Source organism: Mesorhizobium sp. IMUNJ 23232, from assembly GCF_044326205.1.
Classification (GTDB): domain Bacteria; phylum Pseudomonadota; class Alphaproteobacteria; order Rhizobiales; family Rhizobiaceae; genus Kumtagia.
This window is the reverse complement of the sequence record NZ_JBIRCY010000008.1, coordinates 1-190,864: the sequence shown is the minus strand read 5'-3', so window position 1 is coordinate 190,864 and position 190,864 is coordinate 1. Positions and strand designations below refer to the sequence as shown.

Genomic DNA, 190,864 nt, shown 5'->3' with positions numbered 1-190,864 from the left:
CCCGCGCCAGCACGCCGCAACCCACCCCGCAATAGGGGCAGGTGGTCCTCACCTCGCGTGCATCCTGCATTCCTCAAGCCGCCTTCAGCGCCACAGCGTCGAGTGCTATGAACAGGCGGCCGCCCTCAACCTTGACCGGGATCGTCCTGACCGCGCCCTCGTCCGCACCTTGCGCCTTGCCGGTTTCCAGCGAGAACACCCAGTTGTGCAGCGGGCAGGTGACCGCAGCGCCATGGATGATGCCCTGGCTGAGCGGCCCGCCTTTGTGTGGGCAGTGGTCCTCGATGGCGAAGACACGGTCTTCCGCCGTGCGGAAAACGCCGATCTTGCCTTGCGGGGTGTCGACGCAGCGCGCGCCGCGCTGCGGGATGTCGGCGAGCATGCCGATGGGTGTCCAGTTCATCGCGTTCATTTCACGGGTTCCGAACTTGAGGGAGACCGGCAGGTGTTTTCGATCCCGCTTGCCGCGCGCCAGAATGTTGTGTACAATTGTGTAGTCGATTGGAACGTAGCCTGTGCCCGGAAAAAGCAACCGGACTCCGAGGGAAATCGCGGCAAGGTTGCGGCGCGAAGGCTGGACGGTGAAACGCAAAGGCCCAGGCGATCACGTTCAATACGTCCATCCCGAGAAACCGGGAAAAGTTACGCTCGATATGGGCGCCGATCCGATTCCCACCGGCACCCTGCGATCCATCTACCGGCAGGCCGGCTGGCAGTGGTGATCGCCAAGCATAAGGAGACAGGAAACGATGCCGCTTGCCTATGCCCTGGTCCACGAGGAAGACGGCGTCTTCGGTATTTCCTTCCCCGACTTTCCCGGTTGCATATCGACGGGCAGGACCGAAGAGGAAGTGTTGCGCAAGGGCGCGGAGGCCCTCACGTTTCATGTCGCCGGAATGGTCGAGGACGGCGACCCGCTGCCGGTGCCGCGCAGCCTGGCGGAGTTGCGAGCCGATGCCGGATTTCAGGACGCCGCCGCGGGCGCGATCCTGACATTGGTTTCGGTCGATCTTCCCGGCCGCGCCGTGCGCCTCAACATTTCGATGGATGAAACGCTGCTCGACGCGGTGGATCGCGCCGCTGCGGCGGCCGGTCAGTCGCGGTCGGCCTTCCTTGCCGAAGCCGCCCGCCGGCGCCTGAAGGATGCCGCCTGACTTCATTCAGCAGCCTGCGCGAAACCGACCGCCGCGAGCGGCTGGAACTCGTGCTTGTCCTTGCCGGAGACGCGCTCCGACCAGGGATCGACCTGCGCGAACTTTTGGGAAAACACGAAGCGTTCGTAGTAGGCTTTCCGCTTCTCGAGATCATCGAGGACCTGGCGCTTGATCTCCGCGATGCCGATACGCTTGGCCCATTTGTAGATGCGCTCGAGATAGCGCGCCTGCTCACGGTACATCTGTGTCAGCGCGACGATGACCTCCAGCGCCTCGTCTTCGCTCCTGACTAGGCCGAGCACCTCGGTGCCCTTGATGTCGAGGCCGGCGGCGCCGGCGAAATGGATCTCGTAGCCTGAATCGACACAGATCACGCCGACGTCCTTGCAGGTGGCCTCGGCGCAGTTGCGCGGACAGCCCGACACCGCCATCTTGACCTTGGCCGGCGTCCACGAGCCCCACATGAATTTTTCGATGCGGATGCCCAGCCCGGTCGAATCCTGCGTGCCGAACCGGCACCAATCGGTGCCGACGCAGGTTTTTACCGTGCGCAGGCCCTTGGCATAGGCCTGGCCCGAGACGAAGCCGGCCTTGCCGAGATCGGCCCAGACCGCCGGCAGATCCTGCTTGCGGATGCCCAGCATGTCGATGCGCTGTCCGCCGGTGACCTTCACCGCCGGGATCGCGAACTTGTCGACGACGTCGGCGATGGCGCGCAGTTCCTTCGACGAGGTCATGCCGCCCCACATGCGCGGCACCACCGAATAGGTGCCATCCTTCTGGATGTTGGCGTGGACGCGCTCGTTGATGAAGCGCGACTGGTAGTCGTCGGCATATTCATCCGGCCAGTCGCAGACGAGGTAGTAGTTGAGCGCCGGCCGGCATTTTGCGCAGCCGCAGGAGGTCTTCCACTGAAGCTCCTGCATGATTGCGGGAATGGTCTTCAGCCCCTTGGCCTTGATCAGCCGGCGCACATCGTCGTGCCCGAGCGTCGTACAGGAACACATAGGCTGGACAGCGGCAGGATTGTAGCTGTCGCCGAGCGTCAGCTTCAGCAGTTGCTCGACCAGCCCCGTGCAGGAGCCGCACGAGGCGGACGCCTTGGTGTGGGCACGCACATCATCGAGGCCGGTCAGCCCCTTGCCGGTGATCGCCCCGGTGATCTTGCCCTTGCAGACGCCGTTGCAGCCGCAGATTTCCGCATCATCCGCCAGTGCCGCAACGGCCGCCATAGGGTCCAGCGGGGACCCTCCCTGATACGCCTGGCCGAAGATCAGCGTATCGCGCATCTCCGAAATGTCGGTCTGTTTTTTCTTCAGATCGTTGAACCAGGCGCCGTCGCCGGTCTCGCCATAGAGCACCGTGCCGATGACGCGGTTGTCCTTCAGCACCAGCCGCTTGTAGATGCCGGAGGCTGCATCGCGCAGAACGATCTCTTCGCGGTCGTCGCCGTCGGCGAAATCGCCCAGCGAATAGAGGTCGATGCCGGTGACCTTGAGCTTGGTCGGCGTGTCCATGTGGACGAAGCCCGCCGCGCCGTCGCCGGCAAGCCGCGACGCGGCCACCCGCGCCATCTCGTAGAGCGGCGCCACAAGCCCGTAGACATTGCCGCCGACCTCGGCGCATTCGCCGAGCGCAAAAATATCCGGATCGGAGGTGCGCATGCCGGCATCGACGACGATGCCGCGATTGACTTCCAGCCCGGCATCTTTCGCGAGCGCGGCGCTCGGCCGGATGCCGACGGCCATGACGACGAGATCGGCCGGTATGACCGTTCCGTCAGCCAGTTCGATACCCTGGACCTTGCCGTCGCCGACGATGGCCTTTGTGTTGGCCTTGGTCACCACCTTGATGCCGCGCGCCTCCACCGCCTTTTGCAGCAGGTAGCCGGCGGTCGGATCGAGCTGACGCTCCATCAGCGTCGGCATGACATGCAGCACGGTCACGTCCATGTCGCGCATGCGCAGGCCGGCCGCAGCTTCGAGCCCGAGCAGGCCACCGCCGATGACGACCGCCTTGGCCCGCGACTGCGCCGCGAGCAACATGGCGTTGACGTCGTCGAGGTCGCGATAGGTCAGGACACCCGGAAGATCCTTGCCCGGCACCGGGATGATGAACGGCACAGAACCGGTGGCGATCACCAGCCGGTCGTAGCTCTCGGTCACGCCATGGTCGGAGGTCACCGTCTTCGCCTCGCGATCGATCGAGACGATCCTGTGACCCTTGTAGAGCGTGATGCCGTGCTTGATGTACCAGCCATCGCCATGGATGACGATCTCCTCGAAATCCTTCTCGCCGGAGAGCACCGGCGACAGCATGATGCGGTCGTAGTTGACGCGCGGCTCGGCGTTGAAAATGGTGACCTGGTAGCGGCCGGGCGCGGCGTCCAGCAGATGCTCCAGCATCCTGCCGGGCGCCATGCCGTTGCCGATGATGACGAGTTTCTCGGTCATGTCGCGGCCTCCCGGTTCACTCGGCCGCCGCGACGAGTGCCGGCTCGCGCGCCATCGAGGCGTCGCGGTTCATCCGCAGGATTGCCGCGTGCATCCAGGCGAGGCACGCCGCGACGACCACGAACAGCAGCATGAAGCAGCTCGACCAGACGCCGGTCAGATCGTTCAGCGCACCGAAGGCAATCGGCAGCACGAAGCCACCAAGGCCGCCGATCATGCCGACGAGGCCACCGACAGCGCCGACACTCTGCGGGTAGTAGACAGGGATGTGTTTGTAGACGGCGGCCTTGCCGATCGCCATGAAGAAGCCCAGCACGAAGGCAATCGCGATGAAAGCCAGCCAGCCGATTTCGAAGTGGAAGGCGATCGGGCCGTTGATGCCGCGCACCGTATAGTCGGTCGTCGGCAGCGCCAGCACCGCGCAGCACACGGCCGACACGACGAAGGTCCAGTAGAGCACGGTGCGCGCGCCGAGGCGGTCGGACAGCACGCCGCCATAGGCCCGGAAGATCGAGGCCGGGATCGAATAGGCCGCGCCGATCATGCCGGCGGTGGCGATGTCGAATCCGTAGACGCCGATCAGGTATCGCGGCAGCCACAGCGCCAGAGCCACAAAGCCTCCGAAGACGAAGAAGTAGTAGAGGCCGAAGCGCCAGACGCGCACATCCTTCAACGGCTGGAACTCCGCCCAAAAGCTGCGCGGCTGGCCGGCACCGGACAGGCGGCGCTGCTTGATGACGGGGTCGTCCTCTGTGCCGAACCAGAAGATGAAGGCCATGAAGGCGAGCACACACGCCCAGATCACGGCAACGCTCTGCCAACCTGCGGCCAACAGGACGAAAGGCGCCAAAAACTTCGTCACCGCCGCGCCGACATTGCCGACGCCGAATATACCGAGCGCGGTGCCCTGCTTCCCTGCCGGGAAGAAACGCGACACATAGGCGACACCGACGGCGAACGAGCCTCCAGCGAGACCGACGCCGAGCGCGGCGAACAGCATCTGCGTGTAGGTATGCGCGAAGGCGAGCAGGAATGTCGCGATGGCCGCGGCCAGCATCGTTGCAGTGTAAACGAGCCTGCCGCCGAAACGGTCGGTCCACACGCCGAGCACGATGCGCACCAGCGAGCCGGTGAGGATCGGCGTTCCGACCAGCAGGCCGAACTGCGTTTCGCTGAGGCCGAGTTCCTGCTTGATGCGCACGCCGATGATGGAAAAGATCGTCCACACCGCGAAGCAGACGGTGAAGGCGATGGTGGACATGGCAAGCGCGCGAGTCGAGGCTTTGTCCTGGCTTGGCGCGGCTGGGAAGCTTTCTGTCATTGTCGGCTCCGTTGAGCGGCATGGACTGCGCCAAGCCGGGATGGATCGCGAAAACAAAAAAGCCGCCGGCCAAGTCCTTGCGTCCGGAAATCCGGCATCGCATTTCGACTTGAGCGGCAGCTTTGCCTGGAAGGCGCCCGCCATTGGACGCCGATGTCATTGGCCCGAGGGCCTCGCAATTATCGAAGCACGAACCGTGCCAATTTGAAAAATAAGAGAAAAGTTATTTTATTTCAAACGCTTATAAAACATACCGATCGGGCGGGATTCGGACAGCCGGTCAAACGATAGTCAATCGCCCGCCATATTGCCCATTTATTGTGCGATGCACAAATACGATCACTCGATGATCACGCTACGTCGAGGCGGCGTTGCGCGGCGATATAGGCGTCGAGTCGGTCGGGATCGAACAGGCTTCCGTCGAAGAACCCGTCCGGCCCGAGCGTCAGGCTGGCGCCGGCCGAACCGACGGGTGTTTCCGCCTTCAGCGCGCCCTCCACCTTGGCGTTGGCGCCGGGCAGCGGCACGCCGAGCGGCCTGAGCGCCGCGCGATAGAGGTCCGGCCGGTATGTCTCGCGTGCGATCGCCGCGTTTGCGGCATTGTGCTCGACCTGCCCCCAGCGCGCCATCTGGCTGTAGAACCACAGCGCGTGGCTTTTCCACGGAAAGGTTGCCGCTTTGGCCAGAGGTACAAAAAAGTCCGCGACGCCGACCGTGCTTTCGGGACCGGTGCGGAGCCGGCCCGACAGCGCCGGCAGCATCCAGTCGGCCGGCCGCCCGACATAGGCGGGCGACGCCAGCATGCCGGCCAGTTCGGCGTGGTTGTCGGGATCGGCGCACCATTGCGCGGCGCGGTAAAGCGCGCGCAGCAGTGCTGCCAGCGCCTCCGGCCTGGCCTCCGCCCAAGATTGCGCGACGCCCAGCACCTTTTCAGGGCTTGAGCGCCATATCGCCGCCTTGACCGTGGCGATACGTCCGTGGCCGAGGGCGACGGCAGCCGTGTTCCACGGCTCGCCGACGCAATAGCCGTCGATCGCCCCGGAGCCTAGCGCGTCCGCCATTAGCGGCGGCGGCACGATGACGATGTCGATGTCGCGCTCAGGGTCCACCGCGCAGGCGGCCAGCCAGTACCGAAGCTCGTAGTTGTGGCCCGAATGCGGATGCACGACCGCGAAGCGCAGAGGCGGCCGGCCGGCGCGCGCCCGTTCCGCGACCACCTTCTTCAGCGCGGCGCCGACCTCGCGTGGGGCGAGATCGCCGGTCGCGCCATGCGCGGCCAGCGCCTGCCAAAGCGGATTGGACACCGTCACCGCGTTGCCGCCCAGCCCAAGCGCCATCGGCGCCACGGTGCGCGCGGCGAGTGGCGTCAGCCCGAGATTGCAGGCGATCGGCATCGGCGCCAGCATGTGCGCCACTTGGAAATGGCCGACCGCCAGCCGGTCGCGGATGTTCGCCCAGGATGTCTCGCGCGCCAGGGTCAGGTCCACGCCCTCTTGCGCCGCGAATCCCGCCTCCTTCGCCGCGACCAGCAGGGCGCTGTCCAACAGCGGCAGGAACCCGGCGGTGATCTGGTGCGGCGCGTCGGTGCTCATGCGTCGTCTCCCGGGCCGAGCAGGCCGGCGGCCAGGATCAGGCTGCGCGCCACCTCGCCGATCCTGCGGTTCTGGTTCATGGCGGTCTTGCGCAGCAGCGCGTAGGCTTCCGCCTCCTGCAGTCCCCGCGATTTCATCAGGATGCCCTTGGCCTTCTCGACCGCCTTGCGGTCCTCGAGTTCGCTGCGCGCCTCCTCCAGTTCACGCGACAGCCGCGAAAAAGCATTGAAGCGGCTGATCGCCAGGTCGAGGATCGGCTTCACCCGTTCGCGCTTCAGCCCGTCGACGATATAGGCCGACACGCCGGCGTCTATCGCCGCCTCGATGGAAGCGCTGTCGGAACGGTCGACGAACATGGCAATGGGACGTTTCACCGCGCGAGACAGTTGGAACATGTTCTCCAGCATGTCGCGATTGGGGTTCTCCAGGTCGATGACGATGACGTCGGGATTGATCTCGGCGATGCGCCGCGCGATGCCGGCAACGTCATGCACCAGCGTCACCCGGTCATGGCCGGCCTCGCGCAGCCCCGCCTCGATGATCGCGGCGCGGATGCGGTTCTCGTCGATGACCAGTATGGCAAGGGATGCTGGAGCCATGCCGCATTTTGCGCGCCGCCGGCTATTGTGCAATGCGGCATTTGCGATGCCGGCCCGGAAGGCACGGGGCCGGCATCAGTTCCCATGGCCAAGCCGAGAGACGCTAGGCGAAAATCTCCGCGAGTTCCTTCACGTCCGTGCCTTCCTTGACGTAGCGCAGTTCGACATAGCTAACTGCGCTGGCGATCGACGCCACCATGGTCGATATCGTCGACGCCAGCGCCAGCAACGCAGCCCCGATCACATCTCCCACCAAGGGGATCACCGCCCCAGCCGCAAGTTCGAGCACCATTTGCAGTACGATAAGCGCCACATACAATATCACGAAAAAGCCGAGTAACGCCCAGCGGTTTCCCTTCGTCAAATTCGCGCTTCGCGACAGGCTGTCATTCACTCCTAGCCGTTCCTGAACCAGCACGGGCACTGCGACCGCCCAGCGCAGGAATAAGATGATACCGGGCACGAGAAGCAGCATCGAGGCAAGACCGATCCCGATGCCGACCACCAACGACAGCCCTATCACCGGCAGCAAGACGGCGATCGCCCTGTTTAGACTGTCCGCGAACGACGGTTGCTGGCCGTTCAAATCTTCGATCGTAGCCCGCACAAGCGCAGCCTGGAGCAAAGATCCGAATATGAAGTAGACCAGGATGCCGCCAATCCCCGAGGTGACTGAAGACCATCCGAACGCCGCTCCCGCTTCTGGCGCCAATGCGGCCGCAACCTGGCTTTGCGTCCAGAGCTGAAAAAGGAATGTTGGAATACCGGAAAAAATCGCCGCCAGCCCGATGCAGAGCCCGAGATTGCGGCCGAGCACGCTGAACGTATCGCCAAACACCCGGCCGATGCGAAAACTCGCCGGCCGGTCGTAACTTGCCATGGTCATGTCGCCCTCTCTGGCTCGCAGCAACCATCCCCACTGCGTTTCCACGCAAGGTTGCCAATCTTGCCGCGCTTCGTCCAGTCTTGCTTGCATTTTTCAGACAAGATTGTCAGTGATTGCCGGGGTCGCGCGGAGCACGCATGGACGAAACCGACGCAGTGTTGGACGGGACGGCCGAACGACTGGCCGAGGCCCATCGCCGGTTGATCGCCGACGATTCGATCCAGTTCGACCTGCCCGCCTATGTGCCGCCAAAACCGCCCGAATGGCTGCAGCCGCTGGCCGATCTCTTCCGATGGCTGGCACCCTACTTCATCTACATGTTCTGGACCGCCGTCATCGCCGGCGCGGCGGTCATCCTGCTTCTGATCGTCCTCGAACTCCGGGGCGTCGCCTGGCGCTTCCCCTGGCAGCGCGACGCTGTCGAGGCCGAAGCTGAGGAAACCTGGCGCCCGGACGCGGCGAAGGCGCAGATCCTGCTTTCCGAGGCCGACGCGCTGGCCGAGCGCGGGCAATATGACGAGGCGGTGCATCTTCTTCTGCGCCGCAGCGTCGAGGACATTTCCGACCGCCTGCCGGATTTCCTGCGGCCATCGCTGACGGCCCGCGACATAGCTGGCGCGGCGTCGCTGCCGGCGCGGGCGCGCGGCGCGTTCTCGCAGATCGCCCAGATCGTCGAGGCGGCGCTGTTCGCGAAAAAACCGGTCGGCGCCGAGGGTTGGCGGGAAGCGCGCGGCGCCTATGAGCGCTTCGCCTTCAGGGATGCCTGGGCGTGAGCCTCGAGGCCACTTCCCCAGCAACCGGCGCACCGTTCAACCGGCGAACCGTGTTCTGGGGCGTGCTCGCCAGCCTGCTGGCCGCAGCCGGCTTCGTGCTCCTCTCCACCTATGCCCCCGACTTCCGCCTTGGGCAGCAGGGCGGCTCCTCCGCTCTGTCGAAAAGCGGCGCCGGCTTCGCCGGCCTCGTCGATCTGATGACGCTGATGGACGACGAGCCCGAGACGGCGCGAAGCGTGGACGATCTCTATTCGGACAGCCTGGTCATCGTGACGATCTCGCCGCAAAGCGACCCAGAAGCCTTGAAGGAAATCCTCGACGCGCGCTCGGGAAGCGAGACGCTGTTCGTCCTGCCGAAATGGAGCACCGCGCCTTTGCCGAGCCATGAAGGCTGGGAGATGCAGTTTGGACGGCTGTCGGCAGGCAGCGTCGACCAGTGGCTCGTTCGTTTCGTGGAAACCAAGATCGGTACGGAGAAGGCGACGGTCGATCGCCTCGCCGCCGCGAACGGCCGGTTCGCCGCCCCTGCCCCCAAGGATTTGCAGTGGGCAGCAGCAGCAGACGACGCCCTGATCTCGGCCGGCCCGGGCAAGGGCGTCCTGATCAAGGCCAAGGACGAGCCGTTTTTCGTGCTGACAGACCCGGATCTGCTCGACAATGCGGCGCTGAAGGATCCGGACCGCGCGGCGGCGGCGATCGGCCTGATCGACATGGTCAGGCCCAACAGTGACCCTGTCATCTTCGACCTCACGCTGCATGGCGCTAACCGCAAGCATGACCTTCTCAAGCTGCTGATCGAGCCACCCTTCCTCGCCTTGACGCTGTCGATCCTCGCCGCCTCGGCGCTGGCCGTCCTGCACGGTCTCGGGCGTTTCGGGCCGGCTGCGCCGGAAACGCGGGCGATCCCCTTCGGCAAGAAGGCGCTGGTCGAGACCACCGCGACGCTGATGCGCCGGGCCGGACGGCTGGACGGGCTCGGCGGACGTTATGCGGCGCAGATGCGCCAGCGTGCCGGCCTGCTTCTCGGCGCCCCGCACGGAATGCAGGGCGACGCGCTCGACCAATGGCATGCGGCCCGCGACAAGGACGGCGGGGACGGCTATGCAGAGCGGGCGAAAGCAGTGCGTGGCGCCACGAACGAACCGGACCTGACGGCGGCGGCGCGAGGGCTCCATCAATGGATATCGAGGAATTTGCGTGAACGTCGATGATGTGAAGACTGTCGCCGCCGGCATCAGGGCGGAGGTCGCCAAGGCGATCACCGGCCAGGCCGACACGATCGACCTGATGCTGACCGCGCTGTTCGCCGGCGGCCACATATTGCTCGAAGGCCCGCCCGGCACCGCCAAGACGATGATCGCCCGCTGCTTCGCCCAGGCGCTCGGCGTCACCTATGGCCGCATCCAGTTTACGCCCGACCTGATGCCGGGCGACATCGTCGGCTCCAACATCTACAATTTCCAGACCGGGCAGTTCACGCTGACCCGCGGCCCGATCTTCTGCGACCTGCTGCTGGCCGACGAGATCAACCGCACCCCGCCGAAGACCCAGGCCGCACTTCTGGAGGCCATGCAGGAGAACGCCGTCACCTTCGACGGCACCACGCACTCGCTGGGCGCCAACTTCATGGTCGTCGCCACCCAGAACCCGATCGAGCACCAGGGCGTCTATCCGCTGCCCGAGGCGCAGCTCGATCGCTTCCTGTTCAAGCACCGTGTCGCCTACCCGAGCATCGAGGAAGAACGCGCCATCATCGCCCATCACGGCGGCGGCGGCTCGCACAAGGTCGAGAGTTTCGACATCGCGCCGCAACTCGACGGCGAACACCTGCAAGCCGCGATCGCCACGGTCGGTTCGGTGACGCTGGTCGACGAGGTCATCGGCTACATCGCAAAGCTGGTGCGCGCCACCCGCGACAGCGCGGAGCTGGAAGTCGGCGCCAGCCCGCGTGCCGGTGTGATGCTGGCGCGGGCCGCCCGCGCCCGCGCCGCGCTCGATGGACGCAACTACGTCATCCCCGATGACGTCAAGACGCTGGCCGTGCCGGCGTTGCGTCATCGCGTCGTGCTGTCGCCCGCCGCGCAGATCGACGGCCGCGAGGTCGAGCAAATCGTCGCCGACCTGGTCGACGTCACGGAGGCGCCGCGTTGATCTACCCGAGCGGCCGGTCGGTCTGGGCGGCCGCCCTCGGCGCGGTGCCGGCCTTTCTCGTGGCGCTGGCGCTGCCATCGGTCTGGTATCTCGGACTGCTCTGGATCTGCCTGCTGCTCGCCTTCCTGCTGGTCGACGCCACGGCCGGCCCGGGCCGCGCCTCGCTGGAGGCCAATCTGAAATCGACCCCGCAGGTGGGCATTGGCGGCCGCTTTCCGGTGTTCATCAGCGCCCGCTTTGCCAGTGGTGCACCCGCGAAGATCGAGGCTCGGCTGGCGCACGACACGCGGCTCGAACCGATCGGCGAGGCGGGCGGCACGCTCCGCCCCACGCCCGAGGGCGGCGCGCTGGAGCTGCATTTCCATGCGTTGCGGCGCGGCATAGCGAGCCTCGACCGTCTGTGGCTGCGCTGGCCCGGTCCGTTCGGGCTGGTGTGGAAGCAGGTCGCCCTGCCGATGGACAACAAGGTCGCGATATTGCCCAACATCGGCGGCGTCCGCGACGAAGCGATCCGGCTGCTGCAGCGCGAGGCGCTTGCCGACGGACAGGAACAGCGCCGCGCCGGCCAGGGCCGCGAATTCGAATCGCTGAAGGACTACCAGCCCGGCATGGGCCGCCGCATGATCGACTGGAAGCGCAGCGCCCGCCACGGCAAGCTGGTCGCCCGCGAGTTCCGCGTCGAGCAGAACAACAACATCGTGCTCGCCATCGACAGCGGCCGGCTGATGTGCGAGCCGATCGACGGCGTGGCGAAACTCGACCGCGCGGTGACGGCGGCGCTGCTCACCGCCTTCGTCGCCCTGAAGGGCGGCGACATGGTCGGCCTGTTCAGCTTCGACGCGCGGCCCCGCATCGTCGGCAAGGCGGTGCGCGGCTCGACCGGTTTTTCGTTGATCCAGAAACGCGCCGCCGAGATCGACTATTCCAACGAGGAGACCAATTTTACCCTGGCGCTGACCACGCTGTCGGCCCAGCTCGACCGGCGCTCGCTGGTCATCATCTTCACCGACTTCGTCGACCCGATCAGCGCCGAGCTGATGCTGCGCACGGTCGGGCGGCTGACTGAACGGCATATGGTGCTGTTCATGCTGATGAAGGACGAGGAACTGGAAACGCTCTCCGACACGCAGCCGGAAAAAGCCGAGGACGTGGCGCGCTCGGTCATTGCCGGCGGGCTTCTGCGCGAGCGCGAGGTGGTCATCGCCAAGCTGAGGCGCCTCGGCGCCCATGTCGTCGAGGCCGATCACCGCCGGCTCGGCCCCGCGCTGGTCCAGCACTATCTCGACCTGAAGCAGGAGGATGTGCTGTGAACGCCCCCGTCTCAGCCGACGGCGTGCGCCAGTCGCTGGCCAGCTTCCGCTCCGACCGCGAGGCCGACTGGAAGGCGTTCGACGACCTGCTGACGCGCGCCGAGAAACGCTCGCCCAAATCGCTGACGGACGAGGAGCTGCTGTCGCTGCCCATACTCTACCGTTCGACACTGTCGTCGCTGTCGGTGGCGCGCGCCACCTCGCTCGACAATGCGCTGATCGGTTATCTCGAATCGCTCTGCCTGCGCGGCTATTTTTATCTCTACGGCGCGCGGCGCGGCCTGATCGAGCGCATCGCCGCCTTCTTCATCCATGACTGGCCCGAAGCGATACGCGATCTCTGGCGCGAAACGCTGGTCTCGGTCGGCCTGATGCTGGTCGGCGCGGTGGCGGCATTCCGGCTGGTCGCCTCCGACAAGACCTGGTTCGACGCCATCATTCCCGCCGAGCTTGCCGGCGGCCGCGGCCCCGACGCCTCGGTCGACTGGCTGCGGAGCGGCCTCTACGACAGCGGCGACGGCTATCTCTCGACCTTTGCCGCCTATCTTTTCACCCACAATGTCCAGGTCTCGATCCTCGCCTTCGCGCTCGGCTTCGCTCTCTCCGTGCCGACAGTGCTGCTCATCCTGATGAACGGCTGCATCCTCGGCGCGATGTTCCAGGTTTACTGGTCGAAGGGCCTCGGCTTCGAGCTCGGCGGCTGGCTGGTGATCCATGGCAGCACCGAGCTCTTCGCCATTGCGATCGCCGGCGCGGCGGGAATGCGCATCGGCACCCGCATCGCCTTTCCCGGTGAACTGACTCGCATGAAGGCCGCCGCCAAGGCGGGCCGCGTGGCGGCGAGCGCCATGGTCGGCGTGGCCATCATGCTGCTGGCCGCCGGCCTGCTCGAAGGCTTCGGCCGCCAGACCATCACCAGCGATCTGGCCCGCTACGCGATCGGCGGCGGGTTCCTGGCACTGTGGATCGTCTATTTCTACCTGATCCGGGCGGACCGAGATGGCGAAGCTTAGGCGCCGGGAGGCAGTATCCCGCGTCCGGCCGCTGGTCACGCCGGAAGGCGTGGACCTGCGCGTGACGCTGGCCGACGCCGGCACCCGCGCCAGCGCTTTCCTGCTCGATGCCGTGATGATCATGCTGGCCGGCCTGATCATCACCATCGTTGCCTTCATGGGCCTCGGCGGGCTGGGCTTCGACAGATCCGAGCCGGTCGTCGTCGTCTGGATCGTGCTGATCTTCTTCCTGCGCAACGCCTATTTCCTCGCCTTCGAGGCGGGCCGCGGCGCACGCACGCTGGGCAAGCGCATCATGGGTATCCGCGTCGCCTCGCGCGACGGCTCGGGCCTCGCCATCGACCAGGTCATCGCCCGCAACCTGATGCGCGAGATCGAAGTGTTTTTGCCGCTCTCCATGCTGGTGGCGCAGGCCGGCAGCGGCCTTGCCGATACGCTGACGACGGTGTTCGGCCTGGGCTGGGCGCTGATTTTTGCGCTTTTCCCGCTGTTCAACCGCGACCGCCTGCGCATCGGCGACCTGCTCGCCGGAACCTGGGTGGTGGAGGCGCCGAAACGTGTGCTGGTCGACGACCTGACGAAACATACGGATTTCGCCGCGAGCACCTACCGCTTCACCCCGGCGCAACTCGACGTCTACGGCATTGCCGAATTGCACAAGCTTGAGGAGATTCTGCGCGGCGACAACGACTCGGCACTCGAAACGGTCGCGAGGGCGATCGGCGAAAAGATCGGCATGCCCTATCGCGGCTACCGCGCCCGCCCCTTCCTCACCGCCTATTACACCGAGCTGCGCGCGCATCTGGAACGAAAACTGCTGCTGGGAAAGCGCCGCGCCAGCAAGCATGATGCCTGATACCAGCGGCGGTTAACCTTGACAGCCATTGGCACCGGAATGCCAGCACCCCTACCGCCAAGCGCACTAGGCGATGGCGTTCGAACCGTCAACAAGTCAACCCTGCATGCCGCCCGACGGTCACGATGTATCGATGCGCCCCGCCGCCCCGCAAGCCATTGCGCGCGGTGCTTTCATTGCGTGATCCCGCCACCCCGTCACCGCCCCGCTTTGCGCAAGACGCCCGTCCAGCCCGCTGCGAAACAGCCGCCGCCCAGCAAGAGCCTGCAAGCCGCCGAAGACGAAGGCCAGCGCCCGGAAACAGCGGGCGAGCCGCAAAGCCTCGGCGCAGCCATCGGCATCAACCCCGCCGGACACGGCCGGCGGCAAGGCAAGCGCGCCGCCGGCCTGCCCGACAGCAAACGCCCGCGCGACGGCCTCGGCCGGCCGCAGCAGCGAAAGCACCGGAACGCGAATCCAGAGCGGCAGGACGCACAGGAACTCGGCCAGAACGGCGAGCCTGAGCAGCAGCACTGCGATGCCCTTCAGCGTCTCCTGCTCATTTTCGCGTTCCGCGCGGTCCATTCCAGCCTCCGTTCGAGGCACACAATAGCAGAGATGCGGAAACGATCAAGGAAATTTTTCCTATTCTTTCTCCGAAGTCGCGTCGTGTCGGCTTTGAAGACCCGGCAATGGCCGACACCGGCGGCGGTCAAATTCAAATGCATTGCCTGATGCAGTCCGCGCCGCCGTCCCGTCTATGGCACCAGCACCAGTGAACCGGTGGTTACCCGCGCCTCGAGGTCGCGATGCGCGTCGGCGGCGCGCTCCAGCGGATAACGCGTCGGCGGGGCGAGCGACACGATGCCGGCGCGCAACGCGGCGAAGAAGCGTGTCACATGCGGGCCGAGCCGTTCCGGCGTGTCGGTGTAGTGCCCGTAATTGGGCCGCGACACGGTGACCGATTTCGACGCGAAGCGGCCGATGTCCCAGTCGCCTACCGGACCCGACGCCTGGCCGAAGCTGACCAGATGGCCGCGCACGGCAAGCGCCGCCAACGAACCTGCAAACGTATCCTTTCCGACCGCGTCGTAGACGACGTCGGCGCCGCGCCCGCCGGTGATGCGCATCACCTCTTCGGCGAAATGCCCGTCACGGCCGTAGGAAAGTACATGCCGGGCGCCCAGCTTCTCGACCGCGCGAGCCTTGGTCTCGCTGGAGGTTGTGGCGATCACGACGCCGCCAAGATTTTTTGCCCACTGCACCAGCAACTGGCCGACGCCGCCCGCCGCCGCATGCACCAGCACGACGTGGCCTGGCCGGACGGCAAACACGTCATGCAGCAGGAAGCTGGCGGTGACACCCTTGAGCAGCCCAGCCGCCGCCAGATCGTCGGGAATATCGTCGGAGAGTTTTACCAGCATCTCCGCCGGCCGGTTGGTGCGTTCCGAATAGGCGCCGAGCGGCGGCCCGGCATAGGCGACCCGGTCGCCGACGGCGAGGTCTTCCACACCCGGCCCCAGCGCCTCGACCAATCCAGCCGCTTCCATGCCCGGCACGCCGGGCGGCTTCAGAAGATCGAAAAACCCGGTACGGCAATAGATGTCGATGAAGTTGACGCCGATCGCGGTGTGGCGCACCTGCGCCTCGCCCGGACCTGGCGGCGGCAACGGCACTTCGCGCAATTGCAGCACCTCCGGCCCGCCATGCCGCTCGACGACGATGGCGCGGGTGCGGTCCTGGGTCGCTCCTTGCGGCTCGATACCCCCACCCCTAACCCCTCCCCACAAGGGGGAGGGGGATTCGTCGACTGCAGCGCCAAAACGAACAACGTCTCCGGTTCGAGCGACGGAAGCGCCGAACGCGCGCCCCTCCCCCTTGTGGGGAGGGGTTGAGGGTGGGGATATGAAGGCGCCGCCTTGCGTTGGAATCGCCTTCTGGTCCTGACTGAAGGAAAATGCCTGTGGCGCGTGTCTTGCCCCTGCATCGCCAGCCGGAGCAGATTGAGACAAAGTCCCGAAGGCGGGAGGCCGACCAATCAGCCGTCTTATCGCCTCAAACCCTGCCCGATAGATTCCGTCCGTCACCAGCCGCACCAGTTCCTCACGACGCTCCGCCGGCGGATGGAACTCGGATGACCACTCCCAAAAGGTCCGATCCCGATCCGTCACCGGCTTCAGCGCGACGGTCGCCACATAACCCATCAGCGGCAGCGGTGCTTCCAGCAGGCAGTAGGTCAGCCGCCGGTCGCGGTCGGACAGCGACAGAAGCTGCTCGCGCAGTTCGCCACCATCCTTCAGCCGGAATCGCCGCACGGCGCCGACCGCATCGACCGGCTCGCCGCCCTCGATGGCGCTAGACGCGATGGCAGGATGCCAGCGGTCGTGCCCATTGAAATCGCGCAGCAAGCGCCAGACCTCGTCGACCGGCGCGTCGATGATGGTGCTCTGCCGGACTTTCACCATGCGGCGCTAGCGGAAACGCTGCTTCAAGGCAGTGAAGGCGGTCTGGAAAACGCCCTGCCCGATTTGCTGGACGAGCGCGGCCTCTCGCTCCGGCGGACACTCGAACTCCGCCTGCCATGAGGCAAAGGTGACGTTGCCGTCGGTCACCGGCGTCAGCGCCAGCGTGGCGATATAATCCGACACGCCCATCGGGCTTTCGAGGATCGTGTAGGTGCAACTGAGGTCGTAGTCCGACAGCGCCAGCAGCCTTTCGCGGATGCGCCCGCCGTCCTTGAGGGTAAAATTGCGGATGCAGCCGATCTGGTCGGCCTTCGCACCCTGCTCGATGCGGCTCTCGGCAACGAACGGCGTCCAGGACGGCAGGCCGTTGAAGTCGCGCACGATGCGCCAGACCTCGGCGGCGGGGGCGGCGATAACGGAGGAGATGTAGACTTTGGGCATTAGGCGGACTTCGAGATGCGGAAAAGTATGGAGCGTCGGCGTTCCTTCGCACCCCCCTCTGTCCTGTCGGACATCTCCCCCGCAAGGGGGGAGATTGGCAGCTTCGGCCTCGCTGCCTCTCTTACAACGTTGACGGTTGGCGAAAGCAGGGATGAAGGCCAATCTCCCCCCTTGCGGGGGAGATGTCCGACAGGACAGAGGGGGGTGCGCAAGCGCACGATCCTGCACGACCGACCCCGCTCAGTGATCCCGGTCGTCATCATCGTCCTTCGCCGTCGTCTTCTTGCCGTTGCCCTTCTTGTCACGCGTCAGGCTGGAAATGTCCTTGGCGTCGCGCAGCACGTCGGTCATACGCCCCAGCGAGCCGCCCTCGATGCCGATCTCCTTCATCAGATTGTCGATCATCGGCGCCTGCACGCGGTAGCGCAGCGCGGAATCGATCACCTCGTCGGTGACGTTGCGGCCCGAGCCGCCGCCCGCGCCGCCGGTGACACCGTCCACATGCAAAATCTTGATGCCCTCGATCTTCTCCATCGGCTTGACGCTCTCGCGAATGATGCCTTCGAGCTTGTCGATGATTTTTCCGCGCGTGCGGCTGGCGCGCGCCGGCTCGGACAACATGTTCTCCGCCTCGTTGAGCTGGCGCTGCCCGGCTGCGTCGACCTCGTAGCGCTGCGCGGCGGCAAGGGCGGCGATCTTCTCCGCCTCGGCATTGGCTTCAGCGGCGATCTTCTGTGCTTCCGCCAGGCTCCGCGCCGCCCGCATCTCGGCCTCGGCCGCGGCGGTAATGCGCAACGCCTCGCGCTCGGCCTCGCGGCTGGCGCCGATCAGGTCGGTCAGCTTGCGGCGCTCGGCGATTTCGCGCTCGCGCGCCGTCAGCGCCTGCTCCTCCGCCTGGATCGCCTTGGCGCGCACGGCCTCGGACGCCGCGATGGCCGACGAGCGCTCCTGCGTCTTCTTGGCGATGTCGATCGCCTTCTGGATTTCGGCGATCTCGACATTCTGGTCGCGGGCAATCGCCAGTTGCCTCAACTCACGCTGGCTGATGAGTTTTGCTTCCTCGATGCCGCGCTCGGTGGTGATGCGGGCGCGCTCCACCTCTTCCGCCGAGGCGATCTCGGCCTCCTCGAATGCCTGCCGCTTGGCAATCTGCAGCGCCTCCAGATGCCGCTCGCGCGCGATCCGCACCTCGTCGAGCGCCCGGTCCTGGGCGATCCGTTCCGCCTCGGTGGCCTGGTTGGCGACGATCTCGGCGCGCCGCTTCTCGGCTTCCGCCTTGGTTACCTCCAAAGCCTTGGCAGCCAATGCGATCTGCCGTTCCAGCTCGACGATTTCCAGCGCCTTCTTCCGCTCGATCTCAAGCCGGCTCTGCGCCTGCTCGCGCTCAATCCGCGCCGTCTCCAGCGACAGCTCCAGCGCGATCTGCTCGCGCTGCGTCATCTCGCGGGTCTTCAGTTCTGCCTCGTCGAGCGCGCGGCGCCGCGCGATCTCGCGCCGCTGCGTGTCTTCCTCGCTGCGGATGCGTTCTTCCGTGATGGCGCGCTCCTGCGCCAGCCGCGACTTTTCCACCGCCTCGCGGGCGGCGAGTTGCGCCTGCTCGGCCTCCTGGTCGCGCACCGCGCGCTCGCGGGCAAGCTCCGAGCGTTGCGCGGCGCGGCGGATTTCGACTTCGCGCTCCTGTTCGAGCCGCGCATATTCGCTCTCGCGGTCGATCTCCAGCACCTTGCGCTGCGTGTCGAGGTTCTGGTTGCGGATGTCGACCAGCGTGCGCTGCTCGATCTCATTGCGCATGCGCCGCCGCGTCTCGATGGATTCGGTGAGCTGCGTCAGGCCCTCGGCGTCGAAGGCGTTGGACGGGTCGAAGAATTCGAGGCTGGTCTGGTCGAGATCGACGATCGCCACGCTTTCCAGTTCGAGCCCGTTGGCGGCCAGCGATTCCGCCGCGAGAGCGCGAACTTTCTGCGCATAATCGCCGCGCTGCTCATGCATCTCTTCCAGCGTCATCTGCGCCGCCACGGTGCGCATCGCGCCGGCGAATTTTCCTTCTAAAAGTTCGCGCAGCCCTTCCGGCTGCAACGTGCGGCGGCCAAGCGTCTGCGCCGCCGCCGCCACAAGTTCGCGGCTGGCCCCGACCCGCACGAAAAACTCGGCGATCAGGTCGACGCGCATGCGGTTTTTTGTGATCAGCGCCGTGCCGTCCTCGCGCCGCACCTCGATGCGCAGCACGTTCATGTTGACCGGCGTGATCTCATGCAGGACCGGGATGACAAAGGCGCCGCCATTGACCACGACCTTTTCGCCGAGGAAACCGGTGCGCACGAACGCCGTCTCCTTGGTCGAGCGCCGATAGAGCCAGCGCAGGATGTAGACGGCGATCACCACGACGATCGCGGCGATGATCAGCCACAAGAGAAAAGTGCCGAACGTCTGCGCGGCCATCAGTTCATCCTCCGAAACGAGAAGCGGTCGGCGTGCGACCGGAGATATTCAACGGTTTGCAGCGGAAGTTCAGAAGCGCGAAAATGTCCATCACGCCCTCCTCTGCATCTTGGGCATGATGCCTTCGAACGCCGCGACCACCGCGTCGACAAAGGTCGTATCATTGATGTTGGCTTTCACCCGCGTCACCTGACGTGTCGGCGACACCCGCATCGTCCGCTCGATGGCCTCGAACAGCGCGTTGTCCGCCTCAGCGTCGTGGAACGGCTGGCCCGGCGCGTCGAGCATCGACACGCCGCCCTCCGGCAGCAGGAACCGCACCGGCCCATTCATCCGGTTCAGCCGTTCCCCGATCCACTCGCCAAACTGGCGGTTCTCTTCCCGCGTCGTGCGCATCAGCGTGACGTTGGGATTGTGGATCACAAATTTCCGGCTGCGAAATTTCTCCGGCACCGTGTCGCGCGGCCCGAAATTCACCATGTCGAGCGCGCCTACCGAGCCGACATAGGGCAGGCCGGAGCGGATCGCGGCCCCAAAACGGTCGTCGGTCGCCGGGAACACGCCGCCGACGATCATGTCGGCCACTTCCGTGGTTGTAAGGTCGATGAAACCCGACAGCAGGCGCGAATCGCCAAGATTCTCCATTGCCCGACCGCCAATGCCGGTGGCGTGGAAGACGAGGCAGTCATAGTCGGCCTCCAGGCGCCGCGTCACCGCCTGCACCGCCGGCGTGGTCACGCCGAACATGGTGATGCCCACCGCCGGGCGCGCCAGCTTACGCTTCGCTTCCCATTGTTCGCCGGACGGCAACTGCGCCACCATGCCAGCCATGGCGTGCGCGGCGTTGGACAGCACCGCCTCGGTGATCGAGTTCAGCCCCTGCACGTCGGCGACCGAGTGGAACATCATGATGTCGGCGCCGCCGACATATTTGCCTACGTCGCCGGCCGCCACGGTGGAGACCATGATCTTCGGCACGCCCACCGGCAGCACGCGCATGCCGGCCGTCGCCAGTGTCGTGCCGCCCGAGCCGCCGGCCGATATGATGCCGCCGATCTTCGGCTCCTGCGCGATCCAGCGGGCAAAAGCCTCGGCCATCGCCGCGACCGAGCCGCCACGGTCACCCGACATCACCGCTGACGGCCCGCCCCGATGCATCGCCGCCACTTGGCCCGCCGGCACGTCGGCGCTGGCGGGTTTTCCCGAGGTCGAGAGGTCGACAGTCTTCACCGGTATCTTCAGCGCCTTCAGCCGGTCGGCGATGAAGCGCAGTTCCCGGCCCTTGGTGTCGAAGGTGCCTGCCACCAGAACGGTGCGGCCGATCCGTTCGGCGAAGGGGATGGCGAAGACCTTACTCAAATCGTCGCCGGGCTGCGTCTTTTCCACCGCCGCCTGGCGCATCACCGCCACCGGCACGTTCCAGCGGTTCGGCAGGTCTGTGACCGGCCGATAGATGCTGTTCGCGCCTTGAACCGGCGCTGCCGCCTCGCCACCGGTGCGCTCGATCCTGTAGACCTCGGCGAGCTGCGAGGCAGCCTGCGCGGCCGCCGCCGGAGTCACCGGCTCTTCTTCCGAATGCCGTCCGACACCCAGCAGCCGCTGCTGCAATTCGCGGTCGCCAGCCAGCGCTTTTGCGTCCATCACCCGGTTGACGCGGCCGTTGACCATGATCGCGACGCGGTCGGACACGGCGGTCGCCACGCCGATGTTCTGCTCGATGACGAGGATCGCCATCTCGCCTTCCCGGCCGAGCTCGACCAGCATTTTTTCGACCTGGTCGACGATGACCGGGGCAAGCCCTTCGGTCGGCTCGTCCATCACCAGGAGCTTCGGGTCAGACAGCAGAGCGCGCGAGATTGCCAGCATCTGCTGCTCGCCGCCGGAAAGCTGCGAGCCGCCATTGCTGCGGCGTTCCGCCAGGCGCGGAAACGTCTGGTAGACGCGCTCGACGGTCCAGCTTGCGTCACGCCGGTTGCCGGCGGCAAGCCGCAAATGTTCGTCCACCGTCAGGCTCGGCCAGACGCGGCGGCCCTGCGGCACATAGCCGACACCCAGCCGGTGAATCTCGTGCGGCTCGAGCGACGATACCTCGCGTCCGTTGACGCGGATCGAGCCGGAGCGGGCGCGCTTCAGGCCGGTGATGGTGTTGCACAGCGTGGTCTTGCCCATGCCGTTTCGGCCCACCACGGACAGCACGCCGCTCTCCAGCGTCAGCGACACGCCCTGCAAGGCGTGGCTCTCGCCGTAGTAGACTTGGAGGTCGTCGATCCTGAGCGCCGCGCGGGCGCTTGCCCGCTCAGCCATGGTGCCGGCCTCCAAGATAAATCTCCTGCACCTGCGGATCGGCCTCGATCTCGCGCGGCGTGCCTTCCTTGAACAGGCGGCCATTGTGCATCATCGACACATATTCCGACACGCGCAGCGCCACGTCGAGGTCGTGCTCGATGATGATGTAGCCGATATGTTTCGGCAGCGCGTTCAAAATGGCGACGAGGTCGCGACGCTCGGTCGGCGACAGGCCGGCCGCCGGCTCATCGAACAGGATGAAGCGCGGCGCGCCGGCCAGCGCTAGCGCGATTTCCAGTTGCCGCTGCTGGCCGTGGCTGAGCGTCGCCACCAGCGTATCGCGGTCGCCCTCCAGATGCACGGCGTTGAGGATCGATTCCGCCTGCGCCATGTTGACGTCGGTCGAGGCCGGCCTGAGCAGCGAGAACCGCCGTCGCGATACGCCTCGGCAGGCGAGAAAGATCGAATCCAGCACGCTCAGGCCCTTGAAGAGCTGCGAGATCTGGTAGGTGCGGCGCAGGCCCCGGCGGATGCGTTCGTGCGGCGGCAGGTCGGTGATGTCCTCGCCAAAAAATTTGATACGCCCCGCCGTCGGCAGAAAGTCGCCGGTTATGGCGTTGAACAGCGTCGTCTTGCCGGCGCCGTTGGAGCCGAGCACGGCGCGCCGCTCGCCGGCGGCGATGCGCATGGATATGCCCGTCAGCGCCACCAGCGCCCCGAAATGACGCGCGACGCCGTCGAGTTCCAGCGCATGCGCGCCGGTCCCCTGCAATCGTGCCGCGACGGTGTTTTCAGCCAATTTCAACGTCTCCATCTCCTTCTCCCCGTTCACGGGGAGAAGGTGCCCCGAAGGGGCGGATGAGGGGCGGTGCGAACCTTGAAATGCCGGCACCGCCCCTCATCTGCCTGCCGGCATCTTCTCCCCGTGAACGGGGAGAAGAAAGCTACCCTCACGGGCAGCTCGGATTGTCGCGGCTCACCGCGCCCAGTGCCTTGAACTCGGCCTCGTCTATGCCGAGCGTCTGGTTCACCTGCGGCACCACCTTGACCAGCTTGTTGAGCAGATTGCCGTCCGGCCCTTCCACCACTTCCGTGAGATAGATGTCGGCGATGGCGTTACGGTTCTTGTCGAGCGACACTTTTCCGGTCGGCGTATCGAAGGAAAGCTTCGACAATGCCGCGCGCAAGTTCGCGCCGCCGTCCGAAACATCGCCCTTCACCTCGTTGAGGCCGAGGATCGCCGCCTTCATGTTGACGTAGTAGCCATGCGCGAACAGCGACGGCGACGGGAAGGCGTTGGGCTGCTTCTTATAGGCCTCGACGAATGCCAGCCAAGCGGGCGAGTCGTTGGTGTCGGCGGTCGGTCCGGCGGCAGGCGTGCCGACCAGCACGTCGCGGGTCTTGCCCTGCGAGGTCAGCACCGTCTGGTCGACTGTGATCGAACCGCCGATCAGCGGTGCCGAGCCGCCGGCCTGCTGGTATTGCGTCAGGAAGTTGACGGCATCGGCCCCGCCCAGCGCCACGTAGATCGCGTCGACATCGTCCGGAAGTGCTGCGATCACCGACGAAAAATCCTTGTTGCCGATCGGCACCCAGGACTTCGACGGCACCTTGCCGCCAGCCTTGCAGAACTCGGCCATGAAGCCGAACACCTGCGTGTAGGGGAAGGAATAGTCCTCCGCCACGACCGCCACGTTCTTGTAGCCCTTGTCGTTGAAGGCATAGGTGCCGAGCCCCGCCATCCACTGCGCGCCGTCGGTGGAGAAGCGGAAGAAGTTTTCGGCCGGGTCGCGGAAGGTCGTGTCCTGCGCGGCCGAGGTGCCGTTGATGAAGGTCACGTCCGGCTTGGTCTTGGCATAGTCCTTGACCGCGATGCCCTCGTCGCCGGAGAGCGGCCCGACCAGCACCTTCACGCCGTCCTGCTCGACCAGTTTTCGCGCCGCGCGCACCGCGCTGTCGGGCGAGGCGTCGGACGAACCTTTGACGATCTCGATCTTCTTGCCGCCTGCGGTGCCGCCGGCCTCCTCCACGGCGACCATGGCGCCGCGCTCGCCGTCCTCGCCGAGGACCGTGAACGGCCCCTCGAAAGTGGCCAGCAGGCCGATCTTGATCGTGTCGTCCTGGGCCAGCGCCAGCGACGGGGCGGTCAGCCCCGTGGCCAGCGCAAGGGCGAGAAGGCTGCGTCTATGAAGTCTCATCATGTTCCTCCCATGTTGAACCCGAAAACCCCTGTCCGGCGCCTATGGCCCCGGGCGCAGGGAATCCTGGGCGAGGTGCGGCTTCAGCCGTTCCCACAGCCCGAGAATGCCGTCCGGCGATACGAAGACGATTACCAGGAAAACCAGTCCGATCAGCGTGTTGAAGCGCTCGGCGCCGACGATGTCGATGGCGAAGGTCTGCATCAGCACGACCACGACAGCGCCGAGGAACGGCCCGATCGGATGCTTCAATCCGCCGATCACCGCGATGACCAGCACGTTGATGGCCGCCGCGACGTTGATGGTGCCCGGCGACACCCGTCCGTTGAACCAGATCAGCAGCACGCCGGCGAGCCCCGCGATCAGCCCCGACAGGAACCACGCGAACACCTTGTGCGCCGTGACGTGGTAGCCGATGGCGCGCATCCGCCGCGGGTTGTCGCGGATCGCCTGCAGCGTCAGCCCGAAGGTCGAGCGCGAGCAGTAGAGCACGGCGGCGTAGGCCAGCGCCGCGCAGCCGAGGCAGAGATAATAGAAGGGAACCGGATCGCGCCAATTGACGCCCCAGAATTCCGGCGCGCGCAGCCCGTTGAAGCCGGGAAAGCCGTTGAAGATCGAATAATTCTGCTGCGCGAAATAGAACGCCGCCGTGGCGATCGCCAGCGTGATCATGATCGTGTAGATGCCCTCGGTCCTGACCGCGATCCAGCCGATCAGCGCCGAGACGATCGCCGCAAGCAGCATGGCGAAGGGCGCCACGATCCACCACGGCCAGCCGAAGCCGTGGACGCCCGAATTGTTCAGCCCGAAGATCGCCACCGCGTAGCCGGCGATGCCGGCCACCGTGATCTGCGCCAGGCTGACCATGCCGCCGTAACCCGCCAGCACCATCAGCGACAGGCCGATCATGCCGAAGATCAGCGAATAGCCGCCGATCTGGGTGAGGAAGAAGTCGTTGGCGACCGCCGGATAGAAGATCAGCGCGGCGGCGAGCAAGATGTGCCCCGCCCCGACCTTGCCGAGGAGGGCCGGGCGCGCGGTGGCCGGGGTCGTGGCGACGAGGCTCATCGCGCCTTCCCCATGATGCCCTGCGGCCGTATCGCCAGCGTCACCACCATGATGACGAAGGTCAGCACCACGCCGTAAGTCGGGAAATAGACGAGGCCGATCTGCTCGGCGAGGCCAATCAGCAGCGCACCGATCGCCGCCCCGGTGATCGAGCCCATGCCGCCGACGATGACGACCACCAAGGAAGCCAGCAGGTAGCGCACGTCCTCGCCCGGGGCCACCGAAAGCGCCGAGCCGCCGACCACGCCGGCGAAACCCGCCAGCCCCGCGCCGACGGCGAAGACGATGGCGAATACCGCATGCACGTTGACGCCCGACGCCGACAGCATGGCGCGGTCGTCGACCCCGGCGCGGATCATCATGCCGACGCGCGTGCGGTTGAGCATCAGCCACAGGCCGACACCGATGACGACCGCGGCAAGCAGCACGACCAGCCGGTAGAACGGATAGGTGAGGAAGACCGACGCGCCGTTCGAGCGCACGGCGGTGATCACCGGCAGCGTCACCGCGCCGTCCAACCATTCCGGCGTGGCAAGCTGGTAGGTCTGTCCGCCCCAGACGGCGAGCATCAGGTCGGCGGCGACGATGGAAATGCCGATGGTGACCAGCGTCTGCCGGAGATCGTCGCCCTCCAGCCTGCGGAACACCAGCACCTGCATCAGCACGCCGACGATAGCCAGCACGACGAAACCGGCGGCCACGCCGAGCAGCCAGTAGCCGGTGCGCGCGCCGACCTCGTAGCCGATATAGGCGCCGAGCAAATAGAGTGAGCCATGCGCCAGGTTGACGTTGCGCATCAGGCCGAACACCAGCGTGAACCCGCTGGCGACGAGGAAATAGAGCCCGGCCAGCGTCAGGCCGTTCATCACGGCGCTGACGAAGGCCTTTTTCGAGATCAGCACCGCGTTCAGCGAGGCCGGCCAGATTGCGAAGACCAGCCAGGCGACGACGGCCGCCGAGAGCAGCCAGAACAGCCCCCACGCCTGCCTGCGCGTGAAGCCGCCACCTTCCACCGATGTCCGCTGTTGGTCGAGCAGGCTCATGGAGTATCTACGCCGTCAGCCTGCGCCGCGCCTCGTTCATGCGCGGCGCCTTGTGGAATTTTCCGTCCTTCATGATCGCCAGGATGCGGTTCTTGTCCTGTAGGATCCGCACATCGGAGATCGGGTCGCCGTCGACCAGCAGCAGATCGGCGAGATAGCCTTCCCTGATCATGCCGAGCTCGTCGCCCATGTTCATGATCTGCCCGCCATATTTGGTCGCCGCCAGGATCGCCTCCATCGGCGAGAAACCGAGCATCTCGACGAAGGTCTGGATGTCCTTGGCGTTGGTGCCCTGTGGGGTCCAGGCGAAGCCGTAGTCGCCGCCGATGCAGATGCGGATGCCGCGCCGGTGCATCTTCTTCATCGTCTCGATGCACATTTCGAGCTCGCGCTCATATTCGATCGTCACACGCGATCCCGGCTTGATGCCCCATGGCTCGGCGTAGCGGGCAGTGTTGATCAGCCAGGCGATGCCGGGCGCGACGAAATGCTTGTCCTTGACCGCCTCCAGCATGTCTAGCGCCTCCTCGTCGGCGAAGGAGGCGTGATAGATGTTCTGGATGCCGTGGCGCACGCACTGTTTTACCGAGCCGGACGAGCGGGCATGCGCGGAAAGAACCTTGTTGCGGCAGCGCGCCTCGGAGGCGGCCATCGCCACCTCTTCCTCCGACATCGGCGTCTCTTCCGCGCCCATGCCGGTCAGCGACTCGCCGGACAGATTGAGTTTTATCGAATCCACGCCGTATTTGATGAGAGTTCGCACCGTGCGGCGGATCTCTTCCGGCCCGGAAACGACGAGGCCGAGGTTCAGCCCCTCATGCGGGATATGCGATGGCGCGGCGTCGCCAAGGCCGCCAACTGTGGTGATCTCCGGCCCGGCCGCCAGATAGCGCGGCCCGGGAAAGCGGCCCTGGTTGATGAATTTTTTCGCCACCACGTCGAGGCGCGGCTTTGCTGCCGCTGCACCCCGGCCGGCGGTGAAGCCGGCGTCGAGCACCAGCTTGGCCATCTCCATGGTGACCAGCATGTGCTCTTCCAACTCCATCATCTGGATTGGGTCGATGCCGGGCGCATTGTTCCAGGAAAGGTGCAGATGCGCGTCGATCATGCCGGGCATCAGCGTGGCACCCATGCCGTCGATCGTCGTCGTGCCGCCGGCACCGCTATAGCTGATCGAAGACGAGCCGAAGCGCGACGAGCCGCGCGTGATCTGCTTGATGCGGTTACCCTGCACCAGCACCTCGCCGGTATAGGGATATTCGCCCGTCGAATCGAGCACACGCACATTGGTGAAAAGCACGTTGCCGGAGCCGTTTCCGCTCCAGCCATTGTTCCAGTCGTCTGCCATCTCTACCTCCCAATGGCCGGCGCGGGCGAGCGCACCAGAACTTCCCTCACCTGTGCACGCGCGCCAGAAAATCGGCCAGTCGCCGGCTGCACTCCCCCGGAGCCTCGACCGTAGCCCAGTGGCCGCTGCGGTCGAGCGACGAGAATACGGCTCCCTTGATCCTGTCGGCAAGCGCCTGCGCGACGCTTGGCGGATTGACCGTGTCGGCATCGCCGGTGATCAGCAGCGCCGGCGCCTTGATCCGCTTGGCATCGATCGCCTGCGCCTTGGCCAGCGCCTCGCAGGTGCGGGCGTAGGATTCAAAATCCTGCCGCGTGATCGATTCTCGCACGAAGGCAGCCGCCGCCGGAAAATGCTCGCGCGTATGCGCGGAGATGGCGTTGGCGACGATCTGGTCGGCGATGTCGGACATGCCGCCGGACCGCGCCAGTTTTGCGCGCGCCTGCAAACCGTTGCGGGTCGCCTCCGCCGGCTCAGCCAGCGCGCCGAACAGCACCAGTGACGCAACCGCCTCCGGCCGCTCCGCCGCGATCTGCTGCGCCACGATCGTGCCCATCGAATGGCCGACCACATGCGCCTTCTCGACGCCCGTCGCCTCCATCACCTTCAGCACCGCCTGCGCCATGCCCTCGATCGACAGAGCGTCGACCGGGCGCGGCGAGCGGCCCGATCCGGGGAGATCGACACGCACCACGCGAAACCCGCTCAGCGCCTGCATCTGCGGGAAAAACATGTTCGACGTGCCGCCGAGGCCGTGGATCATCACGAGCGGGAAACCTTCGCCGGAAACTTCCGCGACAGCCGTCCCGACGCTGACCGTCGTCATGACACGCGCTCCGTGATCGGGTTTTCCAGCGCGCCGATGCCGTCGATCTCGACCCGCACGAAGTCGCCGGCCTTCAGATATTTCGGCGGATCGAAGCCGATGCCGACGCCGGCCGGCGTGCCGGTGGCGATGATGTCGCCTGGCCTCAGCGTGATGCCCTCCGACAGCGTGGCGATGATCGTCGGGATGTCGAAGATCAGCAGCGGAATCTTCGAATCCTGCCTGAGTTCGCCGTTGACGAAGCAGCGTATGCCGGTGTTCTCCAGATCGATCTCGTCCCTGGTCACCGCCCACGGCCCCATCGGACAGAACGTGTCCTGCGACTTGCCGATCAGCCACTGGCTGTATTTGCCCTGCAGGTCGCGCGCCGTCACGTCGTTGACGATCGTGTAGCCCCAGACATGGTCGAACGCCTTTTCCCTGGAGATGCCTCGCCCCGCCTTGCCGATGATCACCGCGAGTTCTGCTTCGTAGTCGATCGCGGTAGAGACCTTGCTGTCGATCACCACATTGGCGCGGTTGGCGATAACCGATTCCGGCACCTTTGAAAAAATGATCGGGTTTTTCGGGATCGCACCGGCCGCAGCACTCGAATCGAAACCGCTCCTGGCGAACTCATGCGCGTGCTCGTAATAATTCTTGCCTACGCAGAAGATGTTGCGGCGCGGCTGCGGGATCGGCGCTTCCAGTTCCACCTGGTTGAGCGGGATCGGCGACAGCGTGCGCGGCAAGCCGGCGCCGTTGCGGTCGATCAGCGCGAGGATGCCGCTTTCGGCGCGCTCGACAGGCAGATCGAAGGGCGCGATCGTCTCATTGTCCTGATCGACGAGGCCGACCCGGCGCTCGCCGCCGATCGAGAACGTCGCCACTCTCATGCTTCTCTCCCTGAACCTTTTTTGAGCCAATTAAAGCCCATTTTGTCAACGCTAGCGCCGATTGGTTCCTATCGCAAGGGTGATTGTTCCCTTTCAGTCTGATTTTCGTAGCCAAGCCAACCGAAACGGGCGATTGCGTATGGACGAAGCGCGAAATGGCCGCTAGATTGGTTCACTATCGGTTCACAACGGGAATCGCTTCATGCCAAAACTGGTCGCCGGAGATATCGCCACTGCGCTGAGGAAGCGTATCTCCTCGGGCGAATGGGAGGACCGCATTCCGCCGGAGCGCGACCTGGCGGGCGAATTCGGCGTGGCGCGCAACACGGTGCGGCGCGCCGTCGGGCTGCTGGAGGAAGACGGCACGCTGGTCCGCCAGGTCGGCCGCGGCACGTTCCTTGCGGCGACCGATCCCAACTCCATGGCCGCCGTCGTCACCCGCATGGAAGGCACCAGCCCGGCCGACATGATGGAGATCAGGCACCTGCTCGAGCCGGCCGCAGCCGGCTTCGCCGCCACCAACGCCAGCGCCGGCGAACTCAACGCCGTGCGCGACGCCTACCAGACGGCCTGCGAGGCGACCGACATGCCGGAATTCGAGCATTGGGACGCCGAATTTCACCACCGCATCTTCGCCTGCTCGCGCAACGAGTTTTTGAAGGAACTGCACAATCTGATGCGCATATTGCGCAACCAGTCCCCCTGGTTCGAAATGAAGAAGCGCTCCTTCTCGGAAGAGCGCCGGCAGACCTATTGCGCCGAGCACGAAAAAATCCTCGACCGCTTGCTGCGCCGCGACCCCGAAGGCGCGCGCGCCGCCATGCTGGCGCATCTGCAGACCGTGGCGCGCAATTTGCTGGGGCGATAGCCGGCGTCCGTATCCTGAACCCTTGAACCAACTGATCTCGATACTATCTAGGTACTATCAAGATAGTATGAGGATGCGATGATCACCACGTTCAAGATACCATACGACAAGGGAGAACTCCGCATTGGCTGGGCCTCCTGGGATGATGGAAGCCTCACCGATCGGTCCGTAAAATTTGCCTACAACGATAAGTCTGGAAAGACATCTCGTGGCGCGCCAGAGCTTCCATTCGGCGTCCTGACCGACATGATAGTCCTGGCCCACCAACAAGGTGAACTTGACGCTGATATGGTCGCGAAAATCAAAACAGCTTTTAGGTAGTGCGTTTCGTATCTCACAAGAGACCGGCACATCTTCGCAGTTAAAACAAGAGTTTGAGCCTCTTTTTGTAGGCCCGAACGCCCCTACCCCGCCCGGCGGAACGCCATAGGGGTCATGCCGAACCGCGCGCGAAACGTGCTGTTGAAGGTCGACAGGTCGCCGAACCCGGTCTCGAAGGCGATCGCCGACACGGCGTCCGGCGAGGTCAGCAGCCTGAGCGCGGCCCGGCGCAGCCGGATGCCGAGCAGGTATTGATAGGGCGTCGCGCCGACGGTGCGCCGGAAGGTTCGCAGGAAATGGAACTTGCTCATCGCGGCGATGCTTGCCAACTGGTCGAGATCGAGGGCCTGGTCCGAATGGTCCTCGATGTAGCGCAACGCGCGGCTGAGGCGGCGGGAATCGTGCGATGAGACGCGCGACGAGACGGCGGCCGCGCCGGACAGCGCGCGCACCGTGGCCGCCACGAAGCCGACCAGGTCTTCTTCGGTCTTCAGGGGCTCGCGGTTCTTGCTGCCGGCTTCCAGCATGACCGTATGTGCCAGCATCTCGCGCCCTGACGGCAGCATCGCCGCCGGAAAGCGAAATTTCGATGAGCCGGCGGCCGTCGCCGCGATCTCCGCAAAATAATCCGGCGCGAATTTTACGGCGATGCAACGGTCGCCGACGCCGTGGTCGTGGCCGCATTCGTAGCAGGCGCCGTGATTGCCGAGCAGCAGCGCGCCGGGATGCAGCAGCGCCTTGCCCTGGTCCGACGCATAGTTGAACGAGCCGGCGACGACCGCGGCGATCGACACGGATTCATGCCGCTCCTCGAACGGCCGGTCATCCGGCCCCGCCTCGCAGACATAGTCGTGAACGGACCAGCCCCGCCCGCCGGCAAGCTGCCGCGTCACCGGAACGCCGGCGTGCGCTGTCTGCGTATCGCGTTCGCCAAACACGGTTTCCATCGCGCATTTATAGCAATTTTCCCCAAGTGCCGGAAAGCGCGGCGATGCAGATTGCCGCCACCTCATGACGGTTCCGTTTGCGGGCCGTTCAATTCATTGGAGAAAACAATGACGATGATCGACCATGTTTCCATCGGCGTTCGCGACGTCGCGCGTGCCAAGAAATTCTACGACGCGGTGCTGGCGCCGCTAGGCTATTCCTGCCTCAGCGACGGCCCAACCTCGCTGGGCTACGGCAAGGACGCCGTCGCCCTCTGGATCGGCCAGAGCAGCCGCCCGGTACCCGAAGATACCGCCTCCGGCCTGCATTTCTGTTTTTCCGCGCCTACCCGCAAATCCGTCGCCGCGTTCCACGAGGCGGCGATGAATGCGGGCGGCCGCGACAACGGCCCGGCCGGCCTGCGCGCCGACTACGGCGACAATTATTACGCCGCTTTCGCCGTCGACCCCGACGGCTACCGCCTCGAGGCCTATTGCGCGGCGGCGGAGTAGCCGTCGCGACATCCGGCCACGCGCCACCGTCTGGCGACGGACGAAGGGCGGCGGCCACGCTTGCCGGCCGGACGAACGCCTTTGCGCGGCTTCGTCCACGCGGCCGGACGAAGCCATCGGCTTCGCCACGATTCTGACGGGCTAGTGACATGACAATCGGACCAGGCGTCGTCTCGCCAGGTCCGCAACCCTCAGCGCATGGCGGAGCCTATCATGACGACAACGACACCCACTTTCTGGGGCAATGAAATCATTGTCTCCAGCCGAACCGAAGATTTCCAGGCGCAGGTCGTCGGCCTTGCCGACAACACTTTCGCCATCGTCTGGTCGGACAGCCTGGACATAGGCGGACGGCACTATAACGAGATCGGCGCTGCTGCGAGCGGCGACTTCATGGCCTCCGTGTCCGGCGGCATCCCGCAGAACATCCACTCGCCGCGCATCGTCCAGCAGGCAAGCGGCCAGGTGGTCGTCGATTTCGACTTCGCCTTCCAATCCGGCGACGTCGACATATTGCGGCACGAGGTGGGCGCCAATTTCATGCCACGCTCCAAGGTCGACGGGCTGGAGATCGAATTCGGCACCGACGAGTTGCTGCTGGACACCGCCGCTACCGCGTCCGGTGGCACCGCCTCCGTCTTTGCTTATGGAGACGAGAACCATCTGGCGATGCGCTTCTATGACGAGGACGGCGGGCGCACGACCGCCGACCCCATCATGATCGGCAGCCCGAATGACGGCATCCAGCGGCTGGGCGCGGTTGCCGGCTTGAGCACCGGCAACGCCGCCGTCGCCTACGAGAATTTCGACCCCGGCAGCGGCGTCCGCACTGTCAACCTGGCCTTCGTCCGGCCGGACGGTTCGGTGCCCGCCACCTTCGTCGTCGGCGATACCGGCAACGCCGCCCGCCCCGACATCGCAAGAATACCGGACACGCCGTTCGTCCCGAAACAGTTCGTGGTGGTCTTCCAGGATGTCGCCAAGGGCATCTATTTCCGTATGTACAACGAGTTCGGCGTGGCCCGCCACGACCAGCCGCAGTTGATCGCCAATTCCGCCAACAGCATCTCCGCGAAAGTCACCGGCCTCAACGACGGCGGCTTCATCGTCGCCTGGATCAACCTGTCGGGCATGGAGGGCGACGGCACCATCGAGCAGGAGATTTTCCTGCAGCGTTTCAGCTATTCGGGAACACCGATCGGCGGCAGGGTCGAGATCGACAAGCCGGGCGACCAGATCCTCACCGGCATCGCTACGCTCGACGACGGCCGCGTCATTCTCACCTACCAGAGCGAGACCGGCGACTCGACCGGCGAGGCCACACTAAATTACCAGATCTTCGATCCGCGCGACTCCGTGCTCGGCGGCGGCGAAGGCAACGACAACATCGTCGGTCGCGAGGAGCGCTCGTTCCTGTACGGCGAGGAAGGCAACGATACGCTTACCGGCCGCGCCGGCAATGACGAACTCGACGGCGGCGAAGGCGTCGACACAATGCGCGGCGGCGGCGGCAGCGACCTTTACAAGGTCGACGACGCCCGCGACGTCGTTGTCGAGGCACGCGGCGCGGGCGGCGACACCGTTTTGGCGTCAGTCAGTTTTGCGCTGGCGGCGGGAGTTGAGGTCGAGGTTCTCGCCCCTGTGGATTCCGCCGGCAATGCGCCGATCAACCTCACCGGCAACGAATTTTCGCAGACCATCCAGGGCAACGCCGGCGAAAACACGCTGAAGGGCGGCGGGCCGGGTGGCCAGGCCGACGAACTCATCGGCCTCGGTGGCAACGACCACTACATCGTCTACAATGCCGGCGACCTGATCTTCGAGACCGCCACCGAAGGCGAGGCCGACCGCGTGCTGGCCGGCGTCAGCTATACGCTGGGGTCAGGCGTCCACATCGAGATGCTGACGACCACCTCGGGTTCCGGCACCGACGCGATAAACCTCACCGGCAACGCGCTGAAGCAGGAGATCATAGGTAACGCCGGCGAAAACATCCTGCATGACGGCGGCAAGGGCGCCGCCGACATCATGCAGGGGCTCTCCGGCAACGATACCTATCGTGTCTTCAACAGCGAGGACGTCATAGTCGAGACCGCCACGCAAGGCGCGGCCGACCGGGTGATCGCCGCGGTCGACTATGCGCTCGGCAAAGGCGTGCATGTCGAGATATTGACCACCAACGGCTCGGCCGGCACCACGGCGATCGACCTCACCGGCAATGAGTTCGCACAGGAGATCGTCGGCAATGCCGGCATGAACTTCATCGACGGAAAGGGCGGCAGCGACACTTTGCGTGGCGGCAGCGGCAAGGACTTCTTCGTCTTCTCCACCGCGCTCGGCACCGCCAACGTCGACACAATCGTCGACTACAGCGTCGCCGCCGATACCATCCAGCTCGTCGACGCCGTCTTTTCGGCCCTCCCCGCAGGCCCGCTCGCAGCAGCCGCCTTCCGCGCCAACACCACCGGCCTCGCCACCGACGCCAGCGACCGCATCATCTACGAGACCGACACCGGAAAACTCTTCTACGATCCGGATGGAACCGGGGCGGCAACACGCATCCACTTCGCCACCCTCAGCGGCGGCCTGGCGCTGACCCATCAGGATTTTCAAGTCGTCGAGGCGATTTGATGGCGGACGGGTGGCGCTTCGGGATGATAGGTCGCACTGCACCCATCACCAGCCCTTCGCTGTCGTGCTACCGCCTATCAAAAACCGCCGAAGCCGCGAGCACCAGCCAGCCGCCGATCAGCAGCATGCCGCCGACCGGCGCGGCATAAGGAAAAAGCCTGTCGCCCAGAAAATCGCGCGACAGCAGGTCGCCGCAGAACAGCGCCAGCCCGGCCGCCAGCACGAATCCGGAAAACCTTGCGGTTCGGCCGGCGAGCAGTGCCGCGCCGAGCAATGCAGGGGCATGGACCAACAGGAAGGTCGCGGCGGTCTGCAGATTCTGCCCGCCGGCATGGGCGGCAGCCGCCGACAGCGCCACGCCGGCGGCGCCTGCCAGCCCGGCGATGAAGATGAGGATGCGGTCGGCGTTCATGGCTTGGCCCTTGTTGCGTTAACAGGCGGTCGCGCGAAAGGCCCGCCTCGTCAAGCGACCGCCGCCGCGTTATCACTTACCGAGACGAAATCACGCGCCGGCTGCTCCGGTGTCGGTAAACAGAGGAAAGAAATGGCAACACCCACCAGACGGCCCGGCGACCCCTTCCAGGCGGCCGAGGCCATGTTCAAGCGCACGGCCAAACGGGCGGCCGAGGTGTCGCGCGCGCCGGTCAGCGCGGCTGCCCGCGAGACCGTGTCGCTGAAGATCGACCGCGACGTGCTCGACCATTTTCAGGCCGACGGCCCCGGCTGGCAGGAGCGCATCAATGCTGCACTGCGCAATGCCGCCGGCCTCGGCGGAGCGAACGATGTCGGCAAGCGCCCCGAAGAACTCGACGCCTCCAACGACGACTGACGCTTCGCGCCAAGCAGCGGCCCGGTCATGCCGGCGGACGCGAAAATGGCGCGAATGTCCGGCTTGCGCGGCTCTCTCGTCGGGCGAAAACCGCCTTTTTCGAGCAGCATGTCGCTCAAGCGACTGGTTTTACGGGATATGTCCGGCTGGCCGCAAAGCCGTCGCACCCATTCCGGAACGTGGGCGCCTGCGCTATCGCTCTGTTTCGGCAAGAAAAAAGCCCGTCGGCGAGGCCAACGGGCTCTTGAAGTTGACCGGCATTCGGGGAGGGGGAGGAATGCCGGTCCAGTCGCCGCGGAGGGAGGGAGCCGCGGCGAAAAACTTAGTACTGGCGGCCCTTTGCGGCCACGACAGCGATGTCGGCGCGGGTGATGCCGAGATCGGTGAGCTCACGGTTAGAAAGCCGGCTCAACTCGTTGACGGTATCGCGATAACGGCGCCAATTGCGGTAGTTGCGGATCAGGTTCATGGTCTTCACTCTACTTTTCTTTGCTCTTGCACGTACGATCTTCTGTGTACGACGCTCAGATAGGAGTTCTCCCTTCATATTTGAATTGACGGGATTGCATGGTTGCAATGCACAAATGCAAGGCTGAATGCCGCCTCAAAAAGCAGCCAAACCCGGAGGATTGCCGGTTTTTTAACCTTTTTGCGCCGCAACACCGTCGCAGAAGGCCTCGACGATAAAGGTGATCTGCGCCGCCACCTCGTCCGGGGATTCGGCCAGGAAGCGCCTTTGCAGGCCGAGACTGACGATGCCGTGCACCGCCGCGAACAACGCCCGCGCTACCAGCACCAGCCGCTCCTCGCCCGCATCGGGCAACAGAGCTTTCAGCGGCCGCACGATATGGCCAATCAGCCTTGCATTCTCCGTCTCCCGCCGCTCGGCGAACTCCGTGCCCATGCGCGCCGCATGCTCGAAGATCGCCGACCATAGCAATGGGTTGTCGACCACGAAGGAAAGGTAGGTGCGTCCCAGCAGCACGAGCTGGCGCTTCGGCGTGCCCGCCCCGGCATTGCGCCCAAAAGCCTCGGCGACCGCCCGATCGAGCCGCGCGCCCGTGCGCGAATTGACGTCCGCCACCAGCGCGTCCATGTCCTTGAATATATTGTAGATAGCCCCGACCGCACAGCCGGCTTCCGCCGCGAGTTCGCGTGCCGTCAGCGCCCGGTAACCGCTCTCCGCGATCCTGCGCTCCGCGATTTCCAGCAGGGACTCGCGCAGTTTTTCGCGCCTGATTTGGGTCTTTGCAGCCAATTCGGGCTCTCCTCGAACTTTTTGTGAACATCGTTCAATATTTGACTTGAACAGCGTTCAAATTCATGCGACAAATAGCGTGAACAGCATTCAAGTCAAGCTGCAAGCGAGGGGGAAGACAGGAAATGCCGACGCTCTACGACCTGAAGCCGGCTTTCCAGGGTATGCTGCGCCCGCTTGCCAACCGCCTTGCCGCGGCCGGCGCCACCGCCAACCAGGTCACGATTGGCGCAGCCGTCATGTCGGTTGCAGCGGCATTGCTGATCGCCGCGTTTCCCGGCAATCCGGCGCTCTGGCTGCTCATCCCCGTCGTGCTGTTCCTGCGCATGGCGCTAAACGCCATCGACGGCATGCTGGCGCGCGAACACGGCCAGGCCTCGACCTTCGGCATGTATCTGAACGAACTTTGCGACGTCGTGTCCGATCTCGCTTTGATCCTCGCCTTTGCCGCGGTTCCGCTGTTCCCGGCTTGGGGTGTCGTCGCCTTTGCCATCACGGCGGTCATCGCCGAGTTCGCAGGCGTTCTCGGCATTCCAGCCGGCATTGGCCGTAACTATGCGGGTCCTTTCGGCAAGAGCGACCGCGCCTTCGCGCTCGGTCTCATTGCCGTGCTGGTCGCAGCAAATCTCCGGATCGAAGCCATAGCGCCATACATTTTCCCAGCGCTCGCGCTGCTGTCGCTTCTGACCATCGTCAACCGTGTCCGCGCAGGCTTGCGGCCCGCCGCCTGAACCATCGGCCTCTGGGCCCACGAGGACCATCATGCTCCAGGAAAAATCTCCCTCCCCCGACACAGCCGTCCCGCGCGCGGCCCCGACCGTCGAACGCAATTTCACCACCCATGACGGCACCGAATTGTTCTACCGCTACTGGCCGGCAGCTTCGCCGGAGCCGAAAGGCGCAATCATACTCTTCCATCGCGGCCACGAGCATGGCGGCCGCATGGCGCATCTGGTCGACGAACTCAACCTGCCCGACCACGCCTTCTACGCCTGGGACGCGCGCGGCCACGGCCGCTCGCCGGGCGAGCGCGGCTATTCGCCGTCCTTCGCCGCCTCTGTGCGCGACATCGACAGTTTTATGAAGGAAATCAACGAGAAGGATGGCTTCGCGACAAGCGACATAGCGGTTGTCGCACAATCCGTAGGCGCCGTGCTCGCCGCGACCTGGGTGCATGATTATGCCCCAAAGATCCGCGCACTGGTGCTGGCCTCGCCGGCCTTCTCGGTAAAACTCTATGTGCCGTTTGCCCGCCAGGGCATCGCGGCATGGCAGCGATGGAAGGGTCGCTTCTTCGTCAATTCCTACGTCAAGGCGCGCTTCCTGACGCACGATCCGGATCGCATAAGATCGTTTGAGGCGGACCCGCTGATTACCCGCCCGATCGCTTCCAACATCCTGCTCGACCTCTACGACCACGCCGAGCGCATAGTGGCCGACGCCCGCGCCATCACCGTGCCGACGCAAGTGCTGATCTCCGGCAGCGACTGGGTCGTCCGTCACGGCCCGCAGCATGAATTCTTCATCAACCTCGCCAACCCGGCCAAAGAACGGCACGTGCTGCCCGGCTTCTTCCACGACACGCTCGGCGAACGAGACCGGGCGAAGGCGGTGGCGCTTGCCCGCGACTTCATCATCCGCCAGTTCGAGACGCCGGAGCCAAGACTGGACCTGACGCAGGCCGATCGCGCCGGTTTTACGCGAGACGAGGCCGACCGGCTCGCCACGCCGCTGGATTTGCTATCGCCAAAAGGCCTGTATTGGGCGCTGAGCCGCGCCTTCATCCGAATGGGCGGCTGGTTTTCCAGCGGCATCTCGACCGGCGTGAAGACCGGCTTCGATTCCGGCTCGACCCTCGACTATGTCTATGAGAACGAGGCTCGCGGCCTCGGTCCCGTCGGCCGCATGGTCGACCGCACCTTCCTTGACGCCATCGGCTGGCGCGGCATCCGGCAGCGAAAAATCCATCTGGAAGAACTGATCGGCAAGGCGGCACGCGACCTGCGCATCGCCGGCCGCCCGCTCCACATTCTCGACATCGCCGCCGGCCACGGCCGTTACGTGCTCGACGCCATCGCCAATATCGAGGAGCCGCCCGCCTCCGTGCGCCTGCAGGACTATTCGGACATCAACGTCGAAAAAGGCCGGACGTTGATCGCCGAGCGCGAACTGCCCGACGGCGTCACCTTCCGAAAGGCCGACGCCTTCGACGGCGAGGCGCTGGCGGCGGCCGAGCCTGCACCGGATCTCGCCATCGTCTCCGGCCTGTACGAGCTCTTTCCGGACAACGCCCCCATCCGCTGCTCACTCGGCGGACTGGCGCAAGCCATGCAACCCGGCGCGCTGCTCATCTACACATGCCAGCCCTGGCACCCGCAGCTCGAAATGATCGCCCGCAGCCTCACGTCGCATCGCGGCGGTGAGGCGTGGGTGATGCGCCGCCGCACCCAGGCCGAGATGGACCAGTTGGTCGAGGCCGCAGGCTTCGAAAAGGTTGACCAGCGCATCGACGAATGGGGAATTTTCACCGTGTCCGTCGCGCGGCGGGTTTAAGGCTGGCGATGACCTCCCTCGCCGCTTCCCCGCCAACCGACACGTTCGGCCAAATCTTCCGCCGCGCGCTGCTCTGGCTGCTGTTGCTCGCCCCCTTCTTCTACCTCACCTACGGTTACGCCAACTGGTTGGCGGCGCAACGCGAAGAGGTAGGCAGCATCGTCTTTTCCTGGGAGCACACCGTCCCGTTCGTCGCTTGGACCATCCTTCCCTACTGGTCGATCAACCTGTTCTACGGGCTCTCGCTGCTGATCAACACGACGCGAAGCGGCGTCAACCGCCTCGCCGGCCGCTATCTCACAGCGCAGGTTGTCGCGGTCGCTTGCTTCATCGCCTTCCCGTTGACGGCCACCTTCACCCGTCCGGTCACGGACGGCCTGCCCGGTTTCCTGTTCGCCGTGCTCGGCGGCTTCGACAAGCCGTTCAACCAGGCTCCGTCGCTGCACATCGCGCTGCTGGTGATCATCTGGGACCATATACGCCACCGTCTCGACGGTTGGTGGAAAGGACTGTGGCATGCCTGGTGTTTCCTGATCGGCGCCTCGGTACTGACCACGTGGCAGCACCATTTCATCGACATCCCGACCGGCGCGCTGCTCGGCCTGTTCGCACTCTGGCTTTTTCCGCGCGAAGGCGCCCTGCCCTTCGCCGGCGCGCGCCTGACGGTCGATCGCAAGGCGCGCCGGCTTGCCGGATTCTATGGGCTTGGCGCCGCGATCCTGCTTGCGGGTGCAGTGCTCGGCGCATTCCGCTCCGCGCTCTGGCTGGCGCTGCTCTGGCCTGGGCTTGCGCTCGCCATCGTCTGCTTCGGCTACGCGACGCGGAATCAAAATGTCTTCCAGAAGGACGGCGATGGCCGGGTGACGCTGGCGAGCCGGCTTCTGCTGTGGCCTTACAGGGTCGGCGCGATGATCAATGTCTGGGCATGGACGCGCCGCCTTCCCGCTCAAGTCGAAATCGTCGACGGGGTTTTCCTCGGCCGTTATCCAAGTGCTGCCGAAGCTAATCGCCTCGCAACGGTAATCGACCTCGCCGCCGAGCTTGAAAAGCCCTCCGGCGCGGTTTGCGACTGGAAGAGTTTTCCCATGCTGGATCTGCTCTCGCCTTCGCCGGCCCAACTCGCCACGGCATCCAACGCGGTGGAGGCGGCGCGCTCCGCCGGGCCGGTGCTTGTCTGCTGCGCGCTTGGATTCCAGCGCAGCGTCGGCGTGGTGGCGCAATGGCTTGTCGCCACCGGCAGGGCACACGACTTTTCGCAAGCCGGCAATATCCTGGCCGACGCCGGCCGCCCGGCGCATCTGCGGGCTGCTGACCCTCCGGCGGCCGGCTGACCGCGTGAGCGAGAGCCCTTATTCCGACCAGGCCGACGCGCTGGCGAGATGGTCGCTGGTGCAGGCGCTGTGGCCCCCGACGCTGCTTGTGGTGAGTTGCGTCGCACATCTTCTGTTCACGCCAGCGGCTGACGGCATGCGCGGCAATGCTGCCCAGCGGGTTGCGTTGGCCAGTGGCCTGACCGTATTCGCCTTCTCCGCGATCCTGCTCTTCGACGCGCTTCTGTTTCGCCTGATGGCAAGCTATGAAGACGAGCAGAGAGGCGGCGCCGCCGTCGACGACATTCTTGCCCGGATGCGCCTGAAACCCACCCCGCCAGAGACTCGCAGCCTTGCCGCTCGCTCCGCTGGCACGCGCCGCCTTGTCTTGCGGCAGCGCATCGCGCTGGCCGTGTTCATTCTGGCGTCGGGCTTGCCGCTCCTGACCGCACCTCCCTGAGACGAACCTCGACATGGGCGGATTGCGGGACTTTTCCTTCCACTTGATGCGTTCAGCCACCTCGGTCGGGCTGTCCGGGCTGGCCTGGGCGATCACCGGGGTCCGGCCGATTTGGATGGGCAGCGAGCCGTCGGAGCGCCAGCGCATCTATTTCGCCAACCACGCCAGTCACGGCGACTTCATCCTGCTGTCCGCCTGCCTTTCCGAGCAGCAGCGACAGCGCACGCGCGCCGTTGCCGCCGCCGACTATTGGGGCAAGTCGCGCCTGCGCCGTTTCATCGCCGAGGACATGCTGTCCTCGGTCCTGATCCACCGCACCTGGACGGAGCCCGCCGACAATCCGATCAACGCGATGCTCGCGGTGCTCGACCAGGGAGATTCCCTGATCCTGTTTCCTGAAGGCACGCGCAACATGACGGACGAGCCGCTGACGCGCTTCCGCTCGGGCCTGTACAATCTCGCCGTCATGCGGCCCGAGGTCGAATTGATCCCATGCTGGATCGAGAACATGTCGCGTGTGCTGCCCAAGGGACATTTTCTGCCGGTGCCGCTGCTTTGCCGCGTCGTCTTCGGCCCGCCGGTCGCGGTCGGAAATGGCGAGGACCGCCATGATTTTCTCAAGCGCGCGCACGCCGCGCTGCTTGCGCTGCAGCTGCGTCCTCGGGGGAACCGGAAATGATGCGCGAAACCACCCTGCTGATCGTCGGGCTGAGCGCCGTGCTGGTGACGGCGAGCCTTGTCGCCGCTGTCCTCACCTGGCGCGCGCCGGACCGCAAGAAACCCGGCCTGGTCAATCTCAACCAGCGCATTTTTGCCTGGTGGATCATGGTGGCGCTGATCGCCATCGCCTTCCTCTTCGGCAAGGACGGCATGACCGTGCTGTTCGCGCTGATCTCGTTTGCCGCGCTGCGCGAGTTCGTGACGCTGACGCATACCCGCCGCAGTGACCACTGGGTGCTGCTCGCCATGTTCGCGGTCATCATCCCGGTCCAGTACTGGCTGGTGTGGACAGCCTGGTACGGCCTCTTCACCATCTTCATCCCGGTCTATTGTTTTCTCCTGATGCCGGCGGTCACGGCGTTGCAGGGCGACACGGAGCGTTTCCTGGAGCGCGTCGCAGCGCAGCAATGGGCGGTCATGCTCTCGGTCTATTGTATCAGCCACGTCCCTGCCCTGCTGACGCTGGACGTGCCCGGCTTCGAAAGCCGTAACCTATTGCTCATTGCCTTCCTGATCATCGTTGTTCAGGGCAGCGACGTACTCCAATACATCTTTGGAAAGCTCTTCGGCCGCCACAAGGTGGCGCCGTCCGTATCGCCGTCGAAAACCTGGGAGGGGCTGATCGGCGGCGTGGCGTCTGCCAGCCTGCTGGGCGCGGCCTTGTCCTTCCTGACCCCATTCAGCCCGTTTCACGCGGCAATCGTGGCGTTCCTGATCTGCCTCATGGGTTTCCTCGGCGGGCTGGTCGCGTCGGCCATCAAGCGCGACCAGGGCGTCAAGGACTGGGGCCATCTGATCGAGGGCCATGGCGGCATGCTCGATCGCGCCGACAGCCTGGTCTTCGCCGCGCCGGTGTTTTTTCATATTGTTCGGTATTTCTGGACCGTATGAACCGTTGACGCCCAGCTAGCGTTGACGCCGCTGCAGGCCGGACGTGGAAAACACCCGGTCCCGGCCTGTCAGCGGCGAGCGCCTGAGACGGCGACTACTGTGAGATGACGATGCTGGTGTTGGTCGGCCCGAAAGTCTCGACCAGGCGATAAAAATCCGCGGCATCGTTCGGGTGAAGCCGGATGCAGCCATGCGAGGCAGGCCGGCCGAGGCGCTTGATGGCATTGGTGGCGTGAACTGCGTAGCCGCCGTTGAAGAACACCGAATGCGGCATCGGCGCGTTGTCGTATTTCTTCGAATACCACATCTCATGCATCCGGTACGGCTTGAACGAACCGGTTGGCGTGACATAGCCCTTGCCGGCGGTCGAGACCTTCCAAGCAAAGGCCGGGCGCCCGTCGATCGAGACATGCATCGTCTGCGTCGAGATGGAGACTTCGGCGACGACCTTGCCGTTGGAGGCATGCGCCGTGCCCGCACCAGCATCGAGGAAAAGTGCCATGCCGGCCATAGCGGCGGCGGCGACATTGATGAGCTTGGCGGAGAGAATGGCGTCCATTTGATGTCCCCTGTTTTCGGGCCGTTGGCCGGCCGTCTTCGATAGCGGGTTATCGCTGGGTCATGTTTCGAGATAATTTCGCATCAAAGCCATTTTGTTTCGTAATTGTTTCTGATTTTGACCGTTTATGTGATTTTTGAAATTAGTTATGGACATTTTCGGTCAATTGTGGTCATTAGCCGGCATGCAGCCTGTGACGGACGCGGGGCGCGACCGCCACCTCAAACGCCTTGCAAACGACGGTTTCAGGTCCATCGAAACGCGATCGTAACAATGTGGTTTCGAAGCGGCATCGTCCGGAAACATCGCCAACCGACTATGCGGACAACGAAAGCAGGAACGAAAGTTCGAAAATGGGCGGAATAGGCACTGGCTGGCTGAAAAGGGTCGTCATCGCGACGGCGATCCTCGCGGCAATCGGCCTCTACGCCGACACGGGACGGGCGATGGCAGCCGAGAGCGGCGGCGATGCCGGCTCCGCCACCCATGCGGTCGTGCTGTTCCTGTTCGCCTGGCTGATATCAAGCATTCGTGTACGCCGAAAGGCGGGGCGTTTGCGGTTTGGCTTCGAACCTTCGCCGGTTCCGCGCGTTAGAGCAGCATCGACGGTCCGCAGCGTGAATGCGCGCAAGGCGGCAGGAAATTCGGGAGAGGCCGGCGTTTGAAGCCGGGTTGCCCAAAAGAGATTGAGGACAGGGACAATGAAGACGAACATCGCCTCGGGCGTTCTGACCGCCCTCATCTATGCCCAGGTCGTGCTCTGCTTTGCCGGCGCCGCCACGGTCCTGCTGCGCGACCGTGTCCAGCCGCAGCACGTCGCCAGCGAAACCGAAGCACCGGCGGCTGCCGCCGGGGTCCGCCTGTAAATGTCGCCGAGGCCGGACTATTCCGGCCAGCCGGCCGGCGGGTCGAAACGATATCCTGAACCGCGGATAGTGACGATCGATTCTGTGTCGAGCTTGCGGCGTAGCCGCACGATCCGCGAATCGATCGACCGGTCGAAAGCATCACTGCTTTCGGCCGGTGCCGCCGCGATTATGTCGTCGCGCGTAAGCACCTTGCGCGGATGGGCGAGGAACAGCTTGAGCAAAGCTACTTGCCCCGGCGACAACTGCTCTTCGCCGCCGGCGCGATGCATGACCAGGGCCGACCTGATGTCGACGGTGGAATTTTCCAGGCTGACCAGTTCAGGCCCGGCCTTGCCGCGACGGCTGAGCAGGCCGGCGATGCGCGCCGCGACCTCACGCAGATCCGCCGGCATGTCCACAACGTCGGCCGCGCCGAACTCGAGCGCCAGCACGGTCTCGACCAGCTCTGTCTTGGGCCGCAGCAGCATGATGGCGGGGTCGGTGTCCTTCTGCAGGCGCCGCAAAAGGCCGAGCGTCGCGGACGGCGGCAGGTTTTCGCCGACGACGATGACATCGACCTGCGGTGAGGCGAGCAGGGAACGGAGTTCCCACTCTTCCGCGGCCTGGACAACCTCGTAGCCACGCCGTTCGAGATAATCCGCGAATGTCTCCGCGAACTCCTCGCCAAGGCAGGAAAGGGCAACGACCGGTCTTTTCGCCATCAGCGCTCCGATACTTCTTTTGAAATCATAACTCGTCTGGACATGATGATCTTATCTAATCTACTTTCCGCCGGGTTTGGAGGCCAGACCCCCCTGCGCGCCAGAATTGCCATTGTCGAAGACGAACCCGACCTGCGGGATGCCGTCGCCGAGTATCTCGGCGCGAACGGCTATGACGTGACGGCGCTAGAGAGCGCCCAGGCAATGCGCGACGCGGTCGAGACCGAATTCTTCCACCTGGCCATCCTCGATATCGCCATGCCGGGCGAGGACGGCCTGTCGCTCGGCCGCTGGCTGCGCTCCAGAATGCCGATCGGCATCATCTACGCCACCGCTGCCGGCACCGCCATCGACCGCATCGTCGGCCTGGAACTCGGCGCCGACGACTATATGGTCAAGCCTTATGAACTGCGCGAGATGCTGGCGCGGGTCCGCAGCGTGCTGCGCCGCGTCCCCGCTTCCGAAGAGGCGCAGGTGCACAAGCCGGCGGGCGAGGAACATGCGCGCCGCGCCGTCTCCTTCGGCGATTTCAGCGCTGATCTCGACAGCCGCATGCTGACCGGCCCCGCCGGGCACGCCATCGACATGGCCAAGAGCGAGTTCGATGTGCTTGAGGTCTTCCTCACCCGGCCGAATCGGCTGCTTACCCGCGCCGCCCTGTCGGAGGCGATCGGCCTGACGGAGGAACCGGAGACCTCCCGCGCCGTCGACATCCGCGTCATGCGTCTGCGCAAGAAGATCGAGGCCGACCCGGCCAATCCGCGCTATCTGCGGACCGTGCGCGGCGAAGGCTACATCTTCTCGCTGCCCGACGACGCAAACTGACCGCGGCCAGCGCGAGATGAGTTCCAGGGCCGAGAGGGAACGATGACTGATGGGAACATCGGAGCGCCGGCAGCGCCCGCGACCGGCGCTGGCCTGACGATAGCGGCCGCGCGGCTGACGCGTTTGCTGAGGCAGGCGCCGGACTGGCAGCAGACGCTCCCCGAAGCCCTGGAGACCCTCGCCAGGACGCTGGAGTGCCACCGCACGATTCTTTTCCGCCTGCGCGAGATGCCCGGCAAGGGTTTCGCACAATCGATCGCCGCCTACTGGGTCGACCCGGCGATCGAGGGCATAGCCGGTCATCCCACCATGATTGCCCAGGAGACCATCGAATCCGATCCGCTGCTGGAGCGGTTGTCCTCCGAAGTGCGGCAGGGCAAGATCTTCGCCGGCCTGACGCGTGAGATCGAAGGATTCCTGCGTACTGAGTTCGAGGCGCAGCGCATCAAGTCCTTCCTTTCGGTTTCGGTGTTCGCCCACGGCCATTTGTGGGGCACGCTTGCCGTCAACGACTGCGTCCGCGAACGCGTCTGGACGGACGACGAGAAGGCCGCGGTCGAGATCGTCGCGCTTGCCATCGGCGACGCCATCGAGCGCTCTTTCTCGGAAGCGCATGTCAGCGAGATCATCCGCCGCACCATGATCCAGGCCTCGCTCGACGCCATCATCGTCATCGATGAGACAGGCGGCGTGGTCGAGTTCAACCCGGCCGCCGAACGAATGTTCGGCTACACGCGTCCCGAGGTGCTGGGCCGCGATCTGCTCGACCTCGTCGTTCCCACCCACTATCGCGAAGGCTACGCCAACGCCTCGGAATACATGGCCGGCCGCGGGGCGCCGATGATCGGCCAGCGCATGGAGACCGTGACGCAGAACTCCTCCGGCGAGGTTTTTCCGATCGAACTGACGGCGACCGAGATCAAGGTCGCGGACCGCCGCCTGGTCTTCGGTTCGATCCGCGACCTACGCGACAAGCACCGCGCCGAAGAGGAGATCAACCGCCAGCGCGACCGGCTGCATCAGAACGAGAAGATGGCGGCGATGGGCTCGCTGCTTGCCGGCGTCTCGCACGAATTGAACAACCCGCTGGCGGTCGTGGTGGCGCAGTCGACACTGCTGCACGAATTCGCGCCGGACCCGCAGACCAAAATGCGCGCCGAGAAGGTGCGCGCCGCCGCCGAGCGCTGCGGCCGTATCGTCAAGAGCTTCCTCGGCATGGTGCGACTGCATCCGCCGAGCCAGGGCGAGATGGACCTGAACAACGCCGTCCGCGCCGCCTTGGAAGTGACCGCCTACGGTGCGCGTTCGAGCGGCATCATGATCGAGACCGATCTCGTCCGCGGCGTGCTGTCGATCATGGCCGATCCCGACCACATAACCCAGGTCGTCGCCAATCTGCTGGTCAACAGCCAGCACGCGCTGGCCGCCAACAATGGCGACAAGCGTATCAAGGTCCGGACCTTCCGCCGCGACAATGGCAAATGCGGCTTCCTCGTCGAGGACAATGGCCCCGGCGTCCCCATGAACATCCGCCATCGTATCTTCGAATCCTATTTCACCACCAAGCCGGTCGGTGTCGGCACCGGCATCGGCCTCTCGATCTCGAAGTCGATCATAGAGCGCCACAAGGGCCGGATATCCTATGAGTCAGCCTTCCCGAGTGGCGCGCGGTTCGTCGTGGAACTGCCGGCGACAAAGGGCGGTGCGGACAGTTTCGCGGTCGGCCCTGCCCCGGCCACCGGCATCAGCGACGCGCTGATCATCGACGACGAACCCGATGTCGCCGCCTCGTTGTCTGACCTGCTGCTGCTGATGGGCATCAAGTCGCGGACGGTGCTGGCCTGGACCACCAGCGAAGAGGTGCTTGCCGGCGAGGATGTCGACATCGTCTTCAGCGACTTGCGGATGCCTAGCGCCAACGGTATCGCGATCTTCCGCGAACTCGTCCAGAAGCGGCCGGACCTGGCCGATCGTTTCGTGCTGGTCACCGGCGACATGATCGGCGCCCGCGCCGAGGTCGACGCGTTGCCCGTCGAACACCGGCCGCAGATCCTCGAAAAACCCTTCAGTACGCTGGATGTGCGTGGCATCCTTGCTGTGGTCAACGAGCAGGTTTCACTCAAGAGATAAAAAGGCCTCGGACGTGAAAAGGCCCCTGCCGGCAGGGAAAACGGCAAGGGCCTTCGCGGTACGCCTGAGACGGCGCTGGGAGGAACTCAGAAAACGGTCGAGGTATCGGCGAGCGATCCGGCCAGCGCCAGCCTGCGGACCCGGATGGTCTCGCTCTTGCCGGAATCCCTGGCGATCCGCACGAGGCAATCGTAGCTCTCGGAACCCCAGGCCTGGCCACGGCAGGCGCTGTCGCTCTCGCGCAGCGGCAGACGAGAGGTCTTTGTGGTCGTCCTCACCTCATCGCCGATCTTCGCCGGCTGGTTGAAGGACGCGAAGGCCGGGCCCGAGGACGGGGTAAAGGCCATGGAAATAAGCGCGGCTCCAGCGACAACGGCAAACATCGCCATCGGATGATCGGCGGAGCGGCGGCGCAGCGCCAGGCGCGGCCATATGCGGTTGCGCTCGCGCGGCGTGAAAGCGCGGTTGAATTCGGTGGTGGTGATCGAGGCGGTCATCGTCGTCGGCCTGTCGATTCTTGTTCGTCTGTTTCCCTGATGAAGGAGAGATTAACGCCACTATGTTTCTGACCGACGCTGCCCGTATTTGACTGTGTAACATAATTGAAACACCAGAACCGGTCATCGGATACAGAAGCTGCCGCCCGTCCGCATAGACCGGAAACAGCAAAACTGGTCAGAGGATCCGCAGGCAGGAATCTGCCGAAACCCACAGCGGCCCGACGCTCGAAAACACGTCCTCCTGCATTGCAAGGAGGTTCGCCATATCGGCCGGCTAAGTCGTGGAGAACATGGGATTTTCATCCCTGGCTGTGTTCCGCGAAAACGGCAACGACTGTTCGTTCACAACGGTCCGAGACATCGCCGATTTCCATAAGGCATTGCTTCTGATAACAAAATGTGCTTATATTGAATGATCATTCAATAAAAATCAGAGCATATTCATGAATCTCCACAGCCGTGACGTGACCGTTCCCAATGACTGGGACCGGCGCGGCCTGCCGGGCTGGAGCTATCACAGCCAGGCTCTTCTCGAACTCGAGAAGGAATATATTTTCCGCAATCACTGGCAGATCGTCGGCCATGTCTCCGACATGCCCAATGCCGGCGACTACCTTGCCATCGACATCGTGGGCGAGCGCGCGCTGGTCGTGCGCGGCAAGGACGGCGTGGTGCGCGGCTTCCACAATCTCTGCCGCCACCGCGGCTCGCGTGTCGTTGCCGACAACAAGGGCAACTGCAAGAATGCGCTGGTCTGCCCGTTCCACGGCTGGGTCTACAACCTCGACGGCACGCTGCGCGGCGCGGCGCGCCCGCGCTCCTTCCCGGATCTCGACAAGAGTGAATTCGGCCTGACGCCGCTGGAACTCGAAATCTGGATGGGCTTCATCTTCGTGCGCTTCCGCAAGGGGCCGCAGCCACCGGTCGCCGAACTCATGCAGCCGATCGAGGGCGAGATTTCGCATTACCGCATCGGCGAAATGCTGCCGGCCTACGGCGTCTGGTCGCAGAAGACGCCGGTGAACTGGAAATCGGTGCGCGACGTCGACAATGAAGGCTACCACGTTGCCATGGCGCATCCGGCGCTGCAGGACCTCTACGGCTCGACCTATTTCGATGAGCCCTTCAAGAACGGCGTCTCACGCTCCTTCGCGACCTACAATCCCCATGCGGGCCGCCGCTGGAGCGTCAGGAACTATGTGCGGATCTCGCCCGAGGCGACGCACCTGCCCGAGCACCTGCGCAAAGCCTGGATCTATTACGGCATCTTCCCGAACATGGTGATCGCGCTGACGCCGGAGACCGCCCAGTTCTACCAGGAGTTCCCGCTGTCGACCGGCGAGACGCTGCTGCGCGGCGCGATCTACCGCTATGCCGACGAAAGCCGGCGGCAGGCGGCTGCGCGCTACCTGGCGCTGCGCATCGACCGCGAGACGACGGCGGAGGATGTGCAGCTAAGCGTCTGGTCGAACGAATCGATGTTGTCGGATGCCTTCGAAGGTTTTTACCTGTCAGACCTCGAATATGGCGTGCGCACCCACCACGACCATCTGCGCCGCATGCTTCCGGTTCTCCAGTTGGAAAGCGCGCCGGAAGAAAAGGACATGTGGGGGATCAACGAGGCGCTTCAGTCCCGGTCTTGAAGCGCTGACGGCGATTTCCTTCCAACACCTGGGCGGTCTCTCCGCCCTGTTTCGCCCGTCTATGCCCGCTCCATGACCCACATGCCCCGAGATGACATGAATTGCCATCTGCAAAGCAACACGCGGGCAGATAGACTGCGGATGTGGTCAGGATTTTGATGGCCGCAACGGATCAGTGACGGTTGGGTGGGGTGCCCGTCGTCCGATGCTGGCGCCCAAAGCCCCAAGGGTGCCTGTCGCCGCGTCTCCTTCATGCGTTTCTCCTATGAGATTCGAAGGAGGCGCGGCGAAACACATTGCGGCGTACGCGTTTCGCGCTCGAACGGGCCAGCACTACCCCCGCCAGACGCCTTCCTTGCGCAGATCGTCCATCGTCCGCGAGATGCCCTCGCGCAGGATAGCCACCATGTCGTCGATCTGGCTGCGCGTGATGATCAGCGGCGGCGACATAACGCACATATGGATCAGCGGCCGCACCAGCAGGCCGAGCGCGTGGCAATGCGCGTCGATACGCTTGCCGACCTCATAGTCGAGCTTGAGCGCGTCCTTGCTCTCGCGGTCGGCGACGCATTCCACGCAGCCCATCAGCCCGATGCCGCGCACCTCGCCGACCAGCGGCAGGTCCTCCAGCGTCCGCAGCCTCTCCTGGAAATACGGCGCGACCGCGCGCGCATGATCGAGGATGCCGCCTTCCACCAGGTCGAGATTGGCCAGTGCCACCGCGCAGCCCACCGGATGGCTGGTGTAGGTCAGCCCATGCGCATACATCGCGTCCGGATGGTTCGATTTGCGCAGGTCCTGCAGCAGCCGTTCCGAGACGATCATGCCGCCGAGCGGAAAATAGCCGGAGGTCACGCCCTTGGCGAAGGTGATGATGTCCGGCTCGATGCCGAACACTTCCTTCGAGGCGAACACCTCGCCCAGCCGTCCGAACGCCGTCACCACCTCGTCGGAAACGTAGAGGATGTCGTTGTCGCGGCATATCTCGCGGATGCGCCGCAGATAATTCGGCGGCGGGACGATCACGCCGCCGGAGGCCTGCACCGGTTCGCCGACGAAAGCGCCGATCTTCTCCGCACCGATGCGCTTGACGGCTTCCCGGAACTCGTCAACCAGGAAGTCGGAAAACGCCTCCACCGTCATATCAGCCGGCCGGCGGAACGGATCGGGCGACGACAGCTTCACCACGAGCCCGTCCGCGACATCCATCCAGTCGCGGTCACGTGGACGGCCATTGAGCGAGGCGGACAGATAGGTCGAGCCGTGGTAGGCGCCGCCGCGCGACAGCAGCAGTTTCTTCTCCGGCCGGCCACGGACGTTGTTGTAGAACTGCATGAAGCGCAGCGCGCTTTCGACCGCCGAAGACCCGCCGGTGGTGAAGAAAATATGGCTGAGGTCGCCCGGCGCGTAAGCCGCGATGCGTTCGGCAAGCACTGCCGACGGCTCGTTCATCGTGTACCACGGCGTGTTGTAGGAGAGCGCCATCGCCTGGTCGTACATGACCCGCGCCAGTTCCTCGCGCCGGTGCCCGACATTGACGCACCACATGCCGGCCGGCCCGTCGATCAGCCTTCTCCCCTCGCCATCGGTGATGTAGATGCCCTCACCGCCGCCGATCAGGCTGCGCGCCTCGCTGCCGATCGAGCCGGCATAGGGCCAGGGCTGTACGAGATGCCGCTTGGCCAGTTCGACCGCTTCCGCAGCCGAATTTTCACCGCCGTCGCTCATGTCGATATCCCTGACCGCTGCCATGCCGGCCTCCCTTCGCATGAAAATTTCGTGATCCGAAATGCCTGTGCCGGCAAACCATCGGAAAAACGACTCTTTTCGTCACATATTGAATATCCGTTCAATCAATATTCCAGAAATGCCGCTTGATTTCAATCCACTCTTGGGCCCATGATGAAGGAAAGCCGGGAAACAAGGGGAACCTCGGCGCAGAAGACGGGACGGGAGCAGCAATGGAGAGCATGCCCACGCGATCCGCGACAGGCGAGCCGTTGTTATGACGGCCACCGCGGAAGGGAGCGTAGCGTTCCCAAAGGAACGCACCAACACAAAACCCCTTCTGCAATCCGAGGCGGCGCGCGGTTATGCGCTGGTCAGCCCCACCCTCGCCTTCGCCGTGGTCATGCTGCTGGTGCCGATCCTGGTGGTGATCGCCCATAGCTTCTGGACGCAGAACTATCTCACCGTCGACTACACCTTCACGCTCGAACAATATCGCATCGCGCTGACCGAGCCCATCTATCGCGACCTTCTCCTGCGTTCGCTGTTCATCTCGCTTTCGGTCAGCGTGCTTACGGTCCTCCTGGCCTATCCGATCGCCTACTACATTTCCTTCCATGGCGGCCGTCACAAGAACCTGTGGCTATTCCTGATCACTATCCCGTTCTGGACCAGCTACCTGCTGCGCGTCATGTCGTGGAAGGTCATCCTCGGCTACAACGGCGTGTTGAATTCCGGGCTATTGGGGCTTGGCATCATCGACGAGCCGTCGACCGCCCTGCTCTACAATTCGAGCGCGGTGATTATCACGTTGACGCATGCCTGGGCCGCCTTCGCCATCCTGCCGATCTTCGTCTCGCTGGAAAAGGTCGACCGCACGCTGATCGAGGCGGCCACCGATCTCGGCGACGGTCCTATCCGCAGCTTCCTCAGGGTGACGCTGCCGCTGTCGATGACAGGGGTGATCTCGGCGCTGCTGATCGTCATGATCCCCACCGTCGGCGACTACGTCACCCCGAAACTCGTCGGCGGCAAGGATGGCGTGATGATTTCCAACGCCATCCAGGCGCAATTCGGCAAGGCGCTGAACTGGCCGCTCGGCGCCGCGCTCTCGGTCTCGACCATGCTGGTCGTGTCGGCGATGGCAGCCGCGTCGGTGCTGCTGCTCCGGCTGCTGGTGAGGCGGGCACGATGAGACGCTTGCTCGGCCGCTGGCTGCCCGCCTATGCGGCGCTCTACATCGCCTTCCTCTACCTGCCGGTGCTGTTCCTGCCGATCTTTTCGATCAACACCTCGGCCGTGCCGAAATTCCCGCTCTCGGGCTACACCTTCAAATGGTACGAGGAACTTCCGCGCACCACAGCACTGCTCGACGCGGCCTGGAACAGCCTGATCGTCGGCATCGCGGCATCACTGCTGGCGACCATCCTCGGCATCTGCGCAGCGCGCGCCATCACCCGCTACCGCTTTCCCGGCCGCCGCCCCATCAACGGCCTGATCATGGCGCCGCTGATCCTGCCGGAAATCATCGTCGCCGTATCCATGCTGCTTGTTTTGCAGCGAATGGGGCTCGGGCTGACACTATTCACCGTCGTGCTCGGCCATGTGCTGATCTGCATCCCCTACTCCGCCACCGTACTGACCTCCGGCTTCGAGGGTTTCGACCGCAGCCTGGAGGAAGCTTCGGCCGATCTCGGCGAGACGGCCTGGGGCACGTTCCGCCGCGTGACTCTGCCGATGATGACGCCGGCGATCATCTCCTCGCTGCTGGTCTCCTTCACCATCTCGCTCGACGACTTCATCATGGCGTTTTTCCTCGCCGGCACGGAGACGACCCTGCCGATCTACATCTGGGGCCAGCTTCGTTTCGCTGCAAAATTGCCTAGCGTCCTGGCGCTCGGCACGCTGCTGCTGGTCGGCTCCTTCATCCTTCTCACCATCGCCGAAACTCTGCGCCGCCGCGCCGAGCGCAGGACACAGATAGCGGGAGTTGCCGTTGCCTGACCGCCCGATGATCGAAATCCGCAGCGTCACCCGCAGCTACGGGACGTTCAAGGCGCTCGACGACGCCAACCTGACCATCAAGGAGGGCGAGTTCTTCTCGCTGCTCGGTCCGTCAGGCTGTGGCAAGACAACGCTGCTGAGGATGATCGCAGGTTTCGACACGCCGACCTCCGGCTCTATCCTGATCGACGGCCAGGGAATGGACAGCATTCCGGCCAACCGCCGGCCGACCAACATGGTGTTCCAGAGCTACGCCATCTTCCCGCATTTGAACGTCGAGCAGAACGTCGCCTACGGACTGAAGCGCCTGAAACTGGATGCCGCCGAGGAAAGGCGCCGCGTCGAGGAAGCGCTGGCCATGGTGTCGCTCGCCGGCCTCGGCAAGCGCGGCGCCACCGAACTCTCCGGCGGCCAGCGGCAGCGCGTGGCGCTGGCCCGCGCCTTGGTGATGAGGCCGAAGGTTCTCCTGCTGGACGAACCGCTGTCGGCGCTCGACAAAAAACTGCGCGAGCAGATGCAGGTCGAACTGCGCCGGCTGCAGCAGGCGGTGGGCATCACCTTCATCCTGGTCACCCACGACCAGTACGAGGCGCTCGCCATGTCCGATCGTATCGCCGTGATGTTCGGCGGCAAGATCGCGCAGGTCGCAGCACCCAAGGAGATCTACCAGCGGCCGGTCAACCGCCAGGTTGCCGACTTCCTCGGCGGCATGAACTTCATCAAGGCGGAGATCGTCGACGACGCCGGCACATCCATCGTCGTCGACACACTGGGGTTCGGCCGCGTCAAGACCGACAAGCCAGCCGCCTATGGGAAGAACGGTTCAGCCGCGACCGTCGGCATCCGTCCCGAGCGGTTGCGGGTACTGTGGGACGATGCGATCGCCAAGCATGAAGTGGCGGGCAAGGTCGTGGAGCGGCATTATTTCGGCGAGATCACCCATCTGATCGTCGAAGTGCCCGGCATGGACAAGCCGCTGTCTGTCACTGAGACCAACGACTTCGGCGCCGACGACTTGCCGCTCGGCGCCACGATCCGGCTGGGCTACGATCCGGATGCGCTGGTGGCGATGGCGGATTGAGCTATTCGAAGTTCATTCCAACGGCTATTTCTGTTCAGTCTGTTAACAACCGTGCAGCGAGATAGTCTCGCAGTTGGCTATCGCCACGTTTCTTCGATTCATCAAGAAAATACTTCAGGTCACCAATCGCAACAAGACCGTGATTTTCGAGATAGTAGATCGCCAGTTCCGGATCCTGGGAACATTTCGGATTGTTCAATTGGGTCAGCACGTGAAACTGAAGCCCGTGGTCGGCCTCCCAAACAGCGAAGGAATTTATCGGCCAGCCGGCCTCAACCTCGGCCCGGAGGGAACTCGCAGAATACTGACATACGCCCTTGAGCGAATTGTCCAGTTCCGCAATCTTGACGGGAGCGGTTGCAGACACACGGCCGACGGTAAAACCTGCGACGGCCATAATCGCTGCCGTCACCACAATGGCCAGTCCGCTTTTCATTTGGACCCTCCCATGGCTTTCCTCGCCGCTGCACACTCCGCAGGGTCATGACGGTAGTGCGGAGCGAGTAAGCAAGGCTATTCCAAGCGGTTGAAATCAAGGCGTCTCGGCATTGCCGGGCGCGAAGACCTGTCTCGCTGTCTCTTCCGGCATCTCATCTCCCGGCTCCAGCGGCAGACCTTGAATCTCCTCAAGAATCGCCAATGCCTTCTCGGGATCGGCCCTGGCGGCTCGTATCTGAAAAACGGTCTGCTCCGCCGCCGCCCTCCCGGCAACGATCGCGCCCTCGATATAGCCGGGATAGGACGGCGACAGTTCCGACGAGGCGAATGTCACCGAGGGCATGCCGCGCCGCATGATCGCCTCCGCGTCCTTCGCCGAAAAATCCATGATTGTGTCGGAATAGCCGCCACCGCTCCACGGATCGCCCGTCCAATCGCGCATCGTGAGGTCGAGCGGCGTCTTCGCCTCGTGCCCCAGCGCCGCGCGGAGCTTTTCCAGGATCGCCAGCTTGGCGGTTTCGTTTCCCAGCCGCCGCCAACGCTCCGCCAGGCTGCCGCCGGCGAAGACCACGATCGCCGCGTGATCGTCGTCGCGGCTGGCATCGCAGGCGTAGAGCCCGAGCGGATCGAGGAAAAAGACACTGCCGCTGAGACCCCTATCGCGCCAGAACGGCCTTTCGTAACGCACCAGCGCCTTGATCACCTTGCCGCTGCGCCAGGCCGAGGTCGCCTGGCAGACTTCCACCGGAAGCGGCGGATCGTAGGTCATGCGCCGTGCCATCACAGGGGGTATGGCGAGGATGACGTGCTCGGCCTCGTAAAGGCCAGCATCGGTGCGCAGACTGACCCTGTGGTCGCCATGCTTGATGGCGCGCACGGGCTCACCCAGCCTCAGCCTGGGGCCGAGTTCCCGGCCGATATCCTCGGCCAGCGAATGCATCGTCTCTTTCAGGAAATACTGGAGTTCGGGCACCTCGTTGGTGATGCGCCGGTCGTTCGAGATGAGATACCACAGCGGCAGCAGGTCGGTCGGCTGGCACCAAAGACCCTCGATCGAGCCGAGGAAGGCCCATTGCGCGTCATAGGCATCCGGCTGCTGCTCCGCCCAAGCGCGCACAGACAGCTTTGCTATCGACGGATCGTCGGGATCGATCTCATTGGCCCGGTCTCGGATTGCCACGAAGCGGCGATAGAGATCATCGACGGTGCCGACGATGGTTTCGGGCTCGACCAGCCATCTGCCGGGAAACAGGCCATCCACGCGCGTCTTGCCATAGGCTTGCGCCAGCGCCGAAATCTCCGGCATGTCGTCGCAGAAATACTGCCCGCCCGTATCGATCCGCTCGCCAAGCCCGTTCACCATCGACTCGACACGGCCGCCAACCCGGTCCCGCGCTTCCAGCACGACGAAATCCACCCCGGCCCGCTGCAGCGCGTGCGCCGCCGACAGCCCGGTAAATCCGGCGCCGACGACGATGACCCTCGTACGCAATATGCGGGCGCTCAAGATACTGCCTGTCTCAATCGACCATGGCAGTCTTGCTGCCTTTGTGCAGAGCGCGGACGCTCTGCCGGGAGGCGCATTGTCGAACGGCACAAGGTTAATGTCCATGGTCGCGGCACCATTGCGCGAGGCTTTTGCCACTATGCGAGGGAACCACCTCAGAGCGTTGCCGCGCCCTTCTTCGGTTCCTTAGCGCCCAGGCTATCCAATGCCTTGCGGACCTCCCGCAACTCCCCGTCCCAGCCGTCATTCGGGTTCATCGGGCTCTCGCTCGCTGCACGCTGAAGTCCCCGCACTTCCGACTCGATGCCGCGCAATTCCTCGATCTTCCGGTCGGTGCTCATCGATTTGTCCTCGACGATTTCCTGCACCTTCATTTCCCTGAACGTAACCATCATCGATTCTCCGATTGATCGTCGGCGACAACGCACGGTGCGCGGGCCTGTTCCCCTCCTCGCCAATTGGCCGCCACTGGAACCTGCGGGAGTTTCGCTGGTTACTGGAGACCTCGGGCACCGGCCAGAACATCGGCAAAGGCCGACAAGCTGTCCGGGCCCGGCGAGACGTCATGGAAAAACACTTCACCAAGATCGCCAACAAGGTCGCTCACGCGGCCGGCAAACCGGTCACCTTCGTCGCCTGCTGCGGGATCATCGTCTTGTGGGCCGTAACCGGGCCGCTGATGGGCTTCTCCGATACCTGGCAACTGATCATCAACACCAGCACGACGATCGTCACCTTCCTGATGGTGTTCCTGATCCAGAACACCCAGAACCGCGACGGCGCGGCTCTCCAGACCAAGCTCGACGAGTTAATCCGCACCTCCAAGGCCAAAAATCATTTCATCGGCATCGAGCATCTCACCGAGACCGAGCTCGAGGAAATCCGCAAGAAATGCGAGGAGGCCGCCGAGCGCGCCGGTGAAGCCGCGGAAGAGGCGGAGGAAGCCGCCGCCTGACTGCCGTCCAACGAAAAAGCCGGGGCCAAAACCCCGGCTTCCGAAAAGGCTAGGGTCGCCGGCAAATAGCCGGCTCAGTATCCAGCCTTGATCTTCTCGAACTCGGCAATCATCTTCTGTTTCAGCTCGGCCGGCACCGGCGACTGGAACAGCGTCTTGTCGACGAACTTCTCGACATTGTCATAGCCCTTCTCGGCCAGCGTCTTGGCGTCGACGGAAGCCATAGACTTGGCATCGGCGTGGCCGTAACCCCAATCCGACAGCAGGTATTGCGCGGTTTCCGGTGAATTGATCGAGTTCAGGAAGTCATACGTCTTGTCGACGCTGCCGGGCGCGCCCTTCAGCCTGACGTAACCGCAGACCCATGTGGACAGGCCCTCGTCCGTATCCTTCTTCGCCTTGATCGGCGCGCCGGCCAGCGCCGACTGCACGCTGGCATCGTTCCACGCCCAGGCGAGATCGACCTCGCCGCCGCTCATCGCCTGCACGATGTCGGTGTTGTCGCTCCAGTAGAGCCGCACGTTCTTGTGCACCTCGCGCAAGAAATCCGACGCCTGCTTGAACTGCTCGTCGGTCATCTGCGTCCAGTCCTTCAGGCCGATCGCCAGCGACGCCAGCGCATAGGCATCGTCGACATTGTCGCCGATCGACACGCGATCCTTGAATTTCGGATCGGCGAAGGCCTTCAGCGACTGGATGTCCTTTTCGTCGACCTTCTCGGAATTATAGGTCACCAGCGTGTTGCCCCAGTCCCAGGGCATGAACCAGGCGGTGCCGTCGGCTGTGGTGGCGAGATCCTTCATTGCCATGATGCCGGGGTTGAGGTCTTTCCAGCCGGCGATCTTCGACGTGTCCAGCGGCTCAAGCAGCCCGGCGTCGCGCCATTTCACCACGCTCTGCGAGCATGGATGCGCCAGGTCCGTCTTGAAGCCGGAGCGAATCTTCTCGAACGCCTCGTCCTCGTCGCCGAAGAAGGTGAAGGTCGGCGAATCGCCGTATTTGGCCGCGTAGCCGGGATGGAATTGCGGGGCTTCGTAGCCCGACCAGTCGAAGATGGTCAGTTCGGAATCCGCCGCCGACACCAGGGCCGGCACGGAGACCGACAGCGCCGCGGCCAGCGCCAGGGTGATTGTCTTGCGTCGAGAAAAGGCAGTCATGGTTCCATCCTCTGCAGGTTTTTTATCATGCTATTTTGCGGACGCGTGGCGCCTCGCGTGAATAATGCTTCGGAAACACCGAGGCGAGAAACTCGGCGGCAGCGTGCTGGGCGCTCTCGCGGCTGGCGTTCTCGGTGCCCATCATCAGGCGCAGCCACAGTCCCTCCAGCATGGCGCTGAGACCCAGCGCCGTTGAGAAGGCATCGAAGCCGTAGCCGCCGTCTTCCTTGAGGCGCTGGCAGAGGTCGATGAAGACCTGCTGATAGGCCTCGTCATTGGCCCCGCACAGTGCCTGGTAGGTCGGCCGCGACTTCGCCTCGCCCCAGAAGGCGCACCAGGCGGCGAGCTTGCGTTTGTTGCAGATGGTGCGATCGAAATCCGCCTGCACCAGGGCCGAAAGCTGCCGGGCCGGATCGTCGCCGGCCTTCACCAGCGCTGCCCGCCAGTGCGCCGAATATTCGTCGGCCATGTATTGCAGCGTGGCGACGAGAAGCTTTTCCTTGCTCTCGAAATGGAAATTGACGATGCCGCGCGACAGGCCGGCACCGTCGGCCACGTCAGCCATCGTCGTCTCGGAATAACCCCGCTTTGCGAGCGAATCGATCGTCGCCTCGATCAGTTGCTGCCGCCGCGTCTCCTTGGAAGCTTTTCGCCCGCGTTTTTCGCCGTCCGCCGGGGGGTCTTTCAGGGGAGCGTTCATGGGCGCCCACCTTTACCCTCCCCCTTGAAGGGAGGGTCGGCGAGCGATCGAAGCAGAGCGGAGAGAGCGAGACGGGGAGGGGTCACATCAGGATCGAGCACCTCTTCACCAACCCCTCCCCGCGTCGCAATTCCGCTCGTTCCGAGCGGGTTGCTTCGCGACCCTCCCCTCAAGGGGGAGGGTTTGCCCGCCGCGCCGCTCGGCAGAACAAAAGGGGGCGCGAAGGAACTCATCATCTTTACAACCGCCTAATCCGGTTTCCTGCCGCGCAGATGAGTGGGCCGGTGCTCGCCCGAGTCAAGCACCTTCTGCATGGCTTCCCAGGTGCGGACATTCTTCGCCACGTAGGTTTCTCCGACCGCCGCCGCCGCCCGCGCACGCAGCGGCCCATTGAGCCTTGCCAGTTCCTCCCGCGCCACCTCCCGGTACCAGGGATTGCGGTCGACGATTGTAACACCGGCAAGGCCCGCCCATTCCATCGCCAACCGGTAGCGCGCCGGCGAGGCCATGGAGAAACTCAGCCCTTCCGCAGCCACGTACGCCTTCATCTCGGCGGAAGGCTCACCATCATGGGAAATCAGCCAGTCGCTGGCCGCGAACACGCCGCCAGGTCTCAGCACCCGAAAGATGTCGGCAAACAGTGCGTCCTTGTCGGGCACATGCAGCAGAGCGTCCTTGGAGAACACCACGTCGAATGAAGCGTCGGCGAACGGCAATCGGCCTGGTGGCGTTTGCACGAAGGCCGCGCGGTCCGAAAGCCCCCTGCCTGCGGCTCGCTCACGGGCGCGCAAGATCACAGACTCTTCAATGTCGAACCCCGTGACATGACCAGCGTCGTGGCGCTCGACCAGATGCAGCGCGATGCCACCCGAGCCACAGCCTATGTCGAGCACGGATTTATCCTTCAGCGACAGGCCGGCAAGCACCCGGTCAACCTCGTCCGGCCCGCCGGGAGACAGATATCCCTCACCCCACAAAGCCTCCAGAAAACGAATGGTGGCGTCGTTATATTCCGGTTCGCCGTGGTCTCCGTGGGTCATCGCAAATTGTTCATCTCGAACATGGGTTGATAGCCAACTTTCCGGCAAAAGCCTATAACAACGCTGGCAAAACGCAAGCTTGTTTGTTGAACATTCATTCAATATGGCTGGACAGAAAGTGCCTCCCGTGGCAGAACGAAGCCAATGAGGGAACAGAAAAGCGATGAAAAGCTGGGACGCGATCGTTGTCGGCGCGGGCCATAACGGACTCGTCAACGCGTGCTATCTGCAGCGGGCGGGGCTCGACGTGCTGGTGGTCGAGAAGAACGAATGGGTCGGCGGCGCGGCGGTCAGCCGCTCGCTGACGCCCGGCTTCCTCTACTCCAACTGCTCCTATGTCTGCTCGCTGTTCCGCCCCGAGATCATGCGCGATCTGGAGCTTCCGAAATACGGCCTGCAGGTCATCTCCTACGAAGGCGGCGCGGTGTTCACGCGCGACGGCGACTACCTCGCCAACTACCGCGACCACCACGCCCACCGCCGCGAATTCGCGCGCTTCTCGAAGAAGGACGCCGAGGCCTACGACCGTTACGCCCGCGACGTGACACGGCAGTGCCGCTTCATCCAGCCGCTTCTGATGCGCACCGCGCCGGACCCGACCTCGCTGAAACCGCGCGACATCGGCGAGTTGCTCTACCTCGGCAAGAAATTCGCCGGGCTCGGTGCGCGCGAAATGGCCGACACGCTGCGCTTCTGGACCATGTCGATCTCCGATTTTCTCGACGAATATTTCGAGACCGACGTCATCAAGGCGAATTTCGCGCTCTCCGGCATCATTGGCACGGCGCTCGGCCCGATGTCGCCCGGCACAGCCTATGTGCTGCTTCACCACTACATGGGCGAGGTCGACGGCTCGGTCGGCGCCTGGGGGTACGCGCGCGGCGGCATGGGCGCCATCACGAAAGCGCTGGCCGATTCCTTCCGCGCCTCCGGCGGCACCATCCGCACCGAGGCGGAAGTGGAACGCATCCTTGTTGAGAACGGCCGGACGACCGGCATCGTCCTTGCCGGCGGAGAGGAGATTCGCGGCAAGCTTGTGGTCTCCAACGCCGACGTGAAGCGCACTTTCCTGAAATTCGTCGAGGAAAAGGAATTGCCCGACATTTTTCTGCGGCGTGTAAAAAATTTCCGCATGCGCGGCTCCTCGGGCAAGGTCAACATCGCGCTGGATTCCATGCCGGAATTCCCGGCGCTGCCGCCGGATTCGCCCTGCCTGCGCGCCGACATGCATTTCACCGATTCCGTCGAGCGCATGGAGCGCGGCTACGACGACTGGAAGGCGGGCCGCTGGTCGGCCTATCCCTTCCTCGACATGGTGATCCCGACCACGCTCGACCCGACCATGGCGCCGCCCGGCAAACATTTCATGAGCTGCTTCGTGCAATATTGCCCGCCCAAGGTCGAGGGACGCGACTGGACGGATGCCGACCGCGACGCCTTCGGCGAGACGGTGATCTCACAGATCGCAGACTATTCGCCGGGCTTCCGCGACCGCATCGTCCATATGGAAATCCGCACGCCGCACGAACTGGAGGCCGAGGTCGGCCTCACCGAAGGCAACATCTTTCAAGGCGAACTCACCTTCGACCAGCTTCTGTTCAACCGCCCGGTGCCGGGCTACGCGCAATATCGTTCGCCGGTCGGTGGCCTCTACATCTGCGGCTCCTCCACCCACCCCGGCGGCGGCGTCATGGGCGCCCCCGGCCGCAACGCCGCCGGCGAAATCCTGCGCGACCTTAAGCGCGGCGCAAAACACATGAGCCCGGCCCATGACATCATTTGACAGCATCGTCATCGGCGGCGGCCACAACGGCCTGGTTGCGGCCTCCTTCCTCGCCAAGGCAGGCCGAAAAGTGATCGTGCTCGAAGCCGAACCGGAAACCGGCGGCGCCGGCCGAGGCCACGAATTCGCCCCAGGCTTCCGTGCTTCCATGGCACATCTGCTCAACCGCCTCCATCCCGAGGTGGTCAAGGGACTCGACCTTGAGAGCCACGGCATCAACCTCTCGCCCGCCCGCCAGATCCCCAGCGTCGCCCTGTCGGCGGAAGCCGATCCGCTGGTCCTGACCGGCGCCTATGGCGAGGCGCTCGACGGCGCATCGCCAACATGCTTACAGGAATGGGCAGAGGTTCGCGCACAGTTATTCCGCTATGCCGGCATAATGAAGCCGCTACTGTCGCGCCGTCCGCCGGCGCCCGGCGGCATGGCGCTCGCCGAGGCCGCCGCCTTCGCCATGACTGGCCTCTCGCTGAAGCGCCTCGGCAAGGAAGATATGCGCGATTTCCTGCGCGTGCTGTTGATGAACGTCGCCGACTTCGTCGACGAGGGTCTTTCCGACGACCGGCTGAAAGGCCTGCTCGCCTTCGACGCCGTGCTCGGCAGCCATCTCGGTCCGCGCTCGCCGACCTCGCTGCTCGGCCTCTACTACCGGCTCACCGGTGAGATCGGCGGCGTGCCTGGCGGTCAGCTTGCGCCGGCGGGAGGCATGGGCGCGGTCATGTCGGCGATCCGCGCCGCGGCCGAAAAGGCCGGCGTAACGATCCGCACCGGCGCGGCCGTCAAGGCGATCACCGTCGAGAATGGCCGGGCCGCCGGCATCATTCTGGAAGACGGCGAAGCGATCCGGGCGGCAACGATCGTCTCAGCGATGAACCCGCGCAAGACCTTCATCGACCTCGTCGGCCCGCGCCACCTCGACACCGGCTTCGTTCGCCGCGTCCAGAACATCCGCATGAAGGGCGACGCGGCAAAGCTGCACCTGGCGCTCGACCGCTCTCCGGAATTTTTGGGCCTGCCGCTGGAGCATCGGGGTGGGCGCCTCGTCATCGCGCCATCGACCAACTATGTCGAAAACGCCTTCAACCCGGCCAAGTACGGCGAATTCTCGCCGGAGCCAGCGATGGAGATTACCCTTCCCTCGCTGGATGACCCGTCGCTGGCGCCCGCCGGCGCCTGCGTGTTGTCAGCAACAGTCCAGTACGCGCCCTATGCGCTGAAGGAAGGCTGGGACGGCGGCAAACCGAAATTCCTCGAAGCCATCCTCTCCGTGCTGGAACGCCATGCGCCGGGCATCCGCAAGAGCGTCCTGCATTCCGAACTCCTCACTCCGGTTGATATCGAACAGCGCTACCGCATGCCGGGCGGCCACTGGCACCATGGCGAATTACAGGCCGACCAGATGCTGATGTCGCGGCCGGTCTTCGGCGCCGAGAGCTACGACACGCCGCTCCCTGGCCTGTTCCTCGCCAGCTCCGGCTCGCATCCCGGCGGCGGCATTTCGGGCGTGCCCGGCATGAACGCGGCCAAGCGGATGTTGGGGATGAAGGGATGACGATGATGCGCGCCATGACCCGTTCCGCTCTTTCCTCACAGTCGCGCCTCGCCCTCCAGCCGCATTTCCGCAAGCTGAAGCTGGATTCCCCGTTCCAGCCGCGCCTGGATGCGCTCAACCTCCAGCAAGCATGGTACGACTGGGCCGGCTACAAGGCCCCGTCAGCCCTCTGGGACGAGGAACTCGAATACTTTTCGATCCGCAGCCAAGCGGCAGTGTTCGACATCTCGCCGATGGTGAAATACCGCATCGAAGGGCCGGACGCCGAGACCTTCCTCGATCGCCTGACCTTGCGCGACGTAACCAGATTGAAACCCGGCCGTGTCCACTACACCGCATGGTGCGACGACGACGGTTTTGTGCTCGACGACGGCACCCTGTTCCGCCTCTCCACCACTCGCTTCCGCCTCTGCTGCCAGGAGCGCCATCTGCCCTGGCTGCTCGACAGTGCACTCGGTTACGACGTTTCGATCGAGGAGGAGACCGAAACCGTCGCCGGTCTCGCTTTGCAAGGGCCGACCTCCTGGTCCATCCTCAACGCCGCCGGCTTTGCCGGCTCGGAAAAGCTGAAACCCTTTGACATCGCTGTATTTTCCCATGATGGCGGCGAGGTCACCATCTCCCGCACCGGCTTCACCGGCGACCTCGGCTATGAACTTTTCGTCGACGCCGGAAACGCCCTGTCGCTCTGGGACCGCCTGTTCGAGGCCGGAAAACTCTTCGGAATCCGTGCCATAGGCTATCACGCCCTGAACACCGCCCGCATCGAGGCCGGCCTGATCGTGGCCAATGCCGACTTCGTCACCGCCGAACACGCCATCCGCCAGGACCGCATGCGCATGCCCGACGAGATCGGCCTTGGCTTCATGGTCGATCTGAAAAAACCCAACCATTTCAACGGCCGCCGCGCCATCGAGGCCGCTCGGAAAAAAGGCGGTCCCGCCCATGTCCTGGTCGGACTGGAGATCGAAGGCAACGTGCCGGCGGAACATGCCATTGTTTATCATAACAAAAAACGTGAAGTCGGTTTGGTCTCGGCGGCGATCTGGTCTCCCCTGGCCAAACGCAACATCGCCATGGCCAGTATTCAGCGCGCCTATGGCGAGGAAAATACGTCAGACCTCTGGGTCGAGATCTACGCCATGCGCGAGTTGCAGTACGTGAAGCTGATGAAGCGGGCGACGATCGCGCCGCGGCCGTTCATAAAACTCGACCGCCGAACCGCAATCCCGCCCAGGGCATTCTGAGATGGCCAACGATACGCCGGAAGAGGTCGCCGAGCAGTGGGAACTGGTCAATACCCCGCTCGGCGAGCCCTGGTCGGGCCGCACCCGCTATGCCGCCGCCATGTTCTTTCACAAGTGCGGCGACATGAACGCCGACACGCTGGAGGTCTACCGGCTCTGCTCGCGGCTGGACAACGAGGATCCGCTGCCGATCATCCGCCAACGCGGCGTGGGGAAGGGCTGGCTGAAGAGGATGGAGCGCGGCTGTCTGACGTAAGGTGCGTCCTTCGAGGCTGGCCCATTGACGATTTCGCTCCTCTCCCAGCGTCGTGCGGGTTCGCACCTGCGCTAGAAATCGTGAAACATACTTCGGCGGGCGAGCCTCGAAGGACGCACCGCCGCCAGCCGGCGTCACATCGCCGGCTGGGCCTCGATGGTCCGAAGCGCCTGCGCCTGCCGCTTGGCGGCGGCCTTCACCGCGTCCTGCACCTTCTCGAAGGCGCGCACCTCGATCTGGCGCACGCGCTCGCGCGAAATGCCGAACTCGGACGACAGGTCCTCCAGCGTCAGCGGCTCTTCCTCGAGGCGGCGCGCCTCGAAGATGCGGCGCTCGCGCTCGTTGAGCACCGACATGGCGCCGGCCAGCATGCCGCGCCGGTTTTCCAACTCGTCCTGCTCGATCAGCACCGCTTCCTGGCTGTCGTGGTCGTCCACCAGCCAGTCCTGCCATTCGCCGCTTTCGCCTTCGGTGGCACGGATCGGCGCATTCAGCGAGGCGTCGCCGGAAAGCCGGCGGTTCATCGACACCACCTCTTCCTCGGAAACATTCAGCCTTGTGGCGATCTCAGCGATCTGGTCGGGCTTCAAATCGCCCTCGTCGAGAGCCTGGATCTTGCCCTTGACCTTGCGCAGATTGAAGAACAGCCGCTTCTGGTTGGCGGTCGTTCCCATCTTCACCAGGCTCCACGAGCGCAGGATGTATTCCTGGATCGAGGCCTTGATCCACCACATCGCATAGGTGGCCAGCCGGAAGCCGCGCTCCGGCTCGAACTTCTTGACGGCCTGCATCAGACCGACATTGCCCTCCGAGATCACCTCGCCGATCGGCAGGCCGTAGCCGCGATAGCCCATGGCGATCTTGGCGACGAGCCGCAAATGGCTGGTGACGAGCTTGTGCGCCGCGCCCGTGTCCTCGTGCTCCTGGTACCGCTTGGCGAGCATGTACTCTTCCTGCGGCTGAAGCATCGGGAAACGGCGGATTTCTTCCAGGTAGCGGGAGAGCCCGCCCTCTCCGGAAACGATACTGGGTAGTGTCTGGGCCATGATAGCGCCCTCCTCTCTTCGAATTGCCCCCTGATCAAGGCGGGCATGTGGCGCCGCTGCATTTCCGCCGGGCGACGCCAAACAGACTTATATAGGAACAAAACGCGAAAATACAGCTTTTGTTCAACCCGAAACAGTGTGTCACGCTTAAGTGAACAACGGTGAGCAGGTATCCGTTAGATACCGCGAAACGCTTCAAGGAGTCCAGCAAAATCGGCAGGCGCAGGCTTTTCAAAACGCATGATCTCATCAGTCACAGGATGACGGAACGCCAGCAGCCAGGCATGCAGCGCCTGCCGTGGGAACGCCTCGACAATCAAGCGCGCCGGCTCCGGCAGGCGGTTCGCCTTTGTGCGGAAGCCGGTGCCATAGTCGCGATCGCCGACCAGCGGATGGCCGATATGCGCCATGTGGACGCGGATCTGGTGGGTACGGCCGGTCTCCAGCCGGCATTCCAGCAGCGCCGCCTGCACGCCGCCGCCAGCCTCGCCAAACCGCTCCAGCACTTGGTAGTGCGTGACCGCATGGCGGGCATCGTCACGCCCTTCCGGCACGACGGCCCGGCGCACGCGGTCCGATGCACGGCCGAGCGGCGCGTCGACGGTCCCACTCGTCCGCGACGGAATGTTCCACACCAGCGCCAGATAGGCGCGCTCTAGGTCGCCGTCGCGGCCATGGTCGGCAAATGCCTCCGACAGCGCCTTGTGCGCCCGCTCGGTCTTGGCTGCCACCATCACGCCCGACGTGTCCTTGTCGAGCCTGTGCACGATGCCCGGCCGCCGCACGCCGCCAATGCCCGAAAGGCTGTCGCCGCAATGATAAATCAACGCGTTGACCAGCGTGCCGGTCCAGTTGCCGGCCCCGGGATGCACGACCAACCCGGCCGGCTTGTTGACAACGATCAGTTCTTCGTCCTCGTAGAGAATGTCGAGCGGAATGTTTTCGCCTCGCGGCTCGGCCGGCTCCGGCTCGGGCAGCGCAATCTCGACCTCCTCGCCAGCCGCCATTTTTCGCTTCGGCTCGGTGACGACGCTGCCGCTCACCGTCACCGCGCCCTGGCGGATCAGAACCTGCAGGCGGCTGCGCGAAAAATCGCCGCCGAGTGCCGCCGCCAGCCACTGGTCGAGCCGCTGCCCGGCATCATCCTCGCCGGCTGCCAGCCCTTTCCTAATGCCCTCGCCTTCGTTATCAGGGTCGCCCATCTCCAGCCCGGAATGTTGCATGATACCGCCCAAATTCGACGACGAGGAGGAAAAGCCGCTCGACCCCGCGGTCGAGAACGTGCGGAAAAAACTCGTCCGCTTCGTCGCGATCAATCTCGGACTTCTGTTCGTCGCCCTTATGGCGGTCGTGGCGGCGATTGTCTACAAGACCCGCAGCGAGGCCCCGGCCGTCATCGAAGCCCCGGCTTCCGACATCCCCGTTCCCGCCGGCGCGCTTCCCGTGCCGGCAGGCGCCGTATTGGAAGGCGAAATCGCGCTCCCCGCCGGTTCCCGCATCATCTCGCAATCGCTTTCCGGCGGCCAGCTGTCGTTCGATCTCGAACTCGCGGACGGCTCGCACGCCATCTATCTCTACGATCTCGCCGAGCGTCGCATTGTGGGCCGTTTTGCGGTCACCTCGAAATGACCGATCCAAAGCCTTCGTCCTCGCAAAAGAAAATCGCCACTGTCGCGCTTGTTGTCGCCGGTTACGACGAGGCGATTGCCTGGTACACACAAAAACTCGGTTTTACGCTGTTCGACAACGTCGACTTCGGCGGCGGAAAACGCTGGGTGACGGTCGGCCCGGAAAATGGCGGCATGCGCCTGCTGCTCGCCGAGGCGGCCGATGAAAACCAGCGCACCCGCGTCGGCGACCAGACCGGCGGCCGTGTTTTCCTGTTCCTTGAGACCGACGATTTTTCACGCGATCACGCCGCGATGCTTGCCGCCGGCGTCAATTTTTGCGAGGCCCCGCGCCATGAAGCCTACGGCACGGTCGCCGTCTTCGCCGACCTTTACGGCAACCTCTGGGACCTGATCCAACCAAAACAGTGACGGGACTTCGGCCCTCTCGGTGCGACGAAATGGTCCCGGCGGCAGGGTCCGAAGGACGGTGAGACCGACCCTCCGAGCGACCCCTGCCGATCCGTTCGAAACCCGGTTGCATTTTTCGAATGCCCGGAATAGATACGGGCTTCTGGTCACGCGCCCATCGTCTAGCGGTTAGGACGGCGCCCTCTCACGGCGCAAACAGGGGTTCGATTCCCCTTGGGCGTACCAGCAAAATCAAGCACTTAGCTGACTTCCCGAGTAACCTGTCCACTATTTGTCCACTATACGCCAGCGGATAATGGCGGACTCCGGGACTCTCACCACCAAACAGGACGACAAAACATGACAACGCGCAGGGGGACGCCCGATCCGCAACTTTACGCAAACAGCCTGCGCCCTTGGCAGGCAAAGGCTTTGAAAGCCCTATTCTATGATACGTCGATGTACAGGCTGCAGGGCCGTCCTGGCCTCGGGGCAGCCGGGATTGAATGGCTCAAAAGTGATGGCCTGATAGAACTGGGAACCGTTCGATTTGGGGGTGAAATGGTTCCCGCTTGTGAACCGACATCATTTGCTCACCAAGTCTACGGCAAACTAGGATCGCGGCTACCCAAAAAAGACAAAAGGTTGAGTCGCTTTGAATGATGCGACAATTACTGTTGATTAGGGCTACTTAAGAACGGTGAAACATGGACTCTTTCCCGCTCCCATGGTGTAGTTAGCGCCAAAAGGGGGTGTCCTATGGCTTTCAGATACGTTCCTTGGAAACGCAATTTTAATCGGGTTCCGCCAGCCATCCGCCAGGCATTGGGGGCGATAGACACCGATCTAGTTCTCGTTGCAGTCACAAAGTCCATACGTCCGTCCGAACTGGAGCCCGTTTTCAGTCACCTAGCTTTTCCACGACAGGTGGGAGTAAATATTAACACCCTACCCCTGAAGGATATGGGAAAATACTCTACTCGAAATCAGGACGGATGGGAAGTTATTCGCAAAGATCTCCCACGAATCCACAAAACGTATTATTGGGAAACGCCAAATTTTGGCGATGCCGCTACGTATGGAACTCATCTTCATTACCAAGACAGGGAGGTTTATCAGAGAGAATTTCACGAGGCGCGAAATTTTAGTATCAAGATTGAAATGCTGCGAGCGGGACAAGGTAACGACGCTCCCGACATATACACAATTGCTCTTGATCATTTGCTTGATCGCGCCTCTCCAAATTTCGAGGGCGAGCTTCTATTTATGGTGAATTTGTTGCAAGAGAATTGCGGTGGCGTAAATGTCTTTGCAAGCAATGCCACGCGCGATGAATATTTGGGGACAATGCACTTGGATTGGGAAGTGTTCCCGCCAGAAAACCAAGATCAGCTCATACGCGCGATGACACGCCGACCGGGATCAACCCCCGATGAAGATCGAACGGTAGCCGAAAGAGTTGCTCTGTTCGCCCGACTCCGGCCAAGAGCATACCTACGCGGAAGGGGCGGGCTCAATTCGTACGTCGGCGCCCAGTATGCCGACGATTTGGTGGTTTTCGAGAACGTGAAATATGGGAACGCCTTATATGTTCTCTATGATAATTGGGAAGAAGTCTCACAGCGCTCTAGGACCGAGCTTCTGCAAGGTACCGATGATCGCTATGATAGGATTGTCCACAATGAAGGCTGGGAGGACGCGTTTCAGGTAGTCCTTCGCAAAGAGAAGCGGAAAAGAAATATCCGGGATTAAATATGGTTAGGATTGGCGCCATTCGCCACATCTGAGGCTATCGCCACCAAACGCGAAAATTCGTGATGCGGCGGTGAACCCTGTCGACCTCGACAAAATCGAAGCTGTCACCGGCATCTCGGCTCACCGTCGCGGTGCGGCCTCGATAGGTGCCTCTTGAATCTTGGAGCGCGGCAATGATGGCGTTGCCCAAGGTTTCCACCGTGGGGAAATCGGCGCCATAGGCAACCGTTGTGATAAACGCTTCCGGGTACTGGGCGGCGCCCTGCAATAGGGTTTCGTCGGACTCATTCGTCCCGACGATAACGACGTAAGGCACCTGGGCGCCTTGGGTGGCGACGCTGTAATAGATCCGGTTCCCGGTGATGGCGGTAACCGGGGCGGCGGCACTCAAAATGCTTTCGATAACTGGTAGAGCGGACATCTCACGTATCCCTCTTCAGGCGCCGGTAACGGTGATCGTCGGATGCAGCGCCACCTTGGCGTTGCGCATAGGAATACCGGGACACCACGCCCAGGGCGTTGCGACGGGAGACGCTATCGACGTAGCCTTGAAGTTCGCCCTTGTCGGACACCTTCACCCCAACGGCGACGTCTAGGGTGTCCTGGGCGGGCCTGTCATAGTCATGACGCTGGAACGCCAGCCGGCCGGCCTTTGCCGTCGGGGTATCCATCGGCCGGTTCATGAACCATCCCACATCGCCACCATCGGCGAGTCCTGGGATATCGCGGCCGGCATTGAGGGCGCGAAGCAATGGCCGATGTTTCCGGGTGGCGTTGGCGTTCACCACGAATTCGCCATCCGAGAGCCGGGCCAAGATTTTATCGCCGCGCGGGCCGCCGATGCCGCGAACCGGGCCGGGCGTCCTTATCTGGGTGGCCACCTCGCCACCGTCGGCGAAACCGAACAAGCTTCCCAGGCCGCCCAGGAGCGAACCCAGGATGTTGCCGCCACCGCTTGCCGTGCCGCCACCGATGCCACCGCCCAGGAAGCCACTGGCGCCCGGAATAGCCGGCATCTGCAAAAGCTGGGTGGCGATATCGGCGAGGATTTGAAGCCATTCCTCGGATGTGATCTTGCCGTCACTCATCGCCGACGCGATGCTTTTCAGAGCACCCACGCCAATATCTGCCAACTGCTTGTAGGCTTCCGCCTGGGCATCAATAGCGGCCGTGGCTTCATCGGTGGCGCCCCGCATCCCTGCCCATGCATCGGTTATGCCACGGGAACCCCCAGCGGATTCGATGTGCCAGGGTTCATTTCCCAGCCGGAAATTGAGTCCATAGTCGGCGGCGTTGGCGTGCGCCCAGGTTGCGACGGCGGACGATGAAAACCCAAGATCGGCGGCACCGCCCCGGTTATGGTTTGATCGGCCGGGCGGCGCCACCCACTTCCGGGCCGCTTCCGGTGAACCGTATTTGATCAGTGCCGCTTGCCAGAGTTCGGCTTGCCGCTGAAAACTGCGGTATCCCGAATTGATGGTGATACCGCCACCGGGTGCAGCGGCGAGGAACGCGGAAAGCCGTTCGGCAAAATCATTGTCGAGATTGTCGACGTGGCTGGTATCCCTGCCACGGGCGAGGAAACGGCGAAGCGCGGTTTGGAACCCTTTCCCGGCGCGGGCACCGGCACGGGCGCCAGCCCGTTCGGCGTCGCCGAAATACGGATCGATGCGGCGTTCCGGGGTGACGTCGACCGAGTCGGGCAACGGGATGTAATCCGGCGAATTCGTCGGGGTTTCGTTCCCCGTGGCGAAGTTCAGGAAGCCGCCACCGGGGCCGGTATTGAGATCGCCCGGCTGATAACCGGCGCCGGATATCTGGGTAAGCACCTGGGCGCTGGCGCTGTCCAACTTGCCCAGCACCACAAGGGCGTCCTTAAGGGCGTCGGTGAACCGGGAAACCGATTCCGGTAGCTTGTCGCCCAGCCGGGCGGCGAGGTTATCCACAACGGCCAAGGCGCCTTCACCAAGAGCCTGGGCGAGTGCGGCGCCTGCATCCTGAAAAGCCTTTTCAGCAGCCTTGCCGGTTTCGGCAAACTTGGCCTGCATCAATTCGAGCCGGCCGGCGATATGATCGGCGGCGGTGTTGCCGGTGGCGACAAGCCCGGCGATGATCGAATCGAAATCGCGGGCTTCGACACTGTTATCCGCAATCTTGGCCTGCAACCCGACAAAGGCGACGGAAAGCCCGGATGCGACATCTTCCTGTGACGCATCGCGAAGCTCGCCCATGGCCTCGCTGAAATCGTCGGCGATAAGATCGAAGTCCTGTTTCAAGGCGCCACGGGCGGCACGGATTTTCGCCTGGGCGGCATCGAAAGCGGCAAGCAACGGATCGGTGGTGGCGGCGAGTTCGGCACCGACTTGCCGCATTTGATCGCCCAGGGCGCGCAACCCGGTGACGCGGCCAAGCCAATCCGAGAATTCTTGGATCTTCGAATTGTTGTAGCCCATCACCTCGCCCAGGGTGGTGATGCTGGGCACAAGCGCATTATTGACGACATCGGCGAAGGCCTGGGCGGCGCCCGTGGAGTCATTAAAGGAACCCACGGCCATGGTTAGAGCCGTGGTGATATTTTCCATGGCCTGTCCGAACGTCATCGCGGTTTTTGCCGCCTGGGCGTCCAGATCGGTGGAACCCTTCATGAAGGCTTGGAAAACGGTACGGGCATCAAGGGCGCCCTCGGCGGCGAGTTCACGGAGCTTGCCGACGGTAACCCCCATGCCCTTGGCGATGGCCTGGGCAACCACGGGCAGGTTTTCGGCGACGCTGTTAAATTCGTCGCCCCTCAGAACGCCCGATTGGAGCGCCTGATTAAGCTGCATTATTCCGGCGCTTGCGGCCTGGGCGTCGGTTCCCGACGCCTTCAATCCAACGGCGATGCGGCGGGTGAATTCCAGCGTTTCCCGTGACGAGACGCCAAGCGTTTTTTGCGCCTGGGTAACCTTGGCATAGAGCGAGGCGACACTTTCGAATGAGGCGCCGTTGTCGAGCGCGATACGGCCAAGTCTCTGGTAGACGTCGCCCAGGGCTTTGCCTTCGATGCCGGCGACTTTGAGCGAGTTCATTATCCGGGTGTTCGCGTCGGCGAATTTAACGAATTGCTGGGCGCCGAAGGCTCCGGCGAGTCCAGTACCCACGGATTTGAAGTTGCTGAGGATCGCGGCGGCGCTAGTCGCGGATTGCGCCTCAATCTTTTTGAGGGATCGGGCGGCGATATCTGAGGTACGCTGGAATTCACGCTGAGGGCCGCGCAAAAATTGCTCTACGCTGGCCTTCCATTTTTTGGTTTGCGCCTCGGTACGGGCCAGCGCCTTTTCCAGCGCGGCGGTTCTAGCTTCGACGCTTACATAAAGCTTGCCAAGTGGTTCATCGGCCATTTGCGGTACCTCAAATCGTCAAAAGCCCATCCGGGCGCGCCACGGCGTCGGCATAGACGGACATCGATGTTTCACCGCCTTTGGCGCGGTGCAGCGCCATCGTTGTGGCCACGGCGGCGTCAATCTTCCCGATGGACTTCGATTTGTGGAAAGACTGGTTATTGTTGGCGTCGGCCCGGGTGACGACATTGGCGAAATGCCGCCGCATGATCGGGTGTGCGCTATGCCGGAGCTTGCCGGCGAGGATTATTTCCTGGGCGGTTTCGACGGCCGGCGACATCGTTTTCCAGCCCTGGGAAAATGCCACCACGGGCAAGCCTTCGTCGCTCAATTCCGCCATGGTGTCAGAGAGCTTGTAAGGATCGTAAGCCAGTTCCCGGAGATCGAAGGTTTTGGCGATTTCGCGGATCTTGTCGGCGATGGCGCGCTTATCGATCACATTGCCATCGGTGAGAATGAGCAGTCCAGAATCGGCCCATTCTTGGTACGGAACCCCGTCCTGTTCCTGTTTCTTGGCGATGTTCTCTTCGGGCAAAAAGCCCCAGCCGAAGGCGGCGAAGGTGCCGTCATCTTCCGGAAAGACGATGGAAAGGAACGTCATGTCGGACACCAACGAATAGTCGAGTCCTGCCCAGCACGGGCGCCCCTCATAATCCTCGATATCGAGGTGATCGGCGCCGGCCGCATCCCATACGGCCATCTCAAGCCACGGCGACAAGGCGGCGTCTGCCCAGCGCCCCAGGATAAACCGCTCAAAGTCCGCCCTGGCCTGGGGAAGGTTCACAGCTTGGGCGGCCATGGTGCGCAACCCAGGAAGATCGGGGAACCCATATTTCAGCCCAGGATTCGAGAGGTGCCACGCCTTTTCGTCGCGCCAATCCCGTTCGGGCGGCACCTCGAAAATCAGGGGTAGAAACGTCTCGTCCTCGATAGCCCCGGTGGCGACATCGCGGGCGTATTTTTCCACTTCCCAAGCGATGCCGTCCTGTCCCGAACCGGCCGTAGTTGTGATGATGTGAAGGGTGTTCGGAATCTTCACCAGTCCCGACGTCAAGGCGCGCCAAAGCTCACGATTGTGCGTCCAGACGTGAAGTTCATCGGAGTAAACCACCTGATAGGTGAGTCCATGCTTGCCCTCACCGTCGGCGCTAATGGCCTGAAACTGGGAACCCGATTTAGGGTGCGAGATCGTAAATACCGGGGCCTCACGCTTTTCCGTGGCTGCGCTAAGCCTTGCCGACATCCCGATGATGCCGGCCGCTTCCTCCCACTGGATTTTGGCCTGGGCACGATCCGATGCCGCCGCGATAATCTTGCCGCCCTGGACGCGTTCAGGGCCAAACAGATGAAGGCACCCCAGGGCGCCGACAAGGCTAGTTTTGCGGCCACCGCGCCCCATGCGGAGATAGACGGTGCGAATCTTCCGGGTGCCGTCGGGATGGCAATCCCCGTAGATCTTGGAAATAATCCGGCACTGGAAATCATAGAGTTGCAGCGCCTTTTTCGGCGCTGTGCTCTTCGGGTGTTTGAGCTTGCCCAGGAATTCGAGCGCGCGGGCCGCATACCTGAACGGATCGGGCAACGGTTCCGAACTGTAGAGCCATGCCGGTGGATTAACGGCCTTAGACATCGCCGAAATCCTCGTCATCTTCGGCGGCGACGAATTCGCCCGATGCCGCCCGGCCGGCATCGCGGCTTTCCTGAATCAGCCCCAGCCTAGACGCCAGCATCCGGCATTGCCGGCGACTTTCCTGGGCGATTCCTACGGCGGGATGAGCGGCTGGTTTCGTCCCCTTTTTCCCGAAATATGAGCCACGGGCGTTTATCGAGCGTTCGGCGCGGCGAGCCGTCGCCATCTCGGCGCAATAGGATTCCAGCAAGATTTGATTGCCGATATCGAACCGGCCTTGTTCGGTGAGAACCTTGGCGGCGGCGATATAGATATCCCGCACAATCACCGGGATATGGCGCGGCACCACAATATCCGGCGCATCGACGGCCTTGGCCACAACTTTGAGCTTGGGAACCGGGCCGCGCGTCATGACACGGCCTCAGCTTGGATTTCAATGAAACGACGGCGCCCGATTTCGCGAAGATCGGAGATCCCGTAAGTCAAACCATCATCGGCCACGATCCTGTCGCGGACATCGATGTCCGCATACCTCACCGTGAAGACGGCGCGGCGTTCGGATTGAACCCTGTCGGCGTCCAAGAATTCGCGGCCGGTGGTGCTCTTAATCGAGCATGGCACCGAATCGAGATGCGTCACCCAGGACGTCACAACGGCATTGGTGGAGCCGTCGCGGGATTCAACGGCTCTTTCGATGCGGATACGTCTGTCCAGTGCCCCGGCGCCAATCAATGGATTGCCTCATCATCATCGCGGAGGCGCACCCATTTCTTGATGTGGGCTTCCTGATTTTCGCGGGTGAAATCCTTGTACTTTTCCCAAATACACACCGCGATGCACATCGTGGCGCGCATCTCTTCGCGGGTACGCAAACCGAATTCCTTGGCGTGAGACATCGCGATTTCTTCGGTGATCAAGTCCAGCGGATGCGGCGCCGAAATGATATTGAAGAAGTAGGCTTCACCAGCGGCGGCGAGCCTGTCGAGATAACCGGCGCTAAGCATTGGTTCCTCCTGCTTTGATGGCACGGCGAACGGCGCGTGACATCCGGGCGCGGATCGATTTTTTCAAGCTGCGGAAAGCCGGATAAAGGCTAGGATTCTTTTCCATTTCGCGGGTGCCCCATTCCTGGGCTTTCGCGTAATCGAATTCCGCCCCGGAACCTTGGCGCACCTCTTTTTCGGTGGCCTCACCACCGGCCACCACAAGCCGTTGCAGGCTATGGGCGCCGGCCTCGACACGAACCGTTGACGCCAACGTGCCGGTGTCCTTCGGCGCCAAGGCACTGGCCAGCGCGGCGACGCGTGCCGCACCTTCGGTGACGGCCTTTTCCATCTCGGCGCGGGCGGCAACCGGAAGGGCGCGGAGCTTGCGGTTGAACTGGGCGAGTCCGGTGACAGTCATCCGCCGAACCCCACGGTTGCCCAGCGGCGGATCGTGTCATCCACTTCCGGCATCGCCGAAAGGCTGGATTGGCTCATTACCTGGGATTCGCGCCACGCAAAGCGGCTTCCGATCACGGCGATAATCGCGTCTTTGATATCGGCCGGCACATCATCGGCGTCACCGAACCCGGCGAGAAATTCGATTGCGACGTCGGTGGCGCCAGAGGGCCAGGACGTGAGCGGCGAGACGTAGCCACCATCTGGACTTTCGGCGCCGACAAATTTGAAGTCGGCGGTGTGATCGTCACCGGCACTGTCCACATAGGCCACGGTGTAGACGAGCACCGTCGGCGGCATCGGGAGCCGAACTGGGCCGGCCGGGAAACCTGTGAGGTTAAGGCGCCAAGTTTGATTGATGAGACAGCGCCCCAGGCGTCCATCCGGGCCATCGAACGCGCCGGTGACAGAACGTATCAGGCTAGAAAGGAAATCATCGTCGGCGTCGCCAATAATGGCGAGTGCGGCCTTAACTTCGGCGAGGGTAACGGGTTCTTCGGCCGGTTCCGTGATGCGGGTGAGGAACATTTATTCACCCCCCAAAACGAAAAATGGCAGGGTGGAAAAAGCCGCGCTGATTTCTTCCTTGGGGCGGACATGGTGGGGGAAACGTTCCGCCAAAGGCGAAGCCACCCGCCCGGCCTTGTCGCGCTGCCAGTCCCTGGTGTTGCAGCCACGGCAGGATGGACGCCAGTTCGCACGGTTCATGCGGAGATCGGGGCGAAGCTTGACGCTGATACGATGAGCAACACAGGTTGCGGGCGCACCGCACTGACATGTGGGGTGCTGGGCGAGGAACGCCTTGGCGGCGAGCTTCCAAGCCTCATCGTAACCGCGCTTGGTAGCGCTGGCGCGCGTATCGATGCGAGCCGGGCGGCACACACAATGGGCGCCAGCCTGTCGGATGCGTCCACAAGAGCAAAGAACGGGTGCAGCGCGTGGCATGCGGCCTCACTTCATTGATGAGGCACGGGCGACCCAGGAGTAATAGTCGCCCGTGCCGTTGGCGCATCGGAGGGAAAGGAAGGAAACTCCGGTGCGCTATTGGTTAGGCCACGGGCGCCGATGCCGGGCGGCCAAGGATGGCGGTGACGCCAAACGCTACGGATGTGCCGCTGTTCTTCGTGAAATTCAGCCGGACGTAACGTTTGTATCCGACGTAACCGATCTTGAAGCTTCCATCGGCCGTCAAAGGATTGGCGATGCTGCCCAGGGTAACGCCAGCGGCGGCGGCGCTGAAATCGCCATCCGTCGTGGTGTCACTCTCTTCAAGTACAGCGGTGAAATTGCCGCTGGATGCAATGGCACCGGTATTCACGGTGAGCATGACGCTACCGCAACCCTTGGTGTCGACCGCCGACGTCTTGACGCTGGCGGACTGGACGGCGGACGAAAGGGCGTTCACTACGCCCAGGTTGTGTACGAGATCACGCATGATCTTTTTCCTTCTTTCAGGGCGAGGTTAGGAGGTGGCGCAACGAATTTTGCGGAGGGCTTCGGCGAGCACCAAGCCTGCGCCGACACGGCGGCGGGCGTGGAAACGAACCAAGCCGGAAGTGGCCACCGAATAAGGATCGCGAAGGATCGAAAGCCCGACACGATCATAGATCCGATATGCCGACGCGATGTCGCCGAACAGGATAGGTTCCGCTGCGGAGCCGATATCGTCCATGGTGGGATCTTCGATCACGGGCCTGCCGAGGATCGTATCCGGGGTGTCGAGAGTAAGCCCAGGTTGCCAGAGGTAGGCGCCCGTGCTGCCGTCCTTCAGCTTGCGGATCGCGGCGAGAGTCTTGCCGTTCATCAACCAAGTGCCACGGCCACGGTAGAAGGCCGGCAGGGCGTAGAAGGCGTCGATCAAGAGATCGGCCGGCGCGCTGCCCAGGGTGGAGGCGTTGCCGGAGAACGTGTACGGGACGCCAGCGGCTTCCATGATGCCGACAGGTTTCTTGACGCCATCGCCCTGGGAAAACGCCAGAGCTTCCAGACGGGCGAATTCCTCGCTGAGATCGGACGAAACCTCGCCCTCGACATTCACCGCGGCGTCTTCCAAGAGCCGCTGGCTGACATCGACGTAGCAAGCCATTTCGAAGACTTCGATGTCCAACTGGCCATAGGTGGATTCAGTGGCGGTGCGGGTTTCGGTTTCACCTACCCAGCGAGCGGTAGGACGGCCGGTACGCTTCGGCAGAATGACATTGCCGGCGCTGGTGGAACCGACGCGTGCCGCCTGTCGGATCGGGGAGCGCTCAACGATTCCCTTGATCACTTCGGCAATGAAGTCATCCGGGGCGAGGTAACCGCCTGCGGTGTCATCGGAGACGCGGAGGGCCTTCACCTCATCAGCGGAAAGGGATTCACGGCCGGATTTCAGATAACCGGTAAAGGCTTTCTGTTCCGGGGTTACCTGGGCATCGGTGCCGGCGACGGCGGGCCGGGCGAGCTTGGTTTCAAGATCGTCGGCACGATCCTGGGCGGCCTTAAGCTCGCCGCGAAGCTCACCGATTTTCCCTTCCATGGTGGTGGAAAGGGCGGCGATGGCCTGTTCAACGGCAGTGTTGCCGGTTTCGTCTTTGGTTTCGAGCCTTACGGCATCGAACAGTTCTGCTTTGCTGATATGGCGCATCGTGATTTCTCCCTAGGCGCGCTGAATTTGGGCGTTGGCCCGGTGGATCGCGGCGACGATGCGTCGGGCGAAATCGTCATCCTTTACCGCCTGGACGGCGGCGGATTCATTCATGGGAAAGGCGGTGAGCGAGATTTCGCGAAGATCGACTTCCTCTAGGAAGCGAACCTTTTTCGCGGAGTCCCAGCGATCACGAAGGGTACGGAACCCGATGGAAAGGCCATCAAGGGCGCCGGCTTTGATCAGCGTGTAAGCTTCCTTGGCAGCGCCGATATCGAGCAGAAGCCGGCCTTTGACCCACAAGCCGGTGGCGTCTTCCTTGGCATCGATCCACTGGCCAATAAGCTGGCGCGGATCATGATCGCGGAGCATTTTAATACGCCCGGCCGGGCGGGTGGCCAGCGACTTGGCAAACGCCCCAGGGACAACGACGTCGCGCCCTTGATCAACGGCGTAGGTGCTGGCGTAACCGGTGAAGGTGCCGTCATCTTCGACCGCCTTCACGTCCAATTCGATATGGGAGCCGGTGTCAGACATCACGCCTCGCCCTCAATGATGAAATCGAGCGGCTTCCCCCAGAGGCGACGGTGAAGGGCGTCAGAAAGGATGCGGCCGATTTCCAGCGTCGGGAGCGGCACGGCATCGACGCCAGCCGCCCAACGAGAACCGTCGCTGTTGATCAGCCCACGGCTCACCCCTTCCTCGATAGCCTTGACCTCGCCACGCAAGAGGGCGGCGAGTAGAGCGGCGGCGGCGGGAAGCCCAGCGGCTTCACAAGTCTGCCCCACGGCGCTGAAGCTGAAATAGGCGAACACGCCCGGCATTCCGTCGACCGGCTGAGGCGCCATCTCGGGGCGAAGATTTTCCGGGAACGCCTTATTCATGTTCGGATTCCCTGGTGGTGGCGCCGGCTGGACCGGGCGTGGTGTTTGGATTTGCAAGGCTGTCGCCTTCCGGGTGAGCGGGCAGGTTTTCGAGCCGGCGCACCTCGTTTGCCGTCATGATTCCAGCGGTGCGGGCGACGCTGTAGGAAGCGAACCGGGCGGCGGTGTCGCCACGCTCCAAACCGGCCGTAGACATCTCGATAAAAAGCCCGGCCGCACGTTCGGCCGGGGTGAGCACGGCGCGTTCAAGAGCCGCTTCCCAGGCGTTGACCCAGGGCAATATGCAGGTTTGGAGGAAGACGCGGGAAAGCTCTTCGATGTTGCGCCACGTCCCACGGGCGAGCGAAGAGATCAGGACTTCGGGAACCCCGAACGACCGGGCGATTTCCGAGACCTGCATTTGCCTGAGTTCAAGGTATTGAGCATCGGTGCTGGTAAGGGCGAGGGCCTGCCATTCGGTGCCATCTTCGAGCACCGCGACGCGGCCGTTATCGCCGCTGCGGAAAGCGCTTTCCCACGACTCACGAAGACGGGCCGCACCAAGATCATTGAGCCGGGCCTTCATTTTCAGAACACCGCCCGGCCGGGCCGCATTCTTGAAAAGGCTGGAACCATGCTGTTCCAGCACCACGGCCAAGCCCACGGCGTTCCCAGCGTCGCGGAGGGGCGAGCGGCCACCGAACGGCGAAAGCTCTATGATGTCCTGATAGGTGAACCGGGTTTCGCCACCGCTTTTCAGGCGGACGAAATAATGCGGTTCAAGGGTGGCCTCGTCCACCTCACGGCGAACGGCGCCACGCGGGAGCATAAGGATTTCCCTAACCTCGCCCCTGACACGCGTCACCTTGGCGTAGGCTCGTCCGTCGACCAGAGCGGCGAACGTCATCAACTGGACGAATTCGGATGATGCCTGCCACGGGCAGGTAAAGCCACCCAAGAGCTTATCGGCCGGGTGATCGGTGGCGCGTTCCCTTTCCCCGTCGGCGTCCTTTTTAAAGGTATGGACGGGGAGCGAACCCAAGGTGTTTGAGATCAGCCGCAAACAAGCGCCGGCCGTGCTCTGGGCCATTGCGGTGGCTTCGCCGACGCTCACACCGGAAAGCGATGCTGGGATTCCGAACAGAGCGAGGGCCTGGGGATCGGCCAAGGTAAAATCCTTGGCGTCCTCGACCGGCTGGGCGTTACGCCCGGTTATGCGTGTCCAGATCGACATGCCCCGCGATATGCGGGGAAAGATTTCCTAAACCAAGATTACCGACACCGCACGGAAATCAAAGGAAACGTCCGACGAGATCCGGAAGAAGCTCAGCCGATGTTTTTCGACGGCTTGCGTGATTTGAGCTTATTGTCGCGTTGCTTTGAGGCTGCGGAGTCGTCTGAATTTGGTTTGCTCCCCTCCGCATTCTCGTCGCGGCTCGGATATCTACGCTGGATCCATGTTTCAAGCAGTACCTTCACAAACGGCAAGGTTAGGAACGCAGAAAATGCCACGCCCGCTGCCTTGATAACATTAACAACCCACTGCGGCACATGATAAATGGTGTTTACTTTTACGCCCAGAGCAACCTGATTATTATTAACTGTAGTAGTATCATTTACGTGGATCCGCATCGGGCGTATGCTGGCGCCGCCTGTTGCGAAAAATCTAACAACTAGGGTAAATTCCCCTTCACGTTTTGGTTCTACTGTCCAAATCTTCTCCTCTCGACCATAATCAAGCAGTCTCTCTATATTATATTTATGAACAAGGGGAGTCGGATTGATTTCCAAGTTTGGCGCCTCCAGTTCAACCGCAATCTTGTATTCCCGCACCTCTCTTTGATTCCTATTCCACGCCCGAAAATTAGCAACATATTCAGCAATTAATGGGGCATCCTGGTTGATGCGCATCGTCTCCGGAAATCGCACATTGAGCCAACCGATATCACCCTGATTAATATCAAATCGAACTAGGTTATCTTTTAGTGGGCTGTTTATCGCGTTCCATTCCGCCGCGCGACTTGCAAAAATTTCGCTTACATAGCCGGGTACCATTATCATCCCGGCAATCCCGATACAAAACAGCACTAGCGAAAAATCTCTGATTGCTTCTCCTAATTGTCGAATCTTGTCCATGAACTCCCCCTTGGAACGTAATTGGTAGAGTATCAGATTTAGGCTTGCCGCGATATGTTTCGAATCGATGTATCGAACGAAGTCGAGCAAAATGTCGACAGACAAACAGGGGAACGGCGCCCCGTGAATTTGCGAATGCTGCTTGAAAGGAGATTTAGATCTTCCTCGCCTGAGACTGTCGCCACCGGATCAGTTCCGAGATCTCAAATTCCCAGCGACCATTGAACATTTCGCCCTTCGGGCCAGTCCCGGCCGCCATGCGCTTCTGCAACGTGCTCAGTCCGACGCGAAGATATCCAGCGGCTTCGCCCAGGCTCAGCCTGTCACCCCATGGGGACTGGGCGCGGGTGATTTTGATATTCGATTTCATTTCCGTATTCCGTTTCAGCGTGGGCTTTCCCTTCCGACGCCAAAATTCCCTCCCAAGGGTTTTTTTCGGATCTAGTGGATGACGTTCACGAACCTCCACGGAACCGGCGCGTTTCCGGTGATCATCCTGCTACCGTCCCAGGGGCCGCGAAGGGCGTCGAAGACTGCATTGATCAGGGGGATAGCCTCGCTGTTCGCCTTATACGGCTCACGGCCTTCGGCCTCGCTACGCTTCGCTTCGCGGCGAGTGTCGATGACATCGCGTTGCATGTTCCCTTTTTCTTTCAGGGAATGCCGCTTACGCGGCTGAAGCTCAATCTGTGGCGATGGCACAAGTGTGTCGCACATCTCATCCTTAGAATCTTCTATACGCGACACACCTGTGTCAGCCTTTTGTCGGCGATACCAAGTGCGCCGGGATATCCCTTCGGCTTCCCAGGGCTTCAGCCTCGATATGGGATTGGCCTCCAGATACTCAGCACGGCGTTGCCTGCCCTGGGCTTTGCGTTTCTCGGCAATGCGTTCCCTGTCGGCAACCATCTTCCTGTCCTTCATGATCTTCCTGAGATCGGCCGGCGAGCAATCGCAGGCGCCAACGGTTTTCAACCCCAGTGCCAAACGTTCGTCCAAGGTTATTCCCAAGAGCCGAGCGACGGCATCGCTACGAAGATCGAAAGTCCGATGCCGCACCGACGCGACGGCATCAGCCATCGGATCGAGATAATCAGGATTGAGCAAAAACGGCGCGATGTAGCTGCACCACGCCTGGAGATCGGAAAGGACATCCTTGGAACCGGATGCATGAATCGCGGCGGCGACGGCATGCAGATATGCCTCACCATGGAAAACCCCGTCTGCATCGATTTCAGGAAGGAAAAGGCCGAACCGGTGCCGGATAATTTTCTCGATTTCGCGGAGCCGCAAAAGCTCTTTCCTGAAAGCGTGGCGCACCGGAACCTTGCCCAAAACCTTCGCGGTGCGGCGCTGGATATTGCGCTGGGTGCGCAGCATCTTGCGACGCATCGCGCGTCTGGTTTCCGCCGTGGTGCCGGCGCTTGCCATATCGTCGGCAAAGGAATATTTTCCATCAGGCATGGTTCATTCCTTGAGGCATGCATGCAAGTTGACAAATTGAGCCCAGGCCGGCCGGCGTCACGGCAAAACGCCTGGGCTTTCTTTTTTGATGGATCATTTCGGCGCCCCCGCACGGCGGGCCAGCGCGATCAGGGCGGGCGAGGTTACCGCCTTACGCCTGGAGTACAAAGCCTCACGCATCGCGGCATCAAGAGTGCGGCGTATCGAATTCAACGCAGCGCTGAGATCCGCGCCGCTGATACCGACGTCGATCAATTCGGCCTGATATGCGGCGACATGGCCATCAACGGCGTCGGCACGGAGCCGGGCGGGAAGCCTCGCCACCATGCGGCCGCGCCTTACCATCTCTTCGATCTGGTGGCGGTTGAACATCGCCTTCATGATGGCGCGCCGTCGTCGGGTTCAAGCTCGGCGAGTTCAGCCAGGCGTCCGGCCATGGCTTCGATGTATGTTTCGGCCATGACTCGGACGAGTTCCGGCGAGGCTTCTATCATGCCGGGAGACAAGTGAAGGTGCAGCAACCCGGCCGCAAACGCTTGGTGAGCAGCATCGAAGATTTGGAGGCGATTCCATTCAACGTGGCGCACCTCAAAGGTATATTCGGCCATTTTGATGCCGGCCTCAGTGGCTTGCCGGTGGATCGACTCTACGGAGGATGCGAGATCGTTGCTCATCACAGCACCCCCTGGGCGTGCTTCAGCAGATCATGGAGAACATCGGCCTCGTCGGATTCACCATCACGCCACAACGCGGGAAGCTTGCCCTGAAGACTGGCAAGCCGTTCCGTGGTGTCCGGCATCCCCAGGATGTGTTTCTCGTATCTCTGGAGCCGTTCCGGGCGTGGCAGATCCGCGTAAAGATTCACCCAGGGCGAGGCGTTGAACTTGGCGTGGATCGAACGGCCGCCACAGTAGATCAAGCGGCCAGTGACTTCCGCCCAGCGGTAGACGCGGTAATCGTCCTGATAGTTGGCGAGATCGAACGCGGGGAGAAAATCGAGATTGCCGAAATCGCGGTAACGCTCATCAATCAAGCCGTTGGCGATACGATTAATGGTGCGGACTGCAACGGCCGGGTTTGGGCCGCTAACATCCCACTCGTATTCTTCGCGAAGGTAGGCGGCGCACAGAACCGCTTCACGTTCCATGCGGGGATGAAATGCGGGTTCAAACCAGCGCATCACACCCGACAACCAGAGGGAATCTGTGGCGACAACGGGCCAAGCCTCCCTATCGTTTTCCCAGATCCCGGAAAAGCAATCCTCCGGGTTTTCCCGGATAAGGAGCATCGCGGTAACGACATTCTCGAAACGCTCTTGCGCCGTTACCGCCACCGGGGCGGGCGGGCCGAACGGGAAAAAGGCGGTGCTCACGGCGCTACCCCCTCGCCCTCGCCGTCGACCGGCGTCGGGGCGCGCGGCGGGATAGCGGGCAGGCTCTTGAGGTAGGCGAGATACTCGTCATGCAGGATGACGGTGCGCCTACCCTCTTTACGGGCGATCAGCTTGCCCTCGCCGATGGCGTCATAGAGCAGGGTGCGGCCACCGGCGCTGACTTCAAGAAGTTCATCAACCGTGTAATCGAATTTGGGAAAGACAATGGGCGGCTTATCATCCGCCTTGGTTTCCGCCTTTTTGCTTTTCATCTCTCAGCACTCTTAAAACAGTTTTCGTTTTGGAGAGCTTTGAAAAGACAAAGCCCCCCGGTTCGGAACCGAAGGGCTGGCGTGCGTTTATCCTTTCTTTGCGCGCCTCACATCCGGTTTAGTCATTCCTTTCCGGATAGTGGGCATCGCCCGCGTGGCGCCATCACGGCGCTACAGGGCCAGATCTATGGTGACGTCGATTTTAAGTCAACAGTGGCGAACCGTGGCGAACACCATCAACTGACAGAAGCCTGTCGCATTTTGATTACCTGGGCGCCGGCCTCGGCAGGCACGAGCGGCACCAAGCCCTCACGGATCTTGTCCTCAAATGCATCCGCGATATGGGCTGTGTAATATTTTTCAATCATCTCGGTTGAGGTGTCGTGATATGCCGCCACAACCCTTGTCGGATAGTTTTTCCTCAGGAAGCGAACGATTGACGTGTGACGGAAACAGTATTGAACCACGCCAGGAAGGCCGGCACGTTCAACGATGATCGCCCATGCCCGGTTCACCTCACTGCTTTCCTGCCAAGGGCCTCTGGTATCGCGGAACCATTCTATGGAGCCTTTCCGCTGCACCTTGCGCCAGCGCTCCAAAAGGAATTCGTCGGGGCGTCTCTTCCTCACCACGGCTACCAGTTCATCCATGACATCGCGCCCCACTGGAAACCCGATATGGCTGGAGCTTTTCGGTTTCTTGCTGCCTTTCCGGCTCACCGGAACCATTAGGCGAGATACCGCGACTTGGCAGTCTTTGACGCGCATCCGCGCGATTTGGCTAAACCGTGCCCCAGTGGCGTTCATGACGACAAGCAACCGGAATAGATCGCCTTCCATCCCAAGTACCGCGTCGACCGTCCTGCCAATGGCCAGGAGCCGGATAATATCAGAATCGGCTAATATCTGTCCTTCACGAGCAATCGAGGCTTCCTCGTCCTCGTCCATATCAACCGCATCCGGGAGACGAAGGCCGGAAAGGATGATGCCGGGTAAACCCTCCGATAGGGTGGCCTTGTTCGCCTTGTATTTCGAATTAAGCGCGGCCTTCACATCATTGAGCATCCGCTTTTTGGACGTGATTTTTAGCGTCGCGGGCAAGCCATCGCGCCACGCCTCCAGATCGGATTCTTTGAGATCATTGAGGGCTATTGCCGCAATGGGATGCGGTGGGATCGCGGCCGATCTTCCCCGCTTCGGTTGCCCCAGGATGTAGCGGTGAAGACGGCGGGAAGCATCGGATCGGACTTGCCGCCCCTTCCTTTTGATATCCCGTGCATCGCGTTCGGCGACGTAATCCTTGATCGCCATTTCTGTTGTTATCACCGGGCCAGCGGCCTTGGCCTCTGCATCCTTCCTCGCCTGGGCGACGTGTTCCCGTGCCGCCCTTTTTGCGGCCTCATAATCGAGCGTACCCACGGCGATAACATCGTCGGCGGGGCCAAGCGATGCCACCTGATAGTCACTGCCATTATTGCCCCAGCGCACCACCCAGCGGCCGGAACGTTTGCCCCGGATGTAGCCAAGATGAACCCCGGCATCCAATCCGTGCAGGTATGGTTTTGCTCTTGGTTCCAGCCTCGCCCTTGCCGCCCGCGTCGATATCGGTGACTCCACCACTACCCTTGGCATACCCTTCCCCCTGAAAACCTGTCCACTATTTGTCCACTATACACCCCCGTATAATGACGGACAAGAGCGAACACCAAAACGCTAAGCCATTGTAATATATGGATATCGGCGTACAGCGGCGGACACAAAAAGCAAAAATTTCAAGCCCTCTCACGGCGCAAACAGGGGTTCGATTCCCCTTGGGCGTACCAGTCCCTTCTCATCTCCTGCAATTTCAATGACTTGGACGGGCAATTGTCTAACGGTATTTATCGGTTAGACAACGTTTGTTCGCTTTTCGTCCTGCGGGACCAGATGAGCGATAGATCCGATCGCCGCCACAGCCGCGCGTTTGCGGTTCGCGGCCTCACGTGGGTTTGTACTTCGGCGAGGTTGCGATGACTGCTGATGGCCGTGATGTCCGTGACGCTTCGACCAGCATCCGCCAGTCGAACACATGCGGTCTTTCGCAGACCATGTAGTGACAAGTCCGCCTCTTTGACCATGTCGCGGAACCAATTGGTGAAGCCTGATTCTGTGAATGGCTTACCTCGTGATGTGACGAGGAAGGTCAGGTGACCATGCTCTCCACTTCGAGCACCTCGGCAAAGCGCTCTATGACGGGAATGGAGACTTCGGTCCGGTCTTGGATTGACGGATTGTCAGGAAGCCATCGCGAACGTGCTGCCTGCCCATGCGGATGATATCCGACCGTCTCTGTGCTGTGCTCAGGAGAAGGTCCATCGCCAAGCGAGCCCGATTCCCGTCCCCAGTCTAAATTCGAAAACCGGAGGAGCGATGACGCAGCTTCTTCACGCCGAGTGCCGGATTATCGGATCTGAAACGTTTCCTACCGACAAGCATCAACTCCCCGGCTTACGCAAACGAAAGCGCAGTTTATAGACTACAGCTCTCCAAGCGATCTCAAGGTCAGATCGTTCGCTGCCATGTTCCGCTTATCCATGGAACACATCACACTGAACAATGGGTTTACCAGATTGCCGATGCGCAGCCGGCAGCACTGGGTCACCAATTGGTGTGCATCGTGCATCGAAAGGCCGGTCCTGCGTGCTGCCCAGCGGATCATCCCGGCGACCGCGATCCGGCAGGCGTCATCCAGCGGCCGCGCGCATCCGATCACGCCGATGATATCGTCGTTTTCGAAGCGGGGCCAGTCGAACGCGTCGTCCATCTCCACGCGTTCGCACATCAGCGTCGTGTTGAACGCGCCTTCGATCGCTGTCCCCGCGATCTCGCCATCGCCCTGGGCGTAGTGGCCGTCGCCCACATAGACATGCGCGCCATCGACATTCGCCCGGAGATAGAGGGTCGCGCCGGGTCCGAGGTCGGGGATATCGAGGTTTCCGCCGAAATCCCCAGGTGCAACGGCCAAGCGCACCTCGCCATGCGCCGGTGCGACGCCAAGCGTTCCGTGGAAAGGACGATAGGGAACGCGGAGCGTGCGTCCATCCTTCGTCGGTGTTTCGAGCGCCTTGCCATTGGCGGTGAAACGCCAGATCCAGACATGCTCGTCCTGCGGCTCCTGCAGGTTCGGGCTCACGCGGGTGCCGGACAGAAGGCCGAAATCCGGAGAGATGGTCGCGACGCCCCACTCCCGGGCGGGCGTCAGCGAGATCAGGCGAATGGCGACGATGTCGCCCGCCGAGACGCCCTCAACATGGATGGGGCCGGTCAATGGGTTTACACGCGGATAGGGAGCGACCTTTCGCGGCTCGCCATCCACGCTCGTCAGGCGACCGGAAAAGCAGTCCTCGGTGAAGACGCTGAAGGCCTCGCCTTGTGCGACACGCAGGCGCGGCTCGTGTCCGCCGACGCGAAAGACGAATTCCTGATCTTGCGTGGCGAGCATCAGGCAGTCCCTTTCGTAACAATCCTTGCCGGGCGGTTGCGGACGTGGATGCGCCAACGGGCAAGGCTGAGGCCGACGATTGCCGCGACGTAGGGCAGCATCAGCACGAATTGCGATGGGATGGCGAAGGCCTGCAGGCGGTCGCCCAGCGCTCCGAATAAGCCGAACAGCAGCGACGCGGCGGCCGTCACCCAAGGGTGCCCACCGCCGAACAGCGTGGCGGCCAGCCCGATGAAGCCCCGGCCGCTGGTCATGTCCGGCAGGAAGAAATGCAGCTTGTCCATCGCGAGTTGCGCGCCGGCCAGACCCGCGAAGAGGCCGCTGATTGCGAGCGAAAGCGCCTTCATGCGGACAACGCTGATGCCGGCCGAGCGCGCGGCGTGTTCGTCTTCGCCGACAGCGCGCAGATAGGCGCCCGTCGGGGTGCGATAAAGGAACAGCGCCGAAAGCGGAATGGCAAGGAAGGCCAGGATCAGGATGATGCTCTGCCGCTCCAGCGCAGGTCCGATCACCGGAAGGAAGGAAAGGCTGCCCGCAGGCACGTGCCAGATATCCGGGAAGGTGATCGGGCGAAGTCCGCCGGGGCTCCGGTAAAACCACTCCAGCGCGAACAGGCTGCCGCCGGCGGCAAGCAGGTTGATGCCGAGGCCGGCCACGATGAAGTCTGCGGAGAAGCGCAGCGTGATCAGCGCCAGCAACTGCGACATCAGGATCGAAGCGACAATTGCCGCGAAGAACGCAAGCATAGCGTTTCCTGTCAAACTGCCCAACGCGATCGCCACGAAGGCGGCCACCAGCATCATGCCCTCGACCGCCACGTTGAGGATGTTCGCCCGAAGCGTGATCATCGCTGCCAGCGCTGCCAAAAGGATCGGCGCCGATTGTTCGAGGACCGAGGCAAGGAGGGACGATAGAGACATCCCGCTAGCTCCTCGTCCTGGCCGTGGCGAGGCGCGCCGTCATCAGCAGCACCAGCAGGCCAGTCAGGAGGTCGACGAGCGAACGCGGGACGTCCGTCGATATCTGCATGTAGGCTGATCCGTTGATCATCATCGCGTAGAAGATGGCGGTCGCCAGCGCGCCGATCGGATGGATGCGCGCCAGCAATGCGCAGGTGAGGCCGACGAGGCCGTAGTCGGGCGAAAAATTCTGCTCGAAGCGATGGCCGATACCGAGCACATAGAGCACTCCGGCAAGCCCGCCAAAACCGCCTGCGATCAGCATCGCCACGATGATGCGATGGTCAGCGGGGATGCCCACAGCCTTCGCAAAACGCAGGTTCGTGCCGGATGCGCGAAGCTGCGCGCCCCATTCGGTCCGGAACAGGACTACCCATGTGGCGATGGCCAGCAGCACGGCCACGACGATGCCGCTCGTCGCTCCGGGAACGCCCGGCAGCGAAGGCAGCCAGATCTTGTCCGGCACCATCTCGCTGACGGCGCCATAGCTTTTGGTGTCGCGGATCACCTGATTGGACAGATAAGAGGTGAAGAGTAGCACGATGATATTGAGCATCAGCGTCGTCACCACTTCGTCGACCGCGAAGCGGACCTTCAGCACGCCTGGTATCCAGCCCAGGAAAGCGCCGGCGAAAATGCCGCCGGCAAGTGCGAGCGGCAGCAGCACGACCGCCGGCAGTCCCGCGAAGGTCACGCCGATCACCGTCGCGGTGATCGCACCCGCGTAGAGCTGGCCTTCGCCGCCGACATTGAATATGCCGGCACGGAAGGAGAAAATGACGCCGAGCGCGATCAACGTCAGCGGCGTGGCGCGGTTGAGGAACAGCGCGAAATTGCCGAGCGAGTCGAAATTGGCGAACAGGAGATCGCGATAGGCACGCACCGGATCATCCGTGATCGCCATCACCAGCAGGAACCCGAGCGCCAGCGTGAGCAGGATTGCCGCAACGGGCGCGTACATCGCGCGGGCGGAATTCTTGAGCCGGGCCGCGATCAAGCCGCGGCCTCGAGCGAGCCGTTCATCAGCGCTCCGATCGTCACCTCGTCGGCGTCCTTCCTGTCGATGACCCGCAGGAGCTGGCCGGAATACATGACGCCGATGCGGTCCGAGAGCGCGAATATCTCGGACAGTTCCGACGAGATCAGCAGCACCGCCCTGCCCCGGTCGGCCGCGGCCATGATGCGGGCGTAGATGAATTCGGATGCGCCGACGTCGAGACCGCGCGTCGGCTGACAGACCAGTAGGAGGTCCGGATCGCGATTGAGTTCGCGCGCGATGACGACCTTCTGCATGTTGCCGCCCGACAGCGTACCGACGGGCGTGTCCGGGATGGCGCCCCTGACGTCGAATTCCCTGATCTTCTCAGCCGCAAACGCCTCGATGCGGTCCTGATCGACATAGCCGCCCCGCTTGAGGTGCGCCCTGCGGTAGTTGCTTGCTGCCAGGTTCTCGGCGACGGACATGGTCTTGCTGAGACCCCGGTCGAGACGATCCTCGGGCACGAAGCCCATGCCGGCCCGCTGCCGGTCAGGCACGCTCGCCTCCGTGATGGTCCTGCCGCCGAGCTCGATGGAGCCGGCCTGGATGTCCATCAGGCCGGCGATGGCCTCCGAAAGTTCCGTCTGGCCGTTGCCGTCGACGCCGGCGATGCCCAAGATTTCGCCGACGCGCACGTCGAGCGAGACATCGTCCAGAAGCAGGCGTCCGGCCGCGTTGGTCATGCTGACCCGGTTGAGCTTCAGGACCGGCGCCCCGAAAGTCCGCGGCGCCTGGTCCGTGCCCCGCCCGACCAGGAAGACGTTTCGGCCGACCATGTCACGCGCGATGTCGGCTTCGCTCACCGTGCCGGTCGCGTGCGTGGAAATACTTTCGCCATGGCGGATCACCGTCACCCGATCCGAAACCGCCTTCACCTCACGCAGCTTGTGGGTGATGAAAAGAACGGTCCGGCCACGCGCCCGCAGCCCTGCAATGACTTCGATCAGTTCGTCGACTTCGGGCGGCGTCAGGACGGCCGTCGGTTCGTCCAGGATCAGCAGTTCGGCGTCGAAGGCGAGCGCCTTGAGGATCTCGACCCGCTGGCGTTGGCCAACCGAAAGCGTCCCGACCACCGCCTCGGGATCGAGGCCAAAGCGATAGCGGGCGACCAGGTCTCGCGTGCGCGCCACCATGGCGGCCTTGTCCGAGAAGAAGCCCCATTTCCGTATATGCCGGCCAAGGAAGACATTTTCGGCCACCGTCATCGACGGCACCAGGGCAAAATGCTGATGCACCATGCCGATGCCGAGGCGGCTTGCCTCGATCGGGTCCGGGATAGCGACGGCCTTGCCATTCAAGAAGATCGTGCCGGACGTCGGCTGATGAATGCCGGCGAGAATGTTCATCAGCGTCGATTTACCGGCGCCGTTCTCGCCGCAGATGACATGCACCTCGCCGCGTCTCACATCGAGATCGACGTGCTTCAAGGCGACCTTGTCGCCAAAACTCTTGGCGATGGCCGACAGCTTCAGAATGTCGTCTGCGTTGGTCATCTGATGCCCGGGAAAGCATGGCGGCGGGCAAGGCCGAATAGCCGAGCCCGCCATCCATCAAGCGCTTACTTGAATGCCGTGTCGACCTTCAGTTCGCCGCTCACGACCTTCGCCTTTGCCTCGTCGACCTTGGCCTTGACCGCGGCGGGAACGAGCTTGTCGTTGTAGGCGAGACCGACGCCTTCATTGGCAAGGCCGTAGATCTGGAGCTTGCCGAACTCGGCCTTGTTGGCGCGGATCTGCCCGATCGAATCGTAGATCGAGTTGCCGATCTGCTTGAGCATGGAAGCCAGGACGTTGTCCGGATGCAGGCCGTTCTGGTCGGAATCGACGCCGATCGCATATTTGCCGGAATCGGCCGCGCCCTTGAGAATGCCAAGGCCGGCAGGGCCGGCGACGTTGTAGACCACGTTGGCTCCGTTCTCGATCGCCGTCTTGGTCAGGTCGTAGGCCTTCTGCGCGTCGTTGAAATTGCCGATGAAGATGACCTGCACATCGATGTTCGGAGCGACGGTCGACGCTCCCTGCTTGAAGCCAAGGATGAAGTCCTGGATCACCGGCAGGTCCATGCCGGCGACGACCGCGATCTTGGGTTCGCCGGACGAAAGCGGGAACGTCGCCTTGTCGGTGGCGGCGATCGCAGCCAAAACGCCAGCGAGGTAGGAGCCTTCGTTCTGCGCATACTTCACCGACAGCACGTTCGGCAGGTCGAGTTGGTCGTCGAAAAATACGTATTTCTGATCGGGGTGCTGCGGCGCGACCGCCGCGAGGTTGTCGTGCATGTTCGGACCGGTGAAGATCACGCTCCACTCTCCCGAATTGGAGACAGCCTCCAGGTTCTGGCGCCACAGCTGCGGATCGCTCGGCGAGGCCTGCAGCAGACGTACCTTCGCGCCGTCTGCCTCGGCACGGTCGAAGCCCGTCTTTGCGTTGTCGTTGAAGCCCATGTCGCCGAGATTGTCGCTCATGACATAGACGGCGCTGAAATCCTGCGCAGCGGCCGCTCCGGTCAATGCCGACAGGGCCAGCAGCCCCGCCGCCAGTCCGGTTCTGATTTTCGAGATTTTCGTCATGCCCTTGTTCCCATTTTCGTTGACTTGCACTTTCAAAGATCTCAGCCACTCGCCGGCCATTTCATGAGCCCGTTTGCAGTTCCGATAAGTGACGCATGGCATCGACGAGCGCGGCATGCGTGGCCTCGACATCGAAGGCGATCACGACATCGCAATTGTTCGGGTTGTCCGTTCGACCGGCAAAATCGACGACGGTGCGTCCGTAATTCAGGCCCGGCGCGGTTTCGACATCGACGCGCGCTGGGGCCGTCCTGACGATCTCCGGCGCGGCCACGGTCAGGATTGCGCATGGATCGTGAAGCGGCATCGCCGGCGGCACGAGAACGCCTGGCCGATAGGTCGTGACCAGCGAGGCCAGAAGTTCCGCGGCGAGGGATGCGGCCAGTCCTTTCAACCGTGAGATTTGATCGATGAGCGCGCCGGTGATCGGAACCGTGCCGCTGGCGTCGACAGGGACCATCGTGATCGGAATTCCAGAGCCGTAGACGATCGCCGCGGCCTCGGGATCGCAGAGGATGTTCCATTCGGCGGCGGCCGTCTTGGTGCCCAGCCCCCAGGCGCCGCTCAGCGAGACGATGCGGCCGATCTTGCCAAGAATCTCCGGATGCCGCCGCAGCGCCAAAGCGAGGTTGGTCAGCGGACCGGTCGCCACGATCGTCAATCCGGGACGCGCGCTCGCCTCGGCTGCGATGCGATCGATGGAATGCAGCGCATCGAGCGGCATCCGGTCGAGGTCGGTCCTCTCAGCGTCGAGCCCGCCTTCCATATCGAGGATGCGTGCAATCAGACGCTCGCGGACCAGCGGCCCCATCGCGCCGGCGCAGACCGGAACAGTCCTGGGATGCGCGGCGGCGACCGTGATTGCGCCGTTGATCGCCGTGCGGTCCCCAGAAAGATGCCCGGCGCCGGTGGTGACTGCGAGAAGGTTGAGCCGCGGATGGCCGAGCGCCGCGAGAATGCCCAGCGCGTCGTCATTGCCGGGGTCGCAGTCGTGGATGATATCGATCGTCACTGCGGCCGCCCGCTTACTGCCGCCCGGTCCAGGCGCAGAGGTTCGACCACAGTTGCCGATATCCCTGCCAGTTCACAAAATCGGTCGGGCACCAATGCGGGCTGCAGTCGGAGGTGAAGACCGCGGTGCGGCCCTTTCCCGCTTCCGTGACCGCGACCAGCGGGTCGCCGTCGATCTTCGCCAGCAGTTCAGCGCCGGGCGCCAGGCTCGTGCGGTTGTAGCCCAGGAGAGCCGGAAGTGCGCCATCGACGCCGGCCAACACAGGATGGTCAGGTTTGACAATCTCGCCGACGATACCCTCCGGATGCTCCTGGCGATCGTCCGTCGTCATCAACCGTACAGGCAGGCACGCCTCGACAACCGTATCCTTCCAGCAGCCCTTGGCTTCGATGCCGGTGAAAGTGAGATAGCCACCGACCATAATCAGGCCGCCGCCACCCTTCACGTAGTCCGCGATCGCGTGGAGCTTGTTGGCCGAACGATCGGACCTGAGCCATGTGTTCGGGTGCAGCAGCAGCGTGTTGGCGCCGATGTCGCTCAGGATGACGGTGGAGTACCGGCTGAGCGCCTCGGGACTGTCGGGAAAGTTCGTCGGCGCCACATGGTTCTCGATGATTTCGACCTGGTGGCCGCTCGCCTCAAGCGCGGCCTTCAGGAACGAATAGCCCTCGTGAAAGGTCGTGGTCGTGAAGGAATCGAACCCCTTCGTATGGACCGAGGTGGTGAACCATGTCTCGCCGGCGATAAGGACCTTGCCTGCCATTTCTTACTCCACAGTTTTCCCCCGGCGAGCATCACTGCTCGCCCTGAACCCGCGTGCCGCAGGTTCCATGGTTCCAATTTTCACCAGTGGGCTGGACTTCCCCATTATATGGAGATATGCCCGATAATGAATATCTACACGCGTAGAATTGGTGTTGCAAGCCGGATTGACAGGAATTTTAACGCTCGACCCTTCCCGTCACGAAAGACTTGAACGGCAGGCGAATTCCGATCTACCGATCTCAGCGCCATATGCGGACGCCCGAGGATTCGAAGATGCCTCTCTACCGTCAGTTCAACACCCAGGAAGAGCTCGACTGGGAATACAGGCCGGAAATCCGGATCGACGATCCCAAGGCGTTCGAAAAAATCATCGCTGAACGCATCGCCAAGGCCGAGGAGGCGCGGGCCATGCTGAAGCGGACCGCGGACGTCCATTATGGGCCGACGCGGATGGAGAAGCTCGACATCTATCCGGCGGCAGACGCGAGCGCGCCCATCGTCATCTTCATCCATGGCGGCTACTGGTTCGACGGGCGATTGAAGAAGGAAAACTACATCTGGATCGCCCGCGGCTTCGTCGCGCGCGGCGTGACCACGGTGATCATCGACTACGACGTCTGCCCGAAGGTGACCGTTGACGAGATCGTTCGCCAGTGCCGCGCTGCGGTTGCCTGGGTCTATAAGAATGCGGAGACTTTCGGTGGCGACCGTGACCGGCTCTACGTCACCGGCAACTCGGCCGGCGGCCATCTGACGGCGATGATGGCGATCACCGACTGGGCCGGGGACTACATGCTGCGCGCCGACATCATCAAGGGCGCCTGCCCCATCAGCGGGCTCTACGATCTGGAGCCGTTCCAATACACCTGGCTGCAGCCGAAGATCCAGTTCAACGGCCAGCAGATTCGCCGCAACAGCCCGATTCTCCACGTGCCCGAACACGCCATACCGCTTCTTGTGAGCTGGGGAACCGAGGAAAGTCGGGAATTCTGGCGCCAGTCAGAAGATTTCGGGGCGGCGTGGCAGGCGAAAGGCAATGCCGTCGAGTTCCACCCGCAACAGGGCGGAAACCATTTCACGGCGATCGACGGTTTCGCCGACCCGAACAGCGCATTCCTCGACAAGGTTATGTCCCACATGCGATCGAGCTGGGCGTAAACGAGCATGGTCACTCGATCCGACGTCGCGGAGCGCGCGGGAACATCCACCGCCGTGGTCAGCTACGTCATCAATGACGGCCCCCGTCCGGTCGCGGCCGAGACTCGGGAGCGTGTCCTGCAGGCCATTGCCGATCTGGGTTACCGCCCGAACAGGGTCGCGCAGGCATTGCGTGGCCAGCGTTCGCGCGTCATCGGACTGATCGTGCCTGATATCTCCAATCCGTTCTATTCGGAACTGGCCCGGATCATCGAGAACCACGCCGATCTCCTTGGATACACGCTCGTCCTCGGCAACAGCGAACAAAACGCCCAGCGCGAGCTCAGATATGTCCGCACCTTCCTGGACAGGCAGGTTGATGGCCTCATCCTGATCAGCGGGTCGAGCTCGGACGAACTCATGGCACTGTTCTCGGAGATCCCCGTCCCGTTCATCCTGCTCGACCGCCGCATCAACTACGCGCCGAATGCCTTCCTGCTGGCGACGGACGGAGTGACGGGCGCAGCCATGGCGACCAATCACCTGATTGCGCTCGGCCACACTTCGATCGCCGCCATGTGCGGACCTTCAAAAATGCCAAGCGAACGGGCCAAGGGCTACATCCAGGCCATGGAGAAGGCCGGATTGCAGCCGGTCCTGCACCATAGCGCCGATTTCGACCGGCAATCGACCTACGAACTGGCCTGCGAAGTCCTTCGCGCTCCCGGCCGACCGGATGCGATATTCGCCACGTTCGATCTGGCTGGCATCAGCATCCTGCGGGCTGCAGCCGATTCCGGCGTCTCCGTTCCGGGCGAGATGGCCGTTATCGCCTATGACGACGTCCAGGAGTCGCAGTTCACGATTCCGCGCCTGAGCACGGTCGCGCAGCCGACCAGCGAGCTTGGCCGTTCGGCGGCGGAGCATCTCGTCGGCCTCATCGAAAGCAAGCTCGAGAGAACGTTCGGCATGAAGCTCATCGCGCCGCAATTGATCGTACGCGAAAGCTGCGGTGGCCTTATTCAACGGCACCCCAGCCGCTAACCCGGTTCTCGGGTTTGGGCTCTCGGTCATTGACCAAGCTGGGATGGCTCGGCACGCCCAAAAGCCTCATCCGAACCGAAAGCCGGTTTGACCTGCATGTGCGACACAATTTGAAAATCGGGCAGGATGCGCAACCGATATTTCCTCTTCCAGCAGATGGGCGCTGAAACTCGGATCGGATGTGTCGAAACTTGCGCGTTCCTCAGCCTGATGGCTTTTGAATGTTGCAAGCAGCCTTTGGCGACGCGAAGAGCTGCGAGGGGGCGGCCCACTGCTCCTGCCTCTCGCCGCGCCGGCCCGTGATCAGCGCCTGCATTTGAGAAAGATAAGTCTCGATGAAGAACGCCGTTTGCGACTCCAGCGGCGTGTATGGGCCTGGGCGGTAGACACGCGACGCGATGCCAAGGGCATTGTCCTCGGTGATTGTCTTGTCCTGCACCGTCGTGACGTCCCACATCCAGGAGATCTTGTCCGGATCGACGTCGGCGTCGGCATCCTTGTCGACGAGCCAGGTCAGGATCACGTCGGTCTCGTTGGCGCTGCGCGGAATCATCTGGAACATGGTGAGATAGTCGTTCGGCGCGCTCAGGAACGACAATCTTCCGATACGGAACCCGTTCTCGCCGCCGTCATAGCTGACGCGGCCGCCCATCAGACGGGATACGGGCTGGCCGTCATCCGAGAGGGTCAGGCGGCCTGAACCGATCGGCTTGCGGTGCATGGCGAAGGGCATCGTGTCTAGGTCGCCCGGCTCCCAGATTCCCTTGTTGAATTCGGCGTCGCCGATGACGCTGTGCCAAGCCTCTATTTCGTCCTGCCATTTCCTGGCATTGTAGTCATCGCGCATCGCGGTGACTTTGACGTGGCCGTTCACCCGGAAATATTCGGGGTGCGCCGGGCGGCAGTGGTAGCATTCGAGGAAGTTTTCCAGCACCAGCTTCCAGTTCGCCTTGGTGAGATAGCTTTTTCGGGCAACGATCCGGGCACCGTCTACGCCGTTCTCGCGCAGCAGATCGGTGAGCCCGTTCGCCGCCGGTTCGATGTCGGGCAGGCTCGCTTGGTCAAGGCCGCACATGACGAGGCCGCCAAACACCTTCGTCGGCACCTTGTGCCGCCCGAGTTCCTCCGGATCGACGCCCTCCGGCAGATCGGCCCGCGTCTGCAATTCGCCCGTCAGCCGGAAACCCCAGGCATGATAAGGGCAGACAAGCAGGCGGCCGCGTCCGTCCTTGGTGCAGAGCCGCGATCCACGATGCGTGCAGACGTTATAGTAGGCGGCGATGTCCCCCTCGCCGTCGCCATGGCGCACGATGATGATTTCCTCGTCGAAGAGGTTGCGGACGATGTAGCGGCCCTTTTCCGGTACTTCGCCGGCATGCGCCACGATCACCCATTGCCGTGGGAACCATAGCTGCCGCTCAATTTCGAAAATCTCCGGGTCGAGATAGAAGGCCTGCTGCAGCGACCAGTCCTTGCGGTGTTCGGCGATGAGGCCGAGGACGCGGTTGCGGTCGATGGCCGGCAGGGCCTTCTCGTTAGCGGGCATGGAAACACTCCGGCGGCTGGCTACGATGACTTTTCATCAGAGTTGTGGGTAAACAGGCCTTTCATCAAGCATGATTTTGGCAGACTTCCATATTGAAAAGGCATAAGCAGTCATTTCATGAAGACGCTGAAGGCATCGCTTCCGCTGCTCAATGCCATGGTCGCCTTCGAGGCGACCGCACGACATGGCAGCCTCACCGCTGCCGCGTCCGAACTGGCCATCGCGCAATCCGCCGTCAGCCGCCACATCGCCAATCTGGAAACGAGGCTGGCGGTGCATTTGTTGGCGCGCAAGGGCAATCGCATTGCGCTCACCACCGAAGGCGGCACGCTTGCCGAGGCCATCCGCGACGGCCTCGGCACCATACGTGACGCCGTCGAGCGGCTATCGGAACCGGATCGCGATACCTTCGTCATCGGCAGCGGCTACGACCTCGTCCAGGCGTGGCTCATGCCGCGTTTCGAAATCGTCACATCGCTGGTAGCGCATGGGCGGGTCATGCTGCTTACCTCCAGCAATGCAGAGGATTTCAGCCGCCCGGACGTAGCAATCTCAATCCGCTTCGGCAAACCGGAAGACTGGCCCGGCTTCGTTGCGCGCAAGCTGTTCGACGGGGACTGGTTTCCCGTCTGCTCGCCCGCCTTCTTGAGACGATATCCGACGCTGAGTTCGGAAGACCCCTCGGTTTTCGCCGAGGTGCCCCTGCTGCACCTTTCCGCGGCAGCAGATGCGGTCGACAACTGGCGCTCGTGGATCGGCACGGACCGCAACCTCCCCGGCCCGACTTTTTCGAGCTACATGCCGATGATGCATGAAGCGATAGCGGGCCGCGGCGCGGCGCTTGCCTGGGCGGGGTTCAGCGAAGAGCAATTGAAGCTCGGCCAGCTCGTTCGCCTTACGCAAACGTACCGCCGGCATGCGGACGCCTTCTATCTCATCACCCGCAGGAAAACCAACGCCACCGTCCAGGCGGTGGCGCAAGCCCTGCTCGGCAGCGTCGGAGCACGATGACCTATTCGGCGGCCGCTGCGAAACGATTTACGCCGTGCCGCGCGCTCCAGGCGGGCATCGAGGCCTCGATCGCAGCCTCATCCTTGAACGCGTCGGAGGCATAGCGATCGACTCGAAAGCGTGTCGGATCGATGATCTTTTCCCGGTCCAGAATGATTTCGGTGGCGAGGCGCCCGAGACCAGGGCCATGGGTTACGCCGCTCTCGTTGTCGCCGCCGACGACAACCACGCTTTCATGGCCGGGCACATGCCCGACGAGCAGGCCGACGTCGGGGGTGTAGCAGGGGATGCCCTGCGTCCAGCTTGCAAGCTTCGAGCCACGCAGCGGCGGGAAGACAGGCTCGAGCTTTTCCATCTGCTGGTCGACCATCGACTGCATCAATTCCTCATTGTGCGGCCGGCCGGGTTCGATCTCTTCGCCACCCAGCCGATGCAGCGGAATATAGTGGCTTCCCGTACCCCACATGACCGCGCCGAAGGTTTCGCGCAGCCACAAGCGCAATTCGCGGCACTGAATGGTCGGCAAGGTCGACGGCAGGCCGCGATCGTCGGTGACGACGCGCGTGGCGACCACGCGCAGCATCGGCAGGCGCCAACCCAGACCGTTGAGGAGTTCGTTGTTCCAGGCGCCGGCGGCGAGTACGACGCCGTCCGCCTCGATCCTGCCGGTGCTGGTCGCAAGCATCACCTTGCCATCGGCCTCCGTGACGGAGGTGACCCGCGTGCCGCTGCGAACGACGCCGCCGAGCTTCTCGATCTCGCCAAGCAGCACGCCGAGGGCGAGCGTGGTGTCGACCTGGATGCCATGCGGATTGTAGGCGCCGGAATGGACCTTTGCCGGGTCGACCAGACCGCCCATGATCGCGCCGATTTGGGCGGCGTTCAGGTCCTGCATCTCCTTCGGCGCATAGGGCGAATTGAGCACGGGCATCACGAAGTCGTCGCGCCCCTGCGGCGTCAGCGCCATCATCAGCGTGCCGTTCTTCCGGTAGCCGATCTCGGTTCCGAGTTCATGCAGCATGTGGTAAAAGTCGAGGCCGTACTGCTGCAGCGTCAATCCTTCGGCGCCCATCAGCACCATGCCTGCCGACCAGTGCGAGACGAAACCCGCACCAGCGCCGGTCGTGGCCTTGCCGGGCTCGACTGCTTCAAGCAGCGTCACCTTCTTCGTTCCCGCCTTCAGCAGGTGATACGCAGTCGAGCAGCCGATGATGCCGCCGCCGACCACAACGATGTGCTTGTCGTTCCCTTTGGTCAAAGTCGTGCTTCCTTGTCTTCTGCCGCAGGCGCCGCCCCGCCCACATAGGTGTCCAGCCACCAGACTATGCGGGCGGCGGAGTCGAAATATTCCGGATAGACGCGAATGCTATGGCCGGCACTGGGATAGGTCACGAGCGCGCTGGGGGATCCGGAACGCAACGCCGCGAAATGGCATTCGAGCGCCTGTGACGGCGGCGTACTCTTGTCGATGCCGCCAGCCATGACCAGTGTTGGCACCTTCGTGCGCTGCTTGAAGAATGCGGGGCTGCGTGCGTAGTAGGCACCGCTCCCGTCCCACGGCGATGCGTCGAGGAACAGCGCGTCGAACTCCGGTATCTGCGTCGTGCGGTGCTGGCTGTGCCAGTCGCCGACTGGCGAGATGGGAATTGCAGCCGCGAATCGGTCGCTCCGTGTCGGCAGCCAGGCCGACATGAAGCCGCCGTAGCTGGTGCCGGTGACCGCGACACGCGCGGGGTCGACCCACCTCTTCGCGACCAGCGCATCGATGCCGCTCAAGATGTCGTCGACGTCGGCGCCGCCCATGTCGCCCTTGACCGCGCGGGCAAAGGCTTGGCCGCGCCCGGTGCTGCCACGCGGGTTCGGAAAAAGGATCGTCCAGCCGCGGGCGGCAAGCAGCGGCGCGGCGCGCGTCCGCGCCATCCAGCGGTTGCGGTGGGCCGACACCGGCCCGCCATGCACGTCGATCAGCAGCGGCGTCGCGGAACCTGTATCTGCTGGACGAACCAGCCAGCCCTGGATCTCCAGCCCGTCCGGCGCGGTCCATGCAAAAGGTTCGACGGCACCATGGCCTTCTACGTCGCTCTCATCCTCTGTCGAGAACGAAGCAATTTCGCGCAAGTCGCCGTCTCCGACCTCTGCAAGCAACGGCGGCCTGGCGTAGGACTCTGCGACCATCAGCGTGCCGTGCTGGCCGATCGGATAGGAAACCGGCGCCCACTCGCCGGAAGTCAGGTCGGTCGACGCCCAGATTTCCGTCAGGTGCCGCGTCCGCAGATCGTAGTCCGCCACCACCGTCTCATGTCCCCGCAGACCCGCGAGATGCACGCGTCCCGGCGATCGCCACTCCACGGACGTGACGTCGACGCCGTTCGTCGGAACAACCTCCACCGAACCGGTTTTGGCATCGACCAGCGCCAGTTCGCCCGCCACCAGGCCACGATCGCTGCAGAAGGCGCGGATCAAAGCAACGGTGCTTCCGTCGGCCGAACCGCGCGGCACACCGATCTGGTCGGGAGGGAGATGCGAAAGGACGACCTCTCCCGAGCCGGCATCGATGATGGAAAGCCTTGCCGCATACCAGCTTCCTTCGGCGTGGTGATCGCTGGTGACCGCCGCGACCTTGTCCTCGCCGCACCAGCTTGCTTCCCAGACGTTCAGCGGGGCGGCAGTCACGGAGACGGGTTCGCCAGCAAGGTCCCATGTCCATATCGAGCGCCAGAGGTCCTCGCCTTCTCCCCAATTGACCTCGGGAAGCCAGGACGGCGCGTCCGTCGAGTGCTTCTGGGCATAGCCGCCATGGATGCCGGCGAGATCTGCCCCGGCGCCCGCGACGATCAGCAGAAGCCGGTCTCCAGCCGGAGACCAGTCGATCAACTCGACGCGGCCAGGGACAGCCGCGCTGACGACCAGTCTGTCGCCTGCCCAAACCTCGATGAGATCAGAGCCGGTCTTATCGCTCGCGGCAGCGGCCGCAAGCCGACGGCCATTGGCCGACAGCCGTATCTGCCGCGTTTCGCGATCATTGAGCCGGACGGGAACGCCGCCTGCGCGGGCTACCCGATAGACACGGTTGGCCACGCCGTCCTCGAAGCCGCCGTCAAAACTCTGACCGATGAAATAGACATCAGGAATGTCGGCATGGCCGCACAGCCCACGCGCTGAAAAGACATGCCCATTCAGCCCGAACAGCCTGCCGTACAGTTCCAGGGTTTCCACAAACTGCGGCGACGACCGAAAATCCGCCTTCATGACGCTCCGCTCGTCCGCATCGACTTTCCACACGCTCTGGACACCCGTGTACAATGGATTGATCCAGAAGCGTGCGCAAGTCCGAATTCCTTGACCACGGCACCGCAGAATGCACACTTCGGCTCCGCCATGCTGCACATCGAGAGGATTCCGTGGGCGTTTCCGAACAGGTCCAGACCATCTTTGCCGACGAAGTGATTTGGGACGCGCATTCCGGCTTCATGCCCGACCCGGCGGCCAATCTCGACAATCTGCAGATATGGCGGGATGCCGGCGTCGACTATCTTTCCATCGATGTCGGCTTCGATCTCCTGCCATGGGAGAAGACCATCGCGACGCTCGCCGCGTTCCGGCACTGGATCCTCGCCCGACCCAACGCGTATGCACTCGTATCGTCGATCTCCGAGATTGCCTCGGCAAAGGCAGCCGGCAAGCTGGCGGTCACCTTCGACATCGAGGGCATGAACGCGCTGAACGGCCGCGTGGAGATGGTCGAGTTCTATCATCGCCTCGGCGTGCGCCAGATTCTCTTCGCCTACAATCGCAACAACCTTGCCGGCGGCGGCTGCCACGACGTGGACACCGGCCTGACGGCGTTCGGCCGGCAGGTCATCGACGAGATGAACCGGCTCGGCATGTTCGTGGACGTGACCCACACCGGTTACCGCACCACCATGGACGTCATGGAATATACCGATCGGCCGGTCATCTTCTCCCACTCCAATCCGAAGGCGCTTTGCGGACACGGCCGCAACATCACCGACGAGCAGATCAGGGCCTGCGCCCGCACCGGCGGCATAGTCGGAGTTGTTAGCCTCAACAGATTCCTCGGCGACAACCGCATCGATTCCGAGCGCATGGCGGATCACGTCGAATATCTGATCGACATCGCCGGTCCGCGCCATGTCGGCATCGGTCTGGACTATGCTTTCCCGGTCGAGATCGACGGCATCGACACTCTCATCGCCGACAATCCGCAATTCTGGCCAAAGGAGGAATATCCCGAAGGCAAGACCAACTATGCCGAGCCACGGCAATTGTGGGAACTCGCCGAGGTGCTGTTGCGGCGCGGACAGACCGAGCGAACCGTGCGCGACGTGATGGGCGGAAATTTCATGCGGCTCGCCAGCGAAATATGGAAATAGGCATGGGGATGCCGGATGGGATTCGGCAAATCCGATCACGCAAACATGCGGTTACTTTCTTCTGGACACGAGTGTCCGGACGTAGCAGGCTGACGGTTCACGCTGCCGCCGCAAGAAGCGAAAACGCCACGGCTGGGATCAAATGACGCATAATCAAAGAGGGTCGAACATGAACAAGCTTTCCACCACGAACCTTTCACGCCGGACCGTGCTCGCGGGCGCCGGGGCGCTCGGACTGGCGTCGCTGATCTATCCGGGTAAACAGGCGCGCGCGGCCGGATCGACCCTCCGGGTCCGCTCCTATGCTGATATCCAGATCCTCGACCCGGCGTTCCGCCTCGCGGCGCCGGAGGGCGACATCACCAACGTCATCTTCGCCGGACTGGTGATCACGACGGCCGGCGACAAATGGGGCTGGAAGCCGATGGCGGTGGAGACGATCGACCAGCTCGACCCGCTGACGATCGCATTCAAGCTGCGTGACAATATCGGTTTCACCGATGGTTTCGGCCAGATGACTGCGGAGGACGTGAAGTTCTCGATCGAACGCATCGCCGATCCGAAGAACGAGTCGCCCTATGCCGGCGACTGGGTGACGTTGAAGGAGGTCGAGGTCAAGGACAAGCTGTCGGGCGTGATCCACCTCAAGGAAGCTTTCGCGCCGCTTTGGACCTCGACACTGCCGACGCCCTCCAGCACCATCCTGTCCAAGCGCGCGGTCACCGAGGCCGGAGGCAAGCTCGGCGTCAAGGCGGTCGCCCAGTCGGGACCATATCTGCTCAAGGAATGGCTGCCCAAGCAGCGCACCGTGCTCGTCCGCAATCCCGACTGGAAGTATGAACAGGGCGCCTATGACGAGATCCACGTCCATCCGATCGAGGACGAGAAGACTGCGGAACTCGGCTATGAGGCGGGCGACCTCGACTATACCTGGACCTCCGTGTCGTCAATCACGCGCCTGAAGCAGACACCGCCGGCGGATACGACCGTCGTCGAAAAACCATCGCTGGCCTTCGTCTGGTTCGGCATGAACAAGGCAGTCGCGCCCTTCGACAACCCGGACGCCCGCCGCGCCGTGCAGTATGCCGTCGACCGCAAGGCCGTCGTGGACGCCGCCTATTTCGGCGCCGCGGCCACGGCGAACGGCATCATCGCGCCGGGCCTGGTCGGGCACCGCGAGAAGAACCTCTACGACTACGATCCCGACAAGGCGCGCGAACTGATTGAGAAGTCGGGTCTCGCCGGCCAGACGGTGGTGCTGGACATTCTGAACAAGACCGAGCGTCTGTCGGCCGCGCAGGTCATCCAGGCCAATCTTGCTGATGTCGGCGTCACCGTCGAGATTAAGCAGAACGACAGCGGCACCTTCTGGACGCTCGGTTCGAAGGAGAACGAATATTCAAAGAAGCTGCAGATGGTGGTGCAACGCTTCTCCATGCAGCCCGATCCAAGCTGGGCGACGGAGTGGTTCACCCGCAGCCAGATCGGCGTCTGGAACTGGGAGAGCTTCGACAGCGAGGAGTTCGACAAGCTGGTCAACGAAGGCAAGGTGGAGCTCGATCCGGCCAAGCGCGACGTTATGTACAAGAAGATGCAGGACCTGATGGAGGAAAGCGGCTGCTACGTCTTCCTCACCCACGAGGTTGCCGGCGTGATGTACCGCAACAGTGTCGTCGCGGCCCTGAAGCCGAATGGCGAGCCGGTCTTCGCGGATTTCAAGCCCGCCTGACGAGATGCGACTGCTAGGCACGGCGTGGGGCCGTTCGGGTTTGTCCTGAGATGCTCCGCTACGCACTGAAACGACTGGGGCTCGGCATCGTCATCGTGAGTGTCGCGATGATGATGCTGTTCGCCATGGTCTACGTCATCCCCGGGGACCCGGCGTCGGTGGCGCTAGGGCCCCGCGCTACGCCGCAGATGATCGAGGCGTTGCGTGCGCGCATGGGCCTCGACCAGCCGATCTGGATGCAATTCCTGAAATTCTACACCTCTGCCATTCGCGGCGATCTCGGCACCGAGGTCCTGTCCGGCCGCCAGGTGCTCGATGTCGTGTTCGAACAGGTCCCCTTCACGCTCGCATTGATCGCCGGGGCTATCTCCTGGTCAGTGCTGCTCGGCATTCCGCTCGGCTGCATCGCCGCCGTCCGGCGCGGCGGTTTCGTCGACCGCGTCGTCGGCATCTTGTCGGTCGCGGTGATAGCCTTGCCCTCCTTCGTTATCGCCATCTATTCGCTGCTGATCTTCGCGGTGGCGCTGCGGTGGTTGCCGGCCATCGGCGCCGGCGAACCGGGCAATCCGAAGAGCCAGCTCATGGCGCTGATCCTGCCTTCGCTCGCCGTCGGCCTGGGCTGGGTCGGCTATATCGCGCGCATGGTGCGCGCCTCGATGCTGGAGACGCTCGAGGCGAGCCATATCCGCACCGCCCGTGCCTTTGGCCTGACCGACCGGCGCATCACCTATTCCTACGCCTTGCGGATCGCGATCCTGCCGACGATAACGCTGCTCGGCGTCGGCATCGGCCACATGCTATCGTCCTCGGTCTTCGCCGAAATCGTCTTCGCCCGGCCCGGCATCGGCAAGCTCGTCTACGAAGCTATCTCCGTCCGCAACTACCCGATCGTCACCGGCGCGGTGCTGGTGACGACCGTCTTCTTCGTCGTCGTCAACGTGCTTGCCGACATCGTCATCGGCGCATTGGATCCCCGTGTCAGAGCAAGTTTTGATTGAGCCGCGCCCGCTGACGCGGTTCGCCGGGCTCGCACGGGTCCTGCGGCGCATCATGCGCGAGCCGCTTGGCGCGCTGGGTCTGTCTCTCGTCGTGTTTGTCGTCCTCATGGCGCTGTGCGCCGACGTGCTCTCCTCCTATCCGCCCACCAAGCTTTCGCCCGCCGATCGCTTCCAGCCGGCAAGCTGGCAGCATCTTCTCGGCACCGACCATCTCGGCCGCGATCTGTTCTCGCGCGTATTGCATGGCGGCCGTATCGCGCTTGCCATCGCCCTCGGCGCAACGGGAGCATCGCTCGTCATCGGCATCGTGCTCGGCCTGATCGCCGGCTACGGACCGCGCTGGCTCGACAATCTGATGCTTCTTGTGTTCGATGCGTTGAAGAGTTTTCCGACCGTCATGCTGGCCCTGACGCTGGTGACTATCACCGGCCCGTCGCTCACGGCTGTCGTCGTCGTGGTTGTTCTCGTGAGCGTGCCAGGCTATGCGCGCATCATCCGCACCCAGACACTAGTCCTGAAATCGGCCGAGCATGTCATGGCCGCACGTTCGATGGGAGCGAGCACGGCCCGCATCCTTGCCGTCCACATCATGCCCAACGTGATAGGTCCCATCCTCATCCTCGCCTCCATGGACATCCCCGTCGTGGTGGCAATCGAAGCGGGTCTGAGTTTCCTCGGACTTGGCGTGCGGCCGCCCATGCCGAGTTGGGGCTCGATCCTGAACGACGGCTTCGCCAACATCCGCGACTCCTACTGGATCGTCGTCGCGGGCGGCCTGCCGATCGTGCTGACGACGCTCGGCTTCACCTTCCTCGGCGAGACGTTGCGGGACGTCTTCGACCCGCGGCTGAGGGGGCGCGGATGACGGTTCTCCACGTCCGCGACCTCAGCGTCGACTTCGCCACCGAGGGCGGCGCCCTCCAGGCCTTGAAGAAGGTCGAACTGACAGTACCAAGGAACCGCATCGTCGGCGTCGTCGGCGAATCCGGCTGCGGCAAATCCACGCTGATCAACGCCATCCTCGGCCTGCTCGCCGACAATGGCAGCGTTACGTCCGGCCGGATACTGTTCGAGGAAGGCCAGGACCTTGCGAATCTCGACCGGGCGACGATGCGCGCCCTGCGCGGGCGCAAGATCGCAACCGTGTTCCAGGATCCGATGGGCGCGCTCAATCCGGTCCTGTCGGTAGGCCGGCAGATGCGCGATATCCAGTACCGGTCCAGCCTCTCGCGCAGGGAAAAGGATGCGCGTTCCGTCGCCATGTTGCGCAAGGTGCGCATACCCGATCCGGAAAAGCGCCTGGCCCAGTTCCCGCATGAATTCTCCGGCGGCATGAAGCAGCGCATCGCCATCGCCATGGCGCTGATGATGGAGCCGTCACTGCTGATCGCCGACGAGCCGACCACGGCGCTCGACGCGACGCTGGAGGTCACCATCATCGAGCTTCTGAAGGAATTGCAGCAGCAGATCGGCTGCTCGGTGCTGTTCATCTCGCACCATCTCGGCGTAATCGCCGAACTCTGCGACGAGATGATCGTCATGTACGCCGGCGAGGTGGTGGAGCGCGGCACGACCCGCGACATTTTTCACAATGCGCGCCATCCTTACACGAGAAAACTTCTCGCCTGCGATCCCGCCCGCCTGTCGCATCGCGCGGCACGCCTGCCGACCATCCCCGGCACGCTGCCCGACCTGCGTCGCCGGCCGACAGGCTGCGTGTTCCAGGCGCGTTGCGAGATCGCCGACGGCGTCTGCTCCACCATGCCGCCGGATACGGTCATTACCGAAGGCCATGTTGCGCGGTGCTGGCACACGAGCCAGGCGCTGACGGTGGAAGCCACGGCATGACGTCGGAACCGCTGCTGACCGTGTCCGACCTGCGCGTGCGATTCCGCATGGGTGGGATCATGGCAGGTCTTTCCCGCCAGCCAACCAGTATCGACGCGGTCGCCGGCGTCAGTTTCTCGCTGGAGCGCGGCCGCACCTTTGCACTGGTCGGTGAGTCAGGTTCCGGCAAGACGACACTGGCGCGCGCCGTGAACGGGCTCCAAGTCGCCGCCGGTGGCTCGATCCGCTTCGAAGGCCGTGAATTGCGGAATCTTTCGAAAGCCGGCTGGAGGCCGCTTCGCCGCCGCATGTCGATGATGTTCCAGGACCCGGTCGGCTCGCTGTCGCCTCGTCTCAGCGTTCGCTCTATCCTGGCCGAACCCTTCGCCATCCACGGTCTGTCGGGCAAGGATGAGAATGCCGAGGTGCTGCGGCTGCTCGCGCTGGTCGGCCTGCCGCGCGACTTCGCCGATCGCTACCCGCACCAGCTTTCAGGCGGCCAGGCCCGACGTGTCGGCGTGGCGCGCGCCGTGGCGCTGGATCCAGTGCTGATCATCGCCGACGAACCGACCGCCGGCCTCGATGTGTCGGTGCAGGGCGAGGTGCTGAACCTGCTCAACGACCTGCGCGACCGCATGGGCCTGTCGCTGCTCATCATCACGCACAACCTGCATGTCGTGCGCCAGATCGCCGATCATATGGCGGTGATGTATCTGGGCCGCTTCGTCGAGGAGGGTGAGACCGAGGCGATCTTTGCCGCGCCGCGCCATCCCTACACGGCGGCCCTGCTGTCGGCCAATCCCGAGCCGGATCCGGACAAGGTGCACAACCGCATCGCGCTGCCAGCCGAAGTTCCGTCCTTGCTTGCCCGGCCATCGGGCTGCGAGTTTCACACGCGATGCCCCCTTGCCCGAGACAAGTGCACGACGAATGCCCCTCCCTCGGTGCGAATGGGCGCCAGCCTGTTCACCTGCCATTTTCCACTAAACCCAGAGACCGGGGCTGCACTCGCCGGCGCCGGTTAGGAGCATACGATGGACGATATTCGCGTGGTCACCGCGTTCCCCCGGAAGGTGCGCGAGATCGAGAACACGTGGATTCCCATGCCGGACGGCGTAAAACTCGCCGCGCGCATCTGGCTGCCGGAAGATGCGGAGGCCGATCCTGTCCCCGCCATCCTGGAATACCTCCCCTATCGCAAGCGCGACGGAACCGTCGAGCGCGATGCGCTCACGCATCCCTACTTCGCCGGCCACGGCTACGCCGGCGTGCGCGTCGACATGCGCGGTACCGGCGACAGCGAGGGCCTGTGCAAAGGCGAATATCTGAAGCAGGAGCAGGACGACTGCCTCGCCGTCATCGAATGGCTGGCGGAACAGAGTTGGTGTTCCGGCACGGTCGGCATGATCGGCATCAGTTGGGGCGGCTTCAACGGGCTGCAGGTCGCGGCCCGCCGTCCGCCTGCCCTGAAGGCGGTGATCTCGCTCTGCTCCACCGACGACCGCTACAAAGACGACGTGCATTATCTCGGCGGCGCGCAGATGTGCGACAATCTGATCTGGGGCACGACTGCCTGGGCAATCGCCATGACACCTCCCGATCCGCTGATCGTTGGCGACCGCTGGCGCGAAATGTGGGAAAGCCGGCTGAACGGCAACGGCATCTGGATGCAGGACTGGTTCGAACACCAGCGCCGCGACGATTTCTATAAACACGGCTCGATCTGCGAGAACTACGCCGACGTGGAGATACCAGTCTACGCGGTGGGCGGCTGGGCCGACGGCTACCCCAATCCGATCTTCCGCCTGCTCGAGAAGCTGCCCGGCATCCGCAAGGGCCTGATCGGCCCATGGGGCCACAAATACCCGCACTTCGCCATGCCCGGACCGCGCATGGGGTTCCTCAAGGAATGCCTGCGCTGGTGGGACCAGTATCTGAAGGGCATCGACACCGGCATTTCCGACGAGCCGATGCTGCGCGCCTGGATGCAGGAACCCATGCCGCCGGCAGCGATCTACGGTCAGCGGCCGGGCCGCTGGGTCGCCGAACCTTCCTGGCCCGGCCCCGGCGTCGGCGAATTGTCGCTCGGCCTCGCGCCCGGCCGCCTGGCGGCCGATGCCCATAGCGATGACGTCCTGCCGTTCTCCTCGCCAGAGACGACAGGCCTGTCGTCCGGCGCGTGGTGCGGCTACGGCGTGCTGCCGACCCTGCCGGTAGACCAGCGTATGGAAGCGGGGAACGCGCTCGTCTTCGAGACCGAGCCGTTGACGGAAGCCGTCGAGATCCTCGGCTTTCCCGAATTCGAGGTGACGCTGGCATCGGACAAGCCGGTGGCGCTGATTTCGGCAACGATGTCGCTGGTGTTGGAGGACGGCGCTGCCGCGCGCGTAAGCTATGGCATCCTCAACCTCACGCACCGGTACGGGGATCTCGACCTCGAGCCGATGACGCCGGGCAAGACGGAAACCATCAGGATGAAGCTACGCTGCTGTGGCCAGCGTTTCGAGAAAGGTCAGCGCATCCGGCTCGCTGTTGCGACGGCACACTGGCCGATCGTTTTCCCCAGCCCCGAGAAGGCGACGCTGTCGATTCATTGCGCCGGCAGCCGGCTGATCCTGCCGGTTCGCAAGCCGCAGGCCGTAGTTGGCACGCTGGCGGACTTTACAGGGCCCGAGAGCGCCAAGCCCCTAGAGCAGAAAGTCATCAAGCCCGGCGAGCCGTTCCGTCGCGAGGTGACGACGAACCAGATCAACGGCGAAACAACCTATAACCTGGTCAATGACGCCGGCGAGGTGCTGCATCCGCATACGGGCATAACTCTTTCCGCCAAGCAGACAGAGGTCTTCACCGTTCATCCCGACGATCCGAATTCGGCGCGTGGCACCGTCACCTGGAACAAAGTCTATTCGCGCGGCGACTGGAAGGCCCGGGTATCCGTGTCCGCCACCGTGCGGGCGCTGCGGGATGTCTGGCGGATGGAAACGCACATCGTGGCCCACGACGGCGATGACATCGTGGTCGACCGCAACGAGGTGAAAGAGTTTCCGCGCGATCTGAACTGAGGCGCAGCGAGGAGGAAGGCTTGAACGAAGCGTCGGCGGTGCAACGCAGCGGGCGCCGCGGGCGTAGTGGGGCATCGTCCGCGACAATTCGCAAAGTCGACTATCACAATTTGCGTAATCCGTTCACACCGCAACGTGTCTTCTCCGACGACCGGGTCACCGCCATTCACGACACCGCGCTCCGGGTGCTTGAAGACCTCGGCATGCGCATCCTCCTGCCGGAGGCCCGCGCGATCTTTGCTGCCGCCGGCGCGCTGATCGACGAGGAGACGCAGATGGTGCGGATCGGCCGCGATCTGGTGGCCGACGCGCTGGCCGCCGCGCCGCGTTCGATCCACTGCCATGCCGGCGTGCCCGACCGTGACGTGACGCTCGAGCTTGGCGTAATGACCTTCGTTGGCGGTGGCGGCGCGCCGAATGTGACCGACTGCGAACGCGGCCGGCGAGCCGGCACGCTTCAGGATTTCTCCGATTTCGTGCGGCTGGTCCACGGCTTCGATGCGCTCCAGATCCAGGGCGCCTATGTCGAGCCGCAGGACGTCGACATACGGTTCCGGCACTACGCCGTTACCCGGGCGCAGCTCACCCTCTCCGACAAGCTGCCCTTCATCTACGCGCGCGGCACGCCACAGGTTGAAGACGTCTTCGAGATGATCCGGCTCGCGCGACGCCTTCCGCAGCAGCGTCCACTGTTACACCGTCATCAACACCAACTCGCCGCGGCAGCTCGACATACCGATGGCGCAAGGCATCATCGACTTCGCCCGAGCTGGGCAGGTCTCGATCATCACGCCCTTCTGCCTTGCCGGCGCGATGGCGCCGATCACGGTCGCGGGTGCATTGACGCTTCAGCATGCGGAGGCCCTGGCCGGCATCACCCTTGCTCAGTTGGCCCGGCGAGGCGCGCCGGTCGTCTATGGAAGTTTTTCCTCCAACGTCGACATGAAATCCGGCGCGCCCGCTTTCGGCACCCCAGAGCATGTCAAGGCGACTCTCGGCGCTGGCCAGCTCGCGCGTCACCTCGGCCTGCCTTGGCGCTCAGGTGGTGGTAGTGCAGCCAATGTCTCGGACGCACAGGCCGCGCATGAAAGCCAGTTCGCACTGTGGGGCTCGGTGCTCGCCGGCGCCACCGTCTGCATTCACGCCGCCGGCTGGCTGGAAGGCGGCCTCAGCGTCTCCTTCGAGAAGCTCGTGACCGATCTGGAAGCACTGCAGACAATCGCTGAACTCTGCCGTGAGACTCCGGGGGACGACAATGCCATAGGCTTCGACGCCATCGCCGAGGTCCAGCCGGGCGGCCATTTCTTCGCTGCCGCGCATACGATGAGCCGCTACCGCGACGCGTTCTACGAACCACTGGTGGCGGACTGGCAGAACTTCGGCAACTGGACGCAGTCCGGTTCGCGCACGGCAACCGAGCGCGCCACCGACATCTGGAAGAGGCGGCTCGCCGAATTTACGCCACCCACCTCGGCCAATGCGGCGGCTGAAGTGCTGGATACTTTCATTGCTCGACGCACCGCGGAAGGCGGCGCCCCTCCGGTGTCCTGAGTCGTTATGTCTGGCCCGGCTATTCTTTTTCGCGCGATGTCACACGTCGCGTGAACTCGACGAAAGCGTCAAACTCGCGCTGGGTCGGATCCTTCCCTGTATGTGTCTTGACGTAGGCCGGCACCAGAGACAGACGATTGCGCATGGGCTCGACGATCTCCAGCGAGTAGTACCCGATCTGCACGAAGTAGAGGACGCGCGCCCTAACGAAAGCTTCCGTTTCCTCATAGCCATGCCGCAGGAACATTTCGCGGATCGCGTCTACACGCTTGTCGTCGGCCTCGTCGACAATCCTGTGCACCTCCGGCGACTGCCTGGCCCAGGCTCGGATCGCGAAATCGAGCCGCGGATCGAAGAGCGTACCGTCGACCCAGTTTTCGAACACGTTGAGGACGGCTTCAGCGATGGTATCAGCCGGCCGCGACGCGCGTTCGACGATGACACGTGTGTTGCGGTTGCGCCAATAGTCCAGAAGCTGGTCGAGCAGGTCCTGCCGGCTCTTGAAATACCAGTAGAAGCTCGACCGCGAGACCCCAAGGCGCTGTCCGAGCGAGAGAATGCGCACCGCTTCCACACCTTCGGACACCATGGCTTCGAGGGCCAAGTTCAGCCAATCCTCGCGCGTCACCTTGACGTTACCTGCGGCGCCGGCACGGCGGTCTTCGTCCTGGTCGGCGCGGCTGGAGAACATCGAGGGCTTTCAACCAAGGAGGGCGATCCGCACGACGCTGCTACAGCCACGCCGAATGTTCAAGCCATTCCCAGAGATATGGGAACGCGGATGGCGGCCGCGGGTTTCCTGGCTGGGCCGTCCAGCTATGCCATCGTTGGCGACGCGACAGAATTCCGGCTGTCATCGTCAAATGGAATATCGCTCTGTTGTGAAACCGGTGGGCCTTTTGGAAGCATCACCTGGAAATTTGGTTCTCTCTTAAAAATCAGGACATAATCATTACGATTAAAATCGAAAAACTCGAACGAAAATCTTGTAACAATCAAAACCTGTCAGGATAACCCCATACGCAGAGATTGCTCGAATGCCGCCGCGAGACCTTGCGCAACGGACTGGTCAAATCCCGCGGCTCGCATGGCTTTGATAGCTGCCGCGGTCGTGCCGCGATAATCAAGGAATGTGTCGACGACGCTGTCTGGTGGATCGTGGCGATGCTCCACCAACCGACCCGCACCGACGATCAGCGTGTTGACTGCGCGATTGGCCACCTCTGGCGACAGTCCAAAGCCGATCGCGTGCTCCATCATTGCCGCGGCCAGCAATGCAGGAAATGCCGGTCCGGAGCCGGTCAGCCCGGTCAGATAATCGATGTCACGCTCGCTTTGCACTTCGTCTTGAATACCGCAGGCGTCGAAGATCGCCCTGACGGTGGTACGATCCTCGTTACCGACGTCATCCGCCGCCACCCACGGCGTATAGGATTTTCCGACTTCTGCGGCTGCATTGGGAAGCGAGCGCACGGCGCGCCTTGTGTCGTGGCGAACGCAGATGGATGCAAGGCGGATGCCCGCCATGACCGAAATGACCAACTTGCCTCGGGCATTCATGGTGATGAACGGCCAGTCTGCCGGCCGCACGGACAGAATGATGACATCCGACCGGTCGGCGAGTTGTTGGCTGTCGGTCGTCCAGAATGAGCCCGGGAACCTCTCGGGTCGCCGGCTGCGATAGGATAAGCAGATATTCTCGGGCGCGGTCAGCCCGCCACGCAGGATCGAATCCACGATCGCCCCGCCCAGCCATCCGCCGCCGCCAACGACTCCGATCTTCAAGACCTCAGGCATGATGACCTCAACCCGTTTCGCAGTGTCATATCGCGAGCGCGACCTTGCGCCCATCATGGATCGCGAATGCAGCCTGCCGCGATGCGGTGCAGTCGCCGATGGATGTATGGCTGATGCCGCGCCGGCCGAGTTCGCTCGAAACCGTGTCCTCGGCCCGATTGGTATTGGCAAAGACCAGCGCATCAGCCACGATCTCCTGCTCGGTTCCGTCGAGGAGCGAGGTGATCTTTGCCGAGTTTCCGTCCCAATGCACCACGACGCTCTCGGTGACGAAGCGGACCCCGAGGCCGGCGAGCGCGCGCCGTAGCGGCGCGTCGACGGCCATGCGCTGAAGCTCCTTGCCAACCAGTGCGTCAGGAGTGACCAGCGTCACGTCATGACCATCCTCCGCCAGCCTCCAGGCAGTGCCGCAGCCTTTCCAGTTGCCGACGTCATCGAGCAGGATGATGCGCTTGCCCGGCCGCGCTTCCCGCGCCATCACGGCCTCGGCCGACAGCACCGGCCCGCCGCCCGGAATGGTGTCCAGTTGCGGCAGCGCTCGCTGGAATGCGCCTTCGGGAGGCAGTGAGCCGGTCGCGATGATGACGTGGTCGGCACCTTCGCGTTCGACGTCGTCGGCTTCCACATATTGCCCGTAGCGCACCTCCACCTGAAGCTGCGCTAGCTGACGCTGATACCAGTCTATCAGGTCGAGGATCTGGGCTCGGCGCGGCTGCAGGCCGGCCAGCCGAAACTGTCCGCCGAGACGGTCGGAGGCCTCGGCGAGCGTGACCCGATGGCCGCGCTCGGCCGCGACCCGCGCCGCCTCCAGCCCGGCAGGTCCTCCGCCAACAACGAATACGCGCTTCGGCCGCTCGGCCGGCGTGAAGCGGTCGCCGCCCCACTCCCATTCACGTCCGGCAGACGGGTTGATGACGCAGCTAATCCAGTAGTCGCGCGAGCGCCGTCCCCAGCACATCTGGTTGCAGGACAGGCAACCTCTTATGTCTTCCGGTCTTCCCTTTGCGGCCTTGTTGGCCAGATGAGGGTCGGCGATCTGACCTCGCACGATGGAAACAAGGTCACTTCGGCCCTCACTGAGAACGCCCTCGGCGTTTTCCGGCGTCCGGATATGGCTTTCCGCGGTGACGAGCGCGTGGCGGACCGTGGACTTGATCACCGAAGCGAGGTCGGCGCCGAGCTTCTCGGGATAGAGAAAGGTCGGCATGATCTTGTAGAAGTCAAAATAGCTACCCGAACCACAGGTGACGTAGTCCATCAGCGTGTCGCGATCATGGAGGTCGATGATCTCGGCCAGTGCTTCGCGTTGCAGCGCGACTTTCACCTCAGGCTCGTCATTGATGGCAAGGCCGATGATAAAGTCGTCGCCGCATTCGCGCCGGATACGGGTCATAACCTCACGGCTCATCCGGGTACGGTTCTCCAGGCTGCCGCCCCAGCGATCGTCGCGCCGGTTCGACCACGGCGTCCAGAACTGGTCGAGCATGGAATGGTAGGCGGCCCAGACCTCGACGCCGTCGAAGCCGGCCTCCTGGCACCGCCGCGCCGCCTGCACGAAGCCGTTAATGGTCTCCTCGATGTCGGCCTCCGTCATCCGATGCGAGCCGTCCGAATCGTGGTAGCTGGGCAGGCCCGACGGCGACCAGCCGGCATGAAACGAGTTGTCCGCATTGGCATGCTGCCCGACATGATAAAGCTGCTGGATGGCCACCGCGCCGTTGCTTTTGATCGCCTCGGTTACCTTGCGAAAACTTGGGACGACGCTGTCGTCGGACGGCCGGAAATTGCCCCGGGTCAGAACGGCGGCCTGATGGACCGGCATCGGCTCGACGACCACCATTCCTGCGCCACCGATGGCGCGCTCCGCATAGTAGGCCACATGACGCTCGGTCGGGACACCCTCGACCGCCATATTGGCCGTATGCGCGCCGAAGACGATACGGTTGCGAAGCGTCTTTCCGCGCAATACGACCGGCGAGAACAATCGCTTGAAATGCCGTTCGGACACGTGCCGTCTCCCTTAAAGGCGCCCTGAAGCCATCACAGCGGCGGCAGGCGCATTCTGGTACTCGCAGCGGAGCCATCCTCGAAATCGCTCACCTCGAACGTGGCGATCCGAAACCGAGGGTTCTTCATCCGCCAAATATGGCGATCGGTTCCCCGAAGACACCTCGGTCGGGGACGATACCAAGTCCGGGACGGTTCGGGACGGAGATAAACCCATCTCGGATCACGACCGGATTCTGGCTGTCAAAATTTCCCGAAATATATTCCTGGGCGATCCACGCGCCTTCAAACCGACGCGGCTCCACCGTCGAGGCGAGATGAACACACGCGGCTGCAATGATGTCGCCACCCCATGCATCATCGCAACTGTGCGGGAGGGAGCGAATTGTGCATATGTCGCGAGCGGTGATCATCTTGCTCAACCCACCCAGGCGCGTGACTTTGAAGCCAAAGCCATCGGCTATTCCCGATGACACCGCACGCAATACAGCGTTCAGGTCTTCTGTGTTCTCATCGAGATAGACTGGACGAGTCATCCTGCCCTTGAGCGAAGCAATCTCCTCCAGCGTGTTGCACGGCTGCTCGAACACGAATGGAATTGATGCGCACATTCGGTCCACGGTAATCGCGTTGGCGACCGTCAGTCCGCGATTTCCGTCGACGACGAGCTTTGCCAAAAAACCCACGGCCTCCCAGACCTTGTGGATCGTTTCGATGTCCTGCTCAATGGATCGTCCACCGATCTTGATCTGCAGGCGAGGATAACCTTCCCTAGCTTTTTCCAAGGCAATCCTGGCCGTTTCTCCGGGTTCGCCGACGATGGTCGAGTAATAGGAGGGCACCTTGTCAGTCAACGCACCGCCCAGGAGAGTGGACACCGGCACGCCGAGTTCCTTGCCAAGTAGATCATGGACCGCGATTTCGATTGCCGCCTTCGCATAACCATGGCCCGACAGCGCTCCATCCATCCGCCGATAGATTTCCCGCACCGATCCTACCTCGGAGCCGATGAGAGCAGGCGCCAATTCCTGCAAGGCCGCTCTCGCGCCAAGAGTGTGGTGAGGCTGGTAGACAGGTCCGATCGGACAGGTTTCACCCCAACCAGATAGGCCGTTGCCGGCGTCGATCTCCACGATCGTCGAGTCGAGATGTTCGACACTCGCGCTTGCCATACGATAGGCCCCACCCCGGACGGGCAGGATTTTGCTGTAGACTCGTATCTCCTTGATGCGCATGCCCAACCCGCGCTCACGCCCGGATATTGTGCTTGCGCTTCATGAAGTCCTTGGCAGTCTCGACGGCGACCGCGGCGTCGCGGCAATAGGCGTCGGCGCCGACCGCCTTGCCGAATTCCTCGTTGAGCGGCGCGCCGCCCACCAGCACGACATAGTCGTCCCGGATGCCCTTTTCCTTCAGCGTGTCGATGACGACCTTCATATAGGGCATGGTCGTCGTCAGCAGGGCGGACATGCCCAGAATGTCGGGCTGATGCTCCTCGATGGCAGCAAGATATTTCTCGACAGCGTTGTTGATGCCGAGGTCGATGACGTCGAAGCCGGCGCCTTCCATCATCATGCCGACGAGGTTCTTGCCGATGTCGTGGATGTCGCCCTTGACCGTGCCGATGACCAGCTTGCCCTGCTTGGGCGCGCCGGTGGCGGCAAGCAGCGGGCGTAGGATCGCCATGCCGGCCTTCATGGCATTGGCCGACAACAGCACCTCGGGAACGAACAGGATGCCGTCGCGAAAATCCTCGCCGACGATGCGCATGCCCTCGACCAGCGCCTCGGTCAGCACCTTGTAGGGCGCCCATCCGCGCTCCAGCAGGATGTTGGTGCCTTCCTCGATCTCTTCCTTCAACCCGTCATACAGATCGTCATGCATCTGCTGAACGAGTTCGTCGTCGGAAAGCTCGGACAGGATGATCTCGTCGTCGGACATCTGGCAGAATCCTTGGGCTTGTATTCCCTGACGTCACTCAGTAGGCCGGCACCCGCTCACGCAAGTGCCGGATCAATACTTGGCGGCGGCTGCCGCCTAGGACTGCTCGAGCCATACCTTCTGAAGGTCCATCTGGAACGTCTGGTGGACGCCGTAGCCCTTCACCTTGGTTGCCGTATGGCTGTAGAGCTTTTGCCAGAACGGCTGGATGATGATGCCTGAATCCTGCAGTATGGTCTCAATGTCCTTCATCACTTCGCGGCGCTTTTCGGGTGCGCTGATGGAGAGCGCTTCCTTCAGTTTGGCGTCGAACTCCGGGTTGGAGTAAGCCGTCTCGTTCCAGGCTTCGCCCGTGCGATAGCCAAGTGCGAGGATCTGGACGCCCAACGGCCGCATATACCAGATGGTCATCGAGTACGGGTATTTCGTCCAGTCGTTCCAGAACGTCGAACCGGGCAGCACCGTCCGTTTCACCTTGATACCGGCGTCACGAAGCTGTGCGGCGATCGCGTCGCCGGTGTTCTTTTGCCAATCGTCCTCGACAGTGATCAGTTCGTGTTCGAAGTCGGCCTGGCCGGCGTCCTCCATGAGCTTTTTGGCGCCAGCGGCATCGCGCGTCTTCTTGGGAAGCGGGAAATACTCCGGGTGGATGGGACTGACGTGGTGGTTTTCCCCCACCGTGCCGCGGCCGCTGTAGCCAAGCTGCAAGACGACTTCATTGTCGACCGCCATCTGGAGTGCGTTGCGCACACGTTGATCGTCGTACGGCTTATGCGTCACGTTTGTGCGCGCCACCAGAGTGGTCGCGGTCGCCACCTCGGATTTGACCAGATCCAGCTTATCCAGGATGTCGATGAAATCTGCGGGCGTCTCGAAGTTGACGTCGATCTCCGCGGATTCGAAGGCATTGACCGTCGCGGAGAAGTCAGTCCCGTAGTCGATGAATTCGACCGAATCGAGCAGCGCCTCGCCGCCCCACCATTTGCCATTCTCGCGCCGCTTGACAACCGCCTTGGATCCGACGTCGTAGGAAACCAGCTCAAAGGCACCTGTCCCAATCGGCTTGGCGATCGGGTCGCTGCCATCTGCATCAAAATTGCGATGTACGATAAGCGCTGGATAGTCGGTAAAGTTCGGGATGATTGAAATGTCCGGCGCGGCAAGCACCAGTTTCACTGTGTGGTCGTCGACCTTCGTAATCGCGCCTTCCCTGGCCTTCCCGGTTGCCTCGTCGATCAATCCGCCAACGCGCGCGGCCATTGAGTTGCCGGTGGCTCCTTTGTCCGCCCACCGGGTCAAATTGAAGATCACATCATCCGCCGTGAACGCGTCGCCATTGTTCCAGCTCACACCTTGGCGGACATGCAGCACGTATTCGGTGGCGTCATCATTGACTTCCCAGCTTTCGAGAAGGATGGGCTCAAAGGTGAATTCACGCGTATAGCTGACCAACGGTTCCAGCCAGGTGCGCGCAATGTTGCCCAATTCCACCCAGTCGTAGGTCCGTGGGTCCTTCTGACCCTTCACCGCCATCGCAACCCGGAGCGTGCCACCCTTGGTGCCTTCCTGTGCAACCGCGGGTGTGGGGGCGGCAAGACCTATCATGCTGTAGGCGAACGTCGTGGATGCACCGAAGGCGCTGGCCATCGCCAGAAATTCGCGGCGATCCATTCGCCCGTGCCGAACCTCCACACTCATCTTCTCGATCGCGGCCGGTACCCTGTCGCCATTGCTTCTGAAAAAACGCATGCGAGTCTCCCCTTGTGTTGTTTAAAGATTCATTGTGAAGCGAAGTCCGTCATAGATGGCTGCGTGGATGTTGCGTCCGGCCACGGCATCGCCAATGCGGAACAAGGTGAACGCTCCGCCGGGCTGCCGCTCGGGAAATGGATTTGCCCCGTGAACCAATGCCTCATAGTCGACCGCGCCCAGGTTCCTGGAAAGCGGCTTCAGCGCATGATAAATCTCGTCGAGAGGAACGGTACCGTGTTCGACGACCACCTGGTCGACACGCCGCTCATCATGCCAGCCTTTGACGAAATCAGACCCCAAAGTCGCGACCAGTTCGTTGCCGTCGCGACGAACAGACTTGACGCGCGTGTTGATCGTGATCCGGGTGCCTTTCTCATGGAATGTCTTCATGTACGGAACATGATTCATCCCACCCATTTCGGGCGCGAAGAAGCGTTCGGGTGATACGAGCTCCAGTTCCGCACCCGATCTTGCGATCACCTCGGCGGCGCTCATGCCCTGGTGCCCGCCATTGTCGTCGTAGAACAGCACGTGCTCGCCCGGCTTCACAGCACCGGACAGGATATCCCAGCTTGACGTTACCAGCTCGTCGCCGGCATCGAGCGGTGGGTTCTGCGGCATTCCGCCGGTGGCAATGATGACGACGTCCGGACCGAGGGCCGTCACATCATCTTGCTCTGCCCAAACATCATACCGGATTTCAACACCCAGCCTTTTGAGTTCCGACACACGCCAGTCGACGATGCCGATCAATTCCTTGCGACGCGGATTGCGAACGGCGAGTTGCACCTGCCCGCCGGCCTGGCCCGTCGCCTCCAGCACGACGACCGAATGGCCCCGCTCCGCAGCGACGCGCGCAGCTTCCAGGCCCGCAGGCCCCGCTCCGATTACGGCGACCTTCTTCACCGGTCCATGCGTCCGCGAAATGACATGCGGCATCATATCTTCGCGACCGGTGGCCGCATTGTGGATACAGAGCGCCTCGCCGCCTTCATAGATGCGATCCAAGCAGTAGGTGGCGCCGACGCAGGGTCGGATAAGATGCTCTTCGCCGCGCATCACCTTGGCGACGATATGCGGATCTGCAATGTGCGGGCGGGTCATGCCGACCATGTCGAGCTTACCGCTCGCGATCGCGTGCCGCGCGGTAGCAACATCCGAGATCCGGGCCGCATGAAAAACCGGGAACTTCGTAGCCTCCCGAATTTCGCCGGCAAAATCGAGATGCGGTGCGGAAGGCATGCCCGTGATCGGAATGACGCCGGTCAGCGCCGCATCCGTATCAATCATGCCGCGGATGATGTTGAGGAAGTCGAACTTGCCCGACGAGGCAAGTCTGCGCGCGATCTCGATCCCCTCCGCCCGCGAAAGACCCTTCTCGACATCTTCGTCGGCGACCATTCGGATGCCGACGATGAAGTCCGGCCCCACCGCCGCACGCACGGCGTCGATGACGCGGAAAGTGAAGCGTAGCCGGTTGTCCAGCGAGCCGTTGAACTCATCATCGCGGCGATTTGTCAACGGAGACCAGAAACCGTCCATCAGATGGCCGTAGGACTCGAATTCTATGCCATCGAGGCCCGCCGCCTGGCAGCGCTGCGCCGCCGACGCGTAGTCGGCCACGATGCGGTCGATGTCCCAGTCTTCCATCGTCTTGGGGAAAGCACGATGCGCGGGTTCGCGCACCGGCGAAGGCGCCAGCACCGGAAGCCAGTCGGCCTTGTTCCATCCCGTTCGGCGTCCAAGATGGGTGATCTGGATCATCACCTTGCAGTCATGCTCGTGGCAGGAATCCGCGAGTTCGCTGAGCCACGGCACGATCTCGTCGCGATAGACATGCAGATTGCCAAAGGCGGCCGGACTGTCGCGCGACACGATCGCCGAGCCTGCGGTCATGGTAAGCGCCATACCGCCCTTGGCTTTTTCGGCATGGTAGAGCCGGTATCGCGCCTTCGGCATGCCGTCTTCCGAATAGGCCGGCTCATGGCTCGTCGACATGACCCGGTTCTTGAGAGTCAGGTGCTTCAACTGGTACGGCCGCAGCAGCGGATCGTTGGCAAGCGGCCCGTTCATCCGTCCGTCCCGCCGAAGCCGTGTCGATGCCTGGTTCGGGCCTTTTTGAGGGGCATGCGTACGGTCGTCACCATGTCAATCGTTTTCAGTTCACCGTGTCGGAAAGGTTTGCTTCCCGCTGCGCGATGAAATCGCGCAGTCCCTCGGCGATGCCCTCGTCGAGCCTGGGCTCCTCATAGTCCTTCAGCATGTTGCGCGCCTTGTCGCGGCCGCGTGTGTCGTGATCCTTGGCGCCCTCCGCGTTCCATTGCTCGAAGGAATTGAAATCCATCAGGCTGGGCATGAAAAATGCGGATTCGAAATGCTTGAGTGTGTGTTCGGTGCCGAGGAAGTGGCCCTGTGGCCCGACCTCGCGGATCGCCGCCATGGCTTCCTTGAAGTCGTCGAACGACAGGCCGCCAGCATATTTGTACCAGCCGACAAGCTGCTCGCAATCGGTCGCGAATTTGGAATAGCCGCAGGTCAGCCCGGCCTCGAGCCAGCCGGCCGAGTGCCAGATGTAGTTGGCCCCTGCGAGGATGGCGGCATGCATCAGCATATTCGACTCATAGCCGGCCTGGGCATCGTTCAGCTTCGAGCCGACATGGAAACCCGATGTTCGCCAGGGCAGCCGGTATTTCCGGGCGAGCGCGCCCATGAGATACATCATCTGCGCCGCTTCGGGCGTTCCGCCCATCGGAGCGCCGGTTTTCATGTCGACCGTGACCATGAACTGTCCGTAGAGTTGCGGCGATCCCGGGCGCAGCAGTTGGGTGAAGGCGACGCCGGCGAGGGCCTCGGCGTTTACCTGCGCCACCGCCCCCACCGCCGAGGCGGCCGTCGAGGCGCCGCAAAGCGCGAAGGGCGCCAGGATCAGCGGTTGATTGTAGCGCGCATAGACCTTCATCGCGTCCAGCATGGTCGCATCCCACACAAGCGGCGAGTTGCAGTTGGTGATGGAGACGAGAACCGGATTGTCCTTCACATAATCGTCGCCGAAGACGATGCCGGCCATGGCCATCGTGTCTTCCGCCCGATCCTTGGAGGTGACGATGCCCATGAAGGGCTTGTCGGAATGTTTAAGCGCCGAATGGATGATGTGCAGGTGGCGCTTTGGAACCGCGATCTCCATCGGTTCGCAGATGATGGAACTGGAGGAATGCAGTGCGGGTGCCATGTAAGCGAGCTTGTGAAAGTTGTTCAGATCCTCGAGCGTGCCGTAGCGGCGGTTGTTGTCGAGGTCGCGGACGTAGGGCGCGCCGTACATCGGGATAAAAATCGAGTTCTTGCCTCCGACCCGCACCGACCGCTCGGGGTTGCGTGCGTTCAGTGTGAACTCGGCGGGAACCTTGGAAACCAGGTCCATAAGCAGGTGACGGTCAAGGCGGACGCGGGTGCCGGTGACATCTGCGCCGGCGGCCTTCCACAATGCGATCGCTTCGTCGTCGCGAAACTCGCAGCCGATTTCCTCAAGTATCTTGAGCGACTCTTCGTGGATCAGTTCGATCGCCTCATCGGGAACGATCTGATAGACGGGGATATTGCGAACCAGCGTCGGAAAAGAGGTGACGGGCGCGCTGCGCAGCGCCTTGCGCCCGATACGTCCGCCACCGCGGCGGTGCGCTGCTGGCAGTTCGGCCTGGATGGTTTCCGTAGCGCTCATGATGCAAACTCCCTTCCGATAAGGAGAGCGCCTCGCGGGCGTTTCTTCAAGCGAATAAGCAACCGGCTTCGATTGAGTTGAACTCAATCGTTAAGAGCCAGGAGCCAGTTCCTGAGAATGCTGGCGGGTGTGCTCAACGGCCGGCGTGCGCTCCATGTAACGAAGTACGAATGTGGCGCTGCGATTTCCGCATCGGTAAGCTGCACGAGGTCGCCGGCCTCTATGAGTGGCGTGACCAGGCTTGCCCAACCCAGCACCGCGCCATGGCCGCTGCGCGCAGCCTGCAAGGCAATCACGTGACTGTTGAAACGCCGCACATTGAGGCGCCGGTCCGGACCGCCGACTTCGCGCATGAAATCGGCCCACGTCGTCCAATCCCAGTCTATTCCTTCAACGGACAGCAACTGGAGCCTTGATAGGTCTTCGATTGTCTTGACCGGATGCTCGCGCGCAAAATCAGGGCTGGCCACTGGAAAAATACGATCGTCATAGAGTTTCGCCGACATCTCGTCCGGCCAGTCTCCATTGCCGTAGCGCAGCCGCAGGTCGATGTCGGGGCGGTCGAGACCGCGCGGCTGATCGGAAATGACATGGTCGACGACAATGTCCTGGTGACTGCTCCAGAACGCGCTCATGCGAGGCATCAGCCAGAGGTGCGCCATCGCCATCGTGCATCCGATCGTCACGCTGGACTGGCCGCCAGCCGATTTTATCTGCAGGAACGTCGATGCGATACGCTCGAACCCCTCGCGCAGCGCCGCTGCCATGGTCTCGCCGGCACGGGTCAATTCAAGCGCGCGGTGACGGCGGAGGAAAAGCGGACTCCCCAGTTCCTCCTCCAATATCCGCACCTGCTTGGAGATTGCGCCTGGCGTGACGTTCAACTCCTCGGCAGCCTTGGTCAGGCTCAGATGCCGTGCTGCGGCCTCGAAGGCGGCAAGCGCAACAAGCGAGGGAAGACTGTAAAATCGACGGACCATGGCTCTTAAGTAAATGCGCTCCACATCTTTCGCGCAACATCCCGGCAACGATTTTGGGCATGCGTTGGGCGGCCGGGGTGCCGAGAACGAAACGCGGCGCCAGCGGACGGGATCCGACTTTCGTGCAGCCACCACTGTCGGAAAGGATTTGCGGCCCTGCACTGTCGATGAGCTTGCATGCTGTATCCAGTTCCATCAGTATCGCTACGAAGGTCGTCAAACGCCACCGTCCTTGCAAAAACGCCCGCCTATACCGGCAATCTCGGTGTCTTCAACCAGGGTAGTATCCCGCAGATCCGGAACAGCAGATCATGTTCTGTATGCCGACCTACTTTGCCTTTATGTCGAGCCTTCTCCCGCGCGACCATTGGAATGAAATCCAGCGACCGCGTCATCGCCTGCAAATTGCCAAGGCATCGGCGATAAAACCCGGGTTATCGGCGCGACTGGCCGCAATCGCACTGACCGCGTCGATGCTAAGCGGCTGCGAGGGCGGCATTCTCGATCCGCAGGGTCCGGTCGGGGACGGCAACAGACAGATTCTGCTCAATTCGCTGGCTGTCATGCTGGTGATCGTTGTGCCGACGATCGTCGCGTCGCTGGGCTTCGCCTGGTGGTTCCGCGCCTCCAATCCCAAGGCCAGGTATGATCCAGGCTTCACCTATTCGGGACGGATCGAGCTGATCGTGTGGGCCATCCCGACACTCACGATCCTCTTCCTGGGCGGGCTTATCTATTACGGTTCGCATGATTTGGACCCGCGCAAACCGCTCGGTCCGCCCGAGCAGACGCTGGAGGTCCAGGCCATCGCGCTCGACTGGAAATGGCTGTTCATCTATCCGGATCAGCAGGTTGCCGGCGTAAACGAACTCGTCATGCCGGCGGGAACGCCGGTACGCTTCCGCCTGACCTCGTCGAGCGTGATGAACGTGTTCTTCGTTCCGCAGCTTGGTACGATGATCTACGCCATGAATGGCATGGAGAGCGAACTCAACCTTCAGGCCGACAATCCGGGCGATCTCTACGGCCAGGCCGCGCACTACAGCGGCGATGGCTTTTCCGACATGAACTTCCGGGTTCGCGTTCTGACCCCGGAAGAATTCGAACAATGGGCGGCGCATCTGCGCGGCGGCAACGGCGTCCTTAATGCCGAGACCTATCGCGAGCTTGCGCGGCAGAGCCACGACATCGCGCCATTCACCTATGCGCATGTCCAACCCGGCTTGTTCGACGCCGTGGTGGCTCAAAAATTGCCGCCCGGACCTGGGCCGGACAGTGGGCGTGGCGGAAAGCCCGAAGTCCATCCCGAACCGATAGACGCCAGCATGTGCGTCACGCCGGTCTCGATTGCAGACAATAGCAGCGGAGGCTGAACCATGCTGGGCAAGCTGGATTGGTCCGCCATCCCTTTCGACGAACCGATCCCCCTCATCGCGGCGCTGATCGTCTTCCTCGCTGTCATGGGCGTGCTCGCATGGATCACCGTGAAGGGGTGGTGGCCCTATCTCTGGCGCGAATGGATCACCTCGGTCGACCACAAGCGCATCGGCGTCATGTACATCGTGCTCGCCATGCTGATGCTGCTGCGCGGTTTCATCGACGCTATCATGATGCGCACCCATCAGGCTGCCACGATCTATGGAGCGGGGTATCTGCCACCGGATCATTATGACCAGATATTCTCGGCGCACGGCACGATCATGATCTTCTTCGCGGCCATGCCGTTCATGATCGGGTTGATGAACTTCGTTGTGCCGCTGCAACTCGGCGTAAGAGACGTGGCCTTCCCCACGCTCAATTCCGTCGGCTTCTGGCTGACAGCCACGGGTGCGCTGCTGGTGAACCTCTCCCTCGTGATCGGCGAGTTCGCGCGAACGGGGTGGCTGCCCTATGCGCCCCTGTCCGGAACGGAATACTCGCCCGGGGTGGGCGTAGACTACTATCTCTGGGCTATCCAGATTTCCGGGGTCGGTACGCTGATGACCGGGGTCAACCTCGTAACGACCATCCTCAAGATGCGGGCGCCCGGGATGGGCTATCTGCGGATGCCGATCTTTTGTTGGACGGCGCTCGCTTCCAACATGCTGATTGTCGCCGCCTTCCCGATCCTGACCGCGACTCTGGCGATGCTCACGCTCGATCGCTATCTCGGCTTCCACTTCTTCACGAACGAAGCCGGTGGCAATCCGATGATGTTCGTGAACCTGATCTGGGCATGGGGCCACCCCGAGGTATACATCCTCGTGCTGCCTGCCTTCGGGCTATTCTCCGAGATATTCTCGACCTTCTCGTCCAAGCCGATATTCGGCTACCGGTCGATGGTCGCGGCGACGCTGTTCATCTGCGTGGTTTCCTTCATGGTCTGGCTCCACCACTTCTTCACGATGGGCGCGGGCGCGGACGTCAATGCCGCCTTCGGCATCGCCACCTCGGTCATCGCGGTCGGCACCGGCGTGAAGATCTACAACTGGCTCTTCACCATGTATGGTGGCAGGCTCCGCTTCGACACGCCGATGCTGTGGGCGCTGGGCTTCATAACGACGTTCACCGTCGGCGGCATGACCGGCGTGCTGCTTGCTGTCCCTGCGGCGGACTTCGTTCTGCACAACTCGATGTTCCTGGTGGCACATTTCCACAACGTCATCATCGGCGGTGTCGTTTTCGGCGCTTTCGCGGGCCTGACCTTCTGGTTCCCCAAGGCATTCGGATTCCGCTTGCATGAAGGCTGGGGCAAGGCTGCGTTCTGGTTCACGCTCGCCGGCTTCATACTCGTCTTCGTGCCGCTTTACATCGCTGGCCTCCAGGGCATGACCCGCCGTCTGCAGCATGTCCCCGTGGATGCCTGGGCGCCCTCGCTCATGGTTGCGGTCGCAGGCATCGGCGTGATGATCATCGGCGCCGCGTGCCAGGTCATGCAGCTTTTCGTATCGATCCGGCGCCGCGACGAGTTGCGCGACGTGACAGGCGATCCCTGGGACGGCCGATCGCTCGAATGGTCGACCCCCTCCCCGCCGCCGGCTTTCAATTTTCCGCATCTGCCGAACGTGGAAGATGAGGAGCCGTACTGGAGCCTCAAGCAGCGGGCGATCGAGGGTCAGTCGCTCGACGAGCCGTCCACCTATGAACCGATCGAGATGCCGAGGAACAGCCCGACCGGGTTCGTGACTGCCTTCTTCGCCACGTTCATCGGCTTCGCGCTCATCTGGCATATCTGGTGGCTGGCAATCCTCTGCGCCGTCGGCGCTTATGCCACCTTCGTGGTCTTTGCCTGGCGCGACGAGGCCGAATACGAGATCCCTGCGGAAGAGGTGGAACGGGTGGACAGAATCCGCCTGGAGGCCCGGAGGGCGTGGTTCGGACGCCGGGAGCAGGTCGTATGAGCGCGGTGGCTGGAACCCTGCCGCGGTCCGCAGCCAGCGGCGGACATGCTGGCGGACACGCGTACGGACATGACGCCACGGGCCACGGCGGAGGTGGCCCGGCGTCGCGATTCGTGACCTCGGCCTACGGATTCTGGATCTTCCTCCTGTCCGACATCATCATGTTCTCGGCCTTCTTCGCGGCCTATGCCGTGCTGTCTGGCGCGGCGGACGGTGGTCCCACTGGACGCGAACTGTTCGATCTTCAGCGGGTCGCGACCCAGACTGCCCTGCTGCTCACTTCCAGTTTTACTTGCGGTCTCGGCAGCCTGGCCAGCCACCGCCGCGACGTGGTCTGGACGCAGATCTGGCTGCTGGTCACCGGTGTGCTCGGCGTGGCTTTCCTGGTGCTCGAAATCCAGGAATTCACCGCCATGATCGGAGAAGGCGCCGGACCCGGGCGCAGCGCTTTCCTCTCCTCGTTCTTTGCGCTGGTTGGCTGCCACGGTCTGCACGTATCGCTTGGACTGCTGTGGCTTGGCACGATGATGGCGCAGTTGTGGTTCAAGGGCTTCAGGCCCGATCTCCTGCGGCGGCTGCACTGCTTCAACCTGTTCTGGCACGCGCTGGACATTGTGTGGATCGCGATATTCAGCCTCGTCTATCTGCTGGGAGCGAGCATATGACAGACCATGATGCCCGCCCCCACATAACATCCGATTTGGACGATGCCGCGCCCGGCGAAGAAGGTATCAATGAAAGAGAGCCGGCCGGCGGCCTGCAAGGTTATTTGATCGGCTATGGGCTGGCGATCATGCTCACCGCAGCGTCATTCGCTGCCGCGCAAAGCGACCTGATCTATGGACCGGCGATCATCTCGGCGCTGGTCGTCCTGGCCATTGCGCAGATGGGCGTGCACCTCGTCTTCTTCCTGCACCTCACCACCGGTCCAGACAACACCAATAACGTGCTGGCGCTCGCCTTTGGCGTCTTCATCGTCGTGCTGGTGGTGCTCGGTTCGATCTGGATCATGACGCATCTCAACCACAACATGATGCCGATGCACGACCTTCATCTGCCGAGGCGCTAGCACCTCAGAATTGACCTAGCCGATGAGGTGCTACCCGGCTCCACCGCTTTGATCCGAACTGAGCGTGGCAAGCAGGACTTCAGCAGACTTCAGATCAGGTCTAGCCCTATTGGGTTCGCCTCGATCAGCCAGAAAGGCGGCGCGATCTATGGCGGTGCGGAGTTCCCACGCTCGAGCGCCCTGCCCCGGCTCATGTCGATTGACCGCCTCAGACAGGCTTCTGGCCTGCTGCCGGTCTCGTGGACACCGAGATAAGGCGTTTGACAGAACTGGAGAGTGGGGATGCGAAAGATCAGGCGCGAGTTCAAGCTTAAGGCGGCGAGGCTTGTGAACAATCGTGGCGTTGCGGTAGCGCAGGCTGCACATAATGAAATGTTTCCAGAAAGGTGTGCTCCGATGAAGGCAATATTGGCTCCCGACGAAATCGACCACCCGCGCCGGCGACTGTTGGGCATCGCTGCGGCGACCTTCGCAGCAGCGCAGCTAGGCTCGATAACCCATGCTGGCGCACAGGGCAGCGGGACGCAGACAGCAACAACTGCTCCCAGTGCGAGCTCACGAACGTCATTTGCCTCGCTGAAGCAGGTCGATGCCGGTCTTCTCAACATCGGATACGCCGAAGAAGGTCCGGCGGATAGGCCGCCGGTGATCCTTCTGCATGGCTGGCCATATGACATCCATAGCTATCTCGATGTCGCGGCAATGCTGGCGGCGGAGGGCTATCGCGTGATCGTGCCCCATCTGCGGGGCTACGGCAGCACACGGTTCCTGTCGGATACGACGCTGAGAAACGGCCAGCAGGCTGCGCTGGCAGCCGACGTGATAGCCTTGATGGATGCCCTGGAAATCCCCCGGGCGATCGTTGCGGGGTACGATTGGGGTGCGCGGACTGCCAACATCGTCGCCGCTCTCTGGCCCGACCGTTGCAAGGCAATGGTGTCCGTGAGCGGCTACCTGATCGGCAGCCGTCAGGCCAACGAATCGCCGCTGCCACCGCAAGCCGAGCTGCAATGGTGGTATCAGTTCTACTTCGCGACGGAACGCGGTCGTGCCGGCTACGCAAAGTTCACGCATGATTTTGCGAGGCTGATCTGGAAACTTGCGTCGCCGCAGTGGAATTTCGACGATGCCACCTTCGCGCGCAGCGCGGCTTCCTTCGACAATCCGGATCACGTCGACATCGTCATCCACAACTACCGTTGGCGGCTCGGTCTGGCTGATGGCGAGCCTCAGTATGACGCGTTCGAGGATCGGCTGGCCAAGGGTCCTGTCATCAGTGTGCCTACCATCACCCTGGAGGGCGACGCGAATGGCGCTCCTCATCCCGACCCCATCGTCTACGCGAAGAAGTTCTCGGGCAAGTATGAACACCGGCTCATCACCGGCGGCATCGGGCATGACCTGCCGCAGGAGGCGCCGCAAGCCTTTGCCCAGGCCGTCATCGATGTCGACCAGTTCTGACCGCGGAGGGGCTAGCATGAGACGCAATGTTGCAGTGGCCACCGTGATCGCCTTGTCGGTCGCTCTCGCGACCACCTGCGTGGTGATCGACAGCGTTCGGGCTCAGGACGCCACGGCGTCTCCGATCTATGGCGTCGCGGTCCCCAATGGATACCGCAGTTGGGAACTCGTGGCGCCGGCATTGGAAGATGATCCTCTTGACGAACTTCGTGCGGTCGTCGGGAATACCCTGGCGACAAAGGCCTATCGGACCGACACCCTGCCGTTTCCGGACGGCACGGTGCTCGTCAAGCTGGCCTGGAAGCGCACTCAATCGCCGGAGTTCGAATCCGCCACCATCCCGGGTTCGGCCACCACCGTCCAGGTCATGGTCAAGGATTCGCAAAAATATGCCGCTACCGGCGGTTGGGGCTTCGGCAGGTTCATAGACGGCAAGCCGGTCGACGAGGCGCAGCACGAGACCTGCTTCGCCTGCCACGAAGCGCGCGTGCAGGACCATGACTACGTCTTTACCCGATATGCCCCGTAACATCGGGCCGATCGGGTAGCCCCCATTGGCGGGCAGGCATTGGACGACGCGATTCAGCGTGGAACTTAATGACAACGTGACGAACCGCCTATGCTGCATCGGCAAGGAGTATTCGCCTTCCGTCTCGATTTCCAGGCTTGTCAGATGCTGGGAAATATGCGGTAAATCGCATGAGAAAAGCTTTTCCCAAATCGCTGCCAATGCCAACCGCAGCGAACCCATTGGAGTGAGGGAAAAGCTTTTCCCAGATGGAGGAGTTTGCAGGACTACGCATAAAAAATTGGCAACAGGGAGGAACCTATGAGTTTGCCAAGGTTGAAAACATCGCTCGTCGGGCTCGCGGCGCTTGTGCTTGCAGGTGCGTTTCCGGCAATGGCCGAGGATCTGCAGATGTGGGAGCGCAGCGGCGGCAACGCCGGCATGGTGGACGCTCTCGTGGCGGCCTGGAACGAAAAGAACCCCGACCGCAAGATCAATCTCACCTACATCCCGCACACCGAGATGGTGCCGAAGATCGCGCAGGCGATCGCCAGCGGCGAGGTGCCCGACCTGATGGGCATGGACCTGATCTACGGCCCGCAGTTCGAGGCCGCCGGGCAACTGGTCGACATCACCGACAAGGTCAAGGACTGGCCCGAACTGAAGACCGCCAGCCCCGGTCATATGGCGGTGTCGACCTATGAGGGCAAGCTCTACGGCGTGCCGCTCTATGCCGACGTCTCGGCGCTGTTCTACAACAAGGACCTGTTCCGCAAGGCCGGCCTCGATCCGGAGAAGCCGCCGACCAGCCTCGCCGAAATCAGGGAGTACGCCGACAAGATCACCGCGCTCGGCGGCGACGTGAAGGGCTATTTCCTTCCCGGTTCCTGCGCCGGCTGCAACATCTTCACCGTCGGCCCCCTGATGTGGGCGAGCGGCGCCACGATCGAGCCGGAGGCCGCCAATGGCGAGCCGCTCAATGGCGACGGCGTCAAGGAAGTGCTGCAATGGGCGCGCGACATGATCAAGGCCGGCAACGTCCATGAGGACGCCCGCGCCGAGACTGGCGAGACGTTCCACCTGCGCTTCGGCTCCGGCAAGCTCGGCATGATGGGCACCGGCAACTTCAACATCACGCTGGCGAAAGAGCAGAACCCGACGATGGATTTCGGCATCGCGCTTCTGCCGGGCGTCAAGAGCGGCGAGGTCTCCTCCTTCGCAGGCGGCGACATCGTGACCATCCCGAAGGGCAGCAAGCGGGTCGACGACGCCGTCGACTTCATGAAGTTCCTGCTGTCGGACGAGACCCAGGTCGAGGTCTACGCCAAGATGCTCAACATGACGACGCGCGGCGACATGACCGACAACAAATACTTCGAAGCCGAGCCCAAGGTGCAGCAGGTGGCCAAGGCGATCGCGGTCGCCAGGACCCCCTACACGCTAAAATTCTTCGAACTGATCAACTCGCCGCAGGGCCCGTGGCTGCAGATGCTGCAGCGCGCCTATTATGAGGACACGGACCTCGACACGATCATCGCCGACGCCAAGGCGCAGATGAAGGCAATCGCGGCGGAATGAGCGTTCTCCCTTGGGCCGCGGTGGCAAGCGCCGCCGCGGCCGCTTTTTGAAAGAATTTCCGGTCGGCAGAGTTCAGGAAAACGGCTGAAGATGCATTCGGTGAATGGCAGATATGTCGGGCTTCTCTATCTCGCGCCGGCGCTCGCCTTCGTCTCGGCCTTCACCGTCTATCCGTTCCTTCAGATGATCTGGATGTCGCTGCACAACTGGTCGCTGATTGCCGCCAAGAAATTTGTCGGCGCCGGCAATTTCGTGAAGGCCTGGCACGATCCGCAACTCTGGACGGCGCTCGGCTTCACCTTCAAGTACACACTCTACATCACCCCGATCCTGATGATCCTCGGCTTCCTCATCGCGCTGCTCACCGCCACCAACACGCCGTTCCGCAAATTCACCCGCGGCGTGGTCTTCGCGCCGGTGGTCATCGGCCTCGGCGCGTCGAGCCTGCTCTGGTACTGGCTGTTCAGCTACGATTTCGGCCTGGTCAACCGCACGCTGCTCGACCTCGGCCTCGTCTCGAAACCCGTACTGTGGTTCGGGGCCGACGCCGACGTGTCCCTGTGGGCGGTCATCGCGTCGATCGTCTGGAAGGTGGTCGGCTTCGGCACGATCCTGTTCGTCGCGGCGATCCAGGCCATACCCGGCGAGATCAACGAAGCGACGATGGTCGACGGCGCGACCTACTGGCAGCGGGTGCGCCGCATCACCTTGCCGCTGACGGCGAGAACCATCCTGCTGGTGACGCTGGTCAGCGCCATCGGCTCGCTGCTCGCCTTCGACCAGTTCTACATCATGACCGCCGGCCAGCCGCGCAACCTGACGACCACGGCGGTTTTCCTGATCTATCTCAATTCCTTTCCCTACCTGAAGCTCGGCTACGGCTCGGCACTGTCGCTGATCCTCGCCGCGATCATCCTGGTTTTCACGGTCTTCCAGATCGTGCTCACGCGCAGGAGCCATGGGTGACCGCGGGATCGGGCATGGGTGTGAGCACCGGCTTTCCCGCGGATGGGCAGGTAGCCGGGAGCGGCTGGCGCGGCGGCGTGGAGCGCCTGTTCGAGGGCCGCGCGAAATATCTGGTCGCCGCCACCTGCGTGCTCACCTGCACCATCATGCTGCTGCCGCTCGTCGCCTCGGTCCTGGCGTCGCTGAAATCGACCGTCGAAGCGGCCGCGGTGCCGCCGACCTATTTTCCGCACGGGCTCAGCCTGGACAGCTACCACCGACTGTGGAATTTCCAGGCCGGCCTGCTCACCTATCTCGGCAACAGCGCAGGTGCGGCGCTGCTGACCATCCTGTTCTGCCTCGGGCTGACGATCCCCGCCGGCTACGCGCTGGGCCGGTTTCCGGTGCCCGGCAAGGAAATCTTCTTCCTCATCCTCCTGCTCGGCCTGATCATCCCCTACCAAGCCTTGCTCACGCCGCTGTTCTTCATGTTCGTCCAGCTCAAGCTGCACAATTCGCTGGTCGGGCTGGCGATCGTCCACACCGCGATCCAGTTGCCGTTCAGCATCTACATCATGCGCAACGCCTTCGAGGCGGTGCCGCGCGAACTGGAAGAGGCGGCGGTGATCGACGGCTGCAATAGCTGGCAGGTGCTGGTGCGGGTGTTTCTGCCGGCGATCGTGCCGGCCATCATAACGGTCTCGCTGTTCGCCTTCATCACCTCCTGGAACGAATTCCTCGCGGCCCTGGTGCTCATGAACAAGGACAGCGCCTTCACCTTGCCGCTGGTGCTTGCGGCGGCGCGCCAGCAGACCAGCATCGGCGGCACAGACTGGGGCATGCTTCAAGCCGGCATCACCATCTCGATCATCCCGTGCATGGCCTTCTACCTGCTGCTGCAGAAATATTACGTCTCCGGTTTCCTCAACGGCGCCGTCAAATAGGAGCGGGATGGATGGACAAGACCGCCCCACCGCCAGCCGCGCCCGATGAAACCAGAGCACCGCTGCGTGCCGCGCCGACGATCCGCGACGTCGCCCGCATCGCCGAAGTCTCGATCGGCACGGCTTCCAAGGCGCTGAACGCCGGCGGGCGGCTCAGCCAGGAGACGCGCGATAAGGTGCTGCGCGTCGCCCGGGAAATCGGATACCGGCCGAACGACCTGGCCCAGAGCCTGCACCGCGCCAAGTCGCGAACCATCGGCATCATCTCCAACGACAGTTTCGGCAGGTTCACCTTTCCGATCGTCGAGGCGCTGGAGGAGCGCCTCGCCGACGAGGGGATCGCGGTCTTCATGTGCAACGCCACCGACGATCCCGCCCGCGAGCGCCAGCATGTCGACCAACTCCTGGGCAAACGGGTCGACGGCCTCGTCGTAACGGCGCGGCGCGCCGACAAGCGTCCGCCGATCGGCCCGTTCGCGCATGGGCTGCCGACCGTCTACGTGTTCAGCCAGGCCGATGATCCGGACGCCCTGTCGCTGCTGCCCGACGACGAGGGCGGCGCGGTGCTGGCGGTCGAGCATCTGGCGAGCCTCGGCCGCAAGCGGATTGCGCACATCACCGGCCCGGAGCATTTCGAGGCCGTGCGCTTGCGCAGGGCCGGCTACTTTTCTGCGCTCGCGGCCGCCGGGCTTCCGCGGACCGACCTATTCTACCTCCCGGGCGTCTGGTCGGAAGCCTGGGGCCGCGAGGCCGTGGCGCGCCTCTTCCAGGGGGGCACGCCAAAGCCCGACGCGCTGTTCTGCGGCAACGACCAGATCGCACGCGGCGCGGCCGACGCCTTGCGCGAGATGGGCCTGGCGGTCCCGGCGGATGTCGCCATCGTCGGCTTCGACAATTGGGAGGTCATGACGCTGGCGACGCGGCCGCCGCTCACCAGCATCGACATGAACCTGAAGGCGCTGGGACGCGAGGCCGGCGACCGGCTGATCGACATGATTTCCGGCAAGCGCATCGGCGGCGTCCAGCGCCGCCCCTGCTCATTGGTGGTGCGGCAGTCGTCCGTTGCCGAAGGCGAAGCGGGAATTTGAAGGGATTTGTGATGGGTCAATTTGCACCGGTGCGCTTCGTCGACGTTCACCTCGAAGGCCGGTTCTGGCGCGAGCGCCTCGACACGGTTCTGGCACGCACCATTCCCAGCCAACATGTGCAGCTCGGCAGGCATGGGATACTGGACTCGCTGACGCTACCCAATCCACCGCCGCCGCTGCGCTATCCGCGCAACCACCACGATTTCACCGTGCAGGTGTTCTGGGATTCCGATGTCGGCAAGTGGATCGAGGCGGCATCCTATGCGCTGTCGCACCGTCGCGACGCCGATATCGAAGCCAAGATCGAGAAGATCACCGACGATCTCGAAAAGGCCCAGGCGCCCGACGGCTACCTCAACTGCTGGTACTTGCAGCGCGAGCCGGAAAACCGATGGACCAACCTGCGCGACAATCACGAGCTGTACAATCTCGGGCACCTGATCGAGGGCGCGATCGCCTACTTCCTGGCGACCGGCCGACGCCGGCTGCTTTCCATCCTGGAGCGCTATGTCGACCACGTGCGCAAGACATTCGGACCGCGTCCCGGCCAGAGGCGTGGCTATTGCGGCCACCAGGAAATCGAGCTGGCGCTGATCCGCCTCTACCGCCTGACCGGTGAAAGGAAGCAGCTCGATCTCGCCGCCTATTTCATCGACGAACGCGGAAGAGAGCCACACTATTTCGACCAGGAAGCGGTGGCGCGCGGCGAGGATCCCGGGGATTTCTGGGCGAAGAGCTACGAATACAACCAGTCGCACAGGCCCGTGCGCGAGCAGGACAAGGTCGTCGGCCACGCGGTGCGCGCCATGTACATGTATTCGGCCATGGCCGATCTCGCGGCGGAACTCAAGGACGATGGCCTGAAACGCGCCTGCGAGGTGCTGTGGACCGATGTCATGGCCTCGAAAATCTACATCACCTCCGGTCTCGGCCCGGCTGAAGCGAACGAAGGCTTCACCGAGGACTACGACCTGCCCAACGACACCGCCTATGCCGAGACCTGCGCGTCGGTGGCCCTGATCTTCTGGGCGCAGCGCATGCTGCATCTCGACCTCGACGGCAAATATGCCGACGTTCTGGAACAGGCTTTGTTCAACAACGCATTGGGCGGTCTCTCCCGCGACGGCGAGCATTATTTCTATTCCAATCCGCTCGACAGCAACGGCCGCCACAGCCGCTGGGCCTGGCACACCTGCCCGTGCTGCACGATGAATGCGTCGCGCCTCGTCGCCTCGGTCGGCGGCTATTTCGTCTCGCACAGCGACGACGCGATCGCCTTCCACCTCTATGGCGGTATCTCGACAGAGGTCACGCTCAAATCCGGCAAGGTCGCCCTTCGCGAGGTCAGTTCCTATCCCTGGTCGGGCGACATCCGCATCGAAGTCGCGCCCGAGACACCGGCCGAATTCGCGCTGAAGCTGCGCATTCCCGGCTGGGCGCGTGGCGCGAGCGCATCGGTCAACGGCCAGACGGTCGCCGTGGAACCGGCGACCGTCAACGGCTATCTCACCATCCTGCGCCGCTGGCAGGCGGGCGATATCGTCGATCTCCAACTGCCGATGCCGCCCGAACGCATCTATGCCCATCCCTCGGTGCCCATGGATGTCGGTCGTGTGGCGCTGAAGCGCGGGCCACTCGTCTATTGTGTCGAGGAAACCGACAATCCAGGCGGGCCGGTGCAACGGCTGAGGTTGCCGCGGCACTCCGAGATCACGGTCGAGCAGCGTCACGACTTGTTCGACGGGATCGTCACCCTCGCGACTGAGGCAGCGCGCGTCGGCGACGACGGCTGGCATGGCACACTCTATCGAACGGATCCGCCGGCCGAGACGCCGGCCAGGCTGACCGCCCTGCCCTACTATCTCTGGAACAACCGCGAGAAGGGCTCGATGATGATCTGGCTTGCCGAGACATGAATATGCAGACCCGCATCACCGGGCACGGGCAAGAGCTGGATCTGCAGCACGTCGAAATGCGCGCAGTCAGCAAGCGCTACGGCGAATTCACCGCGATCACCAATCTGAATCTCGGGATCGGCAAGGGGGAGTTCTGCGCCCTGCTCGGCCCGTCCGGCTGCGGCAAGTCGACGATCCTGCGCATGATCGCCGGCCTGGAGCCGGTGAATGCCGGATCGGTGTTCATCAATGGTGTCAACGTCACGAAGCTGCACCCGGCAAAACGCCGGATCGCCATGGTGTTCCAGTCCTACGCACTCTACCCGCATTTGACCGTGCGGCAGAATATTGCCTTCTCGCTCTCGGTCGCAGGCGCGCCGCGCGAGGTGCAGGCGAAACGCGCCGATGAGATCGCCGCCCTGCTCCAGCTCGGCCATCTGATGGACCGCAAGCCGGCGCAGCTTTCCGGCGGACAGCGCCAGCGCGTCGCCATCGGCCGGGCACTGGTGCGCGAGCCCGAGGTGTTCCTGTTCGACGAGCCGCTCTCCAATCTCGACGCCATGCTGCGCGTGCAGATGCGTATCGAACTGGCGAAGCTGCACAAGACGCTTGGGGCGACGATGATCTACGTCACCCATGACCAGGTCGAGGCGATGACGCTCGCCGACCGCATCGTCGTGCTCGACCGCGGCGTGGTCGCCCAGGTCGGCGCGCCGCTGGAGCTCTATGCGAAACCCGACAACAAGTTCGTGGCGTCGTTCATCGGCTCGCCGACCATGAATTTTTTGGCCGTGACGCCGAGGAGCGTGGCCGGCCGCGACATCACGCTCGCCTTCGACGCCGCCGGCCAGCCGGCATCGGGCAGCTTGACGGTGCGGGCGCGGAGCGTTCCCGGCGGCGCTTCTCCGACGCCTGCCGAAATCGGCATCCGCCCCGAGCACATCGCCATCACCGACCCCGGCAAAGCGGGCGCGCATCTGACCGGTCACGTACAACTCGTGGAACGCCTGGGCAACCTTACGATCGTCTATGTGTCTACCCCAGCGGGGCAACTCGTCGTGGAGGGCGGCGGTGAACTTGCCGTCAGGACGGGCGAGCCAATCGGCCTGATGCTCGATCCCGCGCGAACGCATATGTTCGACAAGAACGGAAGCGTCGTCTGAGCGCCGTCATCCCTTCATGATTTCGGACTTCAGCAGATTGGGGCCTTCGGCGATCTTCCTCGCCAATTCGAAGAACGTCTTTCTCTCCGCCTGCGACAAGGGCGCCAGCCACTCTTCCTGACGCCGGCGCGAAACGTCGATGAGTTCGGTAAGCAGTTCTTCCCCTGACGGCGTCGCGAAAAGGCGTTTCTCGCGTCCGTCCGAGTCGGACGTTTCCTGAATGACATAACCGCGCTCCTCCAGCAGCGAGACTGCCCGGCTGATGGTGTTCTGTGGCCGGGGAAAGAGCAGCCGGATTTCCTTGGCGCGTATTCCCGGAAACATCTTCACCGCATAGAGCGCGGACCAGGCCTGTACAGGCATCCGGAAACGCCGTTCGATGAAACGGTTGGTGACGGCGTTGTTGCCAAGCACGACGTAGCTGATCACCGTCAGCTCCCGCAGGTCGCCTGCAAACATTTTGTCCAACAGCTTCTTGGCGCTCATCGCTGCTCCTCCGTTCATATCGCCGGTCCCAGGATGGTTTGCCTGCGGCTCCCGTCTCGGCCTCGTTGTGGCTTAATATATATCCATATGGATTCAACTTGCCAGATCAATCCAAATGGATCAATGTTCCGCCATACCCTGCTGGAGGTTGGAATGATTGCACTGGGCGTCGACGTCGGAGGAACGTTCACGGACCTCATCCTGGCCGACCTGGCGAAGGGGACGGTCACGATCCACAAGACGCCGTCGACACCGAACAATTCCGCCGAGGGCGTGATCGAAGGCATCAGGGGAATCTGCGAGATCGCAGGCGTCACGCCCGATGAGATCGAGGCGATCTTCCACGGCACCACCGTCGGCACCAACGCGATGCTGGTTCATGACGGCGCCGTCACCGGCATGATCACCAACGAGGGTTTTCGCGACATCCTGCATATCGGACGCCACCAGCGCCCGCAGCACTACTCGATCATGCAGGACCTGCCCTGGCAGAGCCGCCCGCTGATCCGTCGCCGCTTCCGCAGGACCGTCGCCGGCCGCCTCGATGCCAGGGGTGTGGAACTCCTCCCGCTCGACGAAGCAGCCGTCGCCGCCGCGGCGCGCGAACTGGGCGAGGCCGGCGTCGAGGCGATCCTGATCGGCTTCCTGTTCTCCTACGTGAATCCCGCCCACGAAAGATGCGCCGCCGAGATCGTGCGTAGCATCCTGCCGGACGTCTTTGTGACGACCTCGGCGGAGGTCTCGCCGCAGTTCCGCGAATTCGAGCGCTTCACCACGGCCGCCATGTCGGCCTTCATCGGCCCCAAGGTGCGCCGCTACATCGGCAATCTCAGCGATGAGCTGCGGAAACTGGGCGTCACCGGCGAACTTCGCGTCATGACCTCCTCCGGCGGCCTCGCCACACCCGAGATGATCGCAGAGCGGCCGGCCACCACGCTGCTTTCCGGTCTCGTCGCCGGCGTGCGCGGTGGCGCCTGGGTGGGCGAACATGCGGGAACCGATAGGCTCGTCACGCTCGACATCGGCGGCACCAGCGCCGATATCGGCATCATCCGCGACGGGCGCCTCGCGGAGGCGGATGCACGCAGCGCAAAAATCGCGGACTTCCCGGTGATGCTGCCGATGATCGACATCCACACGATCGGCGCGGGTGGCGGCTCGATCGCCTATATCGACCGCGGCAAGGCGTTCCGTGTCGGTCCCCAGAGCGCAGGAGCCGACCCTGGACCGGCGGCTTACGGCCGCGGCGGTTCTCTGCCGACGGTCACAGACGCCAATCTGGTGCTCGGCCGGCTGGTCGCCGACAACTTCCTCGGCGGGCGGATGTCGCTCGACGCGGAGGCGTCGGCGCGTGTCATCGGCGAACTGGCCGGCAGGCTCGGCCGCTCGCCCGAGGAAACCGCGGAAGGCGCGCTGACCGTCCTCAACAGCAACATGGCGAATGCCATCCGCTCGCGCACGGTGCAGAAGGGTATCGATCCGCGCGCCTTCACGCTTGCCGGCTTCGGCGGCGCAGGTCCGCTGCACGCAGCCGAAGTCGCGGCCATGCTCGACATGCGGGACGTGCTGATCCCGCCGCATCCGGGCATAACGTCGGCGGTCGGCCTGCTCACCGCCGACCTCGAATATCACGCGCTGCGAACAGCCTTCGCGGTCAAGGGCGCGCTCGACATCGCCCGGCTCCAGAGCCTCTTCGACGACATGGAAGAGGAACTCGGCGCGATCTTCGAACGCGACAAGGTTCCGGCGGAGCGCGTGCGCATGCTGCGACAGGCCGATCTGCGTTATGTCGGCCAGGGCTACGAGCTCAAGATCGACGTGCCGGACGGCGCCCTGACGGAGGCAGCGCTCGATGCCGTCTGGCGCGCCTTCCACGATCGCCATCGCGAAGAATACGGCCACGCCTTCGAGGCCAGCCCGATCGAGATCGTCACGGTCAAGGTGCGCGGCCTCGGCATGGTCGACAAGCTCGCCGAGCCGCCGGCCTACAAGGTATCCGGCGAGCCAAGGCAGGTCGGCGCCGGGCGTTGCGTCTTCCGCGTCAACGATGTGCTCGAGACATTCGAGACGCCGCATATCGAGCGGACCTCGCTTCCGGTCGGCCGCAGGTTCAGCGGACCGGCGATCCTCCTGCAGACGGACACCACCACCGTCGTCCCGCCGGGCTGGACCTACTGGGCCGATCGCCACGGCAATGTGCGCATGACGCGCGATCACAAGGCTTGAGGGGAAAATCATGCAGACGCGCGTCGATCCTTTCCTTGCAGCGGTCATTCACGGAGCGCTGGAAAATATCGCCATCGAAATGGGCCACAAGCTCATGCGGATGAGCTATTCGAGCATCATCCGTGAGAGCGAGGATTTTGGCGCCGCGCTGACGGACGCCACCGGCCGCCAGCTTTGCGAATGCACGATGAGCACGCCGCTGCAGTCCGGGCCGATCCCCGGCTACATCGCCGGCATCCTGCGTGAGCTTGGCAAGCGCGGGGACAAGGTCAGCCCCGGCGACGTGTTCATGCACAACGATCCCTATGGCGGCGCCTCCCACGGACCGGACGTCGGCTTCGCGGTCCCGATCTTCCACAAGGGTGAGCTCGCGGGTTTCTCGGTCACAACCGCGCACCATCTCGACATCGGCGCGCTGACTCCCGGCAGTTGCGGCATCGTAGATGCCGTCGACACCTATGCCGAGGGCCTGCAATTCAAGGCCGTGCGTGTCTACGAGGCCGGCCGGAAGATCGAGCCCGTCTGGCAGATCCTGCGCAGCAACATCCGCATCGCCGACCTGGTGGTGGGCGACATGGAGGCGCAAGTGGCGGCCGCGCGCATCGGCGCCGAACGCTACGCCGCGCTGCTGGAACAATACGGTCTCGACACCGTCACCGGCGCCTATGAGGACCTACTCGACTACTCGGAAAACCTGATGCGCGACGCCATCGCGCGCATTCCGGACGGCCGCTACAACGCAAGGACCTTCATCGACGGCTATCTCGACAGCCCGGACCCGGCGCTGAAGGAACTGCCGATCGAGGTCACGCTGACGATTGAGGGTTCCGACATCCATGTCGACCTGACCGGCACCGCGCCCCAGACGCCCAACAAGCCCATCAACATGCCGCTGGTCGGCACGGTGGATTGCGCGGTCTGGCTGACGCTCCGCTCGATCCTGCTGGACAGCGACGTCTACGGCGCGATCCCGCAGAACAGCGGCCTCACCCGCCCGATTACCATCTTCGCGCCCGAAGGCTGTCTGGCGAACCCGATCTTCCCCGCCCCTGTCATCGCCCGCTTCTGCCCGGGCAACGCCGTCGCGGATACGGTGATGAAGGCGATTGCCCCGGCTGTCCCGCAGCAGGTCAGCGCCGGCATCGGCAATCTGCGCGTCATGGCCTTCAGCGGCGTCTCGCAGGGCGCGCCATGGGTCCACATGGAGATCATGGAAGGCGCCTATGGAGGCCGGTATGGCAAGGACGGCATGGATGCGGTCGACACGCTCTATGCCAACACCCGCAACAATCCCATCGAGGACATCGAGTCCCATCTGCCGCTGCGCGTCCTCAACTACGAGCTGCGCGAGAACGTGGCGGGCGCGGGCGCGTCGCGCGGCGGCATCGGGTCGATCCGCTCGTTCGAGCTGCTGGAAGACGGCGCGGTTTCCATCGAGGGCGACGGCCAGCGCTTCCGCCCCTGGGGTTTTCTCGGCGGCGCCGACGGCTCCCCGGCCAAGGTGCAACTGTTGCGCGCGGCCGGCGGCACGGAAGACCTGCCGTCGAAGATTCCATACCGGCATCTCGCCAAGGGAGATCGCATCACCGCCTACGGGCCGTGTGGCGGTGGGTACGGCGACCCGATGACCCGCGATCCCGACGCCGTGCTCGACGATGTTCTGGACGGACTGATCGACGCGCAGACGGCGCGGTCCGACTACGGCGTTGCCCTGGACGGCAACACCATCGACCGCGCGGCGACACGCACGCTGCGCGGACAACACTAAAGGGAACCACGGCGTCTCACAGAGGAGAAACAGATGAAACGCATTGCATCGATTACAGGCGTGGCTTCGGCATTGGTGCTGGCCGCGCTGCTGCCGGCGGCGGCACAGGAAGGCGTCGACAAGGCCAAGGCGAACATCGCCGCCTATGCCGGCATTCCTGACTTCGTACCGGCCGGTGAGCCCTTCGACGCCAAGGCCTGCATGGCCGGCAAGAAGATCTTCACGATCCCGGCGTCGAGCGCCATCCCGTTCATCAAGACCATCAGCGACCACAAGTCCAAGATCGCCGGGCAGCTCGGCTTCGAGCACATGGAGTGGGAGAACCAGGGCAATCCCACGCAATGGATCCAGGGCATGGATTATGCCGCCAACAACGGTTTCAATCTGGTCAGTCTGCTGGCAGGGGCTGATCCGCGCTTCTTCGAGCCGCAGGTCATGCAGACCCAGGCCAAGGGCCTCAAGGTCGTCACCTCGCACCTGACCGGACTGGAGCAGGATGCGCCGGCGGGCGTTGATGCCGCTGTCGCCATCGACTACCGCAAGGCCGGCGAACTGATGGCCGACTGGACCATCGCCAAGACCGGCGGCAAGACCAACGCCCTCGTGGTGGTCTCGAATGAGGCGCTGTCGACCGACTCGATCGTCGGCGGCCTCAAGGAAGCCTTCGATACACGCTGCCCGGACTGCAAGTACGAGATCGTCAACGTGCCGATCACCGACTGGGCGACCAAGATCCAGCCGACCGTGGCGGGCGCCCTGCAGGCGAACGCCGATCTCAACTATGTCATCCCGATCTATGACAGCATGTCGAGTTTCGTCACGCCGGCGATCGCCATCGCCGACCGCGGCGACAAGGTGAAGGTTGCGACTTTCAACGGGACGCCCTTCGCGCTCGACCTGATCCGCACCGGCGACGTGGAGATGGATATCGGCGAGAACCTCGACTGGATCGCCCATGCCATGCTCGACGCCGAGATGCGCCTGCTCTGTGGCAAGGAGACGATCCGCGACTCGAAAGTTCCGCTGCGCATCTTCGACGCCGGCAACATCGCCGAAACCGGCGACCCCGCCGATGCCGCCAAGGGTTATGGCGACGCCTATGTCGAGGGCTATCGCAAGCTCTGGCAGATCGCCGAGTGACCACAGGGACTGTTCCCCGGCTGGCGATCAGGGGACTGACCAAGTCCTTTGGCGGGGTCCACGCGCTATCGCGCGCGGACCTTGCCGTCATGCCCGGCGAGATCCATGGTCTGCTGGGCAAGAACGGATCGGGGAAATCCACGCTCATCAAGATCCTCTCCGGCTTCCACAAGCCGGACGAGGGCAGCCTGGAACTCGACGGCAGGCCGGTTCCCCTGCCGATCCCGCTCGGCCGCGGCGAGAAGATCGGCCTCTCCTTCGTCCACCAGAATCTTGGCCTCCTGCCCGAGGCGACGGCTCTGGAAAACCTGATCGCCGGAGAGCACGGCCGCGCCGGGCAATGGTTCATCAACTGGAGCGCCGAGGCCGCTCGCGCGCGACGGCTTTTCGAGCGGCATCATCTCGACCTCGACCCTTGGGCGACTGTCGGCGACCTCTCGCCGGTCAAGCGCGCGCAGCTTGCCATCGTGCGCGCGGCCGACCGTGTCGGGTCGCACAACGAGCACGCGACGCCCGGCCTGCTCGTCCTCGACGAGCCGACGCCCTTCCTGCCGATCGAAGATGTCCGCCAGCTCTTCGCCATGATGCGCCGGCTGAAGCAGACGGGTGTCGGCATCATCTTCGTCTCGCACGACATCGACGAGGTCATGGAGATCACCGACCGCGCGACCGTGCTTCGCGACGGAGAGGTGATCGACAGTTTCGACACGGCCACCACCAGCCGGGCGCGCATCGTCGAAGCGATCGTTGGCCGTTCCCTGACGCAGGAGCGGCTTGTCGATGCCGCACCCGCCGCAACGAAGCCTGCGGTATCCGTCACCGGCCTTGCCGGCCGGGTCGTTAGCGGTCTCGAATTCGACGTCGCCCCCGGGGAGATCCTGGGTCTCACCGGCCTGATCGGCTCCGGCTACGACGAGGTACCCTATCTCCTGGCCGGCGCCCATGCCGCGCGCTCGGGACGGCTGGACATGGGCGGGGCGATCCACGATCTCGCCGCCATGAAGCCGGCGGATTCGATGGCTGCCGGCATCGCTTTCATCCCGGCCGACCGGCAAAAACTCGGTCTCGCCCTCGATCTCAGCCTCACCGAGAACGCCATGCTGCCCATGGCCGCGCGCGGCGACAACCGCTTCCTGCTCGACCATCGGGAGCGCCAAGCCAGGACGGCCGATCTGATGCGCCGCTTCGTGGTCAAGGCGCAGGCGCCGCGGCAGGCCGCATCAGAGCTGTCGGGCGGCAACCAGCAGAAGCTGCTGCTCGCCAAGTGGCTCCAGCTCGATCCGAACCTCGTGCTGCTCGACGAACCGACCCAGGGCATCGACATCGGCGCGCGCCGTGAGATCTACGACCGACTGCTCGAAGCCTGCGCCAGGGGCGCTTCGGTCATCTGCGCGACCTCCGAATTCGAGCAGCTCGAAATGATCGCGCATCGCGCGCTGGTGTTCGAGCGCGGCCGGGTCAAGGCCGAACTGCGGGGCGGCGAAGTCACCAAGTCCGGCATCGAGGCGGCCTGTTACGGGGAAACCAGAATTCATGCTGCCTAGGAACGATCATGGCTAATCCCGGCTACCAGCTCGAACGGTTCGGCCTCCTCATCGTGTGGCTTGCGGTCATCGCCCTGTTCGGCGCGATGCGTCCCGAGAGCTTTCTCACCTGGTCCAACTTCTCCAGCATCTTCGGGTCCGAAGCAGTCCTGGTCATCGTGACGCTCGGACTGATCATTCCTTTGACGGCGGGCGATTTCGATCTCTCGATCGCGCAGACCCTGACCTTCACGTCGATGCTGACCGCAATCCTCAGTGCCCGCATGGGTGTGCCGATCGGACTAATCATTCCGATCGCGCTTGCCGCCGGCGCCGTGGTCGGCCTGATCAACGGCGCGATCACGCTCTACTTCCGTGTCCATTCGCTGATCGTCACGCTCGGCGTCGGCACATTCCTGCACGGCGTCACGCTTTGGATCAGCGACAGCCAGACGATCAGCGGCGTGGCGCGCGTGCTCATGCAGTACGTCATCATCCAGCGGCTCTTCGGCATCCCGCTGAGCTTCTATTACGCCATCGTGCTTGCGGCGCTCGTCTGGTACGTCCTGTCCTACACCGCCTTCGGCCAACAATTGCTGTTCACCGGGCGCGGACGCGAGGTCGGGCGCCTGACGGGAGTGGCGGTCGGCCGCGTGCGCATGATGGCCTTCATGGCGTCCGGCATGATGGGCGCGGTCGCCGGCATCCTCTACACGGGCACGACGGGCTCGGCCAATCCCACCTCGGGCACCACGCTGCTCCTGCCGGCTTTCGCAGCGGCCTTCCTCGGCGCTACCTGCATCAAGCCCGGCCGCTTCAATGCCTGGGGCTCGGTCATCGCCGTTTACTTTCTCGTCACCGGCATCAACGGCCTGTCGGTGCTCGGCTTCCGCACCTTTGTCCACGACCTTTTCTACGGCGGGGCGCTGGTGGTTGCCGTGATGGTTTCGCAGCTCGTCAGCGGGCGCAAGGAAAGGACCCTCTGATGAACTATCCGGCAAACAGGCCGCGTTCGGCCATCTCGATCGATGCGGAACGGCTGTGGTCACGGCACATGGAAATGGCTGATATAGGCGCGATCGACGGAACCGGGTCGTGCCGCCTCGCCATGTCGGCCGAGGACGCGCAGGCCCGCGCGCTGCTCGCCTCCTGGTGCAAGAAGGCCGGCCTCGACGTCCATGTCGACGGCGCCGGCAACATGTTCGCCGTCCGGCCGGGCAGTGATCCCCGACGCCTGCCCGTCGCCTCGGGCAGCCATCTCGACACGCAGCCGCATGGCGGCCGCTTCGACGGCATCTCGGGCGTGCTCGCCGCTCTGGAGGTCATCGAGACACTGAACGATCAGGGGATCGAGACCGCCGCGCCGCTGGCGGTGGTGAACTGGACGAACGAGGAAGGTGTGCGCTACGCACCCGGCCTTCTCGGCTCGGCCTGGTATGCCGGCCTGCTCGACGACGAAGCGCTCGACCGCGTCAAGGCTGCCGACGGCACACCGTTCCGGCAAGAAGCGCGCGAGCGCGGCTGGCTCGGCGACGGCGCCGAAAAATTTCCGCTCGGCGCCTTCCTGGAACTGCACATCGAACAGGGCCCGATCCTCGAACAGGAAGGTCTTCAGGTTGGGATCGTCACGTCCGTGCAGGGGCTGCGCTGGCTCGACGTGGAGGTCAGGGGGACCGACGCGCATGCCGGCACGACGCCGCTCGACCAGCGGCAGGACGCGCTGCTGGCCTCGGCCCGCATGCTGGTGGCCCTGAACGAAATCGGGCGCCGGTACGGCTCCTCGGCGCGGGTAAGCGTCGGCCAGTTGCGGACGGCGACGGACGGCCCGAGCACCATCGTCGGACATGCGTCCTTCGTCGTCGACATCAGGCATCCGGATGCCGATACACTCGAACGGCTGAGCCGGGAATGCGCGGCAGCCTGCGCGGCGACCGGCAAGGCGTCCGGCTGCGAGGTCGACATCTCCGACCGCATCGCCGTCCCTCCGACGGTGTTCCACGACACCTGCATCGAGGCCCTGGAGCGCGGCGCCGAAGAGCAGGGATTTTCCTACCGGCGCATGGCGAGCGGCGCCCTTCACGACGCCGCCAACGTCGCCAAGGTCGCCCCGACGGCGATGATCTTCGTGCCATGCCGCGACGGCGTCAGCCACAATGTGAAGGAATATGCTTCCCCGGAAGACCTTGCCGCGGGGACGAACGTGCTGCTGCATGCGCTTCTGACGCTGGCCCGGTAGATTAACTCGGCCGCGCCTGCCTCAAGCGCGCTGATCCCGAACAGCCCTTCGCGATGGCCAAGCGCCGTCGCGTCGATCGCGCCTGCCATCCCGACAAGAATGAAACAAAACCGGCCTGCCCTGAAATCGGCGTGAAACGCCATCGCCGCAGTCTCTCCCCAACGCACTTTCCGAAACGCTGAAACCGGACGCGGCCATGCCGTCCGCCGACCATGGCGGCCGTCATTTCGCCGGCCGGCCGCGCCTGCCTGTGCTCATTCCCGCCGGCGCCATCGGACGCCGGGAAACCCGATCATCCCGAAAGGACCACGTCAATGTCACTCACCAGCACCTACGCCAGCAACCCGGTCAAGCACCAGTTCGACGCCAACAGCTTCGGCCTCGTCGACCAGCTTTCGCCCACCGTGCTTGCTCTGTCCAACGGCGGCTTCGTCGTCGCCTACAACAATCATGACACCAGCGACGGCTACATCATGGTGGACTTCTACGATTCCGGCTTCAACCGGATCGGCAATTATCAGGACAAGATACCCTCCAACGGCGACACGACGGCGATCGGCCAGCCGACGCTGACCGAAACCTCCGACGGCAACGTCATGCTCGTCTGGGACGAGAACCAATCGGGCGAGGCTGGCATCAACGGTCGGATATTCGACGCCACCGGCGCGATCATCAGCCCGGAGTTCAGCCTCGGGGTCGGAGCGAACTTCGAGGATCCGCAGGTGGCCGCCCTCGACGGCGGACATATCGCCTATACCTACACCTACAACGGCAATGTCTATGTATATCGCACACATCCGGGTGGTTCGGAGACGCAGCAGGTCAACACATTCGCCGCCGCCGGCGTGCAGAACGACAGCGCCATCACGGTGCTCGCCGACGGCGGTTACGTCGTCACCTATACCGACACCAACCCGGCCAACCAGCAGATCCGCGGCGCCGTCTTCAATGCCGACGGTTCGGTGCGCAAGGCCGACTTCGTCATCGCCGCCGGCGGCGACAACACCCAATCAAAACTCGTGGCACTGCCCAACGGCAATTTCGCGGTGGTCTATACAGACAGCGGCTGGAACGAGCCCGGTGCGCTGGGCAACGGCATCACCATGCAGATCTTCGACGCCCAGGGCAACAACGAGGTGCCCGGTATTTATCTGCACGTCAACACCACCAGCAGCGCCGACGAGCGCGAGCCTGCTATCTCGGTGCTGGAAAACGGCATGATCCTGGTGTCCTGGACACGCCCCTCCGCGCCCGGCGACGCCGACATCTATGGACGCGTCTATACCCAGGACGGCGTTGCCGCGACGGCCGAATTCGTCATCACCAGTGGCGGCACCGATCTCGACAGCAAGCCCAGCATCGCCGCCCTGTCCGGAGGCCAATACGTGACCGTCTGGCAGGACGGCTATGACATGGACGGCGAAGGCGGCGACAACAATGGCGACAAGATCTCGGCCGAGATCAACGAGATCGTCCGCCACACCACCGGCGATGCGGCCGACGACGTTTTCGATGGCGACGCGCTGCGCGACATCGTCAACGGCCTCGGCGGAGAGGATACGCTGAGCGGCGCGGGCGGCAACGACACGCTCTTCGGCGGCGATAACGACGACATTCTGAATGGCGGCGCCGGCGACGATGCGCTCGGCGGTGGTAGTGGCGACGACATCATGACCGGCGGCCTGGGCAACGATCTGTATTTCGTCAACGACGCCGGCGACCAGGTCTCCGAGCAGGCGAGCCAGGGCACCGACGAAGTCGGCACCTTCGTCGACTGGACGCTCGGCGCCAATTTCGAAAACCTGACGATGCAGGGCGACGCCGACATCGACGCCACCGGCAACGCGCTGGACAACGTCATCACCGGCAACCTCGGCAACAACGCATTGAGCGGTGGCGGCGGCGATGACGTCCTGATGGGCGGCGGCGGCGCGGATGCGCTGAACGGCGGCGCGAACACGGACACCGCCTCCTACGCCAACGCGATGGCCGCCGTTGTTGTCAGCCTTGCCAATCCGGCGATCAATGGCGGCGATGCCGCCGGCGACAGCTACGTCTCGATCGAAAACCTGACCGGCTCGATGTACGGCGACACGCTCAACGGCGACGACGACGTCAACATCGTCAAGGGGGGCGGCGGCATCGACACCGTCAAGGGTTATGGCGGCGCCGACATGCTCTTCGGCGAGGCAGGCAGCGATACGCTGATCGGCGGCGTCGGGGCCGACATGCTCGACGGCGGCGCGGATACCGACACCGCCTCCTATGCCGGCGCCACGGCCGGCGTCATCGCCAGCCTGGCCAATCCGGCGATCAACAGCGGCGACGCCGCCGGCGACAGTTTTGTCTCGATCGAGAACCTGACCGGTTCCGGTTTCGACGACGCGCTGAACGGCGACAACGCCTATAATTTCATCCAGGGCGGCGGCGGCGCCGACACCATGAAGGGTTATGGCAGCACCGATCAGCTTCACGGCGAAGCCGGCAACGACACGCTGATCGGCGGCGTCGGGGCCGACATACTCGACGGCGGCGCGGATACCGACACCGCCTCCTATGCCGGCGCGACGGCCGGCGTCGTCGCCAGCCTCGCCAACTCCTCGATCAATTCCGGCGACGCCACCTCCGACGCCTATGTTTCGATCGAGAACCTGACGGGTTCGAGCTTTGAGGACGCGCTCAATGGCGACAATCTTGTCAATGTCATCGACGGGGGTGCAGGCTACGACACCATCAAGGGTTATGGCGGCAACGACACGTTGTCGGGAGGCGCGGGCAAGGACAATTTCGTGTTCAACACCGCGCTCGACGACAGCACCAATGTCGACACGATCACCGACTTCAACGTTGCCGCCGACACGATGCAGCTCGACAATGCCTTCTTCACGGCGCTGACGGCGACCGGCGCGCTCGCGGCATCGGCGTTCAAGGATATCGCCAGCGGGCCGAAGGATGCTAGCGACCGGATCATCTACAATTCCGACACCGGCAATCTCTACTACGATGCCGACGGATCGGGCGACGCCTTCGGCAACATCAAGTTCGCCACGCTTGCCAACCAGGCCGAGCTGACGGCCGCGAATTTCGTGGTGATCTGAGGGAACCGGGCCTCCGGGCCCGGCTCCGCACGCCGTGAAACAGTACGCGCCGGCCGTCGCGGCCGGGCCGGCGCCAAAGCCGGGGGCAGTTACCTTAATTCCGCCCGTACCAGCCTTGAAGCGGCTGCGCCCTTCTGCGGAATTAAGGAAACTGTCCCCTGCATGCAGCCGTCGTCGCTGCCACGCCCAGATTTTTCCGGTTGACCGTTAAGCCATTGAGATAATCTTCTTTTTGAGAATCGCCAGGTCGACAGGGCATCGCTGTCACGACGTATCCCTGCGCGGCGGTTCCAGCGCGTAGAGCGCCATCGCATTGGCGTGCGCCAGGATCTCGTCGACCTCGCGGATGTTCTTGCGTTTCGGAACATCCGGATCGAAGCGCGGCAATCTTCCGCCGGGCGGCCGCCCGCGCCTCAGCGGTGAAAAGCGCCGGAACCGGACCGGGCCTGGCTTGCCCTGCGCCGTTGCCGCGTCGCGAGCTTGCTTGTCTCGCGCAAGGCCTGCGTCATTGCGCGCCTTCCAGCGGGCGAAACGCTGCGCCTGTCCCGGAAGATCGTCGAGTGCCTGACCCAGCGCGTCCAGCCTGAGCGCCAGCCTTGCCGCATTGATCGGATCGTCGCGCGACGGCAGCGGAGGCGGCGGCGGCAGGGGGATGCGTGGCGCATCAACGTCGAGCGACCGGATGCGCGGCACGGCATGCGCCGGCACATATTTGCGGCGGATGCGGAAGGGATATTTCAGCGCATCAAGCAGCGGCAGGTTTAGTCCGCGCGGCCGTGCGGCACGCCGTTCGGCGGCTTTCCGCTCGGCTTCGTAGCGGGCAAAATCCTCCTGCGACAGGGCGACGGCAAGGCCGAGGCGGCGCATGGCGGCCACCGTGTCGGAAATTTTCGGCTTCGGCTTTCGCGGACGAAACGGCGGCAGCGTCACCACGATGCCTTGCGCAGCCACGATGATCAGCCGCCGCGCGGCGGATTCGGCAGGGCGCAGCATGAGAAGAATGGCGCGGTAGAGGTGGCGGGGAAGCGTAAGTGCGGGATTAAGTGCCGGGGACAGTTTACTTTTTTCCGCCTGCTCCAGCCTTGAAGCGGCTTCGCCCTTCTGCGGAAAGAAAGTAAACTGTCCCCCAGCGCCTGGCTCTCGAGCGCCCGCCTTGCCGAACCCCATCTCGGCCATGCCGACGAGCATCAAGAGGATGTGCTTCAGCGCCTGCCGATATCGCTCGATTGTTGCACTCGCGTCTCCATACTCCACCGCCGCCTCCTCCGGACAAGGCCAACATTCAGTATGGAACATAAAGGGAACAAATACAAGCGTCCTAAGAAAATAATCCTTGACGATGACGAAGCAGCCACCACGCTGTCAGTGCAACACATTGAAAAGGTTAAATTTTTCGAAGAACAGCAGCGTGCCTCACGGTCCTCCCGGCTTGGGCGAACGGCCGTTCGAAAAGAATGTCATGCTTGTAAAACCAAGCAGAAACAGGGAGTTGCTCGCGACGCGCGTGGATATTCGCGCAACAAGCATGACCAAGGGGCGGACAAGGGCCGGCTCTTCACAGGCACCTTTCCTTCATATCCAACGCGACGTGCCGGGGGACGGGCACCCCTCTTAGGCCCAGCGTCTGGACTGTAATGGCCTCCCTGCCGAGAGAAAATGAACTTTCGCCTGCGGTTCCTCCTTCCGGTTGGCGCCCGTTCTTCGAGCTGTCCTGCCGGACACCTATCGAAGCCGGTCGCAACCCTCGCGCTCCGTCCAGAACAAAACCGCCGCTGACATTAGGGGACGTTCGTGTCCTGCCAACCGCTGACGTCGGATGGGCAGGGCCATCCACCGGCGAAGCGTGCCTGACGCCGGCGTGACGGCGGGATGACCGCCACCCCTCGCCCTGCAGTGGCGGGCAATCCTCATACGCCGGAGCAGTATTCCGGGCCGGCGACACATTCTTAACAGAACGAGCCGGACCCCGGCAAAGCTCCGAAACACGCCGCCACCATAAGGGCGACAAAGGCGGATCGACCCGATTTCCCGGGACACGCCAATTTGGAGGTTTGACAATGGCTTACGACAACCATGAATTCGGGGAAAACAACGAGCCGAATGCCCCCGGCCCCGGCGGCTCGTCCGAAGCGGCGCCGCCGGTCCTTACGCTCGACCAGATCATCGAAAAACTGCACACGAGCTGGACCAATGGCGACGCCGGCCACACCCGCACCTGGAGCGGGCAGACGGTCACCTATTCGATGCCGGACACGGCGCCGTCGAACGACCCGGACCTTCCCGTCCATCAGGAAGCCAACGGCCAGGTCACGATGACCACGGCGATGCAAAACTCCGCGCGGCTCGCTTTCGAGCTCTGGGACGACCTCATCGCCATCAATCTGACCGAAAGCAACAACGATCCGGCGGCGGACATCACCTTCGCCTACTCTTCCACCTCGGGCGGCACGCATGCCTCGCCGATCCTGGACTATGGCGCCAACGGCCAGGATACGATCATCGGCCAGCAGATGTGGTTCGACTCGACCTGGGAAACCCAGGATGACGACGCCGACCTGTTCTTCGGCGGCTACGGCTTCCAGACCTACATGCACGAGATCGGCCACGCCCTCGGCCTGTCGCACCCAGGCCAATACAACGGCAGCGCCACCTACGCGAATGACGCGGAGTTCGCGCAGGACAACCGCCAGTATACGATCATGTCCTATTTCGGCGCCTACAGAGAAAGCCAGCAGGCCTGGACCCAGGACGAGGAATATTCGACGGACTTCTACTCCTCGACGCCGATGCTCTACGACATCGCGGCGATCCAGGCCAAATACGGGGCCGACTATACGACCCGCGCCGGCAACACGACCTACGGCTTCAACAGCAATGCCGGGCGCGAGGTCTACGACTTCAACCTGAACGATCATCCGATCTTCGCCATATGGGACGGCGGCGGCACGGACACGATCGACACGCATTTCTACTACGACACCCAGTACATCAACCTCGGTGAGGGCGCGTACTCCTCGATCCTCGGTCTGACCGGCAACGTCGCCATCGCCTATGGCGCTGTCATCGAACACGCCAAGGGCGGCTCGGGCCAGGACTACATCCAGGGGAACGCCGTGGGCAACAATCTCTACGGCAATGGCGACATCGACCAGCTCTACGGCATGTCCGGCAACGACCGGCTCGATGGCGGCCAGGGCGCGGACCGGATGTTCGGCGGCGCGGGCGACGACAATTATTACGTCGACAACATCAATGACTTCATCGAGGAAACCAGCATCATCAACGGCCACGACAAGGTCTATTCGACCGCCAGCAGCTATACGCTGCCCTACAAGGTCGAAGTGCTGACCTTGCAGGGCGGAGCGGTGAGCGGCACCGGGAACGGCGCCGCGAACGAGATCAACGGCAATCTCGGCGACAACATTCTTGACGGCGGCGCCGGCGCCGACATCCTGCGCGGCGGCCAGGGCGCCGACACCTACTATGTCGACAATTTTAGCGACCAGGTGCTCGAGTCCTCGACGCCCGAGATCGACACCGTTCATTCGACGGTCAGCTACATTCTCGGCAACTATGTCGAGAACCTCGCGCTCGAAGGCGGCGCCGTCTATGGCACGGGCAACACGCTCGACAATGTCATCACCGGCAACGAATTCTACAACGAACTGTTCGGCGACGCCGGAGCCGACACGCTCGAGGGCGCCGGCGGCCTCGACCTGCTGACCGGCGGTATCGGCAAGGACGCCGCATCCTATGAGCATGCCGCCACCGGTGTGATCGCCAGCCTCGCCAACGCTTCGATCAACAGCGGGGATGCCGACGGCGATGCCTATATTTCGATCGAGAGCCTCGTCGGTTCGAGCTTCGATGACGCCCTGAACGGCAGCGACGAAGCAAACGCCATCAATGGCGGCCTGGGAAGCGACATCATCAAGGGTTATGGCGATGATGACGTGCTGGCCGGCGGCGAGGGCAACGACACGCTGATCGGCGGCAGCGGCGCAGACTATCTGAGCGGCGGAACGGGCACCGACACCGCGTCCTATTTCGGCGCGACGGCAGGGGTCGCCGTCAGCCTCGCCAACCCCGCCATCAACAGCGGGGATGCAGCCGGCGACACCTACAATTCGATCGAGAACCTGTCCGGCTCCGGCTTCGACGATACGCTCACCGGCAACAGCGGCGCCAATGTCATCACCGGCGGCGCCGGCAACGACATACTAACCGGCGGCGCGGGCGGCGACATTTTTGTGTTCAGCGCTGCGCTGGATGCGGTCGCCAATGTCGACACGATCGTCGACTTCAGCGCCACGGCCGAGACGATTGACCTCGACAGCGCCTTCTTCAGCGCGCTGTCCGCGATCGGCACGCTTGCCGCCTCGGCGTTCAAGGACATCGCCAACAGCGTGAAGGATGCCAGCGACCGGATCATCTACAACTCCGACACCGGCAATCTCTATTACGATGCCGACGGCTCGGGCGATGCTTTCGGCAACGTCAAGTTCGCCAGCTTCGCCAATCTGACCGATCTGACGGCGGCCGACTTCGTGGTGATCTGACCTCAGGGCAGGAAGCTCCCCTGCCTGCCGGCCGAAGCATCGCCGCAAGTGATGCTTCGGCCGATCCCTGTCGCCCCCGCAGGCAAAAAAACCGGGACCGGCCCCACTCCCCCCGGCACAGGCCAGCCCCGGTAGCGGCAACCGCTACAGCACAAGATCGTCGACGGTGAGCATCGGAGACCCGGCCAGCAAAATCTGGAAGTCGATGGACCTGTCGCCGTTCAGATTGCCAAGAAGATTGGAGCCGTCGAAGCGCAATTCGCCGGCCACCCCATGTCGCCGCATGCGTGAATTCGCGGCATTACTTGCAATCGGAGCGAGCTTGACTGGGCGGACCGCGCCGACATAAGCCTTGATCTGGGCGAGTCGGGGCTGTGCAAAATAAGGCAGACTCATGACCCTTCCATTTCTCTATCAATTGCAGAACACCAGTTTCTCGTCGTTGTCGGCGCAATCGTACCGGGCTGCCGTCATCGACATGGACGAATCCGGCCTCAGCGCGTCGCAGGTCCAGACGCTGCAAGGCCAGGGCAAAACCCTCTTCACCTATCTGAGCATCGGCGAAGCCGAGGACTATCGCGACTACTGGACCGACGGGAATTGGGACCAGAACAAACCGTCGTTCGTGCTCGGCGAAAATCCCGATTGGGCCGGCAATTTCTCGGTGAAATTCTGGGATCCGGCGTGGCAGTCGATCATGTTCGAACGTGTCGATGAAGCGATCGCCCTCGGCTATAACGGCATGTATCTCGACATCGTCGATGCATACGAGGTCGCGCAAGTGCGCGCGGCCTATTCCGGGTCGGATATCCGCCAGGAGATGATCGATTTCGTGATCGCGTTGTCTGAGTACGCCAAGGCGATCGATCCGAATTTCAAAGTGATTCCGCAAAACGCGGTCGGATTGCTCGCGGCAAACGAATCGAACCCGGACGCGCCGAACACCGCATATCTCAATGCCATCGACGGCGTCGGCGTAGAGGACCTTTGGTACAACGATAACAACACTTCGTCCTGGACGAGCGGAGACCTGGAGTTCCTGCAGAACGCGATCAACGCAGGCAAATTCGTGCTTGCAACGTCGTATCCGACGCAGGACGCCAAGCAGGAGGCGTTCGTGACGAACGCGCTCAACGCGGGTTTCGTGCCCTTCGTCGCCGACCGCGACCTCACCGGCGTGATCGATCCGACCAATCTCACGATCGAAGCGCGCATGGCCGGACTCGACATCGATACGCCGTGGGATGTGGCTTTGCTGCCCATCTATGGCACAGCCGCTTCCGAGACGCTTCAGGGCGTAGCAGGCAACGATCAAATCTTTGGCCTTAGCGGCAACGATACGCTCTATGGCAATGGCGGCAGCGACGCGCTCAACGGCGGATCGGGCAACGACACTGCATCCTATGCGAATGCCACTGTCGGCGTGGTCGCCAGCCTGGCCAACGCCGCCATCAACAACGGGGATGCCAACGGCGACACCTATAACTCCGTCGAGAACCTGATCGGTTCGCGCTTCGGCGATGCGCTGAACGGCAGCAACGGCAGCAACGATATTCGCGGCATTAACGGCGATGACGTGATCAAGGGTTATGCCGGCAACGACAAGCTCTTCGGCCAGAACGGCAACGACACGCTGATCGGCGGCGCCGGTGCCGATTATCTGAGCGGGGGAAGCGGATCGGACACGGCGTCGTATTTCGGCGCCACCGCTGGCGTGGTCGCCAGCCTGGCCAACTCCTCAATCAATACCGGCGACGCGGCCGGCGACACTTATAATTCGATCATGAGCCTGGTCGGCTCAGACTTTAGTGACACCCTGAACGGCTCGAATGGCGGCAACCGGATTGACGGCGGCATCGGCTACGACACGATCAAGGGTTATGGTGGCAACGACAGGTTGACGGGAGGAGCGGGCAAGGACGATTTTGTCTTCAACACCGAGCTGGACGACAGCAGCAATGTCGATGCGATCGCCGACTTCAACGTCGCCGCCGACAGGGTACAGCTCGACAACGTGGTCTTCACGGCGCTGACGACCGGCGCACTCGCGGCCTCCGCCTTCAAGGACATCGCCGACGACCCGAAGGATGCGAACGACCGGATCATCTACAATTCCGACACCGGCATTCTCTACTATGATGCCGACGGCTCGGGTGACGCTTTCGGCAACGTCAAGTTCGCCAGCTTCGCCAATCTGGCGGATCTGACGGCGGCCGACTTCGTGGTGATCTGACCTTAGGGCAGGAAGCTCCCCTGCCCCTGGCCGAAGCATCGCCGCAGGCATGCTTCGGCCAAAGCTTGATGCCGGCGCGGCCTATTTCGCGGTTTCCGCGCCGTTCTCCTCGGCCTCGGCGCTGGCGGCCCGGTTCGCCTCGATTCGCTCATGCGCCATCTTGTCAACGGCGGCGCGCAATTCGGGGTGCCTTGCCATGAACTGCGTGAAGTCGCGCCGCTCCAGGAACTGGAATTCGCAGAAGTCGACGGCGATCACGTCGGCGGTGCGCCGGGAGCCGCTGAGCAGCGCCATCTCGCCGAAGAACGAACCGGCCTCGAGGTGGATCGAGCGTCCGCCGACCCGCACCTCGACCGCGCCGGAGGAGATGAAATACATGCCGTCGGCCCGGTCGCCGGTGCGGATCACCCGCTCGCCGGGCGAGGCGGATGCCGGCCTGAACAGCAGCAGCAGTTCCTCCTGGTCGTCGGGCGGCACCAGCGACAGCAGCGGGAAGGTCGTCAGCAGTTCCTGGATCTTCACATGCCGCGCCTCGTCGCGCGCCTCCTGCATGGCCCGGATCCGGCCAAGTTCCTTGACCAGCACGTCGTGATTGGCCCGTCCATAGCTTGCGGTCACGCTGGGCCAGCGGACCCGCACCCATTTCTGCAATTCGCCGGTGGCATAGAAGACAAGCGGATTGAGCGTGATCGATAGCAGGGCGCCCGCAAGGATCAGGTCCCGCCCCTCGGTCGGCATCAGGCCGAGGCCGAGGCCGAGCGCAGCGAGGATGAACGAGAATTCGCCGATCTGCGCCAGGCTGCCGGCCACCATCAGGCCCATGCTGACCGGGTAACGCAGCAGGATGACGATCAGGAACCCGATCACCGACTTGCCGATCATGATCAGCGCCAGCACGCCGAGCACGTCGAGCGGGTCCTCGACGATGACCGACGGATCGAACAGCATGCCGACGGACACGAAGAACAGCACAGAGAAGGCGTCCTGCAACGGCAGGGATTCCGCAGCCGCCTTATGGCTGAGATGCGATTCGCCGAGCACGAGGCCAGCAAAAAATGCGCCAAGCGCAAAGGACACGCCGAACACCTGCGCCGAGCCGTAGGCGATGCCGACGGCCAGCGCCAGCACCGAGAGCGTGAAGAGTTCACGCGAACCCGTGCGCGCCACCTTGGTCAGCACCCAGGGCACGACCTTCGGACCGAGGAAGATTGCCAATGCCGCGAACACCGCGACCTTGGCCAGCGTGATCGCCAGCGTCAGCGCCAGCGACGACCCGCCGGCCTCCGCCCCATGGACCGCGCCTGTGTCGGCACCCAGCATCTCCGCCAGCGCCGGCAGCAGGACCAGCGCCAGCACCATGGCAAGATCCTCGACGATCAGCCAGCCGACCGCCACGCGCCCGCTTGGCGTGTTGAGGAGATTACGCTCCTCCAGCGCCTTGAGCAGCACCACGGTGCTCGCCACCGACAGGCTGAGGCCCAACACAATGCCGGCGCCGAGGCTCCAGCCCCAGATCGAGGCGAGGCCGACACCGAGCAATGTGGCAAGCACGATCTGACCGATCGCGCCCGGAATGGCGACGCCGCGGACCGCGAGAAGGTCCTGGGCGGAAAAATGCAGGCCGACGCCGAACATCAACAGGATGACGCCCATTTCGGCGAGTTGCTGGGCAAGCGCCCCGTCGGCGACGAGCCCCGGCGTGAACGGACCGATCATGACGCCGGCGACGAGATAGCCGACCAGCGGCGGCAGCCTCAGGCGGTCGGCGCCATAGCCGAAGATCGAGGCGAGCACGAAGCACACGGCTATCGTGGAGATCAGCGTGACGTCTTGATGCAAACCGTGTCCCTCGTCTTGCGGCTCTGTACCGTTTCTCCGTCGGCTTCACCCGTCAAATGCCGGGAAAGCCCCCGGTTCGCAAGCCCGCTATCGCCGCAGAAGGCCGCCAGGCCAAGATTTGTCGGCTCAAGCCCGACGCATCGCCCTTGCGGCGGCATCAAGGCGACGGCTTGACTTTCCCGCGCACACGCCCGACTTCCTGTAGCGCAAGGGAGACCACCGCGATGCCAGAGCCCCGACGATCGACGATCGACGCGGGAGAAGTCGAACGCTTCTCCGCGCTTTCCGCCGAATGGTGGAACCCGAACGGCAAATTCCGGCCGCTGCACAAGTTCAATCCGGTGCGTCTTTCCTATATCCGCGACCAGGTGGCGGCGCGATTCGGCCGCGACATCCACGCAGCGCGGCCATTCGAGGGCCTGCGCTTCCTCGACATCGGCTGCGGCGGCGGCCTCTTGTGCGAGCCGATGGCGCGGCTGGGCGCCGAGATGGTGGGCGCCGACGCTTCGGCCACCAACATCGAGGTGGCGAAGCTGCATGCGGCCGAATCAGGGGTGACAATCGACTATCGCGCCGTGCCCGCCGAGGATCTCGCCGATGCAGGCGAAAAATTTGACGTGATTCTTAACATGGAGGTGGTCGAGCATGTTTCGGATGTCGGCCTTTACCTCTCGCGCTGCGCCGAAATGGTGAGGCCGGGCGGCATCATGTTTGTCGCCACCATCAACCGGACGCTGAAGGCGCTGGGCCTGGCGATCATCGGCGCCGAATACGTGCTGCGCTGGCTGCCGCGCGGCACCCACCAGTACGGCCGGCTGGTGCGCCCCGACGAGCTAGAAAAGGCGCTCTCCGAGGCGGGCATGACGATCGTCGACCGCACGGGCGTCATCTACCACCCGCTCGCCGACCGCTGGCAGCGGTCGAAGGACATGGACGTCAACTACATGGTGATGGCGGAAAAGCCATCGGTGGCCTGACCGCGGGATTGTCTGCTCCTACATCGCCTCGATGACCACCCGCCGGTTGAGGGCCCGCCCTTCGGGCGTGCCGTTGTCGGCGACCGGATGGTCCTCGCCATCGCCGCCCGGCCTGAGCAGCGAAGCGTCGAACAGTTTTTCCCTGACGAAAAAGTCTGCGACCGCCTGGGCGCGCTGGCGGGAGAGACGCTTGTTGTAGCCGCCGCCGCCGACATTGTCGGTGTGGCCGGTGATGTAGATCTTGTGGTCGGGCTGGAGCCTTTGCTTGATGTAGGCGGCCGCCTCCCGCAGCCTCTGCTCCGCGCCCGGCTTGAGCCGGAAACTGTCGAAGCCGAACAGTTCTTCGTTCGGAACCCGGAAGCCGATCGTGGCGGTGGCCGTGCTGGGGCCGATCCGATCCGGCGATCCCTCGACGCGAAGATGTTTCGGCGCCTTGGCGGAGATGCCGTTGGCCAAAGCTATGCGGGCCTGTTCGGAATGGTAGCCGGGATGCTCGTCGAGCCGCCTCACCAGCGGCACGATCTGTTCATAGGAGATTCGGAGGCCCGAACCCGGATCGCTGTCCAGCTTGAATTGTTTCGCGAGCCCGATCGCCATCTTGACGACGCCCCAGCCGGCGGGAATCGTCGGGTTCGAATTGCTCAGCAGGAGATATACAGCCTGCGCCAGATAGGCGGCCGACTCGTTGGCCTTGGCCGTCATCTGCACATATTCCATGTCCTTGATGGCATGGGTGCATTCGTGGATCAGGATCGATCTGTTGAAGAGGTCCGGCGGCGAATCGGCCTTCTGCGTCGTGAGCGTATCCGTATCGGAGTCGTAGGATGCGAGCCCCTCATCGTCCCCGGTCTCGACCAGGATCTGGTCGTCGCGGATGAGTTCGAAAATCTTGCGGTAGGCCTCGCCGCGGATGTGAAGCCCGTCGACGGAGAAATCCATCTTGTTGAGGACCGAATCCCCGACCGCTGTCAGCACGTCCATCTGACCGAGTGGCATAGTCGTTCTTTCCTTGCTACGGCTCTTGCCCGCCCGGCAGTGGACGCTGGGATTCGAGCACCGATTTTATGCTGATTACCACACAAAATATGTGGAAGGTCGCAAATTACACCCTTGGCGAGGGAAGGAACATTGCCCGAGATAGGTCCAGTTGCAATATATGACTTGGGCCAGTTACGATAGGCTGCAATTCAGAACTATGTCTTCCGGATGAGCCTTAAGAAATACTATTTTTGTTAAAAGTATCGGTCACATCAATACAAGTGCATGCAGATAAAGCCAATCGTCAATTCCAGGTGCGAAAGCGCCTTTGCCGGCGGTGGGCAGGCGCCGGGTCTCCGAGACGGTTACAAAAGGCCTTCGCGGGCGCAACACAAAGCGTCGCGTCGTCTTCGACGGGCACATAAGCCACGGCGAGCGAACGAGCGACGCAGGTCCCGTCTCGCGGCAGGTTGCAAATGTTCAAGACGGGCGTGACCGATGACGGCATGATGGCGCTCGACATGACGCAAACCGCGCTCGGGACAGGATCATGACAGCCGACGACTTCCGCCGCATCGCGCTCGCCCTGCCCGAAGCCGAGGAGAAATCACATTTCAGCAAGCCGGATTTTCGCGTGCGCAATCGCATCTTCGCCAGCCTGCCGCCCGGCGGCCAAGCAGTGCTGAAGCTGACGCCGGAGGAGCAGGCGATGCTGACTGAGGCGGAGCCGGACATCTTCCGCCCGATCAAGGGTGGCTGGGGCCGGCAGGGCTGGACGGAAGTGACTTTGTCGGCTGCGGACGAGACCACGCTGCACAGCGCCTGCCTGATGGCCTGGCGCAACGCGGCGCCACCGGCAATCAGGAAGCGTGAGGCGTTGACGCGGGCTTGAAATCGGAAGGAGCGGTGCTGGCAGCCAAGTCCTAATTCCGATCGTCGGGAAAAACCGGGATCGGCATGAACTCGACGCCATCGTCGAGCAGGCCCTTGGCCTCCTCGGGCGTCGCCTCGCCATAGATGCCGCGCGCCTCGGTCTCGCCGAAATGGATCTTTCGTGCTTCGTCGGCGAACTTGTCGCCGACATAGTCGGCGTTCTCGCGCATCTTTTCCGACAGCGCCTTCAACTGCGCCATCGCCTGCTTCTGCGCCTCGCCCATGGCCAGCGCGATCTTTTCCTTTTTGCGGCCCGTTGAGACGGACGGCGCCATCAGCGCCTTCTCGACCTTCTTCGAGCCGCATGCAGGGCATTCAACGAAACCGCGCTTCTTCTGGGTGTCGAAGTCGTCATTGTTGCGGAACCACGCTTCGAATTCGTGCTCGTGGTCGCAATGCAGGGAAAAACGGATCAAGATGCGGCTCCCCGCAGCGCGGGCTCCGGCCGCGCCACATGGTTGACGGCAAACTCGCGCGCGTTCTTCAGATTGGGGATTTTTTTGCGCGCCTGCGCCGAAAGCGCCGTGTCGATCTCGGCAATCACGATGCCGGGCTCGTCATGGTCGGCCTCCGCGATCACCTTGCCCCACGGATCGACGATCAGCGAATGGCCATAAGTCTCGCGGCCGTCCTCATGCTTGCCGCCTTGAGCGGCGGCGATGACGAAGGCGCCGTTCTCGATGGCGCGGGCACGCAGCAGGATATGCCAGTGCGCCTCGCCGGTCTGGCGCGTGAAGGCGGCCGGAACGGTCAGCACATCGGCGCCGGCAAGCGCTTCGGCCCGGAAAAGCTGCGGGAAACGCAGATCGTAGCAGATTGCAAAACCCAGCCGGGCGATGGCGAGGTCGGCCACCGTCGCCCCCGCGCCGGCCTCATAGGCCGCGGATTCGCGCCAACTCTCGCCATTGTCGAGATCAACGTCGAACATGTGGATCTTGTCATAGGAGGCGAGCAGCGACCCGTCGGGGCCGAACAGCAGCGCGCGGTTGGCGAGTTTTCCGTCGGTGCGCAGGATCGCCGTCGAGCCGATATGCAGATAGATGCCGAGTTCGGAGGCCAGCCGCGCAGCCGTCGCGACCACCACGTCCTTCTCCTCGGTAGTGAAGGCGCTTGCCCGTGCGTCCTTGTCGCGCACCAGCGCGCCGGTCATTTCGGGCGTCTGCACATAGGTAGCGCCCTGCGCGGCGGCTTCGCGCACCATCGCTTCCATGTCGGCGGCGTTGCGGCGGGGCTCGGTGCCCGACCGCATCTGGATCGCGGCGGCCTTGAAGATGCTCATCAAAAATCTCCTCAGTTCAATGTGCCGGTCGCAAGCAGACCATCGAGCCGGCCCTGCGCGTCCAGCGCATAGAGATCGTCGCAGCCGCCGACATGCACGTCGCCGACGAAGATCTGCGGAAAGGTGGAACGGCCATGGGCCCGCGAAATCATCTCGGAGCGCAGTTCCGGCGCAAAGCTGGCGTCGTGTTCCGTATAGGCGACACCCTTGCGCTCCAGCAGGCTCTTCGCCGCGGCGCAGTATCCGCACATCATGCGTGTATAGATGGTGACGTCGGCCATGCCGTCATGCCTCTGTGATCAAGTTTATATAGTCGCTCACTCTTCCGGCAGGAAGTCCCCCGGCAGAACCCGCGCGAAGGTGAGCACGTCGACCGCCGAGGCGCCGCCCTTGAGCAGCGCCTGCGTCACCGCCGACACCGTTGCTCCCGTCGTATAGACATCGTCGATCAACAACACGCGCCTGCCGCGCAGCCTGGCCTTCGCCGCAGCCGGCACGGCGAAGGCGGCGCGCACATTCTCCTCACGCTCCTTGTGCCCAAGCCCGACCTGTTGGCTTGTCATCTTGACGCGGCGCACGGCAACCGGATCGAACGGCACGCCGGTCATGCGGCTGACGGTGCGCGCCAGTTCCGCCGACTGGTTGAAGCGCCTGCGGAAAAAGCGCCAGCGGTGCAGCGGCACCGGGACGATCAGGTCGGCGTCGGGAAACAGTTCGAAGCCGGCCCGCACCATCCATTCAGCCATCCATGGCGCGAGGTCTGTGCGGTCGTTGTATTTCAGCCGCTGGACCATCTGCCGCGCCACGCCGGTGTAAGCAACGGCCGCGCGCGCCCGCGCAAATGGCGGCGGGTTGGCAATGGCCTCCGCCGAAAGGAAATTCTCGCCCATGTCGTGGGTGAACGGCGTGCCCATCACCGGGCACCAAGGACGGTCGAGCAGACGCAGCTTCGGCCAGCAGACGCCGCACAGCGAGCCCGGCTGGCTGACCTGCCGCCCGCAGCCGGCGCAGACGGGCGGAAACAGTATGCGCGCCGGCATCTTCAGCGCCGTCGCCGCGAATTCCTTGATATCAGCGCCCCAATCCGCCATGTGAAGGGTTCCCCGAGCGGGAAAATAGCAGAACCGCGCGAAGCCGTCGCGTGTGGTGCAATCGAGACCATGCAGCCGATTTTCGACACACACCTGTCTTTGCAGCACAAGCGCCGTGCGCTGGCCCACCCGGTTGCCGGCGCCGATTTCCTGATGCGGCGCATTGCCGAAGACCTTGCCGACCGTCTTGCCACGGTCGAGCGCCGTTTCCCCCACGCGGCCGCGATGTTATGCGTCACCCCGGATGCCCGCGAAGTCATTACCACGAGCGGCAAGGCCGATACGATCACCAGGATCGAGGCCGACAGCGCCTTCCTCGATGGCGGCGACGGTAGACTGGCGCCGGCCGAGACGGTTCCGCTCGAGCCCGAAAGCCTCGACCTCGCCGTCTCGCTGCTGTCGCTGCAGGAGGCCAACGATATACCGGGCCTGCTGATCCAGATCCGCCGCGCCTTGCGGCCTGATGGGCTGTTCCTCGGCGCTATGGCCGGCGGCGGCACGCTCGCCGAACTGCGCGAAAGCCTGCTTGCTGCCGAAAGCGAGATTCATGGGGGCGCCAGCCCGCGCGTATATCCTTTCGCCGATGTCCGCGATGTCGGCGCGCTGCTGCAGCGGGCCGGCTTTGCGCTGCCGGTGGCTGACGTCGAGACCGTCACCGTGCGCTATGCCGACATGTTCGCCCTGATGCGCGATCTCCGGGCGATGGGCGCCACCAACACGCTCGCCGCCCGCTCCCGTCGTCCGGCGACACGCGCTTTGTTCCTGCGCGCCGCGCAGATCTATGCCGAACGATTCTCCGATCCGGACGGCAGGATCAGGGCAACCTTCTCGATCGTCTGGATGTCGGGCTGGGCGCCTTCGCCGACGCAGCAGAAGCCGCTGAAGCCGGGCTCGGCAAAGGTCTCGCTGGCCGAGGCGCTGCGCGGCGGCTGACGACCCGTCTCGAAAATCTGCGTGGAAATCCGGCGACACTCAGTGAAAGTTCAATCCCTTGCTGATCTCACCTTCGTTGCTGCCCCAGAGGAACTCAAGCTGATCGGCGAGGCTACCAACGCCGGCGACGATGGCGAGAGAGATGAGTGCGATGATCAGGCCGTATTCGATGGCGGTGGCGCCATCTTCATCCTTCAGAAATCGACGGATCATCTTGTTCATCGGCCCTGCCCTCTGCCTTTTACCCTAGAGGCAAGAGATTAAGGAAGGTTAACGCCGCAGCATTAATGCCCGATGAAATGCCGCCGCAAATTTGCGGCGATCGCTTGCGCGAAGCTTGCAGCTCAGCAATCGCCGCTGCGCGTTCCGTTGTCGCGCAGGATGCAGACGGAAGTCGGCGTCGGCTGCAGCACGCTCTTGCGGATCGTATAGGTGCCGTTGTAGCCGATCGAGCCGGTCGACATCAGGTCGATGCCGGGAGACATGTCGCCTTGCGCGACGCGGCCGCCCAACCGGTTGTCGAGGATCTGCGAGACGACGAGGGCGAGCGCCACGGCGGCGGAGCCGAAAAGCAGGGCGATGCGCAACGCGCCGCCGCCCGCCGCCTCCAGCCTTGAGCGGCCGCGATGGATATCGTCGAAATCCCGATCGTCCCAAGCCATGCTTCGCCCTGCCCGCCTGCCGAATCGGCCTGCCCGACGCCGATTGCGACCCTCATTCGCTCACATTCGAATAAACTTTTTCTTAATCCGGCCCGCCACCGCTCCGTGGGTTCAAAGCAGGTCGACGAGGAACGGTATCAGCGGGTAGTCGGCCGGCGGCATCGGATAGTCGCGCATGTTTTTCGGCCGCACCCATTTCAGCACCTGCCCTTCCCTTGGCCGAGGGATGCCGGAAAAGCGCCGGCAGACAAACAGCGGCATCAGAAGGTGGAACGTCTCGTAGGTGTGGCTGGCGAAGGTCAGCGGCGCCAGGCAGGCGGTCTGCGTCTCGACGCCGATCTCCTCCTGCAATTCGCGGATCAGCGTTTCCTCGGGCGTCTCGCCGGGTTCGACCTTGCCGCCGGGGAATTCCCACAGTCCGGCGAGCGACTTGCCTTCCGGCCGCTGCGACAGCAGCACGCGGCCGTCGGCGTCCACCAGCGCGCAGGCCGACACCAGCAGGATGGGTTTTCCCGGCTTCGCTTCCGTCGCGCTCAAGACTGCGCTTCCGACGGCTGCCGATAATGATACCGATAAAGTTCGCGGAACCCGATGCTCTCGTAGAGTTTTCGCGCCGGCGCATTGCCGGCTTCCACCTGCAGCCACGCCGTATGCGCGCCGCGCAGCCGCGCCCATTTCAGCGCCGAAAGCACGATCCGTCTTCCATGGCCCTTGCCACGCTCCGCCGCCGCTGTCGCAATCTCGAACAGCCCCGCCAGATCGCCATCATGCACGCACACCGCCGTCGCCAGCGGCTTGTTGTCCTGTTCCAGCACGAATAGCCCGGCTTCGGGCTCCACGGCCTCGATGACACCAGCCAGCCCCTGCCCCAACGCCGCATCCTGGCCGCGCACGGCGACCGCAGCACCAACGAAACGGCCGACATCCTTCATCGGTATCTGGTCCATCGCCTCGTCCACTGCCGCCTCGCTGAGCGGCAGCCGCATCACCAGGGATTCGTCGAAACGCGACCAGTGCAGGCGGTCGAGATGGTCCGAGATCGCGCTGGCAGCCAGCGGCGAAAGCCGCATCGTCAGCGGTCGCCCCGCCGCGCCGAACCGCCAGGAGGCGCGTTCCAGCCGGGCCTCGATGTCCGACGTATCGCCGGGGTCGAGCGGATTGACGGAGTTCAGCCGCTTGGCCGGATGGCCGTTGGTCAGCCTTATTGCCCAGGCGCCGTCGTAGTGCACCGAACCGGCCGGCCAGGCGCGAAACCCCGCCGCCTCGAAGCGGCGCACCGTCATCAGTTCCGGCATGGGGACGATGCCCATCGCCTCGGTCTCAGCTTCTGTAGTCGCCATTGATCGCGACATATTCCTTGGTGAGGTCGCAGGTCCAGACCGTCGCCTTGCCGCGTCCCAGCCCGATGTCGACACGGATCGCGATGTCGTCACGTTTCATATAGGCCGAGGTCGCGGCTTCCGAATAGGCCGGGTCGCGCTCGCCCTCGAAGGCCAGACGGCTGTCGCCGAACCAGATCGCCAGCCGGTCGCGGTCGGCGGGCTCGCCGGCCTTGCCGACGGCCATGACAACGCGGCCCCAATTGGCGTCCTCGCCGGCCACTGCGGTCTTGACCAGCGGCGAATTGGCGATCGACAGCGCTATGCGCTTGGCCGAGCGCGCCGATTTCGCGCCGGTCACCGTCACTTCCACCTGCTTGCGCGCGCCCTCGCCGTCGCGCACCACCTGCAGCGCGAGCTGCTTCAGCACGCGGTTCAGCGCCCGCCTGAACTGGCCGAGCCGGGCGTCGCCCACTTCCATGATGCGCGGCGCGCCACGCTTTTCCGCCACTCCTGTTGCAAACAGCATCAGCGTGTCGCTGGTCGAGGTGTCGCTGTCGACGGTGACGGCGTTGAAGGTCGAACCAACGCCCTTAGACAACAGCGCCTGCAGCACGGGTGCATCGATCGGTGCGTCCGTCGCCACGAAGGAGAGCATCGTCGCCATGTCGGGTGCGATCATGCCCGCGCCCTTGGCGATGCCGTTGATGACGACGTCGGCGCCGCCGATCTTTACCGTCGCGGTGGCGAGTTTCGGATAGGTATCCGTGGTCATGATCGCTTTTGCCGCTTCCGTCCAGCGGTCGGGTTTTGCCTCCTTGGCCATGTCGGCGAGCAAATGCGAGAACCGGCCGGCATCGAGCGGCTCGCCGATCACGCCAGTCGAGGCAAGGAACACTTCGCCAGCCGACGCGCCGGCGGCCTTGGCGGCGGCCTCGCCGGTCATCCGAGTCGTCTCGCGGCCCTTCTTGCCGGTGAAGGCGTTGGCGTTGCCGGAATTGACCACCAGCACCCGCGCCTTGCCCCCGGAGAGGTTCTGCCGGCAGAAATCCACCGGCGCGGACGGGCATTTCGATCGCGTGAACACGCCCGCCGCCGTGGTGCCTTCGTCGAAAACCATGGCGAGCAGGTCGGTGCGGCCCTTGTACTTGATTCCCGCCTCGGCGGTCGCGATGCGCACGCCCTCGACAGCCGGCATCTTCGGGTATTTTTTCGGGGCGAGCGGAGAGACGGTGGCGGACATCGAGGCCTCGTGGGCGGAGCGCTTGCGGGACGGCGCTCCGTTTGCCCGATGCGTCGGGGCCGCGCAAGGCGTTTTCGCCACCCGGCGCGTTCATGCATGGCTCAAAAGAAAACGCCGCGCATCAAAAGTGCGCGGCGCGGGTTGCCGAAATTATGGACCTGGGCGCGGCGTCTTGCGGCCGCGCCATCCCGGATCAGTTGATCGCGGCCGGTTCCTGGATCACGACCTGGTCGGCCACGCGGCTGATTTCGACCATGATCGGCGGCATCCCTACTTCTCGGGGTGTGGACAATTTGACCGTCTGTCCGGAGACGAGGACAGCTTCGAAACGAACCGGGGTCTCGGCGTCGTCCCCGATCAGCGTGGCGACGACATGAAAACCTTCCGGCTCGACGGTGTAATAGGCGTTCCCGGCCATCGTGCCGAGATCGATGCTCCGCGAATGCATCGGCTTCAGCTCGCCGGCAGCCGCGTTGCCGGCGAAAGTAAGGGCGGCCAAAGCCGCGATCGCGATAAGCTTGGTCATTGCTCTCTCCTGGGCTCAGGCCGGGCGAGACCGCGGCAAGGCTGTTACCTCGCTGGCATCCCGACGGCGTTTTGTTGAGCAGGAGAAACCCGGTGGCGTCTGATGTCGCCTCGCTCCCCCGCCGATACGAGGGAATCTAGCGGCATCATGTTTCAGGAAAATGCCTCTGTCATGTGGCTTTGTTTCTGAGGTAACGCTAGAAACCCGCCAATTCACACAAAATCACACGAAAAACCTCAAAAAGTGCACTCCAGTCCAAGAGCGGCAACGCCGAAGCTGCCGCTCTGTAACAGCGTCGGATTTATTTCTCCGACTGCTCGATCGCCTCGACGCCCTTCTTGAGGTCCGGGTCGGTCACCTCGACCTTGCCGGCGGCGCGCACCTGCTTGACCAGCGCGAAATATTTCTCACGCAGGAGCAGAGAGCGGAACTGCTCTTTGACCTGCTCGAAGGCCGGCGGCTGCTTGGCGCGCTTGTCCTCGACCAGAATGATATGCCAGCCGAACTGCGACTGCACCGGCTCCTTGGTGTAGGAGCCCGGCTCCAGCGCGAAGGCTGCCTTCTCGAACTCCGGCACCATCTGTCCCGGGCCGAACCAGCCGAGGTCGCCGCCCTGCGCGCCCGAACCCGGATCGCTGGACTTCTCCTTGGCGATGTCCTCGAATTTTGCGCCGCCGTCGAGCTGCTTGACGATGGCCTCCGCCTCTTCCTTGGTCTTCACCAGGATGTGACGGGCATGCACCTCGTTGACCGGCGGCGTGTTGGCCATCTCGGTGTCGTAGCGCTTGCGGATGTCCTCGTCGGTGATTGTGGCGGCGACTTCCTTCTCGATGACTTCGCCATGCAGCGCGCGCTGCTCCAGGAAAGCCATGCGCCGCTTGTATTCGTCCGACTTGTCGAAACCTTTCGCCCTCGCCTCGTCGGCAAGCAGCCGGATCTCGATGACCGCGGAAAGTGCGGCGGCGCGCTTCTGGTCCTCGGGCAGACGGGCGAACTGCTGGTCGAGATCCTGGATGGCCTGCTGCAGATCGGCCTCGGTGACCGGCTGGCCGTCGACCGTGGCGATCACCTTGTTCGGATCGACAGGGGCTGCCTTCGTGGCATCGGCGGCGGCTTCCTGCGCCAGCGCGGCGCCTGGCGCGGCGGCGAGCAGGATTGCCGCGAGCCCAAGGCTGGCGAGCTTGGCGCGGCGGGAACGGAACATCATCGGTTACTCTCCGGTGGGAAGGCTTTTCGCGGCTGTTGGGGAGGAATGTGGCCGGATTTGCCGGCGCTTCAAGCATTGCCGCGGCGTTGACATCGAAAGTGCCCCCTCTTATCTGTCCATCGTCTTGGCGTCCAGAACGATTTCCGGGCGCCTTCTTCCGTTGCGATACGCTCAGGCCCGGACTGCCGTCCGCCAGCGAAGGCGCCGGAATACCGTATTTTTGAAAGGGCCTTGGATGGTCAGTCTCGGCGGTCTCGCCCGTAAGATCTTCGGTTCCTCGAACGACCGCCGCGTCAAGGCGACGCGGCCGCGGGTGGAATCCATCAACGGCCTCGAAAACGAGATGCGGGCGCTTTCCGACGACCAACTGCGCGCCCGCACGGAACAGTTCAAGGCCGATCTCGCCAACGGCGCCACTCTCGACGACATCCTGGTCCCGGCCTTCGCCACGGCGCGCGAGGCCTCGCGCCGTGTGCTCGGCATGCGCCCCTTCGACGTGCAGCTCGTCGGCGGCATGGTGCTGAACAATGGCGGCATCGCCGAGATGCGCACCGGCGAGGGCAAGACGCTGGTCGCCACGCTGCCCGTCTATCTCAATGCGCTGGCCGGCAAGGGCGTGCACGTCGTCACCGTCAACGACTACCTCGCCAAACGCGACTCCGAATGGATGGGCCGCATCTACGGCTTCCTCGGGCTCACCACCGGCGTCATCGTCCACGGCCTCTCCGACGAGCAGCGCCGCGCCGCCTATGCCTGCGACGTCACCTACGCCACCAACAATGAGCTAGGCTTCGACTATCTCAGGGACAACATGAAATACGAGCGCGCCCAGATGGTGCAGCGCGGCCACAACTACGCCATCGTCGACGAGGTGGACTCCATCCTGATCGATGAGGCGCGCACCCCGCTGATCATCTCCGGTCCGCTGGAAGACCGCTCCGACATGTACAATACGGTCGACGCGTTGATCGTGACGCTGGTACCGGAAGACTACGAGATCGACGAGAAGCAGCGCACCGCGATCTTCACCGAAGGCGGCACGGAAAAGGTCGAGGACATGCTGCAGGCGCGCGGCCTGCTCAAGGGCGAATCGCTCTACGACGTGGAAAACGTCGCCATGGTGCATCACGTCAACAACGCGCTGAAGGCGCACCGCCTGTTCCAGAAGGACAAGGACTACATCGTCCGCAACGGCGAGATCGTCATCATCGACGAGTTCACCGGCCGCATGATGCCCGGCCGCCGCTATTCGGAAGGCCTGCACCAGGCGCTTGAGGCCAAAGAACACGTCCAGATCCAGCCGGAAAACCAGACGCTGGCCTCCGTCACCTTCCAGAATTACTTCCGCATGTACAAGAAGCTGGCCGGCATGACCGGCACGGCGGCTACGGAAGCCGAGGAATTCGGCAACATCTACGGGCTGGAAGTCACCGAGGTGCCGACCAACAAGCCGGTCATGCGCCTCGACGAGGATGACGAGGTCTACCGGACCGTCGAGGAGAAATACAAGGCGATCATCCGCGATATCCGCGAAGCGTCCGACAAGGGCCAGCCAATCCTGGTCGGCACCACGTCGATCGAAAAGTCCGAGCATCTGGCCGAGCGCCTGCGCAAGGAAGGCATCAAGGATTTCCAGGTGCTGAACGCGCGCTATCATGAGCAGGAGGCCGGCATCGTCGCCCAGGCCGGCCGGCCGGGCGCCATCACCATCGCCACCAACATGGCCGGCCGCGGCACCGACATCCAGCTCGGCGGCAATGCCGACATGCGCATCACCGAGGAACTCGGCGCGATGGGGCCGGGTCCGGAACGCGAGGCGCGCGAGGCCCTGATCCGCGCCGATGTCGAGCGGCTGAAGGAAAAGGCCATCGGCGCCGGCGGCCTCTATGTGCTCGCCACCGAACGCCACGAAAGCCGCCGCATCGACAACCAGTTGCGCGGCCGCTCCGGCCGCCAGGGCGACCCCGGGCGCTCGAAATTCTACCTGTCGCTCCAGGACGATTTGATGCGCATCTTCGGCTCCGACCGCATGGACGGGATGCTGCAAAAACTCGGCCTCAAGGAGGACGAGGCGATCATCCATCCTTGGATCAACAAGGCGCTGGAAAAGGCCCAGAAGAAGGTCGAGGCCCGCAACTTCGACATCCGCAAGAACCTGCTCAAATATGACGACGTGCAGAACGACCAGCGCAAGGTGGTGTTCGAGCGGCGCCTCGAACTGATGGACGGCACAAACCTCTCGGAGACCGTCGCCGAGATGCGCCAGGACGTGATCGACGACCTCGTCGCCAAATGCATCCCCGAAAATGCCTATGCCGAGCAATGGGACGCCGCCGGCCTCAAGGCGGGCGTCCAGCAATATCTCAATCTCGACCTGCCTATCGAGGAATGGGTCAAGGAGGAAGGCATCGACGAGGAGGTCATCCGCGAGCGGATCACCAAGCTCGCCAACGATGCCGCAACCGATCGCGCCGAGCGGTTCGGCCCCGAGGTGATGACCTATGTCGAGCGGTCCTTCCTCCTCCAGACTCTCGACCACCTGTGGCGCGAGCACCTGGTCAATCTCGACCATCTGCGCTCGATCGTCGGCTTCCGCGGCTATGCCCAGCGCGATCCGCTGAACGAGTACAAGTCCGAAAGCTTCGAGCTTTTCCAGACCCTGCTCGGCAATCTGCAGCAGTCGGTGACGGCGCAGTTGATGCGCGTCGAACTGGTGCGCGAGGCGGCCGACGCGCCGCCGCCGGAAGCGCCGGACGTCTTCGGCCAGCACATCGACGCCACCACCGGCGAGGACGACTTCAACGAGGGTTTCGGCGACGCCGAGGTCATGACCCGCGTCGCCGTCGAGCGCGTCGTCGCCCCCGAGGATCGCGACCCGTCAAAACCCTCGACCTGGGGCAAGGTCGGCCGCAACGAGGCCTGCCCGTGCGGCTCCGGCAAGAAGTTCAAGCACTGCCACGGCGCGTTCGCGTAGACTGTCCTGATTTCACATACGCCGGGCCGCTGCATCGGCCGGATAAAATAAGGCCACCTCCCTCGACCGAAGGAGATGGCCAGCGGGACAAAGGGCCAGCGTCCCACAAAACTCGTATCGGCCGGCGGGCGATGATCCCTGATCTGCCCGCCGGCCGCAGATGCGGCGCCCAGCACCCCCCGGGCCGGTCGCGCACCACCGCAAATTGAGGATATCGAAGAGCCGGGCGAGGGTCATAACCCATATGGGCTAACGGCGTTCACTGGTGAACCGAGGTTCGCAAAGCTGCTATTGGCCACTCCCCGCCGGTCGGAAACCTCTGTGTGGTTTCATCCGCTGGCCGGACAGCCCTGCAACGGTTCGATGGAGAGCCTGTTTATTTCGCCGGCGACCCCAGCCTCGTCCATATCATGCTTCGAGCGGAACCTACGCCTTCGCCGGGATCAACTGCGCCAGCAATCTTGCCAGGTCCGTCTGCCGCGAGCAGCCGGTCTTCTGCAGCACGCTTTTCACCTGGTTGCGCACGGTGTCGATGCTCTTGCCGTCCGTCAGTGCGATCTGCTCGGTCGTCTTGCCCGCCGAAATCCGCGCCGCTATGTCGGCCTCGATGGCCGAGAGATCGAACAGCGCCTGCAGCAGCGAGGTCGCCTGCGTCGGCGCCGATGACGCCTTGGTCAGCACCAGGATCGCGGCCGCGCGGTTGAACAGGTCGTGGGCGGCGCGGCGGATCGGCACGACATGCAGCACGGCCGGTGCTTCGCCCATCGGCGCGAGCAGCGGCAGCGAGCGCACGCCCTGTTCCGTCGTGATGGTGCCGAGCGCCTCATAAAGCTGCTGGTCGGCGCGACGGTCGGTCAGCACGATCCGGTCGCCGCCGCGTGTCGTCCAAAGCGAGCCGCTCGCGTCGAAATCCCGATTGGCGACAAGCACGGCGCCCATCTGGCTGACCGCGCAGGCAGCCAGGCCGATGCCGGAAAGCGTCTCGACGGCCGTCCGCGCCCGCTCGAAGGAGAGCCGCGCCGAGATCAGCACCGAACGCGCCAGATGCGGCCGCAACGCATCGAGCCGGCCGACCGCCGTGGGACCGAACGGACCGAGTGCGGCCGCCCGCTCGATGTTGACGATGACGGCCGCCCCATCCGGATAGTGGATGGCGGTCGCCACCCCGCTACCATAACCGCGCGGAACCAGAACCTCGGCGTAAAGCGGATCATCCCGCAGTTCGTCCGCACCAAACACATCGGTGTCGATCAGGAAACCGGCATGCCTGGCGGCAAACAGCCGCTGCGTTCTATGGTTCGCCGCGCCCGAAAAGTTCCTGAAGATGTATTGCCATGTTTCCTTGAAGTCCTCGGAAGTCGAGAGGATATGCGCGGAATTCAACTGGATCGTCGACAGCAGCGCGGCCTGGCCTTCGACGGCTTCGGTCATCTGCGTTATGACGCCGCTCCAGAGCTCCGGCAGGACCGAGGCTTCGTAGATGCGGTCTATGAGCGGCTCATGCACGGCCAACGCTCCCCTCAGGCAGTATGGCCGGGCCTGGCTTCGCCGGGGTCTGGGAGACAGGCGGTATCAGTTGCGTCAGCAGCCGCACCAGATCGACCTGCCTCCGGCAGCCCGTCTTCTGCAGCACACTTTTCAACTGGTTGCGCACGGTGTCGACGCTCTTGGCGTCGGTGAGCGCGATATGTTCGGCCGAGCGGCCGGCCGAGATGCGCGCCGCGATATCCGCCTCGGTGGCCGACAGATCGAACAGCGCCTGCAGGAGCGAGATCGCCTGGGTGGGCTTTTCGGAGGCTTTGGTCAGCACCAGGATGGCCGCTGCCCGCGTGAACAGGTCATGCGCGGCGCGGCGGATCGGCACCACATGCAGCACCGCCGGGACCCCGCCTGACGACGCGACGAGCGGCAGCGAGCGCACGCCCTGCTCCGTGCCGATGACGCCCAGCGCATCGTAGAGCTGCCGGTCGGCGCGCCGGTCCGGGAGCGCGATACGGTTGCCGCCCCGCGTCGTCCAGAGAAGGTCTTCCGCCTCGAAAGCCCGGTTGGCGATCAGCGCGACGCCGGCCTTGTCGACCGCGCAGGCGGCCAGCCCGATGCCCGACAGGGTCTCGACCGCGGTTCGCGCCCGTTCGAACGAAAGCCGCGCCGATATCAGCGCCGAGCGCGCCAGATCCGGGCGCAGCCGGTCGAGACGCCGTATCACGGCCGGATCGATGGGGCCGTCCTGGGGAGAGCCTTCCGCGTGAAAGATGATCGTGTCGCCGGCCGGCACCTGGATTGCCGTGGCTACTCCCTGCCCAAAACCGTTCGGAATGAGGTAGTCGGCATAAAGCGGAAGCCTGAGCATCTCCTCGGCGGTGAACACGTCGGCGTCGGTGGCGAAGCCCGCCCGCTGCAAGGCGATCAGCCGGCGCGAGCGCTCCGCCCCGCCCTCGTAGCTGTAGTGTTCCTGCGCGAGCTTTTCGGCGAAGGCCGACGAACCGATCCATTTGAAGCCGTCGCCGCTTGTCGCGACCATCACTCCTTCGCGGCTTTCAGCCAATCGAACGAAGTCGCGCAATACGTCCGGCCAGAATTCCGGAAGCACCGAAGCTTCATAGATGCGGTCCGCAAGCCCCTCCTCCTGCGGCGAACCAGCCAAAATGCCCGTCGTCACACACCCCCCTTAGCCTCCCTCACGTGCAGAGTAACATAAACCGGAAGAAGTCAAAGGGCGGTGATTGCCAATCGACGGCGCGTTCTTGAACGTATCGCCCGCCCGCGCTCACTCGCGGTTGAACAGATTTTTCACCCGGTTGCGCAGGATGCGCGCCATGTTGCGGGTCTCGCGATAGAGATGCAGTTGCGAGGCGGCCTGGCGGACGAGGCGGTCCGAATTCGGGGTCATGCCGATAACCACGGTTCCCATCTGCCGCCGCTCGGTCCATAGCCGGCTCATCACCGGGTGGTCGGGCACCGCGCAGGAATCGGTGGCGTCGATGTTCGGATCGTCGAGATGCTGCTTGGTCACCTCGATCATCAGCAGCGTGCCCGGCGACAGCGCCGCAAAAGTCTCGTCATAGGCGGTCTTCCAGGTATAGGCCATGCCGGCCTCGACGAAGACGATCAGCGCCGCGATCGGTTCGCCGTCCAGCGTCAGCAGATGCACCCGGCACATGTCCTGCTCGGCCAGCCGATGCACCGCCTCGCGGGCAAAGGCGGCTCGGAACCGGTCGATCGCCATGGCAGTGCGCTGGCGGCCCTTCCAGCCGGACGCCTCCAGCGTCAGGAAGGCTTCGAGGCCGTTGCGGATGTCTTCCTCCGTGCGGGCGACGACGTGCTCCAGCGACCCCTTCTCGGCGAGCCGCCGCTTCATGCGCCGGAACTCGCGATAGTGATGCGAGCGCAGCGATGCCTTCAGATAGGCCTCGCCGTCGAGTTCGCTTTCGAGGAACGGCCGCCGCAACGGCGACGTCGTCTCGATGGGCAGCCCGCGCGCGTCGGCGACGGAGGTCAACATGGCGGCGACCGGCCCGTTGAGCCGCATTTCCGGCAGCACCAGCACCTTCGGCAGCTTCAGGTGCGGCCTGGACAGCATGTCGAAGAAATCGCCGACGACACCTTGCGGATCGTCGCGGTCGAGCAGCGGCGTGCCGAGCGGCCCGAACGGGCTCGACCAGGTGCGCATGATCGACACGCCGAGCGGCACGCCGGGTTTTTCGACGGAGAACGGCACCAAAAGGCGCAGCCGCGACTTGTCCTCGTCGCCGTCGCGGATGACGGCGAGCCGCACCTCGCGATCCTCGAGGCGTGGCATCGCCGGCGCCAGGAAGCGCGGGTTGAAGAAGACGTTAGGCTCCAACGTGCGCTTGCACAGATAGTCAAGTTCCTCGACCAGGTCGAAGCCGGCGGAAGCGGCATAGATGCTGAGCCGCCGCACCGGACCCCGGCTCTCGATCAGCTCTTCATGCGCAGGCTTGTGCACCGCACCGGCAAGGCCGGCAAGACCCGAGATCATAGCGCCGGCGGGGCCGCCGCTTACCTCTTCGATGAGGGGTTGTGCAGCCATCAGCGGGCTCCCTTGGCGGCCGGCGGCGGCATAAAGACGACCATGACGATGCCAAGCTTGCGCCAGGCGGTGAAAGACAAGGCCGCCGCCTCGAAGACGATCGAGGTCGCCGTGGCCGTAGCGGCGCCCCACAGGCCAAACGATGGTATGAGGAGGACACTGAGGCCGATATTGAGCACCAGCGTCAATCCATACACGAGGGCACAGACATTCTGGTGGCCGCTCATGGTGAGCAGGCTTTCGCAAGGGCCTACCGAGGCGCGCGCCACCACGCCGGCGACCAGCAGGAACAGCAGCGGATAGCCGGCTTCGAAGCCCGGCCCGAACAGCGCCAGCATCGGTTCGCCGAGCACAAGCACCACCACCGCCATCAGCACGGACGGCCAGAAGGTCCAACTGACGGTTTCGCGGGCGAACTCGGCGAGCCTTGCGCGGTCGCTATGGGTAAACTGCGCATAGCGCTGGGCAGCGCCCGCCTTCACCGCGAAATACACGAAATGCACCAGCGCCAGCGTCTTGACCGTGGCAAAATACACCGCGACGTCGTCGGGCTGCATATACATGCCGACCATCAGCACGTCGGCATTGGTGAGCAGGTAGAAGAAGCTCTCGACCAAGAAGATCGGCAGCGATACGGCCAGCCACGCTTTCAGGCGGATCTTTCGCGGTCCGGGCGGCAGCTTGCGGTCGACATGCGCAGTGATGCTGATCAACTGCGCCAGGGTCGTCGCATAGGTGGCAAGGACGGTGGCGCAAATCGCCACCGTGGCATTGGCCGGATATCCGAGCGCGATCGCCAGCACCATGAAGACCAGGATCAGGATCGGGCGCGTCAGATAGGTCGGCGCAAGGGCTGCGATTGCCCAGGAATGGGCACGCGCCATGCCTTGCAGCAGGTCTGACAAGGCAACCATCGGCAAGCAGAACATGCCGAGCATGAACGGCACGACGTAATAGGGCTCGACACGGTCCGACAGCAGCCACAGCGCCAGCATGGCGACGAGCATGATTGCCGTGGAGACGAAGATCACGAACAGGCGGCTGGCCAGGAGCACGCCGCGCAACTCGGCCATCATCTTCTTTTCGCGGAATTCCGGGATGAAGCGGATGACCGTCGTGTGGAAACCGAAGCCGGAAATGCTGCCGGCAATCGTCATCGTGGTCCACACCAGGACGAAGATTCCGTATTCGAAGCTGCCCATCCAGCGGGCGAGCAACACCTGACTGACAAAGGCAATGGCCGCGCTGACGACGCGGATGGCGAAGGCGATGAGCGACATGCGGCTGGCCGCGCCGCGCTCGCCCGGGTCGAAGACGACGGCATCGATGCGGTGGACGAACGGCCGCAGCCGGAGCGCGAGGCGCTCGGGCAGAAGCCTTTCGGCCGTCGTTGCCGCGGAAAAGCGCACGCGATACTTTCTCCGAGTCCTGCCAGTCGTTCCGGTCTAGCCGTTACACGTTAAGAAACGGTTGGGTGACCGGTTCCGCAAGCCTTTGGAAACACAAGAGCGTGATCGACCCCGACGAACGTGAAAAGATGCTGAAGGCCCATTCGATCGGCCCGAAGATGCTGGTGTATCTGGAGAAGATCGGCATAGAGCGGCTGGCCGATCTGAAGGGCGGCGATCCGCATGTGATTGCCATGCGCATCGATGTCGCGCTTGAGCGGCGGCACATGAACCGCCTCGGCGTGGCGGCCCTGGCAAACCTGATCGAACTTGCCAATCGCGATGGCAACCCTGTTTCAGACACGACGCCGAAGTCGGCAACCCCGTGAAGTAACCCTCAACCCCGCAACGCCTCGACCACCGGCCGGCGGTAGATCATCGCGGCGGGAATGAGCGCCAGCAGCAGCCCGAGCCCGAGCAACGCCCCGACCAGCGCCAGTTCGGTGAGACCGAGCGTCGCCCGCATCGCCATGCCGGTCTCATTCGACACAAGACGCGTGACGAGGCCGGCGAAAGCCCAGCCGAGCGGCAGGCCGATCAGCGCGCCGGCGGCGATCAGGCCCGCGACATAGAGCCAGACGGTGGCGAAGACGAAGCCGCGCGGCGCGCCGAGCGCCCGGAGCACGGCAAAACGCTGGCGCTGTAGATCGAGCAGGGCGAGGATGCCGGCCAGGATGGCCGCGACCACCAGCACCTGCGCGGCCAGCGTCAGCGCCGCCATGATGCGGGCGACATTGCCCATCACCGCATAGAGGTCGACCAGCACCTCGGCGGGGAAGAAGGCTGTCGAGGCGATGGTGCGATAGCGGTCGCGCAGGCCGTAGGCGGCGGCGAGGTTTTCCGGCTTGATGACGATCGCCGGCACGCCGGGCAGTTTTGCTACATCGAAAGGCGGGCCGATGCGGGTCTCGCCATCGGCATGGCCGATCGGAAGCCCGTGAACGGCCCAGTTGTACTCGATCGGCACGACGATGGCGCGGTCCCACGGCGTACCGGTGGGTTTCATGCGACCGACGACGGTGACGGCCTGGTGATGGTGCTCGTCATGGCCCTGTTCTTGGGCGGCCTCGCCCTCATGGGCCTCTTCGCCGTCGTGCTGATGCTGCTCTTTCGCATCGTGGCCGTGCCCGGCATCCTCGCCGTCTCCGCCTTCGCCCTCATGCGCGTGGTTGTCGTGCTCATGCGCTTCCGCCGCGTCGTCGGCATTGCCGCCGGCGCCGTCGGCGTTGCCGTGGCTGATCGAAAACTCTTCGCCCACCGCATGCGGCGACAGGGCGCCGACGACGGCCTCGTTTATTCGGTCGAAGGGTCGGCCTTCGGCGAGCCCTCCGGAAAGATGATCCACGAAACCCGCAGTCGTGCCGACAACCGGGTCGCCGCCCTGGCTGTCACCGAAACCGATCGGTGCGGCGAAAGCGGCGCGCTCGCCGGCAAGCACGGTTGCGGTCATCTCGGGCGAGAGAAGCTCTACGGCGGTCGGATCAAGATAGACGACCGAGAGCAGCACGTCCGTCTGGCTGCCGGGTGCGGCGACGATCAGGTCAAAACGGTCGGCGGCGCGCGCGCTCCCCAGCCGCAAGGCGCGCTCCTGCGCGCTGATGGCGACGCCCAGCGCCACGGCGAGCGCGATCAGCCCGACGAACAGCAGCGCGGTGAAACGGTTGCGCGACAGCGCCGCCCAGACGATCGGCAGCGGATTCATTCGGCCGGCTCCACCGCTTTGGACGCAACGACCCGGCCGTGGTCAAGCGCAACGACACGCGACGCGACGGCCAGCAGCGCCGGGTCGTGTGTGGCGACCACCACGGTCTTGCGCTCCGCCTGCGCCAGATCCCGCAGCGTCGCGACGACGCGCGCACATGACGCGCCGTCGAGACTGGCCGTGGGCTCGTCGGCGAACACCACCTCCGGATCGAACAGCAGGGCGCGGGCAATCGCCACGCGCTGCTGTTCGCCGCGTGACAGCAACGAGACGCGCTTGCGGTCGCGCGGCACGCCGAAACGGTCCAGCAATGCCTCGGCGCGCCCGTGCAGCCCTTTTACCGAAAGACTGGAGAACCAGCCGGGCGTCAGCACATTGTCGAGCGGGCTCAATTCGTCGATCAAGTGGAAATTCTGGAAGACGAAGCCGGCATTCTGCCGCCGCCAGCGGTCGCGGGCGCCCTCGCCCATCGCGGCCAGATCTGCGCCAGCCCAGGCGACATGCCCGGCGGACGGCACGAGCAGGCCGCTGAGAAGATAGAGCAGCGTCGATTTTCCGGACCCGGAGGGCCCGGCAAGCGCCAGCAGTTCGCCCGGCTCCAGCCGCAGATGCGGGACATCGACGATGGTCTGGATTTCCCGCCTGCCGGTCCGCACGTCGAAACGCAGGCCGCGGGCCTCCCCGGCAAGTCCGACCATGGATGACTCAGAGCTTTTCGTAACGCACGTCCATCAGGCGCACGTAACTGACAAAACCTGTCTCGGCATCGGTCTTGAAGCCGGTCTCAAGGCGCCCCTGGACACGGATCAGGTCGGTGTAGCGTACGACACGCAACGAGCCCTGCGCATGGGCGAGCACGATGTCGTCGGGCCATTGCGCCTCGCTTTCGCAGAAGGGGCAGGTGGACATGGGAAGCTTGGTCAGCACGAAGAAATCGATCTCCGGCTTCAGCGGCGGCGCCATATAGCCGATCATCTCGACCTCGGCGCCTTCCAGCGACTTCGCCTTGTCGGTGAGGTCGTTGCCGCGGATATAGAGCTCGCGGAATTTCAGGGTCGGAACGGCAGCCGCGGCCTCCGCGCCGGTCGCAAGCGGCCATGCGGCGGCCAAGGCCATCGCGGAAAGCATGTCGCGTCGGTTCATCGCCATCTCCCCTTCTGCTGTCAGTGCCTCATTTGCAAAGGCGATCGGCGCCGGTCGAAACCGGCGCCGAATCTAGCGTTCAAAATCGGCCGAAGCCAATCAGTTCGAAGCCTGCTTCTGCGGCTTGGCGGCCATATCGGTCGCCTTGGCGATGACGTGATAAATCAGGTTCTGCTCGACGATACCCTGGAACAGGTGAGCCCACGGGCCTTGCGCCAGAATGGCAACGTCGTCGCCGGCATGGGTCTCGCTCTCGCCGAGCGGAACCAGCGCCTGCTGCAGGAAGTCCGGATCCTGGGTGTCGACATTGGTAAGGTCGACGCGCGGCTCGTCGAGCTTGGCGCCGGGGCCGTTCATGTAGCCGAGCGTGGTGTAGGGCTTCTTGTCGTCGCCGGTGCCGGCGATGCCGAGGATCGGGTTGTTGCGCTTCGGATAACCAGCGATCGAGAAGACGTGGCTGTGGTCGGCGGTGACGATGATCAGCGTCTCTTCCGGGTTCACCTTGTCGTAGGCAGCCTTCACGGCGTCCGAGAGGGCGACGGTGTCCTCAAGCGCGCGATAAGCATTGCCGGCATGGTGGGCGTGGTCGATGCGGCCGGCCTCGACCATCAGCACGTAGCCGTCGGCGTTGGTGGACAGCACGTCGATGGCCTTGGTGGTCATCTCGGCCAGCGACGGCTCGCCGCCCTTGTCCTTCTCGCGGTCGGTCTCGTACTGCATGTGGCTGCGCTCGAACAGGCCGAAGAGATGGCCGGTCTTCGACGCGTCGACGGCGTCGAACTCCGCCTTGTTCCACACATAGGCGCCGTCATTGTATTTGGCCTGCCATTCCTTGACGAGGTCGCGACCGTCGGTGCGGGCGCCGGTCTTGTCGGCGGCTTCCGGATCCGCCTGCTCCTTCAGCATGAAGTTGGAGCGGCCGCCGCCGAGGATCACCTCAAAACCGTTGCCGGCCGGCCAGTCGATCAACTGCGCGGCGATGTCCTTGCAGCCGCCAGCCTTGTCGGCGTCGGAAAGCTGCGAGTCGTTCTCCAAGTCACGGTTGGCGGCCTTGGCATAGGTGGCGGCCGGGGTCGCATGGGTGACGCGGGCCGTCGAGACGACGCCGGTCGACATCCCTGCGGCTTCGGCCTGCTCGAAGATCGTGGTGGCTTCGGCGCCCTTCACGCTGGCGCAGTCCTTGTACTTGACCGCCTGCGTGACGCCGACGGTGCCGTTGACCGACTTGACGCCGGTGACCATGGCGGTCGCGGTCGGAGCCGAGTCGGCGACCTGCGAGTCATGGGTGTAGGTCTTGGAAAGCGCTGCGTAGGGCAGCAGGGTTTCGAACGACAGCGAATTGCTTTCACCGTCGACGCCCTTCTGCTGGCCGTCGAAAATGCGGGCCGCCGTGATGGTCGGGATCGACATGCCGTCGCCGACGAACAGGATCACGTTCTTGGCCTTGCCGGTGTTCGGCTTGATCGCCATGATCTTGTCCAGCGCCGCCTGCGCGGCGACATAATAGCTGTCCTGAACCTGCTTGACGGGGGACTGCGCGAAAGCCGGTGCCGCGATGGCCAGCACCGACACGCCCGTGACGGTTGCTCGTGCAAGCTTTTTCATAAAACGCCTCTCCGATAATTGGGCCGCTTCCCCGCGGCCGTTCTACATTCCCCTTCGCTCTTATGGAGGTTGCATAACAATCATGTGTCACGGCTCAAGAATTTGACTGCCTTACTCATATTTAAGGTCGCGGCCTGAGTTCGCGGGATGGCCGGCCGGCGGCGCACCGATCGTGCAACAGATTGAGAGGATCGTGCATTGATCCCCATGGCAAGCGGGACATCTAATATGTCACCGAGCGGTACGCAGACCACGGAGGCTCAAGCCATGATCAATTTCACCCTCAACGGCAGCAAGAAGAGTTTCGACGGCGACCCGGACACGCCGCTGCTCTGGGTCATCCGCGACTTCGAGAAGCTGACCGGCACCAAATATGGCTGCGGGGTCGCGCAATGCGGCGCCTGCACCGTGCATCTCGACGGCTCGACCCGCCGCTCCTGCATCACGCCGATCTCGACGGTCGACGGCTCGGAGGTGATCACCATCGAGGGCATTTCCGGCGCCGAGGCCGAGGCCGTGCACAAGGCCTGGCTGGCGCTCGACGTGCCGCAATGCGGCTATTGCCAGTCCGGCCAGATCATGTCGGCGGTGGCGCTGCTGCAACTGACGCCGAAGCCGACGGACGAGGACATAGACGGGGCGATGGCCGGCAATATCTGCCGCTGCGCCACCTATCAACGCATCCGGCAGGCGATCAAGGACGCCGCCGACACGATGGAGGGCTGAGCCATGACTTTCCAGTCCATCACCACCACCCGCCGCGCCTTCCTGCAGGGAGCCGGCCTCGTAATCGGCATCGCTGTCGCGCCGAAAGCCTTTGCGGCAAGCGTTTCGCAAGGCGTGCCCGCCGGCGGCGGCTCCGCCCTGCCGCAGATGAACGCCTTCGTGAAGGTCGGCACTGACGATACCGTGACGATTCTTTCCAAGCACATCGAATTCGGCCAGGGGCCGTTCACCGGATTGGCCACGCTGATCGCCGAGGAACTCGACGCCGACTGGAGCCAGATGCGCGCCGTGCATTCTCCCGCCGACGACAAGGTCTACGCCAACCTGATGTTCGGGCTGCAAGGCACCGGCGGCTCCTCGGCCATCGCCAATTCCTACGAGCAGTACCGCACCGCCGGCGCCACGGCCCGCGCCATGCTGGTGGCCGCCGCAGCCGAGGAATGGGGCGTGCCCGCCACCGAGATCACCGTCTCGAAGGGCCGCATCAAGCACGCCGCCAGTGGCAAGGAAAGCGGTTTTGGCGCGCTGGCCGACAACGCCGCGCAGCAGACGCCCCCGGCCGAGCCGAAGCTCAAGGACCCCAAGGACTTCCTGCTGATTGGCCACGACCTGCCGAAGCTGGACACGGTGGAAAAATCGACCGGCAAGGCGATCTACACGCTCGACGTTCTTGCCGACAACATGCTGGTCGCGGTTGTAGCGCATGCCGGCCATTTCGGCGCAACGGTAAAATCCTTCGACGATGCCGAGGCACGCAAGGTGCCGGGCGTCGTCGACGTCAAGCAGGTGTCGCAAGGCGTCGCCGTCTATGCCGACAACACGTTCGCGGCGCTCAAAGGCCGTGCCGCGCTGAAAATCGAGTGGGATCTTTCGAAGGCGGAAACCCGTTCCAGCAGCGAGCTTACCGCCGATTTCGCGAAGAAATTCTCGGAGAAAGGGCTGGAGGCCGCCAATCGCGGCGACGTCGGCAAGGCGTTTTCCGAGCCGGGCGTGCAGACGCTGGAAGCCGAGATCGTCTTCCCCTTCCTCGCCCATGCGCCGATGGAGCCGCTCGACGCCGCCTTCGTGATGGGCGAAGACGGGATTCTCGACGTCTACAACGGCGCCCAGTTCCCCGGCATGGACCACATGACGGTGGCAAAGATCGTCGGTCTCGATCCGTCAAAAGTCCGGCTGAACACCCAGCTCGCCGGTGGCAGTTTTGGCCGGCGCGCGCAGTTCGGCTCGCCCTACATGCAGGAGGCGGCAGAAGTCTACAAGGCAAGCGGCGGCACGCGTCCGCTGAAGCATATGTGGACGCGCGAGGATGACATTCGTGGCGGCTACTACCGTCCGATGTATCTCCACCGCATGAAGGGCGCGGTCGACGCCAACGGCAGGATCGTCGCCTGGGACCAGATCATCGTCGGCCAGTCGATCATGGGCAAGGCCTCGACCGACATCGACGAGACGTCGGTGGAAGGCGCCTCGACGCTGCCTTACGCCGTGAGCAATCTCAGGGTGATCTCGCACAACGTGCCGCTGAACATCCCGCCGCTATGGTGGCGTTCCGTCGGCCACACCCACACCGGCTTCGCCGTCGAAACCTTCCTCGACGAGCTGATGCAGAAGGTCGGCAAGGACCCCGTCGAGGGCCGGCTCGCCATGCTCACCGAGCAGCCACGCCATGCCGGCGTGCTGCGAAAAGTTGCCGAGATGGCCGACTGGGGCTCCGCGGTTCCAGAAGGCCGCGAGCGTGGCGTCGCCGTGGTCCAGAGTTTCGGCACCTATGTCTCGCAGATCGTCGAGGTGTCGCGCGGCGACGGCGAATTGCCGCGCGTCCACAAGGTGTGGTGCGCCGTCGATTGCGGCCAGCCGATCAATCCCAACGTCATCAGGGCGCAGATGGAGGGCGGCGTCGGCTACGGCCTCGGCGCGGTGCTGTTCGACGAGGTGACGCTCGGCAAGGGCGGCAAGATCATGCAGTCCAACTTCCACGACTACCGCTCGATCCGCATCAACGAGATGCCGCATGTCGAGGTGGAAGTGATTGCATCGACGGAAAAGCCGACAGGCGTCGGCGAGCCCGGCGTCCCGCCGATCGGCCCGGCCGTCGCCAATGCCTGGCGGCGCCTGACCGGAGCGCCGGTGCGCAGACTGCCCATCCTGCCCGGCGGAGTGTCGTGATCATCATGCGCGCTTCCAGACTGACGATCATCGCCGGCATCGCGGCGGGTTTCGCCGCGATCGGACTGGCGACCGACATATCCATGGCTCAGGACAAGCCGGCGGCCACGCTCAAGCCCGCAAGCGAGTTCGATTCCATCGCCGACAAGTCGGCACGCGCCGTGGCGTTGTTCGAGGAGGCGGGAAAGGTCATCCAGCATCCGCGTTGCGTGAATTGCCATCCGGCCGGCGACCACCCGCTGCAGGGCATGAGCATGCATCCGCACCAGCCGCCGGTGTCGCGCGGCGACAGCGATATCGGCATGCCCGGCATGATGTGCGGCACCTGCCACGGTCCGGCTAATGTCGACGTCGTCGGCCAGGCCGACACGATCAAGAGCATTCCGGGCAACCCGGCCTGGCATGTCGCGCCGATCGAGATGGCGTGGCAAGGCAAGACGCTCGGCCAGATCTGCGAGCAGATCAAGGATCCCGAGCGCAACGGCGGCAAGACCATGGACGAACTCGTCGAACACATGGCGCATGACGACTTGGTCGGCTGGGGCTGGACCCCCGGCGCCGGTCGCGAACCGGTGCCCGGCACGCAGGAGGTGTTTGGCGAACTGATACGGCGCTGGGCGGCGGACGGAGCAAGCTGCCCGAAGTCGTAGGGGCTGGTGGTGCGCCGTAGGAAGGGCCGCCAGCACACCGCCATGGCAATCGACCGCCTAGGAGGAGACCTATTGACCCCTGTCGCGGCCCGCTGCCGATGATCGAAGTGATCGGCAGCATCTCGACGACCCCAACATCGACGCCAACGATTCCTGCGCCGTGCCGAACCATCTGGTGGTGAGCCGGCTGTGGATCGAGCGCCGCCAGATGGGCACGGTGGTCATCGGCATGACGCCCAATTCCGGCCGCCTGGTGCGCCAGGCCGCCTCGCAGTTGCACCTCTACCGCGAGACCTGCTACATGGCCCGCATCCTGCGCAGCCGGGTGAAGCCTGTTCCGCAGGGAGTGACGGGCTCCCGTGATCAGCCTGCCATTGGTCCCTTCACCGCTCGGGTGCCGCCATGCTCGTCCTGCGCGCCCGGGCGGGCATAGTCCGGAATCTTGAAGCGCTTGCGATAGGCGCCCGGCGTCAGGCCCGTGAGGCGCTTGAACAGGCGGCGGAAGAAGGCCGGCTCCTCGTAGCCGGCTTGCCAGCTTATCTCGTCCACCGAGGCTTCGGTCCTCTCCAGCCGGCGCTTGGCGTCCTCTATCCTCAGCCGCTGCACGTAGACGACCGGGGTGAGACCCGTCGCGCCGGTGAAGCGCCGCTTGAAGGTGCGCTCGCTCAAGCCCGCGCGCCGCGTCATCTCCTCCACCGGGCTGGCCACCGAAAAATGCGTCGCCACCCAGTCCTGTGCCGCCTGGATGGCGAGGTCGCCATGGTCCTTGCGTCCTTCGAAGACCATGAAAGGCGCCAGCCCGTCCTGATGCCATTGCAGCGCGAAGAAGCGCGCGACCTCCTGCGCCTCGGTGGCTCCGGTGTAGCGGGCGATGAGATAGAGCACCAGATCGTGCCACGTCATCGCCGCGCCGGAGGTGATCAGCTCTTCCCGCCTGCCGGCGGCGACCAGCACGCGCTCGGGGTGGACGCGCACGTCCGGAAAGGCGGATGCGAACGTCTTGGCGTAGCCGTAGTGCACCGTGGCATCCACGCCGTCGAAGAGCCCGGTCTCGGCAAGCAGGAAGATGCCGGAACAAGCCGAGCACAACAGCGCGCCGCGGCCGTGCATGGCCCGGCACCATTCGACCAGCTCCGGATGCCGGCCCTTCGGCCAGCCGTCAGGCCCGAGCAGTACCGAGGGGACGATGGCGATGTCGGTCGCTTCGATATCCGCCACGCTGCGCTGTACCGTGATTGGGACGCGGCTGGCGAGTTCCAGCGGGCCAGATTTCAGCCCGACGATCTCCACGCGGAACGGCCGGCCGCGCGGCGCCTGTCCGGTCGCCTGCAACATCGCCGGCGCATTCATCACGTCGAATATCCCTGACAACGTCGACACCACCGCCTCGGGGATGGCGACAAGGCTCACATGCAGCGGCTCCGGTCTGGTCAAGGCTGCGCCCTCAAGCGTTCTGCGCGGGCAGGATAACCCGGACCGGATCGTTCCGCCACGGTCGCTCTGCCGGCGCCGATGGCACAAATGACCCGATTCTGGAAACTCCGGCTCTGCCTCCCGTCCACCGTCTCTGCGATCTGTCGGTGAGCCCCAGGTGCTTCCTGGTTGGCCAGACAGGAGATACGATAATGGACCACATCCGACACAATACCATCGATACCGCCAAGCTCGACGCGCTGGTCGCGCGCGCCTTCGGCGACCTTTCCGCAGGTTATGGCGGCGTGATGATCAGCATCGGCAACCGCCTCGGCCTCTACAAGGCGATGGCCGGAGCCGGCCCGCTCAGCCCACGCGAGCTTGCCGCCCGTGCCGGCTGCACCGAACGCTACGTCCGCGAATGGCTGAACGCGCAGGTCGCCGGCGGCTACGTCGCCTACCATGCGGTCAGCGGCACCTACGAACTGACCCCCGAGCAGGCGATGGTCCTTGCCGACGAGGACAGCCCGACCTTCTTCCCCAACGCCTGGGCGGTGCCGGCTTCGATGTGGGCCGACGAGGAGAAGGCCGTAGAGGCCTTCCGCACCGGCAAGGGCATCCCGTGGGGCGATCACGACGGCAGGCTCGCCTGCGGCGTCGCAGCCTTCTACCGCAACAGCTACAAGGCCAGCCTCGTGCAGGAGTGGCTGCCGTCGCTCGACGGCGTCGTCGGCAGGCTGGAGGCCGGTGCGCAGGTCGCCGACATCGGCTGCGGCCACGGCCATTCGACGGTGCTGATGGCGAAGGCGTTTCCGGCCTCGAAGTTCCACGGCTTCGACACCCACGCGCAATCGCTGGCCGAGGCCAGCACCCTTGCCGCCATGACCGGCGTATCCGCGCGCACCAGCTTCGAGGCGGCGCGCTCCAACACCTACCCGGGAAACGGCTACGACCTGATCTGCTTCTTCGACGCCCTGCACGACATGGGCGACCCGGTCGCCGCCGCCACCCATGCCGCCAAGGCGCTGGCGCCCGACGGCACCGTGATGCTGGTCGAGCCATTCGCCAACGACCGCGTCGAGGACAATGTCTCGCCGGTCGCCAGAATGTATTACGCGGCATCCACCACCATCTGCTGCGCCCACGCCATCTCGGACGGCGGCCGGCTGGTGCTGGGCGCGCAGGCCGGCGAGGCGCGGCTGGCGGAGGTGTTCCGCAAGGCGGGTTTCACCCGCTTCCGCCGCACCTTCGAAACGCCCTTCAACCTCGTGCTGGAAGCGCGGCTCTGACCATGACCATTTTTGTTTCGGCCGGCAGGGCCGGCGAAACGGAGGCGGAGACCGGCGTCGACTCCC

The 190,864-nt window shown here is 63.6% G+C and carries 176 protein-coding genes, 1 tRNA gene and 2 pseudogenes; 78 read left to right on the top strand and 101 right to left on the bottom strand.

Annotated features, from left to right (window positions below; all coding sequences use genetic code 11):
* Nucleotides 1-70 (bottom strand): hypothetical protein (locus tag ACH196_RS08580; RefSeq protein WP_396646469.1); only part of this gene is annotated, 70 nt, incomplete at its 3' end.
* Nucleotides 71-73: 3 nt separating this feature from the next.
* The gene (gene nirD, locus ACH196_RS08575; RefSeq protein WP_396646468.1) at nt 74-403 is read right to left on the bottom strand and encodes a nitrite reductase small subunit NirD; all 330 of its coding nucleotides are present in this window, start codon (nt 401-403) and stop codon (nt 74-76) included.
* 112 nt (nt 404-515) lie between these two features.
* Between nirD and ACH196_RS08570 the strand changes: the two genes are divergently transcribed.
* Nucleotides 516-722: a type II toxin-antitoxin system HicA family toxin gene (locus tag ACH196_RS08570; protein WP_396646458.1), complete on the top strand. Its 207-nt coding sequence runs from the start codon at nt 516-518 to the stop codon at nt 720-722.
* Nucleotides 723-749: 27 nt separating this feature from the next.
* On the top strand, nt 750-1,154 hold the full coding sequence (locus ACH196_RS08565) for a type II toxin-antitoxin system HicB family antitoxin (RefSeq protein ID WP_396646457.1): 405 nt from the start codon (nt 750-752) through the stop codon (nt 1,152-1,154).
* A 2-nt stretch (nt 1,155-1,156) separates the two neighbouring features.
* Here the strand turns inward: ACH196_RS08565 and nirB are convergent, their stop codons facing one another.
* The 5 genes from nirB to ACH196_RS08540 all read right to left on the bottom strand — a co-directional run bounded on the left by nirB (nt 1,157) and on the right by ACH196_RS08540 (nt 8,005).
* On the bottom strand, nt 1,157-3,607 hold the full coding sequence (gene nirB, locus ACH196_RS08560) for a nitrite reductase large subunit NirB (RefSeq protein ID WP_396646456.1): 2,451 nt from the start codon (nt 3,605-3,607) through the stop codon (nt 1,157-1,159).
* A gap of 16 nt (nt 3,608-3,623) precedes the next feature.
* Nucleotides 3,624-4,928 (bottom strand): nitrate/nitrite transporter, encoded by a 1,305-nt coding sequence (locus ACH196_RS08555; protein ID WP_396646455.1) that lies wholly within the window; start codon nt 4,926-4,928, stop codon nt 3,624-3,626.
* Nucleotides 4,929-5,278: 350 nt separating this feature from the next.
* The gene (locus tag ACH196_RS08550) at nt 5,279-6,520 is read right to left on the bottom strand and encodes a CmpA/NrtA family ABC transporter substrate-binding protein (RefSeq protein ID WP_396646454.1); all 1,242 of its coding nucleotides are present in this window, start codon (nt 6,518-6,520) and stop codon (nt 5,279-5,281) included.
* The gene (locus ACH196_RS08545) at nt 6,517-7,119 is read right to left on the bottom strand and encodes an ANTAR domain-containing response regulator (RefSeq protein ID WP_396646453.1); all 603 of its coding nucleotides are present in this window, start codon (nt 7,117-7,119) and stop codon (nt 6,517-6,519) included. Before ACH196_RS08545 ends, ACH196_RS08550 begins: the two co-directional genes overlap by 4 nt.
* Before the next feature lie 103 nt (nt 7,120-7,222).
* Nucleotides 7,223-8,005 (bottom strand): glycerophosphoryl diester phosphodiesterase membrane domain-containing protein, encoded by a 783-nt coding sequence (locus ACH196_RS08540; protein ID WP_396646452.1) that lies wholly within the window; start codon nt 8,003-8,005, stop codon nt 7,223-7,225.
* A gap of 137 nt (nt 8,006-8,142) precedes the next feature.
* Here ACH196_RS08540 and ACH196_RS08535 point away from each other — a divergent pair, with 137 nt between their 5' ends.
* The 6 genes from ACH196_RS08535 to ACH196_RS08510 are packed head-to-tail and all read left to right on the top strand — an operon-like array spanning nt 8,143 to nt 14,108.
* Complete coding sequence (locus tag ACH196_RS08535; protein WP_396646451.1) at nt 8,143-8,778, top strand: DUF4129 domain-containing protein; 636 nt, start codon at nt 8,143-8,145, stop codon at nt 8,776-8,778.
* A complete protein-coding gene (locus ACH196_RS08530) occupies nt 8,775-9,989 on the top strand; it encodes a DUF4350 domain-containing protein (RefSeq protein WP_396646450.1) in 1,215 nt (404 codons plus the stop codon). The genes ACH196_RS08535 and ACH196_RS08530 overlap by 4 nt, the downstream gene beginning before the upstream one ends.
* Nucleotides 9,976-10,929: an AAA family ATPase gene (locus ACH196_RS08525; RefSeq protein WP_396646449.1), complete on the top strand. Its 954-nt coding sequence runs from the start codon at nt 9,976-9,978 to the stop codon at nt 10,927-10,929. The genes ACH196_RS08530 and ACH196_RS08525 overlap by 14 nt, the downstream gene beginning before the upstream one ends.
* The gene (locus ACH196_RS08520) at nt 10,926-12,239 is read left to right on the top strand and encodes a DUF58 domain-containing protein (RefSeq protein WP_396646448.1); all 1,314 of its coding nucleotides are present in this window, start codon (nt 10,926-10,928) and stop codon (nt 12,237-12,239) included. Before ACH196_RS08525 ends, ACH196_RS08520 begins: the two co-directional genes overlap by 4 nt.
* Nucleotides 12,236-13,252 carry a stage II sporulation protein M gene (locus ACH196_RS08515; RefSeq protein WP_396646447.1) on the top strand — a complete coding sequence of 339 codons (1,017 nt, stop codon included), beginning with the start codon at nt 12,236-12,238 and terminating at the stop codon, nt 13,250-13,252. Before ACH196_RS08520 ends, ACH196_RS08515 begins: the two co-directional genes overlap by 4 nt.
* Nucleotides 13,239-14,108 (top strand): RDD family protein, encoded by an 870-nt coding sequence (locus ACH196_RS08510; protein WP_396646446.1) that lies wholly within the window; start codon nt 13,239-13,241, stop codon nt 14,106-14,108. The genes ACH196_RS08515 and ACH196_RS08510 overlap by 14 nt, the downstream gene beginning before the upstream one ends.
* 120 nt (nt 14,109-14,228) lie before the next feature.
* On the opposite strand, the gene ACH196_RS08505 is transcribed toward ACH196_RS08510, so the two are convergent.
* The 12 genes from ACH196_RS08505 to ACH196_RS08450 all read right to left on the bottom strand — a co-directional run bounded on the left by ACH196_RS08505 (nt 14,229) and on the right by ACH196_RS08450 (nt 29,076).
* Nucleotides 14,229-14,672, bottom strand: coding sequence for a hypothetical protein (locus tag ACH196_RS08505; protein ID WP_396646445.1), 444 nt, complete (start codon nt 14,670-14,672; stop codon nt 14,229-14,231).
* A gap of 173 nt (nt 14,673-14,845) precedes the next feature.
* Nucleotides 14,846-16,552, bottom strand: coding sequence for an SRPBCC family protein (locus ACH196_RS08500; protein ID WP_396646444.1), 1,707 nt, complete (start codon nt 16,550-16,552; stop codon nt 14,846-14,848).
* Nucleotides 16,553-16,558: 6 nt separating this feature from the next.
* On the bottom strand, nt 16,559-16,993 hold the full coding sequence (locus ACH196_RS08495) for an SRPBCC family protein (RefSeq protein ID WP_396646443.1): 435 nt from the start codon (nt 16,991-16,993) through the stop codon (nt 16,559-16,561).
* 240 nt (nt 16,994-17,233) lie between these two features.
* Complete coding sequence (locus tag ACH196_RS08490) at nt 17,234-19,432, bottom strand: flotillin domain-containing protein (protein WP_396646442.1); 2,199 nt, start codon at nt 19,430-19,432, stop codon at nt 17,234-17,236.
* 90 nt (nt 19,433-19,522) lie between these two features.
* The gene (locus tag ACH196_RS08485) at nt 19,523-21,736 is read right to left on the bottom strand and encodes an ABC transporter permease (protein ID WP_396646441.1); all 2,214 of its coding nucleotides are present in this window, start codon (nt 21,734-21,736) and stop codon (nt 19,523-19,525) included.
* Nucleotides 21,729-22,532, bottom strand: coding sequence for an ABC transporter ATP-binding protein (locus ACH196_RS08480; protein WP_396646440.1), 804 nt, complete (start codon nt 22,530-22,532; stop codon nt 21,729-21,731). Before ACH196_RS08480 ends, ACH196_RS08485 begins: the two co-directional genes overlap by 8 nt.
* A gap of 136 nt (nt 22,533-22,668) precedes the next feature.
* Entirely contained in the window at nt 22,669-23,916 is a 1,248-nt protein-coding gene (locus ACH196_RS08475) for an ABC transporter substrate-binding protein (protein ID WP_396646439.1), read from the bottom strand.
* Nucleotides 23,917-23,958: 42 nt separating this feature from the next.
* A complete protein-coding gene (locus tag ACH196_RS08470; RefSeq protein ID WP_396646438.1) occupies nt 23,959-24,984 on the bottom strand; it encodes a branched-chain amino acid ABC transporter permease in 1,026 nt (341 codons plus the stop codon).
* A complete protein-coding gene (locus ACH196_RS08465; protein WP_396646437.1) occupies nt 24,981-26,027 on the bottom strand; it encodes a branched-chain amino acid ABC transporter permease in 1,047 nt (348 codons plus the stop codon). The genes ACH196_RS08470 and ACH196_RS08465 overlap by 4 nt, the downstream gene beginning before the upstream one ends.
* Before the next feature lie 7 nt (nt 26,028-26,034).
* On the bottom strand, nt 26,035-27,375 hold the full coding sequence (locus ACH196_RS08460) for an amidohydrolase family protein (RefSeq protein ID WP_396646436.1): 1,341 nt from the start codon (nt 27,373-27,375) through the stop codon (nt 26,035-26,037).
* Between the two features lie 46 nt (nt 27,376-27,421).
* The gene (locus tag ACH196_RS08455; RefSeq protein ID WP_396646435.1) at nt 27,422-28,201 is read right to left on the bottom strand and encodes an alpha/beta fold hydrolase; all 780 of its coding nucleotides are present in this window, start codon (nt 28,199-28,201) and stop codon (nt 27,422-27,424) included.
* Nucleotides 28,198-29,076, bottom strand: coding sequence for a fumarylacetoacetate hydrolase family protein (locus ACH196_RS08450; protein WP_396646434.1), 879 nt, complete (start codon nt 29,074-29,076; stop codon nt 28,198-28,200). The genes ACH196_RS08455 and ACH196_RS08450 overlap by 4 nt, the downstream gene beginning before the upstream one ends.
* A 202-nt stretch (nt 29,077-29,278) precedes the next feature.
* Between ACH196_RS08450 and ACH196_RS08445 the strand changes: the two genes are divergently transcribed.
* Nucleotides 29,279-29,944: a FadR/GntR family transcriptional regulator gene (locus ACH196_RS08445; protein ID WP_396646433.1), complete on the top strand. Its 666-nt coding sequence runs from the start codon at nt 29,279-29,281 to the stop codon at nt 29,942-29,944.
* Nucleotides 29,945-30,022: 78 nt separating this feature from the next.
* Nucleotides 30,023-30,265 (top strand): hypothetical protein, encoded by a 243-nt coding sequence (locus tag ACH196_RS08440; protein ID WP_396646432.1) that lies wholly within the window; start codon nt 30,023-30,025, stop codon nt 30,263-30,265.
* Between the two features lie 83 nt (nt 30,266-30,348).
* Here the strand turns inward: ACH196_RS08440 and ACH196_RS08435 are convergent, their stop codons facing one another.
* Entirely contained in the window at nt 30,349-31,212 is an 864-nt protein-coding gene (locus ACH196_RS08435; protein ID WP_396646431.1) for a helix-turn-helix domain-containing protein, read from the bottom strand.
* Nucleotides 31,213-31,326: 114 nt separating this feature from the next.
* On the opposite strand from ACH196_RS08435, the gene ACH196_RS08430 reads away from it, so the two are divergent.
* Both ACH196_RS08430 and ACH196_RS08425 read left to right on the top strand, forming a co-directional pair.
* The gene (locus ACH196_RS08430; RefSeq protein WP_396646467.1) at nt 31,327-31,704 is read left to right on the top strand and encodes a VOC family protein; all 378 of its coding nucleotides are present in this window, start codon (nt 31,327-31,329) and stop codon (nt 31,702-31,704) included.
* Nucleotides 31,705-31,917: 213 nt separating this feature from the next.
* Complete coding sequence (locus ACH196_RS08425) at nt 31,918-34,335, top strand: calcium-binding protein (RefSeq protein ID WP_396646430.1); 2,418 nt, start codon at nt 31,918-31,920, stop codon at nt 34,333-34,335.
* A 67-nt stretch (nt 34,336-34,402) separates the two neighbouring features.
* Here the strand turns inward: ACH196_RS08425 and ACH196_RS08420 are convergent, their stop codons facing one another.
* Nucleotides 34,403-34,747: a DUF423 domain-containing protein gene (locus ACH196_RS08420; RefSeq protein WP_396646429.1), complete on the bottom strand. Its 345-nt coding sequence runs from the start codon at nt 34,745-34,747 to the stop codon at nt 34,403-34,405.
* 132 nt (nt 34,748-34,879) lie between these two features.
* Between ACH196_RS08420 and ACH196_RS08415 the strand changes: the two genes are divergently transcribed.
* A complete protein-coding gene (locus ACH196_RS08415) occupies nt 34,880-35,164 on the top strand; it encodes a BrnA antitoxin family protein (protein ID WP_396646428.1) in 285 nt (94 codons plus the stop codon).
* Nucleotides 35,165-35,486: 322 nt separating this feature from the next.
* Here ACH196_RS08415 and ACH196_RS08410 read toward each other — a convergent pair whose 3' ends face one another.
* Both ACH196_RS08410 and ACH196_RS08405 read right to left on the bottom strand, forming a co-directional pair.
* The gene (locus tag ACH196_RS08410) at nt 35,487-35,633 is read right to left on the bottom strand and encodes a DUF1127 domain-containing protein (RefSeq protein WP_396646466.1); all 147 of its coding nucleotides are present in this window, start codon (nt 35,631-35,633) and stop codon (nt 35,487-35,489) included.
* A 171-nt stretch (nt 35,634-35,804) separates the two neighbouring features.
* On the bottom strand, nt 35,805-36,422 hold the full coding sequence (locus tag ACH196_RS08405; protein WP_396646427.1) for a TetR/AcrR family transcriptional regulator: 618 nt from the start codon (nt 36,420-36,422) through the stop codon (nt 35,805-35,807).
* A 125-nt stretch (nt 36,423-36,547) separates the two neighbouring features.
* Between ACH196_RS08405 and ACH196_RS08400 the strand changes: the two genes are divergently transcribed.
* The 6 genes from ACH196_RS08400 to ACH196_RS08375 are packed head-to-tail and all read left to right on the top strand — an operon-like array spanning nt 36,548 to nt 42,356.
* On the top strand, nt 36,548-37,153 hold the full coding sequence (locus tag ACH196_RS08400; RefSeq protein WP_396646426.1) for a CDP-alcohol phosphatidyltransferase family protein: 606 nt from the start codon (nt 36,548-36,550) through the stop codon (nt 37,151-37,153).
* A gap of 31 nt (nt 37,154-37,184) precedes the next feature.
* Nucleotides 37,185-38,975, top strand: coding sequence for a bifunctional alpha/beta hydrolase/class I SAM-dependent methyltransferase (locus ACH196_RS08395; protein WP_396646425.1), 1,791 nt, complete (start codon nt 37,185-37,187; stop codon nt 38,973-38,975).
* An 8-nt stretch (nt 38,976-38,983) separates the two neighbouring features.
* A complete protein-coding gene (locus ACH196_RS08390) occupies nt 38,984-40,306 on the top strand; it encodes a phosphatase PAP2/dual specificity phosphatase family protein (protein ID WP_396646424.1) in 1,323 nt (440 codons plus the stop codon).
* Between the two features lie 4 nt (nt 40,307-40,310).
* Complete coding sequence (locus ACH196_RS08385) at nt 40,311-40,745, top strand: hypothetical protein (RefSeq protein ID WP_396646423.1); 435 nt, start codon at nt 40,311-40,313, stop codon at nt 40,743-40,745.
* 46 nt (nt 40,746-40,791) lie between these two features.
* Nucleotides 40,792-41,424 carry a lysophospholipid acyltransferase family protein gene (locus ACH196_RS08380; protein WP_396646422.1) on the top strand — a complete coding sequence of 211 codons (633 nt, stop codon included), beginning with the start codon at nt 40,792-40,794 and terminating at the stop codon, nt 41,422-41,424.
* Nucleotides 41,424-42,356, top strand: coding sequence for a phosphatidate cytidylyltransferase (locus ACH196_RS08375; protein ID WP_396646465.1), 933 nt, complete (start codon nt 41,424-41,426; stop codon nt 42,354-42,356). The genes ACH196_RS08380 and ACH196_RS08375 overlap by 1 nt, the downstream gene beginning before the upstream one ends.
* Nucleotides 42,357-42,450: 94 nt before the next feature.
* On the opposite strand, the gene ACH196_RS08370 is transcribed toward ACH196_RS08375, so the two are convergent.
* Nucleotides 42,451-42,915 carry a L,D-transpeptidase gene (locus ACH196_RS08370; protein WP_396646421.1) on the bottom strand — a complete coding sequence of 155 codons (465 nt, stop codon included), beginning with the start codon at nt 42,913-42,915 and terminating at the stop codon, nt 42,451-42,453.
* Between the two features lie 353 nt (nt 42,916-43,268).
* Between ACH196_RS08370 and ACH196_RS08365 the strand changes: the two genes are divergently transcribed.
* The gene (locus ACH196_RS08365; RefSeq protein WP_396646420.1) at nt 43,269-43,580 is read left to right on the top strand and encodes a hypothetical protein; all 312 of its coding nucleotides are present in this window, start codon (nt 43,269-43,271) and stop codon (nt 43,578-43,580) included.
* Nucleotides 43,581-43,616: 36 nt separating this feature from the next.
* Nucleotides 43,617-43,781 (top strand): hypothetical protein, encoded by a 165-nt coding sequence (locus tag ACH196_RS08360; RefSeq protein ID WP_396646419.1) that lies wholly within the window; start codon nt 43,617-43,619, stop codon nt 43,779-43,781.
* Between the two features lie 17 nt (nt 43,782-43,798).
* Here ACH196_RS08360 and ACH196_RS08355 read toward each other — a convergent pair whose 3' ends face one another.
* Entirely contained in the window at nt 43,799-44,485 is a 687-nt protein-coding gene (locus tag ACH196_RS08355) for a winged helix-turn-helix domain-containing protein (protein WP_396646418.1), read from the bottom strand.
* Between the two features lie 45 nt (nt 44,486-44,530).
* Here ACH196_RS08355 and ACH196_RS08350 point away from each other — a divergent pair, with 45 nt between their 5' ends.
* Both ACH196_RS08350 and ACH196_RS08345 read left to right on the top strand, forming a co-directional pair.
* Complete coding sequence (locus ACH196_RS08350) at nt 44,531-45,310, top strand: response regulator (protein WP_396646464.1); 780 nt, start codon at nt 44,531-44,533, stop codon at nt 45,308-45,310.
* 42 nt (nt 45,311-45,352) lie between these two features.
* The gene (locus tag ACH196_RS08345; protein ID WP_396646417.1) at nt 45,353-47,440 is read left to right on the top strand and encodes a PAS domain S-box protein; all 2,088 of its coding nucleotides are present in this window, start codon (nt 45,353-45,355) and stop codon (nt 47,438-47,440) included.
* 86 nt (nt 47,441-47,526) lie between these two features.
* Here ACH196_RS08345 and ACH196_RS08340 read toward each other — a convergent pair whose 3' ends face one another.
* Nucleotides 47,527-47,937 (bottom strand): hypothetical protein, encoded by a 411-nt coding sequence (locus tag ACH196_RS08340; protein ID WP_396646416.1) that lies wholly within the window; start codon nt 47,935-47,937, stop codon nt 47,527-47,529.
* A gap of 446 nt (nt 47,938-48,383) precedes the next feature.
* Between ACH196_RS08340 and ACH196_RS08335 the strand changes: the two genes are divergently transcribed.
* A complete protein-coding gene (locus ACH196_RS08335; RefSeq protein ID WP_396646415.1) occupies nt 48,384-49,583 on the top strand; it encodes an aromatic ring-hydroxylating dioxygenase subunit alpha in 1,200 nt (399 codons plus the stop codon).
* Between the two features lie 333 nt (nt 49,584-49,916).
* Here ACH196_RS08335 and ACH196_RS08330 read toward each other — a convergent pair whose 3' ends face one another.
* Complete coding sequence (locus ACH196_RS08330; RefSeq protein WP_396646414.1) at nt 49,917-51,335, bottom strand: aminotransferase; 1,419 nt, start codon at nt 51,333-51,335, stop codon at nt 49,917-49,919.
* 253 nt (nt 51,336-51,588) lie between these two features.
* Between ACH196_RS08330 and ACH196_RS08325 the strand changes: the two genes are divergently transcribed.
* From ACH196_RS08325 to ACH196_RS08315, 3 genes are read left to right on the top strand one after another with little or no spacing between them, the layout of a single operon-like run.
* The gene (locus ACH196_RS08325; protein ID WP_396646413.1) at nt 51,589-52,506 is read left to right on the top strand and encodes an ABC transporter permease; all 918 of its coding nucleotides are present in this window, start codon (nt 51,589-51,591) and stop codon (nt 52,504-52,506) included.
* Nucleotides 52,503-53,315 (top strand): ABC transporter permease, encoded by an 813-nt coding sequence (locus ACH196_RS08320; RefSeq protein WP_396646412.1) that lies wholly within the window; start codon nt 52,503-52,505, stop codon nt 53,313-53,315. Before ACH196_RS08325 ends, ACH196_RS08320 begins: the two co-directional genes overlap by 4 nt.
* A gap of 7 nt (nt 53,316-53,322) precedes the next feature.
* A complete protein-coding gene (locus tag ACH196_RS08315; RefSeq protein WP_396646463.1) occupies nt 53,323-54,396 on the top strand; it encodes an ABC transporter ATP-binding protein in 1,074 nt (357 codons plus the stop codon).
* Between the two features lie 34 nt (nt 54,397-54,430).
* On the opposite strand, the gene ACH196_RS08310 is transcribed toward ACH196_RS08315, so the two are convergent.
* From ACH196_RS08310 to ACH196_RS08300, 3 genes are all read right to left on the bottom strand, one after another.
* Nucleotides 54,431-54,832, bottom strand: a complete 402-nt coding sequence (locus tag ACH196_RS08310) for a hypothetical protein (protein ID WP_396646411.1) — start codon at nt 54,830-54,832, stop codon at nt 54,431-54,433.
* A 96-nt stretch (nt 54,833-54,928) separates the two neighbouring features.
* Nucleotides 54,929-56,341 (bottom strand): flavin monoamine oxidase family protein, encoded by a 1,413-nt coding sequence (locus ACH196_RS08305; RefSeq protein WP_396646410.1) that lies wholly within the window; start codon nt 56,339-56,341, stop codon nt 54,929-54,931.
* Nucleotides 56,342-56,496: 155 nt separating this feature from the next.
* Nucleotides 56,497-56,736 (bottom strand): hypothetical protein, encoded by a 240-nt coding sequence (locus ACH196_RS08300; RefSeq protein WP_396646409.1) that lies wholly within the window; start codon nt 56,734-56,736, stop codon nt 56,497-56,499.
* A gap of 170 nt (nt 56,737-56,906) precedes the next feature.
* Here ACH196_RS08300 and ACH196_RS08295 point away from each other — a divergent pair, with 170 nt between their 5' ends.
* Nucleotides 56,907-57,296, top strand: a complete 390-nt coding sequence (locus ACH196_RS08295) for a low affinity iron permease family protein (RefSeq protein WP_396646462.1) — start codon at nt 56,907-56,909, stop codon at nt 57,294-57,296.
* A gap of 74 nt (nt 57,297-57,370) precedes the next feature.
* Here ACH196_RS08295 and ACH196_RS08290 read toward each other — a convergent pair whose 3' ends face one another.
* From ACH196_RS08290 to ACH196_RS08280, 3 genes are all read right to left on the bottom strand, one after another.
* Complete coding sequence (locus tag ACH196_RS08290; RefSeq protein WP_396646408.1) at nt 57,371-58,453, bottom strand: substrate-binding domain-containing protein; 1,083 nt, start codon at nt 58,451-58,453, stop codon at nt 57,371-57,373.
* A gap of 25 nt (nt 58,454-58,478) precedes the next feature.
* On the bottom strand, nt 58,479-59,153 hold the full coding sequence (gene betI, locus ACH196_RS08285; protein ID WP_396646407.1) for a transcriptional regulator BetI: 675 nt from the start codon (nt 59,151-59,153) through the stop codon (nt 58,479-58,481).
* A gap of 248 nt (nt 59,154-59,401) precedes the next feature.
* On the bottom strand, nt 59,402-60,193 hold the full coding sequence (locus ACH196_RS08280) for a class I SAM-dependent methyltransferase (RefSeq protein WP_396646406.1): 792 nt from the start codon (nt 60,191-60,193) through the stop codon (nt 59,402-59,404).
* 163 nt (nt 60,194-60,356) lie between these two features.
* On the opposite strand from ACH196_RS08280, the gene ACH196_RS08275 reads away from it, so the two are divergent.
* Genes ACH196_RS08275 through ACH196_RS08260 form a run of 4 tightly spaced genes read left to right on the top strand, consistent with a single transcriptional unit; the run spans nt 60,357 to nt 65,028 of the window.
* Nucleotides 60,357-61,976: a phytoene desaturase family protein gene (locus ACH196_RS08275; protein WP_396646405.1), complete on the top strand. Its 1,620-nt coding sequence runs from the start codon at nt 60,357-60,359 to the stop codon at nt 61,974-61,976.
* Nucleotides 61,963-63,525 carry a phytoene desaturase family protein gene (locus ACH196_RS08270; protein WP_396646404.1) on the top strand — a complete coding sequence of 521 codons (1,563 nt, stop codon included), beginning with the start codon at nt 61,963-61,965 and terminating at the stop codon, nt 63,523-63,525. The genes ACH196_RS08275 and ACH196_RS08270 overlap by 14 nt, the downstream gene beginning before the upstream one ends.
* Nucleotides 63,522-64,772, top strand: a complete 1,251-nt coding sequence (locus ACH196_RS08265) for an aminomethyltransferase family protein (protein ID WP_396646403.1) — start codon at nt 63,522-63,524, stop codon at nt 64,770-64,772. Before ACH196_RS08270 ends, ACH196_RS08265 begins: the two co-directional genes overlap by 4 nt.
* Nucleotide 64,773: 1 nt before the next feature.
* On the top strand, nt 64,774-65,028 hold the full coding sequence (locus tag ACH196_RS08260; protein ID WP_396646402.1) for a hypothetical protein: 255 nt from the start codon (nt 64,774-64,776) through the stop codon (nt 65,026-65,028).
* Between the two features lie 134 nt (nt 65,029-65,162).
* On the opposite strand, the gene rpoH is transcribed toward ACH196_RS08260, so the two are convergent.
* Both rpoH and ACH196_RS08250 read right to left on the bottom strand, forming a co-directional pair.
* Complete coding sequence (gene rpoH, locus ACH196_RS08255) at nt 65,163-66,074, bottom strand: RNA polymerase sigma factor RpoH (protein WP_396646401.1); 912 nt, start codon at nt 66,072-66,074, stop codon at nt 65,163-65,165.
* A 176-nt stretch (nt 66,075-66,250) separates the two neighbouring features.
* A complete protein-coding gene (locus ACH196_RS08250; RefSeq protein WP_396646461.1) occupies nt 66,251-67,276 on the bottom strand; it encodes an RluA family pseudouridine synthase in 1,026 nt (341 codons plus the stop codon).
* Nucleotides 67,277-67,295: 19 nt separating this feature from the next.
* Here ACH196_RS08250 and ACH196_RS08245 point away from each other — a divergent pair, with 19 nt between their 5' ends.
* The 4 genes from ACH196_RS08245 to ACH196_RS08230 all read left to right on the top strand — a co-directional run bounded on the left by ACH196_RS08245 (nt 67,296) and on the right by ACH196_RS08230 (nt 69,844).
* Nucleotides 67,296-67,703, top strand: a complete 408-nt coding sequence (locus ACH196_RS08245; protein WP_396646400.1) for a fimbrial protein — start codon at nt 67,296-67,298, stop codon at nt 67,701-67,703.
* Nucleotides 67,700-68,113, top strand: a complete 414-nt coding sequence (locus ACH196_RS08240) for a VOC family protein (RefSeq protein WP_396646399.1) — start codon at nt 67,700-67,702, stop codon at nt 68,111-68,113. Before ACH196_RS08245 ends, ACH196_RS08240 begins: the two co-directional genes overlap by 4 nt.
* Nucleotides 68,114-68,263: 150 nt before the next feature.
* A tRNA-Glu gene (locus tag ACH196_RS08235) sits at nt 68,264-68,338 on the top strand.
* 513 nt (nt 68,339-68,851) lie between these two features.
* Complete coding sequence (locus ACH196_RS08230) at nt 68,852-69,844, top strand: hypothetical protein (RefSeq protein ID WP_396646398.1); 993 nt, start codon at nt 68,852-68,854, stop codon at nt 69,842-69,844.
* 37 nt (nt 69,845-69,881) lie between these two features.
* Here ACH196_RS08230 and ACH196_RS08225 read toward each other — a convergent pair whose 3' ends face one another.
* From ACH196_RS08225 to ACH196_RS08085, 29 genes are all read right to left on the bottom strand, one after another.
* Nucleotides 69,882-70,268: a DUF3168 domain-containing protein gene (locus ACH196_RS08225; RefSeq protein WP_396646397.1), complete on the bottom strand. Its 387-nt coding sequence runs from the start codon at nt 70,266-70,268 to the stop codon at nt 69,882-69,884.
* Between the two features lies 1 nt (nt 70,269).
* Nucleotides 70,270-73,227 (bottom strand): tape measure protein, encoded by a 2,958-nt coding sequence (locus tag ACH196_RS08220; protein ID WP_396646396.1) that lies wholly within the window; start codon nt 73,225-73,227, stop codon nt 70,270-70,272.
* Between the two features lie 10 nt (nt 73,228-73,237).
* On the bottom strand, nt 73,238-74,857 hold the full coding sequence (locus ACH196_RS08215) for a terminase large subunit (protein WP_396646395.1): 1,620 nt from the start codon (nt 74,855-74,857) through the stop codon (nt 73,238-73,240).
* Nucleotides 74,850-75,269 carry a P27 family phage terminase small subunit gene (locus tag ACH196_RS08210; protein ID WP_396646394.1) on the bottom strand — a complete coding sequence of 140 codons (420 nt, stop codon included), beginning with the start codon at nt 75,267-75,269 and terminating at the stop codon, nt 74,850-74,852. The genes ACH196_RS08215 and ACH196_RS08210 overlap by 8 nt, the downstream gene beginning before the upstream one ends.
* Nucleotides 75,266-75,589, bottom strand: coding sequence for a phage head closure protein (locus tag ACH196_RS08205; RefSeq protein WP_396646393.1), 324 nt, complete (start codon nt 75,587-75,589; stop codon nt 75,266-75,268). Before ACH196_RS08205 ends, ACH196_RS08210 begins: the two co-directional genes overlap by 4 nt.
* Nucleotides 75,586-75,861, bottom strand: coding sequence for a hypothetical protein (locus tag ACH196_RS08200; RefSeq protein WP_396646392.1), 276 nt, complete (start codon nt 75,859-75,861; stop codon nt 75,586-75,588). Before ACH196_RS08200 ends, ACH196_RS08205 begins: the two co-directional genes overlap by 4 nt.
* Nucleotides 75,854-76,261 (bottom strand): HK97-gp10 family putative phage morphogenesis protein, encoded by a 408-nt coding sequence (locus ACH196_RS08195; protein WP_396646391.1) that lies wholly within the window; start codon nt 76,259-76,261, stop codon nt 75,854-75,856. The genes ACH196_RS08200 and ACH196_RS08195 overlap by 8 nt, the downstream gene beginning before the upstream one ends.
* Nucleotides 76,258-76,827, bottom strand: coding sequence for a hypothetical protein (locus tag ACH196_RS08190; RefSeq protein WP_396646390.1), 570 nt, complete (start codon nt 76,825-76,827; stop codon nt 76,258-76,260). Before ACH196_RS08190 ends, ACH196_RS08195 begins: the two co-directional genes overlap by 4 nt.
* A 520-nt stretch (nt 76,828-77,347) precedes the next feature.
* Nucleotides 77,348-77,734 carry a hypothetical protein gene (locus ACH196_RS08185; RefSeq protein WP_396646389.1) on the bottom strand — a complete coding sequence of 129 codons (387 nt, stop codon included), beginning with the start codon at nt 77,732-77,734 and terminating at the stop codon, nt 77,348-77,350.
* 27 nt (nt 77,735-77,761) lie between these two features.
* Nucleotides 77,762-78,925, bottom strand: coding sequence for a phage major capsid protein (locus tag ACH196_RS08180; protein WP_396646388.1), 1,164 nt, complete (start codon nt 78,923-78,925; stop codon nt 77,762-77,764).
* A gap of 12 nt (nt 78,926-78,937) precedes the next feature.
* Nucleotides 78,938-79,462 carry an HK97 family phage prohead protease gene (locus ACH196_RS08175; RefSeq protein WP_396646387.1) on the bottom strand — a complete coding sequence of 175 codons (525 nt, stop codon included), beginning with the start codon at nt 79,460-79,462 and terminating at the stop codon, nt 78,938-78,940.
* Entirely contained in the window at nt 79,462-79,809 is a 348-nt protein-coding gene (locus tag ACH196_RS08170) for a hypothetical protein (RefSeq protein WP_396646386.1), read from the bottom strand. The genes ACH196_RS08175 and ACH196_RS08170 overlap by 1 nt, the downstream gene beginning before the upstream one ends.
* Nucleotides 79,802-81,022, bottom strand: a complete 1,221-nt coding sequence (locus tag ACH196_RS08165; RefSeq protein WP_396646385.1) for a phage portal protein — start codon at nt 81,020-81,022, stop codon at nt 79,802-79,804. The genes ACH196_RS08170 and ACH196_RS08165 overlap by 8 nt, the downstream gene beginning before the upstream one ends.
* Before the next feature lie 92 nt (nt 81,023-81,114).
* Nucleotides 81,115-81,924, bottom strand: coding sequence for a hypothetical protein (locus ACH196_RS08160; protein ID WP_396646384.1), 810 nt, complete (start codon nt 81,922-81,924; stop codon nt 81,115-81,117).
* A 154-nt stretch (nt 81,925-82,078) separates the two neighbouring features.
* A complete protein-coding gene (locus tag ACH196_RS08155; RefSeq protein WP_396646383.1) occupies nt 82,079-82,294 on the bottom strand; it encodes a DNA-binding protein in 216 nt (71 codons plus the stop codon).
* Between the two features lie 71 nt (nt 82,295-82,365).
* Complete coding sequence (locus ACH196_RS08150) at nt 82,366-83,388, bottom strand: hypothetical protein (protein ID WP_396646382.1); 1,023 nt, start codon at nt 83,386-83,388, stop codon at nt 82,366-82,368.
* A gap of 93 nt (nt 83,389-83,481) precedes the next feature.
* Entirely contained in the window at nt 83,482-83,769 is a 288-nt protein-coding gene (locus tag ACH196_RS08145; protein WP_396646381.1) for a hypothetical protein, read from the bottom strand.
* Entirely contained in the window at nt 83,766-84,062 is a 297-nt protein-coding gene (locus ACH196_RS08140; protein ID WP_396646380.1) for a hypothetical protein, read from the bottom strand. Before ACH196_RS08140 ends, ACH196_RS08145 begins: the two co-directional genes overlap by 4 nt.
* Nucleotides 84,062-84,760: a hypothetical protein gene (locus ACH196_RS08135; RefSeq protein ID WP_396646379.1), complete on the bottom strand. Its 699-nt coding sequence runs from the start codon at nt 84,758-84,760 to the stop codon at nt 84,062-84,064. Before ACH196_RS08135 ends, ACH196_RS08140 begins: the two co-directional genes overlap by 1 nt.
* Nucleotides 84,757-85,032: a hypothetical protein gene (locus ACH196_RS08130; RefSeq protein ID WP_396646378.1), complete on the bottom strand. Its 276-nt coding sequence runs from the start codon at nt 85,030-85,032 to the stop codon at nt 84,757-84,759. Before ACH196_RS08130 ends, ACH196_RS08135 begins: the two co-directional genes overlap by 4 nt.
* Before the next feature lie 236 nt (nt 85,033-85,268).
* Complete coding sequence (locus ACH196_RS08125) at nt 85,269-86,663, bottom strand: tyrosine-type recombinase/integrase (protein WP_396646377.1); 1,395 nt, start codon at nt 86,661-86,663, stop codon at nt 85,269-85,271.
* A gap of 248 nt (nt 86,664-86,911) precedes the next feature.
* Nucleotides 86,912-87,217: a tyrosine-type recombinase/integrase gene (locus ACH196_RS08120; protein WP_396646460.1), complete on the bottom strand. Its 306-nt coding sequence runs from the start codon at nt 87,215-87,217 to the stop codon at nt 86,912-86,914.
* 329 nt (nt 87,218-87,546) lie between these two features.
* Nucleotides 87,547-88,512, bottom strand: coding sequence for an acetamidase/formamidase family protein (locus tag ACH196_RS08115; RefSeq protein ID WP_396646376.1), 966 nt, complete (start codon nt 88,510-88,512; stop codon nt 87,547-87,549).
* Nucleotides 88,512-89,432, bottom strand: coding sequence for an ABC transporter permease (locus ACH196_RS08110; RefSeq protein ID WP_396646375.1), 921 nt, complete (start codon nt 89,430-89,432; stop codon nt 88,512-88,514). The genes ACH196_RS08115 and ACH196_RS08110 overlap by 1 nt, the downstream gene beginning before the upstream one ends.
* Nucleotides 89,433-89,436: 4 nt before the next feature.
* Nucleotides 89,437-90,468: an ABC transporter permease gene (locus tag ACH196_RS08105; protein ID WP_396646374.1), complete on the bottom strand. Its 1,032-nt coding sequence runs from the start codon at nt 90,466-90,468 to the stop codon at nt 89,437-89,439.
* A complete protein-coding gene (locus ACH196_RS08100) occupies nt 90,465-92,003 on the bottom strand; it encodes an ABC transporter ATP-binding protein (protein WP_396646373.1) in 1,539 nt (512 codons plus the stop codon). Before ACH196_RS08100 ends, ACH196_RS08105 begins: the two co-directional genes overlap by 4 nt.
* 65 nt (nt 92,004-92,068) lie before the next feature.
* Complete coding sequence (locus tag ACH196_RS08095; protein WP_396646372.1) at nt 92,069-93,076, bottom strand: BMP family protein; 1,008 nt, start codon at nt 93,074-93,076, stop codon at nt 92,069-92,071.
* Between the two features lie 61 nt (nt 93,077-93,137).
* On the bottom strand, nt 93,138-94,088 hold the full coding sequence (locus ACH196_RS08090) for a nucleoside hydrolase (protein ID WP_396646371.1): 951 nt from the start codon (nt 94,086-94,088) through the stop codon (nt 93,138-93,140).
* A gap of 13 nt (nt 94,089-94,101) precedes the next feature.
* Entirely contained in the window at nt 94,102-94,851 is a 750-nt protein-coding gene (locus ACH196_RS08085) for a glutamine amidotransferase (protein WP_396646370.1), read from the bottom strand.
* Nucleotides 94,852-95,126: 275 nt separating this feature from the next.
* Here ACH196_RS08085 and ACH196_RS08080 point away from each other — a divergent pair, with 275 nt between their 5' ends.
* On the top strand, nt 95,127-96,011 hold the full coding sequence (locus ACH196_RS08080; RefSeq protein ID WP_396646369.1) for an alpha/beta hydrolase: 885 nt from the start codon (nt 95,127-95,129) through the stop codon (nt 96,009-96,011).
* A gap of 6 nt (nt 96,012-96,017) precedes the next feature.
* Nucleotides 96,018-97,034: a LacI family DNA-binding transcriptional regulator gene (locus tag ACH196_RS08075; protein WP_396646368.1), complete on the top strand. Its 1,017-nt coding sequence runs from the start codon at nt 96,018-96,020 to the stop codon at nt 97,032-97,034.
* Nucleotides 97,035-97,236: 202 nt separating this feature from the next.
* Here the strand turns inward: ACH196_RS08075 and ACH196_RS08070 are convergent, their stop codons facing one another.
* The gene (locus ACH196_RS08070; protein WP_396646367.1) at nt 97,237-98,580 is read right to left on the bottom strand and encodes an SRPBCC family protein; all 1,344 of its coding nucleotides are present in this window, start codon (nt 98,578-98,580) and stop codon (nt 97,237-97,239) included.
* A 117-nt stretch (nt 98,581-98,697) separates the two neighbouring features.
* Here ACH196_RS08070 and ACH196_RS08065 point away from each other — a divergent pair, with 117 nt between their 5' ends.
* Nucleotides 98,698-99,591 (top strand): LysR family transcriptional regulator, encoded by an 894-nt coding sequence (locus tag ACH196_RS08065; protein ID WP_396646366.1) that lies wholly within the window; start codon nt 98,698-98,700, stop codon nt 99,589-99,591.
* 1 nt (nt 99,592) lies between these two features.
* Here the strand turns inward: ACH196_RS08065 and ACH196_RS08060 are convergent, their stop codons facing one another.
* Together ACH196_RS08060 and ACH196_RS08055 are read right to left on the bottom strand one after the other, a co-directional pair.
* A complete protein-coding gene (locus ACH196_RS08060) occupies nt 99,593-100,849 on the bottom strand; it encodes an NAD(P)/FAD-dependent oxidoreductase (protein ID WP_396646365.1) in 1,257 nt (418 codons plus the stop codon).
* Entirely contained in the window at nt 100,846-102,894 is a 2,049-nt protein-coding gene (locus ACH196_RS08055) for an alpha/beta hydrolase family protein (RefSeq protein ID WP_396646364.1), read from the bottom strand. The genes ACH196_RS08060 and ACH196_RS08055 overlap by 4 nt, the downstream gene beginning before the upstream one ends.
* 98 nt (nt 102,895-102,992) lie before the next feature.
* On the opposite strand from ACH196_RS08055, the gene ACH196_RS08050 reads away from it, so the two are divergent.
* From ACH196_RS08050 to ACH196_RS08015, 8 genes and pseudogenes are all read left to right on the top strand, one after another.
* The gene (locus tag ACH196_RS08050; RefSeq protein WP_396646363.1) at nt 102,993-103,985 is read left to right on the top strand and encodes a dipeptidase; all 993 of its coding nucleotides are present in this window, start codon (nt 102,993-102,995) and stop codon (nt 103,983-103,985) included.
* A 169-nt stretch (nt 103,986-104,154) separates the two neighbouring features.
* Nucleotides 104,155-105,714 (top strand): ABC transporter substrate-binding protein, encoded by a 1,560-nt coding sequence (locus tag ACH196_RS08045; RefSeq protein ID WP_396646362.1) that lies wholly within the window; start codon nt 104,155-104,157, stop codon nt 105,712-105,714.
* A 50-nt stretch (nt 105,715-105,764) separates the two neighbouring features.
* On the top strand, nt 105,765-106,712 hold the full coding sequence (locus ACH196_RS08040; protein ID WP_396646361.1) for an ABC transporter permease: 948 nt from the start codon (nt 105,765-105,767) through the stop codon (nt 106,710-106,712).
* Nucleotides 106,705-107,577 (top strand): ABC transporter permease, encoded by an 873-nt coding sequence (locus ACH196_RS08035; protein ID WP_396646360.1) that lies wholly within the window; start codon nt 106,705-106,707, stop codon nt 107,575-107,577. The genes ACH196_RS08040 and ACH196_RS08035 overlap by 8 nt, the downstream gene beginning before the upstream one ends.
* Nucleotides 107,574-108,560, top strand: coding sequence for an ABC transporter ATP-binding protein (locus ACH196_RS08030; RefSeq protein ID WP_396646359.1), 987 nt, complete (start codon nt 107,574-107,576; stop codon nt 108,558-108,560). Before ACH196_RS08035 ends, ACH196_RS08030 begins: the two co-directional genes overlap by 4 nt.
* The gene (locus ACH196_RS08025) at nt 108,557-109,564 is read left to right on the top strand and encodes an ABC transporter ATP-binding protein (RefSeq protein ID WP_396646358.1); all 1,008 of its coding nucleotides are present in this window, start codon (nt 108,557-108,559) and stop codon (nt 109,562-109,564) included. Before ACH196_RS08030 ends, ACH196_RS08025 begins: the two co-directional genes overlap by 4 nt.
* Before the next feature lie 9 nt (nt 109,565-109,573).
* Nucleotides 109,574-111,601, top strand: coding sequence for a CocE/NonD family hydrolase (locus ACH196_RS08020; RefSeq protein ID WP_396646357.1), 2,028 nt, complete (start codon nt 109,574-109,576; stop codon nt 111,599-111,601).
* Between the two features lie 20 nt (nt 111,602-111,621).
* Nucleotides 111,622-113,152, top strand: a pseudogene (locus ACH196_RS08015) (trimethylamine methyltransferase family protein).
* A gap of 19 nt (nt 113,153-113,171) precedes the next feature.
* Here the strand turns inward: ACH196_RS08015 and ACH196_RS08010 are convergent.
* The 9 genes from ACH196_RS08010 to ACH196_RS07970 all read right to left on the bottom strand — a co-directional run bounded on the left by ACH196_RS08010 (nt 113,172) and on the right by ACH196_RS07970 (nt 125,506).
* Entirely contained in the window at nt 113,172-113,843 is a 672-nt protein-coding gene (locus tag ACH196_RS08010; protein WP_396646356.1) for a TetR/AcrR family transcriptional regulator, read from the bottom strand.
* A 314-nt stretch (nt 113,844-114,157) separates the two neighbouring features.
* A complete protein-coding gene (locus ACH196_RS08005) occupies nt 114,158-114,949 on the bottom strand; it encodes a pyrroline-5-carboxylate reductase family protein (protein WP_396646355.1) in 792 nt (263 codons plus the stop codon).
* Between the two features lie 25 nt (nt 114,950-114,974).
* On the bottom strand, nt 114,975-116,957 hold the full coding sequence (locus ACH196_RS08000; RefSeq protein WP_396646354.1) for an FAD-dependent oxidoreductase: 1,983 nt from the start codon (nt 116,955-116,957) through the stop codon (nt 114,975-114,977).
* Between the two features lie 124 nt (nt 116,958-117,081).
* Nucleotides 117,082-118,191: a mandelate racemase/muconate lactonizing enzyme family protein gene (locus ACH196_RS07995; protein ID WP_396646353.1), complete on the bottom strand. Its 1,110-nt coding sequence runs from the start codon at nt 118,189-118,191 to the stop codon at nt 117,082-117,084.
* A gap of 13 nt (nt 118,192-118,204) precedes the next feature.
* Nucleotides 118,205-118,897 (bottom strand): corrinoid protein, encoded by a 693-nt coding sequence (locus ACH196_RS07990; RefSeq protein ID WP_396646352.1) that lies wholly within the window; start codon nt 118,895-118,897, stop codon nt 118,205-118,207.
* Nucleotides 118,898-118,993: 96 nt separating this feature from the next.
* Nucleotides 118,994-120,646 carry an ABC transporter substrate-binding protein gene (locus ACH196_RS07985; RefSeq protein ID WP_396646351.1) on the bottom strand — a complete coding sequence of 551 codons (1,653 nt, stop codon included), beginning with the start codon at nt 120,644-120,646 and terminating at the stop codon, nt 118,994-118,996.
* A gap of 21 nt (nt 120,647-120,667) precedes the next feature.
* Nucleotides 120,668-122,722 (bottom strand): FAD-dependent oxidoreductase, encoded by a 2,055-nt coding sequence (locus ACH196_RS07980; RefSeq protein ID WP_396646350.1) that lies wholly within the window; start codon nt 122,720-122,722, stop codon nt 120,668-120,670.
* 85 nt (nt 122,723-122,807) lie between these two features.
* Nucleotides 122,808-124,364, bottom strand: coding sequence for a trimethylamine methyltransferase family protein (locus tag ACH196_RS07975; protein ID WP_396646349.1), 1,557 nt, complete (start codon nt 124,362-124,364; stop codon nt 122,808-122,810).
* Between the two features lie 83 nt (nt 124,365-124,447).
* Nucleotides 124,448-125,506, bottom strand: a complete 1,059-nt coding sequence (locus ACH196_RS07970; RefSeq protein WP_396646348.1) for a LysR substrate-binding domain-containing protein — start codon at nt 125,504-125,506, stop codon at nt 124,448-124,450.
* 149 nt (nt 125,507-125,655) lie between these two features.
* Here ACH196_RS07970 and cyoA point away from each other — a divergent pair, with 149 nt between their 5' ends.
* The 12 genes from cyoA to ACH196_RS07910 all read left to right on the top strand — a co-directional run bounded on the left by cyoA (nt 125,656) and on the right by ACH196_RS07910 (nt 139,375).
* Nucleotides 125,656-126,717: a ubiquinol oxidase subunit II gene (cyoA, locus tag ACH196_RS07965; protein ID WP_396646347.1), complete on the top strand. Its 1,062-nt coding sequence runs from the start codon at nt 125,656-125,658 to the stop codon at nt 126,715-126,717.
* A gap of 3 nt (nt 126,718-126,720) precedes the next feature.
* The gene (gene cyoB / locus ACH196_RS07960) at nt 126,721-128,724 is read left to right on the top strand and encodes a cytochrome o ubiquinol oxidase subunit I (protein WP_396646346.1); all 2,004 of its coding nucleotides are present in this window, start codon (nt 126,721-126,723) and stop codon (nt 128,722-128,724) included.
* Nucleotides 128,721-129,389, top strand: coding sequence for a cytochrome o ubiquinol oxidase subunit III (gene cyoC, locus ACH196_RS07955; RefSeq protein ID WP_396646345.1), 669 nt, complete (start codon nt 128,721-128,723; stop codon nt 129,387-129,389). Before cyoB ends, cyoC begins: the two co-directional genes overlap by 4 nt.
* Nucleotides 129,386-129,793 carry a cytochrome o ubiquinol oxidase subunit IV gene (gene cyoD, locus ACH196_RS07950; protein ID WP_396646344.1) on the top strand — a complete coding sequence of 136 codons (408 nt, stop codon included), beginning with the start codon at nt 129,386-129,388 and terminating at the stop codon, nt 129,791-129,793. Before cyoC ends, cyoD begins: the two co-directional genes overlap by 4 nt.
* 396 nt (nt 129,794-130,189) lie before the next feature.
* Nucleotides 130,190-131,254, top strand: coding sequence for an alpha/beta fold hydrolase (locus ACH196_RS07945; protein ID WP_396646459.1), 1,065 nt, complete (start codon nt 130,190-130,192; stop codon nt 131,252-131,254).
* A 16-nt stretch (nt 131,255-131,270) separates the two neighbouring features.
* Entirely contained in the window at nt 131,271-131,783 is a 513-nt protein-coding gene (locus ACH196_RS07940; RefSeq protein WP_396646343.1) for a cytochrome P460 family protein, read from the top strand.
* Between the two features lie 300 nt (nt 131,784-132,083).
* Nucleotides 132,084-133,340, top strand: coding sequence for an ABC transporter substrate-binding protein (locus ACH196_RS07935; RefSeq protein WP_396646342.1), 1,257 nt, complete (start codon nt 132,084-132,086; stop codon nt 133,338-133,340).
* Between the two features lie 90 nt (nt 133,341-133,430).
* Nucleotides 133,431-134,306: a carbohydrate ABC transporter permease gene (locus tag ACH196_RS07930; protein ID WP_396646341.1), complete on the top strand. Its 876-nt coding sequence runs from the start codon at nt 133,431-133,433 to the stop codon at nt 134,304-134,306.
* A complete protein-coding gene (locus ACH196_RS07925) occupies nt 134,303-135,229 on the top strand; it encodes a carbohydrate ABC transporter permease (RefSeq protein ID WP_396646340.1) in 927 nt (308 codons plus the stop codon). The genes ACH196_RS07930 and ACH196_RS07925 overlap by 4 nt, the downstream gene beginning before the upstream one ends.
* A gap of 11 nt (nt 135,230-135,240) precedes the next feature.
* A complete protein-coding gene (locus tag ACH196_RS07920) occupies nt 135,241-136,317 on the top strand; it encodes a LacI family DNA-binding transcriptional regulator (protein ID WP_396646339.1) in 1,077 nt (358 codons plus the stop codon).
* Between the two features lie 11 nt (nt 136,318-136,328).
* A complete protein-coding gene (locus ACH196_RS07915) occupies nt 136,329-138,233 on the top strand; it encodes a glycoside hydrolase family 127 protein (RefSeq protein WP_396646338.1) in 1,905 nt (634 codons plus the stop codon).
* 2 nt (nt 138,234-138,235) lie between these two features.
* Nucleotides 138,236-139,375: an ABC transporter ATP-binding protein gene (locus tag ACH196_RS07910; RefSeq protein WP_396646337.1), complete on the top strand. Its 1,140-nt coding sequence runs from the start codon at nt 138,236-138,238 to the stop codon at nt 139,373-139,375.
* Between the two features lie 6 nt (nt 139,376-139,381).
* Here ACH196_RS07910 and ACH196_RS07905 read toward each other — a convergent pair whose 3' ends face one another.
* Nucleotides 139,382-139,861, bottom strand: a complete 480-nt coding sequence (locus ACH196_RS07905; RefSeq protein WP_396646336.1) for a MarR family winged helix-turn-helix transcriptional regulator — start codon at nt 139,859-139,861, stop codon at nt 139,382-139,384.
* 153 nt (nt 139,862-140,014) lie between these two features.
* On the opposite strand from ACH196_RS07905, the gene ACH196_RS07900 reads away from it, so the two are divergent.
* The 7 genes from ACH196_RS07900 (at nt 140,015) to ACH196_RS07870 (ending at nt 151,852) form a co-directional block, all read left to right on the top strand.
* The gene (locus ACH196_RS07900; protein ID WP_396646335.1) at nt 140,015-142,087 is read left to right on the top strand and encodes a hydantoinase/oxoprolinase family protein; all 2,073 of its coding nucleotides are present in this window, start codon (nt 140,015-140,017) and stop codon (nt 142,085-142,087) included.
* A gap of 10 nt (nt 142,088-142,097) precedes the next feature.
* Nucleotides 142,098-143,855 carry a hydantoinase B/oxoprolinase family protein gene (locus ACH196_RS07895; protein WP_396646334.1) on the top strand — a complete coding sequence of 586 codons (1,758 nt, stop codon included), beginning with the start codon at nt 142,098-142,100 and terminating at the stop codon, nt 143,853-143,855.
* 33 nt (nt 143,856-143,888) lie between these two features.
* A complete protein-coding gene (locus ACH196_RS07890) occupies nt 143,889-144,995 on the top strand; it encodes a sugar ABC transporter substrate-binding protein (RefSeq protein ID WP_396646333.1) in 1,107 nt (368 codons plus the stop codon).
* Entirely contained in the window at nt 144,992-146,539 is a 1,548-nt protein-coding gene (locus tag ACH196_RS07885) for a sugar ABC transporter ATP-binding protein (RefSeq protein WP_396646332.1), read from the top strand. Before ACH196_RS07890 ends, ACH196_RS07885 begins: the two co-directional genes overlap by 4 nt.
* 8 nt (nt 146,540-146,547) lie before the next feature.
* Nucleotides 146,548-147,504 (top strand): ABC transporter permease, encoded by a 957-nt coding sequence (locus ACH196_RS07880; protein WP_396646331.1) that lies wholly within the window; start codon nt 146,548-146,550, stop codon nt 147,502-147,504.
* A complete protein-coding gene (locus ACH196_RS07875) occupies nt 147,504-148,754 on the top strand; it encodes a M20 family metallo-hydrolase (protein WP_396646330.1) in 1,251 nt (416 codons plus the stop codon). Before ACH196_RS07880 ends, ACH196_RS07875 begins: the two co-directional genes overlap by 1 nt.
* Nucleotides 148,755-149,068: 314 nt before the next feature.
* On the top strand, nt 149,069-151,852 hold the full coding sequence (locus ACH196_RS07870) for a calcium-binding protein (RefSeq protein WP_396646329.1): 2,784 nt from the start codon (nt 149,069-149,071) through the stop codon (nt 151,850-151,852).
* 264 nt (nt 151,853-152,116) lie between these two features.
* Here the strand turns inward: ACH196_RS07870 and ACH196_RS07865 are convergent, their stop codons facing one another.
* On the bottom strand, nt 152,117-153,106 hold the full coding sequence (locus ACH196_RS07865; RefSeq protein ID WP_396646328.1) for a hypothetical protein: 990 nt from the start codon (nt 153,104-153,106) through the stop codon (nt 152,117-152,119).
* An 803-nt stretch (nt 153,107-153,909) separates the two neighbouring features.
* Between ACH196_RS07865 and ACH196_RS07860 the strand changes: the two genes are divergently transcribed.
* On the top strand, nt 153,910-156,411 hold the full coding sequence (locus tag ACH196_RS07860; protein ID WP_396646327.1) for a M10 family metallopeptidase C-terminal domain-containing protein: 2,502 nt from the start codon (nt 153,910-153,912) through the stop codon (nt 156,409-156,411).
* A gap of 144 nt (nt 156,412-156,555) precedes the next feature.
* Here ACH196_RS07860 and ACH196_RS07855 read toward each other — a convergent pair whose 3' ends face one another.
* The gene (locus ACH196_RS07855; RefSeq protein ID WP_396646326.1) at nt 156,556-156,807 is read right to left on the bottom strand and encodes a hypothetical protein; all 252 of its coding nucleotides are present in this window, start codon (nt 156,805-156,807) and stop codon (nt 156,556-156,558) included.
* On the opposite strand from ACH196_RS07855, the gene ACH196_RS07850 reads away from it, so the two are divergent.
* The gene (locus ACH196_RS07850; RefSeq protein WP_396646325.1) at nt 156,806-158,644 is read left to right on the top strand and encodes an MJ1477/TM1410 family putative glycoside hydrolase; all 1,839 of its coding nucleotides are present in this window, start codon (nt 156,806-156,808) and stop codon (nt 158,642-158,644) included. The two genes, ACH196_RS07855 and ACH196_RS07850, sit on opposite strands and share 2 nt — an antisense overlap.
* 81 nt (nt 158,645-158,725) lie before the next feature.
* Here the strand turns inward: ACH196_RS07850 and ACH196_RS07845 are convergent, their stop codons facing one another.
* Nucleotides 158,726-160,483 (bottom strand): cation:proton antiporter, encoded by a 1,758-nt coding sequence (locus tag ACH196_RS07845; protein ID WP_396646324.1) that lies wholly within the window; start codon nt 160,481-160,483, stop codon nt 158,726-158,728.
* Nucleotides 160,484-160,707: 224 nt separating this feature from the next.
* On the opposite strand from ACH196_RS07845, the gene ubiG reads away from it, so the two are divergent.
* A complete protein-coding gene (gene ubiG, locus ACH196_RS07840; RefSeq protein WP_396646323.1) occupies nt 160,708-161,460 on the top strand; it encodes a bifunctional 2-polyprenyl-6-hydroxyphenol methylase/3-demethylubiquinol 3-O-methyltransferase UbiG in 753 nt (250 codons plus the stop codon).
* A gap of 18 nt (nt 161,461-161,478) precedes the next feature.
* Here ubiG and ACH196_RS07835 read toward each other — a convergent pair whose 3' ends face one another.
* Nucleotides 161,479-162,456, bottom strand: a complete 978-nt coding sequence (locus ACH196_RS07835; protein WP_396646322.1) for an OmpA family protein — start codon at nt 162,454-162,456, stop codon at nt 161,479-161,481.
* A gap of 532 nt (nt 162,457-162,988) precedes the next feature.
* Between ACH196_RS07835 and ACH196_RS07830 the strand changes: the two genes are divergently transcribed.
* The gene (locus tag ACH196_RS07830; RefSeq protein WP_396646321.1) at nt 162,989-163,330 is read left to right on the top strand and encodes an MmcQ/YjbR family DNA-binding protein; all 342 of its coding nucleotides are present in this window, start codon (nt 162,989-162,991) and stop codon (nt 163,328-163,330) included.
* Nucleotides 163,331-163,361: 31 nt separating this feature from the next.
* Here the strand turns inward: ACH196_RS07830 and ACH196_RS07825 are convergent, their stop codons facing one another.
* The 4 genes from ACH196_RS07825 to ACH196_RS07810 are packed head-to-tail and all read right to left on the bottom strand — an operon-like array spanning nt 163,362 to nt 165,741.
* Nucleotides 163,362-163,787, bottom strand: coding sequence for a DUF1178 family protein (locus ACH196_RS07825; RefSeq protein WP_396646320.1), 426 nt, complete (start codon nt 163,785-163,787; stop codon nt 163,362-163,364).
* Nucleotides 163,784-164,650 (bottom strand): carbon-nitrogen hydrolase family protein, encoded by an 867-nt coding sequence (locus ACH196_RS07820; protein ID WP_396646319.1) that lies wholly within the window; start codon nt 164,648-164,650, stop codon nt 163,784-163,786. Before ACH196_RS07820 ends, ACH196_RS07825 begins: the two co-directional genes overlap by 4 nt.
* An 11-nt stretch (nt 164,651-164,661) precedes the next feature.
* Nucleotides 164,662-164,931, bottom strand: a complete 270-nt coding sequence (gene grxC / locus ACH196_RS07815) for a glutaredoxin 3 (RefSeq protein ID WP_396646318.1) — start codon at nt 164,929-164,931, stop codon at nt 164,662-164,664.
* 36 nt (nt 164,932-164,967) lie between these two features.
* Nucleotides 164,968-165,741: a ComF family protein gene (locus tag ACH196_RS07810; protein WP_396646317.1), complete on the bottom strand. Its 774-nt coding sequence runs from the start codon at nt 165,739-165,741 to the stop codon at nt 164,968-164,970.
* 69 nt (nt 165,742-165,810) lie between these two features.
* Here ACH196_RS07810 and ACH196_RS07805 point away from each other — a divergent pair, with 69 nt between their 5' ends.
* Nucleotides 165,811-166,674 (top strand): methyltransferase domain-containing protein, encoded by an 864-nt coding sequence (locus ACH196_RS07805; RefSeq protein ID WP_396646316.1) that lies wholly within the window; start codon nt 165,811-165,813, stop codon nt 166,672-166,674.
* Between the two features lie 39 nt (nt 166,675-166,713).
* On the opposite strand, the gene ACH196_RS07800 is transcribed toward ACH196_RS07805, so the two are convergent.
* The 7 genes from ACH196_RS07800 to ACH196_RS07770 form a co-directional block, all read right to left on the bottom strand.
* Nucleotides 166,714-166,896 (bottom strand): Flp family type IVb pilin, encoded by a 183-nt coding sequence (locus tag ACH196_RS07800; protein ID WP_396646315.1) that lies wholly within the window; start codon nt 166,894-166,896, stop codon nt 166,714-166,716.
* Between the two features lie 122 nt (nt 166,897-167,018).
* Nucleotides 167,019-167,336 (bottom strand): hypothetical protein, encoded by a 318-nt coding sequence (locus ACH196_RS07795; protein WP_396646314.1) that lies wholly within the window; start codon nt 167,334-167,336, stop codon nt 167,019-167,021.
* 111 nt (nt 167,337-167,447) lie between these two features.
* Nucleotides 167,448-167,873 carry a (deoxy)nucleoside triphosphate pyrophosphohydrolase gene (locus ACH196_RS07790; RefSeq protein WP_396646313.1) on the bottom strand — a complete coding sequence of 142 codons (426 nt, stop codon included), beginning with the start codon at nt 167,871-167,873 and terminating at the stop codon, nt 167,448-167,450.
* Complete coding sequence (locus tag ACH196_RS07785; RefSeq protein WP_396646312.1) at nt 167,870-168,676, bottom strand: GNAT family N-acetyltransferase; 807 nt, start codon at nt 168,674-168,676, stop codon at nt 167,870-167,872. The genes ACH196_RS07790 and ACH196_RS07785 overlap by 4 nt, the downstream gene beginning before the upstream one ends.
* The gene (gene argJ / locus ACH196_RS07780) at nt 168,657-169,898 is read right to left on the bottom strand and encodes a bifunctional glutamate N-acetyltransferase/amino-acid acetyltransferase ArgJ (protein ID WP_396646311.1); all 1,242 of its coding nucleotides are present in this window, start codon (nt 169,896-169,898) and stop codon (nt 168,657-168,659) included. The genes ACH196_RS07785 and argJ overlap by 20 nt, the downstream gene beginning before the upstream one ends.
* A gap of 193 nt (nt 169,899-170,091) precedes the next feature.
* A complete protein-coding gene (locus tag ACH196_RS07775) occupies nt 170,092-170,424 on the bottom strand; it encodes a hypothetical protein (RefSeq protein ID WP_396646310.1) in 333 nt (110 codons plus the stop codon).
* A 301-nt stretch (nt 170,425-170,725) separates the two neighbouring features.
* Nucleotides 170,726-171,631 carry a peptidylprolyl isomerase gene (locus ACH196_RS07770; RefSeq protein WP_396646309.1) on the bottom strand — a complete coding sequence of 302 codons (906 nt, stop codon included), beginning with the start codon at nt 171,629-171,631 and terminating at the stop codon, nt 170,726-170,728.
* 235 nt (nt 171,632-171,866) lie between these two features.
* Between ACH196_RS07770 and secA the strand changes: the two genes are divergently transcribed.
* On the top strand, nt 171,867-174,605 hold the full coding sequence (gene secA, locus ACH196_RS07765) for a preprotein translocase subunit SecA (RefSeq protein WP_396646308.1): 2,739 nt from the start codon (nt 171,867-171,869) through the stop codon (nt 174,603-174,605).
* A 426-nt stretch (nt 174,606-175,031) separates the two neighbouring features.
* Here the strand turns inward: secA and ACH196_RS07760 are convergent, their stop codons facing one another.
* The 4 genes from ACH196_RS07760 to ACH196_RS07745 all read right to left on the bottom strand — a co-directional run bounded on the left by ACH196_RS07760 (nt 175,032) and on the right by ACH196_RS07745 (nt 180,065).
* Complete coding sequence (locus tag ACH196_RS07760; RefSeq protein WP_396646307.1) at nt 175,032-176,111, bottom strand: helix-turn-helix transcriptional regulator; 1,080 nt, start codon at nt 176,109-176,111, stop codon at nt 175,032-175,034.
* Entirely contained in the window at nt 176,104-177,264 is a 1,161-nt protein-coding gene (locus ACH196_RS07755) for a helix-turn-helix transcriptional regulator (protein ID WP_396646306.1), read from the bottom strand. The genes ACH196_RS07760 and ACH196_RS07755 overlap by 8 nt, the downstream gene beginning before the upstream one ends.
* Nucleotides 177,265-177,372: 108 nt before the next feature.
* Nucleotides 177,373-178,656, bottom strand: a complete 1,284-nt coding sequence (locus tag ACH196_RS07750) for a GNAT family N-acetyltransferase (RefSeq protein ID WP_396646304.1) — start codon at nt 178,654-178,656, stop codon at nt 177,373-177,375.
* Complete coding sequence (locus ACH196_RS07745) at nt 178,656-180,065, bottom strand: oligosaccharide flippase family protein (protein WP_396646303.1); 1,410 nt, start codon at nt 180,063-180,065, stop codon at nt 178,656-178,658. Before ACH196_RS07745 ends, ACH196_RS07750 begins: the two co-directional genes overlap by 1 nt.
* A 101-nt stretch (nt 180,066-180,166) precedes the next feature.
* On the opposite strand from ACH196_RS07745, the gene ACH196_RS07740 reads away from it, so the two are divergent.
* Nucleotides 180,167-180,433, top strand: coding sequence for a hypothetical protein (locus tag ACH196_RS07740; protein WP_396646302.1), 267 nt, complete (start codon nt 180,167-180,169; stop codon nt 180,431-180,433).
* Nucleotides 180,434-180,441: 8 nt separating this feature from the next.
* On the opposite strand, the gene ACH196_RS07735 is transcribed toward ACH196_RS07740, so the two are convergent.
* From ACH196_RS07735 to ACH196_RS07720, 4 genes are all read right to left on the bottom strand, one after another.
* Entirely contained in the window at nt 180,442-181,806 is a 1,365-nt protein-coding gene (locus ACH196_RS07735; protein ID WP_396646300.1) for an FtsX-like permease family protein, read from the bottom strand.
* Nucleotides 181,803-182,504, bottom strand: a complete 702-nt coding sequence (locus ACH196_RS07730) for an ABC transporter ATP-binding protein (protein WP_396646298.1) — start codon at nt 182,502-182,504, stop codon at nt 181,803-181,805. Before ACH196_RS07730 ends, ACH196_RS07735 begins: the two co-directional genes overlap by 4 nt.
* Before the next feature lie 7 nt (nt 182,505-182,511).
* On the bottom strand, nt 182,512-182,949 hold the full coding sequence (locus ACH196_RS07725; RefSeq protein ID WP_396646297.1) for a hypothetical protein: 438 nt from the start codon (nt 182,947-182,949) through the stop codon (nt 182,512-182,514).
* 99 nt (nt 182,950-183,048) lie between these two features.
* A complete protein-coding gene (locus ACH196_RS07720) occupies nt 183,049-184,554 on the bottom strand; it encodes an alkaline phosphatase (protein ID WP_396646296.1) in 1,506 nt (501 codons plus the stop codon).
* A gap of 267 nt (nt 184,555-184,821) precedes the next feature.
* Between ACH196_RS07720 and ACH196_RS07715 the strand changes: the two genes are divergently transcribed.
* From ACH196_RS07715 to ACH196_RS07700, 4 genes and pseudogenes are all read left to right on the top strand, one after another.
* Nucleotides 184,822-185,280: a (2Fe-2S)-binding protein gene (locus ACH196_RS07715; protein ID WP_396646294.1), complete on the top strand. Its 459-nt coding sequence runs from the start codon at nt 184,822-184,824 to the stop codon at nt 185,278-185,280.
* 3 nt (nt 185,281-185,283) lie between these two features.
* Nucleotides 185,284-187,446, top strand: a complete 2,163-nt coding sequence (locus ACH196_RS07710) for a molybdopterin cofactor-binding domain-containing protein (RefSeq protein WP_396646293.1) — start codon at nt 185,284-185,286, stop codon at nt 187,444-187,446.
* Nucleotides 187,447-187,451: 5 nt separating this feature from the next.
* Complete coding sequence (locus tag ACH196_RS07705) at nt 187,452-188,096, top strand: Isoquinoline 1-oxidoreductase subunit (RefSeq protein WP_396646291.1); 645 nt, start codon at nt 187,452-187,454, stop codon at nt 188,094-188,096.
* An 86-nt stretch (nt 188,097-188,182) separates the two neighbouring features.
* Nucleotides 188,183-188,427: pseudogene (locus ACH196_RS07700) on the top strand (GNAT family N-acetyltransferase); the annotation flags it as partial.
* A 32-nt stretch (nt 188,428-188,459) separates the two neighbouring features.
* Here ACH196_RS07700 and ACH196_RS07695 read toward each other — a convergent pair.
* The gene (locus ACH196_RS07695; protein ID WP_396646290.1) at nt 188,460-189,530 is read right to left on the bottom strand and encodes a GlxA family transcriptional regulator; all 1,071 of its coding nucleotides are present in this window, start codon (nt 189,528-189,530) and stop codon (nt 188,460-188,462) included.
* Between the two features lie 191 nt (nt 189,531-189,721).
* On the opposite strand from ACH196_RS07695, the gene ACH196_RS07690 reads away from it, so the two are divergent.
* Nucleotides 189,722-190,798, top strand: coding sequence for a class I SAM-dependent methyltransferase (locus ACH196_RS07690; protein ID WP_396646289.1), 1,077 nt, complete (start codon nt 189,722-189,724; stop codon nt 190,796-190,798).
* The last annotated feature ends 66 nt before the right edge of the window (nt 190,799-190,864 follow it).

Bases quoted from the DNA above. Each gene is read 5' to 3' on its own strand.
- ACH196_RS08475 (WP_396646439.1), bottom strand. From the start codon at position 23,916: ATGAGACTTCATAGACGCAGCCTTCTCGCCCTTGCGCTGGCCACGGGG.
- ACH196_RS07705 (WP_396646291.1), top strand. From the start codon at position 187,452: ATGCGCGCTTCCAGACTGACGATCATCGCCGGCATCGCGGCGGGTTTC.
- ACH196_RS08350 (WP_396646464.1), top strand. From the start codon at position 44,531: ATGATCTTATCTAATCTACTTTCCGCCGGGTTTGGAGGCCAGACCCCC.
- ACH196_RS08535 (WP_396646451.1), top strand. From the start codon at position 8,143: ATGGACGAAACCGACGCAGTGTTGGACGGGACGGCCGAACGACTGGCC.
- ACH196_RS08265 (WP_396646403.1), top strand. From the start codon at position 63,522: ATGACGATGATGCGCGCCATGACCCGTTCCGCTCTTTCCTCACAGTCG.
- ACH196_RS08100 (WP_396646373.1), bottom strand. From the start codon at position 92,003: ATGACCAACGCAGACGACATTCTGAAGCTGTCGGCCATCGCCAAGAGT.
- ACH196_RS08220 (WP_396646396.1), bottom strand. From the start codon at position 73,227: ATGGCCGATGAACCACTTGGCAAGCTTTATGTAAGCGTCGAAGCTAGA.
- ACH196_RS08095 (WP_396646372.1), bottom strand. From the start codon at position 93,076: ATGACGAAAATCTCGAAAATCAGAACCGGACTGGCGGCGGGGCTGCTG.
- ACH196_RS08110 (WP_396646375.1), bottom strand. From the start codon at position 89,432: ATGTCTCTATCGTCCCTCCTTGCCTCGGTCCTCGAACAATCGGCGCCG.
- ACH196_RS08445 (WP_396646433.1), top strand. From the start codon at position 29,279: ATGCCAAAACTGGTCGCCGGAGATATCGCCACTGCGCTGAGGAAGCGT.
- ACH196_RS07720 (WP_396646296.1), bottom strand. From the start codon at position 184,554: ATGAAAAAGCTTGCACGAGCAACCGTCACGGGCGTGTCGGTGCTGGCC.
- ACH196_RS08510 (WP_396646446.1), top strand. From the start codon at position 13,239: ATGGCGAAGCTTAGGCGCCGGGAGGCAGTATCCCGCGTCCGGCCGCTG.
- cyoD (WP_396646344.1), top strand. From the start codon at position 129,386: ATGACAGACCATGATGCCCGCCCCCACATAACATCCGATTTGGACGAT.
- ACH196_RS08395 (WP_396646425.1), top strand. From the start codon at position 37,185: ATGCTCCAGGAAAAATCTCCCTCCCCCGACACAGCCGTCCCGCGCGCG.
- ACH196_RS08170 (WP_396646386.1), bottom strand. From the start codon at position 79,809: ATGAATAAGGCGTTCCCGGAAAATCTTCGCCCCGAGATGGCGCCTCAG.
- ACH196_RS07930 (WP_396646341.1), top strand. From the start codon at position 133,431: ATGCATTCGGTGAATGGCAGATATGTCGGGCTTCTCTATCTCGCGCCG.
- ACH196_RS07820 (WP_396646319.1), bottom strand. From the start codon at position 164,650: ATGAGCATCTTCAAGGCCGCCGCGATCCAGATGCGGTCGGGCACCGAG.
- nirB (WP_396646456.1), bottom strand. From the start codon at position 3,607: ATGACCGAGAAACTCGTCATCATCGGCAACGGCATGGCGCCCGGCAGG.
- ACH196_RS08500 (WP_396646444.1), bottom strand. From the start codon at position 16,552: ATGGTGAAAGTCCGGCAGAGCACCATCATCGACGCGCCGGTCGACGAG.
- ACH196_RS08210 (WP_396646394.1), bottom strand. From the start codon at position 75,269: ATGACGCGCGGCCCGGTTCCCAAGCTCAAAGTTGTGGCCAAGGCCGTC.
- ACH196_RS08565 (WP_396646457.1), top strand. From the start codon at position 750: ATGCCGCTTGCCTATGCCCTGGTCCACGAGGAAGACGGCGTCTTCGGT.
- ACH196_RS07690 (WP_396646289.1), top strand. From the start codon at position 189,722: ATGGACCACATCCGACACAATACCATCGATACCGCCAAGCTCGACGCG.
- ACH196_RS08465 (WP_396646437.1), bottom strand. From the start codon at position 26,027: ATGAGCCTGCTCGACCAACAGCGGACATCGGTGGAAGGTGGCGGCTTC.
- ACH196_RS08130 (WP_396646378.1), bottom strand. From the start codon at position 85,032: ATGAAAAGCAAAAAGGCGGAAACCAAGGCGGATGATAAGCCGCCCATT.
- grxC (WP_396646318.1), bottom strand. From the start codon at position 164,931: ATGGCCGACGTCACCATCTATACACGCATGATGTGCGGATACTGCGCC.
- ACH196_RS07890 (WP_396646333.1), top strand. From the start codon at position 143,889: ATGAAACGCATTGCATCGATTACAGGCGTGGCTTCGGCATTGGTGCTG.
- ACH196_RS08010 (WP_396646356.1), bottom strand. From the start codon at position 113,843: ATGTTCTCCAGCCGCGCCGACCAGGACGAAGACCGCCGTGCCGGCGCC.
- ACH196_RS08225 (WP_396646397.1), bottom strand. From the start codon at position 70,268: ATGTCCGCTCTACCAGTTATCGAAAGCATTTTGAGTGCCGCCGCCCCG.
- ACH196_RS07905 (WP_396646336.1), bottom strand. From the start codon at position 139,861: ATGAGCGCCAAGAAGCTGTTGGACAAAATGTTTGCAGGCGACCTGCGG.
- ACH196_RS08355 (WP_396646418.1), bottom strand. From the start codon at position 44,485: ATGGCGAAAAGACCGGTCGTTGCCCTTTCCTGCCTTGGCGAGGAGTTC.
- ACH196_RS07940 (WP_396646343.1), top strand. From the start codon at position 131,271: ATGAGACGCAATGTTGCAGTGGCCACCGTGATCGCCTTGTCGGTCGCT.
- ACH196_RS07980 (WP_396646350.1), bottom strand. From the start codon at position 122,722: ATGAACGGGCCGCTTGCCAACGATCCGCTGCTGCGGCCGTACCAGTTG.
- cyoB (WP_396646346.1), top strand. From the start codon at position 126,721: ATGCTGGGCAAGCTGGATTGGTCCGCCATCCCTTTCGACGAACCGATC.
- rpoH (WP_396646401.1), bottom strand. From the start codon at position 66,074: ATGGCCCAGACACTACCCAGTATCGTTTCCGGAGAGGGCGGGCTCTCC.
- ACH196_RS08455 (WP_396646435.1), bottom strand. From the start codon at position 28,201: ATGACGACGGTCAGCGTCGGGACGGCTGTCGCGGAAGTTTCCGGCGAA.
- ACH196_RS07850 (WP_396646325.1), top strand. From the start codon at position 156,806: ATGACCCTTCCATTTCTCTATCAATTGCAGAACACCAGTTTCTCGTCG.
- ACH196_RS07895 (WP_396646334.1), top strand. From the start codon at position 142,098: ATGCAGACGCGCGTCGATCCTTTCCTTGCAGCGGTCATTCACGGAGCG.
- ACH196_RS07860 (WP_396646327.1), top strand. From the start codon at position 153,910: ATGGCTTACGACAACCATGAATTCGGGGAAAACAACGAGCCGAATGCC.
- ACH196_RS08230 (WP_396646398.1), top strand. From the start codon at position 68,852: ATGGCTTTCAGATACGTTCCTTGGAAACGCAATTTTAATCGGGTTCCG.
- ACH196_RS08420 (WP_396646429.1), bottom strand. From the start codon at position 34,747: ATGAACGCCGACCGCATCCTCATCTTCATCGCCGGGCTGGCAGGCGCC.
- ACH196_RS08435 (WP_396646431.1), bottom strand. From the start codon at position 31,212: ATGGAAACCGTGTTTGGCGAACGCGATACGCAGACAGCGCACGCCGGC.
- ACH196_RS07750 (WP_396646304.1), bottom strand. From the start codon at position 178,656: ATGGCTGCACAACCCCTCATCGAAGAGGTAAGCGGCGGCCCCGCCGGC.
- ACH196_RS08550 (WP_396646454.1), bottom strand. From the start codon at position 6,520: ATGAGCACCGACGCGCCGCACCAGATCACCGCCGGGTTCCTGCCGCTG.
- ACH196_RS07810 (WP_396646317.1), bottom strand. From the start codon at position 165,741: ATGGCGGATTGGGGCGCTGATATCAAGGAATTCGCGGCGACGGCGCTG.
- cyoC (WP_396646345.1), top strand. From the start codon at position 128,721: ATGAGCGCGGTGGCTGGAACCCTGCCGCGGTCCGCAGCCAGCGGCGGA.
- ACH196_RS08030 (WP_396646359.1), top strand. From the start codon at position 107,574: ATGACGGTTCTCCACGTCCGCGACCTCAGCGTCGACTTCGCCACCGAG.
- ACH196_RS08165 (WP_396646385.1), bottom strand. From the start codon at position 81,022: ATGTCGATCTGGACACGCATAACCGGGCGTAACGCCCAGCCGGTCGAG.
- ACH196_RS08270 (WP_396646404.1), top strand. From the start codon at position 61,963: ATGACATCATTTGACAGCATCGTCATCGGCGGCGGCCACAACGGCCTG.
- ACH196_RS07920 (WP_396646339.1), top strand. From the start codon at position 135,241: ATGGACAAGACCGCCCCACCGCCAGCCGCGCCCGATGAAACCAGAGCA.
- ACH196_RS08300 (WP_396646409.1), bottom strand. From the start codon at position 56,736: ATGATGGTTACGTTCAGGGAAATGAAGGTGCAGGAAATCGTCGAGGAC.
- ACH196_RS08375 (WP_396646465.1), top strand. From the start codon at position 41,424: ATGCGCGAAACCACCCTGCTGATCGTCGGGCTGAGCGCCGTGCTGGTG.
- ACH196_RS08490 (WP_396646442.1), bottom strand. From the start codon at position 19,432: ATGGCCGCGCAGACGTTCGGCACTTTTCTCTTGTGGCTGATCATCGCC.
- ACH196_RS08145 (WP_396646381.1), bottom strand. From the start codon at position 83,769: ATGAAGGCGATGTTCAACCGCCACCAGATCGAAGAGATGGTAAGGCGC.
- ACH196_RS08075 (WP_396646368.1), top strand. From the start codon at position 96,018: ATGGTCACTCGATCCGACGTCGCGGAGCGCGCGGGAACATCCACCGCC.
- ACH196_RS07945 (WP_396646459.1), top strand. From the start codon at position 130,190: ATGAAGGCAATATTGGCTCCCGACGAAATCGACCACCCGCGCCGGCGA.
- ACH196_RS08315 (WP_396646463.1), top strand. From the start codon at position 53,323: ATGATCGAAATCCGCAGCGTCACCCGCAGCTACGGGACGTTCAAGGCG.
- ACH196_RS07910 (WP_396646337.1), top strand. From the start codon at position 138,236: ATGCAGACCCGCATCACCGGGCACGGGCAAGAGCTGGATCTGCAGCAC.
- nirD (WP_396646468.1), bottom strand. From the start codon at position 403: ATGAACTGGACACCCATCGGCATGCTCGCCGACATCCCGCAGCGCGGC.
- ACH196_RS08025 (WP_396646358.1), top strand. From the start codon at position 108,557: ATGACGTCGGAACCGCTGCTGACCGTGTCCGACCTGCGCGTGCGATTC.
- ACH196_RS08310 (WP_396646411.1), bottom strand. From the start codon at position 54,832: ATGAAAAGCGGACTGGCCATTGTGGTGACGGCAGCGATTATGGCCGTC.
- ACH196_RS08425 (WP_396646430.1), top strand. From the start codon at position 31,918: ATGACGACAACGACACCCACTTTCTGGGGCAATGAAATCATTGTCTCC.
- ACH196_RS08190 (WP_396646390.1), bottom strand. From the start codon at position 76,827: ATGTTCCTCACCCGCATCACGGAACCGGCCGAAGAACCCGTTACCCTC.
- ACH196_RS08290 (WP_396646408.1), bottom strand. From the start codon at position 58,453: ATGACTGCCTTTTCTCGACGCAAGACAATCACCCTGGCGCTGGCCGCG.
- ACH196_RS08280 (WP_396646406.1), bottom strand. From the start codon at position 60,193: ATGACCCACGGAGACCACGGCGAACCGGAATATAACGACGCCACCATT.
- ACH196_RS07735 (WP_396646300.1), bottom strand. From the start codon at position 181,806: ATGAATCCGCTGCCGATCGTCTGGGCGGCGCTGTCGCGCAACCGTTTC.
- ACH196_RS07870 (WP_396646329.1), top strand. From the start codon at position 149,069: ATGTCACTCACCAGCACCTACGCCAGCAACCCGGTCAAGCACCAGTTC.
- ACH196_RS08195 (WP_396646391.1), bottom strand. From the start codon at position 76,261: ATGACTGTCACCGGACTCGCCCAGTTCAACCGCAAGCTCCGCGCCCTT.
- ACH196_RS08020 (WP_396646357.1), top strand. From the start codon at position 109,574: ATGGACGATATTCGCGTGGTCACCGCGTTCCCCCGGAAGGTGCGCGAG.
- ACH196_RS07880 (WP_396646331.1), top strand. From the start codon at position 146,548: ATGGCTAATCCCGGCTACCAGCTCGAACGGTTCGGCCTCCTCATCGTG.
- ACH196_RS08320 (WP_396646412.1), top strand. From the start codon at position 52,503: ATGAGACGCTTGCTCGGCCGCTGGCTGCCCGCCTATGCGGCGCTCTAC.
- ACH196_RS07995 (WP_396646353.1), bottom strand. From the start codon at position 118,191: ATGCGCATCAAGGAGATACGAGTCTACAGCAAAATCCTGCCCGTCCGG.
- ACH196_RS08470 (WP_396646438.1), bottom strand. From the start codon at position 24,984: ATGAGCCTCGTCGCCACGACCCCGGCCACCGCGCGCCCGGCCCTCCTC.
- ACH196_RS08495 (WP_396646443.1), bottom strand. From the start codon at position 16,993: ATGCCCAAAGTCTACATCTCCTCCGTTATCGCCGCCCCCGCCGCCGAG.
- ACH196_RS07855 (WP_396646326.1), bottom strand. From the start codon at position 156,807: ATGAGTCTGCCTTATTTTGCACAGCCCCGACTCGCCCAGATCAAGGCT.
- ACH196_RS08180 (WP_396646388.1), bottom strand. From the start codon at position 78,925: ATGCGCCATATCAGCAAAGCAGAACTGTTCGATGCCGTAAGGCTCGAA.
- ACH196_RS08415 (WP_396646428.1), top strand. From the start codon at position 34,880: ATGGCAACACCCACCAGACGGCCCGGCGACCCCTTCCAGGCGGCCGAG.
- secA (WP_396646308.1), top strand. From the start codon at position 171,867: ATGGTCAGTCTCGGCGGTCTCGCCCGTAAGATCTTCGGTTCCTCGAAC.
- ACH196_RS08215 (WP_396646395.1), bottom strand. From the start codon at position 74,857: ATGTCTAAGGCCGTTAATCCACCGGCATGGCTCTACAGTTCGGAACCG.
- ACH196_RS08260 (WP_396646402.1), top strand. From the start codon at position 64,774: ATGGCCAACGATACGCCGGAAGAGGTCGCCGAGCAGTGGGAACTGGTC.
- ACH196_RS07990 (WP_396646352.1), bottom strand. From the start codon at position 118,897: ATGTCCGACGACGAGATCATCCTGTCCGAGCTTTCCGACGACGAACTC.
- ACH196_RS08185 (WP_396646389.1), bottom strand. From the start codon at position 77,734: ATGCGTGATCTCGTACACAACCTGGGCGTAGTGAACGCCCTTTCGTCC.
- ACH196_RS07785 (WP_396646312.1), bottom strand. From the start codon at position 168,676: ATGGCGACTACAGAAGCTGAGACCGAGGCGATGGGCATCGTCCCCATG.
- ACH196_RS07830 (WP_396646321.1), top strand. From the start codon at position 162,989: ATGACAGCCGACGACTTCCGCCGCATCGCGCTCGCCCTGCCCGAAGCC.
- ACH196_RS08460 (WP_396646436.1), bottom strand. From the start codon at position 27,375: ATGGCAGACGACTGGAACAATGGCTGGAGCGGAAACGGCTCCGGCAAC.
- ACH196_RS08370 (WP_396646421.1), bottom strand. From the start codon at position 42,915: ATGGACGCCATTCTCTCCGCCAAGCTCATCAATGTCGCCGCCGCCGCT.
- ACH196_RS08325 (WP_396646413.1), top strand. From the start codon at position 51,589: ATGACGGCCACCGCGGAAGGGAGCGTAGCGTTCCCAAAGGAACGCACC.
- ACH196_RS08295 (WP_396646462.1), top strand. From the start codon at position 56,907: ATGGAAAAACACTTCACCAAGATCGCCAACAAGGTCGCTCACGCGGCC.
- ACH196_RS08240 (WP_396646399.1), top strand. From the start codon at position 67,700: ATGACCGATCCAAAGCCTTCGTCCTCGCAAAAGAAAATCGCCACTGTC.
- ACH196_RS08155 (WP_396646383.1), bottom strand. From the start codon at position 82,294: ATGAAATCGAATATCAAAATCACCCGCGCCCAGTCCCCATGGGGTGAC.
- ACH196_RS08070 (WP_396646367.1), bottom strand. From the start codon at position 98,580: ATGCCCGCTAACGAGAAGGCCCTGCCGGCCATCGACCGCAACCGCGTC.
- ACH196_RS08480 (WP_396646440.1), bottom strand. From the start codon at position 22,532: ATGGAGACGTTGAAATTGGCTGAAAACACCGTCGCGGCACGATTGCAG.
- ACH196_RS07805 (WP_396646316.1), top strand. From the start codon at position 165,811: ATGCAGCCGATTTTCGACACACACCTGTCTTTGCAGCACAAGCGCCGT.
- ACH196_RS08380 (WP_396646422.1), top strand. From the start codon at position 40,792: ATGCGTTCAGCCACCTCGGTCGGGCTGTCCGGGCTGGCCTGGGCGATC.
- ACH196_RS08505 (WP_396646445.1), bottom strand. From the start codon at position 14,672: ATGGACCGCGCGGAACGCGAAAATGAGCAGGAGACGCTGAAGGGCATC.
- ACH196_RS08250 (WP_396646461.1), bottom strand. From the start codon at position 67,276: ATGGGCGACCCTGATAACGAAGGCGAGGGCATTAGGAAAGGGCTGGCA.
- ACH196_RS08005 (WP_396646355.1), bottom strand. From the start codon at position 114,949: ATGCCTGAGGTCTTGAAGATCGGAGTCGTTGGCGGCGGCGGATGGCTG.
- ACH196_RS08540 (WP_396646452.1), bottom strand. From the start codon at position 8,005: ATGACCATGGCAAGTTACGACCGGCCGGCGAGTTTTCGCATCGGCCGG.
- ACH196_RS08430 (WP_396646467.1), top strand. From the start codon at position 31,327: ATGATCGACCATGTTTCCATCGGCGTTCGCGACGTCGCGCGTGCCAAG.
- ACH196_RS08440 (WP_396646432.1), top strand. From the start codon at position 30,023: ATGATCACCACGTTCAAGATACCATACGACAAGGGAGAACTCCGCATT.
- ACH196_RS07730 (WP_396646298.1), bottom strand. From the start codon at position 182,504: ATGGTCGGACTTGCCGGGGAGGCCCGCGGCCTGCGTTTCGACGTGCGG.
- ACH196_RS08150 (WP_396646382.1), bottom strand. From the start codon at position 83,388: ATGCCTGATGGAAAATATTCCTTTGCCGACGATATGGCAAGCGCCGGC.
- ACH196_RS08065 (WP_396646366.1), top strand. From the start codon at position 98,698: ATGAAGACGCTGAAGGCATCGCTTCCGCTGCTCAATGCCATGGTCGCC.
- ACH196_RS08040 (WP_396646361.1), top strand. From the start codon at position 105,765: ATGCTCCGCTACGCACTGAAACGACTGGGGCTCGGCATCGTCATCGTG.
- ACH196_RS07710 (WP_396646293.1), top strand. From the start codon at position 185,284: ATGACTTTCCAGTCCATCACCACCACCCGCCGCGCCTTCCTGCAGGGA.
- ACH196_RS07900 (WP_396646335.1), top strand. From the start codon at position 140,015: ATGATTGCACTGGGCGTCGACGTCGGAGGAACGTTCACGGACCTCATC.
- ACH196_RS08175 (WP_396646387.1), bottom strand. From the start codon at position 79,462: ATGTCTGACACCGGCTCCCATATCGAATTGGACGTGAAGGCGGTCGAA.
- ACH196_RS08245 (WP_396646400.1), top strand. From the start codon at position 67,296: ATGATACCGCCCAAATTCGACGACGAGGAGGAAAAGCCGCTCGACCCC.
- ACH196_RS08330 (WP_396646414.1), bottom strand. From the start codon at position 51,335: ATGGCAGCGGTCAGGGATATCGACATGAGCGACGGCGGTGAAAATTCG.
- ACH196_RS07915 (WP_396646338.1), top strand. From the start codon at position 136,329: ATGGGTCAATTTGCACCGGTGCGCTTCGTCGACGTTCACCTCGAAGGC.
- ACH196_RS07935 (WP_396646342.1), top strand. From the start codon at position 132,084: ATGAGTTTGCCAAGGTTGAAAACATCGCTCGTCGGGCTCGCGGCGCTT.
- ACH196_RS07800 (WP_396646315.1), bottom strand. From the start codon at position 166,896: ATGAACAAGATGATCCGTCGATTTCTGAAGGATGAAGATGGCGCCACC.
- ACH196_RS07715 (WP_396646294.1), top strand. From the start codon at position 184,822: ATGATCAATTTCACCCTCAACGGCAGCAAGAAGAGTTTCGACGGCGAC.
- cyoA (WP_396646347.1), top strand. From the start codon at position 125,656: ATGTTCTGTATGCCGACCTACTTTGCCTTTATGTCGAGCCTTCTCCCG.
- ACH196_RS08275 (WP_396646405.1), top strand. From the start codon at position 60,357: ATGAAAAGCTGGGACGCGATCGTTGTCGGCGCGGGCCATAACGGACTC.
- ACH196_RS07975 (WP_396646349.1), bottom strand. From the start codon at position 124,364: ATGAGCGCTACGGAAACCATCCAGGCCGAACTGCCAGCAGCGCACCGC.
- ACH196_RS08545 (WP_396646453.1), bottom strand. From the start codon at position 7,119: ATGGCTCCAGCATCCCTTGCCATACTGGTCATCGACGAGAACCGCATC.
- ACH196_RS07770 (WP_396646309.1), bottom strand. From the start codon at position 171,631: ATGATGTTCCGTTCCCGCCGCGCCAAGCTCGCCAGCCTTGGGCTCGCG.
- ACH196_RS08410 (WP_396646466.1), bottom strand. From the start codon at position 35,633: ATGAACCTGATCCGCAACTACCGCAATTGGCGCCGTTATCGCGATACC.
- ACH196_RS08555 (WP_396646455.1), bottom strand. From the start codon at position 4,928: ATGACAGAAAGCTTCCCAGCCGCGCCAAGCCAGGACAAAGCCTCGACT.
- ACH196_RS07775 (WP_396646310.1), bottom strand. From the start codon at position 170,424: ATGACCAAGCTTATCGCGATCGCGGCTTTGGCCGCCCTTACTTTCGCC.
- ACH196_RS07725 (WP_396646297.1), bottom strand. From the start codon at position 182,949: ATGAACCGACGCGACATGCTTTCCGCGATGGCCTTGGCCGCCGCATGG.
- ACH196_RS08485 (WP_396646441.1), bottom strand. From the start codon at position 21,736: ATGGCTGAGCGGGCAAGCGCCCGCGCGGCGCTCAGGATCGACGACCTC.
- ACH196_RS08160 (WP_396646384.1), bottom strand. From the start codon at position 81,924: ATGGACAAGATTCGACAATTAGGAGAAGCAATCAGAGATTTTTCGCTA.
- ACH196_RS08200 (WP_396646392.1), bottom strand. From the start codon at position 75,861: ATGCTTAGCGCCGGTTATCTCGACAGGCTCGCCGCCGCTGGTGAAGCC.
- ACH196_RS08085 (WP_396646370.1), bottom strand. From the start codon at position 94,851: ATGGCAGGCAAGGTCCTTATCGCCGGCGAGACATGGTTCACCACCTCG.
- ACH196_RS08365 (WP_396646420.1), top strand. From the start codon at position 43,269: ATGGGCGGAATAGGCACTGGCTGGCTGAAAAGGGTCGTCATCGCGACG.
- ubiG (WP_396646323.1), top strand. From the start codon at position 160,708: ATGCCAGAGCCCCGACGATCGACGATCGACGCGGGAGAAGTCGAACGC.
- ACH196_RS08360 (WP_396646419.1), top strand. From the start codon at position 43,617: ATGAAGACGAACATCGCCTCGGGCGTTCTGACCGCCCTCATCTATGCC.
- ACH196_RS08345 (WP_396646417.1), top strand. From the start codon at position 45,353: ATGACTGATGGGAACATCGGAGCGCCGGCAGCGCCCGCGACCGGCGCT.
- ACH196_RS08115 (WP_396646376.1), bottom strand. From the start codon at position 88,512: ATGCTCGCCACGCAAGATCAGGAATTCGTCTTTCGCGTCGGCGGACAC.
- argJ (WP_396646311.1), bottom strand. From the start codon at position 169,898: ATGTCCGCCACCGTCTCTCCGCTCGCCCCGAAAAAATACCCGAAGATG.
- ACH196_RS08340 (WP_396646416.1), bottom strand. From the start codon at position 47,937: ATGACCGCCTCGATCACCACCACCGAATTCAACCGCGCTTTCACGCCG.
- ACH196_RS07835 (WP_396646322.1), bottom strand. From the start codon at position 162,456: ATGCCACTCGGTCAGATGGACGTGCTGACAGCGGTCGGGGATTCGGTC.
- betI (WP_396646407.1), bottom strand. From the start codon at position 59,153: ATGAACGCTCCCCTGAAAGACCCCCCGGCGGACGGCGAAAAACGCGGG.
- ACH196_RS08125 (WP_396646377.1), bottom strand. From the start codon at position 86,663: ATGCCAAGGGTAGTGGTGGAGTCACCGATATCGACGCGGGCGGCAAGG.
- ACH196_RS07985 (WP_396646351.1), bottom strand. From the start codon at position 120,646: ATGCGTTTTTTCAGAAGCAATGGCGACAGGGTACCGGCCGCGATCGAG.
- ACH196_RS08335 (WP_396646415.1), top strand. From the start codon at position 48,384: ATGAATCTCCACAGCCGTGACGTGACCGTTCCCAATGACTGGGACCGG.
- ACH196_RS08450 (WP_396646434.1), bottom strand. From the start codon at position 29,076: ATGAGAGTGGCGACGTTCTCGATCGGCGGCGAGCGCCGGGTCGGCCTC.
- ACH196_RS08400 (WP_396646426.1), top strand. From the start codon at position 36,548: ATGCCGACGCTCTACGACCTGAAGCCGGCTTTCCAGGGTATGCTGCGC.
- ACH196_RS08045 (WP_396646362.1), top strand. From the start codon at position 104,155: ATGAACAAGCTTTCCACCACGAACCTTTCACGCCGGACCGTGCTCGCG.
- ACH196_RS07795 (WP_396646314.1), bottom strand. From the start codon at position 167,336: ATGGCTTGGGACGATCGGGATTTCGACGATATCCATCGCGGCCGCTCA.
- ACH196_RS08140 (WP_396646380.1), bottom strand. From the start codon at position 84,062: ATGAGCAACGATCTCGCATCCTCCGTAGAGTCGATCCACCGGCAAGCC.
- ACH196_RS08080 (WP_396646369.1), top strand. From the start codon at position 95,127: ATGCCTCTCTACCGTCAGTTCAACACCCAGGAAGAGCTCGACTGGGAA.
- ACH196_RS08390 (WP_396646424.1), top strand. From the start codon at position 38,984: ATGACCTCCCTCGCCGCTTCCCCGCCAACCGACACGTTCGGCCAAATC.
- ACH196_RS07875 (WP_396646330.1), top strand. From the start codon at position 147,504: ATGAACTATCCGGCAAACAGGCCGCGTTCGGCCATCTCGATCGATGCG.